216 protein-coding genes, 1 tRNA gene, 1 other RNA gene and 2 pseudogenes (1 of these 220 cut by a window edge) are annotated in these 221,365 nt (G+C 70.8%); 119 read left to right on the forward strand and 101 right to left on the reverse strand.

The window, feature by feature from the left end:
• Nucleotides 1–278 precede the first annotated feature (278 nt).
• Nucleotides 279–1,094: a peptidoglycan-binding protein gene (locus tag ACFQS7_RS06365; RefSeq protein WP_380066203.1), complete on the forward strand. Its 816-nt coding sequence runs from the start codon at nucleotides 279–281 to the stop codon at nucleotides 1,092–1,094.
• 61 nt (nucleotides 1,095–1,155) lie between these two features.
• On the opposite strand, the gene ACFQS7_RS06370 is transcribed toward ACFQS7_RS06365, so the two are convergent.
• Entirely contained in the window at nucleotides 1,156–2,364 is a 1,209-nt protein-coding gene (locus tag ACFQS7_RS06370; protein ID WP_380066204.1) for an MFS transporter, read from the reverse strand.
• 202 nt (nucleotides 2,365–2,566) lie between these two features.
• Here ACFQS7_RS06370 and ACFQS7_RS06375 point away from each other — a divergent pair, with 202 nt between their 5' ends.
• A complete protein-coding gene (locus ACFQS7_RS06375; protein ID WP_380066205.1) occupies nucleotides 2,567–2,758 on the forward strand; it encodes a hypothetical protein in 192 nt (63 codons plus the stop codon).
• Between the two features lies 1 nt (nucleotide 2,759).
• On the opposite strand, the gene ACFQS7_RS06380 is transcribed toward ACFQS7_RS06375, so the two are convergent.
• On the reverse strand, nucleotides 2,760–3,740 hold the full coding sequence (locus tag ACFQS7_RS06380) for a hypothetical protein (protein WP_380066206.1): 981 nt from the start codon (nucleotides 3,738–3,740) through the stop codon (nucleotides 2,760–2,762).
• Between ACFQS7_RS06380 and ACFQS7_RS06385 the strand changes: the two genes are divergently transcribed.
• Nucleotides 3,739–4,350 (forward strand): cytochrome b, encoded by a 612-nt coding sequence (locus tag ACFQS7_RS06385; RefSeq protein WP_380066207.1) that lies wholly within the window; start codon nucleotides 3,739–3,741, stop codon nucleotides 4,348–4,350. The two genes, ACFQS7_RS06380 and ACFQS7_RS06385, sit on opposite strands and share 2 nt — an antisense overlap.
• A 45-nt stretch (nucleotides 4,351–4,395) precedes the next feature.
• Here the strand turns inward: ACFQS7_RS06385 and ACFQS7_RS06390 are convergent, their stop codons facing one another.
• Nucleotides 4,396–4,608, reverse strand: a complete 213-nt coding sequence (locus tag ACFQS7_RS06390; RefSeq protein WP_380066208.1) for a hypothetical protein — start codon at nucleotides 4,606–4,608, stop codon at nucleotides 4,396–4,398.
• A 94-nt stretch (nucleotides 4,609–4,702) separates the two neighbouring features.
• On the opposite strand from ACFQS7_RS06390, the gene ACFQS7_RS06395 reads away from it, so the two are divergent.
• Both ACFQS7_RS06395 and ACFQS7_RS06400 read left to right on the forward strand, forming a co-directional pair.
• Entirely contained in the window at nucleotides 4,703–5,035 is a 333-nt protein-coding gene (locus ACFQS7_RS06395; RefSeq protein ID WP_380066209.1) for a DUF1491 family protein, read from the forward strand.
• A gap of 160 nt (nucleotides 5,036–5,195) precedes the next feature.
• Complete coding sequence (locus ACFQS7_RS06400) at nucleotides 5,196–5,906, forward strand: response regulator transcription factor (protein WP_380066210.1); 711 nt, start codon at nucleotides 5,196–5,198, stop codon at nucleotides 5,904–5,906.
• A gap of 147 nt (nucleotides 5,907–6,053) precedes the next feature.
• Here ACFQS7_RS06400 and ACFQS7_RS06405 read toward each other — a convergent pair whose 3' ends face one another.
• The 5 genes from ACFQS7_RS06405 to efp form a co-directional block, all read right to left on the reverse strand.
• Entirely contained in the window at nucleotides 6,054–7,679 is a 1,626-nt protein-coding gene (locus tag ACFQS7_RS06405; protein WP_380066211.1) for a peptidoglycan -binding protein, read from the reverse strand.
• Nucleotides 7,680–7,692: 13 nt separating this feature from the next.
• On the reverse strand, nucleotides 7,693–8,838 hold the full coding sequence (locus ACFQS7_RS06410) for a flagellar motor protein MotA (RefSeq protein ID WP_380066212.1): 1,146 nt from the start codon (nucleotides 8,836–8,838) through the stop codon (nucleotides 7,693–7,695).
• A gap of 22 nt (nucleotides 8,839–8,860) precedes the next feature.
• Nucleotides 8,861–9,376, reverse strand: coding sequence for a hypothetical protein (locus ACFQS7_RS06415; protein ID WP_380066213.1), 516 nt, complete (start codon nucleotides 9,374–9,376; stop codon nucleotides 8,861–8,863).
• 99 nt (nucleotides 9,377–9,475) lie between these two features.
• The gene (locus tag ACFQS7_RS06420) at nucleotides 9,476–10,348 is read right to left on the reverse strand and encodes an inositol monophosphatase family protein (protein ID WP_380066214.1); all 873 of its coding nucleotides are present in this window, start codon (nucleotides 10,346–10,348) and stop codon (nucleotides 9,476–9,478) included.
• A gap of 86 nt (nucleotides 10,349–10,434) precedes the next feature.
• A complete protein-coding gene (gene efp, locus ACFQS7_RS06425) occupies nucleotides 10,435–11,004 on the reverse strand; it encodes an elongation factor P (RefSeq protein ID WP_380066215.1) in 570 nt (189 codons plus the stop codon).
• Between the two features lie 290 nt (nucleotides 11,005–11,294).
• Here efp and ACFQS7_RS06430 point away from each other — a divergent pair, with 290 nt between their 5' ends.
• Entirely contained in the window at nucleotides 11,295–11,891 is a 597-nt protein-coding gene (locus ACFQS7_RS06430; protein ID WP_380066216.1) for a Uma2 family endonuclease, read from the forward strand.
• A 374-nt stretch (nucleotides 11,892–12,265) separates the two neighbouring features.
• Nucleotides 12,266–12,664: a hypothetical protein gene (locus tag ACFQS7_RS06435; protein WP_380066217.1), complete on the forward strand. Its 399-nt coding sequence runs from the start codon at nucleotides 12,266–12,268 to the stop codon at nucleotides 12,662–12,664.
• Between the two features lie 368 nt (nucleotides 12,665–13,032).
• On the opposite strand, the gene serA is transcribed toward ACFQS7_RS06435, so the two are convergent.
• From serA to aroQ, 8 genes are all read right to left on the reverse strand, one after another.
• Nucleotides 13,033–14,280 carry a phosphoglycerate dehydrogenase gene (gene serA, locus ACFQS7_RS06440; RefSeq protein ID WP_380066218.1) on the reverse strand — a complete coding sequence of 416 codons (1,248 nt, stop codon included), beginning with the start codon at nucleotides 14,278–14,280 and terminating at the stop codon, nucleotides 13,033–13,035.
• Nucleotides 14,281–14,306: 26 nt separating this feature from the next.
• Nucleotides 14,307–15,143, reverse strand: coding sequence for a hypothetical protein (locus ACFQS7_RS06445; RefSeq protein WP_380066219.1), 837 nt, complete (start codon nucleotides 15,141–15,143; stop codon nucleotides 14,307–14,309).
• Entirely contained in the window at nucleotides 15,140–15,811 is a 672-nt protein-coding gene (aat, locus tag ACFQS7_RS06450) for a leucyl/phenylalanyl-tRNA--protein transferase (RefSeq protein WP_380066220.1), read from the reverse strand. The genes ACFQS7_RS06445 and aat overlap by 4 nt, the downstream gene beginning before the upstream one ends.
• Nucleotides 15,808–16,092, reverse strand: coding sequence for a hypothetical protein (locus ACFQS7_RS06455; RefSeq protein WP_380066221.1), 285 nt, complete (start codon nucleotides 16,090–16,092; stop codon nucleotides 15,808–15,810). Before ACFQS7_RS06455 ends, aat begins: the two co-directional genes overlap by 4 nt.
• Nucleotides 16,089–16,328, reverse strand: coding sequence for a hypothetical protein (locus tag ACFQS7_RS06460; RefSeq protein ID WP_380066222.1), 240 nt, complete (start codon nucleotides 16,326–16,328; stop codon nucleotides 16,089–16,091). The genes ACFQS7_RS06455 and ACFQS7_RS06460 overlap by 4 nt, the downstream gene beginning before the upstream one ends.
• 104 nt (nucleotides 16,329–16,432) lie before the next feature.
• On the reverse strand, nucleotides 16,433–17,794 hold the full coding sequence (accC, locus tag ACFQS7_RS06465; RefSeq protein WP_380066223.1) for an acetyl-CoA carboxylase biotin carboxylase subunit: 1,362 nt from the start codon (nucleotides 17,792–17,794) through the stop codon (nucleotides 16,433–16,435).
• Between the two features lie 190 nt (nucleotides 17,795–17,984).
• Nucleotides 17,985–18,491: an acetyl-CoA carboxylase biotin carboxyl carrier protein gene (gene accB, locus ACFQS7_RS06470; RefSeq protein ID WP_380066224.1), complete on the reverse strand. Its 507-nt coding sequence runs from the start codon at nucleotides 18,489–18,491 to the stop codon at nucleotides 17,985–17,987.
• Nucleotides 18,488–18,952, reverse strand: a complete 465-nt coding sequence (gene aroQ, locus ACFQS7_RS06475; protein WP_380066225.1) for a type II 3-dehydroquinate dehydratase — start codon at nucleotides 18,950–18,952, stop codon at nucleotides 18,488–18,490. The genes accB and aroQ overlap by 4 nt, the downstream gene beginning before the upstream one ends.
• A 139-nt stretch (nucleotides 18,953–19,091) precedes the next feature.
• Between aroQ and thiS the strand changes: the two are divergent.
• Nucleotides 19,092–20,111 (forward strand): annotated as a pseudogene (thiS, locus tag ACFQS7_RS06480) (sulfur carrier protein ThiS).
• 9 nt (nucleotides 20,112–20,120) lie between these two features.
• Here thiS and ACFQS7_RS06485 read toward each other — a convergent pair.
• Together ACFQS7_RS06485 and ACFQS7_RS06490 are read right to left on the reverse strand one after the other, a co-directional pair.
• Complete coding sequence (locus tag ACFQS7_RS06485; protein WP_380067219.1) at nucleotides 20,121–20,987, reverse strand: tripartite tricarboxylate transporter substrate-binding protein; 867 nt, start codon at nucleotides 20,985–20,987, stop codon at nucleotides 20,121–20,123.
• Nucleotides 20,988–21,302: 315 nt separating this feature from the next.
• On the reverse strand, nucleotides 21,303–21,581 hold the full coding sequence (locus ACFQS7_RS06490) for a hypothetical protein (RefSeq protein ID WP_380066226.1): 279 nt from the start codon (nucleotides 21,579–21,581) through the stop codon (nucleotides 21,303–21,305).
• Between the two features lie 481 nt (nucleotides 21,582–22,062).
• On the opposite strand from ACFQS7_RS06490, the gene ACFQS7_RS06495 reads away from it, so the two are divergent.
• Together ACFQS7_RS06495 and der are read left to right on the forward strand one after the other, a co-directional pair.
• Nucleotides 22,063–23,193 carry a type III PLP-dependent enzyme gene (locus tag ACFQS7_RS06495; RefSeq protein WP_380066227.1) on the forward strand — a complete coding sequence of 377 codons (1,131 nt, stop codon included), beginning with the start codon at nucleotides 22,063–22,065 and terminating at the stop codon, nucleotides 23,191–23,193.
• A gap of 558 nt (nucleotides 23,194–23,751) precedes the next feature.
• Nucleotides 23,752–25,098, forward strand: a complete 1,347-nt coding sequence (der, locus tag ACFQS7_RS06500) for a ribosome biogenesis GTPase Der (protein ID WP_380066228.1) — start codon at nucleotides 23,752–23,754, stop codon at nucleotides 25,096–25,098.
• Between the two features lie 47 nt (nucleotides 25,099–25,145).
• Here der and ACFQS7_RS06505 read toward each other — a convergent pair whose 3' ends face one another.
• The gene (locus tag ACFQS7_RS06505) at nucleotides 25,146–26,387 is read right to left on the reverse strand and encodes an LLM class flavin-dependent oxidoreductase (protein ID WP_380066229.1); all 1,242 of its coding nucleotides are present in this window, start codon (nucleotides 26,385–26,387) and stop codon (nucleotides 25,146–25,148) included.
• A gap of 14 nt (nucleotides 26,388–26,401) precedes the next feature.
• On the reverse strand, nucleotides 26,402–27,190 hold the full coding sequence (locus ACFQS7_RS06510) for an alpha/beta fold hydrolase (protein WP_380066230.1): 789 nt from the start codon (nucleotides 27,188–27,190) through the stop codon (nucleotides 26,402–26,404).
• A 137-nt stretch (nucleotides 27,191–27,327) separates the two neighbouring features.
• Here ACFQS7_RS06510 and ACFQS7_RS06515 point away from each other — a divergent pair, with 137 nt between their 5' ends.
• The 3 genes from ACFQS7_RS06515 (at nucleotide 27,328) to ACFQS7_RS06525 (ending at nucleotide 30,184) form a co-directional block, all read left to right on the forward strand.
• Entirely contained in the window at nucleotides 27,328–28,521 is a 1,194-nt protein-coding gene (locus ACFQS7_RS06515) for a cytochrome P450 (protein ID WP_380066231.1), read from the forward strand.
• A 9-nt stretch (nucleotides 28,522–28,530) separates the two neighbouring features.
• Entirely contained in the window at nucleotides 28,531–28,845 is a 315-nt protein-coding gene (locus ACFQS7_RS06520; protein ID WP_380066232.1) for a 2Fe-2S iron-sulfur cluster-binding protein, read from the forward strand.
• Nucleotides 28,846–28,945: 100 nt separating this feature from the next.
• Nucleotides 28,946–30,184, forward strand: coding sequence for an ABC transporter substrate-binding protein (locus ACFQS7_RS06525; protein WP_380066233.1), 1,239 nt, complete (start codon nucleotides 28,946–28,948; stop codon nucleotides 30,182–30,184).
• A gap of 6 nt (nucleotides 30,185–30,190) precedes the next feature.
• On the opposite strand, the gene ACFQS7_RS06530 is transcribed toward ACFQS7_RS06525, so the two are convergent.
• The 5 genes from ACFQS7_RS06530 to ACFQS7_RS06550 all read right to left on the reverse strand — a co-directional run bounded on the left by ACFQS7_RS06530 (nucleotide 30,191) and on the right by ACFQS7_RS06550 (nucleotide 36,162).
• Nucleotides 30,191–31,510 carry a hypothetical protein gene (locus ACFQS7_RS06530; protein ID WP_380066234.1) on the reverse strand — a complete coding sequence of 440 codons (1,320 nt, stop codon included), beginning with the start codon at nucleotides 31,508–31,510 and terminating at the stop codon, nucleotides 30,191–30,193.
• Nucleotides 31,511–31,574: 64 nt separating this feature from the next.
• Nucleotides 31,575–33,419, reverse strand: coding sequence for a hypothetical protein (locus ACFQS7_RS06535; protein ID WP_380066235.1), 1,845 nt, complete (start codon nucleotides 33,417–33,419; stop codon nucleotides 31,575–31,577).
• Nucleotides 33,420–33,498: 79 nt separating this feature from the next.
• Nucleotides 33,499–34,701 (reverse strand): helix-turn-helix transcriptional regulator, encoded by a 1,203-nt coding sequence (locus ACFQS7_RS06540; protein WP_380066236.1) that lies wholly within the window; start codon nucleotides 34,699–34,701, stop codon nucleotides 33,499–33,501.
• A 157-nt stretch (nucleotides 34,702–34,858) separates the two neighbouring features.
• Complete coding sequence (gene mepA, locus ACFQS7_RS06545; RefSeq protein WP_380066237.1) at nucleotides 34,859–35,602, reverse strand: penicillin-insensitive murein endopeptidase; 744 nt, start codon at nucleotides 35,600–35,602, stop codon at nucleotides 34,859–34,861.
• Between the two features lie 77 nt (nucleotides 35,603–35,679).
• Entirely contained in the window at nucleotides 35,680–36,162 is a 483-nt protein-coding gene (locus ACFQS7_RS06550) for a polysaccharide biosynthesis/export family protein (RefSeq protein WP_380066238.1), read from the reverse strand.
• Nucleotides 36,163–36,598: 436 nt separating this feature from the next.
• Here ACFQS7_RS06550 and ACFQS7_RS06555 point away from each other — a divergent pair, with 436 nt between their 5' ends.
• Nucleotides 36,599–38,770, forward strand: coding sequence for a GumC family protein (locus ACFQS7_RS06555; RefSeq protein ID WP_380066239.1), 2,172 nt, complete (start codon nucleotides 36,599–36,601; stop codon nucleotides 38,768–38,770).
• Nucleotides 38,771–38,778: 8 nt separating this feature from the next.
• A complete protein-coding gene (gene galE / locus ACFQS7_RS06560) occupies nucleotides 38,779–39,777 on the forward strand; it encodes a UDP-glucose 4-epimerase GalE (protein WP_380066240.1) in 999 nt (332 codons plus the stop codon).
• A gap of 3 nt (nucleotides 39,778–39,780) precedes the next feature.
• On the opposite strand, the gene ACFQS7_RS06565 is transcribed toward galE, so the two are convergent.
• Together ACFQS7_RS06565 and ACFQS7_RS06570 are read right to left on the reverse strand one after the other, a co-directional pair.
• Entirely contained in the window at nucleotides 39,781–40,839 is a 1,059-nt protein-coding gene (locus ACFQS7_RS06565; RefSeq protein ID WP_380066241.1) for an acyltransferase family protein, read from the reverse strand.
• On the reverse strand, nucleotides 40,840–42,240 hold the full coding sequence (locus tag ACFQS7_RS06570) for an O-antigen ligase family protein (protein WP_380066242.1): 1,401 nt from the start codon (nucleotides 42,238–42,240) through the stop codon (nucleotides 40,840–40,842). It lies immediately after the preceding gene.
• Between the two features lie 72 nt (nucleotides 42,241–42,312).
• Between ACFQS7_RS06570 and ACFQS7_RS06575 the strand changes: the two genes are divergently transcribed.
• Nucleotides 42,313–43,422 (forward strand): acyltransferase family protein, encoded by a 1,110-nt coding sequence (locus ACFQS7_RS06575; protein WP_380066243.1) that lies wholly within the window; start codon nucleotides 42,313–42,315, stop codon nucleotides 43,420–43,422.
• Here the strand turns inward: ACFQS7_RS06575 and ACFQS7_RS06580 are convergent.
• From ACFQS7_RS06580 to ACFQS7_RS06600, 5 genes are all read right to left on the reverse strand, one after another.
• Nucleotides 43,392–44,285: a glycoside hydrolase family 5 protein gene (locus tag ACFQS7_RS06580; RefSeq protein WP_380066244.1), complete on the reverse strand. Its 894-nt coding sequence runs from the start codon at nucleotides 44,283–44,285 to the stop codon at nucleotides 43,392–43,394. The genes ACFQS7_RS06575 and ACFQS7_RS06580 overlap by 31 nt on opposite strands.
• Nucleotides 44,286–44,314: 29 nt before the next feature.
• Nucleotides 44,315–44,593, reverse strand: a complete 279-nt coding sequence (locus ACFQS7_RS06585) for a hypothetical protein (RefSeq protein ID WP_380066245.1) — start codon at nucleotides 44,591–44,593, stop codon at nucleotides 44,315–44,317.
• A gap of 111 nt (nucleotides 44,594–44,704) precedes the next feature.
• Nucleotides 44,705–46,114 carry an HlyD family type I secretion periplasmic adaptor subunit gene (locus ACFQS7_RS06590; protein ID WP_380066246.1) on the reverse strand — a complete coding sequence of 470 codons (1,410 nt, stop codon included), beginning with the start codon at nucleotides 46,112–46,114 and terminating at the stop codon, nucleotides 44,705–44,707.
• Nucleotides 46,114–47,880: a type I secretion system permease/ATPase gene (locus tag ACFQS7_RS06595; RefSeq protein ID WP_380066247.1), complete on the reverse strand. Its 1,767-nt coding sequence runs from the start codon at nucleotides 47,878–47,880 to the stop codon at nucleotides 46,114–46,116. Before ACFQS7_RS06595 ends, ACFQS7_RS06590 begins: the two co-directional genes overlap by 1 nt.
• A gap of 3 nt (nucleotides 47,881–47,883) precedes the next feature.
• Nucleotides 47,884–48,195, reverse strand: a complete 312-nt coding sequence (locus tag ACFQS7_RS06600; RefSeq protein ID WP_380066248.1) for a hypothetical protein — start codon at nucleotides 48,193–48,195, stop codon at nucleotides 47,884–47,886.
• Between the two features lie 326 nt (nucleotides 48,196–48,521).
• Between ACFQS7_RS06600 and ACFQS7_RS06605 the strand changes: the two genes are divergently transcribed.
• Together ACFQS7_RS06605 and ACFQS7_RS06610 are read left to right on the forward strand one after the other, a co-directional pair.
• Nucleotides 48,522–49,958, forward strand: coding sequence for an outer membrane beta-barrel protein (locus ACFQS7_RS06605; protein ID WP_380066249.1), 1,437 nt, complete (start codon nucleotides 48,522–48,524; stop codon nucleotides 49,956–49,958).
• Nucleotides 49,948–50,721: a WecB/TagA/CpsF family glycosyltransferase gene (locus ACFQS7_RS06610; RefSeq protein WP_380066250.1), complete on the forward strand. Its 774-nt coding sequence runs from the start codon at nucleotides 49,948–49,950 to the stop codon at nucleotides 50,719–50,721. Before ACFQS7_RS06605 ends, ACFQS7_RS06610 begins: the two co-directional genes overlap by 11 nt.
• A gap of 10 nt (nucleotides 50,722–50,731) precedes the next feature.
• On the opposite strand, the gene ACFQS7_RS06615 is transcribed toward ACFQS7_RS06610, so the two are convergent.
• The 4 genes from ACFQS7_RS06615 to ACFQS7_RS06630 all read right to left on the reverse strand — a co-directional run bounded on the left by ACFQS7_RS06615 (nucleotide 50,732) and on the right by ACFQS7_RS06630 (nucleotide 54,929).
• Nucleotides 50,732–51,769 (reverse strand): glycosyltransferase family 2 protein, encoded by a 1,038-nt coding sequence (locus ACFQS7_RS06615; RefSeq protein WP_380066251.1) that lies wholly within the window; start codon nucleotides 51,767–51,769, stop codon nucleotides 50,732–50,734.
• A complete protein-coding gene (locus tag ACFQS7_RS06620; RefSeq protein WP_380066252.1) occupies nucleotides 51,766–52,761 on the reverse strand; it encodes a glycosyltransferase family 2 protein in 996 nt (331 codons plus the stop codon). The genes ACFQS7_RS06615 and ACFQS7_RS06620 overlap by 4 nt, the downstream gene beginning before the upstream one ends.
• 25 nt (nucleotides 52,762–52,786) lie before the next feature.
• The gene (locus ACFQS7_RS06625; protein ID WP_380066253.1) at nucleotides 52,787–54,277 is read right to left on the reverse strand and encodes an exopolysaccharide biosynthesis polyprenyl glycosylphosphotransferase; all 1,491 of its coding nucleotides are present in this window, start codon (nucleotides 54,275–54,277) and stop codon (nucleotides 52,787–52,789) included.
• Between the two features lie 85 nt (nucleotides 54,278–54,362).
• Complete coding sequence (locus ACFQS7_RS06630) at nucleotides 54,363–54,929, reverse strand: GtrA family protein (protein ID WP_380066254.1); 567 nt, start codon at nucleotides 54,927–54,929, stop codon at nucleotides 54,363–54,365.
• A 263-nt stretch (nucleotides 54,930–55,192) separates the two neighbouring features.
• Here ACFQS7_RS06630 and ACFQS7_RS06635 point away from each other — a divergent pair, with 263 nt between their 5' ends.
• From ACFQS7_RS06635 to ACFQS7_RS06705, 15 genes are all read left to right on the forward strand, one after another.
• Nucleotides 55,193–56,782, forward strand: coding sequence for an ABC transporter substrate-binding protein (locus tag ACFQS7_RS06635; protein WP_380066255.1), 1,590 nt, complete (start codon nucleotides 55,193–55,195; stop codon nucleotides 56,780–56,782).
• 89 nt (nucleotides 56,783–56,871) lie between these two features.
• Complete coding sequence (locus ACFQS7_RS06640) at nucleotides 56,872–58,467, forward strand: ABC transporter substrate-binding protein (protein ID WP_380066256.1); 1,596 nt, start codon at nucleotides 56,872–56,874, stop codon at nucleotides 58,465–58,467.
• Nucleotides 58,468–58,497: 30 nt separating this feature from the next.
• Complete coding sequence (locus ACFQS7_RS06645; RefSeq protein ID WP_380066257.1) at nucleotides 58,498–60,081, forward strand: ABC transporter substrate-binding protein; 1,584 nt, start codon at nucleotides 58,498–58,500, stop codon at nucleotides 60,079–60,081.
• Nucleotides 60,081–61,682 (forward strand): ABC transporter substrate-binding protein, encoded by a 1,602-nt coding sequence (locus ACFQS7_RS06650; protein WP_380067220.1) that lies wholly within the window; start codon nucleotides 60,081–60,083, stop codon nucleotides 61,680–61,682. The genes ACFQS7_RS06645 and ACFQS7_RS06650 overlap by 1 nt, the downstream gene beginning before the upstream one ends.
• 51 nt (nucleotides 61,683–61,733) lie before the next feature.
• On the forward strand, nucleotides 61,734–63,308 hold the full coding sequence (locus tag ACFQS7_RS06655) for an ABC transporter substrate-binding protein (RefSeq protein ID WP_380066258.1): 1,575 nt from the start codon (nucleotides 61,734–61,736) through the stop codon (nucleotides 63,306–63,308).
• Nucleotides 63,309–63,382: 74 nt separating this feature from the next.
• Entirely contained in the window at nucleotides 63,383–64,963 is a 1,581-nt protein-coding gene (locus tag ACFQS7_RS06660) for an ABC transporter substrate-binding protein (RefSeq protein ID WP_380066259.1), read from the forward strand.
• Between the two features lie 175 nt (nucleotides 64,964–65,138).
• On the forward strand, nucleotides 65,139–66,737 hold the full coding sequence (locus tag ACFQS7_RS06665; protein WP_380066260.1) for an ABC transporter substrate-binding protein: 1,599 nt from the start codon (nucleotides 65,139–65,141) through the stop codon (nucleotides 66,735–66,737).
• Nucleotides 66,738–66,758: 21 nt separating this feature from the next.
• Entirely contained in the window at nucleotides 66,759–67,700 is a 942-nt protein-coding gene (locus ACFQS7_RS06670; RefSeq protein WP_380066261.1) for an ABC transporter permease, read from the forward strand.
• A complete protein-coding gene (locus ACFQS7_RS06675) occupies nucleotides 67,700–68,632 on the forward strand; it encodes an ABC transporter permease (RefSeq protein WP_380066262.1) in 933 nt (310 codons plus the stop codon). Before ACFQS7_RS06670 ends, ACFQS7_RS06675 begins: the two co-directional genes overlap by 1 nt.
• A gap of 4 nt (nucleotides 68,633–68,636) precedes the next feature.
• Nucleotides 68,637–69,629 (forward strand): ABC transporter ATP-binding protein, encoded by a 993-nt coding sequence (locus ACFQS7_RS06680; RefSeq protein WP_380066263.1) that lies wholly within the window; start codon nucleotides 68,637–68,639, stop codon nucleotides 69,627–69,629.
• On the forward strand, nucleotides 69,626–70,666 hold the full coding sequence (locus tag ACFQS7_RS06685) for an ABC transporter ATP-binding protein (RefSeq protein WP_380066264.1): 1,041 nt from the start codon (nucleotides 69,626–69,628) through the stop codon (nucleotides 70,664–70,666). The genes ACFQS7_RS06680 and ACFQS7_RS06685 overlap by 4 nt, the downstream gene beginning before the upstream one ends.
• Before the next feature lies 1 nt (nucleotide 70,667).
• A complete protein-coding gene (locus ACFQS7_RS06690; protein WP_380066265.1) occupies nucleotides 70,668–70,973 on the forward strand; it encodes a hypothetical protein in 306 nt (101 codons plus the stop codon).
• Between the two features lie 115 nt (nucleotides 70,974–71,088).
• The gene (locus ACFQS7_RS06695; protein ID WP_380066266.1) at nucleotides 71,089–71,592 is read left to right on the forward strand and encodes a (2Fe-2S)-binding protein; all 504 of its coding nucleotides are present in this window, start codon (nucleotides 71,089–71,091) and stop codon (nucleotides 71,590–71,592) included.
• 120 nt (nucleotides 71,593–71,712) lie between these two features.
• On the forward strand, nucleotides 71,713–74,097 hold the full coding sequence (locus ACFQS7_RS06700) for a xanthine dehydrogenase family protein molybdopterin-binding subunit (protein WP_380066267.1): 2,385 nt from the start codon (nucleotides 71,713–71,715) through the stop codon (nucleotides 74,095–74,097).
• A gap of 84 nt (nucleotides 74,098–74,181) precedes the next feature.
• Nucleotides 74,182–74,976: an FAD binding domain-containing protein gene (locus ACFQS7_RS06705; protein WP_380066268.1), complete on the forward strand. Its 795-nt coding sequence runs from the start codon at nucleotides 74,182–74,184 to the stop codon at nucleotides 74,974–74,976.
• 256 nt (nucleotides 74,977–75,232) lie between these two features.
• On the opposite strand, the gene fliP is transcribed toward ACFQS7_RS06705, so the two are convergent.
• Genes fliP through ACFQS7_RS06720 form a run of 3 tightly spaced genes read right to left on the reverse strand, consistent with a single transcriptional unit; the run spans nucleotide 75,233 to nucleotide 76,510 of the window.
• The gene (gene fliP, locus ACFQS7_RS06710; RefSeq protein WP_380066269.1) at nucleotides 75,233–75,973 is read right to left on the reverse strand and encodes a flagellar type III secretion system pore protein FliP; all 741 of its coding nucleotides are present in this window, start codon (nucleotides 75,971–75,973) and stop codon (nucleotides 75,233–75,235) included.
• Complete coding sequence (locus tag ACFQS7_RS06715) at nucleotides 75,970–76,233, reverse strand: flagellar biosynthetic protein FliO (RefSeq protein ID WP_380066270.1); 264 nt, start codon at nucleotides 76,231–76,233, stop codon at nucleotides 75,970–75,972. Before ACFQS7_RS06715 ends, fliP begins: the two co-directional genes overlap by 4 nt.
• A 31-nt stretch (nucleotides 76,234–76,264) precedes the next feature.
• Nucleotides 76,265–76,510, reverse strand: a complete 246-nt coding sequence (locus ACFQS7_RS06720) for a hypothetical protein (RefSeq protein WP_380066271.1) — start codon at nucleotides 76,508–76,510, stop codon at nucleotides 76,265–76,267.
• 94 nt (nucleotides 76,511–76,604) lie between these two features.
• On the opposite strand from ACFQS7_RS06720, the gene ACFQS7_RS06725 reads away from it, so the two are divergent.
• From ACFQS7_RS06725 to recA, 8 genes are all read left to right on the forward strand, one after another.
• The gene (locus ACFQS7_RS06725) at nucleotides 76,605–76,997 is read left to right on the forward strand and encodes a flagellar basal body rod protein FlgB (RefSeq protein ID WP_380066272.1); all 393 of its coding nucleotides are present in this window, start codon (nucleotides 76,605–76,607) and stop codon (nucleotides 76,995–76,997) included.
• 14 nt (nucleotides 76,998–77,011) lie between these two features.
• On the forward strand, nucleotides 77,012–77,419 hold the full coding sequence (gene flgC / locus ACFQS7_RS06730; protein ID WP_380066273.1) for a flagellar basal body rod protein FlgC: 408 nt from the start codon (nucleotides 77,012–77,014) through the stop codon (nucleotides 77,417–77,419).
• Nucleotides 77,419–77,712, forward strand: a complete 294-nt coding sequence (locus ACFQS7_RS06735) for a flagellar hook-basal body complex protein FliE (RefSeq protein WP_380066274.1) — start codon at nucleotides 77,419–77,421, stop codon at nucleotides 77,710–77,712. Before flgC ends, ACFQS7_RS06735 begins: the two co-directional genes overlap by 1 nt.
• Before the next feature lie 4 nt (nucleotides 77,713–77,716).
• Nucleotides 77,717–77,995 (forward strand): flagellar biosynthetic protein FliQ, encoded by a 279-nt coding sequence (locus ACFQS7_RS06740; protein ID WP_380066275.1) that lies wholly within the window; start codon nucleotides 77,717–77,719, stop codon nucleotides 77,993–77,995.
• The gene (locus ACFQS7_RS06745) at nucleotides 77,992–78,753 is read left to right on the forward strand and encodes a flagellar biosynthetic protein FliR (RefSeq protein ID WP_380066276.1); all 762 of its coding nucleotides are present in this window, start codon (nucleotides 77,992–77,994) and stop codon (nucleotides 78,751–78,753) included. The genes ACFQS7_RS06740 and ACFQS7_RS06745 overlap by 4 nt, the downstream gene beginning before the upstream one ends.
• 3 nt (nucleotides 78,754–78,756) lie before the next feature.
• Nucleotides 78,757–79,806, forward strand: a complete 1,050-nt coding sequence (locus ACFQS7_RS06750) for a flagellar biosynthesis protein FlhB (protein WP_380066277.1) — start codon at nucleotides 78,757–78,759, stop codon at nucleotides 79,804–79,806.
• Between the two features lie 40 nt (nucleotides 79,807–79,846).
• The gene (locus tag ACFQS7_RS06755) at nucleotides 79,847–81,358 is read left to right on the forward strand and encodes an ATP-binding protein (protein WP_380066278.1); all 1,512 of its coding nucleotides are present in this window, start codon (nucleotides 79,847–79,849) and stop codon (nucleotides 81,356–81,358) included.
• Between the two features lie 228 nt (nucleotides 81,359–81,586).
• Nucleotides 81,587–82,639, forward strand: coding sequence for a recombinase RecA (recA, locus tag ACFQS7_RS06760; RefSeq protein ID WP_380066279.1), 1,053 nt, complete (start codon nucleotides 81,587–81,589; stop codon nucleotides 82,637–82,639).
• Between the two features lie 124 nt (nucleotides 82,640–82,763).
• On the opposite strand, the gene ACFQS7_RS06765 is transcribed toward recA, so the two are convergent.
• On the reverse strand, nucleotides 82,764–83,219 hold the full coding sequence (locus ACFQS7_RS06765) for a DUF892 family protein (RefSeq protein ID WP_380066280.1): 456 nt from the start codon (nucleotides 83,217–83,219) through the stop codon (nucleotides 82,764–82,766).
• A gap of 237 nt (nucleotides 83,220–83,456) precedes the next feature.
• Here ACFQS7_RS06765 and alaS point away from each other — a divergent pair, with 237 nt between their 5' ends.
• A complete protein-coding gene (gene alaS, locus ACFQS7_RS06770) occupies nucleotides 83,457–86,105 on the forward strand; it encodes an alanine--tRNA ligase (RefSeq protein WP_380066281.1) in 2,649 nt (882 codons plus the stop codon).
• A 93-nt stretch (nucleotides 86,106–86,198) separates the two neighbouring features.
• Nucleotides 86,199–86,621, forward strand: a complete 423-nt coding sequence (locus tag ACFQS7_RS06775) for a hypothetical protein (RefSeq protein WP_380066282.1) — start codon at nucleotides 86,199–86,201, stop codon at nucleotides 86,619–86,621.
• On the opposite strand, the gene ACFQS7_RS06780 is transcribed toward ACFQS7_RS06775, so the two are convergent.
• A complete protein-coding gene (locus tag ACFQS7_RS06780; RefSeq protein ID WP_380066283.1) occupies nucleotides 86,618–87,298 on the reverse strand; it encodes a DUF599 domain-containing protein in 681 nt (226 codons plus the stop codon). The genes ACFQS7_RS06775 and ACFQS7_RS06780 overlap by 4 nt on opposite strands.
• A gap of 120 nt (nucleotides 87,299–87,418) precedes the next feature.
• On the opposite strand from ACFQS7_RS06780, the gene ACFQS7_RS06785 reads away from it, so the two are divergent.
• The 4 genes from ACFQS7_RS06785 (at nucleotide 87,419) to ACFQS7_RS06800 (ending at nucleotide 92,308) form a co-directional block, all read left to right on the forward strand.
• Nucleotides 87,419–88,039 (forward strand): hypothetical protein, encoded by a 621-nt coding sequence (locus ACFQS7_RS06785; RefSeq protein ID WP_380066284.1) that lies wholly within the window; start codon nucleotides 87,419–87,421, stop codon nucleotides 88,037–88,039.
• Nucleotides 88,040–88,139: 100 nt separating this feature from the next.
• A complete protein-coding gene (locus ACFQS7_RS06790) occupies nucleotides 88,140–90,149 on the forward strand; it encodes a flavin-containing monooxygenase (RefSeq protein WP_380066285.1) in 2,010 nt (669 codons plus the stop codon).
• Nucleotides 90,150–90,195: 46 nt separating this feature from the next.
• A complete protein-coding gene (locus tag ACFQS7_RS06795; RefSeq protein WP_380066286.1) occupies nucleotides 90,196–91,335 on the forward strand; it encodes an NAD(P)H-dependent flavin oxidoreductase in 1,140 nt (379 codons plus the stop codon).
• A 4-nt stretch (nucleotides 91,336–91,339) separates the two neighbouring features.
• A complete protein-coding gene (locus ACFQS7_RS06800; RefSeq protein WP_380066287.1) occupies nucleotides 91,340–92,308 on the forward strand; it encodes a Bug family tripartite tricarboxylate transporter substrate binding protein in 969 nt (322 codons plus the stop codon).
• 6 nt (nucleotides 92,309–92,314) lie between these two features.
• Here ACFQS7_RS06800 and ACFQS7_RS06805 read toward each other — a convergent pair whose 3' ends face one another.
• The 4 genes from ACFQS7_RS06805 to ACFQS7_RS06820 all read right to left on the reverse strand — a co-directional run bounded on the left by ACFQS7_RS06805 (nucleotide 92,315) and on the right by ACFQS7_RS06820 (nucleotide 96,924).
• Nucleotides 92,315–93,976, reverse strand: coding sequence for a thiamine pyrophosphate-binding protein (locus ACFQS7_RS06805; protein WP_380066288.1), 1,662 nt, complete (start codon nucleotides 93,974–93,976; stop codon nucleotides 92,315–92,317).
• Between the two features lies 1 nt (nucleotide 93,977).
• Nucleotides 93,978–94,517 carry an SRPBCC family protein gene (locus tag ACFQS7_RS06810; RefSeq protein WP_380066289.1) on the reverse strand — a complete coding sequence of 180 codons (540 nt, stop codon included), beginning with the start codon at nucleotides 94,515–94,517 and terminating at the stop codon, nucleotides 93,978–93,980.
• 69 nt (nucleotides 94,518–94,586) lie between these two features.
• Nucleotides 94,587–95,933, reverse strand: a complete 1,347-nt coding sequence (gene hmgA, locus ACFQS7_RS06815) for a homogentisate 1,2-dioxygenase (RefSeq protein ID WP_380066290.1) — start codon at nucleotides 95,931–95,933, stop codon at nucleotides 94,587–94,589.
• Nucleotides 95,934–95,949: 16 nt separating this feature from the next.
• Nucleotides 95,950–96,924 (reverse strand): MBL fold metallo-hydrolase, encoded by a 975-nt coding sequence (locus ACFQS7_RS06820; RefSeq protein WP_380066291.1) that lies wholly within the window; start codon nucleotides 96,922–96,924, stop codon nucleotides 95,950–95,952.
• A gap of 113 nt (nucleotides 96,925–97,037) precedes the next feature.
• On the opposite strand from ACFQS7_RS06820, the gene ACFQS7_RS06825 reads away from it, so the two are divergent.
• Both ACFQS7_RS06825 and ACFQS7_RS06830 read left to right on the forward strand, forming a co-directional pair.
• The gene (locus ACFQS7_RS06825) at nucleotides 97,038–97,850 is read left to right on the forward strand and encodes an IclR family transcriptional regulator (protein WP_380066292.1); all 813 of its coding nucleotides are present in this window, start codon (nucleotides 97,038–97,040) and stop codon (nucleotides 97,848–97,850) included.
• A 90-nt stretch (nucleotides 97,851–97,940) separates the two neighbouring features.
• Nucleotides 97,941–99,563 (forward strand): ABC-F family ATP-binding cassette domain-containing protein, encoded by a 1,623-nt coding sequence (locus tag ACFQS7_RS06830; RefSeq protein ID WP_380066293.1) that lies wholly within the window; start codon nucleotides 97,941–97,943, stop codon nucleotides 99,561–99,563.
• 19 nt (nucleotides 99,564–99,582) lie between these two features.
• Here the strand turns inward: ACFQS7_RS06830 and ACFQS7_RS06835 are convergent, their stop codons facing one another.
• Nucleotides 99,583–100,557, reverse strand: coding sequence for a tripartite tricarboxylate transporter substrate binding protein (locus tag ACFQS7_RS06835; RefSeq protein WP_380066294.1), 975 nt, complete (start codon nucleotides 100,555–100,557; stop codon nucleotides 99,583–99,585).
• A 237-nt stretch (nucleotides 100,558–100,794) separates the two neighbouring features.
• On the opposite strand from ACFQS7_RS06835, the gene ACFQS7_RS06840 reads away from it, so the two are divergent.
• From ACFQS7_RS06840 to ACFQS7_RS06870, 7 genes and pseudogenes are all read left to right on the forward strand, one after another.
• Nucleotides 100,795–101,787, forward strand: coding sequence for a Bug family tripartite tricarboxylate transporter substrate binding protein (locus ACFQS7_RS06840; protein WP_380066295.1), 993 nt, complete (start codon nucleotides 100,795–100,797; stop codon nucleotides 101,785–101,787).
• Nucleotides 101,788–102,127: 340 nt separating this feature from the next.
• Nucleotides 102,128–102,325 (forward strand): PrpF domain-containing protein, encoded by a 198-nt coding sequence (locus ACFQS7_RS06845; RefSeq protein ID WP_380066296.1) that lies wholly within the window; start codon nucleotides 102,128–102,130, stop codon nucleotides 102,323–102,325.
• A gap of 13 nt (nucleotides 102,326–102,338) precedes the next feature.
• Complete coding sequence (locus ACFQS7_RS06850; protein ID WP_380066297.1) at nucleotides 102,339–102,938, forward strand: hypothetical protein; 600 nt, start codon at nucleotides 102,339–102,341, stop codon at nucleotides 102,936–102,938.
• Between the two features lie 69 nt (nucleotides 102,939–103,007).
• Nucleotides 103,008–103,142 carry a hypothetical protein gene (locus tag ACFQS7_RS06855; protein WP_380066298.1) on the forward strand — a complete coding sequence of 45 codons (135 nt, stop codon included), beginning with the start codon at nucleotides 103,008–103,010 and terminating at the stop codon, nucleotides 103,140–103,142.
• Nucleotides 103,139–103,606, forward strand: coding sequence for a hypothetical protein (locus ACFQS7_RS06860; RefSeq protein ID WP_380066299.1), 468 nt, complete (start codon nucleotides 103,139–103,141; stop codon nucleotides 103,604–103,606). The genes ACFQS7_RS06855 and ACFQS7_RS06860 overlap by 4 nt, the downstream gene beginning before the upstream one ends.
• A gap of 9 nt (nucleotides 103,607–103,615) precedes the next feature.
• Entirely contained in the window at nucleotides 103,616–104,407 is a 792-nt protein-coding gene (locus ACFQS7_RS06865; RefSeq protein WP_380066300.1) for an SDR family oxidoreductase, read from the forward strand.
• Nucleotides 104,408–105,083: 676 nt separating this feature from the next.
• A pseudogene (locus ACFQS7_RS06870) lies at nucleotides 105,084–105,730 on the forward strand (transposase); the annotation flags it as partial.
• Nucleotides 105,731–105,735: 5 nt separating this feature from the next.
• On the opposite strand, the gene ACFQS7_RS31045 reads toward ACFQS7_RS06870, so the two are convergent.
• The gene (locus ACFQS7_RS31045; protein ID WP_408880104.1) at nucleotides 105,736–105,921 is read right to left on the reverse strand and encodes a hypothetical protein; all 186 of its coding nucleotides are present in this window, start codon (nucleotides 105,919–105,921) and stop codon (nucleotides 105,736–105,738) included.
• A tRNA-Ser gene (locus tag ACFQS7_RS06875) sits at nucleotides 105,921–106,011 on the reverse strand. The genes ACFQS7_RS31045 and ACFQS7_RS06875 overlap by 1 nt, the downstream gene beginning before the upstream one ends.
• A 158-nt stretch (nucleotides 106,012–106,169) precedes the next feature.
• Between ACFQS7_RS06875 and ACFQS7_RS06880 the strand changes: the two genes are divergently transcribed.
• Nucleotides 106,170–107,261: a TRAP transporter substrate-binding protein gene (locus tag ACFQS7_RS06880; protein ID WP_380066301.1), complete on the forward strand. Its 1,092-nt coding sequence runs from the start codon at nucleotides 106,170–106,172 to the stop codon at nucleotides 107,259–107,261.
• A 19-nt stretch (nucleotides 107,262–107,280) separates the two neighbouring features.
• On the opposite strand, the gene ACFQS7_RS06885 is transcribed toward ACFQS7_RS06880, so the two are convergent.
• The 7 genes from ACFQS7_RS06885 to ACFQS7_RS06915 form a co-directional block, all read right to left on the reverse strand.
• The gene (locus ACFQS7_RS06885) at nucleotides 107,281–108,744 is read right to left on the reverse strand and encodes an HlyD family type I secretion periplasmic adaptor subunit (protein ID WP_380066302.1); all 1,464 of its coding nucleotides are present in this window, start codon (nucleotides 108,742–108,744) and stop codon (nucleotides 107,281–107,283) included.
• The gene (locus tag ACFQS7_RS06890) at nucleotides 108,638–110,335 is read right to left on the reverse strand and encodes an ATP-binding cassette domain-containing protein (RefSeq protein WP_380066303.1); all 1,698 of its coding nucleotides are present in this window, start codon (nucleotides 110,333–110,335) and stop codon (nucleotides 108,638–108,640) included. Before ACFQS7_RS06890 ends, ACFQS7_RS06885 begins: the two co-directional genes overlap by 107 nt.
• Nucleotides 110,332–112,071 carry an ATP-binding cassette domain-containing protein gene (locus tag ACFQS7_RS06895; RefSeq protein ID WP_380066304.1) on the reverse strand — a complete coding sequence of 580 codons (1,740 nt, stop codon included), beginning with the start codon at nucleotides 112,069–112,071 and terminating at the stop codon, nucleotides 110,332–110,334. The genes ACFQS7_RS06890 and ACFQS7_RS06895 overlap by 4 nt, the downstream gene beginning before the upstream one ends.
• A gap of 5 nt (nucleotides 112,072–112,076) precedes the next feature.
• A complete protein-coding gene (locus ACFQS7_RS06900; protein WP_380066305.1) occupies nucleotides 112,077–112,766 on the reverse strand; it encodes a hypothetical protein in 690 nt (229 codons plus the stop codon).
• A gap of 28 nt (nucleotides 112,767–112,794) precedes the next feature.
• The gene (locus ACFQS7_RS06905; RefSeq protein ID WP_380066306.1) at nucleotides 112,795–114,039 is read right to left on the reverse strand and encodes a glycosyltransferase family 4 protein; all 1,245 of its coding nucleotides are present in this window, start codon (nucleotides 114,037–114,039) and stop codon (nucleotides 112,795–112,797) included.
• A complete protein-coding gene (locus ACFQS7_RS06910) occupies nucleotides 114,039–116,246 on the reverse strand; it encodes a glycosyltransferase (protein ID WP_380066307.1) in 2,208 nt (735 codons plus the stop codon). Before ACFQS7_RS06910 ends, ACFQS7_RS06905 begins: the two co-directional genes overlap by 1 nt.
• Before the next feature lie 67 nt (nucleotides 116,247–116,313).
• Nucleotides 116,314–117,315 (reverse strand): NAD-dependent epimerase/dehydratase family protein, encoded by a 1,002-nt coding sequence (locus tag ACFQS7_RS06915; protein ID WP_380066308.1) that lies wholly within the window; start codon nucleotides 117,313–117,315, stop codon nucleotides 116,314–116,316.
• Nucleotides 117,316–117,591: 276 nt separating this feature from the next.
• Here ACFQS7_RS06915 and ACFQS7_RS06920 point away from each other — a divergent pair, with 276 nt between their 5' ends.
• Nucleotides 117,592–118,884, forward strand: coding sequence for a nucleotide sugar dehydrogenase (locus ACFQS7_RS06920; RefSeq protein WP_380067221.1), 1,293 nt, complete (start codon nucleotides 117,592–117,594; stop codon nucleotides 118,882–118,884).
• Nucleotides 118,885–119,063: 179 nt separating this feature from the next.
• Here ACFQS7_RS06920 and ACFQS7_RS06925 read toward each other — a convergent pair whose 3' ends face one another.
• The gene (locus ACFQS7_RS06925; RefSeq protein WP_380066309.1) at nucleotides 119,064–120,968 is read right to left on the reverse strand and encodes an AMP-binding protein; all 1,905 of its coding nucleotides are present in this window, start codon (nucleotides 120,966–120,968) and stop codon (nucleotides 119,064–119,066) included.
• 227 nt (nucleotides 120,969–121,195) lie between these two features.
• Here ACFQS7_RS06925 and ACFQS7_RS06930 point away from each other — a divergent pair, with 227 nt between their 5' ends.
• Genes ACFQS7_RS06930 through ACFQS7_RS06945 form a run of 4 tightly spaced genes read left to right on the forward strand, consistent with a single transcriptional unit; the run spans nucleotide 121,196 to nucleotide 125,732 of the window.
• Entirely contained in the window at nucleotides 121,196–121,501 is a 306-nt protein-coding gene (locus ACFQS7_RS06930) for a DUF485 domain-containing protein (protein WP_380066310.1), read from the forward strand.
• Nucleotides 121,501–123,195: a cation acetate symporter gene (locus ACFQS7_RS06935; RefSeq protein ID WP_380066311.1), complete on the forward strand. Its 1,695-nt coding sequence runs from the start codon at nucleotides 121,501–121,503 to the stop codon at nucleotides 123,193–123,195. Before ACFQS7_RS06930 ends, ACFQS7_RS06935 begins: the two co-directional genes overlap by 1 nt.
• A gap of 42 nt (nucleotides 123,196–123,237) precedes the next feature.
• Complete coding sequence (locus ACFQS7_RS06940; protein WP_380066312.1) at nucleotides 123,238–125,058, forward strand: DUF294 nucleotidyltransferase-like domain-containing protein; 1,821 nt, start codon at nucleotides 123,238–123,240, stop codon at nucleotides 125,056–125,058.
• On the forward strand, nucleotides 125,055–125,732 hold the full coding sequence (locus tag ACFQS7_RS06945; protein ID WP_380066313.1) for a 3'-5' exonuclease: 678 nt from the start codon (nucleotides 125,055–125,057) through the stop codon (nucleotides 125,730–125,732). The genes ACFQS7_RS06940 and ACFQS7_RS06945 overlap by 4 nt, the downstream gene beginning before the upstream one ends.
• A 64-nt stretch (nucleotides 125,733–125,796) precedes the next feature.
• Here the strand turns inward: ACFQS7_RS06945 and ACFQS7_RS06950 are convergent, their stop codons facing one another.
• From ACFQS7_RS06950 to ACFQS7_RS06960, 3 genes are all read right to left on the reverse strand, one after another.
• Nucleotides 125,797–127,464 carry an MFS transporter gene (locus ACFQS7_RS06950; RefSeq protein WP_380066314.1) on the reverse strand — a complete coding sequence of 556 codons (1,668 nt, stop codon included), beginning with the start codon at nucleotides 127,462–127,464 and terminating at the stop codon, nucleotides 125,797–125,799.
• Nucleotides 127,465–127,728: 264 nt separating this feature from the next.
• On the reverse strand, nucleotides 127,729–128,433 hold the full coding sequence (locus ACFQS7_RS06955) for a hypothetical protein (protein WP_380066315.1): 705 nt from the start codon (nucleotides 128,431–128,433) through the stop codon (nucleotides 127,729–127,731).
• A 217-nt stretch (nucleotides 128,434–128,650) separates the two neighbouring features.
• Nucleotides 128,651–129,463, reverse strand: a complete 813-nt coding sequence (locus tag ACFQS7_RS06960) for a ferredoxin--NADP reductase (RefSeq protein WP_380066316.1) — start codon at nucleotides 129,461–129,463, stop codon at nucleotides 128,651–128,653.
• 171 nt (nucleotides 129,464–129,634) lie between these two features.
• Here ACFQS7_RS06960 and ACFQS7_RS06965 point away from each other — a divergent pair, with 171 nt between their 5' ends.
• From ACFQS7_RS06965 to ACFQS7_RS06975, 3 genes are all read left to right on the forward strand, one after another.
• Entirely contained in the window at nucleotides 129,635–129,775 is a 141-nt protein-coding gene (locus ACFQS7_RS06965; protein WP_380066317.1) for a hypothetical protein, read from the forward strand.
• Nucleotides 129,776–129,888: 113 nt separating this feature from the next.
• Nucleotides 129,889–131,106 (forward strand): amidase, encoded by a 1,218-nt coding sequence (locus ACFQS7_RS06970; RefSeq protein ID WP_380066318.1) that lies wholly within the window; start codon nucleotides 129,889–129,891, stop codon nucleotides 131,104–131,106.
• An 84-nt stretch (nucleotides 131,107–131,190) separates the two neighbouring features.
• Nucleotides 131,191–131,727, forward strand: a complete 537-nt coding sequence (locus ACFQS7_RS06975) for a GNAT family N-acetyltransferase (RefSeq protein WP_380066319.1) — start codon at nucleotides 131,191–131,193, stop codon at nucleotides 131,725–131,727.
• A gap of 15 nt (nucleotides 131,728–131,742) precedes the next feature.
• Here ACFQS7_RS06975 and urtE read toward each other — a convergent pair whose 3' ends face one another.
• The 5 genes from urtE to urtA form a co-directional block, all read right to left on the reverse strand.
• Nucleotides 131,743–132,438, reverse strand: coding sequence for an urea ABC transporter ATP-binding subunit UrtE (gene urtE, locus ACFQS7_RS06980; RefSeq protein WP_380066320.1), 696 nt, complete (start codon nucleotides 132,436–132,438; stop codon nucleotides 131,743–131,745).
• Nucleotides 132,439–132,507: 69 nt separating this feature from the next.
• Nucleotides 132,508–133,257 (reverse strand): urea ABC transporter ATP-binding protein UrtD, encoded by a 750-nt coding sequence (gene urtD / locus ACFQS7_RS06985; protein WP_380066321.1) that lies wholly within the window; start codon nucleotides 133,255–133,257, stop codon nucleotides 132,508–132,510.
• Complete coding sequence (gene urtC, locus ACFQS7_RS06990) at nucleotides 133,254–134,303, reverse strand: urea ABC transporter permease subunit UrtC (protein WP_380067222.1); 1,050 nt, start codon at nucleotides 134,301–134,303, stop codon at nucleotides 133,254–133,256. The genes urtD and urtC overlap by 4 nt, the downstream gene beginning before the upstream one ends.
• A 41-nt stretch (nucleotides 134,304–134,344) precedes the next feature.
• Complete coding sequence (gene urtB / locus ACFQS7_RS06995) at nucleotides 134,345–135,913, reverse strand: urea ABC transporter permease subunit UrtB (RefSeq protein WP_380066322.1); 1,569 nt, start codon at nucleotides 135,911–135,913, stop codon at nucleotides 134,345–134,347.
• 55 nt (nucleotides 135,914–135,968) lie between these two features.
• Nucleotides 135,969–137,216, reverse strand: a complete 1,248-nt coding sequence (gene urtA / locus ACFQS7_RS07000; protein WP_380066323.1) for an urea ABC transporter substrate-binding protein — start codon at nucleotides 137,214–137,216, stop codon at nucleotides 135,969–135,971.
• A gap of 453 nt (nucleotides 137,217–137,669) precedes the next feature.
• Here urtA and ACFQS7_RS07005 point away from each other — a divergent pair, with 453 nt between their 5' ends.
• A complete protein-coding gene (locus tag ACFQS7_RS07005; RefSeq protein ID WP_380066324.1) occupies nucleotides 137,670–138,314 on the forward strand; it encodes an MBL fold metallo-hydrolase in 645 nt (214 codons plus the stop codon).
• A gap of 9 nt (nucleotides 138,315–138,323) precedes the next feature.
• Here the strand turns inward: ACFQS7_RS07005 and ggt are convergent, their stop codons facing one another.
• A complete protein-coding gene (ggt, locus tag ACFQS7_RS07010; RefSeq protein WP_380066325.1) occupies nucleotides 138,324–139,928 on the reverse strand; it encodes a gamma-glutamyltransferase in 1,605 nt (534 codons plus the stop codon).
• A gap of 148 nt (nucleotides 139,929–140,076) precedes the next feature.
• On the opposite strand from ggt, the gene ACFQS7_RS07015 reads away from it, so the two are divergent.
• The 5 genes from ACFQS7_RS07015 to ACFQS7_RS07035 all read left to right on the forward strand — a co-directional run bounded on the left by ACFQS7_RS07015 (nucleotide 140,077) and on the right by ACFQS7_RS07035 (nucleotide 145,223).
• Nucleotides 140,077–141,066, forward strand: coding sequence for a Bug family tripartite tricarboxylate transporter substrate binding protein (locus tag ACFQS7_RS07015; protein WP_380066326.1), 990 nt, complete (start codon nucleotides 140,077–140,079; stop codon nucleotides 141,064–141,066).
• A gap of 10 nt (nucleotides 141,067–141,076) precedes the next feature.
• Nucleotides 141,077–142,036 carry a Bug family tripartite tricarboxylate transporter substrate binding protein gene (locus ACFQS7_RS07020; RefSeq protein WP_380066327.1) on the forward strand — a complete coding sequence of 320 codons (960 nt, stop codon included), beginning with the start codon at nucleotides 141,077–141,079 and terminating at the stop codon, nucleotides 142,034–142,036.
• Nucleotides 142,033–142,995 (forward strand): Bug family tripartite tricarboxylate transporter substrate binding protein, encoded by a 963-nt coding sequence (locus ACFQS7_RS07025; protein ID WP_380066328.1) that lies wholly within the window; start codon nucleotides 142,033–142,035, stop codon nucleotides 142,993–142,995. The genes ACFQS7_RS07020 and ACFQS7_RS07025 overlap by 4 nt, the downstream gene beginning before the upstream one ends.
• A gap of 12 nt (nucleotides 142,996–143,007) precedes the next feature.
• Nucleotides 143,008–144,141 (forward strand): zinc-dependent alcohol dehydrogenase family protein, encoded by a 1,134-nt coding sequence (locus tag ACFQS7_RS07030; protein ID WP_380066329.1) that lies wholly within the window; start codon nucleotides 143,008–143,010, stop codon nucleotides 144,139–144,141.
• A gap of 101 nt (nucleotides 144,142–144,242) precedes the next feature.
• Complete coding sequence (locus tag ACFQS7_RS07035; RefSeq protein ID WP_380067223.1) at nucleotides 144,243–145,223, forward strand: zinc-dependent alcohol dehydrogenase family protein; 981 nt, start codon at nucleotides 144,243–144,245, stop codon at nucleotides 145,221–145,223.
• A 52-nt stretch (nucleotides 145,224–145,275) separates the two neighbouring features.
• On the opposite strand, the gene ACFQS7_RS07040 is transcribed toward ACFQS7_RS07035, so the two are convergent.
• From ACFQS7_RS07040 to ACFQS7_RS07055, 4 genes are all read right to left on the reverse strand, one after another.
• Complete coding sequence (locus ACFQS7_RS07040) at nucleotides 145,276–146,661, reverse strand: homospermidine synthase (protein WP_380067224.1); 1,386 nt, start codon at nucleotides 146,659–146,661, stop codon at nucleotides 145,276–145,278.
• A gap of 117 nt (nucleotides 146,662–146,778) precedes the next feature.
• On the reverse strand, nucleotides 146,779–147,999 hold the full coding sequence (locus ACFQS7_RS07045) for a type III PLP-dependent enzyme (RefSeq protein WP_380066330.1): 1,221 nt from the start codon (nucleotides 147,997–147,999) through the stop codon (nucleotides 146,779–146,781).
• Between the two features lie 392 nt (nucleotides 148,000–148,391).
• Nucleotides 148,392–149,288: an agmatinase gene (speB, locus tag ACFQS7_RS07050; protein WP_380066331.1), complete on the reverse strand. Its 897-nt coding sequence runs from the start codon at nucleotides 149,286–149,288 to the stop codon at nucleotides 148,392–148,394.
• A 4-nt stretch (nucleotides 149,289–149,292) separates the two neighbouring features.
• Complete coding sequence (locus ACFQS7_RS07055) at nucleotides 149,293–149,619, reverse strand: NIPSNAP family protein (RefSeq protein WP_380066332.1); 327 nt, start codon at nucleotides 149,617–149,619, stop codon at nucleotides 149,293–149,295.
• 102 nt (nucleotides 149,620–149,721) lie between these two features.
• Here ACFQS7_RS07055 and ACFQS7_RS07060 point away from each other — a divergent pair, with 102 nt between their 5' ends.
• From ACFQS7_RS07060 to ACFQS7_RS07075, 4 genes are read left to right on the forward strand one after another with little or no spacing between them, the layout of a single operon-like run.
• The gene (locus ACFQS7_RS07060; protein WP_380066333.1) at nucleotides 149,722–150,813 is read left to right on the forward strand and encodes a hypothetical protein; all 1,092 of its coding nucleotides are present in this window, start codon (nucleotides 149,722–149,724) and stop codon (nucleotides 150,811–150,813) included.
• A gap of 12 nt (nucleotides 150,814–150,825) precedes the next feature.
• On the forward strand, nucleotides 150,826–151,374 hold the full coding sequence (locus ACFQS7_RS07065) for a UGSC family (seleno)protein (protein WP_380066334.1): 549 nt from the start codon (nucleotides 150,826–150,828) through the stop codon (nucleotides 151,372–151,374).
• A 7-nt stretch (nucleotides 151,375–151,381) separates the two neighbouring features.
• A complete protein-coding gene (locus tag ACFQS7_RS07070; protein ID WP_380066335.1) occupies nucleotides 151,382–151,846 on the forward strand; it encodes a DUF2269 family protein in 465 nt (154 codons plus the stop codon).
• 19 nt (nucleotides 151,847–151,865) lie between these two features.
• Nucleotides 151,866–152,477, forward strand: coding sequence for a glutathione S-transferase family protein (locus ACFQS7_RS07075; protein WP_380066336.1), 612 nt, complete (start codon nucleotides 151,866–151,868; stop codon nucleotides 152,475–152,477).
• Between the two features lie 138 nt (nucleotides 152,478–152,615).
• Here ACFQS7_RS07075 and ACFQS7_RS07080 read toward each other — a convergent pair whose 3' ends face one another.
• Entirely contained in the window at nucleotides 152,616–153,803 is a 1,188-nt protein-coding gene (locus ACFQS7_RS07080; protein ID WP_380066337.1) for a CaiB/BaiF CoA transferase family protein, read from the reverse strand.
• Between the two features lie 80 nt (nucleotides 153,804–153,883).
• On the opposite strand from ACFQS7_RS07080, the gene ACFQS7_RS07085 reads away from it, so the two are divergent.
• Together ACFQS7_RS07085 and ACFQS7_RS07090 are read left to right on the forward strand one after the other, a co-directional pair.
• Nucleotides 153,884–155,131, forward strand: coding sequence for an MFS transporter (locus ACFQS7_RS07085; RefSeq protein ID WP_380066338.1), 1,248 nt, complete (start codon nucleotides 153,884–153,886; stop codon nucleotides 155,129–155,131).
• Nucleotides 155,128–156,225: a mandelate racemase/muconate lactonizing enzyme family protein gene (locus tag ACFQS7_RS07090; protein ID WP_380066339.1), complete on the forward strand. Its 1,098-nt coding sequence runs from the start codon at nucleotides 155,128–155,130 to the stop codon at nucleotides 156,223–156,225. Before ACFQS7_RS07085 ends, ACFQS7_RS07090 begins: the two co-directional genes overlap by 4 nt.
• A 42-nt stretch (nucleotides 156,226–156,267) precedes the next feature.
• Here the strand turns inward: ACFQS7_RS07090 and ACFQS7_RS07095 are convergent, their stop codons facing one another.
• From ACFQS7_RS07095 to rpsU, 5 genes are all read right to left on the reverse strand, one after another.
• Nucleotides 156,268–157,458 carry a pyridoxal-phosphate-dependent aminotransferase family protein gene (locus tag ACFQS7_RS07095; protein WP_380066340.1) on the reverse strand — a complete coding sequence of 397 codons (1,191 nt, stop codon included), beginning with the start codon at nucleotides 157,456–157,458 and terminating at the stop codon, nucleotides 156,268–156,270.
• Between the two features lie 19 nt (nucleotides 157,459–157,477).
• A complete protein-coding gene (locus tag ACFQS7_RS07100; RefSeq protein WP_380066341.1) occupies nucleotides 157,478–158,026 on the reverse strand; it encodes a carboxymuconolactone decarboxylase family protein in 549 nt (182 codons plus the stop codon).
• A gap of 21 nt (nucleotides 158,027–158,047) precedes the next feature.
• Complete coding sequence (locus tag ACFQS7_RS07105; protein ID WP_380066342.1) at nucleotides 158,048–158,914, reverse strand: MBL fold metallo-hydrolase; 867 nt, start codon at nucleotides 158,912–158,914, stop codon at nucleotides 158,048–158,050.
• Between the two features lie 104 nt (nucleotides 158,915–159,018).
• Nucleotides 159,019–159,630 carry a glutathione S-transferase N-terminal domain-containing protein gene (locus tag ACFQS7_RS07110; protein ID WP_380066343.1) on the reverse strand — a complete coding sequence of 204 codons (612 nt, stop codon included), beginning with the start codon at nucleotides 159,628–159,630 and terminating at the stop codon, nucleotides 159,019–159,021.
• Nucleotides 159,631–159,821: 191 nt separating this feature from the next.
• A complete protein-coding gene (gene rpsU, locus ACFQS7_RS07115) occupies nucleotides 159,822–160,025 on the reverse strand; it encodes a 30S ribosomal protein S21 (protein ID WP_007006360.1) in 204 nt (67 codons plus the stop codon).
• Nucleotides 160,026–160,245: 220 nt separating this feature from the next.
• On the opposite strand from rpsU, the gene def reads away from it, so the two are divergent.
• Genes def through ACFQS7_RS07130 form a run of 3 tightly spaced genes read left to right on the forward strand, consistent with a single transcriptional unit; the run spans nucleotide 160,246 to nucleotide 163,340 of the window.
• Nucleotides 160,246–160,749 (forward strand): peptide deformylase, encoded by a 504-nt coding sequence (gene def / locus ACFQS7_RS07120; protein WP_380066344.1) that lies wholly within the window; start codon nucleotides 160,246–160,248, stop codon nucleotides 160,747–160,749.
• Nucleotides 160,746–161,336, forward strand: a complete 591-nt coding sequence (locus ACFQS7_RS07125; protein WP_380066345.1) for a COQ9 family protein — start codon at nucleotides 160,746–160,748, stop codon at nucleotides 161,334–161,336. The genes def and ACFQS7_RS07125 overlap by 4 nt, the downstream gene beginning before the upstream one ends.
• Nucleotides 161,337–161,387: 51 nt before the next feature.
• Nucleotides 161,388–163,340: an AsmA family protein gene (locus ACFQS7_RS07130; protein ID WP_380066346.1), complete on the forward strand. Its 1,953-nt coding sequence runs from the start codon at nucleotides 161,388–161,390 to the stop codon at nucleotides 163,338–163,340.
• 82 nt (nucleotides 163,341–163,422) lie between these two features.
• On the opposite strand, the gene ACFQS7_RS07135 is transcribed toward ACFQS7_RS07130, so the two are convergent.
• Nucleotides 163,423–163,638 (reverse strand): PsiF family protein, encoded by a 216-nt coding sequence (locus ACFQS7_RS07135; RefSeq protein ID WP_380066347.1) that lies wholly within the window; start codon nucleotides 163,636–163,638, stop codon nucleotides 163,423–163,425.
• 147 nt (nucleotides 163,639–163,785) lie between these two features.
• Here ACFQS7_RS07135 and ACFQS7_RS07140 point away from each other — a divergent pair, with 147 nt between their 5' ends.
• Nucleotides 163,786–163,998: a hypothetical protein gene (locus ACFQS7_RS07140; protein ID WP_380066348.1), complete on the forward strand. Its 213-nt coding sequence runs from the start codon at nucleotides 163,786–163,788 to the stop codon at nucleotides 163,996–163,998.
• The gene (locus ACFQS7_RS07145; protein ID WP_380066349.1) at nucleotides 163,995–165,404 is read left to right on the forward strand and encodes an amidase; all 1,410 of its coding nucleotides are present in this window, start codon (nucleotides 163,995–163,997) and stop codon (nucleotides 165,402–165,404) included. The genes ACFQS7_RS07140 and ACFQS7_RS07145 overlap by 4 nt, the downstream gene beginning before the upstream one ends.
• Nucleotides 165,405–165,548: 144 nt before the next feature.
• On the opposite strand, the gene ACFQS7_RS07150 is transcribed toward ACFQS7_RS07145, so the two are convergent.
• From ACFQS7_RS07150 to ACFQS7_RS07160, 3 genes are all read right to left on the reverse strand, one after another.
• The gene (locus tag ACFQS7_RS07150; RefSeq protein WP_380066350.1) at nucleotides 165,549–166,319 is read right to left on the reverse strand and encodes a DUF3750 domain-containing protein; all 771 of its coding nucleotides are present in this window, start codon (nucleotides 166,317–166,319) and stop codon (nucleotides 165,549–165,551) included.
• 74 nt (nucleotides 166,320–166,393) lie between these two features.
• Nucleotides 166,394–167,011 (reverse strand): pyridoxamine 5'-phosphate oxidase family protein, encoded by a 618-nt coding sequence (locus tag ACFQS7_RS07155; protein WP_380066351.1) that lies wholly within the window; start codon nucleotides 167,009–167,011, stop codon nucleotides 166,394–166,396.
• Nucleotides 167,008–168,657 carry a thiamine pyrophosphate-binding protein gene (locus ACFQS7_RS07160; protein WP_380066352.1) on the reverse strand — a complete coding sequence of 550 codons (1,650 nt, stop codon included), beginning with the start codon at nucleotides 168,655–168,657 and terminating at the stop codon, nucleotides 167,008–167,010. Before ACFQS7_RS07160 ends, ACFQS7_RS07155 begins: the two co-directional genes overlap by 4 nt.
• Nucleotides 168,658–168,914: 257 nt before the next feature.
• On the opposite strand from ACFQS7_RS07160, the gene ACFQS7_RS07165 reads away from it, so the two are divergent.
• Complete coding sequence (locus tag ACFQS7_RS07165; RefSeq protein WP_380066353.1) at nucleotides 168,915–170,363, forward strand: circularly permuted type 2 ATP-grasp protein; 1,449 nt, start codon at nucleotides 168,915–168,917, stop codon at nucleotides 170,361–170,363.
• Nucleotides 170,363–171,301 (forward strand): alpha-E domain-containing protein, encoded by a 939-nt coding sequence (locus ACFQS7_RS07170; protein WP_380066354.1) that lies wholly within the window; start codon nucleotides 170,363–170,365, stop codon nucleotides 171,299–171,301. Before ACFQS7_RS07165 ends, ACFQS7_RS07170 begins: the two co-directional genes overlap by 1 nt.
• 105 nt (nucleotides 171,302–171,406) lie before the next feature.
• Here ACFQS7_RS07170 and nhaA read toward each other — a convergent pair whose 3' ends face one another.
• Entirely contained in the window at nucleotides 171,407–172,612 is a 1,206-nt protein-coding gene (gene nhaA / locus ACFQS7_RS07175; RefSeq protein WP_380066355.1) for a Na+/H+ antiporter NhaA, read from the reverse strand.
• A gap of 153 nt (nucleotides 172,613–172,765) precedes the next feature.
• Between nhaA and ACFQS7_RS07180 the strand changes: the two genes are divergently transcribed.
• The 6 genes from ACFQS7_RS07180 to ACFQS7_RS07205 all read left to right on the forward strand — a co-directional run bounded on the left by ACFQS7_RS07180 (nucleotide 172,766) and on the right by ACFQS7_RS07205 (nucleotide 179,168).
• Nucleotides 172,766–173,500 (forward strand): peptidase, encoded by a 735-nt coding sequence (locus ACFQS7_RS07180; RefSeq protein WP_380066356.1) that lies wholly within the window; start codon nucleotides 172,766–172,768, stop codon nucleotides 173,498–173,500.
• A 67-nt stretch (nucleotides 173,501–173,567) separates the two neighbouring features.
• Nucleotides 173,568–174,350: a fumarylacetoacetate hydrolase family protein gene (locus tag ACFQS7_RS07185; RefSeq protein ID WP_380066357.1), complete on the forward strand. Its 783-nt coding sequence runs from the start codon at nucleotides 173,568–173,570 to the stop codon at nucleotides 174,348–174,350.
• Nucleotides 174,351–174,542: 192 nt separating this feature from the next.
• The gene (locus ACFQS7_RS07190) at nucleotides 174,543–175,505 is read left to right on the forward strand and encodes a tripartite tricarboxylate transporter substrate binding protein (RefSeq protein ID WP_380066358.1); all 963 of its coding nucleotides are present in this window, start codon (nucleotides 174,543–174,545) and stop codon (nucleotides 175,503–175,505) included.
• An 80-nt stretch (nucleotides 175,506–175,585) separates the two neighbouring features.
• Nucleotides 175,586–176,086 carry a (2Fe-2S)-binding protein gene (locus tag ACFQS7_RS07195; RefSeq protein ID WP_380066359.1) on the forward strand — a complete coding sequence of 167 codons (501 nt, stop codon included), beginning with the start codon at nucleotides 175,586–175,588 and terminating at the stop codon, nucleotides 176,084–176,086.
• The gene (locus tag ACFQS7_RS07200; RefSeq protein WP_380066360.1) at nucleotides 176,083–178,221 is read left to right on the forward strand and encodes a molybdopterin cofactor-binding domain-containing protein; all 2,139 of its coding nucleotides are present in this window, start codon (nucleotides 176,083–176,085) and stop codon (nucleotides 178,219–178,221) included. Before ACFQS7_RS07195 ends, ACFQS7_RS07200 begins: the two co-directional genes overlap by 4 nt.
• Complete coding sequence (locus ACFQS7_RS07205) at nucleotides 178,218–179,168, forward strand: ABC transporter substrate-binding protein (protein ID WP_380066361.1); 951 nt, start codon at nucleotides 178,218–178,220, stop codon at nucleotides 179,166–179,168. Before ACFQS7_RS07200 ends, ACFQS7_RS07205 begins: the two co-directional genes overlap by 4 nt.
• Before the next feature lie 74 nt (nucleotides 179,169–179,242).
• Here the strand turns inward: ACFQS7_RS07205 and ACFQS7_RS07210 are convergent, their stop codons facing one another.
• Genes ACFQS7_RS07210 through queA form a run of 7 tightly spaced genes read right to left on the reverse strand, consistent with a single transcriptional unit; the run spans nucleotide 179,243 to nucleotide 184,371 of the window.
• The gene (locus ACFQS7_RS07210; RefSeq protein WP_380066362.1) at nucleotides 179,243–179,368 is read right to left on the reverse strand and encodes a hypothetical protein; all 126 of its coding nucleotides are present in this window, start codon (nucleotides 179,366–179,368) and stop codon (nucleotides 179,243–179,245) included.
• Between the two features lie 36 nt (nucleotides 179,369–179,404).
• Complete coding sequence (locus tag ACFQS7_RS07215) at nucleotides 179,405–179,968, reverse strand: VUT family protein (RefSeq protein WP_380066363.1); 564 nt, start codon at nucleotides 179,966–179,968, stop codon at nucleotides 179,405–179,407.
• Nucleotides 179,961–180,656: a 7-cyano-7-deazaguanine synthase QueC gene (queC, locus tag ACFQS7_RS07220; protein WP_380067225.1), complete on the reverse strand. Its 696-nt coding sequence runs from the start codon at nucleotides 180,654–180,656 to the stop codon at nucleotides 179,961–179,963. Before queC ends, ACFQS7_RS07215 begins: the two co-directional genes overlap by 8 nt.
• Nucleotides 180,656–181,696 (reverse strand): tRNA epoxyqueuosine(34) reductase QueG, encoded by a 1,041-nt coding sequence (queG, locus tag ACFQS7_RS07225; protein ID WP_380067226.1) that lies wholly within the window; start codon nucleotides 181,694–181,696, stop codon nucleotides 180,656–180,658. Before queG ends, queC begins: the two co-directional genes overlap by 1 nt.
• Nucleotides 181,680–182,150 carry a preQ(1) synthase gene (gene queF, locus ACFQS7_RS07230; RefSeq protein WP_380066364.1) on the reverse strand — a complete coding sequence of 157 codons (471 nt, stop codon included), beginning with the start codon at nucleotides 182,148–182,150 and terminating at the stop codon, nucleotides 181,680–181,682. Before queF ends, queG begins: the two co-directional genes overlap by 17 nt.
• Nucleotides 182,147–183,316, reverse strand: coding sequence for a tRNA guanosine(34) transglycosylase Tgt (tgt, locus tag ACFQS7_RS07235; protein WP_380066365.1), 1,170 nt, complete (start codon nucleotides 183,314–183,316; stop codon nucleotides 182,147–182,149). Before tgt ends, queF begins: the two co-directional genes overlap by 4 nt.
• Nucleotides 183,313–184,371: a tRNA preQ1(34) S-adenosylmethionine ribosyltransferase-isomerase QueA gene (gene queA / locus ACFQS7_RS07240; protein ID WP_380067227.1), complete on the reverse strand. Its 1,059-nt coding sequence runs from the start codon at nucleotides 184,369–184,371 to the stop codon at nucleotides 183,313–183,315. The genes tgt and queA overlap by 4 nt, the downstream gene beginning before the upstream one ends.
• Before the next feature lie 183 nt (nucleotides 184,372–184,554).
• Here queA and modA point away from each other — a divergent pair, with 183 nt between their 5' ends.
• The 3 genes from modA to ACFQS7_RS07255 all read left to right on the forward strand — a co-directional run bounded on the left by modA (nucleotide 184,555) and on the right by ACFQS7_RS07255 (nucleotide 186,061).
• Nucleotides 184,555–185,331: a molybdate ABC transporter substrate-binding protein gene (modA, locus tag ACFQS7_RS07245; protein ID WP_380066366.1), complete on the forward strand. Its 777-nt coding sequence runs from the start codon at nucleotides 184,555–184,557 to the stop codon at nucleotides 185,329–185,331.
• A gap of 350 nt (nucleotides 185,332–185,681) precedes the next feature.
• Entirely contained in the window at nucleotides 185,682–185,807 is a 126-nt protein-coding gene (locus ACFQS7_RS07250; RefSeq protein WP_380066367.1) for a hypothetical protein, read from the forward strand.
• A 14-nt stretch (nucleotides 185,808–185,821) separates the two neighbouring features.
• Nucleotides 185,822–186,061: a hypothetical protein gene (locus ACFQS7_RS07255; RefSeq protein ID WP_380066368.1), complete on the forward strand. Its 240-nt coding sequence runs from the start codon at nucleotides 185,822–185,824 to the stop codon at nucleotides 186,059–186,061.
• Here ACFQS7_RS07255 and ACFQS7_RS07260 read toward each other — a convergent pair.
• Together ACFQS7_RS07260 and ACFQS7_RS07265 are read right to left on the reverse strand one after the other, a co-directional pair.
• Nucleotides 186,058–186,834 (reverse strand): SDR family NAD(P)-dependent oxidoreductase, encoded by a 777-nt coding sequence (locus ACFQS7_RS07260; protein WP_380066369.1) that lies wholly within the window; start codon nucleotides 186,832–186,834, stop codon nucleotides 186,058–186,060. The genes ACFQS7_RS07255 and ACFQS7_RS07260 overlap by 4 nt on opposite strands.
• A 311-nt stretch (nucleotides 186,835–187,145) precedes the next feature.
• The gene (locus ACFQS7_RS07265; protein WP_380066370.1) at nucleotides 187,146–188,150 is read right to left on the reverse strand and encodes a lysine-2,3-aminomutase-like protein; all 1,005 of its coding nucleotides are present in this window, start codon (nucleotides 188,148–188,150) and stop codon (nucleotides 187,146–187,148) included.
• Between the two features lie 84 nt (nucleotides 188,151–188,234).
• Between ACFQS7_RS07265 and epmA the strand changes: the two genes are divergently transcribed.
• A complete protein-coding gene (gene epmA, locus ACFQS7_RS07270) occupies nucleotides 188,235–189,278 on the forward strand; it encodes an EF-P lysine aminoacylase EpmA (RefSeq protein WP_380066371.1) in 1,044 nt (347 codons plus the stop codon).
• A gap of 1 nt (nucleotide 189,279) precedes the next feature.
• On the opposite strand, the gene ACFQS7_RS07275 is transcribed toward epmA, so the two are convergent.
• From ACFQS7_RS07275 to ACFQS7_RS07315, 9 genes are all read right to left on the reverse strand, one after another.
• Nucleotides 189,280–189,627 (reverse strand): DUF4440 domain-containing protein, encoded by a 348-nt coding sequence (locus ACFQS7_RS07275; protein ID WP_380066372.1) that lies wholly within the window; start codon nucleotides 189,625–189,627, stop codon nucleotides 189,280–189,282.
• On the reverse strand, nucleotides 189,624–190,004 hold the full coding sequence (locus ACFQS7_RS07280; RefSeq protein ID WP_380066373.1) for a DUF2171 domain-containing protein: 381 nt from the start codon (nucleotides 190,002–190,004) through the stop codon (nucleotides 189,624–189,626). The genes ACFQS7_RS07275 and ACFQS7_RS07280 overlap by 4 nt, the downstream gene beginning before the upstream one ends.
• 60 nt (nucleotides 190,005–190,064) lie before the next feature.
• A complete protein-coding gene (locus tag ACFQS7_RS07285; protein ID WP_380066374.1) occupies nucleotides 190,065–190,787 on the reverse strand; it encodes an FkbM family methyltransferase in 723 nt (240 codons plus the stop codon).
• Nucleotides 190,787–191,668 carry a PhzF family phenazine biosynthesis protein gene (locus tag ACFQS7_RS07290; protein ID WP_380066375.1) on the reverse strand — a complete coding sequence of 294 codons (882 nt, stop codon included), beginning with the start codon at nucleotides 191,666–191,668 and terminating at the stop codon, nucleotides 190,787–190,789. The genes ACFQS7_RS07285 and ACFQS7_RS07290 overlap by 1 nt, the downstream gene beginning before the upstream one ends.
• Entirely contained in the window at nucleotides 191,658–192,308 is a 651-nt protein-coding gene (gene thiE / locus ACFQS7_RS07295; RefSeq protein ID WP_380066376.1) for a thiamine phosphate synthase, read from the reverse strand. Before thiE ends, ACFQS7_RS07290 begins: the two co-directional genes overlap by 11 nt.
• A gap of 39 nt (nucleotides 192,309–192,347) precedes the next feature.
• Nucleotides 192,348–192,704, reverse strand: a complete 357-nt coding sequence (locus ACFQS7_RS07300; RefSeq protein WP_380066377.1) for a DUF4345 family protein — start codon at nucleotides 192,702–192,704, stop codon at nucleotides 192,348–192,350.
• Nucleotides 192,705–192,812: 108 nt separating this feature from the next.
• Entirely contained in the window at nucleotides 192,813–193,223 is a 411-nt protein-coding gene (locus ACFQS7_RS07305) for a nucleotidyltransferase domain-containing protein (protein ID WP_380066378.1), read from the reverse strand.
• A gap of 140 nt (nucleotides 193,224–193,363) precedes the next feature.
• Nucleotides 193,364–194,287, reverse strand: coding sequence for a class I fructose-bisphosphate aldolase (locus ACFQS7_RS07310; protein WP_380066379.1), 924 nt, complete (start codon nucleotides 194,285–194,287; stop codon nucleotides 193,364–193,366).
• Nucleotides 194,288–194,350: 63 nt separating this feature from the next.
• Entirely contained in the window at nucleotides 194,351–194,773 is a 423-nt protein-coding gene (locus ACFQS7_RS07315) for a hypothetical protein (RefSeq protein ID WP_380066380.1), read from the reverse strand.
• A gap of 119 nt (nucleotides 194,774–194,892) precedes the next feature.
• Between ACFQS7_RS07315 and ACFQS7_RS07320 the strand changes: the two genes are divergently transcribed.
• From ACFQS7_RS07320 to ACFQS7_RS07355, 8 genes are all read left to right on the forward strand, one after another.
• Complete coding sequence (locus tag ACFQS7_RS07320; RefSeq protein WP_380066381.1) at nucleotides 194,893–195,144, forward strand: hypothetical protein; 252 nt, start codon at nucleotides 194,893–194,895, stop codon at nucleotides 195,142–195,144.
• A gap of 3 nt (nucleotides 195,145–195,147) precedes the next feature.
• Nucleotides 195,148–195,489, forward strand: coding sequence for a cell division protein ZapA (locus ACFQS7_RS07325; protein ID WP_380066382.1), 342 nt, complete (start codon nucleotides 195,148–195,150; stop codon nucleotides 195,487–195,489).
• 63 nt (nucleotides 195,490–195,552) lie between these two features.
• A non-coding RNA gene (gene ssrS / locus ACFQS7_RS07330) (6S RNA) lies at nucleotides 195,553–195,707 on the forward strand.
• Complete coding sequence (locus tag ACFQS7_RS07335) at nucleotides 195,694–196,305, forward strand: 5-formyltetrahydrofolate cyclo-ligase (protein WP_380066383.1); 612 nt, start codon at nucleotides 195,694–195,696, stop codon at nucleotides 196,303–196,305. The genes ssrS and ACFQS7_RS07335 overlap by 14 nt, the downstream gene beginning before the upstream one ends.
• A gap of 62 nt (nucleotides 196,306–196,367) precedes the next feature.
• Nucleotides 196,368–198,170, forward strand: a complete 1,803-nt coding sequence (locus tag ACFQS7_RS07340) for a hypothetical protein (RefSeq protein WP_380066384.1) — start codon at nucleotides 196,368–196,370, stop codon at nucleotides 198,168–198,170.
• Entirely contained in the window at nucleotides 198,170–199,366 is a 1,197-nt protein-coding gene (locus tag ACFQS7_RS07345) for an LCCL domain-containing protein (protein WP_380066385.1), read from the forward strand. The genes ACFQS7_RS07340 and ACFQS7_RS07345 overlap by 1 nt, the downstream gene beginning before the upstream one ends.
• A 45-nt stretch (nucleotides 199,367–199,411) precedes the next feature.
• The gene (locus ACFQS7_RS07350; RefSeq protein ID WP_380066386.1) at nucleotides 199,412–200,233 is read left to right on the forward strand and encodes a YmdB family metallophosphoesterase; all 822 of its coding nucleotides are present in this window, start codon (nucleotides 199,412–199,414) and stop codon (nucleotides 200,231–200,233) included.
• Nucleotides 200,234–200,353: 120 nt separating this feature from the next.
• Complete coding sequence (locus ACFQS7_RS07355) at nucleotides 200,354–200,572, forward strand: hypothetical protein (protein ID WP_380066387.1); 219 nt, start codon at nucleotides 200,354–200,356, stop codon at nucleotides 200,570–200,572.
• Between the two features lie 92 nt (nucleotides 200,573–200,664).
• On the opposite strand, the gene ACFQS7_RS07360 is transcribed toward ACFQS7_RS07355, so the two are convergent.
• Nucleotides 200,665–201,348: an MSMEG_1061 family FMN-dependent PPOX-type flavoprotein gene (locus ACFQS7_RS07360; protein WP_380066388.1), complete on the reverse strand. Its 684-nt coding sequence runs from the start codon at nucleotides 201,346–201,348 to the stop codon at nucleotides 200,665–200,667.
• Nucleotides 201,349–201,464: 116 nt separating this feature from the next.
• Here ACFQS7_RS07360 and ACFQS7_RS07365 point away from each other — a divergent pair, with 116 nt between their 5' ends.
• From ACFQS7_RS07365 to ACFQS7_RS07445, 17 genes are all read left to right on the forward strand, one after another.
• Nucleotides 201,465–202,214 carry a YebC/PmpR family DNA-binding transcriptional regulator gene (locus ACFQS7_RS07365; RefSeq protein ID WP_380066389.1) on the forward strand — a complete coding sequence of 250 codons (750 nt, stop codon included), beginning with the start codon at nucleotides 201,465–201,467 and terminating at the stop codon, nucleotides 202,212–202,214.
• Between the two features lie 52 nt (nucleotides 202,215–202,266).
• On the forward strand, nucleotides 202,267–202,782 hold the full coding sequence (gene ruvC / locus ACFQS7_RS07370) for a crossover junction endodeoxyribonuclease RuvC (protein ID WP_380066390.1): 516 nt from the start codon (nucleotides 202,267–202,269) through the stop codon (nucleotides 202,780–202,782).
• A complete protein-coding gene (gene ruvA, locus ACFQS7_RS07375) occupies nucleotides 202,779–203,405 on the forward strand; it encodes a Holliday junction branch migration protein RuvA (RefSeq protein ID WP_380066391.1) in 627 nt (208 codons plus the stop codon). The genes ruvC and ruvA overlap by 4 nt, the downstream gene beginning before the upstream one ends.
• A gap of 35 nt (nucleotides 203,406–203,440) precedes the next feature.
• Complete coding sequence (ruvB, locus tag ACFQS7_RS07380) at nucleotides 203,441–204,481, forward strand: Holliday junction branch migration DNA helicase RuvB (protein WP_380067228.1); 1,041 nt, start codon at nucleotides 203,441–203,443, stop codon at nucleotides 204,479–204,481.
• Nucleotides 204,478–204,933, forward strand: a complete 456-nt coding sequence (locus ACFQS7_RS07385) for a YbgC/FadM family acyl-CoA thioesterase (RefSeq protein WP_380066392.1) — start codon at nucleotides 204,478–204,480, stop codon at nucleotides 204,931–204,933. The genes ruvB and ACFQS7_RS07385 overlap by 4 nt, the downstream gene beginning before the upstream one ends.
• Nucleotides 204,934–204,981: 48 nt before the next feature.
• Entirely contained in the window at nucleotides 204,982–205,737 is a 756-nt protein-coding gene (tolQ, locus tag ACFQS7_RS07390; protein WP_380066393.1) for a protein TolQ, read from the forward strand.
• A gap of 4 nt (nucleotides 205,738–205,741) precedes the next feature.
• On the forward strand, nucleotides 205,742–206,293 hold the full coding sequence (gene tolR, locus ACFQS7_RS07395) for a protein TolR (protein ID WP_380066394.1): 552 nt from the start codon (nucleotides 205,742–205,744) through the stop codon (nucleotides 206,291–206,293).
• A 78-nt stretch (nucleotides 206,294–206,371) separates the two neighbouring features.
• The gene (locus ACFQS7_RS07400) at nucleotides 206,372–207,445 is read left to right on the forward strand and encodes a hypothetical protein (RefSeq protein ID WP_380066395.1); all 1,074 of its coding nucleotides are present in this window, start codon (nucleotides 206,372–206,374) and stop codon (nucleotides 207,443–207,445) included.
• A 71-nt stretch (nucleotides 207,446–207,516) separates the two neighbouring features.
• Nucleotides 207,517–208,884, forward strand: coding sequence for a Tol-Pal system beta propeller repeat protein TolB (tolB, locus tag ACFQS7_RS07405; protein WP_380066396.1), 1,368 nt, complete (start codon nucleotides 207,517–207,519; stop codon nucleotides 208,882–208,884).
• Nucleotides 208,885–209,046: 162 nt separating this feature from the next.
• Nucleotides 209,047–209,526 (forward strand): peptidoglycan-associated lipoprotein Pal, encoded by a 480-nt coding sequence (gene pal / locus ACFQS7_RS07410; RefSeq protein ID WP_380066397.1) that lies wholly within the window; start codon nucleotides 209,047–209,049, stop codon nucleotides 209,524–209,526.
• Nucleotides 209,527–209,662: 136 nt separating this feature from the next.
• Nucleotides 209,663–210,523, forward strand: a complete 861-nt coding sequence (locus ACFQS7_RS07415) for a tol-pal system YbgF family protein (RefSeq protein WP_380066398.1) — start codon at nucleotides 209,663–209,665, stop codon at nucleotides 210,521–210,523.
• A 53-nt stretch (nucleotides 210,524–210,576) separates the two neighbouring features.
• Nucleotides 210,577–211,809: a tRNA lysidine(34) synthetase TilS gene (gene tilS, locus ACFQS7_RS07420; protein WP_380066399.1), complete on the forward strand. Its 1,233-nt coding sequence runs from the start codon at nucleotides 210,577–210,579 to the stop codon at nucleotides 211,807–211,809.
• 104 nt (nucleotides 211,810–211,913) lie between these two features.
• Complete coding sequence (gene ftsH, locus ACFQS7_RS07425) at nucleotides 211,914–213,836, forward strand: ATP-dependent zinc metalloprotease FtsH (RefSeq protein WP_380066400.1); 1,923 nt, start codon at nucleotides 211,914–211,916, stop codon at nucleotides 213,834–213,836.
• An 8-nt stretch (nucleotides 213,837–213,844) separates the two neighbouring features.
• Entirely contained in the window at nucleotides 213,845–214,900 is a 1,056-nt protein-coding gene (gene folP, locus ACFQS7_RS07430) for a dihydropteroate synthase (RefSeq protein WP_380066401.1), read from the forward strand.
• 61 nt (nucleotides 214,901–214,961) lie between these two features.
• The gene (gene glmM / locus ACFQS7_RS07435; protein WP_380066402.1) at nucleotides 214,962–216,326 is read left to right on the forward strand and encodes a phosphoglucosamine mutase; all 1,365 of its coding nucleotides are present in this window, start codon (nucleotides 214,962–214,964) and stop codon (nucleotides 216,324–216,326) included.
• 59 nt (nucleotides 216,327–216,385) lie between these two features.
• Nucleotides 216,386–217,195: a bifunctional hydroxymethylpyrimidine kinase/phosphomethylpyrimidine kinase gene (gene thiD, locus ACFQS7_RS07440; protein ID WP_380066403.1), complete on the forward strand. Its 810-nt coding sequence runs from the start codon at nucleotides 216,386–216,388 to the stop codon at nucleotides 217,193–217,195.
• A complete protein-coding gene (locus ACFQS7_RS07445; protein WP_380066404.1) occupies nucleotides 217,195–218,118 on the forward strand; it encodes a PhzF family phenazine biosynthesis protein in 924 nt (307 codons plus the stop codon). The genes thiD and ACFQS7_RS07445 overlap by 1 nt, the downstream gene beginning before the upstream one ends.
• Here the strand turns inward: ACFQS7_RS07445 and ACFQS7_RS07450 are convergent.
• Nucleotides 218,076–219,092, reverse strand: a complete 1,017-nt coding sequence (locus ACFQS7_RS07450) for an AI-2E family transporter (protein ID WP_380066405.1) — start codon at nucleotides 219,090–219,092, stop codon at nucleotides 218,076–218,078. The two genes, ACFQS7_RS07445 and ACFQS7_RS07450, sit on opposite strands and share 43 nt — an antisense overlap.
• A gap of 592 nt (nucleotides 219,093–219,684) precedes the next feature.
• Nucleotides 219,685–221,365: the 3' portion of a DUF3141 domain-containing protein gene (locus ACFQS7_RS07455; protein WP_380066406.1), read on the reverse strand. It continues 470 nt past the right edge of the window; 1,681 of the gene's 2,151 nt are visible here — the last part of the coding sequence; the start codon falls outside the window, past its right edge; its stop codon occupies nucleotides 219,685–219,687.

The following is a 221,365-nucleotide window of genomic DNA, read 5'->3' on the forward strand; positions in this document are numbered from 1 at the left end:
CGGGTCAGGCCGCTTGGGCAGTCGCCGCCAGCGCAAACGCCCGACACTTTGCCCAAACGCCGGGGGCGACCCAGGCGTAGTGCCACGCGCCCCTGATTTTCCCAAATTCACAAGCCATATCAGGCAGCTCGCAGTAGGCGGTGTTCAAGTTGGGCCTGACAGACTCGAGCCCGGGGCGCCGGACTGTATCCCAGCGCATCGTCGCGGCCCCGGCTTTCCCATGAGGCTTCCCCGTGCGCCGCGCCCCATCCCGGCGACGCGGCGGGGAGGATGCCGCCATGGAGCCCACCCAACTCGTCGCCGTGCCGCCTAACATCAACCGCACGCCGGACGGCCGCACCGTGGTCAATGCCAAGCAGGCCACGATGCTCGCGCTGCTGGGCAACCCGCGCGCCGACTATGGCGAGGACTGCCGCGAGCCGACCAACCCGCGCATCAAGCCGCTGATCGTCGCCCGCCGGGTCGGCCCAATGAAGGTCCGCGGCCTGGAGCCGGCGGTCGACAGCCTCGAGCGCATCATGGCGGACATCGCGGCGCGGGAGCCCGACATCCACGCCATCCTCGGCAGCGCCGGCATGCTGTGTGCCCGCTTCGTGCGCGGTTCCACCACGGCGATCAGCAACCATAGCTGGGGCACCGCCATCGACCTGACCCTGGCCGGCAAGCTCGACCCCCGCGGGGACGGCCTGGTGCAGGCCGGGCTGGTGCGCATCGCGCCGATCTTCAACGCGCATGACTGGTACTGGGGCGCCGGCTTCCGCACCGAGGACGGCATGCATTTCGAGGCAAGCGACGGGCTGATCCGGGCCTGGGCGGCGCAGGGGGCCTTCGGTGGCGGTGCCGTCAAGCCGCCGACGGCCAGCATGCTCTCGCTCGGCGACCGCGGGCCGCAGGTCAGGGAGCTACAGGCGGCGCTGAACCTGCATGGCGCCGGGCTGCTTGTCGACGGCGACTTCGGCCGCGACACCCAGGCCGCGGTGATGGCCTTCCAGGGCCGCAAGCGCCTGGCGGTGGACGGCGTCGCGGGGCGCCAGACTCTGGCGGCATTGGGCCTGGTCGGGGCCGCGGGGCAGGCCGCGTTGCAGCCGGCGTGATGCCGAGGCCCGCATTGCGCGACCTGCGGCCGCCCGGCGCCCGAGGGCACGGCATGGGGCGTCAGGCGGCGATGCGGGCCGGTGCCCGCACCATCCAATTCACCACGCTGGCCGCGATGCCCACCGCGATCATCACCGGCCAGAAGGCCTGGTAGCTGCCCGCCGTCTCCAGCAGCACCGCCCCGGCCGCCGCGCCCAGGAAGCCGCCGACCTGGTGGCTAAGGAAGCAGACGCCATAGAGCGCGCCGAGATCGGCCACGCCGAAGCGCTGCGAGATCGCCGCGCTGGTCAGCGGGATGGAGCCCAGCCAGACGAAGCCCATCACCGCGGCGAAGACGATGGTGCCGGCATAGCTCGGCGTGGTGAAGGCGAAGCAGGCGATCGCCACGGTGCGCACCGCGTAGATGATCGCCAGCGCGCGTTCCGGCTGCATGAAGTTGCTCACCCGGCCGCACAGCCAGCTGCCGGGGATGTTGAACAGCCCGACCGTCATCAGCGCCATCGCCCCCAGCCCGGCCGGCAGGCCGCAGATGGTCAGGTGGCTCGGCAGGTGCATGGTCAGGAAGGCGAGCTGGAAGCCGCAGGCGAAGAAGCCCGCGGTCAGCAGGGCGAAGCCACGGTCGGCCAGCGCCGTCCGCGCCAGGTCGGGCAGCCCGGCCAGGCCGGTCGCCTGCCGGCCCGGCACCTGTTGCGGCGCCTGCCATTCGATGGCGCGGGAGATCGGCAGGATCACCAGCAGCGACAGCCCGAGGATGCCGAGGGTGGCGATGGCGCCGACCCCGCCGATCAGGCCCTGCGCCAGCGGCACCATCGCCGCCTGGCCGAGCGACCCGCCGGCCGAGGCCAGGCCGATCATCTCGCCCCGGCGTGCCGCCGGCACCGCGCGGCCGACGGCGGCCAGCGCCGCGCCGGTGCCGCAGCAGGACACCCCCATGCCGGTCAGCAGGCCGATGCCGATGAGGATCGCCGGCGCCGAGGTCCAGAGCGCCGGCAGGCCGACCCCGGCGGCCAGCAGCAGCGCTCCCGCCGCCATCACCCGGCCAGCGCCGTGGCGGTCCGCCAGCGCGCCGGTGACCGGCTGGGAGAGGCCCCAGACCAGGTTGTGGATGGCGACCGCGGTGCCGAGCACGGCGGGCGAGATGCCCGCCTCGGCCGAGAGCGGCAGCAGGAACAGGCCGAAGGTCTGCCGCATCCCCAGCGCCAGGCTGATCGACGCGGCGGCGGCGGCGACGGTGATCCAGACGGCGTTGGACGAAGGGCTGGTGCGCATCGTCGCATGAAACGGGAGGGCCGACCCGGCAACAAGCGCGCGGGGCGCCGACCCTGCCATGCTTCCCGGCGATGTCTTCACCGTCTGCAAGGCAATGTAACAAGATGAATCACCGGCCCCGGGGCGCGGAACGGATCGCATCCGGCCGGCGTCTTCCTGCCGTAGCCCACGCGGGACCCTGCCTGACGAGGGAGAGTACGGAATGGATACGGATCGCAAGCACGACCAGACCATGGTCATGGACCGGCCGGGACTGCGCCGCGGCCCCGCGGCGGCGCCGGTCCCGCCGCGGCCGATGCCGGAGGCGCCCCGCGAGGCGGTCTTCGACATCGCCGATTTCGAGGCGATCGCCAGTTTCGCCGGGCTGCCGGCACGCCCCCGCCAGGCCGGATAGCTCAGCGGGGCAGGGCGGTCTGGCCGAGCACCCAGCCTTCCCAGGCCCGCACCCAGGGGTCGTCCGGGACGAAATCCGGGCGCGCCCCGTCCAGCACGCCGATCAGCCCAAGCAGGCCGATGACCGAATCGAAGCGGTCCTCGCCGGCCGCATCGGTCCCGAACCCGGCCTCGACGGCGGCGGCAAGGGCCGGGTCGGGCCGCACCCCGCGCGCCGCCAGCACGGCCCGCAGCGCCGGCGCCAGGGCACGGCGCGGCCCCTCGGCCCGCTTGCTGCCGGCCAGCTTCAGGCCGCAATGCCGCAGCGCCTCGGCCGGGTAGACCTCGGCCAGCACGGCGGTGCCCGGCGCCAGCAGGGCGTGCAGCCCACCCTCGAAGGGCCATAGCCGGATCGGCGCGCCGGCGGCGAGGCCGGGGACGATCCAGTCGCGCCAGGCGGCGATCGCCGCCTTGCCCGACTGGTTGGCGCCCAGCGTCCAGAACAGCGGGGCGCCGGCCGGGCGTTGCGCGGTGGCGCGGTCGCACAGCCGGGACAGGCCGAGCGGGCCGGTGAGGTCCAGGGCCGCGGCATGCGCCGCCCGGGTCATCCCGGCGATGCCGCGCTGCGGGTAGAAGGGACGCGCCGGGGAAACGGTGTCCAGCCCGGCGCTGACCCGGAAGAAGTCCGGGTTGTCCGCCAGGCCGCGGAGGAAGTCGCCAAAGCCCGCTTCCGGGCGCCGGGCGGCGAATTCGCGCGGGACGCCCAGCGGCAGGTCGAGCCCGAGCGCCACCGGCAGCCCGGCCGCCAGCAGCCGCGGCAGCAGCGCCCCGACCTCGCCCACCGGCTCCGGCGCCGCGGCGCGCCATTGCCCATCCTGCCGGCGGGCCCAGGTCATCCAGCGCTTGCGCGGGTCGGTGCTCCAATCCGCATGGGCGGCGATCATGTCAGCCGCAGCGGCGGCGGGTCGTGCCACACTGTAGGCCGCGGAGAAGGAGATCGTCATGGCCTCAACGGATGCGCCCGTCCTCGCCTACAGCACCCCGGCCAAGTGGTTCCACTGGATCAGCGCGGCGCTGATCGGCATCGCCCTGCCGGGCGGCTTCCTGATCGGCTACTTCACCACGCCCGACGCGGCGATCCTGAAGCCGGACGACGCCGCGGCCCAGGCCTATCTGGCCGCGGCCAATGCCATCAAGTACGGCGCCTATGCCATCCATGAATCGGCCGGGCTGACGCTGTTCTTCGTGGTGGTGCTGCGGCTGCTCTGGCGGCTGACCCACCGGCCGCCGCCGCTGCCGGACCACGTGCCGGTGCCGCTGCGGAAGGCCGCCGCGGGGGTGCACCACGCGCTCTATGCCCTGATCCTGCTGCAGCCGGTGCTGGGCTTCGTCGCCACCAACGCCTGGGGTTTCCCGATGCAGGGCGCCACCGCCTATCTGGGCTTCATCGACCTGCCCAAATTCATGGAACCGAACACCGACCTGGCCGGGGTGGTGCAGACGCTGCACACGATCGGCGGCTGGTCGATCCTGGTGCTGCTGGTGCTGCATGTCGGCGGGGCGATCTACCACCAGGCCATCCGTCGCGACGGCACGCTGCACCGGATGACCTGAAACGGGAACCCACCGGTCATCCGCTGCGTTGTCGCAACAGGTCCATCAGATCGGCTTCTGCGCCTTCTCCAGAAGCCGGGTGAAGAAGCCTGGCTTCTTGGGAGTTGCCTCCGCCTTGGCGGCTTTTTCAGCCTGGGCGCGCTCTGCGGCGGCGTCCTTCTCCTTGTTGGCGAGCCACCTGTCCAGGCTCATCCCCGCCTTGGCAGCCCGTTTCGCCTCATAGGCGCGTTGGGCCTCGGTCATCTTGCGTTGATCCATGGGAACCTCTTCGACGCCGGTGATGTGGCGGAGGCAGCGCGCCTGGGCAAGCGGGGGCTTGAACGGCAGTCCGGTTCGGGTCCCTATGCGCCGCATGGAAGCACGGGTGAAGGCGGGGATCTGGGTCTCGATGGCGTTGCGGCTGGCGGACAGCGCCGGGCGCAGCGGCGCGGTGCTGCGCAAGGGCGACCCCGATTCGGGCGGAATCCTATGCGTGCTGCGGGGCCGCGAGGGACTCGTGGTGCTCAGCCAGGTACGCGATGCCGAGGGCCGGCCGGCTTGGTTGCGCGGCACGGGAGCGGCGCCGGTCGACGAATCAACCACTGATGCGTATGTCGCGCGACAGGTGAAACGCGACCCGGATCTATGGGTGGTAGAGTTCGACGCCCCCGACCTGAAGCCGCCCTTCGAAGGAAAATTGCTCTAGAAGCGGTCCAAATCCACTCATCGCAAAATTGTGTAGGCGTTTCAACGCGTCCGTGAGGTGCGTTTTCTCGCCCGATGGTTTCAATCACTTCCGACGGGTTGAGCATCGCGCAGGATTGCAAAGTGATCGACTCAGGATTCCATCACGTCTCGGAGGTCGCATGGCCACTCCTCGCCCAATCCTGATCGTGGAGGATGACGCCGCGCTGCGCGCGACCCTCGCCGAACAGATCGCCATGGAAGGCGACTTCACCGCCGACGAGGCCGAAAGCGCCGCCGAGGCCACGGCCAAGATGGCCGACGGCGATGTCCGCTACGATGCGATCCTGCTGGACATCGGCCTGCCGGACGGCGACGGCCGCGACTTCTGCGCCAAGCTGCGGCGCGACGGCAAGCGGATGCCGGTCATCATGCTGACCGGCGCGGATGCCGAATCGGACGTGGTGCGCGGCCTCGACGCCGGGGCGAACGACTATATCGCCAAGCCGTTCCGGCTGCCGGAACTGCTGGCCCGGGTCCGCGCCCAGCTGCGGGTTTTCGACAATTCGGAGGACGCGGTCTTCACCATCGGGCCCTATCTGTTCCGCCCCAGCGCCAAGCTGCTGCTGGAGCCGGGCCGCAACCGCAAGGTCCGGCTGACCGACAAGGAAAGCTCGATCCTGAAATTCCTGTATCGCGCCGGCGGCAAGCCGGTGCCGCGGCAGATCCTGCTGAACGAGGTCTGGGGCTACAACAGCGCGGTCACCACCCACACGCTGGAGACGCATATCTACCGGCTGCGGCAGAAGATCGAGCCGGACCCGACCCATGCGCGGCTGCTGCTGACCGAAGGCGGCGGCTACAAGCTGGATCCGGTGGCGCCAGCCATCTGAGCAATCGCCAAGTCCAGGGGGGAAGCATCCCCCCGGACCCGCTTCCGCGCCTCCGGATCGGCATCGGCCGCGCGGCAGCCGCCAGGCCCCCACACGGGAAGGCTGCGGTCCGGTGAGGGAATCCTTGTCCCCCGCCGGCCTTGCTGCCTACCGGTCGGTCAGCCGCAGCTCGATCCGCCGGTTCCGCGCATAGGCCTCCGGCGTCTCCGCCGGATCGAGCGGCTGGTTGTCGCCGAAGGCGGTCGCCGCCACCCGGTTCGGCGGCAGGCCTTCGGCCATCAGCAGTTGCGCCACCGCGATGGCGCGGGCCGCCGATAGCTCCCAATTCGTCGCGTAGCGGCCGCCGCCGCGGATCGGGAGGCGGTCGGCATGGCCGTCCACCCGCAGCAGCCAGTTCACGTCGGGCGGGATCCGCGCCGCGATCTCCTGCAGCACGCGGGCGATCTCGCGGATCTGCTGCTGCCCGGGCGTGGAGAGATCGGCGCTGGCCGGCGGGAACAGCACCTCGGACTGGAAGACGAAGCGGTCGCCGACGATGCGCACGTCGGCCCGGTCGCCCAGCACGTCGCGCAGCCGGCCGAAGAAGTCGCTGCGGTAGCGCTGCAGCTCCTCGACCCGTGCCGCCAGCGCGGCGTTCAGCCGGGTGCCGAGGGCGAGGATCTGCGCGTCCTTGTCGCGGCCGGAATTCTCCGCCACCTCCAGCGCCGCGGTCAGCCGGCCGAGCTGGCTGCGCAGCTCCTCGATCTGCCGGGTCAGCAGGGCGACCTGGGCGCGGGCGCTGTCGGCGAGGCGCCCCTGCTCGGCGGCGGCGCGCTCGGCGGCCTGGCGGCGCTCGGCCTCGGTCGTGCCGGCGGCCTCGGCGGTGGTCCGGGCGCGGTCTGCCTCGCCGGCGCGGCGGAGCGCGTCCTGCGCCTGGCGTTCCAGCTGGTCGCGCAGCGCGGTCAGGCTGCGGACCTGCTCGCCGAGCCTGGCGATGTCGGACAGCCGGGCTTCCAGCGTGGCCTTGCCGACCGTCACCTGGCGGTCGAGCGCGGCCATCTCGCCCCGCATGGCGGCGAGCTGCTTCTGGCTTTCGGCGAGCTGGCCCTGGGCGTCCTGCAACTGCCGCTGCAGGGCGGCCAGCTCGCGCCGCACCGTCTCGGTCGCGCCGCGGCTGTCGGCCAGCTGCCTGTCGAGCTCGGCGATGCGGGCTTCGCTGCGCTGCCGGGCGGCCTGCTCGGCGGTCAGCGCCCGGCCGGTATCGGTGAGGCGGCGGATGGTCTGCGCGGCGTCGCCGCCGACGCTCTCGGCCCGGCGCAGCGCCTCGGCCAGTTGCTGCTCCAGGGAGGCGAGGCGCTCGGCGCCGCCGCGGTTGGACAATTCCAGGTCGGCGAGGCGGGCGGTGAGCCGCTCGCGCTCGGCCTGGGCCGCGTCGCGCTCGCCGCCCAGGCGGTCGCGCGCCTCGCGGGTCTCCCGCAACTGGGTGGTCAGCAGGTCGCGGGCGGAGGCCGCGGCGCGCAGCTCGTCGGTGGTGCGGGCGAGGGCCGAGCGCAATTCGGTCGCCTGGCCGCGTTCCAGCGCCAGCATCTCGGCCAATTCGGCCACCTGCGCATTCAGCCGGTCCAGCGCGCGGTCGCGCGAGGACAGCGCGACGCTGAGGAAGCCCTGGGCCAGGACGAAGACCAGCAGGACGAAGATGATGACCATGAGCAGCGTGGACAGCGCGTCCACGTAGCCCGGCCAGGCATCCAGGCCGCCGCCGCCGCGGTTGCGGCGGTTGCCGCCTAGCGCCATGGCGCGCGCCGCCTCACCGCGGCTGCTCCTCGGCCAGGGCGGCGATGGTGCGGGCGACCAGCTTGATCTCGCTGCGCAGCTCGGCGGTCGCCTGGGCGCGGCCGGTGGTCATCTCCTCCAGCATCCGGGACAGGTAGATCTCGGTGTTGCGGAGATGGCCGCGCACCACCTCGTCCGCCGCCGGCGCGGCCTGGGCATCGGCCAGCCGCTGCAGGGCGGGGCCGAGCGCGGCCTGCTGTTCCGCCACCCGCAGCATCAGCGTCTGGCTGGCACGCATCTGGTCGGTCAGGGTCGAGAGCCGCTCGGTCAGCGTCATCATCGCCTGGCTGGTCTGGGCGCGGCCTTCCTCGCCGCGCGCCAGGATGCGCTGCAGGCCTTCGAGGTTCTCCGCGGTCTGTTCCAGCAGCGCCTGGACATAGGCCGGGACGTTGCCGCCATCCCCGCCGGCGTCGCCGAGCACGCCGGAGGACAGCCGGGTGATCCCGGCCAGCCATTCCTCCAGCTCGTTGTAGAAGCGGGTCTGCGCCTGGCCGGCGGTGAGGTCGAGGAAGCCCAGCACCAGCGCGCCGGCGAGGCCGAGCATGGACGACGAGAAGGCCGTCCCCATGCCCTGCAGCGGCTGCGCCAGGCCGGATTTGAGCTGGTTGAACAGCTGGTTCAGGTCGCCCGACCCGACCGACATGCCGCCGATCACGTCGGAGACCGACTGGATGGTCAGCAGCAGGCCCCAGAAGGTGCCGAGCAGGCCGAGGAAGATCAGCAGCCCCGTCATGTAGCGCGACAATTCGCGCGATTCGTCGAGCCGCGAGCCGATGCCGTCCAGCACGCTGCGCATCGCCCCCGCCGACAGGCTGAGCCGGTCCGACCGCCGCGCCTGGAACATGCTGGCCATCGGCCCCAGCAGCTTCGGCGCCGGCTGGGCCGGGGCGCCGTGCTTGGGGCTGCGGAAATGCTCCAGCCAGTCGACCTCCGGCCGCAGCACCATCACCTGGCGCAGGTTCCAGGCGACGCCGATCAGCAGCACGCCGACGATCAGGCTGTTCAGCACCAGGTTGCTGGCGAAGGCGCTGGCCAGCTGCGGCGCGAGCAGCACCGCGACCAGCGCGACCACGGCGAGGAAGCCGAGCATGCGCCAGAGGAAGCGAAGCGGTGGGGTCATCGGCCCGGGCTCCTCAGGCGCGTCACCGGGCGGGCCCAGGGGCGGACCGGGCAGGGGGCGGCTGGACATCGACGGCATCGGCAGCCTCCGGCGTCCGGCCCAGCGGGCGGATGTCGACCCGGGTCGGCGGCAGGCCGCCGGCGACCAGCGCCTCCTTCACCGCGAGGCCGCGGGCCAGGCTGACCCGGCGGGCGGTGGAGACATCGGCCGGGCCGCTGGCCTGGGCCAGCACCACCACGCGCCCGTCCGGCCCGGCGGCGAGGCGGCGGCCCAGCTCGGCCAGGGCGGCATCTGCGGCGGGCGGCGCGGCTTCCGCGCCTTGGGCGAAGCGCAGCCGCCAGGCGCCGTCCGGCCGCGCTTCCATCCCCGGCGGCAGGGCGAAGGGGCGAGGCATGGCGGCGGCCGGCACGGGCTGGGCGAGGGCAGGGCGGGGCGACAGGTTGGCCGGGTCGGGCGGCGCGGCGGCAGGCTCGGCCGGCACCGGCTCGGCCGCCGGTTGCGCCGCCAGCGGGGCGGCGGCAAGCAGGGTCCAGGCCACCAGGGCCAGCCGGACTGGCAGTTTGCGCGTCACCCTGGATTCGGCCCCCATGTCTGTGCCGGAAGCCTAGGCGAAAGGGCCAGGCTTGGGAAACTCACCCTATGGAGGGGGCGCCGCGGCCGCATCCGCCGCGCGGCCGCGCGCGGCACCGGCGGCGGCGATGCCTTCCTGCACCACTTCCCGCAGCTTGCCGTGCAGCGCCTGGTTGCCGGCGACGACATTGCCCTCCGCATAGGGGTCGCCGCCCTCGGGGTCGGTGGCGAAGCCGCCGGCTTCCCGCACCATCACCAGGCCGGCGGCGATGTCCCACTTCCTGACGCCGAGCTCCCAATAGCCGTCGTACCGCCCGGCCGCGACCCAGGCGAGGTCGAGCGCGGCCGAGCCGAACCGCCGGACGCCGGCCACCTGCGGCATGATCCGGCCGAGGATCTGCGAGAACTCCGCCTTGCGCGGCACGCCGGCGAAGGGGATGCCGGTGGCGAAGAGCGCGTGGTTCATCTCCCGCCGGCCGGAGACGCGGAGCCGCTTGTCGTTGAGGAAGGCGCCGACGCCCTTCTCCGCCCAGAACAGCTCGTCCGAGGCCGGGTTGTAGATGACGCCGGCGACGATCTCGGTCCTGTCGCCGTCGATCCGTCGCTCGATCCCCACCGAGACCGCCCAGTGCGGGATGCCGTGCAGGAAGTTGCTGGTGCCATCCAGCGGGTCCACCACCCAGCGCCATTCCCAGTCGTCGGCCCCGTGCGCGCCGCTCTCCTCCATCAGGAAGGCGAAGCCGGGGCGGGCGCGGGAGAGCTCGTGGCGCAGCGTCTCCTCCGCCCGGATGTCGGCGGCGGAGACGAAGTCGCCCGGGCCCTTGGCCGAGACCTGCAGCTGCTCGACCTCGCCGAAGTCGCGGAGGAGACGCTTGCCGGCCTTCTGGACGGCGCCGACGACGACGTTGAGGGCGGGCGAGAGGCGGGGGGAGGAGGCCATGGCGGCGGGGTATTCCTGGGGGCGGCGGGGAAGCGGGCCAAGGCGTCGGCGGGAAGGGCGGCCCCTGGGGCGGGGCCGCCGGGGCCTCAGCCCTTGGCGCGCTCCACGTAGGAGCCGTCCTCGGTCTTCACCACGATGCGGTCGCCCTGGGTGACGAAGGGCGGGACCATGGTCTTGACGCCGTTCGACAGCAGCGCGGGCTTGTAGGAGGAGGAGGCAGTCTGCCCCTTCACCACCGGATCGGCCTCGACGATCTCGAGCGTCACCTGCTCGGGCAGGGTCATCGCCACCGGCTCGCCCTCGATCATGCGGACCTGGACGGTCATGTTCTCGACCAGGAAGGGCAGGCGGTCGCCGAGGATGTCCTTCGAGACCGTGGTCTGCTCGAAGGTCTCGGGGTGCATCAGGACGATGTTGTCGCCTTCGGCGTAGGAGAAGGTGAACTCCTCGTCCGAGGTTTCCAGCCGTTCGACGACATCGGCCGTGCGCCAGCGCTGGTCCTTCTTCGACCCGGTCTTGATGTTGCGCATGTCCACCTGGATGATGGCATTGCCCTTGCCAGGGATCATGATGTTCTGGCGAATGATGGTGTAGCGCTGGCCTTCGAATTCGATGACCATGCCGGCACGCATCTGGTTGGCCTGCATCTTTGCCATGGTGGGCTGCCTGTCCGGGTGGAGTGAATGAGCGGGCGCAGGCGCCGCCGGGTGGCAGGCCTGGGCGAGGGGGGCGGTTTTAGGGGAAGGGGCGGCGGGAGGGAAGGGGGCGCGGCTGCGGCCCTGATCCGCGGCAATCCGGCACCTCCCTGCATCGCCCGGTCCGGGGAACCCACGTGTTTTTCGCGCAATGAATCTGGGCCGTCCCGCTATGCTCCGTTGTGACATGTCGGGGAAGCTGTCGCGATGCTACCTCCAGGCGAGCACCCAAGACGAACCGGGAGCGTGGCGTGACGGCGACCGCCGAAGGTCTCTGGACAGAAGACAGCTTTCTCTCCTGGCTGGAAAGCCAGGAGCGCCGCCATGAACTCGTCGACGGCGCCCCACGCGCCATGGTCGGTGCCACCCAGCGCCACGACCGCGTCGTCACCACCCTCCTCGTGGCGCTTGCCACCCGCCTACGCGGCTCGCCCTGCCGCACCGGCACGGCCGATACCGCCATCCGCATCCCCAACCGCAATATCCGCTACCCCGACGCCGCGGTGGATTGCGGCCGGTTCGACGAAACGGCCCGCGTCGCCAGCGAACCCACGCTGGTCGCCGAGGTCCTCTCGCCCTCCACCGCCGATTTCGACCGCACCGAGACGTTGGAGGAGTACCGCAGCGTGCCCTCGCTCCGGCACATCCTGATCATCGACCCGGACCAGCCCCGCCTCCGCCTGCACACGCGCGGGGAGGACGGCCATCGGACCTCCGCCCCGCATGCCGGGCTGGACATGCTGGTGCCGTTGCCCGGCCTCGGCATCGCCGTGCCGCTGGCCGAGTTCTACGAAGGGCTGAGCTTCCGTCCACAGTCCCGCCTGGTCGGCGACCCTCCCGAAACCTGAGGGCTTCCGATCACGTCCTTGAGAGAGAACCCTTTCCGGCGGGAACCAATCGGACGCGGGCGCCGCGTCCGGCCGAAATCGTGCAACGCGGGGACCTTGCCCGAAGCCGCAACGACCTGTCCGGCCGCGCTTGCAAGCTGCTGCCCGGCTTGGTCGCGCCGTCGGCCGCCCAGCCCGTTTTCATGCGTAAATTAAAACGAAACGCTCCTCGCCCCACCACGCTGCAACGCCACACGCCACGCTCGAAATTCCATCCACATCATCATCGAAACCACCTGCCCCTACTCCCCGAACGACTCGGCCTTTGGTAAGGTCGCGGCCACGGGGCGCCCCCTGGCCCCGAAAACCGCTGGACCATAAAGCGAGCGACTGGGATGGAATCGATCACCCGCCTGCCGGGCATCCGCCCGTTGGCCTTGCCGCGTTTGCCCGCCGATTTCTTCGCCCCCGTGCCGGACCCGGCCGCCCCCGCGCCGCTCGGCCTGGAATGGACCCGCCGCGGCCCTGGCTTCCGCCTCACGGGCTGCCCGCACCGCCAGGCAGCCTTCCGCGCCGCGCTGGCCGACTACGAGGCGGCCGAGGCCGCCGCCGCCCTGGCCCGCCGGTCCGGCGACCTGCGCGGCTTCTTCGCCGCCACCACCGAGACCCATCGCTGCTTCGCCGCGCTCGAGGCCTTCGCCCTGCCGGCGACGCACCTGGCCCGGCTGCAGGCCCAGGCCCGCCGCCGCGCCAAGGATGCCGTCCGCCGCGAGCGCGGGGCCGAAGCCGCCTGAACGGTTGAATTACCGCCCTGGTTCATGATACGTTCCGGCCTCCGGCAAGGAGGCCGGCCATGCCGCACGCGCCCCGCCGCCCGCGTCACTGCCGCCAGGATGTCCCCGCTTCCCCGGCCCGCCCGGGGTATTTGTCCGAAACCTGCGCGGATGCCGAACCCGAGGTGTCCAGAGGCCTTTCGGCCTTTGGCGGGGTGGCCTGGAGGGGCAGCGCCCCTCCGGCCTTCAAGCGGCCTTTGTCCGAAACCGCGCCGGGCCTCGACCCCGCTCAATCCCTGAAATCCAAAGCCCCGCCGCGCGCAAACCGGCGCGATCCCTGGCACAGCGCCGATCCGGGCCGGATCGGCCTCAACCGGGTTGAGCGGCTTTTACTCCCGTTCGTAGATCAGCCGCGCCCGCAGCGTGCCCGGCAGGGCCCGCAGCTCGCCCAGGATATCCTCCGCCGCCGCGCGCGCCTCGACGCTCTCGACCACCACGTAACCGAGGTCGCCGAAGGTCTGGTAGTACTGCGCCGCGATGTTCAGGCCGCGCTTGCCAAAGGACTCGTTGATGCGGGACAGCACGCCGGGCGCGTCGCGGTGGACATGGGTCCAGCGGGCGCCGGTGGGGCGGGCGGGCAGCTGCACCTGGGGGAAGTTCACCGCGCCCATGGTGGCGCCGGTGTCGCTGTACTCGATCAGCTTGCGGGCGACCTCCTGGCCGATGCGGGACTGCGCCTCCTGCGTGCTGCCGCCGATATGCGGGGTCAGGATGACGTTGGGCAGGCCCTGGACCGGGCTTTCGAAGCGCTCGCCGTTGCGGGCCGGCTCCTCGGGGAAGACATCCGCCGCGAAGCCGTGCAGGTGGCGGGCGCGCAGGGCGTCGGCCACGGCGTCGAGGTCGACCAGCAGGCCGCGGGCGTTGTTGATCAGGATGGCGCCCGGCTTCATCGCGGCGATCTCGGCGCGGCCGATCATGCCGATGGTCTCGGGCGTCTCCGGGACGTGGAGGGTGACGATGTCGCTCTCGGCCAGCAACTCGGCCAGCGACGAGCAGGGCCGGGCATTGCCGTGCGGCAGCTTGGTGGTGTGGTCCCAGTAGATGACGCGCATGCCGAAGGCCTCGGCCAGGACCGAGAGCTGGCTGCCGATATTGCCGTAGCCGACCAGCCCGAGGGTGCGGCCGCGCACCTCGAAGCTGCCCTCGGCCGACTTGTCCCAGCCGCCGCCATGGGCGGAGCGCGACCGGTCGGGGATGCCGCGCAGCAGCATCACGACCTCGCCCATCACCAGCTCCGCCACGCTGCGGGTGTTGGAGAAGGGGGCGTTGAAGACGGGAATGGCGCGGCCGCGCGTGGCGTCGAGGTCGACCTGGTTGGTGCCGATGCAGAAGCATCCCACCGCGATCAGCCGGTCGGCCGCGGCCAGCGCCTCCCCCCGCAGCTGGGTGCGGGAGCGGATGCCGAGCATGTGGACGCCCTGGAGGGCCTCGCCCAGCGCGGCGCCGTCCAGCGCCTTGGCCATGCGGGTGACATTCTGGTAGCCGGCGCCGGACAGCAGTTCGACGGCGCTGTCGGAGATGCCCTCCAGCAGCAGGACCTTGATGCGGTCCTTGGGGAGGGAGATGCGGTCGGACATGGGTGGCTCCGGCGGGGGCCGGGTGTCTAGGCCGGATCGGCGGCTGGTGGAAGCGCGAGCAAGCCGGGGCCGGGTTGCCCAGGGGGCGGAGCTTCGGGCGGAGCTTGGCGCGGGGGCAGGTCGCGGGTGCGGTAGCGGGCGACGTCCTGGCCGGCGGGGACCTTCTGGAAGACCAGGAAGTAGCTGTGGTTCTTGCGGGCATGGACCTGGCGGAGCAGCCGGGCGATGCCGGGGCGGCCGGCGCGGACCAGGACGAAGAGGTCGCGGGCATAGAAGCCGAGCGCGGCCAGGCCGGTGACGAGCTGGACATGGGTCAGCTCCTGGCGGTTGGCGCTGACCTCGTCCTGGCACTTGACGATGAGGATGCCGTGGTCGCGCAGCACCCGCCGCGCCTCCTGCCCCGCGGCGAGGTACAGGTCGAGCACCGCCTGGTGCCAGCGGCCGCCGCCGGGCGCGGCGTGCGCCCCGCCCGAGGCATAGAAGTCGCGCAGCGCGACATGGGAGCCGAGGCCGCCGCGGGTCTCCGCCTTGGGCCGCAGCAGGCCTTCCATGTAGGGCGGGTCGAGGACGAGGGCGTCGATCGCGCCCTCCGCATAGGGCAGGGCGCGGCAATCGGTGCCGGTGGCGAGGTCGGTGGGGAGGAGGGTGTAGCGGCCGGGCGCCACGTCGCGCCAGAAGACGCCCTGGCCGAAGGTGACGTCGGCAATGACGGCGCCGTCCGGCACGTGCAGCGCGAGGATCTGGGGGAAGAGCGCCGAGTTGCCGCCGGCATGGGCCGAGAGCACCACGTCGGCGGTGGCCAGGCCGCCCTGGACGCGCTTCTTCCGCGTCGGCGTCGCCAGCAGGTCCTCGGGGGTGGTCACGCCGCGGCGGGCTCCCGCAGGGCACGGATCTCGGCCTCAAGCGCCGCCGGGTCGGGGGCGGCGAGCCAGCGCGCGGCTTCGGTCACGGCATGGGCCAGGCGGCGCTTGTATTCGGCGCGGGGAATCTCGTGCGCGCCGAACTGGGCCAGGTGCTCGGTCAGGAACTGGCTGTCGAGCAGCGAGAAGCCGCCGAGCCGGAGCCGTGCGACCAGGTGGACCAAAGCGAGCTTCGACGCGTCGCGGGCGCGGCTGAACATGCTTTCGCCGAAGAAGGCGCCGCCGAGGACGACGCCGTACAGCCCGCCGACCAACCGGGTGCCGTCCCAGACCTCGACCGAGTGGGCGTGGCCCTGGCGGTGCAGGGACAGGAAAAGGGATTCGATCTCCGGGTTGATCCAGGTGTCCTCGCGGCCCGGGGCGGGGGCGGCGCAGCCGGCGATGGCTCCGGCGAAATCGGCATCGGCGGTGACCCGGTAATGGCTGTGCAGCACGGTGCGCAGCAGGCGCTTCGGCAGGTGGAAGCCGCCGTCGAGCGGGATGATCCCGCGCCGCTCGGGGTCCAGCCAGTAGAGCCGGTCGCCGCCCCGGCTCTCGGCCATGGGAAAGAGACCGGCGCGGTAGGCGCGCAGCATGAGGTCCGGGGTGATGTCGATCGAGCGGCGGCTCATGCGGGCACGGCTGGGCTTGCCAGGGCATCGGCCGCGGTGGCCATGCCGCGACCGAAGGCGGCGATGGGGGCGCCGGGCCGCCCGGTCAGCCCCCGATGACGGGCGTCAGGCGCGCGAAGGCTGCCATCGAGCCGGCGGATCGTGGCGCCGGCCTGGGCGACGTCCGCGGCGACATCGCTGACGCCGCGCGCGCTGCGGGCGGTGACGGCCTGCGCCAGGGTGGTGTGCCCATCCGCCGGGAACGGCGAAACCAGCAGGCTGGCGCCGAGGCGGAGCCTCACGGACCCTGATCCCGCAACCGGCGCATCAGCGTTGCCGCATCGATGCCGGGACGCTCCGCTGGGGTGAAGCGGAGGCGGTCGAGCCGGGCCAGGGCTGCCGGCGTCACCGGGCCGGCCTGCTTGGCCCCCGCCACCACCTGGCCGTCGCCGAGGATCACCACCGGCGCGCCGCGCAAGGCGCGCACGGCCGGCTCCGGCAACCGCTCCCTCGCCTCGGCGACGCTGTGGCTCGACATTGGCCGACTATAGCCATCCGCCCGGCGCGGCGCCACGCGCTTGCACCAGCGCCGGCCGCAACCGCGGGCAAGGCGCCGTGGCCCGGTTCAGGCCAGCGCCGGGCCTACCCGCCCGCCGCCGCCTGCCGCTTCGCCACGAAGCGTTCCAGCCAATGGATGGTGTAGTCCCCGGCCTGGAATTCCGGGTCCTCCATGATGGCGCGGTGCAGCGGCAGCGTGGTCTGGATGCCGTCCACCACCATCTCGGCCAGGCTGCGGCGCAGCCGGGCGATCGCCTCGGCCCGGGTCGCGCCATGCACCACCAGCTTGGCGACGAGGCTGTCGTAGTGCGGCGGCACGGCGTAGCCGGAGTACAAGGCGCTATCCACCCGCACGCCAAGCCCGCCCGGCGCGTGGTAGGTGGTCACCCGGCCGGGGGAGGGCGCGAAGGTGTCGGGGTCCTCGGCGGTGATGCGGCATTCGATCGCATGGCCGTGGAAGCGGATCTCCGACTGGTCGTAGCCCAGCCTCTCTCCCGCCGCGACGCGGAGCTGTTCCTTCACCAGGTCGATGCCGCAGACCATCTCGGTCACCGGGTGCTCGACCTGCAACCGCGTGTTCATCTCGATGAAGGCGAACTGGTTGTCCTGCCAGAGGAATTCCAGCGTGCCGGCGTTGCGGTAGCCCAGCTCGCGCAGCGCCCGGGTCACCTGGGCGCCAAGGGCATCGCGCTCGGCGCCGTTCAGCACCGGCGAGCCTGCCTCCTCGACCAGCTTCTGGTGACGGCGCTGCAGGGAGCAGTCGCGTTCGCCGAAGTGGACGACATTGCCGTGGCTGTCCGCCATCACCTGCAATTCGATGTGGCGCGGCCGGTCGAGGTATTTCTCGAGATAGACCTCGTCGTTGCCGAAGGCGGCCTTGGCCTCGGTGCGGGCGACGCGCCAGGCTTCCTCGATCTCGTCCTCGGAATGCGCCACCTTCATGCCGCGCCCGCCGCCGCCGGCGGCCGCCTTGATCAGCACGGGATATTTCACGTCCGCCGCGACCGCGCGGGCTTCCTCCACCGAGGCGAGCGCGCCGAGGCTGCCGGGCACCAGCGGCACGCCGAGCCGGCGCATCGCATCCTTGGCGGCGATCTTGTCGCCCATCATGCGGATATGGTCGGGGCTTGGGCCGATGAAGGCGAGGCCATGGGCTTCGACCATCTCGGCGAAATTGGCGTTCTCCGACAGGAAGCCGTAGCCCGGATGCACCGCATCGGCGCCGGTGATGGCGGCGGCCGACAGGATCGCGGTGACGTTCAGGTAGCTGTCGCGCGCCGCGGGCGGGCCGATGCACACGCTTTCATCCGCGAGGCGCACATGCATCGCCGCCGCATCGGCGGTGGAATGCACCGCGACCGTGCGGATGCCCATCTCCTGGCAGGCGCGGTGGATCCGCAGCGCGATCTCGCCGCGGTTGGCGATCAGGACCTTGCCGATCTTCATGCGGTCCTCGCGCCGCGCGCGGGAGCCGGCCGATTCACGTCTCCGGGCCCGGCGGCCCCCCGTCGATCGGACTGCGCGCGGGCCGGCCGATTCACGTCTCCGGGCCCTGCGGCCCTCCGTCGATCGGACTGCGCGCGGGCCGGCCGATTCACGTCTCCGGGCCGTACGGCCCTCCGTCGATCGGACGGCATCACTCGACGATCATCAGCGGCTCGCCGTATTCGACGGGCGTGCCGGGCTCGATCAGGATGCGGGTCACGGTGCCGGCCTTGGGCGCCTTGATCTGGTTGAAGGTCTTCATCGCCTCGATCAGCAGCAGGGTCTGGCCCTGCGCCACCTTGGACCCGAGCGTGACGAAGGCCGGCTGGCCGGGCTCGGGCGAGAGATAGGCGACGCCGACCATGGGGGAGGCGACGAGGCCGGGATGCCGGGCCAGGTCGAGGCTTTCCTCCATCGCCAGCTGCGCCGCGGTCTGCGCCACCACGGCGGGCGCCGGGGCGGCGGCCAACGCGGCCGGCGCCGGCTGCATCGGCCCGGGCCAGCCCATCTGCACCGGAGCCGCGGCCGCCGGGATCTTGCGGGCCACGCGGATGCGGCTGTCCTTCTCGACCAGCTCGATCTCGGTGAGGTCGGTGTCCTTCAGGATCTGGGCGAGCGCCCGGATCGCCGCCGGGTCGAACTGGATGCCGTTGCTCATTCTTCGTCGTCCGGGTCGATCGGATCGACCAGCCCCGCCATGGCCTGCAGCGCCAGGGCATAGCCCTGCACGCCGAGGCCGGCGATGACGCCGGTGGCCGCCTTCGACACAAAGCTGTGGTGCCGGAATTCCTCCCGGCGATGGATATTGGTGATGTGCACCTCGATCACCGGCAGCCCGACCGCCAGCAGCGCATCGAGCAGGGCGATCGAGGTCGTGGTGTAGCCGGCCGGGTTGATGACGATCCCGGCCGAACGGCCGCGGCATTCCTGCACCCAGGTCACCAGCTCGCCTTCCCCGTTGGTCTGGCGGAAGTCGATCGCCAGGCCCAGCCCCTCGGCGGTCTCGGCACACAGCGCCTCGACATCGTCGAGGGTGGCGTGGCCATACTTCTCCGGCTCCCGCATGCCGAGCAGGTTGAGGTTCGGGCCGTTCAGCACGGTGATCAGCGGCGGACTCACGGCAGGCTGTCCTGTCGGGTGGGGGTGATGCGCTAGCACGGCGGGTTTTCGTGCCGCAAGCGGCGGGATGCAGACCCGCTGCCCGGGTGCCTTGCCCCGGCCCCCGGGCTTCGCCATGTTCCGCCGCATGGGAGCGACGATATCCATCACGGTGAACGGCGAGCCGCGGGAAGTCCCCGCACCCGCCACGGTGGCCGACCTGCTGGCGCGGATCGGGCTCGACCTGCGCAAGGTGGCGGTCGAGCGCAACCTGGAGATCGTCCCCCGCTCCACCTATGCCGCGACGGCGCTCCGCGCCGGCGACCAGCTGGAGATCGTCCACTTCATCGGCGGAGGCTGAGCCATGGACACCATCCCGACCCCGATGACCGCCGCCGACGACGACAGCTGGGAGGTCGCCGGCCTGCGCTTCCGCTCCCGCCTCATCGTCGGCACCGGCCGCTACAAGGACCTCGAGGAGACCGGCCGCGCCATCGACGCGAGCGGGGCCGAGATCGTCACCGTGGCGGTGCGGCGGGTCAACCTCGGCGACCCCTCGGCGCCGATGCTGCAGGATTTCGTCGACCCCAAGCGCTACACCTACCTGCCGAACACCGCCGGCTGCTTCACCGCGCAGGACGCGGTCCGCACCCTGCGGCTGGCGCGCGAGGCGGGGGGGTGGAACCTGGTGAAGCTCGAGGTCCTCGGGCCGCCGCCGTTCCTGTATCCCGACATGCGGGCGACCTTCGAGGCGCTGGAGGCGCTGCTGAAGGACGGCTTCCAGGTCATGGTCTATTGCTCGGACGACCCGATCGCCGCCAAGCGGCTGGAGGAGATGGGCGCGGTCGCCGTCATGCCGCTCGGCGCGCCGATCGGCTCGGGGCTCGGCATCCAGAACCCGGTGATGATCCGGGCGATCATCGAGAACGCGAAGGTCCCGGTGCTGGTCGATGCCGGGGTCGGCACCGCGTCCGATGCCGCGCTGGCGATGGAGCTCGGCTGCGACGCGGTGCTGATGAACAGCGCCATCGCCCATGCCAAGGATCCGGTGCGGATGGCGCGCGCGATGCGGGCGGCGGTGGAGGCGGGGCGGCATGCCTTCCTGGCCGGGCGGATGCCGCGGCAATACGCCGCCGACCCGTCCAGCCCGCTGGCCAAGGGCATCCTCGGCCGGAATTGAGGCCGGCGGCTACTCCGCCTGGATCGCGGCGGCGGCCACAACCGCCCGCCACTGCGGCACCTCGGCCGCCAGCCGGTCGGCCAGTGGCTGCGGGCCGGTCAGCAGCAGCTCCGCCCCGCGATCCGCCAGGCGGCGGGACAACTCGCCGCCCGGGGCGCGCAGCGGCGCCAGCTCGGCCAGCATCCGCTGGATCCCCTCCGGCGGCGTCGCTCTCGCGGCGAACAGCCCGTACCACAGCGTCGAGCGGAAGCCGGGCACCAGCTCTCCTGCCGCCGGGACCTCGGGCAGCAGCGGGGCGCGGGCCGCGGTGGTCACCGCGATGCAGCGCGCGGTGCCGGCGCGGATATGCTTCAGCGGGACCGAGAGGTCGCCGACGAAGCAGTCGATGTCGCCGGCCAGGAGCGCGCTCATGGTCAGCTGCGCGCCGCGATAGGGCACATGGGTCAGCGCCACCCCGGCCTGCTGCATCAGCATCGCGGTGGTCAGGTGGGTCGAGGAGCCGACCCCGGAACTGCCGAAGGTCAACCGGTTGGGCGCCGCCCGGGCCCGCGCCAGGAACCCGGCGAAGCTCGCCGGGCCGTCGGCGCGCACCACGTAGGTGAAGGGCGACCGCATCACCAGCGTCACCGGCAGCAGGCCGGCGAAAGGATCGAAGCCCAGGTCGCGGCGCAGCGCCGGCAGGGTGGCGACGGCGTTGGAGGTGATGAGGACGCTGTGGCCGTCGGTCGCCTGCGCGACATGCTGCATCCCGACCGCGCCGCCGGCGCCGGCCCGGCTGTCATAGACCAGCGGCTGGCCGAGCTTCGGGGACAGCGCCTCGACGAAGAAGCGGCCGGGGACGTCCTGCGGCCCGCCGGGTGCGAAGGGGCTGACCAGCCGGACCGGGCGGTTCGGTCAGGCGGAGCCCTGGGCGCAGGCGGGGCTTGCCGGCAGGCCGGCCAAAGCCGTGCCGAGGCCGCGACGGGTGATGCGCATGGCAGTTCCTCCGAGGCGTCGTGACGCGGCCCTGGCGGCGAGGCCAGCACCCGGATGGGGGGACGGAGCCAGCCTGGGCGTCGCCAGGCGTGGAATCCGCCGGCACCCTGGCTGTGCCGCAGGAAAGCCGCCGCCGTCGGCCGCCCGCATCGTCGTCGACAGCGGCCTGGCCGACAGCACCGGCCGGGCGGCGGTCGACCCGCGCCGCGCCCGACATCAAGGGCGATGCCGCAACGGCGCGCCGAGGCCGAAATCCGGCTTCGTCGCCACCACCGCGAAGCCGGCGGGGGCCGGCGCGGTCGCCGCGCTGCTTGGGGAAGCGCCAGCGGAGGGAGGCCATTTCACGCCCGCGGCAACCAGGCGGGGGAGGCCTACGGCGTCGGCATCCTCGGCATCTTCCGCCCCGGCCCGCGCGGCTTCGTCGAGGTGACGGATCCCGGCGACGTCTCGCCAGGCGGCGTGCCGCCGGGGCAGCGCCGGCCGGAAGCGGCCCATGCCGGGGCCCGGTATGCCGGCGCCATCCGGCACATGTTCGGCGGCGGAGGCGCAGGGCGCTGGCGCTTGGCTCGCCGGTGGATTCCCGGCCGATTCGCGTGACGGCCGGCGTTTCACCCGGAACCTTCGGCCGCTTCCGGGGGAGTTTCCGGCCGCTGACGACGGTTGCTGGAAAAAAATCCGGACAGCATCGATTTTCCGCTTTGCATGGGGAGGGGGGGAGCCTATATGCCGCCCCAGACGCAGTACGCACGTGCCTCTGGCCCCAGGCCCACGGAACCCCGGCGCTCCTCCACAACGGCGCCAAGTATCGGGTCACCGCGGCGCAAGGTTTACGCAACGACGTCAAGCGTTCTGGCAACCCCGTTCGGGTCACTCCGCACGGTCCATTTGGTCGCTGGTTCGTTCGACCGTTTCGTCAATCTTGGGCCGCCGTCCCGGAACATGGGGGCGGTCCTTCCTGTCTTTGGAGGGTGGTGGCATGACCCCGAAGGTCGCCCGCTATCTACGCGAGAATATGCCGGCCACCCCTTGCCTCGTCCTCGACGTGGACCGGGTGGAGGAGAATTACCGCCGGCTGATGGGCGCGATGCCGCTGGCGCGTGTCTACTACGCGGTGAAGGCCAATCCCGCCGCGCCGATCCTCGAGCGCCTGGTCGGCCTCGGCTCCTGCTTCGACGCGGCCAGCCTGGAGGAAGTGCAGGCCTGCATCGCCGCCGGCGCCGCGCCGAAGGCGATCTCCTACGGCAACACCATCAAGAAGGAGAGCGCGATCCGCGCCGCCTTCGAGGCCGGTGTCACCATGTACGCCTTCGACTCCGAGGCCGAACTGAAGAAGCTCGTCCGCAGCGCGCCGGGTGCCCGGGTCTATTGCCGTATCCTGGTCGGCAACGACGGCGCCGAATGGCCGCTGAACCGCAAGTTCGGCTGCGACATCGAGATGGCGAAGGCGCTGATGGTGCAGGCCGGCGAGCTCGGCCTCGACCCCTACGGCATCTCCTTCCATGTCGGCAGCCAGCAGACCAAGACCGTGGCCTACGAGGCCGCGATCGGCCGCGTGGCGATGCTGTTCACCGACCTCAAGGAGGCCGGGATCAACCTGCGCATGGTCAACCTCGGCGGCGGCTACCCGGTCCGCTATCGCGCCGAGGTGCCGGAGATCGACGATTTCGGCGCCGCCATCATGGGCGCCATGACGCAGCATTTCGGCAATGCGCTGCCGGAGATCGTCATCGAGCCGGGCCGCTTCATGGTCGGCGATGCCGGCGTGGTCTCGGCCGAGGTCGTGCTGGTTTCCCGCAAGGCGGACAATGACCCGGTGCGCTGGGTCTACCTGGATATCGGCCGCTTCGGCGGACTGGCCGAGACCGAGGGTGAGTCGATCAAGTATGCCTTCCGCACGCCGCATGACGGGGATGTCGACGGCCCGGTGACCATCGCCGGCCCGACCTGCGACAGCACCGATACGCTGTACGAGAAGTCCAACTACCGGTTGCCACTGGCGCTCGACTGCGGCGATCGGGTGGAGCTGCTGGCGACCGGCGCCTATGTGACGACCTATGCCAGCCAGGCCTTCAACGGCTTCCGCCCACTGGCCGAGCATTACGTCTAGAGGCCCGTCGGGGCCTGCGGGGGCACCCCATACGGGGTGCGACCCGTGGATCCTGCCCGTTCGGTGTCGCCGACGCGGCGTGGGCATTGGCCGCGTCGTATCCTGTGCCGTGGCCAGAGGATGCCGGGCAGCAACGCCACCCGTGGCGTGAGACCTCCATCGGCCTGCGCTGCCTGGTGAGGCTCGCTGCGCGCAGGCGTCGTCTGCCCGATGAACTGCCGCCCGGGGAGGCCGCCTGCCGGCAGACCGAACGCGCGCTGGCGGCAGTCTGCTCCGGCGCCCTGGCGCACGACCTGCGCGTATCGCTGCGGCTGGACCAGCCGCTTCCGCCGCCGCGTCCATGGCCATGGTCGATTGCCGGGGACCGTCCGCGGCAGCCATTGCGCCGCCTTGGTCTGCCAATGCCCGAGCAAGGCCGCTGCCAAGCCCGGAGAAAGCAGGGGTGGGCTTTGGGGCGGGGATGCCTTTGCCTCCCCAGCCTCCTCCTTCCAGCCGCAGGCACGGGAAGAAAGCCGCTTCCATTGGCCCTGGCGCGCGGTTTCGGCTATCGGGTGCCCCATGCTCCCCACCATCGCCGTCATCGGCCGGCCGAATGTCGGCAAGTCAACCCTGTTCAACCGCCTCGTCGGGCGGAAGATCGCCATCGTCGACGACACGCCCGGCGTCACCCGCGACCGCAAGGAAGCCGAGACCCGCATCGGCGGCCGGGACGTGCGCATCCTCGACACCGCGGGGCTGGAGGAAGCGGCGCCGGAGACCATCCAGGGGCGCATGCGCGCCAGTTCCGAACAGGCGGTGCGCGAGAGCGACCTGGTGATCTTCGTGGTCGACGCCCGGACCGGGCTCACCCCGTCCGACCGCGCCTTCGGCGAATGGCTGCGGCGGCAGACCGTGCCGGTCGTGCTGGTGGCGAACAAGACCGAGGGCCGCCAGGGCGGCTATGCCGCGATGGAGGCCTATGAGCTGGGCCTCGGCGATCCGGTGGCGGTCTCCGCCGAGCATGGCGACGGCATCGGCGAGCTGCACGACGCGATCCGCGAGAACCTGCCGGAGGAGCTGGAGGAGGACGAGCGGGAGGACCCGGACCGGCCCCTGCGCCTGGCCATCATCGGCCGGCCGAATGCCGGCAAGTCCACCCTGCTGAACGCCCTGCTGGGCGAGGAGCGGATGATCACCGGGCCGGAGCCCGGGTTGACCCGGGATTCCGTCTCGGTCGAATGGACCGACCCGACCGGGGGCAGGGTCCGGCTGGTCGATACCGCCGGGCTGCGCAAGAAGGCGCGGATCGAGAAGGCGCTGGAGAAGATGTCCACCGCCGCCTCGATCGCCGCGCTGAAGGAATGCGAGGTGGCGATCCTGGTGGTGGATGCGCTGCTGGGGATGGACGAGCAGGACCTGCGCCTGGCCCGGCTGGCCGAGCGGGAGGGCCGCGGCATCGTGCTCGCCTTCAACAAGTGGGATGCGGTCGAGGAACGCGTGGCGACCCGCCGCAAGCTGGACGACGTGCTGACGGCCAGCCTGGCGCAGCTGCGCGGCATCCCGGTGGTGGCGCTGTCGGCGCAGACCGGGCGCGGGGTGGACAAGCTGATGCCGGCGGTGCGGCAGGCCTATGCGCTGTGGAACCGCCGCATCCCGACCGGCGAGCTGAACCGTTGGTTCGAGAACATGATGACCCGCCATCCGCCGCCGCTGGCCGATGGCCGCCGGATCAAGCTGCGCTACGCGACCATGCCGAAGGCGCGGCCGCCGACGATCGCCATCTTCGGGACCCGCGCGGAGCAACTGCCGGAAGATTACCGGCGGTATCTAGTGAACGGCTTCCGCGAGGCCTTCGACATGCCGGGCGTGCCGGTGCGGCTGAACCTGCGCGGGACGAGCAACCCCTACGCGGAGGCGGAGGGGTAGCAGGCCCGCTTTCCCCTCGCGCGCAGGACCGCGCGGGGTGGACAGGCTTACTCGGCCGCCACCGCGCGCGGTTGCAGGTCGGTGCTGAACTGCAGGCTCACCGGCGATTCCGCTTCGAAGGGGCTGCTGAGGTCGAGCGCCTTCGCCGTCTCGCGCAGCGCCGGCAGCACCTCCTGGCCCAGCAGGCGGATGCAGGTCAGGCTGTCGGCCTGGCTGATGAAGCCGTCATTGGCCCAGAGCGACATGATGCCCGGCCGGGTCTGCTCCATCACCTGGCGCAGCTTGGCGATGACCGTCTCCGGCTTGCCGGCGATGATCATGTTGTTCCGGATCTGCTCCTCGAAGCTCGGCCGGCGGCGTGGGCTGGTGCCGCGCCCGGTGGAGAATTCGACGAAGCCGCGGCGGTTCTCCGGCGAGGAATAGCCGGACGGCGTCGACCAGACCGGGTGGGCCAGACCGGTGAATTCGCCCTGCATCCAGGTGAATTGCCGGGCATTCTCGATCGCCTTCTCGTCGGTCTCGGCGACATGCACCTGCTTCAGGTAGCCATGGTATTCCGGGCCGCCCTTGAAGCCGACCTCCTCGGCGACGCTGTCGTAGAGCTCCCAGATCTTGTTGGTCTGCTCCACCGTGGTGTTCAGCGCGATGTAGGGGTAGCGGTGCCGCGCCGCCCAGACCACCGTCTCCTTGCTGATGACGCCGGGGATCCAGATGCGCGGATGCGGCTTCTGCAGCGGCACCGCCCAGGGGTTCACCACGCGGTTGTGGTAGTGGTTGCCCTCGAAGCGGAAGGGGCCGGGCTGGGTCCAGGTCTTGACGATGAGGTCGTGCGCCTCCTCGAACCGCTCGCGGTTGTAGGCGGGGTTCACCCCGGTCGCGAGCTGTTCCTGGCCGCCGCCGCGGACGAAGCCGGAGACGAGCCGGCCCTTCGAGATCATGTCGATCATCGCCAATTCCTCGGCGATGCGGACGGGGTTCTCCGACAGCGGCAGGGGGTTGCCGAGGATGACGATCTTCACCCGCTCGGTGATCGCCGCCAGGATGCTGGCGAAGACATTCGCCTTGGCCTGCATGCAGAAGGGCGCGTTGTGGTGCTCGTTCAGCATGATGCCGTCGAAGCCGACCGCCTCGGCCAGCTTGTACTGCTCGATGAACTCGTTGTAGAGCCGCGAGCCGGCGACCGGGTCGAAATGCGTATTCGGAAACATCAGCGCGGTGGCGCCGAACTCGAGGCCCTTCTCCGCCGGGTAGGCGGACATCGGCTGCTCGGTGAAGTACATGATGTGCATGGCGACGCTCCCGCTCAGCCGCGTTGGGCGAAGGTGGTGACGAGGCGGACCAGCGCCTCCGGCTGCTCCATCTCGACGCAATGGCCGCAGCCGGCGACCAGCTCGATCCGCGCCTTCGGCATGGCCTGCCGCCAGCGGTCCGCCGCACTCGGCGGCACCACGCGGTCCTCGGCGCCCCACACGATCAGCGTCGGCGACCGCACGCCGCCCAGCAGGTGCTGCAGGGTCAGGCTGTGCATGTAGGGCTTCCAGGCGATGCGGAAATTCATCTCCCGGCAGAGGTCCCAGTCCACCAGCTGGTCGGTGCTGGGATCGGCGCCATACAGCGCATCGAAGGCCGCCTGGTCGTGGAAGCCCGCGCGGGCATAATCGATATGGCTGATCAGCGCCTGGTCGAGGATATCGCCTTCCGGCGGCTTGATCCCCATCGGCCCGACCAGCATCACCTGTGCCGGATCCTCCGGCGCCATGCTCGCCATCTCGGCCGCCACCCAGCCGCCGAAGCCGAGGCCCAGCAGCGCCGCGCGCGGCAGGCCGAGCTCCGTCAGCAGGCTGCGATAGAGCACGGCGAGGTCGCGCACCGAGCGCATCCAGGCCGGGCGTTCGGACTGGCCGTAGCCGGGATGCTCCGGCAGCAGCACTTCGAAATGCCGGGCCAGCGCCGCGTAGGCCGGAAGCTGGTCCAGCGTGCCGGTGTCGTGGTGCAGGACCAGCAGCGGCGGTCCCTTGCCGGCGCGGCGCAGGCGCAACTGCACCCCGGCGACCGGCAGCAGGCTCTCCTGCCAGGCGATTGTCTCTGCCATTGGCCGTCTTCCCCTCGTTGGCCGGAACGCAAGCAGCCTGCCGATACAGGTGTCAATCCGCCGCCGTTGCCTTCGGCCGCGGCCCGGGCAAATCTGGCCGCAACGGGGGCGCGACCCCCGCCGAGGGAGGTCGGTCCATGCGCACGCTCGAATTCCCCGTCTCGGACCTCGATCCCTTCTCCACCGCCTTCTTCGACGACCCCTTCCCGGAGCATGACCGGCTGCGCGAGGCCGGGCCGGTGGTGCGGCTGCGCCAGCTCGGCAGCTGGGGCGTGGCGCGGTGGGCCGAGGTCACCGCGGTCTTCAACGATTGGCCCAGCTTCGTCTCCTCCCGCGGGGTCGGGCTGCAGGATTTCGCCCGCGAGACCCCCTGGCGCTCCCCCAGCCTGGTGCTGGAACGCGACCCGCCGGAACACACGCGGGCACGGACCGTGCTGAACCGCGTGCTCTCGCCCGCCGCGATGAAGCGGCTGCGGCAGGATTTCGCCGCTGCGGCCGAGCGCAAGGTCGAGGCCTTGCTGGACCGCGGCAGCTTCGACGCCATCCCCGACCTGGCCGAGGCCTTCCCGCTCTCGGTCTTCCCCGATGCGCTGGGCGTCCGACCCGACGGGCGGGAACACCTGCTGCCCTTCGCCGCCGTCACCTTCAACGCCTTCGGCCCGGACAACGAACTCCGCCGCCAGGCGCTGGCCGGCGTCGCCCCGCACCTCGCCTGGGTGACGGAGCAGTGCCGGCGGGAGAACCTGGCGCCGGGCAGCTTCGGCGCCGCGATCCACGCCGCGGCCGATGGCGGGGAGCTGACGCCGGAGGAGGCGCCGGTGCTGGTGCGGTCGCTGTTCTCGGCCGGGCTCGACACCACGATCAACGGCATCGGCGCCGCCCTGTGGTGCCTGGCCCGCTTCCCCGACCAGTACGCCAGGCTGCACGCCGACCCGTCGCTCGCCCGCGCCGCCTTCGAGGAGGCGATCCGCTTCGAAAGCCCGGTGCAGACCTTCTTCCGCACCACGGCGCGGCCGGTCGAGCTGGGCGGCGTGGCGCTGGGGGAGGGCGAGAAGGTGCTGATGTTCCTCGCCGCCGCCAACCGCGACCCGCGCCGCTGGGAGCGGCCGGACGAATACGACATCGCCCGCCGCACCGCCGGCCATGTCGGCTTCGGCGCCGGCATCCACATGTGCGTCGGCCAGTTGCTGGCACGGCTGGAGGGGGAGGTGCTGCTGGCGGCGCTGGCCCGCCGGGTGCGCGCCGTCGAGATCAGCGGCCCACCGGTGCGCCGCTACAACAACACGCTGCGCGGCCTGGCCAGCCTGCCGCTGACCCTGCACGCTGCCTGAGGCCCGCCGATGCCCAAGCTCCTCTTCCTCCACCCCGATGGCCGCCGCCAGGAGGTCGAGGCCGATCCCGGCAGCACCGTGATGCAGGCCGCGACCGCCGCGGCGCTGGAGGAGATCCTGGCCGAATGCGGCGGCAACGGCATGTGCGCCACCTGCCATGTCTATGTGCTGGAGGACCCTTCCGGCACGCTGCCGCCGCCGGCACCGGACGAGGATGCCCTGCTGGACGGCACCGCGGCGGAGCGGCGGCCGACCAGCCGGCTGGGGTGCCAGGTGCCGGCCAGCGACGGCCTGGTGCTGCAACTGCCCGACCGCCAGACCTGAGACGGGCAACCTGACATGTCCGTACCGGTTCCCTCCCGACCTGGGTTCGCCTAGGCTCCCCGCCGATGCCGCGTCCAAGCGGCACGGGAGGGTGTCCAACATGCAGATCACGAGGCGGGCGGCGCTGGGCGCGGCCATGGCGACGGCATCCGGCATCGGCGGCGCGCGCGCCCAGGGGACCGCCGCGGCGCAGACCATCCGCATCGGCGTGCTGTCCGACATGTCCGGCCCCTACCGCGACATCAGCGGCCCCAACTGCGTCGTCACCGCCCGCCAGGCCGTGCAGGATTTCGGCGCCGCGGCGCGCGGCATCAATGTCGAGATCATCCAGGCCGACCACCAGAACAAGGCGGATGTCGGCGTCAACATCGCCCGTCAGTGGTTCGACCAGGGGGTGGACGCCATCCTCGAGGTGAACAACAGCGCCATCGCGCTGGCGATCAACAACCTGGCACGGGAGAAGAACAAGGCGCATCTCAACAGCGGCGGCGCCTCGGCCGACCTCACCGGTTCGGGCTGCAGCCCGAACATGGTGCATTGGACCACGGATACCTGGGCCAATGCGCAGAGCACCGGCGGTGCCCTGGCCAAGGCCGGTGCCACGCGCTGGTACTGCATCACCGCGGACTACGCCTTCGGCCATTCGGTGCAGCGGGAAGTGACGCGGGTGGTGCAGGCCAATGGCGGCCAGGTGGTGGGCAGCAGCGTCTACCCCTTCCCGCAGACCACCGACTTCTCGTCGTTCCTGGTGACCGCCGCCTCGCTCCGACCCCATGTCATCGCGCTCTGCAATGCCGGCACGGACATGATCAACTGCGTCAAGCAGGGGCAGGAATTCGGCCTGGCCGGCCGCAACATCCGGGTCGCCGCGATGATCGGCTTCATGATGGATGTCCATACCCTCGGGCTTCCCTCGGCGCAGGGCCTGACCCTGACCGAAAGCACCTATTGGGACCTCAACGACCGCACCCGTGCCCTGGCGGGCCGGCTGAAGGGCAAGACGGCGAACAACCATCAGGTCAACAGCGTGCATCTGCAGGCCTATTCCTGCGCACTGCACTACCTGAAGGCGGTGGAGGCCATCGGCGTGGCCCGCGCCAAGGCCTCCGGCCTCGAGGCGATCGAGGCGATGAAGCGTCTGCCGACCGATGACGATGCCTTCGGGCCCGGGCTGGTCAGGGCCGATGGCCGCAAGATCCACCCGACCTACCTGTTCCAGGCCAAGGCCCCGGCCGAAAGCAAGGGGCCGTGGGACTACCTGAAACTGGTCGCCACCACCCCGGCGGAGCAGGCCTTCCGCCCCATCGCCGATGGTGGCTGCGCCTTCCTGAAGACCTGATTCTGGTCAGGCCGCCGGCAGCGCGGGATCGCTGTTCGGCGGCAGCATCGGCATGGGCTCCATCACCCAGCCGATGACCTGGATGCCCGGGCATAGCAGGGACGTCGCATTCGCCTCCAACTGACTGCCGACCAGGGAAAATGGACCGAATTTCGTGATCGCCGGCAGCACCGCCCGCTCCTCGTCCGACCAGGCCGCGGTGATCCGCAGGTCGCGGACGCAGAGCGCCGCCGTCGGCATGCATTCGAAGCTGCCCTCGCCGAGGCCGGTGCCGCTGGCGATCTCTCCCGCCCGCATGCGCGGGATGAACCAGTTGCGCGCGGTGAGAAAGGCGGAGGAGACCCAGGGACGGCGCGCCGTCACCAGGCAGTAGCGGAAGGATAGTTCCATGCTGGCGGAGGTCACCGCCTGTGGTTGCGACTCTTCCCGCACGGTCTGCAACTGCTGCAGCAACACCTTCGACTGCACCACCTCGGCGATCACCGGTGGCGGCCGCATGGGCGCGGTCTTCACCAGCGTCGGGCGCTGCCCCAGCACGGCGCCGGCCATCGGGCGCGCCATCTGCATCCGCGCCATCGGCGTCGCCGTGGCGGAGACGCGGGGGGCGAGGCTGACCGGCGTCCGCAGCACCGCGATCCGCGCCTGCATCGCCGCGGTCGGCACGGGTGCGGGACGCGGCGCCACCGTCGTCGCCACGGCACCGAGCGCCTTCACCGTCTCCCGCAGCGCGGGCGGGGCGACGCGCCAGCGCCAGTCGACCCTCGGCCGGATGGTCCCGGCAGGCGGCGGCGGTGCGGTGACCGTGGTCTTCTCCTCGGTCCTGGTGCTGTAGCTTGTCCAGGCGCCCTCGCCCGACGGCAGCGGCCAGTCCGGCGGCAGCGGCAGCGCGGGCCGGTACTCGACCCCGCCACGGATCAGCGGCGCCTCGGCCGCCTCCGCGAAGGCCCGCTCGGCCGGGTCGCGGATGGCGCCGAGCGCCTGCATGTCCGTCGCCGTCAGCGGCTGCGCCTGCGCCAGCAGGGCGCCATAGGCCCCATCCGCGCTCAACAGGCCGGGGCTGGTGATGGTGGTGCCGTCGAGGTCGGGCAGCAGGTTGGCCAGGCCGGAGAACTGCTCCGTCACCAGCGCGGTCGAGCCACTGCCGTCCTGCAGGGTGAACATCTCCGGCGTCAGCGCGGCGCCGATGCCGCCGAAGGCGAGGAAGGGCTCGCCCGCTTTCGGCGTATCGGCATGCGCGCCGCTCACCTCCGCGTCGCTCTGCTTGTGATAGAGGTCGAGGAAATAGTCGTAGAACCGGTCGACAAGCGGTTGGAGGTCGATCGCCACGGCCGTCGCTCCTGCGGGAGGTGGGGCGGCGGGCCGGTCGCCCGCCGCCATGGGGTGCGCCGGGTCAGCGGGCCGGGGCGGGTTCCGGCGCGGTCGCCGGCTGTGCCGCAGGTGCCGGCTGTGCGGCCGGGGTGTCCTGCGCCGCGGGCGCCGGGCTCGCCGCGGCGCCGTTCGCCGGGGCCGCGGCGGTCGCCAGGCCCGGATCGTCGAGTGGCGGGCAGGGCGGCACGATGGTGCAGAGGAAGGCGACGATCTGCGCGCCGTTGATCGTCAGCGTGTTGTTCTCGAAATGCGCCTCGTAATCGGCTGCCTGTTTGGATTCGACGCGGCCGGAGACCTTGGCGCCCGACTTCGCCTGTTCGTGGCTGACATTCGCGGTGGCGCTGAACAGGCCGACGTTGAAGCCGGCGCTGGCGGAATAGCCGCTGCTGCTGCTGTCCCAGGCGCCCTTCGAATTGCCGAACAGCGCTTCCATCGTGCTGTGGTCGCTGCCCCAGCTTTCCGCATGGATCTTCAGCTTCCGCACGACCAGCATCTGCATCGGGATCATTGGCAGCAGGGTCTTGTCGCTGTCGGCCTGGCCGTCGATGGTGCCGTCGCTGACGAAATTCTTCTTCTGCCCGACCATGTAGAAATTGCGCAGGTAGAAGAGATCGCCCAGCAGCCAGGGCCGGACGATGTCGACCATGCCGAATTGGAAGCTGATGCTCACCTTCTTGGCGTCGTTGGTGAACTTGGTGGTGGCGGTGTGGCCGCTGGTGGATTCCTGGTCGGCATGGCCGTCGGCGCGGTGGTAGCCGCCTTTCGCGCCGATGCCGAAATACGACGCCCCGCCGGAGACCGAGGTGCTGCTGCTGCTCTGGTTCGCGGTGAAGCTGCTGAAGCCGTCATAGGCCTTGCCCATGTGGCTCTTGTAGTTCGCGCTGTTGATGCTGATGGTGACCCAGCCGCTGTCGTCGGTGTCGTAGTCCGCCCAGGACGTCGGCGAGCAATAGGCATAGGGCACGTCGGCCGGGACCGCGCCGGCAAGCCCGAGGTTCCAGATGTCGAAGATCTGCCGCGCCTTGCCGATCAGCCGCGCATCGACGCTGATGCCGACCGACTTGATGGTGTCGAGCGCCGCTTCGACCTTTTCCGCGCCTTCGGTCTTCAGCGTGTCCCAGGCCTCGTCCACCGCGCGGCGCAGCGACTTCGACTTGACCGGCCAGGACTGCGCCATGGCGGGGTTGCTGCTGGCCAGCGCCTGCGCATCGGCATAGTCGGCCACCGCCTCGGCATAGGCCCGGGCATTCTTCTCATAGACCTTGTAGAGCTTCGACTTCAGCACGTAGTCGCCGTCGTCGTCCGGCACGTAGAGCACCTTGCGCGCCTCCTCCAGCCGCTTGGCGACGTCGGGCGCCATCGGCGGCGGCGGCAGGGGCTGCATGCCGTTGATCAGGCCGTAATAGGCGGTGCTCAGCTTGCGGCCGGCGCCGGGGTATTCGCGGTAGGTGCCATCCTTGGTGACCATCAGCAGGCGGTCGACCAGCATCGCGGTCTTGAAGGCGGCATCCATGGAGCGGAGGTATTTCGGGTCCGCTGCCGGCATCGCGGGATCGGCGGCCGGCGCCGCCGCCTCGTCCGCCGGCGCCGCGCCGGCGGCGGGGGCCGGGGTGGCGGGCTTCGGTGGCGCGGCGCCCTTGGCGATGGCATCCTGCATGGAACTGCCGCCCATCGGCGACCAGGGCGCGGTGTAGTCGCGCGGATCGACCAGCAGGCCCTGGATCAGCTGCGAATAGACGAAGCCCAGCTCGGTCGGCTTCTTGTCCGACCCGATCGGGCGGCGGGCCTTCACCTTCTCGACCAGCGCGTCATAGGCTGCCATCAGGGCGGCGGCCATTTCGGTTTCGGCGACTGCGACTTCGGCCATGCGGTCCTCCTGTGTCGGCGCCCCTCCGGGACAGCGGGGGGCGAGACCGGACGCTAGGAGCCGCGTAGCCCCGGTCGCGTCATGCGATCGCAGGAGGCCGGGCGGGGGTGTGCGGCGGCGCACCCGGGACCTCGGCCAGCAGGCTCAGCCGCGCCACCTGCCGGGCCAGCTCGGCCTGGCCGCGCAAGCCCGCCTTGGCGAAGACGCGTTGCGCATGGGTGCGCGCGGTGGTGACGGCGAGGCCGAGGGACTGCGCCACCTCCGGCAGCCCGGCGCCATGGGCGGTCTGCGCCGCGACCATCGCCTCCGCCGCGGTGAGACCCCAAAGCGCCCGCAGGCGGCGTTCCAGCATCGCGCCGGGCCCGCCTTGCACCGGATCGGTCAGCAGCAGCAGCAGCCGCGCCCCTGGCGGGGCGGGCAACACGCTGCATGGGGCGGCCTGCGGCGGCAGCGGGACCGCCAGCAAGGCCAGCGGCGGGCGGCCCGAGGGGCGCGGCAAGGGCAGGGCGGCGCCTTCCCCGGCCAGCGCCAGGGCAAGGGCGCGCCGCAAGGCCTCGCCCGCCGCTGCGGTCGCCGCGCGCAGCCGGCCATGGCGGTCGAGCGCGATCCCGTCCGCCGCCGCCAGCAAGGCGAGACCGGCGCGATTGGCCCAGGCCAGGGCCCCGGTGGCATCGGCCAGTACCACCCCGGGCGCCAGCCGGTCCAGCGCCGCGGCCAGCGGGCCGGGATCGGCGGTCGCGGCCAGCTGCCAGTGCACCTGCATCGCCCTTCGCAGATGCGGCGCCAGCCGGGTGAGGGCGGCCGCCTCGGTCGCGCCGAAGCGGGGCCACCGCGGCGGCCGGGCGATGCCCAGCACCGCACGCTGCGGCGAGGCCGGCGGCAGCAGGCTGAGGCAGAGATCGTCGTCGATCGCGTTCGGCCGCATCCAGCCGGCATGGAATTCGGTTTCCTCCAGCGCCTGCCCGACCAATTGGCGGGCGGTGGCGGGCGCGTCCCACCGGGCCGCGGCAGTAACGGGGTCGAGCGCCCCCCAGTGCGAGTCGTAGCTGTGGATCGCTCCCGGCGTGACCCCGTGGGAGGCGCTGATGCTAGGCGCGGCTCCGGCCGCCGCGACGCGGAGATCGGCCGCGCTGCCGCCGAGCGCCCTGGCCAGGGCGGCGAGCATGGCCGGCCAGCCGGCGGGCGCGAGGGCGGCCTCGTAGATCAGCGGGATGACCGGGGCGACCGGGTCTGCCGATGCTGCGGACGGATGCCAGTGACCGGCGATCGCGGAACCATCCATGGCTATGCCGGCTCCTGGCTGTCCGGCCCGGGCGATGCATCCCCTGGCGGAAAGCCAAGGGCCCGCCGGACGAGCATACACTATGGGAGATAACGCCCCGTCGATGTGCCGCCTGTCACATCGCGCCCTGATCCAGCCGGCGGCGAACCGGACAGGCTCAGCGCGCTTCCAGCACCGCCCGGCAGGCGGTTGGCAGGCGTGGCGCGGGGCCGGGCCCGCGCGGTGCCGGTTGGCGGGCCTCCGGCGTCAGCCACCAGTCGAGCGAGGCGTCGCATCCATCCCCGGCCGGCGGCGGCGCCTGGTCACGGCAATCCGGCTGTCCTGGCGGGCAGCGCAGGCGGAGATGCATGTGGCTGTCATGGCCGCGCCAGGGCCGGACGCGGCGCAGCCAGGGGGCGCCGGCCGCGCCGCGGCAGAGTTCGCGCTTGATGGCGGGATTGACGAAGATGCGATCGATGCCCGGCAATTCTGCCGCCAGCCGGATCAAGGTGGCGTGCCCGGGCGTCCAGCGGGCCGGGTCGATGCCCGTCCCGTCCGGCAGGACCAGGGAAGGCACCACCACATCCTCGCGCGCCGCGCTGGTCATGGCCGGCTTCGGCGAGAGATCCAGCCAGATATCGGCATCCAGCCCGGCCTGATGGCTGGAATGTCCATAGGGCATCGGCCCGCCACGTGGCTGGCCGAGATCGCCGATCCAGAGCGTCGGCAGGCCCTGCGCCCGGGCCCGCCCGGCGAGGTCGCGCACCGACTCGACCAGGGCCGGATGGCCCCAGTTGCGGTTGCGGGACAGCCGCACCGCCTGCCAACCCGGCCCGTCCGGCGGCAGCGCCACGGCCCCGGCGATGCAGCCGAGGCCGGTCTGGCCAAGGATATGCGGCGGCCCGGCGGTGGGCCGCGTCACCGCGGCCCAGGCCGCCCCCTCCGCCCGGGCGCCCGCCGGGGCGAGCGCCAGAAGCAGGGCGAGGGCGGCCGCGCGGATCAGAAGCGCCGCTCGAAGATGTTGAGCACGTCGCCCGGCTGCACCAGCGCTTCGCGCCCGGCACGGTATTCCACCGGGCGGCCCTCCGGGCCGATGCGGGTGACGGAGACATAGTCGCGGATCGCGCGGTAGTTGAAGCCGCCGGCCACCGCCACGGCAGTCAGCGTCGTCATGCCGGGCTGGTAGGGGAATTGCCCCGGACGCTCGGCCATGCCGAGCACGAAGATCGGCCGGTACCCGGTGACCTGCACCGCCACGCTGGGGTCACGGAAGAGGCTCTTCTGCTTCATCTCGGCTTCGATCGCGCGCTCGACCTCGCCCGTGGTGCGGCCGGAGGCCTTCACCGTGCCGACCAGCGGCAGGGCGATGCTGCCGGCATCCGAGACGCGGAAGTCGCCGGTAAGTCGCGGATCATTGAACACCGTCACGCGCACCTGATCATCCGGACCGAGACGATAGGCGCTGGCCGTCGCATCGGGCAAGGGTGGCAGGCCAGCCCCTGGTCCGCTGCAGGCGGCAACCGCCAGTACGGGGAGCGTCCACAACAGGCGCCGTGCAATCATCGTTTAGCCTTCCTTCCCAATTTCGCGGATCGCGCGACGACGGCACTGCGTGCACCGGCATCGTGCGATCATCCCACGCGCCCTCTCTGCCAGAGCGCAAGCCGGGAGCACATTCGCGTTTCCTTGCGCAGGTGGTTCATCACGCCGTTGTTTGCGCCGCACCACGATGTTCGCCAGCCCGTTGATTGACCCACTGAGTAGCGGACGCGTATTGCCATTCGCCTGTACAGCGCTGCCGCAAAGGGAAGACGCAACCCTCATGCTCGACAGACCGGTTGAGTCCAGGCCACCCGCCGACAAGCGGCCTACGCTCCGAACTCCAGTTCCCGTCGCCGCACCGATCGAGCCCGAGGGCATGACGGTGACGGCGCTGCTGGCGGCACTCCGCCGGCGGCGCTGGGTGTTGATCCTGTGCGCGGTGCTGTTTCCCGTCGCGGCCTATGTCGCGGCGAAGCAGCTGACGCCGCGCTACACCGGCAACACCACGGTGATGTTCGAGCCGACGGACTACGCCGCGCGCGAGCTGCAAAGCATCCTGCGCGACGAGACGACGACGGATGCGGTGCTCGCCAGCCAGGTCGAGGTGATCCGCAGCCTCTCCGTCGCGCGGCGCATCGTCCGGCAATTCGACCTGACCAACAACGACGAGTTCTTCTGGTGGGCTGGTGAGGCGAAGCGCGTCGAGGGCCTGGCGTATCGCTGGAGCGATGCGCTGGCACGGCGGCTCAACAGCATCTCGCCGAGCCTCGCCGAACTGGTCGCGCCCGAGCCGCCGGCGCCGCGCCCGCCCGAGGAGCGTGCGGAGATTGCGGCGGCCGAGGCGGTGCGCGACCGGCTGCAGGTGGCGGTGGTGCGCAATTCGCGCGTGCTGACGGTGAGCTTCACCTCGGAGAATCCACGCCTTGCGATGGATGCGGCGAACCTCGCCTCCGAGCTCTACATCTCCGACCAGCTGGAGACGAAGTTCAACGCGGTGCGCCGGGCCAACGACTGGCTGGATGGCCGCGTCGGCCAGCTGCGCCAGGAGCTCGGCCAGACCGAGGCGCGCATCGCCGAGCTGCGCACCAGCTCCGGCCTCACGCGCGGCGTGAGCGCGGCGCTGTCGACCGAGCAGGTCAGCAAGATCAACAACGACCTGGTCGAATCGCGGAACGGCCTGGCGATGGCCGAGGCGCGGCTGGCCGCGGCGCGGAGCGGCGGCGGCGGGGCCGACATGACCGCGCTCGGCGCCTCCAATCTGGTGCAGCAGCGCTCCCAGCGCGACACGGCGCGTGCGGATCTGGAACGGCTGTCGGCGACGCTCGGCTCCAACCATCCGGATGTCCGCGCGGCACGGTCGCGGCTGCAGGATATCGACCGCGCCGTCGGTTCGGAGACCGGCCGTGTCGTCCAGGCGCTCGACGCCGCGGTGCGCGAATCCCGCGCCCGGGTGCGCAGCCTCGAGGACGCGCTGCGGTCGCAGGAAGCCCGCGTGAACCAGAGTCAGACCGCCGAGATCCAGGTCGCGGCGCTGGAGCGCGAGGCGGAGGCGAGCCGCACCCTGCTGCGCGCCGTCCTCGAGCGCTCGCAGCAGACCGTGTCGCAGACCGCGATCGAGAAGCCGGACGCGCGCATCCTTTCGCCGGCGACGATGCCCGGCTCGCCCAGCTTCCCGAAGACCATGCTGATGGTCATCGCCGCGGCGGTGCTCGGTGTCGTCTTCGGCCTGCTGGTGATCTGGTTCCTCGAACAGTCGGACAGCACGCTGCGCTCCGGCGAGGAGATCCGCGCCGGGCTCGGCCTGCCCTGCCTGGCGCTGGTGCCGATGCTGCGGCGCGGCCTGCTCGGCCGCCATCGGGTCGAGGACTACGTGGTCCGCAAGCCGCTGAGCCCCTTCGCCGAGAGCATGCGCACCCTGCGCGCGGCGCTCTGGCTGGGCTCGGAGCCGCCGCGCGTCGTCGTCATCACCGCGGCGCGACCCGGCGAGGGCAAGACCACCACCTCGGTCGCGCTCGCCCGGTCGGCGGCGATGAACGGCGAGCGCGTGCTGCTGATCGACTGCGACGTGCGGCAGCCCTCGCTCGGCCGGGTGTTCCGCTGCGAGGGCGCGCCCGGCGTGACCGACCTGTTGCTGGGCCAGGCGGTGCTGGAACGCATCATCCGCCGTGATCACCTCTCCAGCCTCGACTACATCCCGGCCGGCGCGGCCGAGATCCATTCGCTCGGGCTCTTCATGTCGGAGGCGATGGCCGGGCTGCTGGACCGGGTCAGGCGTGACTATGACCTGATCGTATTGGACGCGCCGCCGGCCTTGGCCATGGCGGACGCCCGGGTTGTTGCCCGGCTTGCGGATGCAACCTTGCTTTGCGTGCGCTGGCGCGATACCCCGCGTTCGGTCGTGCGGAACTCCCTCGGACTGCTCGAGGAAGCGCATGCCCGGGTGGTGGGCGCGGCGCTCACGCAGGTCGACGCCAAGGTGCATGGCCGGTCCGGCTACGCCGATGCCGAGGTCTACCACCCGCGCTATGGCGGCTACTTCAGGGAGTAGGGTTCGGCATGGACGGGCAGCGTTTCCTTGTCACGGGTGGCGCCGGCTATGTCGGCAGCCATCTTGTCCTGACCTTGGTCCAGCGCGGCGCGCAGGTTGTCATCCTCGACAACATGCGCCAGGGCCATCAGGCGGCGGTGCCGGACGGGATCGAGCTGGTCCAGGCCGAGGTCGGCGACCGCCGGCGCCTGGCGGAGGTTTTCGCCGCCTGGAAATTCGACGCGGTCTTCCACTTCGCCGCACTCTCGCTGGTCGGCGAGAGCATGCGCGATCCGCTGCGCTATTGCATCGATAACCCGTCGAACAGCCTGATCCTGGCCGATGCCGCGGTGAAGGCCGGCTGCATGAAGTTCGTCCTGTCCTCGACCGCGGCGCTGTTCGGCTTCCCCAAGCAGATCCCGATCGACGAGGACGCCGAGGTGGCGCCGGTCTCCGCCTATGGCGAAAGCAAGCTGATGGCCGAGCGTGGCCTGGCCTGGGCCGACCGTGTGCACGGGCTGCGCAGCGCCAGCCTGCGCTACTTCAACGCCGCCGGGGCCGATCCGGGCGCCTTGATCGGCGAGGACCACGAGCCGGAGACGCACCTGATCCCGTTGGCGATCGGCGCGGCGCTCGGCACGCGGCCGCCGCTGACGGTCTTCGGCACCGACTATCCGACACCGGATGGCACCTGCATCCGCGACTACATCCATGTGCTGGACCTGGCGGATGCGCATATCCGCGTGCTGGACCGGCTGACGACGGCGAGCTGCCGGTACAACATCGGCAACGGCACGGGCTATTCGGTCCGCGAGGTCATGGATGCGGTGGAGCGGATCGGTGGCCGGCCGGTGCCACATGAACTCGGCCCGCGCCGCCCCGGCGACCCGGCGGTGCTGGTGGCGTCTTCCGCCAAGCTGCGCGCCGAAACCGGCTGGACTCCCCGCTTCGGCGCGCTGGACGATATCGTCCGCACCGCCTGGGACTGGCATTCGAAGCATCCAAGGGGCTTCGACGACCGGGCCTGAGGGTCAGTCGGTCAGCCGGTTCAGGATCGGCACACGCCGCAATACCCAGGCTTTCAGGAGCAACGGCAGGCCCACCCCCGCGGCCATGGCGACGGCCAGATGCAGCGGGAAATTGCCGGCGGTATAGGGCACACCGGCTCGGATCAGCCCGGCCTTGGCCGCGCCGATCGCCAAGGTGTTGAACAGGTAGATCGCCATCGCATAGCGGCCAAGCGTCACCGGCCAAGTCGGCCGCGACAGCGGCGGGCGGCGTATCAACCCGTGCAGCGCCGGGATGCACAGCAGGCCGCAGAGCACCAGCGACCAATGGTTGTTGATATACCAGGGCACGTCCACCCAGACCGACATCGAGGCCAGCAGCGCCGCGCCGAACAGCAGCCACCACAGGCCCTGTCGCCGGTCCATCACGGGCAGCAGCCGGTCCTGCCGCTCCGCCACCCAGGCGCCGGCGGCGAAGAACAGGAAGAACCGGGCGAAGCGATCCAGGTAGGCGACCGGCGGCACGTCGACGAATTGCAGCGCCAGCCCCAGCAGCAGCAGCCCGGTGGTGCCGATGCCCGCGCGCAGCAGGACCATCCCGACCAGGGTGCAGAGGAACAGGACCAGCAGGTACCAGACCGAGGTCGCCGGGCTGTGCGCGGTGTCCCATAGCAGGTCCACCAGTCCGCCCCAGAGCCCGTCCGGCGGGTTGTCCACCACCAACGCCTGCATCGCCACCCATTTGGCGCCGAGGATCAGCAGACCGATGCCGAAGAAGGGGACCAGCAGTCGCTCCGCCCGCCGCAGCACCTGGCGGGGCCAGGCCGCGGGTGGCGCCGTCAGCACGCCGCTGAGCACCGCCACCGTGCCGCTGAGATAAAGGAAGAAGGGCATGTGGAAGCGGTACAGCACGTAGCGCAGCGGTTCGTACCAGCCGCTGCCCTCGGGCGGCGTATTCGCCACCAGGTGACCGGCCACCACCAGCAGGATCGCGTAGCCCTTGGCGCGGTCGAGGTCGAGCCGGCGTTCGCGTGGAGGGCGTATCGCCCGCATGGCCTCCGTCACCGGCACCGTATCCGGCATTCAGCCGTAGCCCCGCGCCTGGCGGGCCAGGGCTGCGGACATCACGCCCTCCTCCGGCCCGTTCTCCCGCCGGCCGTGCTTGGACCGGCGCGGCGCCATCTCCCGTGCATCGACCTTGGCGCGGGCCATGACGGCGTAGAAGAAGCTGAACTGCATCAGCGCCGTGCTGGCGATGAGCGTGTTGTCGAAGCCGCTGTGCAGCAGCGCCGCCAGCAACCCGGCCCGCAGCACCAACCGGTCCGCTGGCGGCGCCTTGTTCGCACCCGACCAGACCCAGAGGATGATCGACAGGAAGATCGCGGCGCAGCCGATGATGCCGGCATCGACCGCCAGGCGGAGGAATTCGTTGTGCGCGGCGTTGCTGCCGAGCAGGCGGATGGTCGGGTCCTCCGGGTTGACGATCAGCTTGCCGGCGCCGAGGCCGAAGCCGAACAGTGGCCGGGCCTCGATCGCCTCGAGGAAGTAGGGCCAGATGATGTCGCGGCCCGACATGTTGTCCGACATCCCGGCGATGCGGTCGAAGGCGAAGTAGATGGCTGGGCCGAGTGCGAGGACACCGGGGATCATGCCGCCCATCGCCAGGTCGACCTTGCGCTGCAGCGGAAAGATCTTGCGGTTCGAGAAGAGCAGGATGATGACGAGGAACACCCCGACCGCGATGAGCGGCGCGCGTGCCTGGGTCAGCATCAGGATGGCGAGGTCGAGCCCGCCGATGATCACCCATTTCAGCCTGAAGCCGCGCAGGTATTCCAAAGTGGCGGCGAAGATCGCGGTGACGCAGAACCCGCCGAGGAAGGGCGGGGTGTGCATCCCCTGGAAGCGGCCGCCGACATCGAACCAGGGCCAGATGCCGGCCGCGGTGGTCAGCACGCTGGCCAGCGCGCTGATGATCGGCACCACCGCGGCGCCGCGGATCAGCAGGGTCCAGACCCGCCTCGGCGCCAGGACGAAGCCGAGCGCGAAGGGCGCGGTCGAGCCGATGAGGCTCCGCACCATGTCGCCGTTGGTGGCGATCCGGCCCATCGGCAGGATGGCGATGCTCAGCCCGGCGATCGCGACGAAGGTGAGGAACGGCCAGTTGATGTCGCTGGTCGCGCCATACCGCAACAGCAGCGCACCGGCGAGGGCAAAGGGGACGGTCTTCACCAGCGCGGCACCGAGCGAGCCGCCGACGCCGGCTGCCATGGACGTCTGGATGTCGAGCCCGAGGCCACAGCACAGCACCAGCACGGCCGCGAGCGCACGGGGAAATTGGTAGAAGGCCAGCGCCGCCAGCCCTAGCACCATCATCGGGACGAGCTGGAGCATGCGCTCCGGCATCGCTACCGCGCCGATCAGGATGAAGGCGGCGCCAAACAGGGCGATCAGGCGCTGCGTCGCAGGCGTTAGGGCGAGGTTCATGCAACGGTGTTGTCCCATGCGGGAAGGGGACGGGCCAAATCAGGGTTGTGTCAGGTGAAGGATGGCGTGGTGATGCAGGCGACGGCTCCGGGGCAGCGGCATGCTGGCCTCACGCGGCTGCGATTCTTCCTGATCGGCTGGGTGATCCTCTATCACCTGAACCTGCCGTTGCACGTGACCGATACCTGGACCTGGCTGGGGCCGGTGCTGTGGCGCGGCTATCTCGGCGTCGACGGTTTCTTCCTGTTGTCCGGCTTCGCCCTTTGGCTGGGCTATGCGGCCCGGCCTCCACGGGGCGCGGCCGGCATCGGGCGCTTCCTGCTGCGCCGGGTGGCGAAGATCTGGCCGCTGCATGCGGCCGCCCTGCTTGCGCTGGCGCTGCTGGTCGGGCTGGCGATGGCGCTGGGCGTGACCATTCGCGACCCGGAGCGCTTCGGCGCCCGCGACTTCGTGTTGCAACTGCTGCTGGTGCATGGCTGGGAAACGACAAGCCGCTTCAGCTGGAACTATCCGTCCTGGGCGCTGTCGGTCGAATGGGCCGGATACCTCGCCTTCCCGGCGCTGCTGGTCGGGCTGCTGCGGCTGCCGCGGGCCGCGGTGCCGCTGGCGCCGCTGGCGGGGATGCTCGGCCTGGTCTGGCTGAGCGTCTTCGGCCCGGATACCTCGCTGAATTACACGCTCACCTATGGTCTGCTGCGCTTCGGCTGCGAATTCGTGCTCGGCCTCGGCCTGGGGCGGCTGGCGACCGAGGCCCGGCTGCCGCGGGCCTTGCCCTGGCTGGCCGTGGCCGGCCTGCCGCTCGGTCTCTGGCTGCGGCAGGACGCGGTCACCGTGCTCGGCCTGGCCGGGACGATGGTCGTCATCTGGCAGGCGGGCCTGGGCCGGACGGGGCCGGCGCGGCCTGACCTGCTGCTCCGGCTCGGCGAGGCCTCCTTCGGCATCTACCTGAGCTGGGTCTTCGTCGAGGCGGCGGTCGTGGGCATCCTGCGCCTAGCCGGGCCAGGGCCGGCCGGCGGCGCGATGCTGATGGCGGCAGGGTTCGTGGCAACGCTCGCCACCGGCTGGTGTGCCTGGCGCTGGGTCGAGGTCCCGGCGCACCGCTGGATCCTGGCCCGTGTCCAGCGGCAGGTGCCCCCTCCGCTGGCGGTGGCTCAGCCCAGCAGCGCCCGCACCTCGGGGTAGGGCGCCGGTCCGTCGCCCGGTTGCATCCGGTACCAGCTGCCATGGCTGTAGGACCACAGGGTCACCGGCAGGCCGAGGGCGCGAAACGCCGGCAGCCCCTCCGCCAGATCGCCGACCCAGGCGGCGCGGTTGGTCTGGTTGCCGCCGGGGCCGTTGTATTCGGCGACCAGCACCGGGATCCGGTGCCGCTCCCGCCAGGCGACGGCCGGGGCGAAGCGCCGGCGCACATCGGCGGTGCGGCCGCTGCCATAATGATGCACCTCGGCGATGGTCCAGGGGTCCGCCGGCGGCGCGATCTCGAGCAGCGAGCGCAGGCTGTTCCATTCCCGCCCGCCCCAGACCAGCAGATGCCGGGGCGCCGCGGCCCGCAGCGTCGTCAGCATCCGGTCGCGCACCGGCGCCCAGGCGGCGGTGGTCTCGAAGGCCGGTTCGTTCAGCGGCGCCAGCGCCACCATCTCCGGATCGGTGCGGCTGCCGAAGAAGCCGGCGCGGGAGGCCAGCTTGTCCCATTCCTGGGCTTCCGGCGTGTCCTGCTGGATGATGTCGTTGAGGCCGAACAGCACCGGCAGCCCGGCGGCATTGGCATCGTCGATCGCCTGCCGGAACATCTCCAGCAGGTCGCTGCCGCCGCCGCCGCTGGGCACGAACATCCGCACGTGATCGAAGCCGGCGGCACGGAAATCCCGCCACCAGCCGCGGCCAAGACGGCGCGGATGGTTGTTGCGGGCGACCGGGAACCAGCGTTCGAGATTGGCGCCGCAACGCAGGCGCGACAGCCGGTCACGCAGATCGGCTGGCTGCGCCAGGGCTGGCCCGGCAGCCAGCAAGGATGCTGCGAGCAGGCCGCGGCGGGAGGGGTGCAAGATCGCGCCTGGCGACATGGCCCCGCGGGTCAGCCGAAGCGGAAGGCGCTGGAGGCCGGCGGCGCGGCGGGCGCCTCGACCGCGGCGGGCTGCTGGGCCTGCTGCTCACGCATCCGGGTCTCGACCTGCTTGAGCAAGCCGGCGAGCGCATTCACCACCGTCGGCAGTTGCACGAGCGGGACGATAAGCTGCCCGGCCGGAAAGGGCTTACCGTCTGCCCCGGTCTGGGCGAGGGTCAGGCGGGCGACCCCGAAGGTGACGCTGGCATCGAGGATGCCGTCGCAGAACAGCGTGGGACCTGTGGTCATGGCATCGGCTCCGACATGGCGCGACGACGCCGGCGGATGGCCGGCAGCGCAGGGCTCAAGGCATTGGGCGCCGGGCGGCGCGTGGCCGCCCGGCGAGCGATCCGCCGGCGATCACTGCTCCCGGAAGGCCCGGGTGAAGCTGTCGCGCAGCGGCTGGGTGATATAGCGCCAGAAGGTCCGCTCGCCGATCTGGATATGGGCTTCCACCGGCATGCCAGGCACCAGGAAGACGTTCGGCAGATGGGCGAGCTGGTCCGGGTCGATGAGCACATAGGCCCGGAAGTACTGCTGGCGCGACTGCTCGTTCGTCGTCACGTCGGCGGCGACCCAGGTCACATGGCCGTGCAGGTAGGGCACCAGCCGCTGCTTGAAGGCGGGCAGCCGGACCTCGGCCCGCAGGCCGGGATAGACCACGTCGATATCCATCGGCTGGACGTTCACCTCGGCGACCAGCCGGTCCTGCGTCGGGACCAGATCGAAGATCGGGTCGCCCGGCCTGAGCACGGCGCCGACCGTGAAGACCTTCTGGTTGACCAGCGTGCCGTCCTCCGGCGCGACCACCTCGCGCCGGGCGGAGATGTCGACCGCCGAGCGCAGCTTCTCCTCGGCATCCGACAGCTTGGCGCGGACGTCGCGGCGGTCGCTGGCGGCTTCGGCCATGCGCTGGTCGAGGGTGGTCTGGATCTGCTTGCGGGCCTCGTCGATCGAGGCATTCGCCCGGGCGATCTGGCCGTTCAGGTCGTCGATCGTGCCCTCGAGCGAGGCCGTCGCGCGCTGCAGCGCCAGCAGTTCCGGCAGCCGGCCAAGGCCCTGGGCGACCAGGCCGCGGCGCATCTGCTCCTCCTGCTTGGCGAAGATCATCTGCTGCCGGGTGGCGTTGAGCTGGCCGCGGGCACCCGAGATGAAGGCCGTCTGCTGGTCGATCCGCGCCTGCAGCACCTGCACCTGGCTGTTGAGGTTGGCCTGCCGCGCCTCGAACAGGGCGCGCTGGCCGTTTACCGCTTCCATCGCGCGCGGGTCGGTGCTGGCCCGCAGGTCTTCCGGGAAGGTGATCTGGCTGGCGCGGTCGATCTCGGCCTGCAGGCGGGAATCCTGCGCGAGCAGCGCCCAGCGCTGCGCCCGCTGGGTCTCCAGCACGCTGTCGGACTGGGCCGGGTCGAGCCGCAGGATGACGTCGCCGGCCTTCACCTTGCTGCCGTCGCGGGCCAGGAGCTCCCGCACCATCCCGCCCTCGAGGTGCTGGATGGTCCGCCGGCTGCCCTCGACCTTGATCGTGCCCGGTGCGACCGAGGCCTCGGCCAACGGTGCCCAGCCGGCCCAGGCGGCGAAGCCGAGCACGAAGACGACGAAGACCACAATGCCGAAGACCAGCGGGGCGCGGGTCCGCGGCGCGGCCGCGTCCAGCAGCGGATGCGGCGGGAAGGGCGGCAGGCTGGCCCCGAAATCGTGCTTCGGCAGCGGCGCCAGGGTGCGCGGGGCGACCGGGGCAAGCGCGGTCGGGGTTTCCGTGGTCACGCTCATCAGGCGGCACTCCCCTCTAGGCGCTGGGTCGGCGGCGGCGCGGCCACTTCGGTCGGGCGGGGATTCATCAGGCGCTTCAGCACCTCGGCGCGCGGGCCGAACATCTCGAGCGCGCCGTCCTTCAGCAGCAGCACCTTGTCGACGCCCTGCACCAACGTGGGCCGGTGCGAGACCAGGATCACGGTGGTGCCCTGTTCCTTCAGCCGCTCCAGCGCCATGGTCAGCGCGGCTTCCGAATCGCCGTCCAGGTTGCTGTTCGGCTCGTCGAGCACGATCAGCTTGGGCCGGCCGAACATCGCCCGGGCCAGCCCGACCAGCTGCCGCTGGCCGCCCGAGAGATGCTGCCCGCCGTCGCCGATCTGGGTGTCGTAACCATTCGGCAAGCGGAGGATCATCTCGTGGCAGCCGGCGAGCTTGGCCGCTTCGTACACCGCGGCCGGCTCGGATTCCGACATGCGGGCGATGTTGGTGAAGACCGTGCCGTCGAACAGCTCCACGTCCTGCGGCAGGTAGCCGACATGCCGGCCGAAATCCTCCCGCATCCATTGGTATACGTCGGCGCCGTCCAGCCGGACCGTGCCGGCGGAGGGCGGCAGGGTGCCGATCAACAGGCGGATCAGCGTGGTCTTGCCGGCGGCCGAAGGGCCGATGATCGCCAGGCTCTCGCCGGGCTGCAGGGCGAAGTTCACGCCCTTGATCAGCGCCACGCCCTGGCCCGGGAAGGCGTAGGAGACGCGCTCGACCGAGATCCGCCCGGTCGGCTCCGGCAGCGGCATGCCGGCCGACCGGATCCGTGGCTGCATCAGGAAGGCCTGCAGCCGGCGGAAGGACTGCCGCGCCTGGACCAGTTGCTTCCAGCCGCCGATCAGCTGTTCCACCGGGGCCAGCGCCCGCCCCATGATGATCGAGCCGGCGATCGAGGCGCCCGAGGTGAGCTCCTGCTGCAGGACCAGGTAGGCGCCGACGCCGAGGATGGCGATCTGCACCGCGAGACGGAAGAATTTGGTGGCCGCGACCAGCATCGAGGCGCGGTCGGCGGCGCGCTGCTGCGGCTCGGTCATCGCCGCGACGGATTCGCGCCACTGGCCGATGACCGCGGGCAGCATGCCCATGCTGTCGATCACCTCGGCATTGCGGGTGATGCTCTCGGCCCGGCGCTGCGAGTTCATCGCCGCGGTATTGGCCTCCCGCAGCAGCTTCGAGGTCGAGAGCTCGCTGGTCAGGGTCAGGCCGAACAGGATCACCGCGCCGCCGAGGGCGATGAAGCCCATGACCGGGTGCAGCATGAAGATGAAGCCGATATAGATCGGCACCCAGGGCACGTCATACAGCGAGAGGGCGCCGGCCGAGCCGAGGAAGCCGCGGCAGACCGCGAGGTCGCGCAGCGCCTCCATCCGGTAGGGCCGGCCGCGCAGGGCGCTTTCGATGGCACGGACGAAGCCTTCCGGCGCCACCCGGTGTTCCACCCAGGCGGCCAGCCGCTGCATCACCTGGCCGCGCACCGCTTCCAGCAGGGCGAGCACCAGGGTGGCGACGATGGCGATCAATGACAGGAAATAAAGGGTGTCGAGGATCCGGCTCGCCAGGACCCGGTCGAACACCTGCATCATGTAGATGGAGGTGGTCAGTTGCAGCAGGTTGACCACGCCGCTGAAGACGCCGACCAGGATGAACTGCTTGCGGCAGGCGCGGAGCGCCCGTTGCAGCGGCGTCGTGGTGGCGTTGTCGAACCCGGCCGACGGGCCGGCGAGCCGTGCGAAGGACATGCGTCAGCCTGCGAGGAGGCCGGCGAGGCCGGCCAGGGTTGCGGGATGCAGCGCCAACCACCCGGCCAGGACGCCGGCGATCGCCAGGGCGACGAGATTGGCCAGCAAGACGGCGCCGAAGCCGGGCGGCCGGGGCAGTTTCGCCAATTGCTCGGCCGCCGCCTCGCGGCGGATCTGGTCGATCGAATTGTGCAGGTAGCGGAAGGCGTGGTCGCTGAGCGCCGTCTGGGCAGCCTGGCGCGACTGCTCGATCGCCTCGGGCGTTGCCGGGCGGCCTGCTTCGGTGGCGATGGCGAAGGCCAGCAGGTCGATCACGCGATCCTCGGCTGGACGACCAGCGCGAAAGGCGGAAATCTCCCGCCCGGGCAGAGGCTGGGTAGGCGGTATCTCGATTGGTCCGGACATCTCCGGCCGCAATGCGGTGGTCGTGGCCATTCCTAGGCTCCGAATCGGGCCGCCCGGTCGGGCGGCAATGTGCTTCGCTGCCGTCTGGCGGGTGCAGCAGACCGCCTGGCGCGAATAGGGGCCGGCTCATGCACCTGTGGCGTGGGACGGCGACGGGCCGAATACGCACGTGCAGCGCCCCGAATTGCAAGCCCTAACCGGCAAACCATCCGAGACTGTAACCTGCCCGGGCGGTGATGGGCGACTTCTCCATGGCTCGTGTCGTCATCTGCACCGAAACGCCCGTGCGCAAAGACACATGCCGGGTTGCTTTTCGCTGCGCCACGGAACGTGATCGTTGCGGTTTGTCGCATTCCCCGCTGCCGCATGGTAGCAAGCCCCCCAAGGGAATTGGGGGGTGGATGGTGAGCAGGATTCCAGCCTGGGTTGCTGGCGCAGTCTTCCTGGGCACATTGCCGCTGTCCGGCGCGGTGGCGCAGTCGGCTGCTGGCATCTCGCGTCAGGACGTGGAACGCGGAATGACCGTCGCCTCGCGACAGAGGCGGGACTACAACCCGCTCGGCGTGCGCCTGGGCGCCTTCACCCTGAATGCCCTGGCAGATGGCGGGCCCGGCTTCGACAGCAATCTTCTGGGCACCAAAAGCAACAAGACTTCGGACGGCTTCATGGATGAATCCGCCTCCGTCAGCCTCGACAGCGACTGGTCGCGGCACGGCGTCGGGGTGTCCGGCAACATGGACGCCCGGCAGTATTTCACCAACAGCGAGTATGACTGGATCGACTGGGACGTCGGCACGTATGGTCGCTACGATTTCTCCTCCCGCACCAATGCAGAAGCCCGGTACCGGCACTATCGCGACCACCTCGATGTCTACAGCATCGACGTTCAGTCCGCCGGCATCTCCCGGCCGGTGCCCTACGATTCGGATGAGTTCCAGGCCACCGGCACCACCCAGCTCGGGCGCGTCGGCTTGGTCGGCACCGGCATGCACCGGACCTACCGCTTCCAGAATGTGGTCATCGGCGGAGTGCCGAACCTCGTATCGCTGAACGACTTCGACACCACCATCGGCGCCCTCGGCACCAGCTATGCCTTCTCACAGGGGCGCTTCGCCAATGTGATCTTCCGGGTCCAGGACATCAGCTACCAGAAGGAAGTATCACGCGGTCGCGACAGCTTCACCTGGGAGGTCCTCGGCGGCTTCACCTATGACTTCGACGGAGTCTGGCAGGGCCGCATCGCCTTCGGCTGGCGGGAGCGCAGCTACAAGGATCCGAACCTGAAGAACCTCTCCGGCCCGGCGGTGGAAGGCCAGCTCACCTGGGCGCCAACCCTGCTAACCACGGTCCGCTTCAACGTCGCCCGCACCATCGAAGAATCGATTCGCCAGGATGCTGTCAGCTTCAACCGGACGGCGGGTGGCGTCGGCGTGGATCACGAATTGCGACGCAACATCATCCTGAGCGGTGATTTCCGCGCCGATTACCGCCAATACACCAGTCCGACCCAGACTGCCTTCGACGGCATCTTCACCGCGACGGCCCGCTACCTGTTGAACCGGAACATGTCGGTGATTGGAACCTACGCCTATTCCCGACGTTTCGAAGCGAGCAATGGCCTTCCCGAATACGATCGTAACCTCTTCCAGGTCCGGCTCCGCGTTGCCCTTTGACAGTAAGGGGACAAGGGTTCCTACTGTCCGGCTGCTCGGGCTGGACTTTGCCGACCTGTCGCTCGGTGGGGTGCTCGGCTGGCTGTCGGCGCGGCCGAAGGATGCCGCCTTCGGGTACGTCGTAACCCCGAATGCCGACCATTTGGTCCGGCTGCGGCGGCATGCGGCATTGCAGCCGCTCTATGACGGCGCGGTGCTGCGGCTGCTGGACAGCCGCGTGGTGGCACGGGTTGCCAGGGCCTGCGGCCTGCCGGCGCCCGAGGTCGTGCCAGGTAGCGACCTGACGGCGCATCTCGTGCGGGATGCAATCGACCCTGCCGAACCGGTGAACATACTCGGCATGGATTCCTCGGCGGTGGCCGGCTTGGCGCAACGCTGGAACCTGCAGCGAGTGGCGCACCACAATCCACCCATGGGGTTCGAGCACGACCCCGCTGCCATGGAACAGGCGATCCGTTTCATCGAGGAAAACCCCGCCCGGTTCACCTTTTTGGCTGTCGGCTCGCCCCGGCAATGCCGAGTGGCGCATGCTGTGGCGGCGCGTGGCAAGGCGAAGGGCACCGGACTTTGCATCGGCGCCAGCCTGCTCTTCCTCTCGGGGCATGAACGGCGGGCGCCTCGGCCGGTGCAGCAGGCTGGGCTGGAATGGGCCTGGCGCCTGGCGCAGGACCCGCGGCGGCTGGCGCGGCGCTATCTGGTGGACAGCCCGGCGGTGCTGCGGCTGTTGCGCGAAGAGGCTCAGGCCCGCCGCCAGCCGGCCTGATCGGGCCGGCTCAGCGAGCGGCAGCGCCAGGCAGGGCGGCCAGGATTTCGGCACGCACCCGACGCGGCAGGCCGCCGCGATGGGCCGTATCGTTCCGCGCCAGGTAGTCCCGAGCCGCCGGGTTGAGCCGGTAAAGCAATGCTTCCGCTGGACTTGGCCGGAACGCGCGGGCGAGCCGCAGCGCCGCCGGCCCGGCCCGCAGCCCTTGGGCCAGCACGCCGTTGCGCGCGCCCTTGACCTGGTAGGCAAGGAACCGCGGCAGCAGCCCTGGCAGGGAAGCGCCGTATTTCATTCCTATATAAATTCTATTGCGGACAAAGTGGAACCAGCGCGTGCCGGACCAGGCAAAGCGCCGCTCGCCGCTCACCTTGTGGCGCACCGCGATATCGCCGCGGTAGCGGATGCGGCGGCCCAGGTTGATGGCGCGGAGGGCAAAATCGAATTCCTCCCAGCAGAAGAACAGCGCGTCGTCGTAGCCACCCGCCGCGACGAAGTCGGTCCGGCGGATCGCATGGCCGGCGCCGACGAAGGTCACCGCGTCGAAGCTCTCGGCCGCCCGCGGCAGCAAGCCGGGCGGGTAGCCCCAGGAGGACAGGTCGTCCGCCCCGGTCGAGAAGACCAGGATGCGGCAGGCGATCGCGGCGATATCCGGCTCCGCCTCCAGCGCCCGCGCGGCCTGGGCCAGGGTGTCCGGCCCGGCGAATTCGGCATCGTTGTCGAGCGCGAAGACGCAGCGGCCGGTGCCGAGCGCGGTGGCCCGGTTGCGCCCGCCGGCCACGCCCCAGTTGCGGTCGAGCTGCACCAGCGTGGCATCGGCTGCCCCGTCCACCGCCTCGGCCAGCAGGGCCAGGTTTTCCGGTCGGCTGCCCTGGTCGGCGATCCAGACATGCTTGACCAGGCCCGCCTGCGCCCGCGCCGAGGCGATCGCCGCCACCGTGTCCTCCGCCCGGTCGAGCGCCAGGATGATGACATCGGCGTCGTAGTCCGGCCCCATGGGCCCGGGCGCGCCGGCGATATGCCGCGGCGGCGGATAGGTGGGCAGGCTCATCCCAGGCGGATCCCTTCAAAATCGGGCGCCGGGACCGCCAGGTAGGCGGTCCGCTTGGCCTCCATCCGGCCGCGGGTGACGGTGTCGAGGATCATCCCACAGGCGAAGGACAGGAAGGAAAGCAGCACCAGCCCCATGGCCAGCACCGCGGTCGGCAGCCGGGGCACCAGGCCGGTGGCGAGGAATTCCCAGACCACAGGGGTGCCGAAGCCGAGCCCGACCAGCAGCAGCGCCGCGGCGATCCAGGAAAAGAAGGGCAGGGGCTTCTCTCGCTTCACCAGGGCGATGATGGCCTTGAGGATGCGCCAGCCGTCGGAGAAGGTGTGGAGCTTGGAGACGCTGCCCACGGGGCGGTCCTTGTAGGCGGTCTCCACCTCGCCGACCGGCAGCATGAGCTCGAGCGCATGGACGGTGAATTCCGTCTCGGTCTCGAAGCCGGCGGCCAGGGCGGGGAAGGATTTGACGAAGCGGCGGGAGAAGACCCGGTAGCCCGAGAGCATGTCGGAGATGCGGTTGCCGAAGATGGTCCGCACCATCCCGGTCAGCATCAGGTTGCCGAAGCGGTGGCCCGGCCGGTAGGCCTCCTGGATCTGGCTGATCCGGATGCCGGTGACCATGTCCAGCCGCTCATCGGCCAGCTTGGCCACCATGCGGGGGGCGGCGGCAGCCTCGTAGGTGTCGTCGCCATCGACCAGGACATAGATGTCGGCCTCGATGTCGGCGAACATCCGGCGGACGACATGACCCTTGCCCTGCAGCGATTCGGTGCGGACCACGGCACCGGCGGCGCGGGCCACGTCGACCGTGCGGTCCTTCGAGTTGTTGTCGTAGACATAGATGGCCGCCCCCGGCAGCGCCGCCCGGAAGGCCTGCACGACCCGAGGGATCGCCACTTCCTCGTTGTAGCACGGCACCAGCACGGCGATGCGCGGCGCGGCATGGCCTGGGGACGGGTCGAGACCCGGGACGGTCTGCGGTAGGGTATCGGGCACGCGGAATCTCCGGCGGGACAAGGGCTCAGCAGGCATTGCGCATGCGCGCAACCGCCAGCAGGGTCCGCACCAGGATCACGAGATCGAGCCAGGGCGACCAGGTCTCGATATACTCCAAATCGCTTTCGACGCGTCGGATAAGCTTATCCTCGGTTTCAGTAGGCCCCCGCCATCCACGCACCTGGGCGAGACCGGTCAGGCCCGGCTTCACCCGGTGGCGAGCGGCGTAGCGGGCCATCACCTCCTCGAAGGGGCGGTCGCCGGCACGGGTGCCGGGAGCATGCGGCCGCGGGCCGATGAAGGACATGTCGCCGCGCAAGACGTTGAAGATCTGCGGCAATTCGTCCAGCGAGGTGCGCCGCAGGACGGCGCCGACCCGGGTAACCCGCGGGTCGCCAGCCTTGACCTGGCGCTTGACCGTGTGGTCCGCCGCATCGTGGTACATGGTGCGGAACTTCAGGACATAGAAGTCGCGGTTGTTGAAGCCGGTCCGCCGCTGACGGAACAATGCCGGCCCCGGGCTGTCCAGCCGCACGGCGAGGACGATCAGGGCCATCGGCACCGCGGCGACGGCCAGGGCACCGATCGCCAGGACATAGTCCTCGATCACCTTGACCACCGCCGCCCAGCCGCGGATCGGCCGGTCCGCCAGTCGCAGCAGGCGCGGCGCCTCGGCCGCATCGTGGCGATAGGCCAGCAGGTCGGGGGCGAGGCAGACATCCACCGGGTAGTCGGCCAGCATCGCCTGCATGTCGCGCACCCGGCGCTCCTCCGCCCAGGGCATGCAGAGCACGACCTGGTCGACCTCGCCGCGGCGGATCATGCCGTCGAGCGCCGTGACCGGGCCAAGATAGGCCAAGCCGCCGCTGCCGGCCGCTGCCACCGCGTCATTGTCCACCAACCCGAGCAGCGCGACCCCCTGGTCGTGCCGGCCAGCCAGGCTGGCAGCAAAGCGGGCAGCCTGCGGACCGTTGCCGACCAGGACCGCGCGCTGCCGGCTGAACTGCGGCACGGCGCGGAAGATGGCCGCCGAGCCGAGCCGCCCAGCCAGCAGCATCGGCGCGGCAAGGCCGAGCCAGAGCAGTGCCGCACCCGGCCGGAAGGTGACCGGCGCACCGAGCACCAGGGCGGCGGCGGCCAGCCCGCTGCCGCCGAGCACCAGCCCGCCGAGCGCGCCCAGGACCGCGCGCCGCGCGCCGAACAGCGCGGCATGGGCATAGGCGCCGCCGAAACCGGCGAGGCTGATGGTCAGCGCGGCGAAGAAGGCGATCAACTGCGGCGAGGGCGAGCCGCGCTCCAGCGGGACATACTGCAGGACGACGCCCGACAGGATGACGGCAAGCGCGTCCAACCCGGCGACAACCGCAGCCAAAAGCGCGGGCGAGACCGGACGCGGAAGCCGCTTCGGTCGCCGCACCGGCTCCGGCTGACGGACATCGGCGAAGCCAGGCCAGGTCGCTTCGGCCACGGCAGGCATCAACGGTGCGTCCTTGGTCCCGCGGTCGGGTTGGCTCATGCCATGCATGCAGGCAGTCCCGGGCTGTTGGCGTGCCGGTGGAGGGCGCAATCAGGGTTGCGATGCTGCATGGCTTCGCCGTCCTTCAGTTGGGGGACGGACGGCCGCTGCCGCCCTGGCCGAAGACGAAGCGCCGCGAGAGAACGAAGTTTCCCACCAACCCGGCCAGCGACCCTGCGGCGACGCCGAGCACCGGATTCGCGGCGACCAGCGGCACCAGGGCGATCAGCGCCGCATAGGTTCCGTAATTGAAGGCGAAGCCGACGAGGTTGACCACCAGGAACAGCGCCCATTGCCGGACCGGCGGCGCGTTTGCGGCGCTGCGGAATGTCCAAGCGCGGTTGAGCGCGAAGGTCGTGGTCGCCGCGGCGAGGTAAGACAGCACGCGGCCGAACCAGGGCCCAAGCCCAAGCGCGATGGCCGCGGTGAGCACCGAGGCATCGACCACGAAACCGGCGATCCCGACGACGCCGAAGCGCAGCAGTTCGACTGCCATGCGGACGCGCTCGGGGCCCAGTCGCGCGGCCCAGCCCGGGATCGAAGTGCTCTCGGTGTGGGGAACGGCGGCCATGTCATGCATCTCGGATAAGAATGATCTACCGGTCTGCGCGCGGCCGAACAAACCACGCCGCAGTGACGAAGGCCCCGTCATGGGCTTATGCCGCCATGCCGGGCGTCACGTTCTGCGGCGCAGCATGGATCGGGCCGGCGCGGCGCGATGGGGCATTGATGCAGGCGGTCGGGTGGCATGCGGCGAAAGCTCCGGAACGCCTCATCCTGGCAGCAGGATGTGACGTGGGTGGGGCAAAAGCACGCCCCACGGCGCCTACCACACGCGCGAGCGAGCCTGCCTCTTGCGCAACTGAGACGGATCAGGCTTGCCTTGTTCCGGCTTCACAGATCGGGAACGACATCATGGATCGTCGCAGTTTCCTCCTCGGCACGGCCGGGGCGGCCACCTTGCCGCTGGGCGGGCCGGCCCTGGCGCAGCCGGCCGGGAGCCGGGTGCTGAAATTCATCCCCCAGGCCGACCTGGCGGTCATCGACCCGATCCTGACCACCGCCTATGTCACCCGGCACCACGGCTTCCTGATCTACGATACGCTGTACGGCATCGATTCGCAGTTCAAGGCGCAGCCGCAGATGGCCGAGGGCCATCTGGTCGAGGATGGCGGCAAGCGGGTCACCATCACCCTGCGCCCGGGGCTGAAATTCCACGATGGCGCGCCGGTGCTGGCCAAGGACGCGGTGGCCAGCATCAAGCGTTGGTGGCAGCGCGATGCCATGGGCCAGGCACTCGCTTTGGCGACCGACGACCTCTCGGCGACCGACGACCGCACCCTGACCTTCCGCCTGAAGAAGCCCTTCGCGCTGCTGTTCGACGCGCTGGCCAAGCCGGGCAGCCCGGTTTGCTTCATCATGCCGGAGCGCATCGCCGCGACCGACGCCAATACCGCCTTCAAGGAGATGGTCGGCTCCGGCCCGTTCCGCTTCAAGACGGATGAGCGGATCGCCGGCAGCCGGCTGGTCTATGAGCGCAACCCGGACTACCTGCCGCGCCAGGGCGGCGCCGCGGAATGGACCTCGGGCCCGAAGGTGGTGCATTTCGACCGCGTCGAGTGGAACGTCATCCCCGATGCCTCGACCGCCGCCAATGCGCTGCAATCCGGCGAGATGGACTGGTGGGAACAGCCGACCGCCGACCTGCTGCCGCTGCTGAAGCGCGGCCGCAACATCAAGGTCGAGACCTACGATCCGACCGGCCTGCTCGGCCTCTGCCGCTTCAACCACCTGCACCCGCCCTTCAACAACCCAGCCGTCCGCCGCGCGCTGCTCGGCGCCACCAGCCAGGCCGATTTCATGACCGCGGTGATCGGCACCGATCCCAGCATGTGGAAGGACAAGGTCGGCTTCTTTCCGCCGGGCACGCCCTTCGCCTCGGATGCCGGCATCGGGCCGCTGACCGGTCCGCGCGACTATGCCAAGGTCAAGGCCGACCTCGCCGCGGCCGGCTACAAGGGGGAGAAGGTGGTTCTGATGGGGGCGACCGACTTCCCGTCCCTGAACGCGCTGGCGCAGGTCTGCCTCGACATGCTGCAGAAGTCGGGGATGAACGTCGACTACGTCTCGACCGACTGGGGCAGCGTCGTCACCCGCCGGGCCAACCGGAACCCGCCGGACCAGGGCGGCTGGAACATCTTCCTCACCTTCTTCACCGGGCTCGACTTCTTCTCGCCGGCCGGCCATCTCGGGCTGCGCGGCAACGGGCTGGCGGCCTGGCCGGGCTGGCCGACCATGCCGAAGGTCGAGGCGCTGCGCAGCGAGTGGTTCGACGCGCCCGACCTGGCCGCGCAGCAGCGCATCGCGCGCGAGATCCAGGCGGAGGCCTTCCAGGAGGTGCCGTACATCCCCGTGGGATCGTATCTCCAGCCCTGGGCCTACCGCAGCAACATCAGCGGCGTGCTGAACGGCATGCCGCTGTTCTGGAACGTCAGGAAGGCCTGAGCCCCGGCCAGGGCCGGACCACCGCGGGGTGCCTGGAAAGGCGCCCCGCCGCATGGTCTACTCCGCGCGACAAGGGCGGGGTGCGGGTGATGCTTCGACGCGATGTTCTCCTCGGCGGCGCCGGCATGGCGCTAGGTGGCGCCCTCGGCGCCCCGGCGCTGGCGCAGCCGGCCGGCGCGCGGGTGCTGAAGTTCATCCCGCAATCGGATCTCGGCATCCTCGATCCGCATATCACCACCGCCTATGTCACCCGCCACCACGGCTTCATGGTCTTCGACACGCTCTACGGCATGGATGCGCAGTTCCGCATCACGCCGCAGATGGCCGAGGGCCATGTGGTGGAGGATGACGGCAGGCGCTGGACCATCACGCTGCGCACCGGCCTCAAATTCCATGATGGCGCACCGGTCCGGGCGCAGGACTGCGTCGCCTCGATCCGCCGCTGGGCGGCACGCCACCCGCTGGGGCAGGAGCTGAACGCCCGGCTGGAGGAGATGGCCGCCGCCGACGACCGCCGCATCGTCTTCCGCCTCAAGCGCCCCTATCCGCTGCTGGCCGATGCGCTGGGCAGCTTGGTGACGCCCTGCTGCTTCATCATGCCGGAACGCCTGGCGCAGACCGACGGGTCGAAGCAGGTGACCGAGATGGTCGGCAGCGGGCCCTTCCGCTTCAAGGCGGATGAGCGCGTCCAGGGCAGCCGCTTCGTCTACGAACGCTTCGCCGATTACGTCGCGCGAGAGCAGGGCGAGTCGAGCTGGACCGCCGGGCCGAAGCGGGTGAATCTCGACCGGGTCGAGTGGATCGTCACGCCGGATGCCTCGACCGCCGCCGCCGCGTTGCAGAACGGCGAGATGGACTGGTGGGAGGTGCCGACCTCCGACCTGCTGCCGCTGCTGAAGCGCAACCGCAACGTCGTGATCGACATGCCGAACCCGACCGGCCTAGTCGGCTGGGGCCGCTTCAACCACCTGCACGCGCCCTTCGACAACCCGGGCGTCCGCCGCGCCCTGATGGGGGCGGTGAGCCAGGAGGACTACATGACGGCGGTGACCGGCACCGACCGCAGCCTCTGGCGCGACCATGTCGGCTTCTTCCCGCCCGAGACGCCGCTGGCGAGCGAGGCCGGCCTCGATGTGCTGAAGGGTCCGCGCGACTTCGACAAGGTGAAGCGCGACCTCGCCGCCGCCGGCTACAAGGGGGAGAAGGTGGTGTTGCTGGCGGCGACCGACTTCCCGACCCTGAATGCGCTTGGCCAGGTCGGCAACGACATGCTGCGCAAGGCGGGGATGAACGTGGAGTTCGTCGCCACAGACTGGGGCAGCGTGGTGGCGCGGCGGTCGAGCCGGGAGCCACCGGAGAAGGGCGGCTGGAGCATCTTCTTCACCTTCTGGACCGGGCTCGACGTCATCAATCCCGGCGTCAACCAGCCGCTGCGTGGCAATGGCAAGGACGGCTGGTGGGGCTGGTCGACCTCGCCGGGGATGGAGGCGCTGCGGCAACGCTGGTTCGACGCGCCCGACCTGGCGACCCAGAAGGTGGTGGCACGGGAGATGCAGGCCCTGGCCTTCGAGGAGGTGCCGACCCTGCCGCTCGGCCAGTATTTCCAGGCCACGGCCTATCGGCGCAGCCTCGGCGACGTGCCCAAGGGCATGCCGCTGTTCTGGAGCCTGAAGAAGACCGCCTGACATCACGCGACAAGACCGGGGAAGTTGGCGATGCATCGACGCAGTTTGTTGGCCGGCGCCGCAGCGGGCGCCGTGCTCCCGCGCTTTGCCATTGGGCAGCCGGCGGGCACGGGTGTGCTCAAATTCGTGCCGCAGGCGAACCTGACCAGCCTCGACCCGATCTGGACCACCGCGAACGTCACCCGCAACCATGCCTGGTTGGTTTATGACGTGCTGTACGGCATGGACGCGCAGTTCCGGCCGCAGCCACAGATGGCCGAGGGCCACACCGTTGAGGATGACGGCCGGATCTACACCTTCACCCTGCGCCCCGGCCTGCGCTTCCATGACGGCGAGCCGGTGCGGGCAGCGGATTGCGTCGCCAGCCTGAAGCGCTGGATGAAGCGCAACTCCAACGGCCAGAAGCTGGAGCCGCTGGTCGCCGAGCTCACTGCGCTCGACGACCGCCGGCTGCGCTTCCGGCTGACCCGCGCCTTCCCGCGGCTGATCCCCTCGCTGGCCAGCCCCTCCAACCCGGCCGCCTTCATCATGCCGGAGCGCATCGCGCAGACCGACCCCTTCCAGCAGATCCGCGAGACGGTCGGCAGCGGTCCCTTCCGCTTCCGCCCCGCCGAGTACAATTCCGGCAGCTTCGTCGCCTATGAGCGCAACGCTGCCTACCAGCCGGTCGCCTCCGGCACGCCGAGCCTGACCGCCGGGCCGAAGGTCGCGCATTTCGACCGCATCGAGTGGCACATCATCACCGATGCGGCGACCGCGAGCAGCGCGCTGCAGACCGGCGAGATCGACTGGTACGAGCAGCCGCCGCCCGAGATCCAGACCATGTTCCGCCGCAACCGGCAGATCGCGGTCGAGCCGATCGACAGCCTGCAGAACCCGGCCATCCTGCGCTTCAACCACCTGCACCCGCCCTTCAACGACAAGCGGATGCGCCAGGCGCTGCTGCCGGCAGTCTCCCAGGCCGACTACATGACGGCGATCGTCGGGCCCGACCCGGCGCTGTTTTCCGCCAACCTCGGCACCTTCACCCCCGGCACGCCGCTGGCGACCGATGCGGGGATGGAGGCGCTGACCGGCCCGCGCAGCATCGAGCGTTCCAAGGCCCTGCTGAAGGAGGCCGGCTATACCGACCAGCTCATCCGCCTGATCGGCCCGACCGACATCCTGGCGCCGGCGGCGATGACCCAGGTGGCGGGCGACATGTTCCGCAGGCTCGGGGTGAACCTCGACTTCGTCCTGACCGACTGGGGCAGCGTGGTGCAGCGCCGCGCCAGCCGCGAGCCGTTGGAGAAAGGCGGCTGGAGCGTCTTCCTGACCGCCTTCGCCTCCTTCGAATTCGCCGATCCTTCGGGCAATTTCCCGCTGCGCGGCCATGGCAACGGCGCCTGGTTCGGCTGGCCGACCATCCCGCGGCTGGAGGAGCTGCGCGACGCCTGGTTCGACGCGCCGGACCTCGAGGCGCAGCAGCGCCTGGCGCGGGAGATCCAGCTCACCATGCTGGACGAGGTGCCCTATATCCCGGTCGGGTCCTACACCTCGATGACCTCCTTCCGGCGCAACCTGACGGGACGCGTGCCGGGCTTCGCGCTGTTCTGGAACATGCGGCGCACATGATGGCGAAGCAGGAGGAGGCGCGGGCTGTCGCGCGGCGCGGGCTGCTGGCGGCGGGAGGCGCGCTGCTGGCGGCGCCCGCCTATTCCCAGGCGCAGTCGCGGGTGCTGCGGTTCGTGCCGCAGGCCGACCTTGGCGGGCTGGACCCGATCGCGATCTCCTCCAACGTCATCCGCAACCATGGCTACATGGTCTGGGACACGCTCTATGGCGTGGACCACCAATTCCGCACCCATCCGCAGATGGCGGCCGGCCATATGTTCGAGGATGACGGCCGGACCTGCACCATCACCCTGCGGGACGGGCTGCGATTCCACGATGGCGAACGGGTGCGGGCGGAGGACTGCGTCGTCTCGCTGCGCCGCTGGATGCGGCGCAGCCCGATGGGGCAGGTGCTGGCGGCGCGGACCGAGGAGCTGGTGGCGCTGGACGACACGCGGTTCCGCTTCCGGCTGACGTCGCGCTTCCCGCTGCTGATCGACGCGCTCGCGGTGCCGTCCAACCCGCAGCCCTTCATCATGCCGGCGCGGCTGGCCGCGACCGACGCCTTCCAGCAGATCCGCGAACCCATCGGCAGCGGGCCCTTCCGCTTCGTGATGAACGAATTCCGCCAGGGTGCCCGCGCCGTCTGGGAACGCAACCCGGACTACGTCCCGACCTCGGGCGGCGGCAGCGGCCTGACCGCCGGACCGAAGGTGGTGCATTTCGACCGGATCGAGTGGACCATCATCCCCGATGCCGGCACCGCCGCCGCGGCCCTGACCGCCGGCGAGGTCGATTGGCTGGAGCAGATGCCGGCCGAGATCCAGATGCTCCTTGGCCGCAACCGCGGCCTGCTGCTGGAGCCGATCGACCCGATGCCGCTGCCGGGGCAGTTCCGCTTCAACCACCGCCAGCCGCCCTTCGACAACCCGGCGATCCGCCGCGCCTTCCTGCCGGCGATCGCGCAGGAGGATTTCATGACCGCGATCGTCGGGCCGGACCCGGCGAAATACGTCAAGGACATGGGCTTCTTCACCCCCGGCAGCCCCTTCGCCAGCGACGAGGGACTTGAGCCCCTGAAAGGCCCACGCAGCGTCGAGCAGGCGAAGCAGGCGCTGAAGGCGGCCGGCTACAGGGGCGAGCTGGTGCGGCTGATCGGCACCACCGACATCGTCTCCACCACCGCCCAGGCGCAGGTCGCCGCCGACCTGCTGCGGCGGCTGGAGATCAACGCCGAGGTGGTGCTGACCGATTGGGGCACGGTGGCTCAGCGGCGGATGAACCGGGGGCCGCTCGAGCAGGGCGGCTGGTCGATCGCCTGCTTCGCCACGTCGGGGATGGATTTCGTCAATCCGGTGACGCATCTGCAGCTGCGCTCGGACGGCGCCAATGCGGCGCCCGGATGGCCCGATTTGCCGGAGATCGAGGCGCTGCGCGCCGCCTGGCTGGAGGCGCCGGACCTCGCCGCGCAGCAGGCGATCGCCCGGCGGATCCAGGCGGCGGCGATGCAGGGCCTGCCCTATATCCCGACGGGTGCCTACTACTCGATCACCGCGCATCGCCGGACGCTGGTGGACCGGGTGAAGGGGTTCGCGATCTTCTGGGGTGTCCGGAGGGTCTGACAGCATCTCCCTCCCCAGCCTTGCTTCCTGTAAACCACCACGGAGTCCAAGATGCATCGCCGCACGCTGCTCCAGGCCGGCCTTGTTGCCGCCCTGCCGGCCCCGGCCTTCGCCCAAGGGGCGGCCGCGCGCACCCTGCGCGTCATCCCGCAGGCCAACCTGACCAGCCTGGACCCGGTCTGGACCACGGCGGTGGTGACGCGCAACCACGCCTTCCTGGTCTACGACCAGCTCTGCGCCCAGGACGCCAAGGGCGAGATCCGGCCGCAGATGGCCGAGGGCTGGGTGACGGAGCAGGACGGCCTGGCCTGGACCTTCACCCTGCGCGACGGCCTCCGCTTCCACGACGGGGAGCGCGTGCTGGCCAAGGACTGCGTCGCCAGCATCAAGCGCTGGTCGCGGCGCGACCCCTTCGCCCAGGTGCTCTGGCCCGCGGTGGCCGAGGTCGAGGCACTGGACGACCGGCGCGTCCGCTTCCGCCTGCACCGGCCGGTGCCGCTGCTGCTGATGGCGCTGGGCCAGACGCAATTCCCCTGCTTCGTCATGCCGGAACGCATCGCCAACACCGACGCCTTCCAGCAGATCCGCGAGGCGGTGGGCAGCGGTCCCTTCCGCTTCGTCGCCAATGAATGGAATCCCGGCCAACGCGCCGTCTGGGCGAAATTCGACGGCTATGTTCCCCGCCAGGAACCGGTGGATGGCCTGGCCGGCGGCCGCACGCCGCGGCTCGACCGGGTGGAGTGGACGATCATCTCCGATCCCGCCACCGCAGCCAACGCGATGACGACCGGGGAGCAGGACTACTGGGAATATCCGCTGCACGACCTGCTGCCGCTGCTGCGGCGGAACCGGGAGGTGGTGGTGGAGCAGCGCCTGCTGGACGGCACCTACGGCATCTGCCGCTTCAACCACCTGCAGCCGCCCTTCAACAACCCCGGCATCCGCCGCGCCGTCGCCATGGCGGTGGACCAGCGCGACTACATGCGGGCCGTCGCCGGCAACGAGAAGGACGGCTGGGAGGCCTGCGAGGGCGTCTTCACCTGCGGCACCCCGCTGGCCAACGAAGCCGGCAGCGAGGTGCTGAAGGTCCGCAACATCGACCGCGCCCGCGCAGCGCTGAAGGAAGCCGGCTATGCCGGGGAGAAGGTGGTTCTCGTCGCTCCCGGCGACTATCCGCAGATCAACGCGCTCTCGCTGGTCACCGCCGACCTTTTGACCCGGCTCGGCATGAACCTGGAGCTGGTCTCGACCGACTGGGGCACGCTGGTGCAGCGGCGGGTAAGCAAGGAGCCGGTGGAGAAGGGGGGCTGGAGCATCATCCACACCACCTCCTCCGGCCAGTCGCTGGCGCTGCCGGTCTACCACCTGTTCCTGCGGGCGAACGGGGCGAATGCCTGGTTCGGCTGGCCGAGCGACCCGGAGATCGAACGCCTGCGCGGCGACTGGCTGGCGGCGCCCGATCTCGCGGCGCAGAAGCCGGTGGCGGAGGCGCTGAACCGCCGCGCGATGGAAGTGCTGCCCTATATCCCGCTCGGCTTCTACTGGCAGCCCTCCGCCTGGCGCCGCAACGTGACCGGCGCCTTCCGCGCCCCGGCCACGGTGTTCTGGAACATGGCCAAGGCTTGATGCGAGTGGCGCGGCGGCGCTAGGAAACCGGCGCGCGGCGGCCGAGGCCTGCGGCGCTGCCGGAGAACAGAAGCATGCGCCGTCGCACCCTGCTGCAAGCCACGCCAGCCTTGCTGGCGGCGCCGCGGATCGCCGCAGCGCAGACCAACGCGCGCACCCTGCGCTTCGTGCCGCAGGGCAACCTGGCGAATATCGACCCGATCTGGACCACCACCGTCATCGCGCGGAACCACGCGCTGATGATCTACGACACGCTCTTCGGCCTCGGCCGCGACTTCGAGCCACGGCCGCAGATGGCCGCGGCGCACGAGGTGGCCGAGGACGGGCTGACCCACCGCATCGCGCTGCGCCCCGACCTGCGCTTCCACGACGGCGAGAAGGTGACCGCGCGGGACTGCATCGCCTCCATCGCCCGCTGGTCGAAGCGGGACGTGCTGGGCCAACGGCTGAACGCGCTGCTGCAGGAGATGCGCGCCACCGCCGACGACCGCTTCGAGATCGTCCTGAAGCAGCCCTGGCCCGGCCTGGTCTGGGCCTTGGGCAAGCCCTCCGCCAATCTCTGCGCCATCATGCCGGAGCGGGTGGCAAAGACCGACCCGTTCCAGCAGATCACCGACTACACCGGCTCCGGCCCCTTCCGCTTCGCCGCCAAGGAATGGGTGCCGGGCAGCATCGCGGTGTATGAACGCCACGGCGCCTATGTGCCGCGCGACGAGCCGGCGGATTTCCTGGCCGGCGGCAAGCCGGTGCATTTCGACCGGGTCGAGTGGCGCATCATGCCCGACCCGGCGACCGCCGCTGCGGCGCTGCAGAACAACGAGATCGACTGGTGGGAGACGCCGCTGGCGGACCTGCTGCCGGTGCTGCGCAAGCACAAGGACATCACGGTCGAGGTGGTGAACACTGCCGGCGCGCTGGGCGTGCTGCGGTTCAACCATCTGCACCCACCCTTCGACAATGCGGCCGTCCGCCGCGCGGTCTTCCCGGCGATCGACCAAAAGAGCTTCATGCAGGCGGCCTTGGGCGAGGACCCGGCGCTGTGGCAGGTGCCGGCCGGTGCCTTCACCCCAGGCACGCCGCTGGCGAATGCGGCTGGCATGGAGGCACTGACCGGCCCGCGCGACCTGGACGCCGCCAAGCGGGCGGTACGCGCCGCCGGCTATGACGGCCGCAAGATCGTCATGCTGGTGCCGACCGACTTCCCGACCCTGAACGGGCTGTCGGAGGTTGCCGCCGACACGCTGCGCAAGATCGGCTTCAATGTCGATGCGCAGGCGATGGACTGGGGCACGCTGGTGCAGCGCCGGGCCAAGAAGGATGCGCCGGACCAGGGCGGCTGGAACATCTTCTGCACCACCTGGGAAGGGCTCGACGTGTCGGTTCCCGGCAGTCACCAGCCGCTGCGCGGCAACGGCGCCGAGGGTTGGTTCGGCTGGTCCAGCAGCCCGAAGCGGGAGGCGTTGCGCGAGGCCTGGTTCGCCGCCCCCGACCAGGCGGCGGAGAAGGCCATCGCGCGGGACCTGCAATCCTTGCTCTGGGAGGAAGCGCCCTTTGTCCCGCTCGGCCTGCTGCGGCCGCCGATGGCCTATCGCCGCAGCCTGACCGGTGTCCTCACCGGCGGGCCGGCGCTGTTCTGGAATGTCCGCCGAGGTTGATGCGGCGCCGGCATTGGCACGGGGCGTGCAAGCCGGGTCGGATGAGATCGGGCCAGCCATCGCCCGGGCCGTCGCGGCGACCCAAGGGCGCTGGCGTGTTGCCCAAGGTTGAGGCAGGCTGGCTCGAAACCGGGCGCAGCAGGGGCGCCCGAGCTAAGGCTGGGAGACAAAGACTATGGATCGCAGGAACTTCCTGAAGGCCGGCGCGGCGGCCGGCAGCGCGGCGATGTTCGGCGGCATGCCGGCGCCGGCGCTGTCCCAGGGCGCTGCCGCCCGCACCCTGCGCTTCGTGCCGCAGGCGAACCTGGCGAATTTCGACCCGATCTGGGGCACGCAATACGTCGTCCGCAATGCCGCCGTCCTGGTCTGGGACACGCTCTATGGCTTCGACGACCAGCTTCGCCCGCAGCGGCAGATGGCGGAAAGCGAGTCGGTCTCGGCCGATGGCCTGACCTGGGAGTTCCGCCTGCGCCCCGGCCTCAAATTCCACGATGGCAGCCCGGTGCTGGCCAAGGACGTGGTCGCCAGCCTGACCCGTTGGTCGGCGCGCGACTCGATGGGTCTGATGCTCAAGGCGCTGCAGCAGGACCTGATCGCGGTCGATGACCGCACCGTCCGCTGGGTGCTGAAGAAGCCCTATCCGAAGATGCTGATGGCGCTTGGCAAGAACTCCACGCCGATGGCCTTCATCATGCCGGAGCGGATCGCCAAGACGGATCCCTTCACGCAGATCAACGAGTATGTCGGCTCCGGCCCGATGCGCTTCAAGAAGGAAGAGTGGGTACCCGGCGCCCGCGCGGTGTTCGAGAAATTCGAAGGCTACGTGCCGCGCGACGAACCCGGCAGCTGGCTGGCCGGCGGCAAGCGCATGGGCGTCGACCGGATCGAATGGATGGTGATGCCGGACCCCGCCACGGCTTCCGCCGCGCTGCAGAACGGCGAGGTCGACTGGTGGGAGAACCCGATCACCGACCTGATCCCGCAGCTCAAGCGCAACCGCAACATCCGCGCCGACATCGCCGATCCGCTCGGCAATATCGGCACCTTCCGGATGAACCATCTCACCACGCCCTTCAACAACCTGAAGGCGCGACAGGCGGTGATGGCGGCGCTGAGCCAGGAAGACTACATGCGCGCCCTGGTCGGCGACGACGACGCCATGTGGAAGAAGCTGCCGGGCTACTTCACCCCGGGCACGCCGCTCTACACCGAGAATGGCGGCGAGATCCTCAAGGGTCCGAACATGGATCTGGCCAAGCGGCTGCTGGCCGAGAGCGGCTACAGCGGCACGCCGGTCACCTGTGTCGTCGCCCAGGACCAGCCGATCACGAAGGCGCAGGGCGACGTCACCGCCGACTTGCTCAAGCGGATCGGCTTCAACGTGGATTACGTGGCGACCGACTGGGGCACCACGGGCCAGCGCCGCGCCATGAAGAACCCGGTCGGGCAGGGCGGCTGGTCGATGTTCCACTCCTGGCATGCCGGCGCGGACTGCATCAACCCGGCGGTCTACATCGCCATCCGCGGCAATGCCGACAAGGCCTGGTTCGGCTGGCCGGATGTCCCGGCGGTGGAGACCGAGGTCAACAACTGGTTCGAGGCGCCGGACCTGGCCGCCGAGAAGGCGGCGATCGCCCGGCTCAACAAGGCCGCGGTCGACAACGCGCTCTATGTTCCGACCGGCTTCTTCCTCGGCTACCAGGCCTGGCGGGCGAATGTCTCGGGCGTGGTGAAGGGGCCGCTGCCCTTCTTCTGGGGCGTCTCGAAGTCCTGAACTCGCGGAAATAGGAAGCGCATGTTCGCCTATGTGATCCGCCGCGTCCTCGCCACCATCCCGGTGATGGCGTTGGTCGCGCTGTTCGTCTTCTCCCTGCTCTACATCGCGCCGGGCGACCCGGCGGCGGTGATCGCCGGTGACCAGGCGACGCCGCAGGATGTCGAACGCATCCGGGCCTCGCTCGGCCTGGACCGTCCCTTCCTCATCCGCTTCGGCGAATGGGTCTGGAACATCCTGAACGGCGACATGGGAGTCTCGATCTTCACCAACCTGCCGGTCACCACCATGATCCAGCAGCGGATCGAGCCCACCTTGTCGCTGATGATCCTGACCCTGATCCTGGCCGTCACCATCGCCGTGCCGATGGGTGTCGTGGCGGCCTGGAAGCAGGGCACGCTGATCGACCGCGCGGTGATGGGCTTCGCGGTGCTCGGCTTCTCCGTCCCGGTCTTCGTGGTCGGCTACCTGCTGGCCTATGTCTTCGCGCTGGAGCTCGATTGGCTGCCGGTGCAGGGCTACACCGCCTTCAAGACCGGCTTCTTCCCCTGGCTGGAGAACCTGATCCTGCCGGCCGTGGCCCTCGGCGGCGTCTATATCGCGCTGATCGCCCGGATCACCCGGGCCACCATGCTGGAGGTGCTGCAGCAGGACTACATCCGCACCGCGCGGGCCAAGGGCGCCGGGCAGATGAACATCCTGTTCCTGCATGCGTTGAAGAATGCCGCCGTGCCGATCGTCACCGTCATCGGCATCGGCATCGCGCTGCTGATCGGCGGCGCGGTGGTGACGGAAAGCGTCTTCGCCATTCCCGGCCTCGGCCGGCTGACGGTGGATGCGATCCTCCGGCGTGACTATCCGGTGATCCAGGGCGTCGTGCTGTTGTTCAGCTTCGTCTACGTGCTGGTGAACCTGGTGATCGACCTCGCCTATACCCTGTTTGACCCGAGGATCCGGTACTGATGGCCTCCGCGACCGTCCTGTCCCCGATCGAGGCCGCGGCGCCGCATGGCTATGCCGCCGCCGCCCCGCTGCCGGACGTGCTGCCGCCGGTGAAGCCGCGCAAGGGCTTCATCGGCTTCCTCCGCCGCAACCCGACCATGGCGGTGGGCGGCTTCCTCCTGCTGCTGATGCTGTTCGTCGCGGTCTTCGCGCCGCTGCTCTGGACGGTCGACCCGACCGCGCTGGCGCCGGCCAGGCGGACGCGGGAGCCCTCGGCGCTCTATTGGTTCGGCACCGACATGCTGGGCCGCGACGTCTATTCGCGCGTGCTCTACGGCGCCCGGGTGTCGCTGCTGGTCGGCTTCTCGGTCGCCATCCTCGCTTCGGTCATCGGCATGACCATCGGCATGATCTCCGGCTATATCCGCCTGGCCGACAGCATCATCATGCGGGTGATGGACGGGCTGATGTCCATCCCGCCGATCCTGCTGGCGATCGCGCTGATGGCGCTGACGCGCGGGTCCGTGCAGAACGTCATCATCGCCATCACCATCGCCGAGATCCCGCGCGTCTCCCGCCTGGTGCGCGGCGTGGTGCTCTCGCTGCGGGAACAGCCCTATGTCGATGCGGCGGTGGCCGCCGGCACCCGCACGCCGATGATCATCTGGCGCCACATCCTGCCCAACACGCTGGCGCCGATCACCGTGCAGGCCACCTATATCTGCGCCGCGGCGATGATCACCGAGGCCATCCTGTCCTTCATCGGCGCGGGTACGCCGCCGATCATCCCTTCCTGGGGGAACATCATGGCGGAGGGCAGGGCGCTCTGGCAGGTGAAGCCCTACATCGTCTTCTTTCCGGCGATCTTCCTGTCCATCACCGTGCTGGCCGTGAACCTGCTCGGCGATGGCCTGCGCGACGCGCTCGACCCCCGCATGGCCAAGAGGCTCTGATCCGATGGCACTCCTCGAGGTCGACAACCTGCAGACCCATTTCCGCACGCCGGACGGGATCAACCGCGCCGTGGACGGTGTCACCTTCCACGTCGAGGCCGGCGAGACGCTGGCGATCGTCGGCGAGAGCGGCTGCGGCAAGTCCGTCACCGCCATGTCCATCCTGCGGCTGATCCCGGAGCCGCCGGGCAAGATCGCCGGCAGCATCCGCTTCGAGGGTCGCGACCTGCTGCAATGCTCGGACCGCGAGATGCGCGACATCCGCGGCAACGAGATCAGCATGATCTTCCAGGAGCCGATGACCTCGCTGAATCCGGTCCTGACCGTGGGGCGGCAGATCGGCGAGACGCTGCGGCTGCACCAGGGGCTCTCGGCCAGCCAGGCCGAGGCCAAGGCGGTCGAGATGCTGACCCTGGTCGGCATCCCGGAGCCGGCGCGGCGGGTGCGCGAATACCCGCACCAGCTCTCGGGTGGCATGCGGCAGCGGGTGATGATCGCCATCGCGCTCGCCTGCAACCCGAAGCTGCTGATCGCCGATGAGCCGACCACGGCGCTCGACGTCACCATCCAGGCGCAGATCCTGGAACTGATGCGCGACCTCAAGCACCGCGTGGGCGCCGCCATCGTGCTGATCACCCACGACCTCGGCGTGGTGGCCGAGGTCGCCGAGCGCGTCATCGTCATGTATGCCGGCCGCAAGGTCGAGGAGGCGGCGGTCGGGCTGCTCTTCAACGACCCGAAGCACCCCTATACCCAGGGGCTGCTCGGCTCGATGCCGAAGCTCGGCTCCTCCCTGCATGGGCAGGAGACGCGGCTGGCCGAGATTCCCGGCCTGGTCCCCAGCCTGAAGCAGAAGATTCCCGGCTGCGTCTTCGCCAGCCGTTGTCCCAAGGCGACCGACTTCTGCACCCAGGTGGCGCCGGCGCTGGAGGAGAAGGCGCCCGGCCATGTGGCCGCCTGCCATTACGCCAGCAAGGAAGGGGCGATCGCGGCATGAGCGCGCGGCTTCTCGACGTCACTGATCTGAAGAAGTATTTTCCGCTGAAGGGCGGCTTCCTCGGCGGTACCACGGGCTACGTCTATGCCGTGGATGGGATTTCCTTCCATATCGCCAAGGGCGAGACCCTTTCGCTGGTCGGCGAATCGGGTTGCGGCAAGTCGACCGTCGGCAAGGCCGTCCTGCGGCTCTTCGACATCACGGCCGGTCAGGTTGTGCTGGACGGCAAGCGGATCGACGACCTCTCGGCCAGCGCGCTGCGGCCGATGCGCCGCCGCGTCCAGGTGGTGTTCCAGGACCCCTTCTCCTCGCTCAACCCGCGCATGCGTGTGCGCGACATCCTGGCCGAGCCGATCCGCAATTTCGGCCTTGCCAAGGATGCCAAGGACCTGGATGAGCGCGTCGCCAAGCTGATGGACACCGTCCGCCTGCCGCGCGACGCGGTGAACCGCTGGCCGCACGAGTTCAGCGGCGGCCAGCGCCAGCGGATCGGCATCGCCCGGGCGCTGGCGGCCGAGCCCGACCTGATCGTCTGCGACGAGGCCGTCTCGGCGCTCGACGTCTCGGTCAAGGCGCAGATCGTCAACCTGCTGCAGGACCTGCAGGCCGAACTTGGCCTGGCGATGCTGTTCATCAGCCACGACCTCGCCATCGTCGAGCACATGACGCATCGCGTGGCCGTCATGTATCTGGGCAAGATCGTCGAGGTGGCGCCGAAGCGGGGCCTGTTTGCCGCGCCGAAGCACCCCTACACCGAAGCCCTGCTTTCGGCCGTGCCGGTGCCCATGCCGGGGGCGGCACGGACGCGGATCATCCTGAGGGGCGATGTGCCGAGTCCCATCAACCCGCCCAAGGGTTGCCGCTTCCACACCCGCTGCCCCTATGCCTTCGACCGCTGCCGTGCCGAGGAGCCGGCGCTGAAGCCGGTGCCCACGGCACTGGATGCCGGCCATGTCGCCGCCTGCCACCTGCACGACCGGCCGGAGGCGGAGAACCCGCTGGCAATCGCCAAGGGGGCGGCACTGATCGCCGCCTGACATGCCGCGAGAGGTCCTGGTCGAGGCACGGGAGCGCCGCGGCCCCATTGGCCGGGCGATCAAGTCGGTGTTCTGGACCTTCCAGCTCCTGATGCTGCTGGGCGGGCTCGGGACCTGCGCCGCGGTTGGGCCATTCGTCACCGGCCCCGACCCCGAGGTGGCGGCGGGCGCCGGCATGTTCGGCGTCCTGGCCCTCGGCGCCATCTGGACGCTATGGCCGCTGGGCACGCTTGTGCTCGGGCTGCTGCTGCTCGCCACCCGTGGCAGGAAGCGGTTCATCCCCCTGCCGCCTGCCGGTAAGGCCTGACCGGGCGCCATTCGACCAATGGATCGTGCGGCGACGCTTGACGGAAGCCAAGGGCGAGGCGACCTTTGCGGCCGATATGCGGCCCACTGGCCGCTTCCACCGGGGGAGACGCGGGATGCCGCAAGTCACACTGACCGTGAACGGGACCACCCACACGGCTGAGGTCGAAGGCCGCACGCTGCTGGTGGAGTTGCTCCGCGAGACGCTGCGCCTGACCGGAACGCATGTCGGCTGCGATACCAGCCAGTGCGGCGCCTGCGTGGTGCATGTCGACGGCGAGAGCGTGAAGGCCTGCACCCTCCTGGCGCTGCAGGCCAACGGCACGCAGGTCACGACGATCGAGGGCCTGGCCAAGGCGGACGGCACGCTGCATCCGATGCAGGAAGCCTTCCGCGAATACCACGCCCTGCAATGCGGCTTCTGCACGCCGGGCATGGTGATGTCGGCCATCGACCTGGTGCAAAAGCACCCCGATGGCATGTCGGAGAAGGAGATCCGCGAGGGTCTCGAGGGCAACCTCTGCCGTTGCACCGGCTACCATAACATCGTCAAGGCGATCGCCGCCGCGCAGGACGTCATGCACGGCCGCCGCGCCGAGTTGGCACCCGCCGCGGAATAGTCCCGACCGGGCGTGCCGCGGCGCGCCCGGTCCGACGTGCTGAATGAAGGCCGGGAATGTCTGGGGCCGTGCGGACGGGCCGCCCCGGCAAGGCATCCGGGCTGCCTGGGAGGCGATGCAATGAACGCGGTGACACCTTTCGAGGGCATCGGTGCGAGCGTGAAGCGCAAGGAGGATTTGCGCTTCCTATCTGGCCGCGGCCAGTACACGGACGACATCAACCGCCCGAACCAGACCTACGCCTATATCCTCCGCAGCCCGCATGCGCATGCGAAGATCAACGGCATCGACTTCGCGGCGGCGAAGGCCATGCCGGGTGTGGTCGCCATCTTCACCGGCGCGGACATGCCCGACCTCGGCGGCATCCCCTGCGGCTGGCAGATCCACAACAAGGACGGCTCGCCGATGGCGGAGCCGATGCATCCGGTGCTTGCGGTCGGCAAGGTGCGGTTCGTCGGCGACGCGGTCGCCCTGGTGGTGGCCGAAACGAAGACCCAGGCCAAGGATGCGGGTGAGGCGATCAACGTCGACTACGACGTGCTGCCGGCGGTCGCGGGCCTCGACGCGGCGATCGCCCCGGGCGCCCCGGCCGTCCATGACGAGGTCGCCGGCAATGTCTGCTACGACTGGCATATCGGCGACCCGGCGGTGAATGCCGCGGCCTTCGCCACCGCGCCGAAGGTTGTCGAATTCGAACTGGTGAACAACCGTCTCGTGCCGAACGCCATGGAGCCGCGTGCGGCGATCGGCGACTTCGACCGCACCACGGACGAGTACACGCTGTTCACCACCAGCCAGAACCCGCATGTCATCCGGCTGCTGATGGGCGCCTTCGTGCTGCACCTGCCGGAACACAAGCTGCGCGTGGTGGCGCCCGATGTCGGCGGCGGCTTCGGCAGCAAGATCTTCCACTACGCCGAGGAGGCGATCGTCACCTGGGCCGCCGGCAAGGTCTGCCGCCCGGTGAAATGGACCGCCGACCGGACCGAGTCCTTCCTGACCGACGCACATGGCCGCGACCACATCAGCAAGGCCAGGCTCGCGCTCGACGAGAACGGCAGGTTCCTGGCGCTGCACGTGCAGACGCTGGCGAATATGGGCGCCTACCTGTCCACATTCGCCACGAGTGTCCCGACCTACCTCTACGCCACGCTGCTGGCGGGCGTGTATACCACGCCGACCGTGTACGCCGAGGTGAAGGCCGTCTTCACCAACACCGTCCCCGTCGATGCCTATCGCGGCGCCGGCCGGCCGGAAGCCACCTTCCTGGTCGAGCGCCTGGTCGATGTCGCGGCGCGAGAGCTGGGGATCGACAAGGTCGAGATTCGCCGCCGCAACTTCATCCCGGCGGACGCCTTCCCCTACCAGACGCCGATCGCCCTGCAATACGACAGCGGCGACTACCAGACGACGTTGGACCAGGCGCTGATCGGCGCCGGCTATGCCGAATTCGAGACGCGCCGCGCCGAGGCCAAGGCCCGCGGCAAGCTGCGCGGCATCGGCATCTCGACCTATGTCGAGGCCTGCGGCATCGCGCCCTCGGCCGTGGTCGGCTCGCTCGGCGCCCGCGCCGGGCTCTACGAGGTAGGCACCATCCGGGTGCACCCGACCGGCAGCGTCACCGTGCTGACCGGCACCCACAGCCATGGCCAGGGGCATGAGACGACGCTGGCGCAGCTGGTCACCGACCGGCTCGGCGTGCCGCTGGCCCAGGTCGACATCGTTCATGGCGACACCGCCAAGATCCCCTTCGGCATGGGTACCTACGGGTCCCGGTCGCTGGCGGTCGGCGGCAGCGCCATGGTCAAGGCGATGGACAAGATCGTCCTCAAGGCCCGCAAGATCGCGGCCCACCTGATGGAGGCCTCGGTCGAGGACGTCGAGTTCGACCGCGGCACCTTCCGCGTCGCCGGCACCGACAAGACCAAGTCCTGGGGCGAGATCGCGCTCACGGCCTATGTCCCGCACAACTACCCGATCGAGGAGCTGGAGCCGGGCCTCGACGAGACCGCCTTCTACGACCCGAAGAACTTCACCTACCCGGGCGGCTGCCATATCTGCGAGGTCGAGATCGAACCCGAGACCGGCCAGGTCTCGGTGGTGAATTTCACCGCGGTGGACGATGTCGGCCGCGTCATCAACCCGATGATCGTCGAGGGCCAGGTCCAGGGCGGCGTCGCCCAGGGCATCGGCCAGGCGTTGCTGGAGACGGCGGTCTACGACGACAGCGGCCAGCTGCTCTCGGCCAGCTTCATGGACTATCAGATGCCGCGGGCGGATGACCTTCCACCGGTCTCGGTCGCCACCCATGTGACGCTCTGCACCCATAACCCGCTTGGGGTGAAGGGCTGCGGCGAGGTGGGGGCCATCGGCTCGCCGCCCGCGGTGATCAACGCCGTGGTCGATGCGCTGAAGGATTATGGCGTGCGGCATATCGAGATGCCGGCGACGCCCGCCAAGGTCTGGAACATCATCAACGCCGGCCATAAGCTGGCGGCAGAATAGCGGAAGTGCCTGCCGGCCGGTCGCTGGAGGGCGTCAGCCCGGAAGCGAGAATCGGCCGGCGAACGACCAAAGGGAGTTCAGACGATGTACGATTTTGCCTATCACAAGCCGGCCTCGGTCGCGGACGCCGTCAAGATCCTCACCGCCGACCCGGATGCGCGGCCGATCTCCGGCGGCCAGACCCTGCTGCCGGCGCTGAAGCACCGGCTGAACAAGCCGACCTCGGTGGTCGACCTGTCCGGCATCGCCGAGCTGAAGGGCATCAAGCGGGACGGTGACAAGCTCATCATCGGCGCGCTGGCCAAGCATGTCGAAGTGGCGAACAGCCCCGAGGTGAAGGCTGCCATCCCGGCGCTGGCCGCCATGGCCGGCACCATCGGCGACACGCAGGTGCGCAATCGCGGCACCATCGGCGGCAGCGTCGCAAACAACGACCCGGCGGCGGACTACCCCTCCGCCGTGCTCGGGCTGGGCGCCACCGTTGTCACCGACAAGCGCCGGATCGCGGCGGATGACTTTTTCCAAGGCATGTTCACCACGGCGCTGGAGCCGGGCGAGCTGCTGGTGGCGATCGAGTTCCCTATCCCGGAGAAGGCCGGCTACGCCAAGATGCGCAACCCGGCCAGCCGCTACGTCATGGCCGGCGTCTTCGCCGCCAAGACGAAGTCGGGCGTGCGCGTCGTGGTCAACGGTGCCGGCCCGGGCGTGTTCCGCCAGGCCGAGATGGAGACGGCGCTGTCCGCCAACTGGTCGGAAGGCGCGGTCGCCGCGGTGAAGCAGTCCGCCGATGGGCTGAACGGCGACATCCATGGCAGTGCCGAGTACCGCGCCCATCTGGTCACCGTGATGGCCAAGCGCGCCGTCGCCGCGGCGGGCTGATACCGGCCTCCGTTCGACCCGTTGTGGATTGATCCGCGGCGGGTCGGCGCTGGCCGCCCCGCGCCCGGCCGGGCCCAGGCGAACCGCAGCCTGCATCCGCTCCGTACATTCCAGGCCGCAGCGCGACAACGTCCATGCTTGCCCGTGACCCGCCGTAGCGGCCGCGGGCCGCAGCACCGCCCCGCCAGAGGCATCGCATCCGCTCGCCCAGCCGCCGCTGCCGCGCAGGAAGGCCAGCGCCGGTGCCGGGTTCCGGTCACGGTCCGAAACCCTGCACCAGACCGCCCGCCACCAGCCGCCAGCCGTCCACCAGCACGAAGAAGATCAGCTTGAAGGGCAGCGCGACCACGTTCGGCGGCAGCATCATCATGCCGAGCGACATGAGCAGGCTGGCCACCACCATATCGAGCACCAGGAACGGCAGGAAGAGCAGGAAGCCGATCTCGAAGGCGCGCTTCAACTCGCTGACCAGGAAGGCCGGCAGCAGGGCGCGCCAGGGGATCTGCTCGGATGCGGCGCCCTCCGGCACCGACGGCAGCTTTGCCAGGTCGAGGAAAAGCGACAGGTCGGCATCGGCCACCTGGGCCGCCATGAAGCGGCGGAAAGGCTCGGCTGCGGCGGTCAGCCCCTCCAGCTCACCGATCCGCCCTTCCATCAACGGCTGCAGGCCGGCCGCCCAGCTCTGTTCGAACACCGGCTGCATGACGAACAGGGTGAGGAACAGCGCGAGCCCGACCAGCGCCGGGTTGGGCGGCACGCCCTGCGCGCCGATCGCGCTGCGCAGCAGCGACAGCACGATGACGATGCGGGTAAAGGCGGTCGCCATCACGAGCAGGGACGGGGCGAGCGACAATACGCCGACCAGTGCCGTGAGCTGGACCAGGCGTGAGGTGGCACCCGGCTGGCCGGCAGCGCCGAGGTCGATGCTGACGCTCTGCGCCGCCGCCGGCGGCACGCCCACGACCAGGATCAGGGCGGCGAGAAGACAGCGCCTCATGGCGCGGGCTGCTCCGGCAGCCAGCCCACCAAGGCATCCTGCCCCCCACCGGTCAGCAGCAGTAATTCGCGCCCGTCGCACCGGACCAGGACGAGGCGGCGGCGCGCATCCAGCGCCATGACCTCGGCGATGGCGAGGCGACGGCCGGCGCGTCCGCCGGGGTGCGACCGGCACAGGACCCGGGTGGCGAGCCAAACCGGCACCAGCACCGCGGCGAGCGCGCCGGCGGCCTTCAGCGCGCTGTCGAGATCGAGGATCAAGCGGCGGCCTCCTGCCAGCGCGCTGCAGCGGTCAGGGTGGTGACAGGGCGGCGCCGAGCCCGTCCACCTCCCCCAGTAGGGCGACCAGGGCCGGCAGCATCGGCCGGGCGGTCTCCGGCGGCAGCATGGCGATTTCGGCGCAGAGCGCGGCTGTGCCGGCATCGAGGCCGGTAAGATCGACCTGTCGGCCGGATTCGACCAGGGCGCGGGCGACAGCAAGCATCCCATGCATCGCTTCGATGGCAGCGCGGGATGGGGCGGGATCTGAGAGGGCCATGCGCCCAGTCTGGTCCGGCAGGGGTTAAGAAAGCCTCGCCATACCTGCTGGCAAGGCTTTACCGAATCTTCGCTTTCGCGGGCCAGGATGCGGCATGGACCCATCGCAAAGCGCCCCCTTGAGCCTCGCCGAGCGACGCCTTGCCTGGCTCGATGCGCGGCAGCGCGTGCTGGCGCAGAACATCGCGCATGCCGATACGCCAGGCTACCGGCCGCGCGACCTGCCGGATTTTGCCAAGCTGGTGCTGCGGCAGGGTGGGCCTTCGGTCAGCCTCCTGCGGACCGATACGCATCACCTGGCTACGGCACGCGACCCGCGGGCGCGGGTGGACCGGCAGGCGATGGAGGTCACGCCGAACGGCAATGCGGTGTCGCTGGACAAGGAAGCGATGAAGGTCGCCGACACCGACAGCGCACATGCGCTGGCCGTCGGCCTGCATCGCCGCTGGCTCGGGCTGTTCCGCACCGCGCTGGGCAGGACGCAATAGAACCAGGGGGCCGCATGGATCTCGAACGGGCGCTGCGCATCTCTGCCGCCGGCATGGCGGCGCAATCCACCCGGCTGCGGGTGGTGGCGGAGAACTTGGCCAACCGCGACAGCACCGGCGACGCGCCGGGTGCCGAGCCCTTTCGCCGCAAGACCGTGACCTTCGGCGCCCGGATGGACCGCGTGCTGGGGGCCCACACGGTCGAGGTAAGGCGAGTCGGCACCGCCGCCGGCGACTTCCCCGAGGTGCACGACCCCGGCCATCCCGCCGCCGATGCGCGCGGCTACGTCAAGCGCCCGAATGTCGACAGTCTGGTCGAGATGATGGACATGCGCGAGGCGCAGCGGAGCTACAGCGCCAACCTCTCGGTGCTGGAGGTCACGCGCGGCATGCTGACCCGGACAATCGAGGCGCTGCGCTGATGCCGCCGACGATCGCACCGGTCCAGGCAGCGGCGGCCTATCGCGCGACCCAGGCCCAGGGCACCGGGGCGGAGGGCGGCGACTTCGGCGCCACCCTGCAGCGGGCGATGCAGGATGCCGTGGACCTCGGCCGCTCGGCCGACGCCGCCAGCACCCAGGCCCTGCTGGGCCAGGGCAGCGTGACCGACGTGGTGCTGGCGGTGGCACGGGCGGAGATGGCGCTGCAGACCGCCACCACGCTGCGCGACAAGGTGGTCTCCGCCTACCAGGACGTCATGCGCATGCCGATCTGACGCCATGGCCGACGACCCGACCGCCCTGGCATTGCGTGAGGCGTTGTGGCTCGCCCTGCACCTGGCCTGGCCGCCGCTGCTGGCGATGCTGGCCATCGGCCTGGTCATCTCGGTGCTGCAGGCGGTTACCCAGATCCAGGAAGCCACCCTGGCCTTCCTCCCCAAGGTTGTCGTCATGGCGGCGGTGCTGCTGCTGACCGGGCCGGCGATGACGGTGGCGATGCAGGGCTACGCGGCACAACTCTTCACCCGGATCGTGGCCCTCGGCGGTGCGGCCCGGTGATCGAGTCGCTGCCGGCCCTGGCCTTCCACGCCGTCCTGGTGCTCGCGCGGATCGGCGGCGCATTGCTGCTGCTGCCCGGCCTCGGCGCGCCTGAGGTGCCGGCGACCATCCGGCTGGCCCTTGTCCTGGCGCTCACCGCGCTACTGCTGCCGGTGGTGCAGCCCGGCCTGCCGGCCCTGCCGGGGGAGGTGCCGGCGCTGCTGCGGCTGCTGCTGCTGGAGACGATGGCAGGTATCTGGCTCGGCCTGCTGGCGCGGCTGATCGAACTGGCCCTGGCCCAGGCGGGGCAGGTCATGGCGCTGATGGTCGGGCTCGCCAGCCCCTTGCAGACCGACCCGGCGATCGGCGCCCAGGGTACCGCCCTGTCGCGCCTGTTCGGCCTGGCGGCGACGGTGCTGGTACTGGCCACCGGGCTCTACGGCGTGCCGTTGCGGGCGCTGGCCGAAAGCTACGCCGTCATGCCGCCGGGGGTGCCGCTGGCCCTGCCGGCGCAATCCGCCGCGGTGGCGCAGGCGGTGGCGGACAGCCTCTCGCTGGCGTTGCGGCTGGCCGCACCGCTGGTCCTGGCCTCGGTGCTCGGGCAGTTCGCGCTGGGCCTGCTGGCGCGGCTCGCGCCGCAGGTGCCTGTCTTCATGGTCGTCGCACCGGGGCAGATTCTGGCCGGGCTGCTGCTGGTGGCGCTGCTGCTGCCGGCGCTGCTCGGCACCTGGCTGACCGCGGCGCGGGACGGCTTCGCGGGCCTGCCGGGTCTGCCCTGAGCGGTGGCGGAGGACGACAAGGACGCCGCGGACCGCTCAGAAGCCCCGACCGCACGGCGGCTCGACAAGGCGCGGCAACAGGGCCAGGTGCCGCTGTCGCGGGAGGCGGTGGGCTTCGCCACGCTGCTGGCTGCGACGCTGGCTGGCTTCCTGGCCCTGCCGCCGGTCGGCATCGCCTGGCTGCAGGCGCTGCGCAGCCTGCTGGAGGCGCCGGACCTGGGCGGCGAGGCACCGCTCGCCTTGCTGCGGACGGCGGCGCTCGGCGTCCTGCCGGTGCTGGGGGGCGTCGCCGCGGCGGCCATCCTGGCCAGCCTCGCCCAGACCGGGCCGCTGCTGCGCGGCGAGGCGATCCTGCCTGACCTGTCGCGGATCAGCCCGCTCGCCGGCCTGCGCCGGCTGCTCGGACCCGATGGCTGGATCGAGCTGGCGCGGACCCTGCTCAAGCTTGCGGTGGTCGGTGGCGCCTTGTGGCTGGGCCTCGATGTCGCAACGCTGCAGGCCGCGCTGCACCAGCCGACCGGAGCGCTGCCCGGGCTGATCGGGCGGGAGGCACTGCGTCTCCTGCTGGTCGCGCTCGGTGCCTTCGGGGTCCTGGCGGCGCTTGACGTGCTGGTGGTGCGCTGGCGCCATCTGCGGCAGTTGCGCATGAGCCGTGAGGACCTGCGGGAGGAGATACGGGAGTCCGAGGGCGACCCGCAGGTGAAGGCGCGGCTGCGGCGGATCCGCGAGAGCCGTGCCCGGCAGCGGATGCTGGCCGCTGTTCCGAATGCCGCCGTTGTGATAACGAATCCGACTCATTTCGCCGTCGCTCTCGCCTATCAACCCGGTGAGGCCGCGGCACCGCGACTCGTTGCCAAAGGGGCGGATGACATGGCGGCGCGGATCCGCGTGGCGGCGATGGAACACGGAGTGCCGATCATCGCCAACCCGCCTTTGGCCCGGGCGCTGTTCCGGCTGGAGGTCGATACCGAGATTCCGCCGGAGCACTGGCAGGCGGTGGCCGAGATCATCTCCTATGTCTGGCGGCTGCAAGGGCGCGCGGCGGGTGGCTAGCCAGGGTCTGCTGCGCCGGACGACAAGGTCGCCAGGAGTTTTGGAATCGTTCAGGCTGCTGGCCGACCCGGCTCCGGAAGGGCTGGCTTTGCTGGATGCTGCGGGGCGGATCCTGGCCGGCAACCCGGCCCTGGCCGCCCTGGCGGGCCCCCTGGCCGCTCTGCGGCAGGGGGCGGCTGTGGCGCCCATCCTGGCCCCCACGGTGCGGGAGGGGTTCGCCGCGGCACTGACCGCCGCCCTGGGTGGCGCCACGGTGGCTCCGTTGTGCGTTGCGCCCGCCGACCCGGCTGCACCGGAGGGCGCGGAATGGTCGCTGCGGCTCATTCCCCTGCCGGCCGCCGCATGGCCCGAGGCGCGGCTGCTGCTGCGCATCGAGGACCGTACCCTGGCCAGGCGGGCGGAGGTGCGGCTTGCCGAGGCCGACCGGCTGGAGACCGTCGGGCGGCTGGCCGGCGGCGTCGCGCATGATTTCAACAACTTGCTGACCGCCATCCTGGGCGGCGCCGCAGCGGTCCGTGCCACCGGTCTGCCGGCGGCGGCAGCGGCCGACCTGGCGGTGATCGAGGATGCGGCGCGGCGCGGGGCGGGGCTGGTGCGCCAGTTGCTGGCCTTCGCCCGGCAGCAGCAAATGCAGCCCCGGGCGCTCGACCTGAATGCGGCGGTGGCCGCTATCGCGCCGCTGCTGCGTCAATTGCTCGGCGCGGCCGTGCGGCTGGACCTGGCACTGGAGACCCCGGCTCGCTGGGTGCGGGCCGACCCGACGCAGCTCGACCAGGTGATCCTGAACCTGGCGGTGAATGCGCGCGACGCCATGCCGCGGGGCGGCACTCTGCGGATCGCCACCGGCCACCGGGTTGTGCTGCGGCCGGAGGGGGAGGGCGCCCTGCCACCCGGTCGCTGGGTGGTGCTGGAGGTCAGCGATACCGGGGCCGGCATCGCGCCCGAGGTGGTGCCGCGGCTGTTCGAGCCCTTCTTCACCACCCGGCTGGACAAGGGCGGGACCGGGCTCGGGCTTGCCACGGTGCAGGGAATCGTCGCCCAGTCCGGGGGGCATGTCGCGGTCGAGAGCCGGCTGGGGGAGGGCACCACCTTCCGCATCCATCTGCCGCGCCAGGCGCCCATCGCCGTCCCGCCGCCGGACCCGATCGTGCCGTCGGTGACGCCGTCGGAGCCGGCCGCCTTGGTGCTGCTGGTGGAGGACGAGGCGCCACTCCGCCGGCTCGGCACCCTGCTGTTGGAACGTGGCGGCCATCACGTGCTGGCGGCAGACAGCGCCGAAGCCGCCCTCGCCTTAGTCGAGGCCGGGGCGGCACCGGCCTTGCTGGTCAGCGACGTCGCCATGCCCGGGGCCGATGGGGTGGAACTGGCGCGGCGGCTGCGCCGGCGTTGGCAGTCGCTGCCGGTGCTGCTGCTCTCGGGCTATGCCGAAGCCATGCTGGGCCGCGACCTGGCGGCGGAGGGGTTCCGCTATCTGGGCAAGCCCTTCGACCTGGCGGATCTGCTGCGGGAAGTGGCGGCGGCGCTGGACGGACGGGCGGCGCTGCCGGGATGACCGCCCCCGCCGATCTCATCGGTGTTTACCAAATGTTCTTGTTTTTCGGGGTCCGCATGGCCATAGTCTCTGCCACAGTCACCCCGACGAACAGGGCGATTCGAATCGATCCGTTTCCATCTGCCGGTTGAAATATGGTAGGTTGCAGCCCTCATACCCGCATGCAATCCCTGCCGCGGGCATGATGGCGACGGATCCAGGACGCGATCAAGGACAAGGGCAGCCAGGATGGATAAGGGAAAGGCGCTTGACGCCGCGCTCAGCCAGATCGAGCGGTCGTTCGGCAAGGGCTCGATCATGCGCATGGGCGCACGCCAGGCGCTCGACGGCGAGATCGAGGTGATCTCCTCGGGTTCGCTCGGGCTCGACATCGCGCTTGGCATCGGCGGCGTGCCGAAGGGCCGCATCATCGAGATCTACGGTCCGGAAAGCTCGGGCAAGACGACGCTCGCGCTGCATATCATTGCCGAGGCCCAGAAGAAGGGCGGCACCTGCGCCTTCATCGATGCCGAGCATGCGCTCGACCCCGGCTATGCCAAGAAGCTCGGCGTCGACATCGACAACATGCTGATCAGCCAGCCGGATGCCGGTGAGCAGGCGCTGGAGATCTGCGACACGCTGGTCCGATCCGGTGCGATCGACGTACTGGTGGTGGACAGCGTCGCCGCCCTGGTGCCGCGCGCCGAACTGGAAGGCGAGATGGGCGACAGCCATGTCGGGTTGCATGCCCGGCTGATGTCGCAGGCACTGCGCAAGCTGACCGGCACGGTTTCCCGTTCCAACACGCTGCTGATCTTCCTGAACCAGATTCGTCTGAAGATCGGCGTCATGTTCGGCAACCCGGAGACGACGACGGGCGGCAACGCCTTGAAGTTCTACGCCTCCGTCCGGCTCGAGATCCGCCGCATCGGCGCGATCAAGGACCGCGACAGCGTGGTCGGCAACCAGACCCGCGTGAAGGTGGTGAAGAACAAGATGGCGCCGCCGTTCCGGGTCGTGGACTTCGACATCATGTATGGCGAGGGCATCTCCAAGCTCGGCGAGCTCATCGACCTCGGCGTCAAGGCCACGGTCGTCGAGAAGTCGGGCGCCTGGTTCAGCGCCGAAGGCCAACGGATCGGCCAGGGGCGGGAGAACGCCAAGCAGTTCCTCAAGGACAACCCGCAGCTCGCGGCAACCATCGAGCAGAAGGTGCGGGCCCAGTCGGGCATCGTCGCCAATGCCATGCTGGTCGCGGGTGAAAACGAGGAAGCCGAGGAAACCCCCGCGGCGGCCGAATAGGCGGATGTCAGTACGGGGGGGAGGCATCCCCCCGTACTGACTTCTATGTCCGTGGGCTAGGCGGCGCCGCGGCCGCTGCGCCTTGACTGGTCGTTGGCAGCTTGGGGGCTGATAGCGGCAGGGTTCATCCCCATCTTGGCCAGCTGGGCCAGCAGCGCGTCGGCCGCCTTCTCCTCCTGCAGCGTCCCGGCGGCCTTGGCCTGCCCATGGCTTTCAGCAGCGAGACCGGCGTGCCGTAGGACGCCATCTCGTAGTGCTCGACCTCCTGCGCCGCACCGGTCAGGGCGACGTCGAGCACCGGTCCCTCATCGATCTCGTCGATGATCTCCTCGCTCTCCTCGACCAGCCCCTCCATTGCCTCGCAGGCATGGCCCTCCGGCTCGATGCCGGGTTGCTGGCAGACCTGCTCCAGCCGTCTCACTTGGCACTGGGTGATGGTCAGGTGTTCTCCGAAGGCCTGCTTCAGCTTGGGGTCGGCCGCGGCTTCCCGCATCGCCGGCAGGGCAGCGAGCAACCGGGTCTCGGCGCTGTGGGTGTCCTGCAATCCCATCGTCAGCAGGTCGCGCATGTCGCTAGCCATGGCGTCCTCCCTCGATCCACGGCGGTTGAGCCGCCGCGGGCCAAGGAAAGGGCCTGTCCCTGGCGGCGGTTGCTAGCGACCGGCGCAACGTCACGGCGCAGGGCACCTCTCGACGCTTCCGGCCATGCGCGCTAGAGCGCTTGGCGCAGGGCCGGGGTCGCGGGTAAGGCGGAATCCGCCCTATGCTCAAGAAGATTTCGCCCCGGGTCGGGGCCGGAGACGGGACCCCCACTGCCTATGACCAGCAGCAACGACATCCGCGCCACCTTCCTCGACTATTTCGGCCGCAACGGCCATCAGGTCGTCGAAAGCTCGCCGCTGGTCCCACGCAACGACCCGACCCTGATGTTCGCCAACAGCGGCATGGTGCAGTTCAAGAACGTCTTTACCGGCCAGGAGAAGCGGCCCTACTCCCGCGCCACCACGGCGCAGAAATGCGTCCGCGCCGGTGGCAAGCACAACGACCTGGACAATGTCGGCTATACCGCGCGGCACCACACTTTCTTCGAGATGCTGGGGAATTTCAGCTTCGGCGACTACTTCAAGGAACAGGCGATCGAGCACGCCTGGACCCTGCTGACCAAGGACTTCGCCCTGCCGAAGGACCGGCTACTGGTCACCGTCTACTCCGAGGACGAGGAGGCGCCGGTCTATTGGAAGAAGGTCGCCGGCATCCCCGACAGCCGGATCATACGCATACCGACCTCGGACAATTTCTGGCGGATGGGCGATACCGGTCCCTGCGGGCCGTGCTCCGAGATATTCTTCGACCATGGCGACAAGATCCCCGGCGGCCCCCCTGGGTCACCCGATGAGGACGGCGATCGCTTCATCGAGATCTGGAACCTGGTCTTCATGCAGTACGAGGAGGCGCCCGGCGGCGTGCGTACGGCGCTGCCGCGCCCCTCGATCGACACCGGAATGGGACTGGAACGTTTCGCTGCGATCCTGCAAGGCAAGCACGACAACTACGACACCGACACGCTGCGCGCCCTGATCCTGGCCTCGGCCGAGGCGACAGGGCAGGACCCGGATGGCCTCTGGCGGGTCAGCCACCGCGTCGTCGCCGACCATTTGCGGGCCGGCACCTTCCTGATCGCCGACGGCGTGCTGCCCTCGAACGAGGGGCGCGGCTACGTCCTCCGCCGCATCCTCCGCCGTGCCATGCGCCACGCCCACATGATGGGCAGCCGCGAGCCCCTGCTGCACCGCCTGGTCCCCGCTTTGGTCCGCCAGATGGGCGCCGCCTATCCGGAGATCGTCCGCGCCGAAGCGCTGGTCACCGAGACGCTGAAGCTGGAGGAAATGAAGTTCCGCTCCCTGCTGGAGCGCGGGCTCGGGCTTCTGGCCGAGGAAAGCGGCCGATTGGGCGAGGGCGGCAGGCTCTCGGGCGAGGTCGCCTTCAAACTCTACGACACCTATGGCTTCCCGCTCGACCTGACCCAGGACGCGCTGCGCTCCGAGGGCAAGACGGTCGATGTGGACGCCTTCGATGCGGCGATGTCCGAGCAGCGCCGCCGTGCCCGGGCCGCCTGGGCCGGCTCCGGCGAAGCGGCGACCGATGCGGTCTGGTTCGACATCAAGGAGAAGGTCGGCGCCAGCGAGTTCCTCGGCTACTCGACCGAGACCGCCGAGGGGCAGATCCTGGCGATCGTGCATGACGGCAAGCCGGTCGACAGCGCCCCGGTCGGTGCCGAGATCGCCCTCGTCCTCAACCAGACTCCCTTCTACGGCGAGAGCGGCGGCCAGGTCGGCGATGCCGGGCTGATCTCGGCCGGCGAGGCCTGCCGGATCGTGGTGCGCGACACTCAGAAGAAGCTGGGCGACCTCTTCGTCCATCTCGGCACCGTGGCGCATGGCGAGGCCAAGCTCGGCATGGCGGTGCAGGCCGAGGTCGACCATCGCCGCCGCGGCGACATCCGTGCCCATCACAGCGCCACGCATCTGCTGCACGAGGCGCTGCGCCGCCGGCTCGGCACCCATGTGGCGCAGAAGGGCTCGCTGAACGCGCCGGACCGGCTGCGCTTCGACGTCTCCCAGCCGACGCCGATGACGGACGAGGACCTGGCCTGGACCGAGGCCGAGGTGAATTCCCGCATCCGCGAGAATGCCGAGGTGGTCACCCGGCTGATGACCCCGGACGCCGCGGTCGAGATCGGCGCCATGGCGCTGTTCGGCGAGAAATACGGCGACGAGGTCCGCGTCGTCTCGATGGGCCACGACCCGGCGGCGACCGAGAAGTTCGGCGTCTACTCGCTGGAGCTCTGCGGCGGCACGCATGTCCGGCGGACCGGCGATATCGGCCTGTTCAAGATCGTCTCCGAAGGCGCCGTCGCGGCCGGCGTGCGTCGGGTCGAGGCGGTGACCGGCGAGGCGGCGCTGCGGCTGGTCGAAGCCGCAGAGGCCAAGCTGAAGGAAGCCGCGGCGGTGCTGCGCGTGCCCCCCGCCGACCTGCCGGCCCGCATCGCCACCCTGGTGGAGGAGCGCCGCAAGCTGGAACGCGACGTGGCCGAGCTGCGCAAGCAGTTGGCGACCGGCGGCGGCGCGGCGGCGGTGGAGACGATCGGCGCCTTCCGCGTGGCGTTGCGCAACCTGGGCGAGGTCCCCGCGCGCGACCTGAAGGGCATCGCCGAGGCGATCCTGCAGGGCGGCACGGCCGACATCGTGGTGCTGGTCTCGACCGCCGAGGGCAAGGCCAGCATCGTCGCCGGGCTGGGCGATGCCGCCAAGGGTAAGGCGGATGCGGTGCCGCTGGTGCGGGCGGCGGCGGCCGCGGTCGGCGGCAAGGGTGGTGGCGGACGGCCGGAGATGGCGCAGGCCGGCGGTCCCGACGGCGGCAAGGCGGACGAGGCACTGGCCGCGGTGCGGGCGCTGCTGGCGGGGTGACGCCGGGGCGCCGGGCGCCGCTATCCCGCCCCTCCTTCGCGGTGTTTCGGCCGTTAGCCGATTGACCATCCCGGCCGCGGACAATCCCCGGCCATGGTCGAGCTTCTCGGTATCCTGCTGGCGCTGCTGATCCTGGCGCTCGGCGCCCTGCTCTGGCGCCTGCTGCGCTGGGTCGGCCGCGGCGTCGCCCTGCTGTTCGGCCCGCGCAAGGCGGGACGGCGGCTGTCGGCGATGCGGGGCGTCCGGCTGCGTGCCTCCCGCGCCCAGAGCCACCGGCAGGCTGCCAGGATCGCCGCCCTGAAGACCGAGTTGGATCGCACCCGGCGCGCCCTGCTGCTCGCCGAGGCCGCCCGGGCCCGGCCTGGCCCGCCGGATGACCGCTTCCGCCGGGCCAAGCAGGCCTTCGCTGTGCATTTCCACCCCGATCGGCTGCGCTGCGCGGAGCCCGAGCAGGGCATCCGCAGCGGCATCTTCAGCCAGTTCTGGCAGGTTTTGCGGCGGATCGAACGCGGCTAGCGTTCCTGCAGCGCGTCGCGCACCACGCTGCGGAATTCCCGCCTGTACAGTTCCTGCAGCACGAAGAGACTGGCCACCACCAGTGCCAGGGGGTGCAGGATCCAGGCGAGCGCCGCCAAGCCGAAATAATAGGCCCGTAGCCCCGTGTTGAAGTGCCGCGCTGCCCGGTTGGCGACCTTGGCCGCCATCTCGGCATGGACCGGCCGCGTCGGGTCCGCGGGCTCGTGCGAGATGCCGCCGATGACGATCGAGCAGTAGTTGAACTGCCGCAGTGCCCAGGTCAGTTCGAAGAATGCGCGGACGAAGATCAGTAGCAGCAGCGCGATCTTCATCTCCCAGGCCGCCGCATCGGGTGGCGTGGCGAAGGGCAAGGCGCCGAAAACCCGGGCGCCGAGGTCCGGGCTGCCCATCATCGCCACGAGGCCGCCCAGGATGAAAATCGCGGTATTGGCCAGGAAGGACGTGCTGTTCATCAGGTTGCCGATGATCTGCGTATCCATGATGCGGTTGTCCCGGGTCACCGTGGTCTGCAGCCAGCGGCGCCGGTGCTCGTCCATGGCTGCGATCACGCTGCGGGCGCGCAGCGCCGGGTGGCGGTCCACCAGGGTCGCGTAGCCGACCCAACAGGCGGCGAAGACCGCCAGGGCGATCCAGTCGAGGATGGTCAGCGAATGCATCGTCGCAACCTAGCCGAAACCGGCCAGTGGCGCTCGGGCTTCGGCGCCGGCATTGTGCTAGGGTGCCTGCAGCATCCGCTGCGCCCGGCCAGGGCCCACCGCGGCAGGCGAGGAGGTTCCATGAGCGATTCCCAGTGGTACCTGACGATCCGCCGTTACAGCGGCAATGGCGCGCCGGAGGAGATCGCCCAGCGAATCCGCGACGGGCTGTTGCCGACCCTGCGGCAGGAACCGTCTTTCCGCGCCTATTACGTGGCCCGGATCGATGGCGGCGGCGGGATCTTTTCGGCCACCGTCTACGACGACCAGGCGACGGCGCGGCGCATCAACGACCACGTCCTCGGCTGGGCCGGCGGTGCCCTGGCGGATTTGCTGACCGGCACGCCGCTGATCACCCGTGCCACGGTCAGCGTGCACCTGGACGCGGAACGCAAGGGCGGCGAAAGCTACATGCTGGTGCGGATGACCGAAGGGCTCGGCCCCACTGCCGGTACCCTGCCTGCGGTGCAGGACAAGCTGGTGCCGCTGACGCTGGAGCAACCGGGCTTCCGCCATCTCTATACGGGACGGGACGAGGCGCAGCCGGACCGCGCCATTGCCGTGTCGATCTTCACCAACCGCAGCACGGCGACGGCGGCGCAGGCTCAGGTGGCTTCGCTGATGGCGCAGAACCGCGACATCTGGCCACGCTCGCCGCAAGTGCTGATGGCGGGCGAGGTGATCGTCGCCGCCCTCGCCTGACGCGCGCGCGGCCAGGGGCGGACGCGGAAGGCTGAACAACTCGCCCCTTCTGTGAGGCAGGGCATCCGCTACACTTCCGGCCAAGGACGGGAGAAAGCGGATGCCAAGGGAATTCCAGGCCCAGGTCCAGGACGCCGTGCGCGACGAGGCGGCACTGCGCACCGCGCTGGCTGATGCCGACATCGCCCCACAGTTGATGGTGCTGGTGCAGCTGACCGGCGATCTGGCGATCCTCGACGAGGTGGCGCCGCATATCCATGGCGCCTGGAGCTTCCTCGAATCCGTGCCGCCGGAACTCAAGCAGAAGGTGGCGGACCGGCTGGTCGAAGCGCTGCAGGACTATGCCGTGCTCGATCGCCCGGCGCCGCCCCTTCCGCCGGCCGAGGCGCTGCAACGGATGATGAGCGGTGGCGTCGGCCAGACCGTGCCGGAGGAGTATATCCCCCTGCTGGTCGAGGAGACCCGGCTCGGCCGTGAGGACCCGCGCGCGGTGCATTGGCAGCACGACCCCGCGCGCCTGCGGATCGCCGACTTCCAGGTGGTGATCATCGGCGCCGGCATCGCCGGGCTCGGCATGGCCGTGCGGCTGCACGAGATGGGCATTCCCTTCACCATCCTGGAGAAGAACCCGACCGTTGGCGGCACCTGGCTGGAGAACCAGTATCCCGGCTGCGCCGTGGACACGCCGAACCACTTCTTTTCCTACTCCTTCAACCCGAATCACAAGTGGAGCCGGCACTTCTCCCAACGGGCGGAGATCCACCGCTACATCGAGGAGACTTTCGACAAGTACGACATCCGCCGGCATGTCCGCTTCAACGTCGAGGTGACGGAGGCGCGTTTCGACGAGACGGCGTCGCGCTGGACCGTGGCGTTGCGCCGGGCCGATGGCGGCGCGGAGACGCTGTCCTGCAATGCCTTGATCACCGCGGTCGGCCAGCTCAACCGGCCCTCCATCCCGCCGATCCCAGGGCTCGACGATTTTCGCGGGCCGCTGTTCCACACCGCGCGCTGGGACGGGTCGGTCGACCTCAAGGGCAAGCGGGTGGCGATGATCGGCACGGGGGCGAGCGCGGTGCAAACCGGCCCCTCGATCGCGCCCGAGGTCGAGAAGCTGGTGGTCTTCCAGCGCACGCCGCATTGGGCGATGCACAACCCGAACTACCACAAGGCGGTCAGCCCGGGGAATCTCTGGGCGCTGGAGCACATCCCCTACTTCGGCAAGTGGCTGCGCTTCCAGCTGTTCTGGGCGGGGTCGGACGGCTTCCATGCCTCGCTCCAGGTGGATCCGGACTGGACGCAGCCGGCGCTCTCGTTGAACGAGGCGAACCACAAGATGCGGGAGCTGATCACCGACTATGTCAGCAAGGAACTGGACGGCGACCATGCCCTGCTGGCCAAGGTGATCCCGCAATACCCGCCCTACGGCAAGCGCATGCTGCGCGACAATTACTGGTACCGCATGCTGAAGCGCCCGAACGTGATGCTGGAGACCAGCCCGATCGAGCGCATCACCGAAAACGCCATTCAGATGCGCGACGGCACGGTGCACGAGGTCGATGTCATCATTCTCGCCACCGGCTTCCAGGCATCGAAGATGCTGTCGCCGATGGAGATCGCCGGCCGCGGCGGTCACACCATCCGCCAGGCCTGGGGCGATGACGACCCGCGCGCTTATCTCGGCATTACTGCGCCGGGCTTTCCCAATCTGTTCATGATCTACGGGCCGAACACCAACCTGGCGCATGGCGGCAGCATCATCTTCCATCATGAATGCCAGGTCCGCTACATCTGCCAGGCGCTGCGCGAGATGATCGAGCAGGGCTACGGCACGCTGGAAGTCCGCCAGGACGTCCATGACGCCTATAACCGCCTGCTGGACGAGAAGTGCGCCAGCATGGTCTGGACCCACCCGGGCGTGACAAGCTGGTACAAGAACAAGGCCAACCGGGTCACAGTGACCTCGCCCTGGCGGCTGCTCGACTATTGGAAGCTGACGCAGCATTTCGTTCCGGAGGAATTCCGTGTCGCAAAGCCGGGCCATGCGCCGATGATTCCGGGGCAGGAGCGGGGGGCGGTGGCCTCCGCCGGGCAACTGACCGTAAGCTGACGCCAGCAACGCCGCCCGGCAGAGGCGGCGCGGGAGGACAAGGACCATGGCACTCCACACGCGGCTCTGCGCGCTGCTGGGCATCCAGTACCCGATCCTGCTCGCCGGCATGGGCCGAGCGAGCACGCCGGAACTGGCTGCCGCGGTCTCCAATGCCGGCGGCCTTGGCGTCATCGGCGCGGCGAGTTGCGGCCCGAACCAGCTCCGCGCCTGGATCCGCCGGACACGCGCGCTGACCGACCGGCCCTTCGGCGTGGACACGCTGCTGCCCGCCTCCGTCCGCCGTGGCGGCAGCAATGCCGGCGGCCCCTCCACCGAGACGCTGGTGCCGCAGCACCGCGATTTCGCCCGCGACTTCATGGCGGTGCAGGGGCTGGAGGCGGTGGACGCCGGGACCTTCGACCGCGTGCTCGACCGCGACCCGGCCGACAAGGACGGACCCGCTCCGCTCTCGCGCGCCTTTTTCGAGGCACAGATGGAGGTGGTGATCGAGGAGCGTGTGCCCGTCTATGCCGCCGGCCTCGGCAATCCGGGGCCCTGGATGGAACGGCTGCACGCCAACGGCACCAAGGTGATGGCGGTGGTCGGTACCACGCGGCACGCGAAGCAGGTGGTCGAGGCCGGGATTGATATCGTCGTCGCGCAGGGTCATGACGGCGGCGGGCACAACTCGCCCATCGGCACCATGGCGCTGATCCCCCAGGTGGTGGATGCGGTCGGTGGCCGCGTGCCGGTGGTGGGTGCCGGGGGCATCGGCGACGGGCGGGGCATCGCTGCCGCGCTGATGCTGGGGGCCGAGGGCGCCTGGATCGGCACCGCCTTCCTGGCGACCGACGAGGCCGGGATCAGCGGCCCGCAGAAGCAGGCGCTGGTCGAGGGCAACGACGAAGGCACCACCGTCTCGCGCTCCGTCACCGGCAAGCCGGCGCGGATGGTGAAGAACCGCTGGGCCGCGGCCTATGTCGAGGCCGGGCTCGAGCCGCTGCCGATGCCCTACCAGACCATGGTTTCCACCGAGGTCACTGCGGCAGCGCTAGCGGCCGGGCGGGCGGATGTCTGGGGCGGCTTCGCCGGGCAGGGGCTGGGGATGGTGCGGGCGGTGCGGCCGGCCGCCGCCGTCATGCAGGACCTGGTCGCCGGCGCCGAGCAGGTGCTCCGGCGCGCCGGCGGCTTCGTCGGGGGCTGAGGCGATGTCCGGGCTGCGCTGCATTATCGGTCTGCTGGGGCTGCTGCTGCCTGCGGCAGTGCGCGCGGCCGATCCGCCCTGGCCGACCCGGCCGGTCACGCTGGTCGTTGCCTACCCGCCCGGCGCCATCGTCGACACGGTCGGCCGCCGCATGGCGGAGCAACTGGGCACTGCGCTCGGCAGCGCTGTCGTGGTGGAGAACCGCGGCGGCACCGGTGGCAACCTGGCCGCGGCGCATGTCGCGCGGGCGGCGCCGGATGGCCACACGCTGCTGTTCACCTCCTATGGCAACCTGATCATCGCCGCGGCGGCGAACCTGCAACTTGGCTTCCATCCCTGGCGGGACCTGGCGCCGGTCGGAATGATCGGGCCGATGACGGTGGTACTGCTGGTGCGGCCGGATTTCCCGGCCCAGACCCTGCAGGATTTCGTCCGCCATGTCGGCGCGCATCCCGGCCAGGTGAACTTCGCCAGCGTCGGCTTCGGCAGTTCCTACCACCTGCTGATCGAGCAGATGGCGGCCTATGGCAAGCTAAGCGTCACGCATGTGCCGTACCGGGGCGGCGCGGCGGCGATGACGGATTTCCTCGGCGGCCGGGTTCAGGCGACGCTGGCGACCTGGCTGTTCGCCCGGCCCTACATGGCCGATGGCAGCGCCAGGGCAATCGCCGTGGCCAATGGCGTCCGCGCCCCTGTCGCGCCAGATTTGCCGACGGTCGCGGAAGCGGTTCCGGGCGCCAGCATCACCGAAGGGCTCGGCATCTTCGCGCCTGCCGGCACGCCGGCGCCGGTGCTGGCCCGGGTGAACGGGTTGGTGCAACAGATCATTTGCACCCCCGCCATGCATGCCTGGCTGACCGAGAACGGTGTCCCGCCGCAGCCAGGCCTCCCGGAAGCCTTCGCCGCCGAGATGCACCCGGTGGCGGGTTCTCTCGGACGACTGCTGCGGGAGACGAATATCCGCCTGGAGTGAACGCGCTCACGCCTCGCCGTAATGCACCCGGCGATAGGGGCGGGAGACAACGGTGTCGTCGGTGTGGATGTCCCAGAGGCTAGCGCCGTTGCTCGCCTGGTGTTCGCGGAACATCCCCGACATGGCACCGAGACCGGTGACCGTGCTGCCCTTCACGCCGAAGCCGGAAGCGACGCCAGCGAGGTCGCCGCGGCCATGGATCACCAGCGACGGGTCGAGCCCGCCGGCACGGAATTTGTGGATTTCCGCACCGTAGCCGCCATCATTGATGATCGCCATCAGCATACGGTGGCCCTCGCGCCGCACCGTCTCCAGTTCCTGCACATGCATCAGCAGGCTGCCGTCGCCCTCGACCAGCAGCACCTTGCCGTCGCGCCGGGCGGCGGCGATGCCGATGGCGGCCGGCAGCCCGTTGCCGATGGCGCCGAAGTCGCAGACCACATGGAAGCGTTCCGGCGCACGGCCGCGCAGATGCGTCATGGCGATGCCGAGGTAATGGCCGCCGCCGATCACCACGTCCCAATCCTTCGGCACGATGGCGTCGAGCTCGAGCATCGCCTTGCGCGGGTCGACCACGCCGGGGGCGATGGCGAATTCCTTGGTATCCGGTTGGTCGGCCGCGATCTGCTGCGCCAGGGCGGCGCTGCGGTAGCCGTCCCGGCGGAGGTCGCGGGCCTTGAGCGCGGCGGTGATCGCCTCCGCCCCACCGGCGGCGTCGGCGCGGATATGCAGGTCGGCGGTGCGCAACCCCTGCCACAAGCCGCGCGGGTTGATGTCGACCTGCACGGTGCGGGCATTGGGATAGAGGTAGCCGCTCTCCGTCGTATAGGCGCCGAGCCCGACGCCGAAGCCGATCACCAGGTCGGCCTCGGCGAAGCATTCGCGGGAGAAGTCGGAGGCGAAGGCGCCGGCGATGTCGAGCGCGAAGGGATTACCCTCGAACAGTCCCTTGGCCTGCAACGAGGTGGCGAGCAGCGCGCCGCATTGCTCGGCCAGCGCCTCGATCGGCGCGCGCGCCTTGGCCAGCTTGGCGCCGCGACCGGCGATGATCACCGGCTTCTCGGCTTCGGCAATCATCGCCACCAGCCGGTCCACCATGGCCGGGTCGGGCATCGCCCGCTGCGGCATCGGCAGGTAGTCAGCGGAGGGGATATAGTCCGCCATGAACGGGTAGGCCTGCTTCTGCAGGTCCATCGGCACGCTGAGGACGACCGGGCGGCGTTCCAACGCGGCGATGTGGAAGGCCTCCCGCACATTGTCCAGCGCGCGATCGAGCGACTTCACTGCGATGTAGGCAGCGCCGGTCGCCTGGGCCAGCGGCGCCATGTCGATCTGCTGGATGTAGAAGGAAGAGAGCATCGGCGAATCGCCGGCGAAGACCACCAGCGGCACGTTGGCGCGCGCGGCGATGGCCAGCGCGGTCATGATCTGGGTGAAGCCCGGGCCGCAGGTGGTGGAGGCGACGCCGACCTTGCCGGTGGCGCGGGCATAGCCGTCGGCCATCGCCACGGCACAATGCTCGTGCCGCGCATTCACCACGGTGACGCCGGGTTGCCGGGACATCGCCTCGGTCCAGTACATGTTGGCGTCACCCATCAGGGTGAAGAGCACCTCGCATCCCTCGGCCGCAAAGGCCTGGGCGAGGACATCCTGCAGTTTGATGGCCATGTCATTTTTTTCCTTGGACGAAGAGGCTGCTGAGCCATGAGAGGAAGGCGCGCCAAAGCAGGCTGATGGCGCTGAGCTCCGCCGCCGGGGCTGGCGGCGGAGGAGGCGGGGGTGGTGCTGCCTCCTCCGCCACGCTCTCAACGGGCCCCAGCGCGCGTTCCACCACCAGCTTCGCCATGTTGGCGGAGAACTCGGCCAGCAGCGCGCGCGCGACATGCACGCCGCCGGCATTGGCGAAGGTCTCCAGCGGGCCGGTGACGGTGAAGCTGCCCTGCACGTCCAGCAGCGTGGCGTCGCCCTCCGCGCTGGCTACGACGGTACCGGAGGAAAGCGCGCGCGAGGCGCCACGCTGGTCGATCCCGCGCCCCTCGATCGTGCAGCGATGCGCGTCGTGGTCGAAGGCAAGCGTCGCCTCGCCACGAAAGGTCGCGGTGGTGGGGCCGAAGCGGACCTTGACCGCGCCGCGCCAGACGCCGTCGCCCTGGTCGGGCGCCAGGGTCGCACCGGGAATGCAGCTGGCAACGGCGGCGAGGTCAGGCATGGAGGTTTCCAGGGTGAGCTTGATTATGCCCACACCCTGCGGAACCCGGCGCCGATGTGCAAGCCGGGGTCAGGCGTCCCGGCGATCCGGGTTGAAGTGCTTCCGCAGCTTTGCCCCATAGGCGCCGTACTCCGCCTGCCGCTCCGGCAGCTCGGCAGCATAGCGCGTGACCTTTTGCGGGAAGCGCGTCTCCAGCATGAAGGCCATGGTGCCGGCCAGCTTGTGCGGCTGCAGCGCGGCCTGGCTGGCGCCCTCGAAGGCCTCCATGTCCGGGCCGTGCGGCAGCATGCAGTTGTGCAGGCTGAAACCACCCGGCACGAAGCCCTGCGGCTTGGCGTCGTACTGACCGTAGATCAGCCCCATGAACTCGCTCATGATGTTCATGTGGTACCAGGGCGGCCGGAAGGTGTTCTCGGCGACCAGCCAGCGGTCCGGGAAGATGACGAAGTCGATGTTCGCCGTGCCCGGCGTCTCGCTCGGCGAGGTCAGCACGGTGAAGATCGACGGGTCGGCATGGTCGAACAGCAGCGGCCCCACCGGGGAGAAGCGGCGCAGGTCGTATTTGTAAGGCGCGTAATTGCCGTGCCAGGCGACGACATCGAGCGGCGAGGCCGCAAGTTCCGTCGTCCACAGATTGCCGCCCCACTTCACCACCATCCGCGTCGGCGCCTCGCGGTCCTCGTAGGCCGCGACGGGGGTCTGGAAGTCGCGCGGGTTGGCGAGGCAATTGGCGCCGATCGGGCCGCGCTCCGGCAGGGTCAGCGCGCCGCCATAATTCTCGCAGAGATAGCCCCGCACCGGGCCGGCCGGCAGTTCGGCACGGAACTTCACCCCGCGCGGGATGACCGCGATCTCGCCCGGGGCGATGTCGATGATGCCGAACTCGGTCGCCAGCCGCAGCGCGCCCTGCTGCGGGATGAACAGCATCTCGGCATCGGCGTTGTAGAAGACCTCGTCCACCATCGACCGCGTGGCCAGATAGATATGCGCCGCCATGCCGGATTGCGTCGCCGCATCGCCGGCGGTGGTGATGGTGCGGATGCCGGCAAGCAGGCCCAGCCCTTCCGCTGGCACAGGGATCGGGTTCCAGCGCAGCGGCTGGATCGGCATCTCGACCTCGGCGCAGGGCGCGGTGCGCCAGAGCCCGGCATCGATCTTCCGGAAGGCGCCCCAGTGCGCGACGGTCGGCCGGATGCGGTAGAGCCAGGACCGCTCATTGGACGCCCGCGGCGCGGTGAAGGGCGAGCCCGAAAGTTGCTCGGCATAGAGCCCATAGGCGCAGCGCTGCGGCGAGTTGTGGCCGATCGGCAGGGCGCCGGGCAGTGCCTCGGTCTCGAACTGGTTGCCGAAGCCGGTCATGTAGCCCGGCCCGGCGGTCCCGGTCCGGGTGGTGGTCATGGGCTGGACGATGGTCATCGCACCCTCCTCGGTCTCAGATCTCGCCGGATTTCGCTGCCGCACCGTGCTCCAGCGACTGCCACATCTCGACGTCCCGCGCGGCGGTCCAGATGCGCGGATGGTCAAGTCCCTTGGCCTCGTCATAGGCGCGGGAGACGTTGAACGGCATGCAGTGCTCGAAGATAACCCAATGCCCGTATGTCGGCCGCATCACCTCCATCGCCTCGTCGTAGACCTGCTTCAGCGTGGCGCCCTTGGCGGCACCCGCCTTGGCGATGGCAAAAAGGTCCGAGGTGAAGGCGGCAGTGCCGGCGATGCCCTCCTCGACATCCTTGAGGCTGAGCAGGCTGCGGCCGCGGCCGGGCACCAGCTTCTCCGCCCCCAGCGCCTTCAGTGCCGCGAGCGTCGCCGGCCAGTCGGTGAAATGCGCGTCGCCGCAATAAGGCGTGGCGCCGAATTCCACCACATCGCCGGCGAAGCAGACCTTCTCTTTCGGCAGCCAGACCACGGTGTCGCCCGCGGTGTGGCTGCGGCCGATCTGGATGATCTGCACCTCCCGCCTGCCCATCCACAGGGTCATCCGCTTGTGGAAGACGACATGCGGCCAGGTCAGGCCAGGGATGCTCTCCTTGCCGCGGAACAGCCGGGGGAAGCGGCCGATCTCGCTGTCCATGTCCTGCTGGCCGCGCTCGACGATCAGGTCGCGGGTGACGTCGGAGGCGATGATCTCGGCGCCCTGGTAGCCCGAGGCGCCAAGCACCCGCACCGCGTGGTAGTGGCTGAGCACGACATGCCGGATCGGCTTGTCGGTCACGCTGCGGACCCTGGCGATCACGTCGGCCGCCATCTTCGGCGTCGCCTGGGCATCCACCACCAGCACGCTGTCGTCGCCGATGACGATGCCGGAATTCGGGTCGCCTTCGGCGGTCCAGCCGAACAGGCCCGGGCCGAGTTCGTCGAAGGACACGACCTTCTCCGTGAGGTCGTTGCTGCTGGCGAAGCCGGACACGGCGTGTCTCCTCTGCTGATGCATCCCGCCCGGCAATCGGGCCGGAGGATGCTTGCTACGTATTGCGTAGCTTGCTATGCCATATGTAGCGAAACATCGGGGGTGGCTGTCAAGTGCCGCGCGACCAGGACACGCCGCTGGCCGAGGATACGCGCGGCGGCGTCAATTCGGTGGAGGTGGCCGGCCTGCTGCTGCGGCTGCTGGCCGAGGCCGGCGGGCCGATGCGCCTGGCCGACCTGTCGCGCGCGGCGGCCATGCCCTCGGCCAAGGCGCATCGCTACTTGGTCAGCCTGGGCCGGGCCGGGCTGGTCGAGCAGGACCCGGCCACCGCACGCTATGAGCTTGGCCCGTTGATGCTGCGCGCCGGTCTCGCCGCGCTCGGCCGGTCCGACCTGCTGAAACGGGCGGAGCGCGTCCTGGAGGCGATCGTCGCCCGCACCGGGGAGACCGCCGCTGCCGTCGTCTGGGGCACTCATGGCCCGACCCATGTGCGGCTGGTGGCGGCGCGGCATGCGCTGGCGGCCAGCGTCCCGCCCGGCCATGTCTGCCCGCTGACCTATTCGGCCTCCGGCCTGGTGTTCTGCGCCTTCGGCGAGCCGGATCGGGTCGCGCCCTTCGCCGGGCGCGAGATGGTGCAGAGCCGTGCCACCGCCCGCCCAGGCGCGCCGGAGGACGCCGCGGCGCTGGAGCGGGTCGTCGCGGCGGTGCGCCGGCAGGGCTTCGCCACCACCGCGAACGAGGGCGATACCGGCCTTGCCGCCGTCTCCGTGCCGGTCTTCGACACCGCGGGCGGCCGCATCCAGCTGGCGCTGACGGTGTTCAGCCGGGTCGGGCGGCTGAATGTCGCGCCGGACGGGCCGGTGGCGGCGCTGATGATGGCGGCGGCTGCGGATCTGGCCGCGGAACTGCATGGCGGGCCGCGCTGAGGTCAGGCCGGAAACCGCGTCGCGGCTGTCCCATGCCGCCGCGCCCCGTGCCATAAGGCCGTTGAAACCGCACCCAGCCCCCGAGTACCCATGATCCGCCTCGACAACATCAGCAAGCAGAACGGCCAGCAGCTTCTCTTCATCGAGGCCTCCGCGGCGCTCCAGAAGGGCGAGAAGATCGGCCTGGTCGGCCCCAATGGCGCCGGCAAGACGACGCTGTTCCGCATGATCACCGGCCAGGAGCCGCCGGACGAGGGGCTGGTCATGGTCGATCGCGGCGTCAGCATCGGCTTCTTCAGCCAGGACGTGGGCGAGATGGCGGGCCGCAGCGCGGTGGCCGAGGTGATGGACGGCGCCGGCGATGTCAGCACCGTGGCGGCAGAGCTGGCGGCGCTGGAGGCTGCCATGGCCGACCCCGACCAGATGGATAAGCTGGACGAGATCATCGAGCGCTTCGGCGAGGTGCAGGGCCATTTCGAGGCGCTCGGCGGCTATGCGCTGGAGGGCCGCGCGCGCGAGGTCCTGGCCGGGCTCAGCTTCAGCCAGGAGATGATGGACGGCGATGTCGGCGCGCTGTCCGGCGGCTGGAAGATGCGCGTCGCGCTGGCCCGCATCCTGCTGATGCGGCCGGACGTGATGCTGCTGGACGAGCCGAGCAACCACCTCGACCTCGAGAGCCTGATCTGGCTGGAGAACTTCCTGAAGGGCTACGACGGCGCGCTGCTGATGACCTCGCACGACCGCGAATTCATGAACCGCATCGTCAACAAGCTGATCGAGATCGATGCCGGCGGGCTGACCAGCTACACCGGCAACTACGAATTCTACGAGCAGCAGCGCGCCCAGGCCGAGAAGCAGCAGCAGGCGCAGTTCGAGCGCCAACAGGCCATGCTGGCCAAGGAGATCAACTTCATCGAGCGCTTCAAGGCCCGCGCCTCGCATGCCGCGCAGGTGCAGAGCCGGGTGAAGAAGCTCGACAAGATCGAGCGGGTCGAGCCGCCGAAGCGGCGCCAGACGGTGACCTTCGAATTCCAGCCGGCGCCGCGCTCCGGCGACGACGTGGTCAACTTGAAGGGTGTCCACAAGCGCTACGGCAACCGGGTGATCTACGAGGGCCTCGACCTGCTGGTGCGCCGGCGGGAGCGCTGCTGCGTCATGGGTATCAACGGCGCGGGAAAATCCACGCTGCTGAAGCTGGTGACCGGCGACACCGCGCCGGATGCCGGGACAGTCACGCTCGGCGGCAGCGTGAAGCTCGGCTACTTCGCCCAGCACGCCATGGAATTGCTCGACGGCGAGCGGACGGTGTTCCAGTCGCTGGAGGACCAGTTCCCCCGCGCCTCGCAGGGCTCGCTGCGGTCGCTGGCGGGCTGCTTCGGCTTCTCGGGCGACGAGGTGGAGAAGCGCTGCCGGGTGCTGTCGGGCGGCGAGAAAGCGCGGCTGGTCATGGCGATGATGCTCTATGACCCGCCCAATTTCCTGGTGCTGGACGAGCCGACCAACCACCTCGACATGGCGACCAAGGAGATGCTGGTCGCGGCGCTGGCGCAGTACGAGGGCACCATGCTCTTCGTCTCGCACGACCGGCACTTCCTGGCCGCGCTGTCCAACCGCGTGCTGGAACTGACGCCCGAGGGCATCCACCAGTATGACGGCGGCTACACCGAATACGTGGCGCGGACGGGACAGGAGGCACCGGGGCTGCGAAGCTGACCGGTGCCGCGCCGCGCCGTCACCCGGCCTCGAAGGTGATGCCGAGGCTGCGGATCAGGTCGCGCTCGACCGGCACGCGCTTTGCTACCCAGGCGCGATACGCCTCACCGGACATGTAGAGGGTCGGCATGTCGTAGCGCGCCAGCGCCGCCTGATGCGCCGGGTCGAACAACGCGCGGCGGAAGGCGTCGTGCAGCACCTCAACCACAGCCGGGTCCATGCCTTTGGGGCCGGCCAGCGCATAGGGCGCGATGCCGCCGATATCGTGGCCGTACTCGCTGATCGCCGGCGCCTCGGGGAAGCGCTTCGGCCGCTCGTTGCCCCAGATCGCCAGAATGCGCATCCGCCCGGCATCGACATGCGGCGCCCAGCCGCTGGAATCGGCGATGGCGTCGACCTGGCCCGAGAGCAGCGCCGTCGTCGTCTCCGCCACGCCGCGATAGGGCACGTGCAGCATCTCGACCCGTTCGGCCGCCAGGAGCTGTGCCATGACCAGGTGCGACAGCCCGCCGACGCCAGAGCTGCCGAAGGAAAGCTTCCCCGGGTTCGCCCGCGCCTCCGCCATCAGCGCGGGCCAGTCCCGCCAGCGTGCCTCGCTCCGCACCACGAGGCCCGAGAGGTAGCCGGTCAGCGCCAATAGGTAGGTGAAGTCGTTCACCGAATCCCAGGTGGCGGAGCGGGTCATGAAAGGGTGCGACAGCACCCCCGTATGGATCTGCCCGATCGTATAGCCATCCGGCTTGGCCTGGCCGTGCAGCACCTGCGCAGCGAAGGTGCCACGCGCACCGGGCCGGTTCTCCACCAGGACCGGCTGGCCCAGGTTGCGCCCTGCAATTTCCGCCAGGACGCGCATCTGGCCGTCGGTGGATCCGCCCGCCGCCCAGGGTACGATCAAGCGGATGGGCCGGTCGGGGAAGCCTGCCGCGTGGCCGAGCGATGGCGCAGCAAGCAGCGCGGCAGCGATTGGCGCCAGCCGGCGACGGGTGGGATGCATGGCGGGTCCTCCTGCGGCCGCTCTGTCGGCGGCCATCGGGATGGCAGGCTAGGGCGGATCGGCGCCGCGGCTCAACGCCGGTGATTCCGGCCTTCGCAGCCGCCCGCGACGCCCCTAGGCTCCGGACAAGCGATAAGAGCCCGGCACCCCCTTGCCGAGCCGTTGGAGGAGACCGGTCCGGATGGCGACAATCCCCTGCAGCGTGGTGTCATGTGCGCGTGCCTCGGTGCCGCCCCGATGAGCCGCGGCGACATCCCCCGCCGTGCGCTGCTCGGCGGTGCCGGCGCCCTGGTCGCACCATGCAATGCCCGGGCGCAGGGCAAGGGTCCGGACGGCTGGCCGAACGGCCGCAGCGTCAGCCTGGTGATCCCCTTCACCCCGGGCGGCGGCACCGATGTCGTCGCCCGCATCCTGCAGGAAGGCTTCGGCGAAAGCTTCGGCGGTAATTTCGTCATGGAGCACAAGCCAGGCGCGACCGCGACCGTCGGCGCCCGCCACGTCGCGCGGGCACGGCCGGATGGCGGCACCCTGCTGGTCGGCAGCAACTCCGCCTTGTCCCAGGCGCCCTTCGCCTACCGCAACCTGGGCTACGATCCGCTGGCGGATTTCACCCATGTCAGCCTGCTCTATGCCTCGGCATACCTGCTGGTGGCGCATCCGCGCTGGGGCAGCTTCGCGCAGGTGATCGAGGCGGCGAAGCGCGAGCCGAATAAGCTTTCCTATGGCACATGGGGGGTCGGGTCGACCGCGCATATGCTGATGCTCGACCTGTGCGAGCGGACCGGGGTCGAGCTGCTGCACGTGCCCTTCGGCGGTCCGGCACCGGCGCTGACCGAGATCCTGGCCGGCCGTGTCGACATGATGTTCACCACCTTTGCCCCGGCGCGTGGCCATGTGCTGGACGGACGGCTTGCCGCGCTCGGCGCGCCGCATGAGCAGCGCCTGGCCGCGGTGCCGAAGGTGCCGACGATGGGCGAGCTCGGGCTGCCGGAGTTCCTGGTCAGCGCTTGGTGGTGCCTGGCCGGGCCTGCCGGTCTCCCGCCGCCGCTCGCCGCCGCGTTGGAACAGGCGGTGCGTGACGCCATCGCCCGCCCGCAGGCGCAGCGCCTGGCCGAGAATTTCGGCCTGCTGCCGCTGCCGCTCGGCCCGCAGGCGATGCGTGCCCGAATCACCCGCGACCTCGCGTTGAACGAGGTGCTGATGCGCAAGGCGGGGATAACCCCTGAATAAGCTGCGCCGCATGACCCGTCACCGCGGTGCGCGCCGGCAACGCCAACCACGCGCGCGTGCTGCGCATTGAGGTCCCAATGGGGCATGTCCGGCCCATGACGTGTGGCGACCATGCCGTACCCGGCGTGCCGGGACCGATGCCTGCATCCTGATCGACTTCGTCGACACTGCCGGCGGCGCCACCGGCCGGTGGATCGGCTGGACTGCTGGCGCTGCCGGAACGCATCCGCGGCCTGGCGACGCAGCACGTAGGCAGGATCCCGGACGTCGGGCAGTCGCGCGAGGCGACGCTGGCGACCCCGCGGCGCGGCATGGTCGGCTCGCCCGCTGCGTATGCAACATGCAGGCCCGCGGCGTGGGTCTGGCGGGCACGCTGGTGCATGAGGTGACGCTGCCGCGCAACCGGTCGGCGATCCGCATCGGCCACCCGGCTGGGGGGATCGACACCAAGATGGCGTCCGATGGCGATGTGACGCGCGCGACGTTGGACCGCACCGCGCGCCGCGCCCTAAAGGGCAGGGTTGTCGTGGCCGTCTGAGAAGGAACGAGCGATGCCGCTGTCATCGCCCCTGCCGGCTTGGCTCGACGCGGATGCATCGCCTGCCGCCTGGCCGGTCGTGCCATTTCCGGCTGGCATCGCCACCGATGTCTTGGCGCGCAATTTGCGGCGTGCCCTGGCCCAGGCGCTTGGCCTGCCGTTGGTCATCGACCTGCGCAACGCCGTCCCGCTGCCGCTCGGCACTGCGGGGTTTGGCCGCCGCATAGCGGCGAGGCGTCACGTGCCGCCGGCCGGCCCCACCGCGTCCCTGTCGCAACAGCCGGCAGTTCCGGGACCGGGTGCGGCCTGCAGAGGGCCGGCTGCGATGAGCAAGACCAAGCCGATCCGCCCGATCGCCGCGGGCAGCAGGGCCGCCGGCCGGGCCTGGAGTTTCGCGCTGGACGCCGCGGCGGCCGGCCATCTGGTGCGCTCCGTTCGGCAGGCGCATCGGCTTGGCCAACCTTTATTGTTCTCCCGGCCGGATCATCGCGACCTGGATGCCGCGCTGCCCGTCCTGCGCACGGCCTTCACCGAGCCTCGTGACGGCCGCGGCATTGCCCTGGTCCGGACCTGCCGCGCGATGCCCCGTCGGAGGCGGAGTTGGAGGTGCTGACCTGGGCGATGGGGCTGCATTCCGGCGTGCGACGGCCACAAGGGCAAGGCGACGCACGATCTCTCCGCCGTGCGCGATACCGGCACGCTCCATCGCAGCGGCACGGGGCGCGGCTATTCATCGCAGGCCGAGTTGGACCTCCATACCGACGGCACCGATATCGTCGCGCCGACCTGCTTCACCATGCCAAAGCGGGCGGGATGAGCATGGTCCGCAGTTCTCTCGCTGCCCACACCATCATGGTTGCCAAGCGGCCCGCCTTGGCGACGCTGCTGCATGGCAACGTCCATTGCAGCCGGCAGGCGGAGCAAGCGCCTGATGAGGCGGCCTTCTACCCGCACCCCATCCTTGCGGCACTGGGTGGCCGGTTGCACAGCCGGTGGCATCGGAAGCGTATCGCCTCAGCGCAGAAGCCGCCCGGTGTGCCCCCGCTCTCTGCCGCCCAGAACGAGGCGATCGACCTGCTGGACGCGATCCCGGGGCCGCCCTCCGTGATGCACGCGATGCATCTGGCATTGGGCGCTATGCAACTGCTGAACGTCCATGTCCCCCTGCATTTGCAGACCGAATTCGAGGGCTTCGACGATCTGGCGGCCAAGCGTCTGCTGTTCCGCCCTTGGCAGACGCGCGCGCCCCGCAAGTTGCTGGTACCCGGTCCGCGCGGCTAGCCTGGGCCGATGGTACCAATCACACAGGACGCCTTGCGGGGGCGGATGGCACTCGTCACCGGCTCGACCGGCGGCATCGGCCTCGCGGTCGCCAGTAGCCTTGCCGCCGCCGGCAGCGACGTGGTGCTGCATGGACTGGCCTCGCCCGAGGAGGGCGGCGCAGTGGCGGTGGACCTCGCCGAACGGTATGCGGTGCAGGTGTGCTACCGGCGCGCTGATTTGGCTCAGCCGGATGCCATCGCGGCGATGGTCGCGGAGGTCGGCATGCCCGATATCCTGGTGAACAACGCCGCCACGCGGCATTTCGGCCCCATTGAGGCGATGCCGGCGGCCGACTGGGACAGCGACATGGCGGTCAACCTCTCGGCCGTCTTTCACCTCATCCGGCTCAGCCTGCCTGGGATGCGGGCGCGCGGCTGGGGCCGCATCCTCAACATGTCCTCGATCTACGGCCTTGTCGGGGCGACCGGGCGGGTCGGCTATGTCACCACCAAGACCGCGCTGATCGGCCTGACCCGCGCCACCGCATTGGAGACCGCGGCAAGCGGCATCACCTGCAACGCGCTCTGTCCCGGCACGACGATGACGCCGAACATCGCCGGGCGGATCGGTGCCGCCATGGCCGCAGCCGGCCTGGATGAGGCCGCGGCCATGGCGCAGTTCCTGGCCGGCAAGCAACCGACCGGCCGCTTCGTTGCCGCCGAAGCGATCGGCGCCATGGCCGCATTCCTCTGCAGCGAGGCCGGACGCGACATCACTGGCGCGGTGCTGCCGATGGATGGCGGCTGGTCGGCAATGTAAGGCAACTGGCTCGCCGGCGCCGCCCGCGCCGAGCAGGGCTGCTTGCTCAGCCATGCGGGCTTCGAGGCGAAGGCCGGCAGTGCAGGGCCGCGCACCGTCCGCCCCGTGCGCCTGCGCATCACGGCGCCTTGGCCATCTGGTGCCACGCCGGCCGCCCATCAGGTGAAGTGCCGTGGACCTCGCCCATCGGTGGGGAGACCTGGCGGGACGGGGGCAGTGCAGGGATCCTTCACTTGAGCCTGGGGCACGAGCTTCCACAAGCTTGGCGCAAGGTGATCGCGGAAATCCCAACGTCATCATTATCAGCGAGGCACGATTGTGCCGCTCAATTCAGCGGTCGGACGGGCCTGCGGCTCGTAGATTCGATATCGGATCGAATTTGGATTGAACGATATCCGGAGTGTTGAAGCCAAGCGCAAGCGTTATCTGGGGTGATGGCGATGAGGGCGTCTGGCTTGGCGTTTCCGGTGGTGCCGATGGTCCGTGGCCCCACCGAGCGCAACCTGGCCTTCGGCCTTTAACCACGCCACAACTCGATCGGGTTCATCTCCGGAGTAGCGTCCGCCGAGATGGTGGAAAATCCGGTCTTGTCCGAGGTGCAGGGCTTGGGTGGCCATCGGAGCTGGCGGCCAGGGTGGAGTTGCGAGGCTCCCACTCTTGATCGGCCGCGGACCCGATGACCGAGGGCAGGCTGCCACTGGCGGAACTCCTGGTGAAAGCTAGAGACAGTGACTTCCTCGGTAGTCTCGCCGAGACGATGTTGCAGATGCTGATGGAGGCCGATGTGGCGGGCCTGATCAAGGCCGGGCGGCATGAGCGAACTGGTGAGGGGCTGAACTACCGCAACGGCTTCCGTGACCGCACGCTGGATACCCGGCTGGGCCCGCTGCAACTCCGGATCCCCAAGCTGCGGCAGGGCAGCTACTACCTGCCTTTTCAGAAGCCCCGGAAGACTTTTCAGAAGGCCCTGTAGCGGTAATCCAAAGAGGCATGAATCGGTGGGGTCTCGACCCGGTGGGGGATGACATGGTGCCGCTATGGGCCTGCCCGGCATCTCGAAGTCGACCGTCTCTCTGGCTCGAGGCCACTCATCTCCGGCAGCGCGAGGGCGGCAGGATCGTCTCCGTCGCCGCGATAAACGTGGTGGCTTGCGATGCCGAGGGATTCCGCGGGATCATCGGCCCGTCGGAGGCCAAGACCTTTTGGACGGGTTTCCTCAGGAGTCTGGTGAAGCGCGGCCCGAAAAGCGTGGAGCTGGTCATTTCCGATGCGCATGAGGGGCTGGGGGTGGCCACCGCCCACATCCTCGGCGCGACTTGGCAGCGGTATCAGGGCCAATCGATAAGGATGCCTTGGCCCGTGTCGCCAAGGCGTGCGAGTCCCTGGCCTTGGCCGCGCTGCATCAGGCTTTCCTGTAGCCCGACCGGGACGCTGCCCGGCAGACCCGGCGGCATGCCGCCGACCAACTCCGCGAACGCCGGCGACGCCTCGAACGACGACAGGCGTGAGTCCATGGCGGACAGGGTGGGATTCGAACCCACGATACGCTTTTGACGTATACGCACTTTCCAGGCGCGCGCCTTCGACCGCTCGGCCACCTGTCCATTGCCGTGGGAGCCTTGGGCTTGCTCCCGCAGGGCGGCGGACCATAGTGGGGCGACCCGAACAGGGCAACCCGCTTCGGCGCATTGTTTGGGTCTTTTCCATCACTCGCTTCCGTGGTTCCTGCCGCCTCCGCAGCACCGGGAAGGGACCCAGATTCATGCAACGCCGTACCATCCTTCGCCGCAGCGCCATCGCCGCCGCGGCCACTGCCCCGCTTGCGGCGCCCGCGAGCGTGCACGCCCAGGCGCCAGCGATCCGCTGGCGCCTGACCAGCAGCTATCCGACCAGCCTCGATGCCATCAACGGCGCTGGCCAGGTCTTCGCCAGGACGGTCGCGGAACTGACCGAGGATCGCTTCCAGATCCGCGTCTTCGGCCCGGGGGAGGTGGTCCCCGCGCTGCAGGCGCTCGACGCCGTGCAGGCCGGCACGGTCGAGGCGGCGCACACCACCTCCTCCTTCTACATCGGCAAGAACCCGGCCTTCGCCTTCGCCACGGGCGTGCCCTTCGGGCTCAACACCAGGCAGCAGAATGCCTGGATGTATGAAGGCGGCGGGATCGACCTGCTGAACGAGCTGTTCCGCCAGTACAATGCCTATGCGTTGCCGATGGGTACCACCGGCGCGCAGATGGGCGGCTGGTTCCGCAAGGAAATCAAGACCATCGAGGATCTCAAGGGCCTGAAGATGCGCATCGCCGGCCTGGGCGGCACCGTACTGTCCCGCGTCGGTGGCGTGCCGCAGCAACTCGCTGGCGGCGATCTCTATCCGGCACTGGAACGCGGCACGATCGACGCCGTCGAATGGCTCGGCCCCTATGACGACGAGAAGCTCGGCTTCCACAAGGTGGCGCCCTACTACTACTACCCCGCCTGGTGGGAGGGCGCAGCGAACACCTCCCTGGTGGTGAACCTCGACCAGTGGAACGCCCTGCCGAAGAGCTACCAGGCCGCCATCCGCGTCGCCGCGGCCGAGGTGACGCATTGGATGGTCGCACGATACGACACCCGCAACCCGGACGCCTTGCGCCGCCTGCTGGCCAGCGGCACCCAGCTCCGCGGCTTCCCGCGCGAGGTGATGGACGCCTGCTACCGAGAGGCCATGGCGCTGGAGCAGGAGCTGGCGGCGAAAAGCCCGGAGTACAAAAAAATCCACGAGAACTGGTCGAAGGCGCGCGACGACATGCGGGCTTGGTTCCGCGTCGCCGAGCTGTCCTTCGACAACTACCTGGCCCAGGCCTCGCGCCGCTGAGGTGCGCGGGCGGCGGGCTTCAATCGCGGAAGGCCCGCCGGGCCGCGTGGCGGATCGGCGTCCAGAAATAGCTCAGCGGCGTACGCTTTTCGCCGAGGACATAGATCTCCACAGGCATGCCGGCGAACATCTGCACCTCGGGGAAGTGCGCCAGCGCCTCGGGCTCCAGCTCCGCCCGGATGGTGTAGTACCGGCTGCCGTTCTGCACGGTGACGATATCGGGCGACACCAGCGTCACGCGCCCGGACAGCACCGGCAACTCGCGCATCCGATAGGCGGTCAGCCGCAAGTTGGCCCGTTGGCCGACCGCCACCTGCTCGATATCCGTCGGCAGGATCTGGCCCTCGACGATCAGTCGATCATCGGCCGGCACCAGATCAAGAATTGGCTGCCCGGCGGTGATGCTGCTGCCCGGGGTGAACATCTGGATGTTGGTGACCCTCCCGGACTCCGGCGCCAGCAGCTCCCGCCGGGTCAGTATGTCCTGCGCCGCGCGAAGCTGCTGCGTCGCGGAGGCGACCGCGGCCTCCGTCGTCTGCAGGTCGTTGGCGATATCCGAAAGCCGGCCGAAGCGCAGGGCGGCGAGCTGCCTTTCGCCCTGCAGCATCGCTTCCTGGAACTGCTTCTCCTGCGCGGAGAAGGAGCCGATGAGCGCGGCGAAGCTGGCCTCCTGCCGCTGCAGCTCGAGTATGGTGAAGCGCGATGCGAAGCCCTGCGCCAGCAGCCGGGCAAGGCCGGCGATCTGGTCCCTTGCCGACTTCACCTGCAGTTCGGCTCCCTCGCGCTGGGCGCGGGCGCCGGTCGCCTGCTCGCGGGATTGGGTGATATGCTTCTCCCCCACCGCCACCTGGCTGTCGTAGTTGGCCCAGCGGGCGGCGAAGAGCGACTGCTCCGCCTTCAGGAAAACGTCGATCGCCGGGTCGGCCGCGGCGGCCTTGCGCAAATCCTCCGGGAAGGCCAGCACGCGCCCGTCCGCCTGTTCCGCCCGCAGCCGGGCGATGCGGGCGCGACCGCTCCAGAAGGCCGCACGGGCCTGGTCGGCCGCAGCTTCCGCCTGGGTCACGTCGAGCTGCGCCAGGGGCTGGCCGGCCTCGATGAAGCTGCCTTCCTTCACCATCAACTGGCGTAGAATGCCCGGCTCCAGCAGCGTCACCGTCTTCCGTTTGCCCTCGGGGATCAACTGCCCCTGGCCCAGCACCGCTTGCTCGATCGTGGTCATGGTCGCCCAGCCGCCGAGCGGCAACAGGGTCAGGCCGAGGACCAGCAAGGCCTGGCGGGTCACCCGCCGCACCGGCGGGGTGCGGATCGCCGCTTCCAGCTGTGCCTCGAGCGAAGGGCGGGGATGCGGGGTGGGCAGGGCGATGGTCCCGCCGCGTTCAACCAGTTGCTGCATGGCCGGGTTCCATGAGAGCGGCGCAGGGGCGCAGCGGCTGCGCCTCCCAGCGGCCAGCGGGGCCAAGGGTAAGACGGAGATCGGCGACATCCGTCCAGGTCTGCGGCTCATGCGTGACGACCAGCACGATGCCGCCGCGCTGGCGCATGTGCTCCACCGCCGCACGCACCTCGCCGCGGGCACCGCCATCGAGCCCGACTTCCGGCTCGTCCAGCACCAGCAGCGACGGCGCGCCGAACAGCGCCCGCGCCAGGCCGACCAGGCGGCGCTGCCCGGCGGAAAGGCCGGACGTCTGTCCCGCCTGGGTCTGGTAGCCGAGCGGCAGCCGACCGATCATCGCATGTGCGCCGGCCGCCCTTGCCGCGGCGACCACGGCCTCCGGCGGAGCGTCCGGGCCGCGGCCGATATTGCCGAGGACATCGCCGTCCAACAGTTGCACGTCCTGCGGCAGGTAGCCGATCCGGGCGCCGAAGCACTCGCGGTCGCAGCGGGCGCTGTCCTGCCCGTCCAACAGAACCCTGCCTGCGGTCGGCGGCAGCAGACCGAGGATGAGCCGCAGCAGCGTGCTTTTGCCGACGCCATTCGCACCCTGGATGATGCAGACCGAACCGGGCAACAGATGCAGGGCGATGCCGTCGATGATCGGCGCGGGCCGGCCGGGCGGATGGAAGCAGACGCCGTCCAGCACCAAACCCGCCGGCGCCGTCGGGTCGCGCGGCATCGCCTCGGGCGCTGCATCCTGCCGCATCACCCGGCGCAGCCGGCCCCAGGCGCCGATGCTCCCCGCCCAGGTCTCCCAGCCATTCATCAGTTGGGAGAAAGGCTGCAGCGTGTTCGCCATGAGGAAGTAGACGCACAGCAACATCCCGGCCGTGGCCGAGCCGTCGAACAACAGCATGCCGACATAGAGGAAAGCCCCCAGGGTCAGCAGTTCGGCCACCACCTTCTCGATCTCGTGCAGCGTGTCGGTGCGGCGCTGCGTCGCGCCCTCCGCCTCCAGGGCTGCGCCGTAGCGATGCTGCCAGCGGGACAGGGTAGCCGGCACCAGGCCGAGCCCGCGCACCAGGTCGGGATGGGAAAGCTGGGCGCTCAATTCCGTCTCGGCCACCTGCATCGCCCGTGCGCTGTCCCGCAGCCGGCCGCGGCTTGCGATGTGCATGACCACCCCGAGGCCCGCCATGACCGCGGCACTGCCAAGGCCGATCAGGCCCAGCCCGGTGTCCAGCACGAACATCACGAGGATGGCGACAACGGCGCCGATCAGTTCGAGAAACAGCAGCGAAGCCCGGCTGGCGAAGAAGGCCTGGACCCTGGCGATTTCCCGCAGCACGGTCGCGCCCTGCGCCCGATCGGTGCGGACCGCGTTGTACACCGCGGCCTGCAGCGCTTCGGCACGCAAGGTGACCCCAAGCCGCTCGGCGACGGCGCCGAGCATGCTGCCGCGCAGATGCGTGTACCAGCCGGACAGGATGACGACGAGGGCGAACAAGGCGGCGAAGGCGATCGCGGTGGAGGTGTTCCGGGTATCAAGCACGCCGTCGCCGATATGCTTCATCACCAGCAGGAAGGCGAGGAAAGACATCTGGCTGGCGGCGGTCAGCAGAATCAGGGTGGCGACGAAGGTCGGCGTGACGCCGACATCGCGCAGCCGGAGGCCGGCGGGGGGCGCGGCGGGGCTCATGGCGTTGCCATCGCCGGGCGGCGCGCCCGCGGCAGCTTCGGTGGTACCCGTCCGGGCAGCAGCGGCCGCTCCTCGCCCGCCGGTACCAACTGCCCCTGGCGGATCGCCAGCACGCGGTCGGCGGTGGCCAGCAGGTTGGGCCGATGAGTGGTGAAGACGATCGAAACTCCCTCCGCTTTCAAGCGGCGCAGCAGCCGCGCGACCTCGGCTTCACCCTCCGGATCGAGCGAGCCGGCCAGTTCATCCAGCACCAGCAAGCGTGGCCGGCCATAAAGCGCGCGGGCGAGCGCCAGGCGGTGCCGCTGACCCATCGAGAGCTCCCAGCCGCCGGTCAGCGGCGTGGCATACCCGCAAGGCAGGCCAACGACCGTCGCATGTGCCCCGGCCCGCTGCGCCGCCTCGATGACCTCGGTCATGTCCGGCGTCTCCAGGCGGGCAACGACCTCCGCGACGGTGGCGCGGGACAGCAGCGAATCCTGTGGCAGGTAGCCGACATGCCGGGCCAATTCCTGCCGGTCCCATTGGCTGGTGGCATGCCCATCCAGGTACACTCCGCCGCCATTCGGCCGCAGGATGCCCATCAGCAGCCGCAGCAGCGTGCTCTTGCCGCTGCCAGAAGGGCCGACGATGGCGACGACCTCGCCCGGCCCGATCTCGAGTTCCAGGTTGCGGAACAGTACCGGCTGCGGGCCGCGGAAGCCGAAGGACACATGCTCCATCGTCAGGCTCACCGCCGGCGGCGGGAAGGCGATGCCCTCCGGGATCGCCGCCGTCGCCCGCATCATCGCCCGCAGCCGCTGCCAGGCGGCCATCGCCTCGGTCAGGCCGCGCAGATGGCTGCCGAGGCCCATGAAGGGGCTGACCACCATGCCGATCGCCAGCACCGAGCCGGCGAAGGCGGCGTTGACGTTCTGGCCGCTCAGGGCGAGCGCCGCCATGAGGAAGATGATGCTGCCACGCAGCATGCCGGCCAGCAGTTCCAGCAGTGTCCTCAGGCGTTCGGCCCGTCGCTCGCAGGCCCAGGCTTCGGCCGACCCCTCAGCCGCCGCCATGGTCCATTGCCGAACCAGACGCGGCAGCATGCCCATGGCCAGGACCGCCTCGCCCGAACGGATCGCATCCGCCGCCATGCCGAAGGCGCGGCCGCGGGACTCCCCGGCGACCACCGCGGCCCGGTGGGCGGCCCGGGTCATCAGCAGGCTGACGATGCTGCCGGCGAGGCAGAAGACCAGCGCCATGACCCCGGCCCACCAATGCATGGCGAAGATCAATGCCAGCAGCAGCGGCGTCGTCAGCAGGGCGATGCCCAGATGCGGCAGGTGGCCGGAGATGGCGCCGCGAAGGGTCTCGATCGCCTCCAGCGCTGCACTGGACAGCACCTCCGGCCGGCCGGCCCGCTGGGCGGTGCAGAGCACGGCCGGCAGCGCCAGGCGTTCGGCGACATAGCGCGCCACCACGGCGACCGCGTGGTGCTGTATGATCCGGACCACCGAGGCGGCGACCACGGCGATCACCCAGAAGACGCCGGCGGAAAAGAGCGTGGCGGCGCTCAATGTCACCGGCAGCAGGACGAATAAGCTGGTCTTGTTGAGGATGATGGCGAAGCCGAGCAGCACGCCGACCAGGCCCAGCCCGAGCATGAGCGCAAACCAGGTGCCGACGATCCGCAGCGTGTCCTCGATGGCGCCGCGCATCAGCGCATCCGCCGAGGCGCCCTGGCCGGGGGTGGCCGCCATGCCGGTCAACCCAGCCAATGCAGGGTGGCCAAGGCCATCGCCCCACCGGACAGGCAGGCAAGCAGCGCATAGAGCACCCCCTGCCAGGGGTCGAGCCCGGTTCGGGCGGCAGGCGTTGGCACGCCCAGCTCGGCCAGCCGGGCATCGAGCCGCGTCAGCCAGAGCTCCAGGTGTTGCACGCGGGTCTGTAAGGCCTCGATCGCCGTCGCCTCGCCCGGCTGCTCGGAGCGCTGGCGCAGCGCCACCAATTCACGCCGCAGGTCGTGCTGCTCGGCGATGACGCCCTCCATCGTCCGCTGCAGCGGATTGCCGGTGGGCGGCGGCTGCCGCGGCAGGCGGACGGCGATCGGGTACTCGCGCCCGTCGCCGCCGAAGGCGACCACCGCAAGGTTGGCCAGGCGGTCGCGCCATTCGGGGCGCAGCGGCAGTTCGAAGGCGTGGCAGCCATCGCCGATGCCGGCTTCGGCCAGATCCGGGCGGGCGCCGTCGGCGCGCGCCTCGGCCAGGGTCTCCCCGGCGATGCGCAACGCCACCCGGACCCGCTGCGCCGGATGGCCGAAGTCCCAGGCCCAGCCATAGAGCCGATCGGGCGTGGCATTGTCGATCACCCCGCGGACATCGGAGGTGCGACCCCGGTCGGCTTCGGCTTCCGTCATCCGTTTGGGGGCGGCGGCGTCCGGTGGCTGGATCAGCATGGTCTGCGTTTCCCTTGCAGCGGGCTCGTCACGCGGCGCGCGCGCCCAGGGTGTCCCGGTAGAGGTCGTGGTGGCGCTGTGCCGCTGCTTCGAGGCTCAGCGGCGGGCGGATATTCGCCGCCAGACGGTCCCAGAGGCCTTCGGTCTCGATTGCCTGGCGCAGCACCCGTGCCAGGCCGGCCGAATCGCCGACCGGAGCATGCAGCCCGTCGACGCCGTCCCGCACCATCTCGGCCATGCCGCCGATCCCGCCGCAGATGACGGGACGGCGATGCAGGAAGGCCTCCTGGATCACCAGCGGCGCGTTCTCCCACCAGATCGAGGGCACCACGACCCAATCGACCTGCGCCATCAGCCCGGGCAGCGCGGCGCCCTGGTAGAGGCCGTGATGGCGGGCGGCGGGTGCCGCCTCGAGCGCTGCTGAGAAGCCGGCGAGAAAGCCCTCCGACTGCCAGGCGGTGCCGCCATGCAGCGTGACGCCATGGGCGATGCCTTCGGCCGACAGCCGGCGCGAGGCGTCGAGCAGCACCATGCCGCCCTTGAAACGGTTCAGATGGCCGAAGAAGCCGAAGCGATCGCGCCGCCCGTCGGGTGCCGGACGGTGTGGCGCTGGCGGCATTGCAGCGATGCCGTTCGGCATGACCTGGACCTGCCGCGCCGGGTAGCCGGCCGCCAGGTAGCGGCCGCGGGCGAATTCGCTGGGCGTCAGGATGCGGTCGAACTCGCCCAGCACGTCCCGCATCTGCAGTTCGCGCATGACGAAATCGGCGCCGCTGCGGCCGGGGAAGCAGGCTTGGCAGCGATCGAGCGAGGGCCCGCGGCAGAGCCGGCCGTCGGTGGTCAGCAACTGGCCTTCCTGGGCACAGAGAGGGAAGAAGTCGTGCGCGGTGAAGATCAGCCGGGCGCGCGGCGCGGCGCGGCGGATCAAGTCCACCGTCTCGACGCCGAATTGCAGCAGGTGGTGGATATGCACGATGTCGGGCTGCATCGCCTCGATCACCGGGGCGAGCGAGGCGAGGCCGTAGGTGTCCGGCTGCGCCAGGCCGAAGCGGTCGAAATGGCCGAGCCAGACCAGTGCCTCGTCCGTCGCCGTGCCGATGCCCTGCAGCAGCGTGCCCGGGCGGCGCTCGCGGTGGGCTCCGGTGACGGCGGCCAGGAACATGCCCTCGACGCCATGCTGGTCGCGCAGCGCGCGGAACAGGCCATGGGCAAAGACCTCGGTCCCACCCGGCTGGAGGCCGGGATGGTTGTGGCAGAGGAACAGCGCCCGCATCAGCCGCGCCCCGGCCGCGGCTGGCGGGCCATCAGCGCGGCGATCTCTGGCGCCCAGCGGCGGTGGTGCAGGCCACGGTTGTAGGTGGACGCAAGGCTCTTCGCGTAGCCGCCATGGTCGCGGATCGACTGCCGCTCGAAGTGGAACAGCTCCGCCTGCGGGACGTAGCCGATCTCGCCGCCGGCAGCGCGCAGCCGCAGGCAGAGGTCGGAGTCCTCGTAGTCGCCGATGACATAGTCGGTGCTGATGCCGCCCACGGCCTTCCAGGCCTCGGCGCGGACGCAGAATGCGGCGCCGGTGATGCCCGGCACCCGGCGGGCGACCTGCGCTGCCGGCCAGTACCGTGGATGGCCCTTGAAGTAGTGGTCGTTGAACCACTCCGCCTCGCCCGGCATCTGCAGGAAATAGAGCCCGGCATGCTGCAGCGAGCCGTCCTCGAACAGCAGCTTCGGCCCGACCGCGGCCAGCTTCCGCTGCCGCTTCAGCGCATTCAGCATTGGTGTCAGCCAGCCGCGTGCTGCCGGCACCACATCGGAATTCAGCAGCAGCAGGACCGCGGCGTGCGCTTCGGCGGCGCCGGCATGGCAGGCAGCGCCGTAGCCGTGGTTGCGCGGCTGGACCACCAGGACCAGCGGCAGGCGGTACAGCCGGTGCATGCCGCGCAGCGCATGTTCGACCTCGTCGCGCTGCTCGGGGCTGTCCAGCACGTAAATGAGCTCGGTCTCCCGCAGCGCGGGGTCGCGGGCGAAGGCGCCCAGTTGGTGCCGCAGGAAGCGCAGGTTGCGGTAGAGCGGCACGATCAGGCTGGCGATCGGGGCATGCGGCGGGCTGCCCATGCGGATCACCTCTGGCGTGCCGCGGCCGGCCATGACCAGGGCATGCAGGCGTTCCACCGGCGGCGCGATGGCACGCGTCATCAGCGCGGCAGTGGTATGCGCCGGGGCGATGGCGCCGAGGATCGCATCCCGTGCCGTCTGAGGATGCGCCAGGCCCGGCGGCGCGACCAGTGTCACCTGGTCGCCGGTGGTCAGGCTGAGGCGCAGGCGCCATTGCGCTGCCGCACGGGGCGCACCCTCCGGCAGGTGGAGGGCGAAGCCGGCCAGGCAATCCGCCCCGCCATGCGGGGCAGCGGCGAAGTCCTTGACCAGGTCCGGGCGCGGGAAGCGCTGCAGCGCCGTGGCGGGCAGCGGCTGCTCACCATGGGGGCTGAGCAAAGTGAGGCCGGCGACCAGCCCGAGCGGGTCGCGCAGCCAGCCCCGCAGGAAGATGCCGCCGGCATGATCCGGCACCGCCATGTCGAGGCTCGCGCCGATCGGGAATTCCGGCGCGGCGTGCTGGTGCATTCGGGCGGCGGGCAGCAGGAATTGCTGGTCGCGCAGCAGGCGGCGGATCGGTGCCTCGGTACCGGCGCGGCGGGTGAGTTCGTTCTGCGCTGCCCGGCCCAAGGCGCGGCCGCGCGGCTCCTTGCCGCGCGCAAGCTGGCCAAGGCTCGGCAGGGGCGGCGGGGCGGGAAGACGGATCGGCCGCTCCCCGCCCGGTGGCAGGAGCCAAGCTTCCCCTGGGCCGCAATCCGGCAGGATGGCGGGACTGCCGGTGAGGCTGACGCGCTGCAGCCGGCGTTGGGTCAACATGACATGGGGGCCGGGTACTGCACCGGCAGGCAGCGTCCAAAGCAAGGCATCCGCACCGCATCGGGCCACCGCCTGCGCCGATGGGGCGGTGGCGCGTGCCGCAGTGGCGAGGCCCAGGCAGGTCACCGCCAGCCCGGCGTCGTCGGCCGCGCGGAAGCCGCCCAGCGCCTTGCCGGCCAGGAAGCGCAGCACGGCCAACAGCACGTCGGGTTCGGCGCTGCCGAGCAGGCTGGCGACATCCGTTACCGATTCAAGCAGCAGGCGGGCGCTGAAGCCGGAGGGCGTCGCCAGGTCGAGGACGGCATCGGGCACCAGGCCCGGCTGGCTTCGGGCCAGCAACAGGTTTATCCGACCACCCGGCAGGGCAATGCCCTGCCAGGACAGCGGTGCCTGCAGCGCCCCGCCTGCGCCGGTCAGCGGCACCTCGGCGATCCGCGCAAGCCCGGGAAGCTCCGGCACGGCGAGCAACACGAGCCGTGGCGACAGGGCCAGGATGCCGACGGACCTTGGTGTCGCTTCGGAAAGCGACGCCATCGGCCGCCTTTCGGCCGTGCCGTCGAGGAGAGCTGCCGTCATGCCCCGGAGTTAGACGGCAGTCCTTTCCGGACTCTGTATGCTGCGCTGCGAGACAGATCCCGCTCGGTCAGATCCCGTAATGCTCGCGGAACCAGGCGACGAAGGCGGCGATCCCGGTGTCGATGTCAGTCGAGGGCCGGTAGCCGGTCAGCGCATGCAGCAGGGCGGTGTCGGCCCAGGTCTTCAGCACTTCGCCGGGCTGCATCGGCATGTAGTTGCGCACCGCCTCGCGGCCGCAGGCCCGCTCGATCTCGGCGATGAAGTCGAGCAACTGCACCGGCTGGGCATTGCCAATATTGACCACGCGGAAAGGGCCGGCCGGGCTCAGGCTGTCGCAGGCCGCCACAGGCTGGCCGATTTCCGGGACGCAATCGATCAGACGGAGGATGGCCGTGACCAGGTCCTCCACATAGGTGAAGTCGCGTTCCATCCGGCCGTGGTTGTAGATGTCGATCGTGCGGCCCTTGAGGATCGCATCGGTGAATTTGAAGAAGGCCATGTCCGGGCGGCCCCAGGGCCCGTAAACCGTGAAAAACCGGAACATGGTGATCGGCAGTTTCCACAGGGCAGCGTAGGAATGGCCCATCTGCTCGGTCGCCATCTTGGTCGCGGCGTAGATGTTCAGCGGCGTGGCCACCGCATCGGTTTCCTTGAACGGCATCGCCGTGTTGGCGCCATAGGCCGAACTGGTCGAGGCCATCAGCAGATGCCGCACCGGCCGGGCCTTGCAGGCCTCCAGCAGAGCGAAGGTCCCCTGGATGTTGGCGTGGATGTAGCTCTCGGGGTGTTCCAGCGCGTAGCGGACGCCGGCCTGGGCGGCGAGGTGGATGACCACTTCCGGCGTCTCGGTGGCCATCACCTCGGCCAGGCGGCCGGTATCGGTCAGGTCGAAGAGATGCGGCGTGAAGCCGGCCTGACGCTCTAGCCGGGCATGCCGCGCCTGCTTCAGCCGGACATCGTAATAGGGGACCATGGCATCGATGCCGGCGACGGCATGGCCGGCGTCAAGCAACCGACGGGCGACGTGGAACCCGATAAAACCGGCGCTGCCGGTGACCAGAACCTTCATTGACCGGCAATCCGAGCTGTTCGGGCTTCAGATAGGCCAGAACGGGGTGCAACGGAATTGGCTGGCCCGCAATCAGCGATCGACGCGGAAATATCGCTGATTACGAGAACGTTATACGCAGATCGTCTATCCGGGATTGACGACTCGTGCTGGTTGCAGGCCTAAAAACCTATGTCAGATGCAGAACGATACTTAGACTATCAGCATCGAGCAATCTCCGAGCGGCTGCCGCCCGGTGCGACTCCCAGCTGGGTCGGTACCCTGGCGGACCGCGTCATCAGGCGCAGCGCCCGCGTCGCCGTCATCGGCCTCGGCTATGCTGGCCTGCCCATGGCACTGGCCCTGGCCGAGGCCGGCTTCGCCACGCTCGGCCTCGACCGGGACACCGCCAAGCTGGCCCGGCTGATGGCAGGCGAGAGCGGCATGCGGCATGTCGGCGCGGCCGCATTGGCTGCCGCCTTGCGCTCGCGGCACTTTACGGCGACGGCGGACTGGACGCGACTGGATGCGGTGGATGCCGTCCTGATCTGCGTGCCGACGCCACTCGGGCCGGAACGACAGCCCGACCTCTCGGCGGTGGAGGCCGCGGCCCGCTCGGTCGCCTGGCATCTGCGCCCGGGGCAGCTCGTCGTGCTCGAATCCACGACCTGGCCCGGCACCACGCGGCAGGTGGTACAGCCGATCCTGGAAGCCACCGGCCTGCGTTGCGGCGAGGACTTCTTCCTGGCCTATTCGCCGGAGCGCGAAGACCCGGGCAATGCCGGTTTCCGCACCGCCGGCATCCCTCGCGTGGTCGGCGGCGCCGATCCCAATGCGCTGCACTTGGCCGAGACGCTGTACGGCGCGGTGGTGGAGCGGGTCGTGCCGGTCGGCTCGCTGGAGACGGCCGAGGCGGTGAAGCTGACCGAGAACGCCTTCCGCGCCGTCAACATCGCCTTGGCGAACGAGTTGAAGCTGGCCTTCGGCGCCATGGGCATCGATGCCTGGGAGGTGGTGGCCGCCGCCGCCAGCAAGCCCTTCGGCTTCATGCCTTTCTGGCCGGGGCCGGGGGTGGGCGGGCACTGCATACCGGTGGATCCGCAATACCTTGCCTGGAAGGCCCGTGCGGCGGGAGTGCCGGCACGCTTCGTCGAATTGGCCGGTGAGATCAACGCCGACATGCCCTTCCACGTGCTGACGGCACTGGAGGCGGCGCTGCGGGCGCGGCTGGGCCGCGGCGTGGCGGGCAGCCGCATCCTGGTGCTCGGCGCCGCCTACAAGCCGGGCATCGAGGATGTGCGGGAGAGCCCGGCACTGCGGCTGATCGAGTTGATCGAGGCGCAGGGCGGCGATGCGCCCTACCATGACCCGCTGGTGCCGGAACTGCCCTGTTTGCCGGAACATCCCGGCCTGGCCGGCCGGCGATCGTTGCCCTGGGCCGCGGCACTGGACTGCGACGCTGCGCTCATCGTCACCGACCATGACGAGGTGGATTACGCCGCGCTGTGTGCGGCGATGCCGCTGGTGGTGGATACCCGCGATGCCTGCGGCCGCCGGGGGGTGCGCGGTTCCGGGATCGTCAAGGCCTGAGAGGCCGTAAGGCCGGGGCGAAAGTATCCTCCCATTGGACGCAGTGCGTCCAACCCACCGGTGTTTTCTGAGTTGGGACCTGCCGCGCGGCGGGCACCAACCCGCAGAAAGCAAAGGACGGGTTTGGGGTGGAAATGCTTCTTCCTCCCCAATCTTATCTGCCCGCCCGCAGACCGCCGCTACCGCACGATCCCGCGCAGCGCACCTTCCATGTCGCCCAGGATGCTGGCGTCGTCGATCGTCGGCGGCACCACGTAGTCCTCGCCATCGGCGATCTTGCGCATCGTCGCACGCAGGATCTTGCCGCTGCGGGTCTTTGGCAGGCGGGCCACCACGCGGACGTCCTTGAAGGCCGCCACCGGCCCGATCTTGTCCCGCACCAAGCCGACCAGCTCCTTGCAGATCGCTGCGTCGGCCTTGGTCACGCCCGACTTCAGCACCACCAGCCCGAGCGGCACCTGGCCCTTCAGGCTGTCCTTGATGCCGACCACGGCGCATTCGGCGACATCCGGATGGCCGGCCAGCACCTCCTCCATCGCGCCGGTGCTCAGCCGGTGGCCGGCGACGTTGATGATGTCGTCGGTGCGCGACATGACGGAGACATAGCCCTCCGCATCCACCACCCCGGCATCCGAGGTGTTGTACCAGCCGGGGAAGGTCTCGAGGTAGGACTCGCGGAACCGGTCGTCGGCCTGCCACAGCGTCGGCAGGCAGCCCGGCGGCAGCGGCAGCTTGATCGCCAGCGTGCCGCTCTCGCCCAGCGGCAGTCGGTGCCCGGCCTCGTCCAGCGCCGCCACGTCATAGCCGGGGGAGGGCTTGCCGCCGCTACCGAAGCGCGCCGGGAACAGGCCGAGGCCGCGGAAATTGCCGCTGATCGCCCAGCCCGTCTCGGTCTGCCACCAATGGTCGATCACCGGCTTCCTGAGCAGCGCGGCCGACCATTCGGCGGTCGGCGGGTCGCAGCGCTCGCCGGCGAGGAACAACGCTTCCAGCTTTGAGAGGTCGTACTGCGCCACCAGCCTGCCCTCGGGGTCGTCGCGCTTGATGGCGCGGATCGCGGTCGGCGCGGTGAACATCGCCTTGACACCGTGCTGGGCGCAGACCCGCCAGAAGGTGCCGGCATCCGGCGTGCCGACCGGCTTGCCCTCGAACAGCACCGTGGTCGCGCCGGTCAGCAGCGGCGCGTAGACGATGTAGGAATGCCCGACCACCCAGCCGACATCGGAGGCGGTGAACATCACCTCGCCCGGCTCGATGCCGTAGAGCATGGCCATGGAGTTGCGCAGCGCCACGGCATGGCCGCCGTTGTCCCGCACCACGCCCTTCGGTTTGCCCGTGGTGCCGCTGGTATAGAGGATATACAGCGGGTCGGTCGCGGCGACGGAGACGCAAGCGGCCGGCGCGGCGGCCGCTTCCGCTGCCAGCCAGTCCTCGTCGCGCCCGGCGATCAGCGTCGCCACGGCCTGCTCGCGCTGCAGCACCAGCACCGCGCCCGGCTTGTGCGGCGACAGCGCGATCGCGGCATCGAGCAGCGGCTTGTAGGCGACCACCCGCCCGGGCTCGAGCCCGCAGGAAGCCGCCAGGATGACTTTCGGCTTCGCATCGGCGATGCGGGCGGCGAGTTCGGCCGCGGCGAAGCCGCCGAAGACCATGGAGTGCACCGCGCCGAGCCGGGCACAGGCCAGCATGCCGATCGCCGCTTCCGCCACCATCGGCATATACAGCACCACCCGGTCGCCGGCGCCGACCCCGCGCGCGGCGAGTGCGCCGGCCAACTTCGAGACGCGGCCAAGCAGCGCTGCATAGGTCACTGTCTCGATGCGCCCGGTCATCGGGCTGTCCCAGATGATGGCAGGCTGCGCGCCGCGGCCGGCGGCGACGTGGCGGTCGACCGCGTTGTGGCAGGTGTTCAGCCGTGCGTCCGGGAACCAGCGGCCGTAGGGGCCCGACGCGGCATCGAAGATCCGCTGCGGGGCACGGTCCCAGTCGATCGACCCGGCTGCTGCCGCCCAATAGGCTTCCGGGTCGGCCCGGCAGGCGGCGTAGGTGGCGGCATAGCGGCTGGTGCCGGCGCTGGACTGCATGGATGCCTCCCGGTTTTCTCCTGGCAGCGTGGCAAGGCCCGGGTTGGGCGGCAAGCCGCTGCAGGGCGCAACGGCGCACTGCCCCGTCAAAGGCGGGAAGTGGCACGCTGGCTGTGGGGCCGGTAGGGGAGGGCCGCCCGCGATGCATTGCGCTGGATCAATACGCCGCCGCCGAGGGACGACTTATGCTGCAATGCACACAAAGCTGCTCCCAGGGAGGACTCGTCGTGGCAACGCCAGAACAAGACCGAATTCTCGGTAACCCGAAATTCCAGGAACTCGTACGGACCCGCTCCAGCTTTGCCTGGACCCTCGCCGCCGTCATGCTGGCGATCTATCTCGGCTTCATCTTCCTGGTCGCCTTTGCGCATGATCTGATGGCGATGAAGGTGGGTGGCGGCGCGACTTCGGTCGGCATCGTGCTTGGCCTGATCGTCATCGTCTCGGCGTTCCTGCTCACCGGTATCTATGTGCAGCGTGCCAATGGCCGGTTCGACGAACTCACCCGCGACCTGCAGAAGGACATCGCGTGATGCGCCGGCTCACCCTTGCGACCGGGGCTGGCCTTGTCGGCTTCCTCGGTACCCATGCCGTGGCCTGGGCGGCCGGCGCGGTTGATGGCGCGGTCGACAAGCAGGGGCTGAACATCGCCGCCATCGGGATGTTCTTCCTCTTTGTCGTCGGCACCCTCTTCATCACCTACCGCGCCGCCGCCTCGACCAAGTCGGCGGCGGATTTCTACGCCGCGGGCGGCGGCATCACCGGCTTCCAGAACGGCCTGGCCATCGCCGGCGACTACATGTCGGCGGCCTCCTTCCTCGGCATCTCCGGCCTGGTCTTCGCCTCCGGCTTCGACGGACTGATCTACTCGATCGGCTTCCTGGTCGGCTGGCCGATCGTGCTGTTCCTGATCGCCGAGCGGCTACGCAACCTCGGCAAGTTCACCTTCGCCGACGTCGCCTCCTTCCGGCTCGACCAGACCCAGATCCGCATCCTCTCGGCGACCGACACGCTGGTCGTGGTGGCCTTCTACCTGATCGCCCAGATGGTCGGCGCGGGCAAGCTGATCCAGTTGCTGTTCGGCCTCGACTACCTCTATGCCGTCGTGATCGTCGGCGCGCTGATGATCGTCTACGTCGCCTTCGGCGGCATGAAGGCGACCACCTGGGTGCAGATCATCAAGGCCTGCCTGCTGCTTGGCGGCGCCACCTTCATGGCCTTCATGGTCATGCTGCATTTCGGCTTCAGCCCGGAGGCGATGTTCGCCGAGGCGGTGAAGGTGCATCCGAAGGGCGACGCCATCATGGCACCCGGCGGCATGGTGGCCGACCCGGTCTCCGCCATCTCGCTCGGCCTGGCGCTGATGTTCGGTACCGCCGGCCTGCCGCATATCCTAATGCGCTTCTTCACGGTCTCCGATGCCAAGGCGGCGCGCAAGTCGGTGTTCTACGCCACCGGCTTCATCGCCTACTTCTACATCTTGACCTTCATCATCGGCTTCGGCGCGATCACCTTCCTGATGGTGGACCCGAGCTACTACACCGCGGGCGCCGGCGGCGTGATCAACAAGATCACCGGTATGCTGGGCGGCACCAACATGGCGGCCATCCACCTGGCCAATGCGGTCGGCGGCAGCCTCTTCCTCGGGTTCATCTCGGCGGTCGCCTTCGCCACCATCCTCGCGGTGGTCGCCGGCCTGACGCTCTCGGGCGCCTCGGCGGTCAGCCACGACCTCTATGCCGAGGTCATCGCCCGCGGCCGCACCAACGAGAAGAAGGAGGTCAACATCTCGAAGATCTCCGCCGTGGTGATCGGCGTCGTCGCCATCATCCTCGGCTACGTCTTCGAGAACCAGAATGTCGCCTTCATGGTCGGCCTGGCTTTCGCGGTCGCCGCTTCCTGCAACTTCCCCGTCCTGCTGATGAGCACGATGTGGAAGGGCTGCACCACGACCGGCGCCATGGTCGGCGGCTTCCTCGGCCTGTTCTCCGCGGTGGCGATGGTGGTCCTGTCGAAGGCGGTCTGGGTGCAGACGCTCGGCAACAAGGCAGCGATCTTCCCCTACGACAATCCGGCGCTGTTCTCGATGGCCATCGCCTTCGTCGGCATCTGGGGCGTCTCGAAGCTGGACAGCAGCGCCCGGGCGAAGCGCGAGCTGGCCTCCTACGACGCACAGTATGTGCGGTCGGAGACCGGGATCGGCGCCGCCTCGGCGCATATCCACTGAGCAGAGGCGGGCGGCCGGACCTCCGGCCGTCCGCACCCCTCCATGCCCAGCGCCTTCGACGCCAGCAATCCGCCCTTTGACCGGCTCACGCAGGAAGAGATCGGCGATCTCCGCGCCGCGCTCGACATCGCCTATCTCCGACCGGGCGAGGCGGTGCTGATCCCCGGCCAGAAGGCCGAGCATCTCCACGTCATCATCAAGGGCTCGATCGAGGTCCGCGAAGGCGGCACGCTCAACGCCCTGCTCGGCCCGAAGGACGCCTTCGACAGCCGCGCCCTGGTGCATGGCGCCGCCGGCGAGGACTTCATCGCCGCCGAGGAGACGCTCTGCTACCTCATCCCGCGCACGGTGGTGCTCGGGCTGATCGGCCGCAATGCCGGCTTCGCCGCCTTCTTCTATTCCGAGGTCTCCGCCAAGCTCGACGCCTTCGCCCGCGCCCACCGGCAGGAGGGGATGGAGAGCGTGCTGCGCGCCCGCGTCCGCGAGGCCAGCCGCGGCCCGGCCGTCGTGATCCCCGGCGAGGCGACGCTGGCCGAGGCGGCGGCCAGCATGCAGGACGCCAATATCAACGCGGTCTATGTGCGGGAGGCCGACCGCATCGGCGTCGTCACCGGCATGAACCTGGCCAAGGCGGTGCTGCTGCAGCGCCTGCCGCTCGACACGCCGGTCCGCCGGGTCTGCCATTTCGACATCATCGCGGTGGACGCCGAGGACTTCATCTTCGAGGCGCTGCTGTTGATGACCCGGCACGACAAGCGCCGCGTCGCGGTGCGCACGGCGGGCGAGTTCACCGGCTTCCTCGAGGACATCCACATCCTCGGCCTGGTCGCCGGCAATTCGCAGCTCATCCCCGGTCGGATCGACCGCGCCCGCAGCGTCGCCGACCTCGCCGCCCCGGCGGAGGACATCCAGGGACAGGTCGAGCGGCTGCACCGCCAGGGCGTCAAGGTGGAGCAGATCGCCGAGATCACCTCCGACCTCAATCGCCGGCTTTTCGTCAAGCTGTTCGAGCTGATGGCGCCGCCCGCCATCCGCGCGCATGGCTGCCTGATGATCATGGGCTCCGAGGGCCGTGGCGAGCAGACCGTGCGTACCGACCAGGACAATGGGCTGCTGCTCGATGGCCCGGTGCCGGAGGCGGAGCTCGCCCGGTTCCGCGGCGATTTCTCCGACGCCCTGGCCAGCTTCGGCTTCCCGCCCTGCCCGGGCAACGTCATGGTCCGCAATCCGCTCTGGTCGCAGCCGCTGGAGGGGTTGGTGCGCCAGCTCCGGCTCTGGATCATGGACCGCACGCCGGAGGCGGCGCTGAATCTGGCGATCTTCTTCGACGCGATCGCGGTGACCGGTCGCACCGCCCTGCTGGCTGAGGCCAAGCAGGCGCTGGCCGAACTGATGCGCGGCGAACGCGCGCTGATCGCCCGCTTCGCCAGCCTCGTCGAGAGCTTCGAGACCCCGGCGCTGGGCGTGCTGACGACCCTGATGGAGAAGGTCGGCGTTGGCTCGGACGCCATCGACATCAAGAAGGCCGGCATCTTCCCGATCGTCCACGGCATGCGCGCCATGGCGATGGACCGCGGCATCATGGTCACCTCGACCGCGGGACGGGTCGAGGCGCTGGTCGAGGCCGGTGCCTTCAGCCGCGGCTTAGGCCAGGAACTGCTCTCGGCGCTGCGAGTCTTCATGGAATACCGGCTGCGGGCGCAGCTGGAGGCGGTGCGCCGCGGCAGCCTGGAGCACGAGGCGCTGGTGCAGCCGGCCACCCTGTCGGCCGCCGACCGCGACATCCTGCGCGACGCGCTGCGCATCGTCCGGCAGTTCCGCGAGATGCTGCGCACCCGCTACAACCTGGCCGCCTTCGGATGAGCCGCGGCGCGCTGTGGCGGCTGTTCTACAAGGCGTCGCTCGGCGACCATGCCTACAAATTCCTGTTCGAGCCGGGGCCGGACGACGAGGTGGTGGCGCTGGATTGCGAGACCACCGGCCTCGATCCGCGGCATGACGACATCGTCGCCGTCGCCGCGGTCCGCATCCGCGGCAACCGCATCCTGACCAGCGAGCGCTTCGAGGCCTTCGTCCGGCCGGAGGACGCCCAGGCCGGCGCGGAGTCGATCAAGGTGCACCGCATCCGCCAGCGCGACGTGGCGGGTGCTCAGCCGATGCGCCGGCTGCTGCCCGAATTGCTGCACTTCATCGGTGGCCGTCCCCTGGTCGGCTACTACATCGATTTTGACGTCCGCATGCTGGACAAGTATTCGATGGACCTGATCGAGGTGAAGCTGCCCAACCCGCAGATCGAGGTCAGTGCATTGTACTACGAGCGCAAGTACGGCAATGCGCCGCCCGGCACGGTCTTCGACCTGCGCTTCGACAATATCCTGAAGGACCTGGGCATCCCACCGCTGGCGGCGCATGACGCGCTGAACGACGCGGTGATGGCGGGGATGGCCTACCTGGCGCTGCGCGACATGAAGGCGCGCGGGGTGAGGATTCGCCGCGAGCGCATGGGGCAGGGGCCGCCGCCGCCGACCGGCGGGTAGCGCGGCCGGACATGAAAAAAGGCGCCGGGGTTGCCCCCCGGCGCCTTCCTTGTCGCGTCGGCCCTTACAGGCTGGCGCTGGCCGGCCGCTCGTGCGGCTTTTCCGCCGTGTCGGCCGCGTAGATGTCCACGTCCTTGGTCTCCGGCACGAAGAAGATGCCGATCACCACGGTCGCCAGCGCAATGACGATCGGGTACCAGAGCCCGAAATAGACGTCGCCGGTCTGCGCGATCATGGCGAAGGACGTCGCCGGCAGCAAGCCACCGAACCAGCCGTTGCCGATATGGTAGGGCAGCGACATCGAGGTGTAGCGGATCCGCGTCGGGAACAGCTCCACCAGCGCCGCGGCGATCGGGCCGTAGACCATGGTCACGTAGATCACCAGGATCGTCAGGATCCCCACCAGCACCGCCGGCTGCTCGCGGAAGATGTCGAAGGGGCTCGACATCTTGACAACGGTCGGGTTCGACGCCGCCGGGTAGCCGGCCGCGGTCAGCGCCCTCCCAAGTTCGGCGGCGAAGGTCGGGGTGTTCGCCGGGATGAGCTGGCCGCCCTGGATGCGTACCGCCGCCACCGCGCCGGGCACGTTCTCGACCGAGTAGTTCACCGAGGCGCGGGCCAGAGCAGCCTTTGCCAGGTCGCAGGGCTCGGTGAATTTCGCGGTGCCGGTCGGGTTGAACTGGAAGGAGCAGGTCGACTGGTCGGTGACCACCTGGACCGAGATCTCGCTATGCGCCTTGGCCAGGGCCGGGTTGGCCTCGAGGCTCATCAGCTTGAACAGCGGGAAGTAGGTCAGTGCCGCCAGCAGGCAGCCGCCGAGGATGATCGGCTTGCGGCCGATCTTGTCGGACAGCCAGCCGAACAGCACGAAGCCGCCCGAGCCCAGCAGCAGCGACCAGGCGATCAGCATGTTGGTGGTGAAGGGATCGACCTTCAGCACCTGGCCCATGAAGAACAGCGCGTAGAATTGGCCGGTGTACCAGACCACCGCCTGGCCCATGACCAGGCCGAGCAGGGCGAAGAGGGCGATCTTGGCGTTCTTCCACTGGCCGAAGGCCTCGGAGATCGGCGCCTTGGAATGCGTGCCTTCCGCCTTCATCTTTTTGAAGGCCGGGCTTTCTTCCATCTGCAGGCGGATCCAGACCGAGATGCCGAGCAGCGCGATCGACAGCAGGAAGGGCACCCGCCAGCCCCAGGCCTTGAAGGCATCCGGGCCCACCGCGAGCTGGGTGAACAGGATGACGAGCAGCGACAGGAACAGGCCCGCCGTCGCGGTGATCTGGATGAACGAGGTATAGAAGCCGCGCCGGCCATGCGGCGCGTGCTCCGCCACATAGGTCGCGGCACCGCCGTACTCGCCGCCGAGCGCCAGGCCCTGCAGCAGCCGCAGGATGATCAGGATGATCGGCGCCATGATGCCGATGGTGTCAGACGTCGGCAGGATGCCCACCACGAAGGTGCTGCCGCCCATGATCAGGATGGTGATGAGGAAGGTGTACTTGCGCCCGACCAGGTCACCCAGCCGGCCGAAGACCAGGGCGCCGAAGGGACGGACGAGGAAGCCCGCCGCGAAGGCCAGCAGCGCGAAGACGTTGCGGGTGCTTTCCGGAAACTGACTGAAGAAGTTGGCGCCGATGACGGCTGCCAGCGACCCGTAGAGATAGAAGTCGTACCACTCGAATACCGTGCCGAGCGAGGAGGCCAGGATGACTTTCCTCTCCTCGCGGCTCATCGGCCGGACTTCCGCGTCGGATTTTATGATTGCCGCTTGGCTGGCCATTCCTCGCCCCTGTCAACAAGCTTACGCGAAACGCTTTCCTCGGAGACCTTCGCGTGCGCCGAACCCCGGGTTCGCCGCAATTTGGGAAGGTCGGCCCAAGGCAAGTCGTCGCGATTGAGCGTCAATCAGAACGCAGGTGCACCGTCAATGCGGTTTCCGCACGCAGTACGGAAATTACGATGCGCGCGGGTGCAATGAGAGGCGTCCAGCCTCCAGCTACTCGAACCGGGCGCTGACCCGGCCGAGGCGACCAAACGAGGCATGCAGGTCAAGGCCGGCCTCGGGTTCCAGCGACCCGCCCAACGGCACCACCAGGAAGGCGCCGCGCGGCAGCCCGCCCGCCCGCCGCGCGGCCAGCGCCGCTGCCATCATGGCTTCCTCGAGGTCCACCTCCTCGCCGCGGCGCCAGGTGCCGGTCGGGGCGAGGGAGATGCGCAGCCGCATCGGCAGCATCCGCTTGGCCTTGCCGCAGACGATGAAGCCGAGGCCGGCGAGGTCCGCGGCCGCCAGCGCCCCGGTCGTCGGCGGTTCCGGCAGGCGCCAGCTGACCACGTCGATTGCCGGATGCAGGGTGGCGAAATTCGGTATTTCATCGCCCCGCCGTGCGAGGTCTTCGGCCAGTTCGCCGACCACGGCGGCGCTCACTCGCGGATAGCGCAGCAATGCCATCGACACGGTGCTGCCATCCTTCAGCACCCGGCCTTCCAGGACCGGCCCGGGGACCGGCCGGCCATTGGTCGGGCTGGCGAGACGCAGACCGCGAGGCGGGAGGTCCAGCATGTCGAGGACGCGGGCGGCGATGCGCTGCCCGTCCAGCATGCTGCGGGGTGTCGCGAAGGCGGGGAACGGCACGGCCGAGCCTCCCGTCTGCACCGCGTCCGCCAGCCATTTCGCTGCGCTGTCGCGCAGGGCTGCTTCCATCGGTCATCCTTTCCCAGCGGCGGCGCCCGCGGCAGCGACTCCGCGCCCGGCCCCGGGACAACACAAATCTGCGTTCAGTGAGGAGCATGCACGAAACCGATTCTATGGCAGCATCCTGCGCCGAATCGGCAAACAAATCACTACGGTTTCATCGGCCTTGTGCCGGGATCATGGTCGATTTCCGTAGTGAGGCCGCCGCGCCACGGCGGAGCCGCGACTATTTGGTCACGAACGCCTTTTCAACGACATATGTCCCAGGCGTGCTGTTCGAGCCCTCGACGAAGCCACGCGCCTCAAGCAATGCCTTGACGTCGGCGTTCATGGCTTCCGAGCCGCAGAGCATCACGCGGTCGTACTCCGGCGACAGCGCCGGCAGTCCGAGATCGGTGCAAACCTTGCCGCTTTCCAGCAGTGTGGTGACCCGCCCCTGCGTCGGGAAGGGCTCCCGCGTCACGGTCGGATAGTACAGCAGCTTGCCCCGCACCATCTCGCCAAGGAATTCATGCGCCGGCAGTTCAGTGCCGATGTAGTCGTGGTAAGCGAGTTCCTTCACCTCGCGCACTCCATGCATGAGCACGGCATGCTCGAAGCGATCATAGACATCCGGTTCGCGGATCAACGACATGAAGGGGGCCATGCCAGTCCCAGTGGACACCATCCACAGGGTGCGGCCGGGCAACAGGTTGTCGACCAGCAACGTGCCGGTCGGCTTCTTGCCGATCAGCACCGTGTCGCCGACCTGGATGTGCTGCAGCCGCGAGGTCAGCGGGCCGTTCTGCACCTTGATCGAGAGGAATTCGAGTTCCTCGTCCCAGGGAGGGCTGACCATGGAATAGGCCCGGACCAGCGGCTTGCCCTCGACCATCAGGCCGATCATGGCGAACTGCCCAGCGACGAAGCGCAGCGCCGGATCACGGGTGCAGCGGAAGGAAAACTGCTTGTCGGTCCAGTGATGGACCCAGGTCACCCGCTCCCCGAAGAAGGCGGGGGGAATGATGGGTTTCGCGGCGGCGAGCGGAAGGGCGTCCATGACATCGCTAGATGCGGAACTGTGCGCCGCAGCGCAACAGGAGATGGCGCAATCCAGCCTTGCATCGCCGTAAGTCGACCTTCAGCCAGGCCATATTTTTCCCGTGCGTGGCGCTGAGATGGCGTGTAGATTACATGCGATCAATTTTTCAGGGAGGCGACGATGCCTGTCATGGAACTCACCGAAGTCGTGGCCTGGGCGCTGGTGATCGGCGGTGCCGCTTTCGCCGCGGTCGAGCGGCTCGGTGTCCCCACCGCGGCCATAACCGCCACCCTCGCCGCGTTGGCCACCAAGACCGTCCTGCTGGGCTGAACCGGCGGCGCCCTGCCGCGCCGTCGTGACGAACGGCCCTCCCGCACCGGCGGCCGGTTGTGCGATGCGGTGAAGTTGCGACATCCTGTCATTACCAGACGGGATGGAGTGTGATGGCGGAAGCTTCGGGCGGTGGTGGCCTGGTCGACACGGTTGGGGCCTTCGTGCCGGGGCCGCGGGTGGAACGGCGTGGTGCCGTTGCGGGCCCGCTCACCGGCCTCTCCTTCGCGGTGAAGGACCTCTACGACGTCGCCGGCACGCCGACGACCTATGGCAATCCGGACTGGGCCCGCACCCACCCGGTGGCCGCCGCCACCGCGCCGGCGGTGCAGGCGCTGTTGCAGGCCGGTGCCTTTCTGCGGGGCAAGACCAAGACGGTCGAACTCGCCTATGGCCTGACCGGGGAGAATGTCTGGCACGGCACGCCGGTCAACCCGGCGGTGCCGGACCGTTTCCCGGGGGGATCCTCCTGCGGTTCGGCCGCCGCGGTCTCGGCCAGGCTGGTCGATTTCGCCATGGGGTCCGACACCGGGGGGTCGGTCCGCATCCCCGCCAGCTATTGCGGCGTCTTCGGCGTCCGCCCCAGCTGGGGCTCGGTCAGCCTGGCCGGCGCCTGCGGCCTCGGTCCCAGCTTCGATACCGCCGGCTGGTTCGCCGCCCGGGCCGGCGTCTTGGCGCAGGTCGGCGAGGTTTTGCTGCCGGAGGACAATCCGCCCGGTGCCGTGCTGGGCCCGCTGCTGAAGGTCGAGGCCGCCTGGATCAATGCGCTGCCCTCCACCGTGCTGGCGCTGGCTGGCCCGCTCCAGGTGCTGGAGGGGCTGCTGGGCCGTGCGCTTGGCGTCGACCTCGCGCCGGAGGGGTTGGGACTGCTCTACGAAAGCTTCCGCTGCGCCCAGGCGGAGGAGGCCTGGGCGACGCTGGGCAGCTGGGTCAGCGCCACCGCGCCGAGCTTCGGCCCCGGGGTGAGGGAGCGATTCGACGCCGCCCGCACCATGTCAGCGGAACAGGCCGCCGCCGGCCGGGCCTTCCGCCGCGTTTTCCAGGCGCGCATGAAGGCGCTCCTGGCAGGCGGCGCGGTGCTGGTCTACCCGACCAGCCCAGCGCCCGCGCCGAAGCTGACCTCGAGCCAGGCGGACCAGAATGCGGTGCGGGAACTGACCATGGGCGTCACTGCGATCTCGGGTCTGGCCGGGCTGTGCGAGGTTTCCATTCCGGCAGGCCGCGACGGCGGTGCGCCGGTTGGGCTTTCGCTGGTTGCCGCACCGGGCCGCGACCGCGCCTTGCTGGCGCTGGCCGTCCGCCTGGCCGAGACGCTCGGACTGCCATGTTGATGCCGGCCTGACCCGGCTTGTCCGGGGCTGGGCCCGCCGCTACAGCACCGAAGGGCCGGGCCAGGACAAGACGAGGGCGTTTGAATGCAGATCCGCGACGCCGTGGAGGCCGACCTGCCGGCCATCACCGCTATCTATGCGCATCATGTGCTGCACGGCACCGGCACCTTCGAGGAGGTGCCGCCGACCGAGGCCGAGATGGCGGCGCGTTTCGCCGAGGCGCAGGCGCGCGGCTGGGCGTGGCTGGTGGCGGAAGGCGAGGGGCTGCCGGGCGAGGCACCGGGGCTGATCGGCTATGCCTATATCGCCCAATTCCGCAACCGCTCGGCCTACCGCTTCGCCGCCGAGAACAGCGTCTATGTCAGGAACGACGTGCGCGGCATGGGGGTCGGCAAGGCCCTCGTCGCGCGGCTGGTCGAGCGGGCCGAGGCGGCCGGCTTCCGGCAGATGTTCGCGGTGATCGGCGACAGCGACAATGTCGGCTCGATCGGCCTGCATCTGTCGCTGGGCTTCCAGCGGGCCGGAGTGCTGAAGGCGGCCGGGGTGAAGTTCGGCCGCTGGCTGGACGTGGTGTTCATGCAGCGCAGCATCGGCGCCGGCGACCGCGACGTGCCGAACTGATGCGGCCAGGCTGATCTAGACGGTCAGCAGCCGGCGCACCGCCTCGTCGTCCAGTTCGCCGACCGGGCCGCCCAGCGCCACCTCGCCGCGCACCATGACGGCGATGCGGTCGGCCAGCTCGCGGGCGAATTCGTAGTACTGCTCGACCAGCACCACGGCGAAATTCTTCTCCCGCGCCAGCAGGCGGATGACCCGTGCGATGTCCTTGATGACGCTTGGCTGGATGCCCTCGGTCGGTTCGTCGAGGATCAGCAGCCGCGGCCGCGCGGTCAGCGCACGGGCGATGGCCAACTGCTGCTGCTGCCCGCCGGAGAGGTCGCCGCCACGCCGCTTGAGGAACTGCTTGAGGATGGGGAAGAGCGCATAGATCTCCTCCTCCGGCACCGAGGCGCCGCGCGGCGCCGCGGCAAGTGCGGTCTCCATGTTCTCCCGGACCGTGAGGAAGGGAAAGATCTCGCGGCCCTGCGGTACGTAGCCGATGCCGGCACGGGCCCGGTCGGCCGGCGCCATGCCGGCGATGTTCTTGCCTTCCCACATGATCCGGCCTGCCTGGACGCGTTCCAGGCCGACGATCGACCGCATCAGGCTGGACTTGCCGACGCCGTTGCGGCCGAGCACGCAGGTGATCTTGCCGGGATCGGCTTCCAGCGAGACGCCGCGCAGGCAGCGCGAGGCGCCGTAGGAAAGGTCAATGGCCTCGACACGCAGCATGGCAGATCCTTGTGTGAAGCGGGCCGATTCAGACCTCCGCGCCCCTTGGGCGCTCCGGTCATCGGACTGCTAGCGTCCCAGGTAGACTTCGATCACCCGTGGGTCGTTCTGCACATGGTCGATGCTGCCCTCGGACAGCATCGAGCCCTCGCACAGCACGGTCACCTTGCTGCCCAGCGCGCGGACGAATTCCAGGTCGTGCTCCACCACCACCACGCTGCGGGCCCCGGCGATGCGGACCAGCAAGGCGGCGGTATGCTCGGTCTCCTGGTCGGTCATGCCGGCCACGGGCTCGTCCACCAGCAGCAATTCGGGATCCTGCATCAGCAGCATGCCGATCTCCAGCCATTGCCGCTGGCCATGGCTCAGCACGCCGGCGCGGTCCTGCGCCCGGGCGGTCAGCCCGACCTCCTCCATCGTCGCCTCGATCTTCCGCCGTGCCGCACCCGACAGCACCCAGCGCAGGCAGGCGAAGGGGCCACGCGGCGCCTTCAGGGCGAGCTCCAGGTTCTCGAACACCGTCAGCGCGTCGAACATCGTCGGCTTCTGGAATTTCCGGCCGATGCCGAGATTGGCGATGGTCGCCTCGTCCAGCTTGGTCAGGTCATGCTGGTGGAAGCGGACCACCCCCTCGTTCGGCCTTGTTTTGCCGGTGATGACGTCCATCATCGTCGTCTTGCCGGCGCCGTTCGGGCCGATGATGGCGCGCAGCTCGCCCGGCTCGACGAAGAGCGAGAGGTTGTTCAGTGCCTTGAAGCCGTCGAAGGTGACCGAGACACCGTCGAGGTAGAGGACGGGGTTGCCGCTGCCACCGCTCATGACTTCGCCTTCGAGAGGAGGCCGATCAGGCCGCGCGGCAGGAACAGCGTGACGGCGACGAAAAGTCCGCCGAGCGCGAAGAGCCAGAGGTCGGGTGCCACGGTGGTCAGCCAGGTCTTCAGAGCATTGACCGAGAAGGCGCCGAGCACCGCGCCCACCAGCGTGCCGCGGCCGCCGACCGCGACCCAGATGACGGCCTCGATCGAGTTGCCCGGGCTGAACTCCCCGGGGTTGATGATGCCGACCTGCGGCACGTAGAGCGCCCCGGCGAGACCTGCGAGGATCGCCGAGAGCACGAAGACGAAGAGCTTGTGCTGGGTCACGTCGTAGCCGAGGAAGCGCACCCGGCTTTCCGCGTCGCGGATCGCCACCAGCACGCGGCCGAGCTTGGACTGGGTGATGCGGGTGCAGAGGAAGAAGGCGGCCACCAGCAGCGCCAGCGAGGCATAGAACAGCATGGCCCGGGCGTTCGCCGTGTTCAGCGGCATGCCCAGCAGCTCCTTGAAGTCGGTGAAGCCGTTGTTGCCGCCAAAGCCCATGTCGTTGCGGAAGAAGGCCAGCATCAGCGCGTAGGTCATCGCCTGGGTGATGATCGAGAGATAGACGCCGGTGATGCGGCTGCGGAAGGCCAGGTACCCCACCACCAGCGCCAGCAGCCCCGGCACCGCCATGGCCATGAACAGCGCATAGGGGAAGAGGTCGAAGCCCAGCCAGTACCAGGGCAGCTCCTTGTAGCCGAGGAAGACCATGAAATCCGGCAGGGTCGGATGGCCGTAGGAGCCGCGCGTGCCGATCAGCCGCATCAGGTGCATGCCGATGGCATAGCCGCCGAGCGTGAAGAAGGCGCCGTGGCCGAGCGACAGGATGCCGGCATAGCCCCAGGCCAGGTCGATCGCCAAGGCCAGGATGGCATAGGTGATCCACTTGCCGGTGATGCTGATGATGAAATCGGACACATGCAGCGCGCTGTCGACCGGCAGCCGGTTCAGCGCCGGCAACGCCGCCAGCAGCAGCACCGCGCCGAGCAGCACCAGCCGCAGGGTCATCCGCCCGGCGCCGCCGGGCGCCGGGGAGGCGAGAGTGGCGCTCACGATTCGGCGGCCCTTCCCTTCAGCGCGAACAGCCCCTTGGGCCGGCGCTGGATGAACAGCATGATGGCGACGAGGACGAAGACCTTGGCCAGCACGGCGCCCGCCCAGGGCTCCAGCATCTTGTTGACCACGCCGAGGGTCAGCGCGCCGACCAGCGTGCCGGCCAGCGAACCGACGCCGCCGAAGACCACCACCATGAAGCTGTCGATGATGTAGCCGGTCCCGAGATTGGGCGAGACGTTGTCGATCTGGCTGAGCGCGACGCCGGCGAGGCCCGCCAGACCGGACCCGAAGGCGAAGGTCATGGCATCCACCCGCCCGGTGCGGATGCCCATGGTGGCGGCGATGCGGCGGTTCTGCACCACCGCCCGCATCTCGAGCCCGAAGCGGGTCAGGCGGATGGCGGCGAAGACCATCGCCAGCACCGCCAGGCCGAAGAAGATGATCCACAGCCGGTTCTGCGTGACCGCCACGCCGCCCGGCAGGGTCAGCGTGCCCTGCATCCAGGACGGCGAGATGACTTCCCGGTTCTGCGCCCCGAAGGCGATGCGGACCGCTTGCTGCAGGATCATGCCGACGCCGAAGGTCATCAGCAGCGTCTCCAGCGGCCGGCCGTAGAGATGCCGGATCAGCCCGCGTTCCAGCAGCGCGCCGGCGGCGGCGGTGACCAGGAAGGCGGCCGGCACCGCCAGCGGCAGCGCCCAGGGCGCCAGCCATGGCGTCCCGCGGCAGAGCTCCTGCACCACGAAGGTGGCATAGGCGCCCAGCATGACGAACTCGCCATGCGCCATGTTGATCACGCCCATGACGCCGAAGGTCACGGCAAGGCCGAGGGCGGCCAGCAGCAGCACCGACCCCAGCGAGAGGCCCTGGAACAGCGTCTCCGCCATCCGGCGGATTTGCAGCTGCTTGTCGATGGTGGCGATCGAGGCGTCGATGGCGGTGAGCAGCCCGGGATTGCCGGCGCGCGCCTCGATCAGCAGGGCGCGGGCCTCGACCGAGCCAGCGGCGCCGAGTCGCGCGATGGCGTCGCGCTTGGCGGATTCATCCGGGGCGACGAGCTGCGCCGCGGCGAGGGCGAGCTCCAGCTTGGCCCGCACTTCGGGGATCTGCTCCCGCGCGATGGCGGCCTGCAGCCGGGGCACGTCCTCGGCGCTGCGGCCGCGGAAGATGGCTTCGGCGGCGGCGCCGCGCTGCGCCGGGTCGGGCGAGACGAGCTGCAGCCGGCCGAGCGCGCCGCGCAGTGCCTGGCGGACGCGGTTGTTGAGCCGCACCGTCTCGGCGCCCACCGCATCGGCCGGCTGGCCGGTCGCGGTATCGAGGAAGCCGGCGCCTTCCGGCAGCAGCAGGCGGCCATCGGCCGTCTTCTGCAGCCTGCCCTCCTGGAGCGCCTGCAGCACTGGCAGGGCGCGCGGGTCGCCGAGCGCGCCGAGCCGGTCCACCGTGGCGGCGATGTCGCTGAACCCGCCGGCCAAGCCGGGAAGCACGGCGGTGAAGGCATCCTGGGCACGGGCCGGCAGGGCCAGCAGCAGCAGGAGGACAATGCGGAGGATGAAAACGGTCATGATGCCCTTCGCAGGATGGCGGCGCCGGGCGAGCCGGCGCCGCCCCCGAGGCGGATTACTTCTTCGCGCGGTTCGCGTTCTCGGGGATGAAGGGCGACCAGTTCTCGGCCTTCACGACGCCAGGGGTCTTCCACACCGTGTTGATCTGGCCGTCGGCCTGGATCTCGCCGATCAGGACCGGCTTCGACAGGTGGTGGTTCGGCAGCATCTCTTCCTCGAAGCCGCAGGGCGCCATGATCTTCTGCCCGATCAGCGCCGGCGTGACGGCGGCGACCGCGGTGGTCTTCGCCTTCTCGACCGCCTGCATCCACATCTTGAAGCCGGTGTAGGTGGCTTCCATCGGGTCGTTGGTGACGCGCTTCGGGTTCTTGATGTAGGCCTGCCACATCGCCTTGAACTCTTCGTTCGGCTTGCCCGGCGTGGACATGAAGTAGTTCCAGGCGGCCAGGTGGCCGACCAGCGGCTTGGTGTCGATCCCGGCCAGCTCCTCCTCGCCGACCGAGAAGGCGACGCAGGGAATATCCTCGGCCTTGATGCCCTGGTTGCCCAGCTCGCGGTAGAAGGGGACGTTCGCGTCGCCGTTGATGGTCGAGACGATCGCGGTCTTCTTGCCCTCGCTGGCGAAGCGCTTCACCCGGGCGACGATGCCCTGCCAGTCGCTGTGCCCGAACGGGGTGTATTCCTCCATGATGTCGGCATTGCCGATCCCCTTGGAGTTCAGGAAGCCGCGCAGGATGCGGTTGGTGGTGCGCGGGTAGACGTAGTCGGTGCCGAGCAGGACGATGCGCTTGGCCTCGCCGCCATCCTTCGACATCAGGTATTCGACCGCCGGGATCGCCTGCTGGTTCGGCGCGGCGCCGGTGTAGAAGATGTTCGGGCTCTCTTCCTCGCCTTCATACTGCACCGGGTAGAAGAGCAGGCCCTTGAGCTCCTCGAAGACCGGCAGCACCGACTTGCGGGAGACCGAGGTCCAGCAGCCGAAGGTCACGTCCACCTTGTGGACCTGCAGCAGCTCGCGCGCCTTCTCGGCGAACAGCGGCCAGTTGGAGGCGGGGTCGACGACGACGGCTTCCAGCTTGCGGCCGAGCAGGCCACCCTTGCTGTTGGCGTACTCGACCATCATCAACACGGTGTCGCGCAGCGCGGTCTCGCTGATCGCCATGGTGCCGGACAGCGAGTGGAGCACGCCGACCTTGATCGGCGCGCCCTGGCCGAAGGCCGGCTGGATCATCGGCGCGGCCAGGCCGGCGCCGAGGCCCGCCAGCGCGGCGCGGCGCGTGAAGCTTGGGGACGTGGTAGTCATTCGGCTGTCGTTCCTCATCAGGCCTTGGCCTGTCCGGCCTTGGCGGCACGCGCCTGACCACCCCCTGTGGGTGCGCGGGCGCCAGAGAGGGTTAGCGAGAGTCGTGCCATTCCCGTCGGCGCTTGCTCAAGAGACCGGGAACACGAAATGCTCAAAATGCAGGCAGAAAACCGATACGGGGCCGTGCCGCTGCAAGCGGGCGGGGCAGACATTGTTCGAACCCGGCCCCCCCCCACCGGCGTGCGGACCAAGTGCACGCTACCCCCGATCTGCTCAGCCCACGGCCAGGCGGATCGCCGCGCCGCGCGGCATGCCCGCCGCTTGCCGGGCGAAGGCTGCCCCCCTACCGTCGCGGTCCGTCAGCCGGGGAGTGAGAATGATGCCGCATGCCGGATACGGGAGACTGGGTGAACGCGTAACCGTGCCGCCGTCGGGCCCGATGGGACGCTGCGCATGACCCTGAAGGCCGCGATTATCCCTGTAACGACCTTCCAGCAAAACTGCTCGCTGTGGTGGGACGAAGCGACCGACGAGGGCGCGGTGGTCGATCCGGGCGGCGATGTCGACCGGATCCTGCAGGCGATCGACGAGCTCAAGGTCAAGGTCTCCAGCATCCTGTTGACCCATGGCCACCTGGACCACGCGGGTGGTGCCGCGGCGCTGCAGGAAGGGTTGCCCGACCGACCGCCGATCATCGGCCCCGACGCACGCGACCGCTTCCTGCTGGAAGGGATCGAGGCGCAGGGCGCGCAATACGGCTTCGCATCCCGCAATGTGACACCCGACCGCTGGCTGACCGAAGGCGAGACGGTCTCGATCGCCGGCGAGGAATTCGCCGTCCTGCACTGCCCCGGCCATACGCCGGGACACCTGGTCTTCGTCAGCGAGGTGCTGCGCATCGCCATCGTCGGCGACGTGCTGTTCCAGGGCTCGGTCGGCCGGACCGACTTCCCCTATGGCGATCCGGGGGCGCTGATCCGCTCCATCCACGACAAGCTGCTGCCGCTGGGCGACGACATCGCCTTCCTCTGCGGCCATGGCCCGGGCTCCAGCTTCGGCCAGGAGCGGCGCAGCAACCCCTTCCTCCGGGGCGGCTGACCCTTCGGCTCAGTAGGCCGCCGCCCAGCCGTCCCGTCGCGGATCGCTGCCGGCCATGCGCACGCCGTTGTCGAGCACGCGGATCGCCTCGACGCTGCAGGGACCTTCCAGCGGCGGCACGACCTTCACGAGATGGCCGAGCCCCCGCAGTCCAGTGGCGGCGCCGGCCAGGCCGGCTTCCAGGGTCAGCACCGCATCGCCGGCATGCGGGTAGTTGGCGGGCTGGCCCGGCTGGTTGCTGGTCCAGCGCGGCATCTCCAGCGCCTGCTGCGGGTCGAGCCCGAAGACCGCCATCGCCACCATGACCTGCAGGTTGACCTGCACCTGGTTATCCGCGCCCGGCGTGCCGAAGACGCCCCAGAGCCGGCCATCCTTGAACACCATCGGCGCGTTCATCGTGTGCCGCACCCGCATCCCCGGCCGCAGTCGGTTCGGGTGGCCGTCCTCCAGGTGCCAATAGGCCATGCGGTTGTTCAGCAGCACGCCGGTATCGCCCGCCGTCACGCCGCTGCCGAAGGCGGAATTGATCGACTGGATGGCCGAGACCGCATTGCCCGCCGCATCGACCACGCAGAAATAGGTGGTGTCGCTAGGTTTGTCCGGCCGCACCGGCAGGTCGGCCGCGCGATGCGGGTCGATCCGCGCCGCCTGTTTCGCCGCGTATTCCGCCGAGAGCAGGCGGGCAAGCGGGATATCGAGCCCGCGTGGATCGGCTCCCCAGCGCTCGCGGTCGAGGAAGGCACGCTTCTTCGCTTCCACCATCACGTGGATCAGTGCCGCGCTGTCCAGGTCATGCGCCGCCAAATCGAAGCGGTCGAGGATCGCCAACATCTGCAGGAAGGTGAAGCCGGTCGAATTCGGCGGCGTCTGCCGCACCTCGAAGCCGCGGAAGGGGATGGCGATGGGGGCCTGGACCTCGGCGGTGCAGGCGGCGAGGTCGGCGGCGGAGACCATGCCGCCCGCCGCGGCGATGGCGGCGGCCAGGCGTGCGGCCAGCCGGCCGCGGTAGAAGCCTTCCGCCCCCTCCGTGGCGATCGTCTCCAGCGTCTCCGCCAGTTCCGGCTGCACCACCAGCGCGCCGGGCGCCGGGGCCGCGCCATCCGTCAGGAAGCGCGCCGCGCTGGGGGCGCTGGCCCGCAGCTTCGCCAGGCAGTCGCCGGCGAAATGCGCGTAGGCGTGAGTTGCCGCGAAGCCGTCGCGCGCCGCCTCGATCGCCGGCGCCACCAGCCGCGGCCAGGGCAGGGTGCCGTGCCGCGCATGCAGCAGCGCCAGCCCTGCCAGCAACCCGGGTGTCGAAGTGCTGCGCGGCCCGGCGACCGGGATGCCGTCCCGATAGGCTTCGGACGTCGCCGACTGCGGCGCGGCGCCGGTGGCGTTGACGCAGAAGCCTGCCCGCCCGGCGAGATGGATGTTGAAGAACCCGTCGCCGCCGAGCCCGGACATGGCCGGCTCCACCACGCCCAGCAGCAGCGACACGGCGATGGTGGCATCTACCGCCGTCCCGCCCGCCCGCAACACGTCGAGGCCGGCCTGCGTCGCCACGGGATGGTTGGTGGCGACCGCGCCGCGGCGTCCCATGATCAACGGCCGGTGGCTGCGCAGGGCCGGATGCATGGCGGGGCTCCCTCGATGAACGGCGGCATGCCAGCACGCCCGGCGCCGCGGCGAAAGCCCGCCGCCGCGGCTTGACGCGCCCGGCCCGGGATCGGATCGTCTTGCCGAACGCCGCGGCGCCGGAACGGCGACCGCGCAGGAGGAAACGATGCGGACAGGAAGCGGCCTCTCGGCCGGGACGCGCCCGGGGCGCCGGGCGCTGCTGGCGGCCAGCCTCGCCGCACCCTTAGCCGCGAGGGCGCAGGCGCCCTGGCCGGACAAGCCGGTCCGCCTGCTGATCGGCTATCCCGCGGGCGGCCCGACCGACTTCGCCGCCCGCCTGCTGCAGCCGCATCTCCAGGCGCTCTGGGGCCAGCCGCTGGTGATCGAGAACCGCCCCGGCGCGAGCGGCATCATCGCCTCGGAGGCCACGGTGCGCAGCCCGGCGGATGGCTATACCCTCCTCCTCGGCAACAGCCCGAACACCATCAACCCGGCAATCATGCCTCGCATGCCCTACGACCCGGCCGAGCTGGCGCCAGTGGTGCTGATCTATATCTCGCCCACCGTGCTGTTCGTCGGTGCCGATTCGCCCTGGCACAGCGTGGCGGATGTCGTGGCGGCGGCGAAGTCCAGGCCGGGGCTTGCCTATGCCGTTTCCGGCACCGGCTCGCCGGGCCAGTTCGCCGGCGAGTCCTTCGCCCGCGCCGCCGGCATCGAGCTGACCGCCATTGCCTATCGCGGCGCGCCACCGGCGCTGACCGACGTCGTCGGCGGCCGGGTGCCGCTGACCTTCAGCACCCTGGCCGGCGCTTTCCCTCTGCTGCGCGACGGCAAGCTGCGCGCCCTGGCGGTCGCCGGCGACAGCCGTGTGGCGGCGCTGCCGGACCTGCCGACGCTGAAAGAATTGGGTTTCGACATCCCCGATTGCGGCGTCTGGTACGGGCTGATGGCGCCGGCGGCGACGCCACGGACGGTGCAGGAGAAGATCGCCGGCGATGTCATCGGCCTGCTGCGCCAGCCGGAGATCCAAGCCCGCTTCGTCGAACAGGCGGCGATCCCGGTGGGCGAGGGACCGGCCGCCTTCACCGCCCGCTACAATGCCGAGATCCCGCGCTGGAGCGCCATCGCCCGCGCCGCCGGCATCAAGGCCGAATAGGGAGACGACCATGCGCATCCCCCGCCGTTCGCTGGCCGCGTTGCCGCTGTTGCCGGCGATGGCGCGCGCCCAGGCGCCCTGGCCGGACAAGCCGGTGCGGCTGGTCGTCGGCTATACCGCCGGCGGGCCGACCGATTTCGTCGCCCGGTTGTTCCAGGAACCCCTGCAGCAGGTATGGGGCCAGCCGCTGGTGATCGAGAATCGCCCTGGCGCCAGCGCGGTGCTGGGGACCGAGATCGTCGCCCGCAGCGCACCGGATGGCTATACCCTGCTGCTGGCGACCAGCGTGCAGGCCAGCAATCCGGCGATCTATGCCCGGCTGCCCTATGACAGCATCGCTGATTTCACCGCGATCGCGCTGCTCTACGGCTCTCCCACCGTGCTCTTCGTGCCGAAGGATTCGCCGCTGCGGACGGCACGGGACGTGGTGGCGCGGGCACGGAAGGACGGCACGCTGGCCTATGCGACTTCCGGCAACGGCTCCTCCGGGCACTTCGCCGGCGGCATGTTAGCGCGCAAGGCCGGCATCGACCTGACGCATATCGCCTATCGGGGCGCGGCGCCGGCGTTGCAGGACGTGGCCGGCGGGCGGGTGCCCATCACCTTCTCCACGCTGTCCGGGGCGCTGACCCTGGCGCGGGGCGGCGCCATCCGCGCCATCGCCATCTGTGCGCCGCAGCGGGTAGAGGTATTGCCGGATGTGCCGACCCTGGCCGAGAGCGACCTCGACATCCCCGATACCAGCCCCTGGTTCGGCCTGATCGGCCCGGCCGGCCTGCCGCCGGCGGTGGTGCAGCGGATCGCGGCCGATGCGCGCACGATCATTCGTCGCCCGGAGATCCGCCGGCGTATCCTCGACCAGGGCGGCGTGGTGCTGGACGAAGGGCCGGCGGAATTCGCCGCACGCATCAGGCGCGAGATGGAGGAGAGCATCGAGGTGGCCAAAGCCATCGGGATCCGCGCGGAATGAGCGCGACCCGGCGCGCGCTGCTCGCCCTGCCGGCGCTGCTGGCCGCGCGTCCGGCCTGGGCGGCCTGGCCGGAGCGGCCGGTGCGGCTCTTCGTCGGCTTCCCGCCGGGCGGGCCGACCGATTTCATCGCCCGCGCCGTGGCGCCCGGCCTGCAGGCGGCCTGGGGCCAGCCGGTGGTGATCGAGAACCGCGGCGGCGCCAATGCGACGATCGCCACAGAGGCCGTCGCGCGCTCGGCGCCCGATGGCTACACGCTGCTGTTGGCGGCGAACAACCACGTCATGAACCCGCCGCTCTATGCCAAGCTGCCCTACGACCCGATCGGCGACTTCGCGCCGGTGCATTCGATCGCCGCATCGCCGAACGTGCTGTGGTGCGGCACGCAGCAGCCTTTCCGCAGCGTTGCGGACCTAGTCGCGGCGGCGAAGGCGCAGCCGGGTGCCGTCAGCTTCGCCACCACCGGCATCGGCGGCAACGGCCATTATGGCGGGGAAATGCTGCAGCGGGCGCTCGGTATCCAGCTTACGCACGTGCCCTACAAGGGCACCGCGCCCGCCATGCAGGATGTCGTGGCGGGGCTGGTGCCGGTGACGGTCGGCACGCTGGTCGGCACCATCGGCGGCTTCCGCAACGGGCAGATCCGGCCGCTGGCGGTGCTCTCGCCGCAGCGGGCGCCGGAACTGCCGGAGGTGCCGACGCTGGCCGAGCTCGGCCATCCGCTGGTCGATACCGGCGTCTGGTACGGGCTGCTGGCGCCGGCCGGCACGCCGACGCCGCTGGTCCGCCGCATGGCCGAGGACATGGCGGCGCTGCTGAAGACGCGCGAGGTGCAGGACCGCCTGGCCAGCCAGGCCTCCGTCGTGCTGGCGCTCGGGCCGGAAGAATTCGCCCGCCGCATCCGGGCCGACCTCGGCGCCTGGGCGACGGTCGCCCGCGAAGCGGACATGAAAGCTGAATAGGGAACGTCACCGATGCGCATGCAGGCCGCGATCATGTTCGAGCAGGGGAAGCCGCGCCCCTATGCCACCTCCAATGCCCTGGTCATCGAGGACGTGGAACTGGAAGGCCCCGGCCCGGGCGAGGTGCTGATCGAGGTCGCCGCCGCCGGCCTCTGCCATTCCGACCTGTCGGCCATCGAGGGCATAAGGCCGCGGCCGCTGCCGGTGGTCATCGGCCATGAGGGCGCCGGGATCGTCCGCGAATGCGGCGAGGGCGTCACCGACCTGAAGCCGGGCGACCATGTGGTCACGGTCTTCGTCGCCTCCTGCGGCGTCTGCCGCAACTGCGTGCGCGGCCGGTCGAACATCTGCAACGCCGGCAATGCGGCCCGCGCCGCGGGTACGTTGCTCTCGGGCGCCAAGCGCATCAAGCGGCTGAACGGGGAGGCGATCAACCACGGCAGCGGGCTGTCGCTGTTTGCCCAATATGCCGTGGTCGGGCGGCGCTCGGCGGTGAAGATCGATCCGTCCGTGCCGCTGGAGGATGCGGCGATCTTCGGCTGCGCGGTGATGACCGGCGCCGGCGCGGTACTCAATACGGCGAAGATGCAGGCGGGCGACACCATCGCCGTTGTCGGCCTCGGCGGCGTCGGGATGAATGCGCTGTTCGCCGCCGTGGCGGGCGGGGCGGAGCGGATCATCGCCATCGACACCAGCGCCGAGAAGCTGGGCCTGGCGCGGCAATGGGGGGCGACTGACACCTTCCTGGCGACGGATGCGGATTGCGTCGAACAGGTGAAGGCGGCGACCGATGGCGGCGTCGACACGGTGATCGAGACGGCGGGGAATATCCGTGCGATGGAACTGGCCTATGCCATCACCGCGCGCGGCGGCAGCGTGGTCAGCGCCGGGCTACCGGCGCAAGGGGCGAACTTCTCCTACATGCATTCGGGGCTGGTCTCGGACGAGAAGAGCATCCTCGGCAGTTACATGGGGTCCTGCATCGCCGAGCGGGACATCCCCCGTTTCCTCGGCCTCTACAAGCGCGGCAAGCTGCCGGTGGGGTCGCTGAAAAGCGGCTTCCTGCCGCTGTCCGAGATCAATGCCGGCTTCGACCGGCTGTCGGACGGCAGCGTGCTGCGGCAGGTGTTGCGGCCGAACATGTAGGCAGCCGGCGCGACTCCCCCCGATCGTGATGTAGGGGGATGGCGCAGCCAGCCGGCCCGAACGATTACCCCGGCAGGACCTGCTGCGAGGGGGAGGTTGCGATGCTGGCGATGCGGCTGCACCGTCCGGGCCGGCTGGTGGCCGAGGCGGTGCCGGATCCGGTGCCCGGACCGGGCCAACTGCTACTGAAGGTCGCGGCCTGCGCGGTCTGCCGGACCGACCTGCATGTGGTGGATGGCGAGTTGGCGGCGCCGAAGCCCTGCGTGATCCCGGGGCATGAGGTTGTCGGGCGCGTGGTGACGACGGGGCCAGGCGTCGAGCGATTCGCCGCTGGCGACCGGGTCGGCGTGCCCTGGCTCGGCCAAGCTTGCGGCACCTGCCGGTTCTGCCGCTCGGGGCGGGAGAATCTGTGCGGGCAAGCGTGCTTCACCGGCTACCAGATCGATGGCGGCTATGCGGAGTACATGGTGGCGGATGCGCGGTTCTGTCTCGCCATTCCGGAATCCTATGGCGATGCCGCGGCGGCGCCGCTGCTCTGCGCCGGTCTGATCGGGCATCGGGCCTTGCGCATGGCGGGTGATCCGCGGCGGCTGGGCCTGTATGGTTTCGGGGCGGCGGCGCATATCGTGGCACAGGTGGCGCGGCACGAGGGGCGGCAGGTCTATGCCTTCACCCGCAGCGGCGACTGGGCGGCGCAGGATTTCTCGCGCGGGCTTGGTGCGGTGTGGGCCGGCGGATCCGAGGAGGCGCCGCCCGAGCCGCTCGATGCCGCGATCATCTTCGCGCCGGTCGGGGCTCTCGTGCCCGCCGCGCTGCGGGCGGTGGACCGCGGCGGCGTGGTGGTCTGCGCCGGCATCCATATGAGCGACATCCCGAGCTTCCCGTATTCCATCTTGTGGGAGGAGCGGAGCGTGCGGTCGGTGGCGAACCTGACCCGCGCCGACGGAGAGGCCTTCATGGCCCTTGCGCCCCAGGTGCCCGTACGTACCGAAGTCGAAACCCTGCCGCTATCCTCGGCCGTTCTGGCGCTCGACCGCCTGCGCGCCGGCGAGGTGACAGGCGCCCTGGTCTTGGCGCCTTGACCGAGAAGAATCGGAGGCGTGGCGGGAATACCTCCCCCCACGCCGTTTTTGTTCACACTACACGGATGTTGCTGAACTGCCAGGGATCGCCCTCGTCCAGCGCCTCGGGGAACAACGCCGCGCGGTCCTGCAGCGGCGTCCAGTCGGAATAGACGCCGACGACATCGCCCAGATAGGGCGCGCAGATCTCCAGGATCCGGGCGTGGTCGATCTCGTCCGACTCGACCAGCCCCTCGCGCGGATTCTCCATCGCCCAGACCACGCCGGCCAGCACCGCCGCCGTCACCTGCAGCGAGGTGGCGTTGTTGTGCGGCGCCACGCGCCGCGCCTGCTCGATCGTCAGGCGGGAGCCGTACCAGTAGGCCCCCCTGGCATGGCCCATCAGCAGCACGCCGAGCTCGTCCATGCCACGGATGATCTCGTCAGTCATGAGCCGCTTCTCCGGCTGCAACTGCCAGTTCTTGCCGGCGAATTCATGCACCGACAGCACCGCATCGTCGCAGGGGTGGTAGGCGTAATGCGCGGTCGGCCGGTAGACGGCATTCCCCGCCGCGTCGCGCACCGTGTAGTAGTCGGCGATCGAGATGCTCTCGTTGTGGGTGATCAGGAACCCGTGGAACGGGCCCTCCAGCGGCGTCCAGGTGCGCACGCGGGTGCTCGCACCCGGCCGCAGCAAATAGATCGCCGCATCGCAGCCGGTTTCATGCCGGCAGCCGTCGGCCGGCAGCGCTTTCTCATGCGTGCCCCAGCCCAGTTCGGCCGGCTGGCAGCCTTCGCCGACGAAGCCATCGACCGACCAGGTATTGACGAACTCGCCCGGCTTCTTCGGCCGATCGGCCACCTGGGTATCGCGTTCGGCAATATGGATCACCTTCACGCCCAGGCCCTGCGCGATCTTCGCCCAGGCCGCACGGTCGGAAGCGGGCGGTGGGTTCGCCACCGGCGCGCCGGTGTCGCGGGCGATGTCCAGCATCGCCTGCTTGACGAAATGGCTGACCAGTCCGGGATTGGCACCATGCGCGGTGACCGCGGTCGGGCCGCCGCGCGACGCCTCGCGCAGCGCCAGCGCGCTCTCGCGCATCGCGTAGTTCGACCGCTCGGAGGGGCTCAGCGAGGGGTCGGTATAGCCGCCCAGCCAGGGCTCGACGACGGTGTCGAGGTAGAGCACGTCGAGCTCCTGGCACAGCCGCATCAGCGCGACGGAAGAAACGTCGACCGACAGGTTCAACAGGAAGTCACCCTTCGCCAGCAGCGGCGTCAGCAGGTCGCGGTAGTTCTCCCGCGTTGCTGCCTCGACCACGAAACGGATGCCGTATTCGGCCGCGACCTCCTGGCCCCGCTGCTCGGCGGTGACGATCGTGATGCGGTCCTTCGGCAGGTCGATATGCCGCAGGATGAGGGGCAGCAGGCCCTGGCCGATGCTGCCGAAGCCGAGCATCACCAAGCGGCCGGGGAAGGAAGCGTGGATCACGGTAAGGATACTCCTGGGCACGCGGTCGGGCGGGCCCGACGGCATAGGCCGGCAAGCCCGCCCCTGTAAAAAGGCAATCCGATGTCAGGCCGCGAGAGCAGCTTCGTCACCCAGCATCGGGTGGTCGCGGACCTCGACCAGGCGGGCCCGGTCGAAGCCGTTGAAGGCGGTGCGCAGGCAGGCACCATAGGCGCCGAGCTGGCCGATCTCAATCCAGTCGCCCTCCCGCACATCCTCGGGCAGCCAGAAGGGGCCGGCCATGCGGTCGGCGCTGTCGCAGGTCGGGCCATACAGCGCGAAGCCCTGCAGCGTGTCGGCGGCCACGCCGTCCGGCCGGATCAGCCGGCAGGGGAAGACGAAACCCGGCGCGCCGGCATCCGACAGCGCGCCATAAACGCCGTCATTCACGTACAGGTCGCCGCCGCGGCGCTGCTGCACCTGCACCACCACGCTGCCGCCGCCCGCCACCAGCGCCCGGCCCGGCTCGGCCCAAAGCACGGCGCCCGGCAGGTCCAGCGTCTCGAAGGCCGCCTCGATCTCGGCGAAGAAAGCGCCGAGCGGCGGCGGGGTCACGTCCGGATAGGCGACGGGAAAGCCGCCGCCGACATCGACCACCTCGACCGGCACGCCGGCGGCGCGGATCACCTGACCGGCGAGCTCCATCGCACGGCGCCAAGCCAGCGGCTCCAGGCACTGCGAGCCGACATGGAAGTGCAGGCCGAGCCGCGCCGCATGCGGCCGGGCGGCGCGCAGCAGCGCCACGGCCTCCGCCGCCTCGGCGCCGAATTTGCCGGACAGGTCATGACGGGCAACGCCCTTCGGCAGCGCCAGCCGCACGAACAGCCCGAGGCCCTGCGCCGCGTCGCCGCCGGTCTCGGCCAGGATCTTTGCCAGTTCCTCCGCCGTGTCGAGGACGAAATCCTGCACGCCGTGGCGCGTCCAGGCCTCGCGGATCGCGCCGCGGGCCTTCACCGGATGCATGAAGTGGATGCCGGCCTCCGGGAACATGGTGCGGACCAGCGCCACCTCGGCGGCCGAGGCGCAATCGAAATGGCGCACCCCGCCATCCCAGACCGCGCGCAGCACGGCGGGTTCCGGGTTGCACTTCACGGCATACAGAGTCTTGCCCGGGAAGCCCTGCACGAAGCAGGCGGCGGCCGCGGCTATGGCGGCCGGGCGCAGGCAGTGCATCGGCTCCTCCGGCCGGGCGACGGCGACCAGGGCGTCGACGCTGGGCAGGGCAGTGCCGGCGTCGAGGTCGCGGCGCAGCGGGGCGACGGCGGCACGGGCGCGAATCAGGTCCATCGGGCGGGTCCTCACGGCATCACGCCACGCGCGGCGGCGCAGCGGATCGGCAAAGGGGAATGGAGCGGCGACCGGCAGGGCCGGGGCGGGCTTCAGACGATGCGGTGCGGACTGCAGACCGCCGCGGAGCGTTCGAGCGACATAGACAATCCCTTACGGCCCCGGCCCCGTAGGGACCGGCATGGACGAAAAGGACGCGTCCCGTCGTTACTGTGCCCCCGGGAGGGCTCGCGGCACGTGCGATGGCGTCAGCGCCATCCCTCACGGGCGGCGCGACCGGAGAAATAGTGGGTCCGTGCGGGAATTGCCATGCTTTTTTCAGGTTGGTCGCTGCATGGCGGGCATGTCCGGCCGAATGGCCGGCGGGTGACCGGAAACTTACCGGCCAGGATTCAGCCCTTGGCCAGCAGCGCGAGGTACTCCCAGGCCATGGTCGCCCCGGCCAGGGCGGTGATCTCGGCCTGGTCGTAGGCCGGCGCCACCTCCACGATATCCATGCCGCGCCAGTCGAGCCCGCCCAGCCGCCGCAGGATGCCCTGCGCCTGCCAGGTGGCGAGGCCGCCGATCTCCGGCGTGCCGGTGCCCGGGGCGAAGGCGGGGTCGAGCGCATCGATGTCGAAGGACAGGTAGCTCGGCGCGTCGCCCAGCACGGTGCGGATGTGTGCCGCCAGTGCCGCCGGTGTCGATTCCAGCGCTTCCTGCGCCGGGACGATGGTCACGCCCTGCGCCACGGTCCAGTCCCAGGTCGCCCGGTCGATGGGGGAGCGGATGCCGACCTGGATCATCCGCCGTGGGTCGATCAGGCCCTCGTTGATGGCGTGGAAGAAGACCGAGCCGTGCGCGAGGGTCTGCCCCCAGCTGTCCGCCCAGGTGTCGAGATGCGCATCCATGTGCAGCAGGCCGAGCGGCCCGCCGACCCGTCCGGCGAGTGCCCGCAGCAGCGGCAGGGTGATGCCGTGCTCGCCGCCGAGGGTGACCAGGTGCCGGCAGGCCGCCGCCTGGCGCTCGATCAGCGCCAGGCTGGCCGCCAGGTCGCCGAGGGCGATCTCGAACTCGCCGAGATCGGCGATGTCCATCTCGCGCGGGTCGACCCAGTGCTGCGGATGGCCGCCATCCACCAGCATGCGGCTGGCGCGGCGGATCGCGCCGGGCCCGTCGCGGGCGCCGGCGCGGTTGGTGGTGCCGATATCGAGCGGCACGCCGGCGATGCAGAGGGCCGCACCCCCGTCCTGCCGCGTGATGCCGAGGAAACCCGGCGGCGTGGCGAAGGTCGGGTGGTGCGGCTGCATCAGATCACTTCACCGAGGAGAAGGCGGTCGGCTGCAGGAACATGTTCTCGACCCGCTCCAGGATTGGCCCGTCGGCTTCCGACGCGGTGCGGGCGGCCACCCAGTCCGGATCCACCGCGAAGCGGTTCCACTTGTCCTCGCGCTCGGCCAGGCTTTCCCATTCGACCAGATAGTACAGCGCGTGGTTGGACGGGCCGACCAGCGTGGTCCAGAAGCCGGCCTGACGGATGCCGTACTTGTCCCACAGCTTCAGCGTCACCGTGTTGAATCGGTTCAGCAGCGCCGGCAGGCGGTTCGGCAGGCAGTGGTAGATGCGCAATTCGTGGATCATGGTGGGTCCCTCCCTTGTGGGTGGGCGATGCTAGCCCGCTATCGGGGCCGGCTGGAAGCCGGACGCCGGCCGGTGCAGGATGGGCCGAAAGGGGAAACGCGCATGTCGATCGCCACCGCCGTCGAGGCCGGCACCGATCTTGTCGAATACCACTATGCCGCCGGCTGGACCGATGGGCTGCCGGTGGTGCCACCGACGCCGGCCAAGGTGGCGGCCTTCGTCGCCGCGTTGGGTGGCGAGCCGGACCTGGTGGAATGCAAGGTGGCGCCGCGCTGGGGCCTGCTGACGCGGGAGGTGCTGGCGATCAACGCGGTCATGGCCGGCTGCCTGCCGGACTATGCCCCGGTGCTGCGGGCGGCGATGCAGGCGCTGTGCGATCCCGCCTTCAACCTGAACGGGGTGCAGGCAACGACGCATATGGCCGCGCCCCTGGTCATCGTGAACGGGCCGGCGGCGCGGGCGATCGGCATGAATGGCGGTGCCAATGCCTTCGGCCCCGGCAATCGCGCCAATGCCACCATCGGCCGCGCCATCCGCCTGGTCATGCTGAACGTCGGCGGGGCGCATCCGCCCGACCTCGACAAATGCACGCTCGGCAACCCAGCCAAGTACAACTACGCGATCAGCGAGAACGAGGCCGAGAGCCCCTTCGCCCCCTACCATGTCGAACACGGCTGGAAGCCCGGGGACAGCACGGTCTTCGCCATGGCCGCCGAGGCGCCGCACAGCGTCACCGACCACCAGTGCAACGACCCCGAGGGCATCCTCGACACCGTCTGCTCGGCGATGAGCACCATCGCGTCGAACAACGCGGTGCTGTCCGGGCATTGCGCCGTGGCGCTGGGGCTGGAGCATGCGCGGGACATCGCCCGGCACGGCTGGACCCGGCACGACATCCGCCATTACCTCTGGATGCATAGCGGCAATGCCTTCCGGCTGATCAGCCGAGATCATCGCTACGGCCGCGTCTACAACCGCAACCTGCCGAAATGGTACAAGCGGGACCCGGACAGCCGCATCCCGCTCGTGCCAAGCCCGGACAACATCCATGTGTTCGTCGTCGGCGGGCATGCCGGGCGGTTCTCCGCCTTCATCCCGGGTTGGGGCCATATGAACACGCCGGTGGTCAAGCCAGTGGGCGATGCGGCGGCGCCGGACGGTCCGGACTGCGCCGACGGCGTCTGTGCGATCTGAGGGGGGAACAGCATGCTCACCACGCTTGATGCCGGCAGCCGCTTCGTCTTCGACCCGCGTGGCCGGGTGGAGAGCACCGATACCCCGGTCGCACGGCGCCCCGCCGCGCTGGACGGGCTGCGGCTCGGCATCCTCGACAACAGCAAGTGGAACGCCAACAAGCTGTTGCGCGGTGCCCAGGCGGCGCTGGAAGGCACGCTGCGATTCGCCGCGGTGACCTACGCCGTGAAGCACAGCTTCTCCAAGGATGCCGCGCCGGACCTGATCGCCCGGCTGGCCGCCGAATGCGACATCGTGCTGACCGCGATCGGCGATTGCGGGTCCTGCTGTTCCTGCTGCGTGCGGGACAGCATCGCGCTGGAACGGCTGGGCGTGCCGACCGCCTGCATCATCACCACCGAATTCGTCCAGGAGACGGCGCTGACCCGTACCGCGCTCGGCATGCAGGGTTTGCTGCCGGTGGTGATCGACCATCCGGTCAGCTCCATCACGGCGGAGGAAGTGGCGGCCCGCGTCGCGCAGATCGCGCTGCAGGCCCAGGCGGTGTGGCTGGGGCGCTGACCGCGCGGTGAGCTACGAATTCTGGAAGCTGATCCACCTGTCCGGCATGGTGCTGCTGGTCGGCAACGTCACCGTCACCGCCATCTGGAAGCTCTATGCCGACCGCACGCGTGATCCGCGTATCATCGGCTTCGCCCAGCGGTTGGTGACCATCACCGACTGGTTCTTCACCTTCTGGGGCATCGTGCTGCTGGTGGTGGGCGGCTTCGCCGCTGCATGGATGGCGGGCATGGATCCCTTGCGCGACGACTGGCTGGTCTGGTCCGAGGTGCAATTCGTGATTGCCGGGATGATCTGGCTGTTCCTGCTGGTGCCGATCCAGGTCCGCCAGGCGCGCATGGCGCGCGGCTTCGCCGATGGCGGTGCGATTCCGGATGTCTATTTCCGGCTCGGCCGGCGCTGGATCGTCTGGGGCCTGGTCGCCACGGTCCCGCTGGTCGGCGCCATGTGGAGCATGATAGCCAAGTCCTGAAGCAAGGGGGCAAACGACAATGCTGCTGTATGATTCGATCGGGCCCAATCCGCGCGTGGTCCGCATGTTCATGGCCGAGCGCGGGATCGAATTGCCGAAGGCCACCATCGACCTGCGTGGCGGGGAGAACCGCCAGCCGGCCTACCTGGCGAAGAACCCGGCCGGGCAGATGCCCTGCCTCGAGCTCGACGACGGCTCGATCCTCGCCGAGATCACCGCGATCTGCGAATACCTCGACGAGATCACGCCGGGTGAGAGCCTGATCGGCGCTACGCCGCAGCAGCGCGCGGAGTGCCGCATGTGGTGCCGCCGCATCGACCTCAACATTCTCGAGCCGATGACCAACGGCTTCCGCTTCAGCCAGGGCCTCAAGCTGTTCCAGAACCGTATCCGCTGCATCCCGCAGGCGGCGGACGAGCTGAAGCTGACGGCGCAGGAGAAGCTGGCCTGGCTGGACGGGCTGATCCAGGGGCGCGAGTTCGTCTGCGGCGACCGCCTGACGCTGGCCGACATCCTGCTGTTCTGTTTCCTCGACTTCGGCGCGCAGGTCGGCCAGCCGGTGAACCCAGCGCTGACGGCGGTGACCGGGCTGGTCGAGCGGATGAAGGCGCGGCCCTCCGCCGCGTCCTGAAGGAGAAGAAACGCCGGGGAGAAGGTATTCTCCCCGGACCCCTCATCCATGTCTGCGGCTTGGCATTCGCCGCGCGGCAGGTCCCGACTCGCAAAAAGAAAGGTTAGGGGGAATGATTTCCTCCCCCAACCTTCCTGCCTACACCACCTTGCCAGCACGCAGCGCAGCGATCTCGGCAGCCGAGTAGCCGAGCTCGCCGAGCACCGCGTCGGTATGCTCGCCGACCATCGGTGGCGGGCTGTCCACCCGTGGCCCGCCATGCGCCAGGGTGAAGGCGGCGACCGGCACGCCGAAGGCCTGCGGCACGCCCGGGGCGCCACCTTCGAAGCGGTGGACCACCCCGCGCGCGGCAAGGTGCGGGTCGGCCAGCGCCTCTTCCATCCGCCGGACGCGGGCCGCCGGCACGTGCTGCGATTGCAGGTAGGCCTCCCACTCATCCGCCGTGCGGGTCAGCATGATCTCGTTCAGCACCGCTTCCTCGGCGCCACGCGCGGCCAGCCGTTCCTCGTTGTTGGCCTTGGCCAGTTCCGGCCGGCCGAGCGCGGCCCAGAGGCGCTTCTGCTGCCGCAGGTTGCTCGCCCCCAGCATCACCATGCCGTCCTTGGTCGGGTAGGCGCTGTTGGTCGCCTGCGGGTGCTTGTTGCCGCTCGGCTTCGCCGCCTTGCCGGAGGCGAGGTAGGCGGTGACGTGGCTGGCCTGCATCATCAGCGCGACGTCGAGCATCGCCAGGTCGATCCGCTGGCCGCGGCCGGTCCGTTCCCGCTGGAACAGCGCGGCCGACAGCGCGAAGGCGCCCATGGTGCCGGTGGCGTAATCGATCGCCGGGGCGCCGTACTTGATCGGGTTCACCTCCGGCGTCCCCGTGGCGGCCATGATGCCGGAGGTTGCCTGGATCACATGGTCGTAGGCGGTCTGCACGCCGCGCGGGCCGTTTTGCCCGAAGGCGGACATGGAACAGTAGATTAGCCGCGGGTTGATGGCGCTCAACGCCTCCCAGCCCAGGCCAAGCGCTTCGAAGGCGCCGGGGCGGAAATTCTCCACCAGCACGTCGGCGCCGGCGACCAGCTTCTTCAGGACCTCCTGGCCGGCCCTCTGCTTCAGGTCGAGCGTGATGGCGCGCTTGTTGGACCCCTGGGTCAGGAAGTAACTGCCCATGCCGGCCCGGTTCAGCGCCAGGTCGGGGCCGCTGTCGCGGCTCTGGTCCGGCTCGTCCGGCGGTTCCACCTTGATTACCTCGGCGCCCAACAGCGCCAGCTGGTAGGCCGCGAAGGGTCCTGCCAGCACATGCGTGATGTCGATGATGCGGATGCCTTCAAAGGGCCGCATGGCTGCTATTCCCTGAACGTTCCTGAGCGGGAGTATGGCGCCCCTGGTGGCGCCCGCCAATCGGCGTCACCATGCGCGGCATGGAGGGAACGACCAGCCTGACCGCGCCGGCGGAAGCCTCGCCGCGCCCTTTTGCCTTCGGCGATTTCCGCCGGCTCTGGGGCATCGGGCTGATCATCTTCATGGTCCGCTGGCTGGAGATGCTGGCGGTCTCGATCTTCGTCTGGCAGGCCACCGGCTCCGCCTTCCTGGTCGCCATGATGGGCATGCTGCGCATCCTGCCGATGGGCCTGTTCGGCGCGCCGCTCGGCGTGCTGGCGGAACGGGTGCAGCCGCGCACCGCCCTCGTCGCCATCGTGCTGGTCAGCCTGCTGACCTCCTTCGTGCTGGCGGTACTGGCCATGACCGGCGCGCTGGCCGTCTGGCACCTGGCCACCGCCAGCTTCATCAACGGCATCGCCTGGGCGGCGGACAACCCGGTGCGGCGGATGCTGATCGGTCAGGTGGTCGGCCCCGCCCGCATGGGGGAGGCAATGTCCTTCGACGTCGGCAGCAACAATGCCAGCCGCATGCTGGGCCCGACCGTCTCCGGGTTGTTGTTCGCCGCCTTCGGCATCGAGGGCAGCTTCGTCGTCTCGGTCGGGCTCTATTTCCTCGCGCTGATGGCGGCGGTGACGCTGCGCTACCGCAGCGCACCGGTGGCGGCGGGCGGGGAAGGCGTGCTAGCGCGGATGGGGGAGGGGCTGCAGGCGGTGCGCCGGTCGCCCCGGCTGCGCGGCACGCTGGTGGTCACCATCCTGTTCAACATCTTCGGCTGGCCCTTCACCAGCCTAGTGCCGGTGGTCGCGCAGGACCGCTACGGGCTGGGGCCGGAAGCGACCGGCCTGCTGGCCAGCATGGACGGGGTCGGCGCCTTCGCCGGCGCGTTGCTGATGGCGGCACTCGCCCGGCCGGCCTGGTATGCGCGGCTCTATCTCGGCGGGCTGGCGCTGTACCTGGCGATGGTCACCGGCTTTGCCGTGGCGCCGAACGCGACGGTCGCCGGCGCCGCGCTGCTGCTGGTCGGCTTCGGGCAGTCCGGCTTCAGCATCATGCAGGCGACGCTGGTGTACCTGCTGGCGCCGGCGGAGGTGCGGATGCGGGTGCTCGGCCTGCTCTCGGTCTGCATCGGGCTCGGGCCGATCGGCTTCCTGGCTCTGGGCTTGGCCGCCGATGCGCTGGGGGCGACCCTGGCCTGCGCGCTGACCGGCGGGCTGGGGCTGCTGGCGCTGGCGCTGTGCTGGCCGCTCTGGCGTGCCATCCTGGCCAAGGGAGATGAAACACCATGACCGACCTGACGATCCGTGAGATCCGCACCACGCTGCTGCAGCTGCCCTGGGCGGACGACCCCTGGCTGTTCGGCCATGCGCTCGGGGCGCAGCGCGACCTGGTGGTGGTGGAGGTCGTCACCGCCTCCGGCCTCACCGGCATGGGCTACCTGCATCTGCTGAACCTGCCCTTGCAGCGCACCATCGGCGCTTGCATCGCCGAGGCGCTGGCGCCCTGCATCATCGGCCGCAGCGCGACCGAGGTGGAGGGCATCTGGCAGTCGCTATGGCGCACGACTCTGACCGGCGGGCGTGGCGGCGTGACCATGATGGCGCAGTCGGCGATCGACATCGCGTTGTGGGACGTGGTCGGCAAGGCGGCGGGCCTGCCGCTGCACCGGCTGTGGGGGCATGTCCGCAGCCGCATCCCGGCCTATGGCAGCGGCTGCTTCCGCGGCGCGCTGGGCGAGGGCATGGCGGCCAAGGCGAAGCACTACGCGGCGCAGGGCTATACCGCCATCAAGATGCAGGCGGCGCATATCGGCGACTGGCGGCAGGATGTGCGGAACCTTCGGATGGTGCGCGACGCGGTCGGCCCGGATGTCGAGATCATGATCGACATCAACATGGGCTGGACCGCCGACCAGGCGATCATCGCCGGCCGCGCCTTCCAGGACTACGACCCCTACTGGATCGAGGAGCCGGTGCTGCCGGACGATTTCTCGGGCTATCTCCGCTGCGCCGAGGCGCTGACCACGCGGGTGGTCGGCGGGGAGACGCATTTCGGTCGGGCCGACCTGAAGCCGGTGCTGCAGAACCCGCGCCTGCCGATCCTGCAGCCCGATCCGATGCGCGGCGGGCTGACCGAGCTGCGCAAGATCGCCACGGTCGCCGACACCTGGGGCATGACCATGGCGCCGCATCTCTTCCCCGAGCTCAACGTGCATCTGCTGGCCAGCATCCCGAACGGGATCTGGGCGGAGAACATGGGCCTGCTGGACGATGTCTGGGTCGACCCGCCGGCCTACGAGGCCGGCCACATCATCGCCCCCGAGCGCCCCGGCCACGGCCTGGCCTTCAAGCCGGAGGTGCTGCGCGGCTTCGTCCTGAAGTAGCGCGGGCGCGGGGCGGCGCAGGGCCGCCCCGGCCGTTTCGCCTCAGGCCAGCGCGGCGATCGCCGCATCCACCCCGCCCGGGGTATGCGGCACGCCGGCGACCTTCATCGCCAGCTCCACCGTCGCCAGCGTGCCGAGGATCATCGGCTCGTTCAGGTCGCCCAGGTGGCCGATGCGGAAGACCTTGCCAGCCAGCGGCCCGAGCCCGCCGCCGAGCGAGAGGTTGAAGCGCTGCATCGCCACCCGGCGGAAGACGTCGCCGTCGATGCCATCCGGCATCAGCACCGCGGTGACGCTGTCCGAGTAGCGGGACGGCGTGGTGCAGAACAGCTGCGGGCCGTTGTTGCCCGACCAGTGCTGCACCGCCGCCCGCACCGCCCGCGCCAACCTTGTATGGCGGGCGAAGACGTTCTCCAGCCCTTCCTCCTGCTCCATCAGCCGCAGCGATTCCTGCAGGCCGAAGAAGAAGCTGGTCGGCACCGTGCCGAGGAAGCTCTTCAGCGGCCGCTTCATCATGGCCGACCAGTTGAAGTAGTGCTTCGGCAACGTCGAGGACTCGTGCGCCTTCAGCGCCTTGTGCGAGACGCCGGTGAAGCTGAGCCCGGTCGGCAGCATCAGCCCCTTCTGGCTGCCGCCGACCGCGGCATCGACGCCCCATTCGTCCATCCGGAAGTCGAGGCTGCCGAGCGACGAGATGGTGTCGGCCAGCAGCAGCGCCGGATGCCCGGTGGCGTCGAGCGCCGCGCGCACCTCGGGGATCGGGATCATCATGCCGGTCGAGGTCTCGTTATGCACCACGCCGACGGCCTTGATGACATGGCCGGTATCGGCGGCGAGCGCCGCCTGCACCGCCGCCATGTCGACGCCGCGGCGCCAGTCGGCCGGCACGGTCTGCACCTCGATGCCGAGGTCGGTCGCCATGCGGCCCCAGGACTGCGAGAAATGGCCGCTCTCCAGCACCAGGATGGTGTCGCCCGGCGAAAGCAGGTTGGCCAGGCAGGCCTCCCAGGCGGCATGGCCCGAGCCGGTATAGAGGAAGACTTCCTGCCTGGTCTTGAGGATGCGCTTCAGCCCCTCCATGCAGGCCCAGTAGACCTCGCCGAAGGCGGGGTCGGCGAAGTCCACCGTGTGGTGCGCAGTCGCCAGCAGCACGCTGTCCGGGATGTTGGTCGGGCCGGGATTGGCGAAGAACAGGCGGCCGCGGGGCTTCCGCGGGGTCTCGCTGGCGGTCATCCTGAAATCCTTTGTGAGATCAAACCGGGAAGGGGTGCTTGCGCAGGTAGGGCATGTAGCTGTCCTCGACATCCACCTCGAGCGAGGCCAGCACGCGCACCACGGCGCAGTAGAAGCTGGCAGTCACCGTCAGGTCGACGATCGCGTCGTTCTCCAGCGCGGCGCGCAGCGCGGCGAAGGTCTCGTAGCCGATGCCGGGGCCGGCGAAGACCTCCCGCGCCGCCCGCAGCACCAGCCGCGCCAGCGGGTCGAGCGTCGTCGCCTCGCCGCGCGTCTCGGCCTTGATCGCCTCGATGTCCTCGTCGGTGACGCCGAAGTCGTAGCCAATCTTGACGTGGTGCGACCATTCATAGGGCGAGCGGGCCAGCCAGCCGACCTGCAGGATCGCCAGCTCGCGCAGCCGCGGGTCGAGCTTGGCGCCGTAGCGGATGTACTGGCCGAGGCCGCTGAAGGCGCGCGCCGCGCCGGGGCTGTTGACCAGCGCCTTGTGCAGGGTGATCTCGCGCTTCAGCAAGTCCTGGTCTTCCGGCTTCAGGTCGGATCTTTCCAGGTAGGGCAGGCGGGCCATGGGCGGTCTCCCGATGTTCTCTTACAGGAACTTGTAGTCGAAGCCGGCGGCGCCGCCGGTGATGCGGCCGGCGGTGGCGCCGGGGAAGTGGATCGGCAGCATCACCGCCGCGGTGTCGGCGACCTCCTCGAAGAATCTGCGGCGGGACGCCGCGGCCATTGCCGGGTCCCAGTCGAAGACGGTGGACCAATCCGGCTCCCGCACCTGCAGCGCGTGGTGCATCAGGTCGCCGGTGACCACCGCGCGCTGGCCGCCCGAGCGGATGTTGATGCAGCAATGGCAGGGCGCGTGGCCGGGCGTCGGCTGCAGGGTGATGGTGTCGTCGAGCGCGAAGTCGTCGTCCACCAGCAGCGCCTGACCGGCGGCGACCACCGGTTCGCAGTTGTAGCGCCAGACATTGCCCGGCGGGTTGGTGCCGCGGGCCGTCGCCTCCTCCCAGGCCGCGTATTCGCGCTTGTGGAAGATGTACTTGGCCTTCGGGAAGGTCGGCACCCAGCGGCCGTTCACCAGCCGGGTGTTCCAGCCGCAATGGTCGATGTGCAGATGGGTGCAGAAGACGTGCGTGACATCCTCGAAGCGCAGCCCCTCCGCCGCGAAGCCGTCCAGCCAGGGTTGCTTCGGGAAATCCATCGGCGCCGGGTAGCCCTTGTCCTCGCCGGTGCAGGTGTCGACCAGGATGGTGTGCTTCGGGGTGCGAACCACGAAGGTCTGGTAGGTGATGACCATCCGGCCGGTGGCGGGGTCGAAGACCACCGGATCGAGCGTAGCCAGGTGCTTCGCCCCGACGGCCTCGTCATAGGCCGGGAACATCTCGGCCGGACGGCGCCAGGGGCCGTCGCGCTCGATGATGCTGGTGATGCTGACGTCGCCGATCCGCAATGTCTGCATGGTGCGTTTCCTCTGTTGGGCCAAAGCCTAGTCCCGGCGCGGGTGGTGGGCCAGCCAGCGGGGGCGGCGGGCAGCGGCCCTGCCGCCGACCGGCCGTGGGCCGCTCAGGCGTCCACATGCTCCGTCGCGCGGACCGAAGGCCGTGCGGCGAAGCTGGCATGCCAGGCTGCCAGGCGCGGATGCGCCGCGCGCCAGCCGGCTTCCGGCCAGCGGAAATCGAGGTAGGAGAGGGCGCAGCCGATCGCCACCCGGCCGATGTCGAAGGCCCCGGCCGCGAGCTCGGCGGCCTCGGCCTCCAGCGCCGCCAGGACTGCCGCCTGCTTGGCGGCGAAACCGTCCAGGATTCGCGGGTCGGGCGCGGCGCGGCCCAGCTCGCCGCGCCAGAGCAGCAGGAAATCCATCGCCCCGTTGCCGAGCGCCTGCCGCCGCAGCGCCTCGATCCGCGCCGGGCCGGCGGCCGGGAACAGCCGCGGCGTGCCGCCCAGCCCGTCGAGGTATTCGCAGATCACCACCGAGTCGTAGAGCGTGCCGCCGTCCTCCAGCAGCAGGGTGGGGATCTTGCCCAGCGGGTTCCGCGCCAGCACGTCCGGGTCCTGCCGGGTCAGTGCCACCACGGTGGGGATGCGCTCGATCCGCCCGACCTGCCCGACCTCATGCGCCACCACCATGACCTTGCGGACGAAGGGGGAGCGGGAGGACCAGTGCAGCCGCATCATGGCGCGGCGCCGCCGCTGGTGGTCGTGATCGTCTGCATCGTCTGTTTCCCCCACATTTCGATGCGAAGGATGCGCCGACGCGGGACGGCGATGAAGCCCCGAAAAAGCGAAGCCGCGGTCCACGGGTCATCCCCGTGCCGCGGCCGCTTCGGTCGGTCTGTGCCCGCCGGGAACCGGCGGGCGGTATGGGCTTAGAAGCCCTCGCGCTCGAGGCGCTTGCGCTCGACCTTGCGGGCGCGGCGGACAGCCTCGGCGGCTTCGCGGGCCCGGCGCTCGGACGGCTTCTCGTAATGGCGACGAAGCTTCATCTCGCGGAACACACCCTCCCGCTGCAGCTTCTTCTTGAGCGCCTTCAGCGCCTGGTCGATGTTGTTGTCACGGACGACGACTTGCACGCGGCCCAGCCTCCTATCGCTGTTGGGACAAAAGCAAACGGCCGCAAGCGGCAGATGGTTCCGGCAGGCCCCGATGATCCGGGACCCCGCGCGGTACCCCCTACCGAATTGCGGAGACGCGCCGTCTAGCATGGTTCCAACCCCGACTGGAAGCCCTCGCCGGACCCGAAGCGGCATCCTATCTGCTCCCCTGGCAAGTGACAGCCGGTGGAGGCCCCCGATGCCCATCCTGAAGATCGCCCGCATGGGCCACCCGGTCCTGCTGCGGGAGGCCGAGCCGGTCGACGACCCGACCCATCCGGAGATCCGCCGGCTGGTCGCCGACATGGCCGAGACCATGCAGGACGCCTCCGGCATCGGCCTGGCGGCACCGCAGGTGCATGTCCCGCTGCGGCTGTTCGTCTGGCGCGGCGCCAGCGGGGTCTCCGTGCTGATGAACCCGGTGCTGGAGCCATTGGGCGAGGAGGTCGAGAGTGCCTGGGAGGGATGCCTGTCCATCCCTGGCCTGCGCGGCTGCGTCACCCGGCCGAAGCGCATCCGCTTCCGCGGCCTGGACGCCGAGGGCAACCCGGTCGAGGGCGAGGCGGAAGGCATGACCGCCCGGGTCATGCAGCATGAGACCGACCACCTGGACGGAGTGATGTACCCGATGCGCATGCAGGACCTGGCATTGTTCGGCTTTACCGAGGAACTGGCCCGCGCCGCCGGGACCGCCGGCCGATGACCGAGCGATCCGAGATCCGCGACCGCACCATCCGGGCGATCCTGCCGATCGCCGCGCGGGATGGCTGGAACTGGGGGGCGATCCGCGCCGGCCTGCGCGCTGCCGGAGAGGACCCGGCCCTGGCCGAGAGCCATTTCCCGACCGGTCCCGTCGGCGCCGTGCTGGCCTGGATCGACCTGCTGAACCGCGAGATGGAGGCCGCCGCCGCGGCCGAGGACATCGCCGCGCTGCGCGTGCCGCACCGGATCCGCCGGGTGGTCGAGCTCCGGCTGATCGCCATGGCCCCGCACAAGGCGGCGCTACGCCGGGCGCTCGCCTTGCTGGCGCTGCCCTGGAACGCGCCGCGCGGGGTCTGCGCGACGGCGGGCGCGGTGGACGCCATGTGGCATGCCGCCGGCGACACTTCGGCGGATTTCTCCTGGTATACCCGCCGGGCGACGCTGGCCGGCGTCTATACCACCACGATCGCCTGGTGGCTGCGGGACGAGGATCCCTCAATCTTCGGCGCCATGCAGTTCCTCGACCGCCGCCTGGCCGACCTGTCCCGGTTGCAGAAGCGTCGCCCGAAGCGGCCTGCCGCCGCCTGAACCCTCGCGTCCTTGGCGCGCTTGGACCGGGACAAAGCGGGGCGGGAAACCATGGCGAGTCGCCGGGCATGGCGTTGGGGGTTGGGTGCGGGGCTGCCTTTGGCGGCGCTCGTGCTGTTTCTCGCGCTGTTTCGCTGGGATTGGCTGATCCCGGTCATCGAGGCGCAGGCCGCCGTAAAGCTCGGCCGGCCGGTGACGCTGCAACACCTGCATGTGAAGCTTGGCCGGACCATCACTGTCACGGCCGAGGGGCTGCGGGTCGGCAATCCGCCGGACTTCGGCGATGCCCCGCCCCTTGCCCATCTGCCGCGGGCTGAGGTCGATGTGGCGCTGGCACCGTTGCTGCGCGGCGCGGTGGTGATCCCCGCGGTCAGGCTGGATCAGCCGCAGGTGGAACTGATCAGCCGCGCCGATGGCAGCACCAATTATGCCTTCGACGTTGCCGGCCCGGCCGGGGAGGAGGCCGATGGCGACGGCCCGCAGATCGGCGCGCTGCGCATCCGCGGGGGCAAGGTGCATGCCGGCCTTGCCGGGCTGAAGGCCGACTTCGCCGTCGACCTGAACACCGAGGACCTGCCCGGAGAGGAGCCCGCCCTGCTAGCCGAGGCGAAGGGCACCTACGCTGCCCAGCCGATCGATGCCCGCTTCCGAGGCGGCGCGGTGTTGAACCTGCGCGAAGCCGAACGGCCTTGGCCGGTCGACCTGCAACTGGCCAACGGCCCGACCCGCGTCAGCCTCAAGGGCACGCTGCGGGACCCGGTCAAGCTGGCTGGCGCCAATCTGCGGCTGGAGGTGCAGACGCCCGACATGGCGCGGCTGACCCCGCTGACCGGCGTGCCGTTTTCCCCCACCCCGCCCTTCCGCGCCAGCGGGCGGCTGGACTATGCCGCCGGCCGTTTCCGCTTCACCGATGTCGAGGGCCGGGTGGGCAACAGCGACATCGCCGGCGCCTATACCGTCTCGACCGGCGCTCGGACCGACTTCACCGCCGACCTGCATTCGAAGCGGGTCGACCTGGCCGACCTGGGCGGCGTGGTCGGCGGCACGCCTGGGCGTGCCGGCACCCCCGGCCAGACCGCCGAGCAGCGCCGGGAGATCGCCCGCGCCGCGGCCAGCCCGCGGCTTTTCCCGACCACGCCGATCAGCATCCCGCGGCTGCAAGCGGCCGATATCCATGTCCGCTACCGGGCCGACAGCATCCGCGGCCAGGGCATCCCATTCGATGGGATGGAGATGGTGCTCGACATCGTCGACGGGGTGATCCGGCTGCATCCTGTCACCTTCAAGGTCGGCCGTGGCGAGCTCTTCGCCGATGCGACCCTGACCCCACAGGAGAACGGCACGCTGCGGGCCAAGGCGGATATCGAGTTGCGCCGCGTCGACATCTCCCGCCTCATGCAGGCGGCCGGCGCCGGCGGGGCGGGCAGCCTGGGCGGGGTCGGGCGGATCGAGACGACCGGCCGGTCCGTGTCGGAGATGCTCGGCAACGGCAATGGCGCGCTGACGGTGGTCTCGGTAGGTGGCAACCTCAGCGCGCTGCTGGCGGATCTTTCGGGCCTGCAATTCGGCAAGGCGCTGCTCTCGGCGCTGGGGGTGCCGGAACGAACGCAGATCGAATGCCTGATCGGCGATTTCGCCCTGCGGCAGGGCGCCTTGTCCGTCCGTACCCTGCTGCTGGATACCGAGAGCCATGTCATCACCGGCAGCGGCATCGCGGGACTGGGCAAGGAGGTGCTGGACCTGCGGCTGCGGACCGACAGCAAGAATTTCAGCATCGGCTCGCTACCCACCAGCATCGGCATCACCGGCAGCTTCAAGTCGCCCGCGATCGCCCCCGACGTCGCGGAACTGGGCGCCCGGGCCGGCGCCGCGGTCGGGCTCGGCGTGCTGTTCGCGCCGCTGGCGCTGTTGCCGACCATCCAGCTCGGCGTCGGCGAGAACAGCCAGTGCGAGCGGTTGACCGAAGCGGGCCGCAACGGGCGGGAGGGGCGTGGGGCGCGCTGACCACGGGTGCATGCAAGGGGGGGCGGCGGACCCCCGTCCGGCGCCCTGCGCCTGCGCCGCCCCCCTTCGGCCCGACCCGCGCCTACCCGGCAGTCTGCTTGGCCAGGCATTCCTTCATGAAGGCCTTGCGTGGGTCGGCATGCAGGCCCCGCGCCTTTGCGGTGGCGTTGCACTGGCGCATCTTCTCGTGCTGTGCCTGCTGCGCGGGGGTGGGTTCCCGCTTCGGCTTGGGCTCGGCGCCCAAGGTCGGGAGGGTGCCGGTGACGAGCAGGGCGAGGGAGAGGACGAGGCGACGCATCCTGAGTTCTCCTGAAGCGATGTAGACAAAATAGTTTGCCACATCGATTCGGTTCAACCTTGGCGTTTGGGCGCGGTTGGGCATGCGGCTTGCTAACCTTTCGCTCGAAGGCACCGCCGGACGGTGCCATGGATGCAGGGGGATGCCATGCCGACCGAACCCGAACTCGTCGTGCCGACGATGGAGGCGATCCGCCGCTGGAGCGGCGTCTCCGTCCCCAATCCCGCGGCCCGCCACGGCCTAGCCGACCACGCCGCACTGATCGCCGAACTGGAAGCGCTGCGCGGCACCATGGCTTTCGAGGACGAGCCGAGCAGCTTCGAAGCCGCGCTGCGCGACTGCAGGGAGGCGGGCCAGTGAGCGACCTCACCACGCTGTCGATGACCGAGTCCGCAGATGCCTTCGCCCGTGGCGAGGTGACGGCGGAAGCCATGGTGCTGGCCAGCCTCGCCCGCATCGAGGCGCAGGATGCCAAGGTCAACTCGGTGATCCGGCTCGACCGCGACGCGGCGCTGGCCGCCGCCGTGGCGCAGGACAAGGCGCGCACCGCCGGTGCGACACCCGGCCCGCTCGCCGGCGCGCCGATGATGCACAAGGACATGTACTACCGTGCCGGAAAGGTGAGCACCTGCGGCTCGAAGATCCGGAAGGACTTCGTGCCGAAGATCACCGCGACCGTGCTGCAGCGACTCGACGCCGCCGGGGCGATCGACATGGGCACGCTGAACATGGCGGAGTTCGCGCAAAACCCGACCGGCCACAACGCGCATTTCGGCGACTGCCACAACCCCTGGAACCTGGCCTATTGCACCGGCGGATCGTCCTCGGGATCCGGCGCCGGGGTCGCGGCGCGGTTCTTCACCGCGGCGCTGGGCAGCGACACGGGGGGCTCCATCCGGCTGCCGGCGACGCTGTGTGGCGTGACCGGGCTGAAGGCGACGCAGACCCGGGTCTCCCGCGCCGGGGTCATGCCGCTGTCCTTCTCGGCCGACAATGTCGGTCCGCTGGTGCGCACGGCGCGCGACGCGGCGCGCTTCCTCAAGGTCATCGCCGGCCATGACCCGAAGGACCCGACCAGCGCGCCGGAGGCGGTGCCGGACTACGAGGCGGCGCTGACCGGCAGCGTGAAGGGCATGAAGATCGCGGTCTGCGAGACCTACTTCCTCGACGGCGCCGATGCGCCGGTGGCCGCCGCCTTCGAGGCGGCGCTGGCGGATCTGAAGGCGGCCGGCGCCGAGATTACCTGGGTCAAGGCGGCGAGCCTGCGGGCCATCTCGGCCTATACCGCGCTGGTCAGCCGGGTGGAGGGCGCGGCGATCCACGCCAACTGGATGCGCGAGCATTCGGGCGACTATTCCATCCACCTGTCGTCGCGGCTGTTCGGCGGCTATGCCATCCCGGCGCATCTTTATGTCGAGGGACTGTCGCGCCGTGGCCCCCTGCTGCGGCAATTCGTCGCCGAGACGCTGACCGGCTACGACCTGGTGGCGACGCCGACGCTGCGGACCCGGGTGCCGACGCTGGCGGAGACCGACATCGACGCCGACCCGGCGAACTGGTCGCGCTTCATGGCGGTCTCTGCCAATACCCGGCCGTTCAACTATCTCGGCCTGCCGACCATCAGCATCCCCTGCGGCTTCGACGACCGCGGTCTGCCGGTGGGCCTGCAACTGGCCGGGCGACCCTTCGCCGAGGCGACCGTGCTGCGCGCGGCGGATGCCTATCAAGGCGTTACCGACTGGCACCGCAAGGCGCCGGTCCTTTAAGCCAAGATTGGGGGGGAAAAGCTATTCCCTCCCCAAACCCCTCCCTTCCTTTTTGATGGCTTGGCATTCGCCGCGCGGCAGGTGCCAACCCACAGAGACAGAGCAGCGGCCTGGAGAGGATACTTCCTCTCCAGCCTTTTCTTCCTAGGGTGTCGCCGTCCCCACCCCATCCCGCCCCGGCAGCCCGATCCGCCCGAGCCCGGGCAGCTTCACCGCCGGCCGCCGCAGGTCGAAGCCGGCCACGGCGCCAAGCAGGTTCACCTCGACCCCTTCGACCCAGGCGAGCGTCATCCCGGCATAGCCGCCGAGCGTCAGGCGTAGGCCGGTGCCGGAGGGCGTCGGCCGCAGCCAGCGGCCGTCATAGGGGAAATCCTTGCCGATCGCGGTCGGCGGCAGTGCCGCCTGGATACCAGGCGCCGCATCCAGCACCGCGGCGACGAAGGTGTTGGAGTTGGGGCCCGGCCAGGGCCGGTAGTCGCCCTGGTTGCGCCAGGCATAGCCGGCGACGGCGGCCTGCATCTGCGGGATCAGAGCCGCGGCGGCCGCGCCGTCGGCGGCGAAGATCACCTCCGGCACCTGGCCGAACCAGCGTCCATCCGGCTCGAACCCGTTCATGCGGATGGGCGCGCCCCAGGCGGTGTAGTCGTAACGGGTGTAGCGCGCGGCGCCTTCGGGTTTCAGGACGATCCAGGAATGCACCGCGAAGATGCCGCGCCACCGGACGGTCCGCGCGGCGAAGACGCGGACGATGGCGGGGCCGTGCTGCGCGGCGGGTGGCAGCAGCCCGGCGCTGGACCGGTCGGCGGCCCACCAGCCATCGCCGGTGCCTTCCCAGCGATAGCGGGCGGCGGAGACGCCCAGGGGCAGGAGGAAGAGGAAGACGAAAAGGAGCAGTGCGAATTTCAGGAAGGACATGGTCCCGCCTGATATTGGGCGTGGCACGTCGCAGCGCCACCGCCTTGCAGGCCGGGCGGGGCGATTCGGGTGCCTCAGTACATCTGCGCCCTGATCCGCGCCTGGTACTCCGCCTCGTACTGCGCCGCATCGATCTGGCCGCCCGCGGTATGCGCCGCGATCATCGCACCGTTGGTCGGCACGCCGGCCGGCCTTTCGCGCCCGGCCCATAGCCCCGAGCGCATGAGCGCCTTGGCGCAATGCGCATAGACCTCGCGCACCGTGACCAGCAGCACCGTCGCGGGGTCCTTGCCGTCCACGGCGAAGCGCGCCCGCAGCGACGGGTCGGCGGTGATCCGCGCGGTGCCGTGCACCCGCAGCGTCTCCCCCACGCCGGGGACCAGGAAGAGCAAAGCGACCTCCGGGTTCTCCAGGATGTCGCGCAGCCCATCCAGCCGGTTGTTGCCGCGCCGGTCAGGCAGAGCGAGCGTCCGCTCGTCCAGCGGCACGACGAAGCCGGGCGCGTCGCCGCGCGGCGTGGCATGCGGGCCGTGCCGCCCCGCCGTCGCCAGGATGCAGAAGGGCGAGGCGGCGATGAAGGCGCGGGACTTCGCCTCCAGCCGGTCCGTCACCTTGGCGAGGAAGCGCGGATGCGGCGCCTCGTAGGCAGCGGCGAGCTGCGCCGGCGTGGTGACGGCGAAAGGGTCGCTCACCCCCGCAACGCCTTGATCTGCGCCGGGTAGCTGCCGGGATCGACCCGGACATCGACCAGAGCCGGGCCGGGCGCCGCCAGCGCCTCGACCAGCGCGGCGCGGTAGCCGGCCGCGTCCGCCGCGCGCAGCCCGATGCCGCCGAGCGAGCGCATGATCCCGGCGAAATCCGCCTGCGGCCAGCCCAGCGCGCCGCCCGGCAGGTCGCGGCCACCCTTCTTGATGTCGATCAGCGAGAGCGTCGCGTCGTTGAATACCACCACGGTCAGCTTGACGCCGAGCGTGGTCGCCGACGCCAGCTCGCCCAGTGCCATCAGCAGGCCACCATCGCCGGTGAAGGCCAAGGCGCCACGCTGCGGATCATGCAGCGCCGCGGCGATGCCGGCGGGCAGGGCGAAGCCCATGGTCGCCAGCCCGTTCGAGATCAGCAGGTCGCCCGGCCGCTCGGCCTGCCAGAAGGTCGTGCAGGGGAACATATGCGCGCCGGCATCGACCGAGACGCGCGGGTCGCGCCCCGCCGCGCGGCATTCCGCCTGGGCGATCTCCACCACCGCCTGCGGCGAGAGGCCCTGGTTGCCGCCCGGTGCATTGGCCAGGCAGGCCAGCCATGCGGCGCGGTGTGCGGCGATCGCCGAACCTTCCCAGGCGCTACGCGGCACGTTCTGCGACAGCGCCGCCAGGGCCGGTGCCAGCGGTCCGTACAGCGCCGCCGCCGGCGCGCAATAGTGCAGCGGTCGCGGCGCGGTGCCGAGGTCGATCACCGGCGCGGCGAAGCGCCAGGGCTGCGGGATGAATTCCACCGGGTCGGCGCCGGCGAGGATGATCAGGTCCGCCTCGCGCAGCAGCGGCGCCTCGGCCTCGCCGCCGGTGAAGACGCCGCCGAACAGTGGATGGGCGTCCGGCAGCGCGCCCTTGGCCTTGTACGTGACCAGCACCGGGCAGCCTAGCCGCACCGCCAGGTCGCGCAGCGCGGCGCAGGCGGCGGGTTCGTTGGCTTCCAGCCCGGCGACCAGCACCGGGCGGTGGGCGCCCTGCAGCAGCGCCCGGGCGGCGTCCACCGCCGGCCCTGCCGGCACCCGGTCCGGCACTGCCAGGGCAATCGCCGGCAGCGGCGCGGCCGGGCCGCGGGCCACGGCGGCGGAGAGTTCCAGCAGCACCGGGCCACGTGGCGCGGCGAGCGACGCCTCCAGCAGGGTCGCCGCCATGGCACCTGGCGCGCCGCCCGGCTCGACAGCCTTGGCCGAGGCCTTGGTCACCGGCGCCAGCATGGCCGCGTGATCGAAGAACTGGTGGTTGGCGAAGGCGCGCTCGGCACCCGAAAAACCGTCGGCGAGCAGCAGCAGCGGGGCCCGGTCCAGCGAGGCCTGGGCCATGCCGTTGGCCGCATTGCCGACGCCGGGACCGCGGGTGACCAGCACGGCGCCGGGGCGGCCGGACAATTCCGCCTCGGTCGCCGCCATGATGATGGCGGCGGTCTCCTGCCGGGCCAGGACGAAGGGAATGCCGCGGGCCGCCGCGGCCTCGATCAGGTCGAGGCTGGACCCGCCGCCGGGCACGCCATAGAGCCGCGGCGCGCCGGCCGCCCGCAATGCCTCGGCCACCGCCTCCGCCCCCGTCCGGGTGCCGGTCTCCTTCCCTGGCAGCGTCATGCCGTTTTCTCCTGCGCGTCTTGGCGGCCAGCATAGGGCGGCTGCCGCGGCTGCCCAGCCCGTCCGCTTGCCTGCCATTTGCCGCATGACGAGGCGGGCTTGGTCAGGTAATGGGCAGGGTACAACACCTCGCCTCGATTCATTGCTCATGCCGGCTTGCGGTCGGGGCATGCTCCGTGCTGCTTTCAGCCGATACGGACCAAGCAACAGGGGACCGCAGCCGAGTGTCGCCAGCGAAGACCGCCGCATTCGATGAGATGCGCGCCGAGGATGGGGTCCGTGCGGCTTATGCCGAGATCGAGCGCTGGCTGCGGGCGACCCCGCGCGAGCTGCTCGACCGCAAGCGCCACGAGGCGGAACTGCTTTTCCGCCGCATTGGCATCACCTTCGCCGTCTACGGCGAAGGCGGCGACCCGGAACGGTTGATCCCCTTCGACATCATCCCGCGGATCATCGCCCGGTCCGAGTGGGACCGGCTTTCGGTCGGCCTGCGCCAGCGGGTGCAGGCGCTGAACGCCTTCCTGGCCGACGTCTACGGCAAGCAGGAGATCCTGAAGGCCGGCAAGATCCCCAGCGCCCTGGTGCTGGAGAACGAGGGCTACCGGCAGGAAATGGTCGGCATCGTGCCGCCCGGCGGCGTCTACACGCATATCTCCGGCATCGACATGGTGCGCACCGGGCCGGACGAGTTCTACGTGCTGGAGGACAATTGCCGCACGCCGTCCGGCGTCTCCTACATGCTGGAGAACCGGGAGGCGATGCTGCGGCTCTTCCCGAAGCTCTGCGCCCGGCACAAGATCCTGCCGGTCGGCCGCTACCCGGAAGAATTGCTGGAGACGCTGAAGGCGGTCGCCCCGGCCCGCGCCGGCGCTCATCCGACGGTCGCGATCCTGACCCCGGGCCCCTACAACAGCGCCTACTACGAACACTGCTTCCTGGCCGACGAGATGGGGGTGGAAGTGGTGGAAGGCGCCGACCTCTTTGTCCATGACAAGGTGGTGTACATGCGCACCACCGCCGGGGCGAAACGGGTGGACGTGATCTACCGCCGGATCGACGACGAATTCCTCGACCCCACGGTGTTCCGCAAGGACAGCCTGGTCGGCGTGCCCGGGCTGATGGAGGCCTATCGCGCCGGCAATGTCGCCCTGGCCAATGCGCCCGGCGGCGGCATCGCCGACGACAAGGCGATCTACCCCTACGTGCCCGAGATGGTGCGCTTCTACCTGGGCGAGGAGCCGCTGCTGGCCAACGTCCCCACCTTCCTCTGCGAGCGCGACGAGGACCGCAAATACGTCCTGTCGAACATCGACAAGCTCGTGGTGAAGCTGGCCAAGGGCTCCGGCGGCTACGGCATGCTGATCGGCCCGCATGCGACCAAGGGCGAGTGCGAGGAATTCCGCGCCCGCATCCTGGCCAGGCCGGGCGACTACATCGCCCAGCCGACGCTGGCGCTGTCCACCTGCCCGACCGTGGTCGAGCAGGGGATCGCGCCGCGCCACGTGGACCTGCGGCCCTTCGTGCTCTCGGGCAAGGAGATCCGCATCGTTCCCGGCGGGCTGACCCGCGTCGCGCTGAAGGATGGGTCGCTGGTGGTGAATTCGTCGCAGGGCGGCGGCACCAAGGATACCTGGATCCTCGACGACGAGGGCCCCGACAGCGCGCCGGCCCAGTCGCAATCCCAGTCCCAGACGGCGTCCGCCTGATGCTCAGCCGGACTGCCGACAACCTCTTCTGGCTCGCCCGCTACACCGAACGTGCCGGCAACGTGGCGCGCGGCCTGGGCGTTGCTTCCCGCATGGCGGCGATCTCCGCCCGGCTGGGCGACGAGGTTGCCGAATGGCGCTCGCTGCTCACCGCCTCCGGCGGCGAGGAGGGGTTCTACAAGAAGTACGAGGCGCCGACCGCCGAATCCGTGGTGCACTGGCTGGTCTTCGACCCGGATAATTCCTCCGGCATCCTGCCCTGCTTCGAGGCGGCGCGGCGCAATGCCCGCGCCATCCGCACCGCGCTGACCGTCGACATGTGGGAAGCGCTGAACGACAGCTGGAACCACCTGCGCAACCTGGCGCCCGACGCGACCGAAGGCGAGCAGCTGCCCAACTTTCTCGGTTGGGTGCAGGAACGCGTGACGCTGTTCAATGGCGCGGCGCATGACACCATGCTGCGCAACGAGCCCTGGCGCTTCGTCCATCTCGGCACCATGCTGGAACGCGCCGACAACACCGCCCGGCTGCTGGACGTGAAGCATGAGCTCTTCAATCCGGGCGAGGAAGGCGCGGTGGATTACGTGCAGTGGCAGGCGGTGTTGCGCTCGGTCTCGGCGCTGCGGTCCTACCAGTGGGTCTACCGCGAGAGGCTCAGCGCCCGGCGGATCGCCGAGCTGATGATCCTGCGGCCGGAATTGCCGCGCAGCCTGGCCGCCTGCTACGCCGAGGTGGCGGATACGCTGGAGGCGATCGCGGTCGGCCAGGGCAGCCGGATGGGCGAATGCCACCGCCAGGCAGGGCTGCTCAAGGCGGAGCTGCGCTACGGCCGGATCGACGACATCTTCGAGGAAGGGCTGCACAGCTTCCTCACCGGGATGATCACCCGCACCGCCGCGCTGGGCGCCGAGATCGACGCCTTCTACATCAAGCCTTGAACTCCTCCCCTGCCTTGTGTGGGTTGGCATTCGCCGCGTGACGAGTGCCGACCACAGAAGGCAGATGAAGGACCTGGGGAGGCTGCCTTCTCCCCAGGACGTCCCTTACCTCCGCCGCGGCGCCGGCACCTCGCGCGGGGCCACCCGAAGCACGCCCCATCCTGCAAGCCCGGCGACCAGGGAGCCGAGCAGGATGCCCACCTTCACCTCGTCCTGCAGCAGCGGCTCTTCGGCGAAGGCCAGCATCCCGATGAAGAGGCTCATGGTGAAGCCGATCCCGCAGAGCAAAGCGATGCCCACCATCTGAAACCAGCCCGCGCCCATCGGCAGGTCGGCCAGGCCGAACCGGATGGTCAGGGCCGCGCTGCCGAAGACGCCGACGAGCTTGCCGAAGACCAGGCCGAGGGCCACGCCGAGCGTCAGGTGGTCGAGCAGCGCGTCGGTGGTGAGCCCGGCGAAGGACAGGCCGGCATTGGCCAGGCCGAATACCGGCACGATCAGGAATGCGACCCAGTTGTGCAGCCCATGTTCCAGCCGGTGCAGCGGCGAGGCTTGCATGTCGTCCGGCCGGCCAGGCTCGGCCCGCAGCGGGATGGTGAGCGCCAGCGCCACGCCGGCGATGGTGGCATGCACGCCGGAGCGCAGCACCAGCGCCCAGAGCACCGTCCCCAGCAGCAGATACGGCCACAACCGCAGCACGCCGGCCCGGTTCATCGCCACCAGGGCGGCGATGACCGCTGCGGCGAGGCCAAGCTCCAGCACCGCGATATCGCCGCTGTAGAAGACGGCGATGATCAGCACGGCGCCGAGATCGTCAATGATCGCCAGCGCCGCGAGGAAGACCTTGAGCGAGCTCGGCACCCTGTCGCCCAGCAGCGACAGCACGCCGAGCGCGAAGGCAATGTCGGTGGCCGAGGGAATGGCCCAGCCGCGCAGCGTTTCCGGGTCATTCCAGTTGAAGGTGGCATAGATCAGCGCCGGCACCGCCATGCCGCCCGCGGCCGCAATGCCGGGCAAGGCGCGGCGTTTCCAGCTGGCAAGCTGGCCGTCCAGGAATTCGCGCTTGATCTCCAGCCCGACGAACAGGAAGAAGATCGCCATTAGCCCGTCATTGATCCAGTGCTGGACGGAGAGCGGGCCGAGATGCACATCCAGCGTGCCGAAATAGGCGTCCGACAGCGGCGAATTCGCCAGCGCCAGGGCCAGCGCGGCGGCACTCATCAGCACCAGGCCGCCGGCGGCCCCGTTGTCCAGCATGTGGCGCAGCATCGATAGCGGGCGGCGTGGTCCTGGCAGGCTGCCATCGAGCATTCCGAAGATCTCCGTAGGTTCGGGGCCGAACGCTTGGCAGCCCGGCGGGATGCAACCCTATCGGCGGCGAACCAGATGGATGGGATGAGGCACCGGGAGGTACCCCGGCGCGGAATGCCCTATACCCGCGGTGGACGAGCAGGAGCGGGCGGCATGACCTATTGCGTCGGACTTTATCTGCGGGAGGGGCTGGTCCTGCTCTCCGACACCCGCACCAACGCGGGCGTCGACAACATCTCCGTCTTCTCGAAGATGCAGGTCGAGGAAGTCGCGGGCGAGCGGGTGCTGGCCATGCTCTCGGCCGGCAACCTGGCGATCACCCAGGCCGTGTGGAACCGGCTGCAGGAGGGCGTCCGGCTCGACGGGGCGCGGCACACGCTGCGTACCGTGCGCAACATGTTCCACGCGGCGCAGCTGGTCGGCCAGGCGGTGCGCGACGTCTTCGAGGCGGACGGTGCGGCGCTGCAGGCGCAGGATGTCCGCTTCGACATCTCCCTGATGCTGGGAGGGCAGATCGCCGGCGAGCCGCCGCGGCTGTTCCTGGTCTACGCCGCCGGCAATTTCATCGAGGCGACGACAGACACCCCCTTCCTGCAGATTGGCGAGCATAAGTACGGCAAGCCGATCCTCGACCGCGTGGTGACCTTCGACACGCCGATCGCCGACGGCGTCAAGCTGGTGATGATCAGCATGGACAGCACGCTGCGGTCCAACCTGACCGTGGGGATGCCGGTCGACCTGCTGGTCTACCGCACCGATGTCTTTGCGGTGACGCTGCGCCGCCGGATCACCGAGGAGGACGCCTATTTCCGCATGATCCGGGAGGGCTGGAGCGCCGCGCTGCGCCAGGCCTACCTGGAGATGCCGCGGCCCGACTGGGTGCCGTGATCCGGCTTGCCTCGCGGCCAGGGACGGGCATGATCCGTCCACCAGGACGCGCCCAGGACCCAACCGCATGAGAATGACCCGCCGCGGCCTCGGCCGCACCGCTGCCGGCAGCGCCGCACTGTCGGCAACGCCGGCGCTGGCCGCCACCGCCACGCAGGCGCCGATCTTCACGGTGCCCGCCACCACCATCCCAATCGCCGGCAGCGAGCAGGCCTTCCCGGTCCGCCGCATCTACTGCATCGGCCGCAATTACGCCGCCCATGCGCGGGAGATGGGGTCCGACCCGACCCGCGAGCCGCCCTTCTTCTTCCAGAAGCCGACCGACGCCATCCAGTTCGTCACTCCCGGCAGCGTCGCCGACCATGCCTATCCGACGCTGACCAGGAACTACCACTACGAGGTCGAGCTGGTCGCGGCGCTGAAGTCCGGTGGGCGGGACATCCCGATGGAGAAGGCGCTGGATCACGTCTACGGCTATGCCGTCGGGCTCGACATGACCCGGCGCGACCTGCAGCGCGGCATGGGCGACCAGAAGAAGCCCTGGGAGATCGGCAAGAGCTTCGACAATTCCGCGCCGATCGGGCCGATCCACCCGGCGGAGAAAGTTGGGCATTTCACCAAGGGCGCGATCTCGCTGGCGGTGAACGGCACGGTGAAGCAGAACGCCACGCTGGAGCACATGATCTGGTCGGTGGCCGAGCAGATCGCCCAGCTTTCCGCGGCCTTCGAGCTGAAGCCGGGCGACATCATCTATTCCGGCACGCCGGAGAATGTCGGGCCGGTGGTGCGCGGCGACGTGCTGCTCTGCCGGATCGCCGGGCTGCCGGACCTCTCGGTGCGGATCGTCTGAGGCCGGGGAGGGCGGCGACGCGCCGCTCCTTTCCACGCGCCGGCCGTCGCAGGCACCGCCGGCATCGCCTCGGCGAATCCCCGGTCGTCCGACCGACCGCGTGCTGCGACCGGCGGGTGGTGCCGGCGCTTCCCCCTTGCGCGAAGCCCGGCATGAGACTTTCTTTCCCACGACAAGCAGGACAGCCATCGCATGCGCCGCCGGCACAGCCTTGCCCTCCCCCTCCTGCTGGCGCTCCGGGGTGCCGCCTCCGCCCAGGCGCCCTGGCCCAGCCGGCCGGTCCGCATCATCGTGCCTTTCGGCCTCGGCGGCTCGGCGGATGTCGCCGCCCGCTTCCTGGCGGAACCGCTGTCCCAGGCGCTCGGCCAGCCGGTGGTGATCGAGAACCGCCCCGGCGCCGGCGCCGTCATCGGCACCGAGGCGGCGGCCAAAGCGGCACCCGATGGCCACACCCTGCTGCTGATGTCGAACACCCATACGGCGAACGAGACCCTGTTGCCGCAGCGCCCCTATGTGCTGATGCGCGACCTCATGCCGGTCGCCGCCATCAATAGCGCCACCCATGTGCTGGCGGTGCATCCCTCGCTCGGCGTGACCTCGGTGGCGGCGCTGATCGCCAAGGCGAAAGCCGCGCCGGGGACGATCGACTTCGCTTCCTCCGGTCCCGGCACGCCCTACCACATCGCCGGCGAGGTCTTCGCCAGCATGGCCGGCATCCAGCTCAACCACATCCCCTTCCGCGGCTCGAACGACGCACGTACCGCGCTGCTTGCCGGCCAGGTGCCGATGATGTTCGACGCCGTCCCGACCATGCGGGACCAGATCGGTGCCGGCCGCGTCGTCGGCCTGGCCACGACGGGGACCCGGCGCAGCCCGCTGCTGCCCGAATTGCCGGTCGTTGCGGATGCGCTGCCGGGCTATGAGGCGGCGATCTGGCTCGGCCTGATGGCGCCGCGCGGCACGCCGGACCCGGTCGTCGCCCGGCTGCATGCCGAGGTCGGCCGCATCCTCGAGGCCGGCGCGGCGCGCGAGGCCATGGCGCGCGGCGGCGCCGCGCCGATGCCGATGTCGGTCGCCGAATTCGACGCCTTCCTGCGGCGCGACATCGACCGCCAGCGGGAGTGGATCCGCATGGCGAAGATCCAGGTCGGCTGAGCGGGAGAGGCGACGGCATACCGACTACTTGGCGGTCGTCGTCCGCAGGGCCACCCTGCGCGCCAGACAAGGGAGGACGCATGGTCGAGTTCAGCCTGAACGGCGTGCCGGTCGCGCTCGACGTGCCGCCCGAAGCCTCGCTGCTGCATGCGCTGCGTGGCCCGGCCGGGCTTTCCAGCCCGCGCTTCGGCTGCGGCAGCGAACAATGCGGGTCCTGCATGGTGCTGCTGGACGGCGTGCCGACCTGTGCCTGCACCCTGGCGGCCGCGGCCTGCGCCGGGCGCGCGGTGGAGACGGTGGAAGGGCTCGGAACGCCCGAGGCGCCGCACCCGCTGCAACTCGCCTTCCTGGCGGAGCAGGCGGGGCAGTGCGGCTATTGCCTCTCCGGCATCCTGGTCTCCGCCGCGGCGCTGCTGGCGCGTGATCGGGCGCCGGAGGAGGACGCGATCCGCGCGGCGCTGGAGCCGCATCTCTGCCGCTGCGGCAGCCACAACCGGATCATCCGCGCGGTGCAGCGCGCGGCGCGGGAGATGCGGGCGCCACCAGCCGCGACTGCCACCGGCGGCACGGTGCGGCGATGAGCGGCTTCGGTGCGGCGCTTCGTGTCGATGACGGCAAGCCGCGGCTGCCGGGCAGCCTGCATGCCAACCGCCGGCTCTCGCAGTGGCTGGCCTTCCATGCCGACGGCCGGGTCACCATCACGCCTGGCAAGGTGGAACTCGGCCAGGGCATCCTGACGACGCTGAGCCAGATCGCCGCCGATGAACTCGACGTCGATTTCTGCCGCGTCACCGCGCGGCCCGCCGCCGCGCCCGGCAGCCCGGACGAAGCGGTGACCAGCGGCAGCCTCTCCACCCAGGACAGCGGCGGCGCCCTGCGCCATGCCTGTGCCGCGGCGCGGGCGATCTTCACCCAGGTGGTGGCGCAGCGCACCGGCGTGCCGGTCGAGAGCATCACCATCGAGGACGGCATCTTCCACGGCCCGGCCGGGCCGATCGGAAGCTATTGGGAGCTTGCCGACCAGGCGCTGCTGGACTGCGAAGCGACGCCGGATGCGGTGCCGAAGCCGGCCGCGGCGCGCCGCATCGCCGGCACCTCGGTCGCCCGCATCGACCTGCCCGACAAGGTCTTCGGCGCGGCGCGCTATGTGCACGACCTGCGGCTGCCGGGGATGCTGCAGGCGCGCATGGTGCGGCCGCCGGCACGCCGCGCGGTGCTGGTGGCGGTGCGTGACGGCGCGCTGCCGGGCGATGCGCAGGTGGTGCGCGACGGCAGCTTCCTCGCGGTGCTGGCGACCGCCGAATGGGATGCCGAGGCCGCCGCGGCGCGCCTCGCCGCCCGCGCCAGCTGGGACGAACGGGACACGCTGCCCGAGCAGGCGTTGCTGGCCGACTGGCTGCGCGATGCCGCGACACGCGGCGAGCGCAGCGACGTCGCCCGCGAGGGAAACGCGGCGCCCGCCGCGCGCACCCTGTCGCGCAGCTTCTTCCGCCCCTATCTCGCGCATGCCTCGGTCGCGCCGTCCTGCGCCGTGGCGCGCTGGGATGGCGAGACGGTCACCGTCTGGACCCATACCCAGGGGCCCTACAACCTGCGCGCCGACCTGGCCAAGGCGCTGCGCTGCGCACCCGACAAGGTCGTCGTCCAGCACCGCGAAGGCGCCGGCTGCTACGGCCACAACGGCGCCGACGACGTGGCGCTGGATGCCGTGCTCGCCGCCCGTGCGGTGCCCGGCATCCCGGTGCGGATGCTCTGGTCGCGCGCCGAGGAGGTGGGCTGGTCGCCCTTCTCACCGGCCATGCTGGTGGATGTCGAGGCTGACCTCGACGCCGCCGGCAACATCGCAGCCTGGCGCAGCCATATCATCAGCAACGGCCATTCCTCCCGCCCTGGGCGGGCGCCGGAGCCGACGCTGCTCTCGGCCGCGATGCTGGCCGAGCCGTTCCCGGTGAAGCCCAGCATCAACCCGCCGATGGCGGCCGGCGGCGGGGCGCCACGCAACGGCGTGCCGCTCTATGCCTTTCTGGCGAAGCAGGTGGAGACGACGCGGCTGCTGGAGATGCCGGTGCGTACCTCGGCGCTCCGCGGGCTCGGCGCCACCATCAATGTCTGGGCGATCGAGAGCCTGCTGGACGAGGCCGCGGCGCTGGCCGGCACCGACCCGCTGGAATACCGCCTGCGGCATCTCGACGACCCGCGCGCCGTCGCCGTGCTGGCGCGCGTCGCGGCGATGTCCAACTGGCGCGAACGGTCGCGGCGGGAGGGCTGGGGCATGGGGCTGGGCTTCGCCCGCTACAAGAACACCGGCGCCTGGGCCGCGGTCGTGGCCGAGGTCGAGGCGCGGGAGCGGGTCTACTGCCGCCGGCTCTGGATCGCCGGCGATGTGGGCGAAGTGGTCAATCCCGACGGCGTGGTGAACCAGTTCGAAGGCGGCGCCATCCACGGCACATCCGTTGCGCTGCGCGAGGAGGTCCGCTTCGACCGCCGCCGCATCCTGAGCGATTCCTGGGAGGAATTCCCGATCCTCCGCTTTTCCGAGGTGCCGAAGGTGGCGGTCGACATCATCGCCCGGCCCGACCAGCCCTTCCTCGGCGCCGGCGAGGCCAGCATGGCGCCGACCATCGCCGCGATCGCCGGCGGCATCCACCAGGCGCTCGGCGTCCGTCCGCGTGCGCTGCCCTTCACGCCGAGCAACCTTGCCAAAGCGGATCCATGATCAAGCTCACACTCGCCTGCGCCGCCACCGACCGCACCCGCCCGCTGATCGACGGCCGCGTCACCGTCCCCGGCTGCGACATCACCTTCCTGCCCGGCGAGCCGGAGGACATCTTCCGCCGGGCGCTGCGCGACCGCGCCTTCGATGTCAGCGAGCTTTCCATGGGCTCGCACATCGTCACCACCGCGCGTGGCGACAGCCCCTATGTCGGCATCCCCGTCTTCCTGTCCCGCGCCTTCCGGCATTCCGCCATCTATGTCCGCACCGATCGCGGCATCACCGCGGCGGCCGACCTCGCCGGCCGCACCATCGGCCTGCCGGAATACCAGCAGACCGCCGCACTTTGGGTGCGCGGCATCCTGCGCGAACACTACGGCGTCGACACGCGCGGCATCGCCTGGCGCACCGGCGGCGAGCGGGTGGCGATCACCTTGCCGGACGGCTTCGACGTGCGTCCGCTCGGCCGCGACCTGGAAGCGGCGCTGGAGGCCGGCGAGATCGACGCGCTGATCGCGCCGCGCCCGCCCGCCTGCCTCGGCCGCGCTCCGGTCGCCCGGCTCTACTCCGACTACCGGGCGGAGGAGATGGCCTGGCACAAGGCCAGCGGCTTCTTCCCGATCATGCACTGCCTCGCCGTCCGCAAGGACATCGCCGCCGCGCATCCCTGGCTGCCGCTGGAACTGCACCGCGCGGCGTGCCGCGCGAAGGCGCTGTCGCTGGCGGAGTTGCAGATGGTCAACGTGCTGCGCGTCTCGCTGCCCTGGATCGCCGCGGCCTACGAGGAACAGGCGGCGGTGATGGGCGGCGATCCCTGGCCCTATGGCTTCGCCCGGAACCGTGACGAGGTGGCGGCGATGATCCGCTATGCCGTTGCGGATGGCCTCGCCGCCGAGGCGATCCAGCCCGAGTCCCTGTTCCACCCCAGCGCGCTGGCCGAGCCGGGCTGAACGGCGCGCCGCGGCCAGGCCGGCGGGGAGGGAAGCGCCGTTTCCTGCCCAACCGGTCTTGACCGCCGAACAGGTCAGGCACCGCTATTGCTGCTGCGCGTGCCGCCGCCGGTGTTGTAGACCGGCGGGCCGCTGGCCGGCTGCAAGGGGCCGCAGGCGGTCAGGGCCAGCGCCGCCACGAGGACGAAAAATCGGATCACGCCGGATGCAGCGCGCCGCTGGCGGTGACGTCGCGATCAGGCCGGCGTGAGGCCGAGCCGCGCATCCCGCCGGCGCAGCCAATGCAGCAGCGGCAGGCTCAGCGCCACCATCCAGAGCTTGCCGAGGACTTGGCCGGGCAGGAATTCCAGGCTGCCGAAGGCGAGTTGCAGGAACACGAGGCTGTCCACCACCAAGCCGGCCAGGCTGCTGACGACCACCGCCCGCACCAGGCCGCGCCGCTGCAGGGGCGTATAGACCAGCAGGTCGGCCAGCTCGCTGAGCAGGAAGGCGAGGGCCGAGGCAAGCACCAGCGCCGGCGGCGCCAGCAGGGCCGAGAGCGCCGCGCCCGCCAGGATCGCCGCCGCCGACCAGGCGAGGCCGAGCCGCCGCTGCACCAGGTCGCGCAGCACCAGGGCGAGCCCGACCATCAGCACGCCGGAGGGCGCCATGATGCCGGGCGCGACCGGGATCAGGCAGGGCCCTTGCGGGATGCACATCGTGCCGGCATGACCGATCAGCCAGTTAGCCGCCGGGATGCAGAGACCGAAAAGGGCGAGGAACACGAAGCCCTCGCCGCGGCGGTGGATGTCGTCAGCCATTCCAGATCTCCCAGCCCCGGCGGCGCAGGTCGCAGGCGGGGCAGGCGCCGCAGCCGAAGCCCCAGGGGTGTTGATGGGTGCGGTCGCCGAGGTAGCAGCTATGCGTGTCAGCGCGGATCGCCTCGACCAGCGCGGCACCGCCGAGCCGTTCGGCCAGCGCCCAGGTCGCCGCCTTGTCGCGCCACATCAGCGGCGTGTGCAGCACGAAGCGCGCCTGCATGCCGAGGTTGATGGCGACCTGCAGCGCCTTCACCGTGTCGTCGCGGCAATCGGGGTAGCCGGAATAGTCGGTCTCGCAGACGCCGGCGACGATGTGTTTGACGCCGCGGCGATAGGCCAGGGCAGCCGCGAAGGTGAGGAAAAGCAGGTTGCGGCCCGGGACGAAGGTGTTGGGCAGCCCGTCCGCCTGCATGGCGATCTCGGTGTCCCGGGTCAGCGCGGTGTCGGACACCGCGCGCAGCGCGTCGAGCGTCAGCACGTGGTCCTCGCCGAGCTTCGCCGCCCAATGCGGGTTCTCCGCCGCCAGCCGGGTGCGGAAGGTGCCGCGCACCTCGAGCTCGACGCGGTGGCGCTGGCCATAGTCGAAGCCGACGGTCTCGACATGGGCGAAGCGGTCGAGCGCCCAGGCGAGGCAGGTGGCGGAATCCTGGCCGCCGCTGAACAGCACCAGGGCGGCGTCGTCGCGCATCATGCCTCCAGTCGCAGCGCGGCCCAGCGCGCCGCCTCGGCCACCACGGGGTCGGGGTCATCGGTGAGGGCTTGTGCCACGGGGCGCAGCGCCGGGTCTGCCGAATTGCCGATTGCGATCATCACGTTGCGCACGAAGCGGTCGCGGCCGATGCGCTTGACCGGGCTGCCGCTGAACAGCGTGCGGAAGCCGGCATCGTCCAGCGCGGCGAGCTCGGCCAGCTTCGGCGCCTGCAAGGCGGCGCGCGGGGCGAAGCCGGGCTCGCTATGGGCGCGGGCGAATTTGTTCCAGGGGCAGACCGCCAGGCAATCGTCGCAGCCGTAGATGCGGTTGCCCATGGGCGCGCGATGCTCCTCGGGGATCGGGCCCTTGTGCTCTATCGTCAGGTAGGAGAGGCAGCGCCGGGCATCGAGCCGATAGGGCGCCGGGAAGGCATCGGTCGGGCAGACCGCGAGGCAGTTGCGGCAGGTGCCGCAATGGTCGCCCTCCGGTGCATCGGGCGCCAGCGCCAGCGTGGTGTAGATCTCGCCCAGGAACAGCCAGGACCCATGGCGGCGGCTGACCAGGTTGCTGTGCTTGCCCTGCCAGCCGAGCCCGGCCTGCTGCGCCAGCGGCTTCTCGGCGACCGGCGCGGTGTCGACGAAGACCTTCAGCGCCGTGCCGAAGCGCTGCCCCATCCAGCGGCCGAGCGCCTTCAGCCGCGACTTCACCACGTCATGGTAGTCGCGCCCCTGGGCATAGACGCTGATCGCGCCGCGGTCGCGCCGCGCCAGCACTGCCAGCGGGTCCTCGCCCGGCGCGTAGGACAGGCCGAGCGAGATGACGCTGACCGCCTCCGGCCACAACGCGCGCGGCTGAGCGCGTTGCGCCGCACGGTCGGCCAGCCAGCCCATCGTGCCGTGCATCCCGGCCTCGAGGAAGGCGTCCAGCCGGGCGCGGACCGCCTCCGGCAGCAGTGCCTCGGTGAAGCCGATCGCGTCGAAGCCGAGCCGCTGCGCCTCGGCCCGGATCAGCTCGCGCGGGTCAGCCGCGGCCGCGATAGGGCTGCACCCCCTGGTCGGGCACCCAGACGCCGGCCGGCGCCGGGCCGGTCTGGTAGAAGACGTCGATCGGGATGCCGCCGCGCGGGTACCAGTAGCCGCCGATCCGCAGCCAGGCCGGCGCCAGCGCCTCCACCAGCCGGCGGGCGATCGAGACCGTGCAGGCCTCGTGGAAGGCGCCGTGGTTGCGGAAGGCGCCGAGATAGAGCTTCAGCGACTTGCTCTCGACCAGCCAGTCCTGCGGCACGTAGTCGATCACCAGATGCGCGAAATCAGGCTGGCCGGTCATCGGGCATAGCGAGGTGAACTCCGGCGCGGCGAAGCGCACGAGGTACTGCACCCCGGGATGCGGATTCGGCACGCGTTCCAGCACCGCGGCCTCGGGCGAAGTCGGCGCGGTCGTATAGTGGCCCAGCAGCGTCAGGCCGGAGGTGTCGGTGATGGCCTCGGTCATCGCAGCGTCTCCCGGTCCTCGGCCAGTTCCGCCTTAGCCGTGTCGTCGGGTGGCTCGTCGCCCGCCGCCCAGGCGGCTTCCAGTTCGGCCGCATGGGCGTCGAGGCGCTTGGCCAATATGGCGTCGCGCAGTCCCCGCGTCAGGTCCTGGTAGTACTGCACGTTGTGCCACGTCAGCAGCATCGGGCCGAGCATCTCCTCCGCCTTGATGAGGTGGTGGAGATAGGCGCGGGAATGCCGCGTGCAGGCCAAGCAGCCGCAATCGGGGTCGATCGGCCGCCGGTCCTCGGCGTGCTTCGCGTTGCGCAGGTTCATCATGCCGCGGCTGGTATAGGCGCGGCCGGTCCGCCCCGACCGGGTCGGGATGACGCAGTCGAACATGTCGATCCCCCGCCTGACTGCGCCAACGATGTCCGACGGCGTCCCCACCCCCATCAGGTAGCGCGGCGCCGCTGTCGGCATCAGCGGCATGGTGCAGTCGAGTACGCCGAACATCGCCGCCTGGCCCTCGCCGACCGCGAGGCCGCCGACCGCATAGCCCTCGAAGCCGATATCGGCCAAGGCGGCGACGCTCTCGGCCCGCAGCGCCGGATAGGTGCTGCCCTGGACGATGCCGAACAGGCCATAGCCCTCGCGCGGCACGAAGGCGTCGCGGCAGCGCTTCGCCCAGCGCATCGACAGGCGCATCGACGTCGCGGCCTGCTCCTCGGTCGCCGGGAAGGGCGTGCACTCGTCGAGGCACATGGTCACGTCCGCATCCAGCAGCCGCTGGATCTCGATGCTGCGCTCCGGCGTCAGGCGATGCCTGCTGCCGTCGAGGTGGCTGCGGAAGGTGACGCCACCCTCGTCCATCTGCCGCAGCTCGTTCAGGCTCATGACCTGGTAGCCGCCGCTGTCGGTCAGGATCGGCCCCTGCCAGTCCATCAGCTTGTGCAATCCGCCGAGCCGGCCGACCCGTTCGGCGCCAGGGCGCAGCATCAGGTGGTAGGTGTTGCCGAGCACCATGCGCGCGCCCGTCGCGCGGACGCTGTCGGCAGTCATCGCCTTGACCGTGCCGGCGGTGCCGACCGGCATGAACACGGGCGTCTCCACCTCGCCATGCGCGGTGTGCAGCACGCCGCGGCGGGCGGCGCCGTCCTGCGCCGTCTTGGTCCAGTGCAGGGTCATGCGGCGTCCTCGGCGCGGGTCAGCAGGCTGCCGTCGCCATAGCTGTAGAAGCGGTAGCCCTGCTCGATCGCGTGCTCGTAGGCCGACCGCATCCGCGCCGTGCCGGCGAAGGCGGAGACCAGCATGAACAGCGTGGACTTCGGCAAGTGGAAATTCGTCATCAGCAGGTCGGCTGCGCGGAACCGGTGGCCCGGCAGCAGGAAGATGTCGGTCAGCCCGCGGAACGGCCGCACCGGCCGCAACGCATCTTCGCCGCCGAGCGCCGCCGTCTCCAGCAGCCGCAGCGCCGTGGTGCCGATGGCGACGATCCGCCCGCCCGCCGGCCGCGCCGCGTTGATCGTCGCCGCCGCCTCCGCAGTCACCTCGCCCCATTCGGCATGCAGCCGGTGCGCCCGCGGGTCCTCGGCGCGCATCGGCAGGAAAGTGCCGGCGCCGACATGCAAGGTGACGGTGGCCCGCCGCACCCCGCGCGCCTCCAGCGCCGCGACCAGCCCTTCGGTGAAATGCAGGCTAGCGGTGGGTGCCGCCACCGCGCCGGGCCGCTGCGCGAACAGGGTCTGGTAGTCCGCCCGGTCCTCCGGCCGCGGGCCGTCCGGCCGGGCGATATAGGGCGGCAGGGGGATTTCCCCGGCCTGGTCCAGCGCCGCCGCCAGCACCGCCGGATCGGGGCCGAAATCGAGCCGCGCGGTGCCGCCGTCGCGTGCCAGCACGCGGCAGGGCAGGCCGGGCGCGCCGTCGATTGCGATGACGTCGCCCGGGCGCAGCCGCCGGGCATTGCGCACCAGCGCCTCCCAGCTGCCGTCCGGGTCGGCGCGGTTCAGCATGATCTCCACCGCCGCCTCGCCGCGCCGGCCATGCAGCCGGGCGGGGATCACCCGGGTGTCGTTCACCACCATGACGTCGCCGCGGCCCAGCAGGCCGGGCAGGTCGCGCATGACCCGGTCCTGCAGCCCGGCGGGATCCACCACCAGCAGCCGGGCCGCGTCGCGCGGCCGCATCGGCGCCTGGGCAACAAGCCGGTCTGGCAGCATGAAATCGAATTCCGCCGTCCGCAGGGCGGGCGCCGAAGGGGCAGGGGGGGCGGGCATCGGCGGGCGGTAGCGCGGACGCCCGTGGAAGGCAACACGAACCCGCCACCCGGCCGCCGCGGCGGATGCCCGCGTTATGAATATCGGCGTATAACGCCCGCCGCACGCCGCGCGCGGACCCCAGGTTGACCGCCCAGCGAAAGGACTGTCATGCACCGCCGCTCCCTCCTCCTCGCCGGCCTCGCCTTCGGTTCGGCCCGGGCGCAGGAGACCGCGCCGCTGACCGTCTTCGCCGCCGCTTCGCTGCAGGACGGGCTGCGCGCGCTGGAACCGCTGTGGCGCGCCGCCGCGGCCGGCAATCCGCCGGTCCGCTTCTCCTTCGCCGCCTCCTCGGCCCTCGCCAGGCAGGTCGAGCAGGGCGCCCCGGCCGACCTCTTCCTGAGCGCCGACGAACCCTGGATGGACTACCTCGCCCAGCGCGGGCTGATCCTGCGGGAAAGCCGGGTCAGCCCGCTCGGCAATGCGCTGGTGCTGATCGCGCCGGCGGATTCGACGCTGTCGCCACCCGCGCCAGGGCCGGGGATGGACCTTGCCGGCCTGCTCGGGCCGCAGGGCAGGCTGGCCACCGGCGATCCGGCGCATGTGCCCGCCGGCCTCTACGCCAAAGCGGCGCTGGAGAATTTCGGCCAATGGGCCGTGATCGCGCCGCGCCTGGCACGGGCCGAGAACGTCCGCGCCGCGCTGCTGCTGGTCGAGCGGGGCGAGGCGCCGCTCGGCATCGTCTATGCGACCGATGCGCGGGCCAGCCAGGGGGTGAAGGTGCTTGGAACCTTCCCGCCGGGCAGCCATCCGCCGGTCACCTATCCTTTCGCGGTGACCCGGCGGGCGGCGGACAGGCCGGCAGCCCGCATGCTGCTGGCCTTCCTGGCCGGCCCGGTCGCGGCGGAGACCTGGCGGCGCTTCGGTTTCACCACCGCCGGGCCGTGACGGTGCGATTGGCGGGGGAGAAGATATGCACCCCGAACCCCGCTTACTCCCGCCGTCCCGAGAATCCGTGGCACCTGGCGAACAGCCGGAGCGGAATACGACCGGCCCGATGATACGGGCCCGCTTCCCTCGCAGAGCTTCCAGGCGCGATGTGATTGCGTGGGCGCGCGCCGGCTCACGGCGGCGCATTGCCTGGCACGTCGAGTCAATGCGCGGGATCCGCCACCCGGCATCGGCCTTACCCGGCGGATGGATCGAGGGCCTGGCGCGTTTCGGCCATGACGGCAGCGCCCGAACATCGACGGTACGACCGGTCTGACGACCGGCAGGACCTGCATGCCGGAAGGCCGATGGCGGACGCCGGCAGCACGGTCGCGCCGCTGGGTGCGGTCGAGGCTGCGTATCCGCGGAAACGCATGCTGCAGGTCTTCCTCGACAATGCCCGCACCCATCACGCCAAGCTGCCGCAGGCTTGACCGGCGCAGCCGGGATGCCGGACAGGCTGCACGTCAACCCGGCCTGCTGCCCGCATCTCGGGGCGATCGGGCGGCCCTGGGGCCAGATGCACGAGCACGGCGCCCACAACCGATGTCACACCACCCGCGCCGATCTCAGCCAGGCGTTCATGCCGTTCCCGCGCGACGAGGTGCCGCGAACACGGCACGTCAACCGCGATGCGGTTTCGGGCAACTTCCGTACATCCGGGTCAGCCCCGATCTTGCTGCCTTAGAGATTCCGCCGTGCCTGCCGTAGCGTCGGCAACCCGATCCCCGCCGCGTCGAACCCGCCATCCACCGCGATCTCCTGCCCCGTCAGGTAGCTGGCGCGGTCGGAGCAGAGGAAGAAGATCGCCTCGGCCAATTCCTCCTCCAGCCCGTAGCGGGCCAGAGGGATGGCGTCGTGGTAGTCACGGCGGATCTCCGGCGTGTGCACCGCCTTGGCCATCGCCGTCTCGACCGGCCCCGGCGCCACCGCATTCACCCGGATGCCGAGCGCGGCCAGTTCCACCGCCTGCTGCTTCGTCAGGTGGGCCAGCGCCGCCTTGCTGGTCCCATAGGCCACCCGCAGCGTTGAGGCGCGCAGGCCGGAGATCGAGGTGACGTTCACCACCGCGCCGCCACCGCCTTCCGCCATGATCGCCGCCGCCGCCTGGGTCGCCAGGAAAGGCCCGCCGAGGTTCACCGCCAGCACGCGGTTCCATTCCTCCGGCGTCGTCTCCAGCAGCGGCTTGAACACCGCGGTCCCGGCATTGTTGACCAGCGCATCCAGCCGCCCGAAGCGCGCCGCGGCGCGCTGCACGGCGGGAAAGACTGCAGCGGCATCGGCCACGTCGCAGTGCAGCGCCAGGGTGCGGTCCGGCGCGGCCAGGCCGGCCATCGCGCCGTCCAGCAGCGCCGCATCGATGTCGAGCAGCGCGACGCGCCAGCCATCGCCCAGGAAGCGCCGCGCGGTGGCCAGGCCGATGCCGCGCCCGGCGCCGGTCACCAGGGCAACCTTGTCCATCTCCGTCTCCCTCCCGCGGTCAGCCGGCGCAGCTATGGCAAAACGGCGCGGCACACAACCAGTGGACACCTGCGCTCCGGCAGGCTGGTCTGCCCGCCTGCCGAACCTTTCCGGCGGTGCCATCGCGCTGTTCTGGCTGGCTTCGGGCGCCCTGATCGGCGCCGGCCTGGCAGGCGAGGCGCAGGCTTCCGCCGCCCTCGTGCTCGGCGCTGGCCTGCACCGCGCGGCACGACATCGAGGCGCGGCAGCAGATGGTGTGCGAGCGGCGCAACGACATCCCGCCGCCGCGCTTCGCCGATGGGCTGGGGCAGCTACCCCTCCCTCGCGCCGTAGTCCGGCCCGAGCGGCACCTTGCCGCCGCCCGCCGGCCGCTCCTGCACATAGGTCGGCCAGGCCAGGCCGGTGACCCGGCCGCGAAGGGTCCGCAGCAGGGCGCGGCCCTCCTCCACCGGCACGGCGAAGCGGGCGGTGCCGGGGGCGGGGTCGAGCTGATGCAGGTAGTAGGGCTTGATGCGGGCACGCAGCATGGCGCGGAACAGCGCCTCCAGCGCCGCGGCGCTGTCGTTGACGCCGCGCAGCAGGACGCTCTGGCCGAGCAGCACCACGCCGGCGCGGGCCAGCCGGGCCAGCGCCTCGCCCGCCTCGGCGGTGAATTCGCGCGCGTGGTTGGCGTGCACGCAAAGGTACAAAGGCTTGGCCGTGTCCAGCGCCGCGGCCAGCGCCGGCGTCACCGACCCCGGGGAGGCGACCGGCACGCGGCTGTGGATGCGCAGGATCTCGATATGCGGCAGCGCCGCCAGCCGGCGCAGGATCTCCCCCAGCCGCCGCGGCGAGAGCATCAGCGGGTCGCCGCCGGTCAGGATCGCCTCCCGCACCTGCGGCGTGCGGTCGAACCAGGCCAGCGCTGCCTCCAGCTCCGCGGCGTCCAGCAGCCCGCCATCCGGCCCCACCGCCTCGCGCCGGAAGCAGAAGCGGCAATAGACCGGGCAGGCCAGCAGCGGCTTCAGCAGGGCGCGGTCGGGGTAGCGGTGCACCACGCCCTTCACCGGGGTGAAGGGGCCGTCGGCGGTCGGGTCGGCCAGCTCGTGCGGGGCGGTCAGCAGCTCCGCCGCGTCGGGGACATATTGCCGGGCAATCGGGTCGGCCGGGTCGGCCGGGTCGATGAGCGCCGCCATCGCCGGGGTGACGGCGATGCTGTAGCGCGCCGCCACCGCCTCGGCCGCCGGCAGCGCCGCGGCCGGCAGCAGCCCGGCCGCGTGCAGCGCGCGCGGCGAGGTCAGGGTGCGGCCAAGGCGGGGCGGAGTGCCGTCGGGCATGGTCGGTGGGGTATAGGGCAAGGGGGCGCGGCCTGGAACGGCCGGGCAGGGGGCAGGTGCCACGCTTCGTGCCATGATGGCCGCATGTCCCCGACCCCGACCTGGCACCCCGAGAGTCTCGCCGCACGGCTGCCCTTCCTCCGCCGCCGCGCCGCACTCACCGCCACCACCCGCGCCTTCTTCACCGCCCGCGGCTATCAGGAGGTCGAGACCCCCTGCCTGGTGCCGGTGCCCGGCATGGAGGTCCACCTCCAGGCCTTCCGCAGCGAATACCTGCCGCATCTCGGCATGGGCGAGGCGCGCACCCTTTGGCTGCGCACCTCGCCGGAACTGGCGCTGAAACGCCTGCTGGTTGCCGGCGCTGGCCCGGTCTTCGAACTCGCCCGGGTCTGGCGCAACGGCGAGGCCAGCCCGCGCCACGCCCCGGAATTCACCATGCTGGAATGGTACCGCCCGGGCCTGCCCTTCGCAGGGATGCTGGCGGAGACCGAGGATTTCGTTCGCGCCGTCTGCCCCGCCGTGGTCGGCCATGCCGGCGTGGTCACCGACCTGACGCGGCCCTTCGAGCGGATCAGCATGGCCGAGGCCTTCGCCCGCTGGTGCGGCGGGCTCGACCTGCTGGCGACGGTGACGCCGGAGGGGGAGGGGGATGCCAACGCCCTTCGTGCCGCGGCCGCGGCCGTCGGCACTCCGCCGCGTGAGGAAGAGGGCTGGGAGGACCTGTTCTTCCGCCTGCTGCTGGAACGGGTGGAACCGCATCTAGGCCGCGACCGCGCCACCTTCCTCACCCATTGGCCGAGCCCCCAGGCCGCGCTCGCCCGGCGCGACCCGACAGACCCCCGCGCCGCGCTGCGCTTCGAACTCTTTGCCGCCGGGATCGAACTGGCCAACGCCTTCGACGAACTGACCGACCCGGCCGAGCAGCGTGTCCGCTTCACCGCCGACGTTGCCGCCCGCCGCGCCATCCATGGCGCCGAGGGCTGGGATGTGGACGAGGATTTCCTCGCCGCGCTGGAACACGGCATGCCGGCGGGCAGCGGCATCGCCCTCGGCTTCGATCGGCTGGCGATGCTGGCTTCCGGCGCGCGCTCGGTCAGCGACGTGTTGTGGCTGCCCTTCGTGCCCTGAGCTACCCGACCGGCGTCTGCTGGTGCTGCACCAGCCGCCAGCCTTCGGCCACGGCACGGTAGCAGGAGGTGCAGAAGGCCTCGTAGGTCGGCCCGCCGTCCCGCCGCCCGCGCGCCCGATAAGCGAGCACCGCCAGCCCCGGTGCGGGATGCGCGGCACGCCGGTCCGTCATGGTGACCGCGGCCCAGCGCGGCGCCGCCGCCAGGCTTGCGCCGAGCGCCGAACCGGACAGCAGCCCGGTCGGCGGCGGGAAGGCCATGATGCAGGCCGGATCAAGGGACTCGGCCGCACCTTCCCGCCAGAAGCGCTCCTCCAGCGCCCAGAGCGCGGCGTCCTCCCCCGGGGTCACGGCAGCGGTCGCCCGGGATGCGGTTCCGGCGCTGCCGTGACCACGGCCGGCTGGCCCGGCCGCGCCGGCGCGCCGCCATCGTCCGGCTGGCCGAATTCCCGCCGCCCATTCGCGTCGAAGATCATCCGCCGCTGCGCCTCGTCCTCGTCCAGCGCTGCCGCATCGGCCTCGGTCGCGGTGACCGCCAAGTGCACCTGGCCGTCATGCAGCGCGCCGACGAGGGCACGGGCGATCCAGCGGTGCCGGCCGCCGGAGGCATCGTCGCTGCGCATCAGCTTGATGAAGGTGCCATCCAGGTGGTCCACCACGCCGAGCGGATGCCCGTCGCTGCCCAGCACCGGCATCCCGCCGCGGATCGCGCCTGCCGTGTCGTTCATAGGTTCCTCCTGCCCCGGCAGGACGGAACGGCCGGCAGGGCCGAGGGTTCAACCGGCGGTTCAGCTGGCCTCGGCCGCCCGCAGCGCCGCCAGCATCGCCGGCGCTGCCTCCCTTGGCAGGAAGTAGAAGACGAAGACATAGGGGTCGGACGCGGCGAAGACCGTCGGGTCGGGGCTCGCGACCTGCATCGTCGCCCGGTCGAAGCCGGACATCGGCCGCCAGTCGCCCCAGTGCTCCCAGAACCCGTCATAGCCGAGCGCATCGAGGAAAGCCGGCACGGCATGGGTGCTGCCGGGCCGGTGCCGCTCCTCGATCTCGACCGACAGCACCGGGCGGCAGCGCCGCAGCGTCGCCGCCGCGCCGCGCAGCACCTCGTACTCCGCTCCCTCGGCGTCGAGCTTCACCGCGGTGAGGTCGGAGAGGCCGAATTCGTCCAGCCGCCGCAGCGGCACCGCGAAGCGCTGCTCGGCGACGCGGGCGCCGTGGCCGGCGTAGCCCTTGGCGGTGCTCGCCCATTGCTCGTTGGCGACGCCGTCCACCACCGGGAGGCTGAGCGTCACCTCGCCCGTCGCATCGCCCAGCGCCGCCTGATGCAGCGTCACATTGGGCAGGGCGCCGGCCGCCGCGTGCAGCCTGGCGAATGCGGCGGGCAGCGGTTCGAAGGCCAGCACGCGGCTGCCGGGAAAGGCGGCGAGGGGCAGGGTGAAGGCGCCGTCATGCGCGCCCACGTCCAGCAGCGTGCCGGGCCGGTGCAGGGTGCGGTGGAAGCCGAGCTCGTCCATCAGACGGAGATGGTGCCGGCGGAGACCGCCACCACCCCACCGCCGACCGCGGCGCGGATCGCCCCCGCCGCATCGCGCCAGGCCCGCAGCGAAAGGCGGGAGGGCCGGCCCATCTCGATGCCCTGCTCGACCTCCAGCGCCAGGCACTCGCCGCCGGCGGATTGCAGCAGCAGCCCGGCCAGGCCGACATTGGCGCTGCCGGTCGCCGGGTCCTCCGGCACGCCGACCAACGGACCGAACATCCGGGCGCGGCGGCGCCGGTCCGGCAGCGCGACATGCAAATGGATGCCGATGCAGGCGCTGGCTGGCAGGTGGGTGCGGAAGGCGGCGGCATCGGGCGCGGCGGCGGCCAGCGCCGCCAGATCGGCCAGCTCCGCGAAGGCCGTGGCATTGCCGCAGCCGCCGATCGCCGGCGCATGGGTCGTGGTCAGCACCGCCGATTCCGGCAGCCCGATGCAGGCGGCGACCGCCGCCGGCGCCAGCGGGGCGCTGGTGGCATAGGGCAGCGGCGCCTCGATCTCGGCCGCGGTCACCAGCCCGGCGGCGTCGCGCGCGAGCCGCGCCACCACCCGCCCGGCCGCCTGGTCGAGCACGATGGCATCGCCGGTCGTGCCCCGCCGCCGCGCCAGCATCACCGCGGTGCCGACATTCGGGTGGCCGGCGAAGGGCAGCTCGGCGCCCGGGGTGAAGATGCGGATGCGGGCATCGGCGCCTTGTGCCTCGGCCGGCAACACGAAGACGGTCTCCGAGAGGTTGAACTCCCGCGCGATGCGCTGCATCGCGGCGCCGTCCAGCGCCGCGCCGCCCTGCACCACCGCCAGCGGGTTGCCGCAGAAGCGGGTCTCGGTGAAGACGTCGCAGGTCTCGAATTCAAGCGCCACCCGGCGCCTCCCGCGGCGTCGCCGCGATCGCCGCGTTCATCGCCCGGACCCCGGCGGCAGGCCCCTCCGGATGGTTCCAGACCGCGCCCACCACCGCGAGGAAATCCGCCCCCGCTGCGACCAGCGGGGCGCAATTCGCCGCGGTGATCCCGCCGATCGCCACCGCCGGCACGGTGAAGACATCCGCCCACCATTCCAGCAGCCCGACCTCCGCCCGGTGCTGCGCCGCCTTGGTGGCGGTCGGGAAGAAGGCGCCGAAGGCGACGTAGTCCGCCCCCATCTCGCCCGCCTTCATCGCCAGGTGCCGGCTGTCATGGCAGGTGATGCCGAGGATCTTGCCGGGCAGCAGCATGCGGGCGCCGGCATGGTCGCCGTCGCCCTGCCCGAGATGCACGCCGTCGCAATCCATCTCGGCCGCCAGCAGGGCGTCGTCGTTCAGGATGAAGGCGACGTCGCGCGCCTGGGCGATCGGCATCAAGGCCTCGATCGCGCGGCGGACCTCGTCCGCCGGCGCGTCCTTGAGCCGCAGCTGCAGGCAGGCGACGTCGCCGGCATCCAGCGCCGCGGCGAGCTGGTCGGCGAAATCGGCCGGCAGGACCGGCGGGGTGATGAGGTAGAGGCGGCAGGGGTCTTCGGACATGGCGGAGTGATGGCGCGGCGACGCGGCTTTGGGAAGCGTTCAGCCCGTCCGGCGCGACCACGCCCACAGGGCCGGCACCACGCCCAGTTCCATCCCGAGCGCCACGACATGCGGCCAGGGCGGCACCCCATCCAGCGCCAGCCCCAGCAGCCGCGCCAGCCCGCCGACCACCACCATGGCCGAGAGCGCGGCGAAGACCCGCCGCCGGGCCCTGAGGTCGCCGGCGCACCACCAGGCAAGGCCGCCCAGGCCCAGCAGCAGGCCGGAGAGGTAGCGCAGGTGGCTGGCCGTCGCCGGCCCCGCCGCCTCGCCGAGGGAGGCCGGGCCGAACAGCGCCCCGGCGCCGCCGGCGAGGATGGGGACCAGGGCGGCGAGGCGGATGGCGAAAGGCAGCATGGGAAGGCTACGCGGCAGAGGCGGCGGCGGATGCAGCCATCAGTCCTGGCGGCCCGGTTCCGCCTCCACCACGCCCGGCGATCCGGGCATGGCGACCCGCACCGTGGATCAGGTCAGGTCGTGGCGCACCGACTTGCAGGCATCCCGGCGGACGTTCCCCGCGTCGGGATATCCCGCCAGGGCTGCAGGTTCGACGGTGCGGGATGCCTCCGAGACGATCTCCCGGCACCGGACGACGGCGGAGCGGATTCGGGCATCGGCGGCGAGATTCTCGATGCTCAGGCAGCCGAGGAACTCCTGCGCGAGCCGGATGTCCTCGCGGCTCTCGAGAAGGGCGCCGCGGTCCACCACGTCGACCCTGCCGGAAAACAACGCCGCCATTCGTTCCTGGACCTCGCCACAGCCCTGGATGTCACGCGGGTTGCCCGGCGCGAATTCCACCAATATGTCGATGTCGCTCCCCCGCCTTGGCTCGTCCCGCGCGACGGAGCCGAATAGCCCGGCATGCAGGATGTCCATCGCCGCCAGGGCCGGCTGGCGGCCCCGCAGGGTGGCGATGACGGCGGCGGCGTCCAGGCCGCCAGCTTACGCCCGCCGGCAGCGCAAAAAAATGGCCGGCGCGAAGGCCGGCCATCCCTCTCCGCGATGCCGTCGCGGCGTCAGTCCGCTGGCGCCTTGTAGATGTCGATGATGCCGTTCAGCAGCTTCAGCGCCTCGGCCTTCGGCCGTTGGAAGGCGTTGCGGCCCATGATCGAGCCGTTGCCGCCGGCGGCATGGATCGAGCGCACCTCGGCCAGGATGTCCTCCATCCCCTTGGCTTCGCCGCCCGAGAACACCACCAGCCGGCGGCCGCCGAAGCAGGCCTGCACCACGTGCTTGAAGCGGGCGACGGGGTCGTTCACCTCGACCGGGTACTTGGCGTAGGTGGACTTGGCCGCATCCAGGCTGATCGCGCTGGTCGGCGGCTTCACCTTGATGATGTGGGCGCCGACAAGGGCCGCCATGTGCGCGGCATAGGCGCAGATGTCGAGCGCGGTCTCGCCGGTCTTGTCCAGCATCGGGCCGCGCGGGTAGGACCAGACGACGACGGCGAGGCCGGCCGCCTTGGCCTCCTCCGCCATCTCCCGCAGTTCCTCGATCATCTCGAACTGGTATTCGGAGGATGGGTAGATGGTGAAGCCGATCGCCGAGCAGCCCAGCCGCAGCGCGTCCGACACGCTGCCGGTGAGGCCCTGGTCCTTGGTGGTCGACAGGCTGTTGCTGCTGTTGACCTTCAGGATGGTCGGGATGGCGCCGGCATAGGTGGCGGCCCCCGCCTCGATCATGCCGAGCGGCGCGGCATAGGCGTTCAGCCCGGCCTCCAGCGCGAGTTCGAACAGGTAACGTGGGTCATAGGCCGCCGGGTTCGGCGCGAAGCTGCGGGCCGGGCCGTGCTCGAACCCCTGGTCGACCGGCAGGATCACCACGCGGCCGGTCCCGCCCAGCTTCCCTTCCATCAGGATGCGGGCGAGGTTCGCCTTGGTCCCGGGATTGTCGCTCTCGTACCAGGAGAGGATCTCTTTGACCTTCGGCGTGAGCTGCATGGCGTTTGCCCCTTCGTGCGACCGGTACGGTGCGGCGGGATTTAGCGCGGGGTTGCCGGGCTGTCACCCGGGCCCGGACAACCAGGCCGCGAGCCTGGCCCGGGCGCCGTCACGTGTGAGGTCGAGTGTCCCGAGATCGAGCGAGGCCGGCCGCGCTCCGCGCACCCGGCCGCCGAGCCCGGCCGCTGCGGCCTGGACCTGGGCGAAGCCCGGACAGGCCGAGTCGAGCACGACATCGCGCAAGCCAGCCCGCAGCGCCGCCAGCGCCTGGCCTGGTGCATCGGCACAGTCGAGCACGGGCTTGTGCACGACGCCCGGCACCGCGGCCACCGCCGCCGCAACCAGGCCGAGGAACCAGGCCGGGCCAAGATACCCGGCGGCGCCCGGGGCCGAAAGCAGCAGCACGCCGCGGTTTCCCGCCAGCGCCAACGCCGCCCGCGCCTCGGCCGCGGCATGCACCGTCACCGCCGGCGGATCGCCGCCCACAGCCGCGGTTTCCACCCCGCGCCGCCGCCGTTGACCCGTCCCGGTCGCCATGCCAAGCCTTGCAGCACGTCCGGAATCCCGCGTCCAGCGCGGCCGGCGCCGGCAATTGCGGGAGCGGCATGAGCGAGGATGTGAGGGACCCGGTGGCGATGGCGGCGGCCAGGCTGGAAACCGCCGTCGAGGCGCTGGTCACCGTGCTGGGCCGGCCGCGGCCCGCGTCGAACCCGGCCGACGAGGCCGAGATGGTCCCCCGGGCCGAGGTCGCCGCGATGGCCGAGCGGCTCGATGCCACCATTGCGCGGCTGCGCCTGGCGCTGGCCGAGGAGCTGCGCGGCGGCGATCACCAAGCTGGCGAAAGCCAAGGGGAATAACGCGTGGGACAGGTCACCGTCCGGGTCAATGGCTACCAGCACACCATCGGCTGCAAGGATGGCGAGGAGCAGCACGTCACCGACCTGATCGGGCAGATCGAGGAGAAGGTGCGGCTGATCCGCGCCATGGGCGGGCAGTTCTCCGAATCCCGCATGCTGTTGCATGTCGCCCTGCTGCTTGCCGACGAGGGCGGCGACCTGCGCTCCGAATTGTCCCGCGCCCGTGCCGGCATCGCCCCGCCGCCCGCCCCGCCCGTCCATATCGCCGACCCGCAGCTGGCCGAGCGGCTGGCGCGGATCGCCGAGCGGATCGAGGGCCTGGCGCAGACCCTCGACCGCGGCTGAGGCGGGCCGAGGTTTTTCCCGACGCCGCTGGTTCCGCCCGCCCCGCGCGCCTATATACCGTTCGCGGGGCTGGCCGGTGCGTCTGGCAATTCATCCCCAGGGCCAATAAGCATCCTCCGGGAGCTGGCTCTGTCCGGATCTTGGTCCGGGTATCTGGTGCCCACCTGCATTAGCAGGCCTTGGGAGGATGATAGGCCGACGGCCATGCTGGCTCCGCACTCTTCCACCGCCCCGTTCTGCGACGTCCTGCTCCGCGAGCTGAAGGCCGAGGCACGGGGCGCCGCCCTGGCGCGGCGCGCCGGCTGCGACCCGGCGCTCGGCGCCCGGCTGGCCGAACGCGTCCTGACCGAGGCCCCGCCGCCCGCCGGCGCCGTGGTGGCCGGATTCTGGCCTATGGGCCAGGAGATCGACATCCGCCCGCTGTTGTTGGCGCTCGCCGAACGCGGCCACGCCATCGCCCTGCCGGTCACCCCGAAGCGCGGCCTGCCGCTCGCCTTCCGCCGTTGGCGGCCTGGCGAGGCGCTGGCCCCTGGCCCGATGGGCACCCGCCAGCCTGCGTCCGGCGAGGCGCTGCGCCCCGACTGGTTGCTGGTTCCGCTGCTGGCCTTCGACCGGGCCGGGCGGCGGCTCGGCTATGGGGGCGGCTACTACGACCGCACCCTGCCGGGCTTGCCGGAGGCGACCGCGATCGGCTGCGGCTATGCCGCGCAGGAATTGCCGGAGGTCCCGGCCGGGCCGGAGGATTGGCGGCTCGACGCCGTCGCGACCGAGGCGGGGGTGATCCGGTTCGACCGGGAGGCGCAAGCCGCCGGATGATTTGACAGGTTGGGGGTTTCCGGGCTTTCCCTTGCCGCCCCGCCGCAAGGGTCTCGCGCGTGATGTTGCCTGGCGCCGGCGGCCGCACCACGCCGCTCTTCCCCCGACCGACCTGGCTGCTCGCCCTGGTCCTGCTGCTTCCCGCCGGCCCGCGAGCCGCGTCGCCCGAGCCGCCGGCCGAGGCGGCGCTGGCCCGGGCGCTCGCCGTGACCCTGCCGGCCACCTGGCGGTTGCTGGAGGCGCGGCTGGAAGCGCAGGCCGATCTCGGCAGCCCCGCCGTGCCCGAGATCCGCAGCCGGCTCGCGGCCACCCTGGCCCTGGCCATGCCGGCCTACGAGGCGGCCGGGACCGAAGGCGCCGTCACCCTGGTCCGCCCGGTGGCACCGGAAGGGCATGTCCGCCGGGTCCAGGTCCGCGCCGTCTCGCTCTGGCAGGATGGCGGCTGGGCGACCCGGGTGGCGGTCGAGCCGCCCGAGGCATTGGAGCCGCCCGGCCTGCTTGCCGATGCCATTCCGGACCGGCTGGTCGAACTCGGCTCGGCGGCCGAGCGGGAATGGCGCGCGGCCCACGAGGCCGAGGCCGCGGCTGCCCAGGCCGCGGCGCTCGCCGAGCAGCGCCGCTTGGCCGCGCTGGAGGCGGCGGAGGCCGAGGCGCGGCATGCCGCGGCCCTCGCCGCGCAGCGCCAGGCCGCCGAGATCGCCGCCGCGACTGCCGCGGCGGAGGCCAAGGCGGCCGAGGCCGCGGCGCTCGCCGCCGCCCGCGCCGAGGCGGCAGCCGGGCTCGCGCGGGCCGAGACGAGCCGGCAGGAAGCTGCGCTGGAGGCTGCCGCCGCAGCCGAACGTGGCAAGGCCGCCGCCGCCCAGGCCGCAGCCGAGCAGATGCTGGCAGAGGCCCGGCGGGCCGAGGCGGCGCGCGACGCTGCGGCCGAGCAGGCGTTGGCGGCGGCCAGGCGGGCCGTGGCCACCGCCGAGGCCCTGGCCCGCCACCAGGCCATGCAGGCCGAAGCACGCGCCGCGGCCGAGGCCCAGGGCGCTGCCGAAGCCCTGCTGGCCGCGGCCCGCCGGGCCGAGGCGGCCCGCGACGCCGAGGCCATCCGGCAGCAAGCCGAGGCCGATGCGCTGGCCGCCGCCCGGCGCGAGGCCGCCGCCCGCGCCGTACGCGACCAGGCCGACCAGGACGCGGCGTTGCGCGCCGCACGGGATGCCGAAGCCCTGGCCGAGGCCCGCCGCGCCGCGGCCGAGGCGCTGGAGGCCGCGACCCTGCGCGAGGCCGCCGCCCGCACCACGGCGCAGCGGGTGGCGATCGAGGAGCGGGCGCGGCAGATCGCCGACCTGCGCGCCCGCTTCGCCGGCGACCGCAATGCCCGGCTGGCGGCGCTCGACCAGGCGATGCGGGCCGAGGACCCGGCGCTTCGCGCGCTCGGCTTCGAGACCGCGCTGGCCTCGCAGGATGCCGCGGCGATCAGCCTCGCCCTGCGGCTGACCCTCCTGCAGAAACGCGCGCTGCAGGTGGCGGTCTTCGCCCCCGCCGTCATCGGCCGCGGGCAGACGGACGCGCAGGAGGTCGCCGCCTCGGTCGCCGGCTTCACCCTGCTGCTGCGCGACATCAACCCGACCACGGGGGATTTCGCCGGCACCGCCCGGCTCGGCGGCAGCGAGGCGGCGATCGCCGGCGCGCTCGGCCGCAGCGAGCTGACGGTGGCGCTGCGGCCGCTGGACAAGGCCATGCCGCTGCTGGTCGGCGGGGTGGCGCAGCAGGCCTGCAGCCTGGTGCTGCGATTGAGCGAGGTGCAGACCCTGGACGGCGTCTTCGGCTGCACCGCCAGGGAAACGCCGCGGCTGGTGGCGCGGGTGGCGCTCGACTGATGCGGCGATCCGCCGCGCTGCTGCTGGCGGCGGGCCTGGTCGCCGCGGCCGCGTCCCGGCCCGAGGCAGCGCAGCCCGCGGCAGGTCAGCCCGCCGCCGGCAAGCCGGCCAGGGCCGCGCCGCGACCGGCCGACAGGCCGCCCCAAGGCAAGGTGTCCCTGGGCAAGGGACCCCCGGGCAAGGCACTTGCGGGCAAGCCAGCGCCGGCCAGGCCGGCGCCGGAGGCGGAGCTGCCCGCGTCGCCGGAGCCGCCGCGGGTCTGGCCGCCGCCGGGCCGTTTCCCGCTGCCGGCCTGCCCGGCGCTGCTGGCCGCGATCGCCGAGGGCGTCCAGGCCTGCCGCTGCGCCCCCGGCGCCACGGCGACCGGTGTGGTGGCCGGCAGCGGCCCCTATGCCGGCACCGCCGCCGCCTGCCGCGCCGGGCTGCATGCCGGGGCGATCGGCCCGCGCGGCGGCGACCTAGTGATCCGCGTGCTGCCGCTGCCCGGGGAGGCGCCGGGCAGCGCCCGCAACGGCGTCGCGGCGCAGCCCGGCCGGCTCGACGGCCGCGGCTACGCGGTGCTGCCGGGGACGCCGGGGCAGCTCGACTGGGCCCGCCGCCTGGCCGCGGCGCTGGCCGCGCCGAACCCGCCGCCGCGGCGCATGCCCGGCCGGGCCGAAACGCTGATCCCGCTGCCGCTGCCGCAGGTGGCCGATCTCGGCCCGCTGCTCGATCCCGCGGCGCGGGACAGGCCGGGCCTCGGCCGGCTGGCACCGCCGGTGCTGATGCCGGCACTCTGGCGCAGCCCGACCCGGCCGGCCGATGCCGGCCCGCCGCCGGGCGCGGCGGTGCCGCCCGCCTTCGCCCCGCTGCCCGTGCCGGCGCCGCCCGGCCCGGTCGCGGGCGCTGCGCAGGTGCTGGGGCCGGTGCGGCTGCTGGTCGCCGGGGTGGCGCTCGACCTGGCCGATGTCATGCCGGGGGAGGGGGCCGAGCCGCGGCTGCTGGGCGATTTCCTGGCGCGGCATGGCGGCAGCGCGGCCTGCGAGCCGGTCGCCGCCGCCGCCCGCTGCAGGACCTTCGACGGCATCGACCTGGCCGAGGCCGCCCTCTACAATGGCCTGGCCCGGGTGACGCTGGAGGCCTCCGACGCCTACCGTTATGCGGAACGGGCCGCGCGCGAGGCGCGCCGGGGCATCTGGAAGGCCGGGAGTCGCTGATCCTGCGTGCCAGGACCACGGGGTCCGGCATGGGAGCGGGCTGGATTGCGCATTCTTTTCCTCGGTGACGTGGTGGGCCGGTCCGGCCGTGACGCGGTCGTCTCCGGCCTGCCGAAGCTGCGGGCGGCGCTGCGGCTCGACCTGGTGGTGGTGAACGGGGAGAATGCCAGCCACGGCTTCGGCCTTGCCCCGGACATGGCGCGGGCGATGCTCGGCGCCGGGGCGGATGTGATCACGCTGGGCAACCACGCCTGGGACCGCAAGGAGATCATCCCTTTCCTCGAACAGGAACCGCGGGTGATCCGGCCGGCGAATTTCCCGCCCGGCACGCCGGGCCGTGGCGCCGTGGTGGTGGACGTCCCGGGCAACCGGCGCGCCCTGGTGGTCAACGTCATGGGCCGGCTGTTCATGGATGCGCTGGACGACCCGTTCCGCGCGGTGCAGGCCGAGGTGCAGAAGCATCGCCTGGGCGCCGGCGGGACCATTCAGGCCAGCGTGATCGACGTGCATGCCGAGGCGAGCTCGGAGAAGCAGGCCTTCGGCCAAAGCTTCGACGGGCTGGTAAGCCTGGTGGTCGGCACCCACACCCACACGCCGACCGCCGACCACCAGGTCCTGGCCGGGGGCACGGCCTACCAGACCGATGCCGGCATGTGCGGCGATTACGACAGCGTCATCGGCATGCAGAAGGGCGGCGCCGCGCTGCGCTTCTGGCGCAAGATGCCGGGCGAGAAGTTGGCCCCGGCCGAGGGGCCGGCGACGCTCTGCGGGGTCTTCGTGGAGACCGACGATGCGACCGGCCTGGCGCTGCGGGTGGAGCCGCTGCGGCAGGGCGGCCGGTTGAGCCAGGCGACGCCCGCGGTTTAGCGGCGGGCGCGGTGACAACCGTGAAGATGTGGATTACAATTTTACACACTCACAGGTTTTTCATCGCAACTTTGCCGCGCGGGTTGGCACACTCCCACCTCGCAGAGTGGAGAGATCACCATGGCACGCCCTGACAGGCTGGCATTCGCACCGGGCGCATCCGTCCTGGGCGGTGCCGCGGGTGGGCTGAGCTACGAGGGCATGATGCGCGACGCGGTGGCGGCGGAGGAACGTTCCCGCCGGCAGGAGGCCGGGCAGAGTCGCGCCGTGCCGCGCGTGCGGGTCCAGCCGGTGCAGCCCGAGGCGCCGCCTGAGCAGGCCCGGCAAGCCGGTCGCTGATGCGCGGTTCGGGTGCCAACCCGGACAAATAGGTGAGGCGTCGGACGCCTGCGTCCAACGGCGGAAGTACCGTCTCCCCGACCTTGCCCGACTCAGTACATCGTATCGATCAGCCGCTGCGGCGCCTCCGCGTCATAGCTGGCGGGCTCGACCAGCCCACCGCTGTGGGCGGCGATCATCTCCCCCATGCTCGGCACCGCCTGCGGCCGGTCCCGCCCGCCCCAGAGCTTCGAGCGCATGATCGCCTTGGCGCATTGCATGTAGATCTCGCCGACGGTGACCAGCACCACGGTGGCGGGGACCTTGCCCTGGACGGCGAAGCGGGCGCGCAACGCCGGGTCGGTGGTGATCCGCGCCGTGCCGTTGACCCGCAATGCCTCCCCGGCGCCGGGCACCAGGAACAGCAGGGCCACGGCCGGGTTGGCGACGATGTCGCGCAGCGCGTCCAGCCGGTTGTTGCCGCGCCGGTCGGGCAGCGCCAGCGTCCGGTCGTCGAGCGCCTCGATGAAGCCGGGATCGTCGCCGCGCGGGGTGGCGTGCACGCCCTGCGGCCCGCAGGTCGCCAGGATGGCGAAGGGGGCGGCGGCGATGAAGGCGAGCGTCCGCGGCTCCAGCCGGTGGGTCACCTTCTTCAGCACCAACTCGCGCGGCGCGTCGTAGAGCGCCAGCAACTGGTCGAGGGTGGTGACGGCGAAGGGGTCGGCGGCCGAGCCGATCGGCGGAGGACCGGAGGGCCCGGAGCCGTGGGCCGGCTCGGCAGCGAGGTTTGCATCCATGTCCGGCAGCCTGGACTGTCCGTGCCCGCGCCCGCAAGGGCCCAGGTGGCGCGGCACCGCGCCGGTGGCTATAAGCCCTGCCTCATCCGCAATCCGCAGAGCTTGGAGACCCGGCGATGGCCGGCCATTCGCACGCCAAGAACATCATGCACCGGAAGGCGGCCCAGGGCGCCAAGAAGGCCCAGGCCTTCGGCAAGCTGATCCGCGAGATCTCGGTCTCCGCCAAGCAGGGGCTGCCCGACCCGGCGATGAACCCGCGGCTGCGCGCCGCGGTGAAGGCCGCGCTCGTCGCCAACATGACGCGCGACACCATCGACCGCGCCATCAAGCGGGCGGCGCTGGCCGGGCAGGGCGAGGACTACCAGGAGGTCCGCTACGAGGGCTACGGCCCCTACGGCGTCGCGGTGATCGTGGAAGCCCTGACCGACAACCGCAACCGCACCGCCGGCGACATCCGCAGCGCCTTCGCCAAGGCGGGCGGCGCGCTGGGCGAGACCAACTCGGTTGCCTTCCAGTTCGAGCGGAAGGGGATCCTCTGGTTCCCCGGCCAGGCCGACAAGGCCGAGGCGATGCTGGAGGCGGCGATCGAGGCCGGCGCGCTCGACGTCGAATCCGACGCGGAAGGCCATGAGGTGACCTGCGCGCCGGAGGATTTCTTCGCCGTCCGCGACAGCCTGGAAGCCGCCTTCGGCAGCCCCGAGAGCGCCAAGGTCGAATGGGTGCCCAATGTCCGCATCGACCTCGACGAGGACAAGGCGCGCGAGATCCTGAAGCTGATCGAGCGGCTGGATGAGAGCGACGACGTGCAGAACGTCTATGCCAATTTCGAGGTCTCGGACGCGGTGTCCGAGCGTCTCTCGGCCTAGGGCCCGCGCAGCGCCGCAGCGAATCGGGGGCGATCGGGTGTATCGGGACGCCATGCACAACAGCGTCCGCCTCCTCGGCCTCGATCCCGGGCTGCAGCACACCGGCTGGGGGCTGGTGGAAAGCGCCGGCAGCCGGCTGCGGCACCTGGGCGACGGGGTGATCTCGACCGACGCGGCGCAGCCCCTGGCCGAGCGGCTCTCGGTGATCTATCGCGGCCTGGTGCTGCTGCTGGAACAGTGGCAGCCGGACGAGGCGGCGGTCGAGCATACCTATGTCAACAAGAACCCCGGGGCGGCGCTGAAGCTCGGCCAGGCGCGCGGCGTGGTGCTGCTGGCGCCCGCCCTGGCGGGCCTGCCGGTCGCCGAATACCAGGCGATGGAGGTGAAGCGCGCCGTGGTCGGCACCGGCCATGCCGAGAAGCCGCAGGTCGAGGCCATGGTGCGCCGCCTGCTGCCCGGCGCCACGATCCGCCGGGCGGACGCGGCCGATGCCCTGGCGGTCGCCATCTGCCACGCGCATCATCGCGGCACCAGGCTGGCCTATGCCAAGGGATACGCGCCGGCATGATCGGGATGCTGACGGGCCGCTTCGCCGGCGAGGAGGAGGGCGGCTGCATCCTCGACGTCAACGGCGTCGGCTACCTGCTGGCCTGTTCCGCCCGCACGCTGGACCGCCTTCGCGCCGCGGAGGGCGCGATCCGGGTGCTGGTCGAGACCCAGGTGCGGCAGGACGCCATCGTGCTGAACGGCTTCGCCGATGCCGCCGAGCGCGAGGCCTTCCGCGCCCTGGTCGAGGTCAAGACGGTCGGGCCGCAGAAGGCGCTGGTGGTGCTCTCGGGCCTGTCGGTCGACGACCTTGCCCAGGCGATCGCCTTCAAGGACCGCAAGCGGCTGGCCACCATCAAGGGGCTCGGCGCGGCGACGGCCAACCGCATCATCGACGAGCCGGCGATGCAGAAATGGGCGGTCGGCAGGCCGACGCCGGAAGCCGATGGCGCCGGCGCGACGGTGGCCGGCATCGCCGCCCTGGCGCCGCCGGGGGCGGAGGCGGACGCGGTCTCCGCCCTGGTGAACCTCGGCTGGAAGCGGCCCGAGGCGCAGGCGGCGGTGAAGCGGGCGCGCGGGCGCGTCGGCGAGGAGGCCGGGCTCGAGGGCCTGATCCGCGACAGCCTGAAGGAGTTGGCGCGTTGAGCGGGCGCAAGGGCAGGACGCCGCCCCCCGAACCGATGGACGACGACGACCGCGTCACCACCCCGGTCCGCACGGAGGAGGACGCCGCCGAGGCGACGCTCCGCCCGCAGGTCCTTGCCGACTTCACCGGCCAGCAGGCGTTGCGGGAGAACCTGGCGGTCTTCATCCAGGCCGCCCGCGGCCGGGCCGAGGCGCTTGACCATGTGTTGCTGCACGGCCCGCCGGGCTTGGGCAAGACGACGCTGGCGCAGATCGTGGCGCGCGAGCTGGGCGTCGGCTTCCGCGCGACCTCCGGCCCGATCCTGCAGCGGGCCGGTGACCTCGCCGCGATTTTGACCAACCTGCAGCCGCGCGACGTGCTGTTCATCGACGAGATCCACCGGCTGCAGCCGGCGCTGGAGGAGACGCTCTATCCGGCGATGGAGGATTTCCAGCTCGACCTGATCATCGGCGAGGGGCCGGCGGCGCGCACCGTGCGGATCGACCTGCCGCCCTTCACTCTGGTCGGGGCCACCACTCGCGCCGGGCTGCTGGCCACGCCGCTGCGCGACCGCTTCGGCATTCCGCTGCGGCTGATGTTCTACACGCCGGAGGAATTGCTGCGGATCGTCACCCGCGGCGCGCAGAAGCTGGGCTTCGCCCTGTCCGAGGACGGCGCCTGGGAGATCGCCAAGCGGTCGCGCGGCACGCCCCGCATCGCCGGCCGCCTGCTGCGCCGGGTGCGCGACTTCGCCAGCGTCGCCGGCATCGCCGCCGACCGCGTGATGGTGGACGGCGCGCTCAATCGGCTGGAGGTCGACGGCAAGGGGCTGGATGCCATGGACCGCCGCTACCTGCGGCGGATCGCCGAGCACCACAACGGCGGCCCGGTCGGCGTCGAGACCCTGGCCGCCGCGCTGGCCGAGGCGCGCGACACGCTGGAGGACGTCATCGAGCCCTACCTGATCCAGGAGGGGCTGATCCTGCGCACCCCGCGCGGCCGGATGCTGGGCCTGCCCGGCTGGACCCATCTCGGCCTCAGCCCGCCGGCGGGGCTGGCGATCCAGCCCGACCTGCTGGCGGGGGGGGAGCCGTGAAGATACCGCCGGATGCCCCGGCGCATCGCTGGCCGCTGCGGGTCTATTTCGAGGATACCGACGCCGGCGGCATGGCCTACCATGCGAATTACCTGCGCTGGGCCGAACGCGCCCGCACGGAATCCTTGCGCGCCATGGGCTTGCCGCATCAGATGCTCATGGAAGATCACCATTCGATACTCGTGGTGCGGCGCATCGAAGTGGAGTATTGGCGCCCGGCCAAGCTGGACGATGCGGTCGTGGTCGAAACCCGGGTCGTCGCCGTCCGCGGCGTCACCATCGTGCTGGACCAGCGCATGGTGCCCGGGGACGCGGGCCTGGGGGAGGGGCCGCTGGCGGCGCTGCGGGTCGAGCTGGCCTGCATCGACCGCCACGGCCTGCGGCCGAAGCGGATACCGGAGCCCTGGCGCTCCGCCTTGGAGGCCCAGGCGGTCAAGCCGTCCGGGGCTTAGATGTGCGGCGGGTCGGCGACCGGCCGCGGGACAGGATGGAGTGAAGCGGTGGATCGCAGCGTGACGGCGACGGATCTGGGCGGGGCGATGCACGACCTGTCGCTCTGGGGCCTGTTCCTGCAGGCGGACTGGGTGGTGAAGCTGGTCATGCTCGGCCTGTTGCTGGCCAGCGTCTGGGTCTGGGCCATCGTCTTCGAGAAGGTCACTAGCATCCGCCGCGCCAACAAGGCGGCCGATGCCTTCGAGGACGCCTTCTGGTCGGGCGGCAGCCTGGACGACCTGTTCCGCAAGGAGGGCGACCGGCCGTCCCATCCGATGGCCGCGGTCTTCGTCTCGGCGATGCGCGAATGGCGCCGCGGCGCCCAGCGCCTGGGCGGCTCCGACCTCGTCGCCGCCGGGCTGAAGGAGCGGATCGACCGCACCATGGCGGTGACCGTGCAGCGGGAGATGGAGCGGCTGGAGCGCTGGATGATCTTCCTCGCCTCGGTCGGCTCGGTCGCGCCCTTCATCGGCCTGTTCGGCACGGTCTGGGGCATCATGAACTCCTTCGCCGCCATCGCCGGCATGCAGAACACCAACCTCGCGGTCGTCGCCCCCGGCATCGCCGAGGCGCTGTTCGCCACCGCGATCGGCCTGGTCGCCGCCATCCCCGCGGTGCTGGCCTACAACAAGATCAGCTCGGACCTCGCCCGCTTCGCCAGCCGGATGGAGGGCTTCGCCTCCGAATTCGGCGCCATCCTGTCGCGGCAGACCGAATCGGCGGTGGCCGAGCCGGGCCGCGCCGCGGCGCCGGTCGCGGAGTAGGCGGGTGGCCGTCTCCCTCAACAACGGCCGCGGCGGTCGCGGCCGCTACCGGCCGATGGCCGAGATCAACGTCACCCCGATGGTGGACGTGATGCTGGTGCTGCTGATCATCTTCATGGTCGCCGCACCCTTGATGACGGTCGGCGTGCCGGTCGACCTGCCGAAGGCCAACGCCACCCAGCTCAACCAGGACAACGAGCCGATCACCATCACGGTGAACCCGGAAGGCAAGATCTTCCTGCAGGAGACCGAGGTGCCGATCGAGGGCCTGGTCGCGCAGCTGCAGGCGATCGGCCGCAACCAGGCCGAGGGCGCGCCGGAGCGCCGCATCTTCGTCCGTGGCGACAAGGCCATCTCCTATGGCCGGGTCATGGAGGTGATGGGCACGATCAGCGCCGGCGGCTTCAGCAAGGTCGCGCTGCTCGCCGAGCAGCCGGCCGGCCGCCCCCCAGCGGCCGTCCCCACCGGCCGGCCCGGCAGCGCCCCCCCCGCTGCAAGGCCGCAGACGCCGGCCCAGCCGCCGCGTGCCCAAGGCGGGCCGCCGGCGCGGAACTGAAGGCGGCGGCCGGCCGGCCGATGACGACGTGACGAACGGGATGGGGCGCCGGGGGGCGCGGTGATGCAGCCGAGGGGAATGCGGTTCTGGGGGCTGGTCTCGGTGGCGGCGCATGTCGCGCTGCTGGTGCTCGGCTTGGTCTTCGGCCTGCCGAAACGGCTGGAGGAGCCTGAGGAGGCGATCGCGGTCGAGATCGTCTCGATGCCGCAGGTGGCGCAGGGCGAGCGCCCGGCCCCGGTCGCCGGCCCGCCCAACGTCACCCAGCCGCCGCGGCCCGAGCCACCCTCGCCCGAGCCGGTGACGGAGAGCATCCCGAGCCCGCCACCGCCGCCGCCACCGCCGCCGGCCCCCACGCCGCCGCCGGCGCCGCAGCAGGCCCAGCCGAAGCCCGCCCCGCCGCCGCCGGAGCCCACCCCGGCCCCGCCGCGCCCGCCGCAGCAGGTGGCCGAGGCCAGGCCGCGCCCGGACCCGCCGCCCGAGATCGCGCCGAGCGCGCTGCCCCTGCCGCCGCTGCGCGTCGCCCCGGCCCAGCCGGCGCCGAAGCTGCCGCAACCGCAGGCCGAGGCGAAGCCGGCGAAGCCCGCGCCGACCGCGGCCCCGGCGCCGCCGGCCCCCCCGGCGCCGCCGCGGCCGCCCGCGCCGGTGCCGCCGACGCCGAGCAAGGAGGCCGGCACCGGCCGCACCCCGCCGGTGCAGAAGCCGCAGGTGGACAGCAAGTCCGTGCTGAACAACCTCGACAAGATGATCGCCGCCGCGCAGCAGAACCGGCCGCCGACCGGCCGGCCGAACCCGGCCGCCGGCAGCCCACAGCAGGGCGGCGGCGCGCCGAACGGCACCGCGGCGCTGAATGCCGGGGAGAAGGCGGGCCTCGCCGACAAGATCAGCGAATGCTGGTCGGTCGATGGCGGCGGCGTCGGCATCCGCGACGTGATCGTCGAGCTGCGGGTCGATGTCGATGCCGGCGGCACGGTGCGCAACGTCCGCGCCAACGGCGCGCCACCCAGCGACCCGCGCGCGCGATCGGTGTATGAGGCCGCGCGCCGCGCGTTGCTCGACCCCAAATGCAACCCGCTGCCGCTGCCGCGGGAACGGCTGGCGGCGCTGCGGGAGACCGTGTTCCGCTTCAACCCGCGCGACCTCGGCCTGCGGTGATGCCGGGGCCCTGGGCTTGACCCAGGCCGGCCCGCCGCCAAGCTGCGCGCCAAATCAGCAGGAGTGATGCCATGACCCCGGACGAGATGGCGATGGAGAGGCGGCTCTCGCGCCGGGCCGCGCTGTTCGGCGGTGTCGCCATGGGCCTGCCGCTGCTGGGCCTGCCGGCCGCCGCCCTGGCGCAGTCCTCGGTGGTCGACATCACCAAGGCGCGGACCGATCCGATCCCGATCGCCATCCCGGATTTCGCCGGCCAGGGCGACGGCCAGCGGGTCGGCCGCGACATCGCCCGCGTGGTGATCAACAACCTGAAGAATTCCGGCCTATTCCGCCCGGTCGAACGCGCCGCCTTCATCCAGACCCCGGAAGCCGCCGCCGCCCTGCCGCGGTTCCAGGACTGGCGCGTCATCGGCGCGCAGGCGCTGACCACCGGAAGGGTCGATGCCGGCGGCGACAAGGTGCGGGTCGAATTCCGGCTGTGGGACGTGCTGCCGGAACAGCAGATCCAGGGCACCGCCTTCACCGCCGCCTCGGCCAACTGGCGCAAGATCGCGCATCTGATCTCGGACGTGATCTACGAGCGCCTGCTGGGCGAGAAGGGCTACTTCGACACCGAGGTGGTCTACATCGCCGAGAGCGGCCCGCGCGACCGGCGCACCCGGCGCCTGGCCATCATGGACCAGGACGGCGAGAACAACCGCTTCCTGACCGATGGCTCCGCCGCCGCGCTGACGCCGCGCTTCCATCCCACCGCGCGGCAGATCGCCTTCATGTCCTATGCTCGCGGCGAACCCAAGGTCTACCTGTTCAACCTGAACGGCGGAAGGCCGGAACCCTTGGGGAATTTCCCCGGCATGACGCTGTCTCCACGCTTCAGCCCGGACGGCCGCAGCGTGGTGCTGTCGGCGACGCGCGGGAACGACAGCAACATCTACCTCGTCGATCTCGGCTCGCGGCGCGAACGCCAGCTCACCTCGGGCGGTGGGCTCGACGTTTCGCCCTGCTTCTCGCCCGACGGCGCGCAGATCGTCTTCAACTCCGACCGCGGCGGCGACCAGCAACTTTATGTGATGGGCGCTGATGGCGGCGGGATCCGCCGCATCTCCTTCGGCCGCGGCCGCTATGCCACGCCGGTCTGGTCGCCGCGTGGCGACCTGATCGCCTTCACCCGCATCTCCGGCGGGCAATTCGGCATCGGCGTGATGCGGCCCGACGGCTCGGGCGAGCGCATCCTGACCGAAGGCTGGGGCATGGAGGGTCCGACCTTCGCGCCGAACGGCCGTGTCATGATGTTCTTCCGCGAGACCCCTTCGCGCGATGCCCGCGGCGGCGGTTATTCGTCCCGCCTGTCGTCGATCGACATTGCCGGCTTCAACGAAAGGCAGATCGTCACGCCGACCGATGCCTCCGATCCCGCTTGGTCGCCGCTGCTGTCTTGAGCAGCGGTTGATCCGCGTGCGACAGGGTTGCGCCGACCGCGCGGCCTCGCCGCATCTTTGCCAAAGATGTGTTCGATATCCTTGACCCCTCCGACCGCCGGTTGTAACGCGGCCGGCGGATGGTTTCGCAGCCGCACGCTGCCCGATCGGAAGGACCTGAGGATGCTCAACACCAAGGTGCTCGGCGCCTTCGCCGCGCTCGCGCTGCTCGCCGCCTGCGAGTCCAAGACCGACACGGCAGCCACCGGCGCTGGCGCCGCGACCAGCGGCAGCAGCATCCGCCCGGGCAGCCAGGAAGACCTGATCGCCACCGCCGGCAGCGACCGCGTCTTCTTCGACACCGATGCCAGCGCGATCCGCGCCGACCAGCGCCCGACGCTGCAGAAGCAGGCGTCCTGGCTCGGCGGCAATGCCGGCGTGACGGTGACGCTGGAAGGCCATGCGGATGAGCGCGGCACGCGCGAGTACAACCTGGCGCTCGGCCAGCGCCGCGCCAATGCGGCGCGCGATGCGCTGGTCGCCGGCGGCGTCGCCGGCGCGCGTATCGCCACCATCTCCTACGGCAAGGACAAGCCGGCGGCGCTTGGCTCGACCGAGGATGCCTGGGCGCAGAACCGCCGCGCCGTGACCGTGGTCCGCTGACACCTAGACTTCGTGTTGCGCGGCGGGCTTCGGTCCGCCGCGCGGCGCCGCTACAAGCCGGGGGACCCCGTGGCCCCCGGTGCCGCGGCCGGGGTGGTCCCGGCCGCCCCGCGATGCGCCCGACCGGAGCCCCTCGATGCGACGCGTGCTCGCCGCCCTGCTCCTCGCCACGCCGCTGATCATGGCCGATGCCGCGCCCGCGCGCGCGCAGGCCGAGAGCCGCGAGGGCATCTACCTGCAGAACCAGATCCTCCAGCTTCGCCAGGAACTCGACCAGGTCCGCCGCGGCGGCGGTGCCGCCGTCGCCCCGGTGCCGCGTGGCGGCGCCGCCCCGGCTGGGCAGGGCGAGCTGGTCGGCGCCTTGCTCGACCGGGTCGCCACGCTGGAGGACGAGACCCGCCGGCTGCGCGGCCGGCTCGAACAGGCCGAATTCCAGACCCGCAACCAGGCCCAGCAACTGGAGAAGCTGCAGGGCGACATCGACTACCGGCTGCAGCAGCTGGAAGGCACCGGGGGCGGGCCGCGGCCAGCCGCCGCGGCTCCCCGCCCGGCCAATCCCGCCCAGTCGCTGCCGCCGGTCGCCGGCCCCGCCGCAGCGCCCGCCGCCGCCCCGCGCCCGCCGGAGAGGGCGCTGTCCGAGGGGCAGGCGGCGCTCGGCCGGCGCGACTTCGCCGCCGCCGAGGCCGCGGCGCGCGAGGTGCTGGCGGTACGTGGCTCGCCGCGCGGCTACGACGCGCGCTTCCTGCTGGCGGATGCGGAATTCGGCCAGCGCAACTGGCAGGACGCCGCGGTCGCCTATGCCGAGGCCTACAAGGCCAACCAGAAGGGCAGCCGGGCAGCCGAGGGCCTGATCGGCTATGGCGCCTCGCTGGCCAACCTCAACCAGAAGCGCGAGGCCTGCGACGCCTTCGCCCTGGTGCAGAGCGAGCACCCGCAGTTGCGCGGGGCGATGAAGGAGCGGCTGGACGCCGGCCGGCAACGCGCCGGCTGCCGCTGACGGCCGCCCCGGTGGGCGCCGCGGCGCCAGTCGGGGAGGATGAATTCGCGGCGATGATGGCGCCGCTGGGGCCCTTCGGCGCCGCGCCGCGGGTCGCCGCCGGAGTGTCCGGCGGGCCGCACAGCCTGGCGCTGGCCCTGCTGGCGGACCGCTGGTCCCGGGCGCGGGGCGGCGCCCTGCTTGCGCTGATCGTCGACCACGGGCTGCGGCCGGACAGCGCCACCGAGGCCGCCGCGGTCGCGGCGATGCTGGCGTCGCGCGGGCTCGCCGCACGGATCCTGCCGCTCGGCCTGCCGGGTGGGCCCGGGCTGCAGGCGCGCGCCCGCGCCGGCCGGCATGCGGCGCTGCTGGCGGCCTGCGCGGCGGCGGGGACGCCCTGGCTGCTGCTCGGCCACCATCGCGCGGACCAGGCGGAGACGCTGCTGTTCCGCGCCCTGCGCGGCAGCGGGGCGGGGGGGCTGGCGGCCATGGCCCCGGTCCGCGCGGCGCCCGCGGCGCTGCTGCTGCGGCCGCTGCTGGGGATTCCGCCGGCCCGGTTGGAGGCGGTGGTGACGGCGGCCGGCCTCACCGCGCAGCGCGACCCGGGCAATGCCGATCCGCGCTTCGCCCGGATCGCCCTGCGCCAGGCGCTGGCCGATCCGGGCGGGGCCGGCCCCGGCACGGCGGCATTGGCCGAGGCGGCGGCGGCCTTCGCTGCCCGCCGCGCCCGCCACGATGCCGCAGTCGCGGCGCGGCTGGCGGCGGCGGCGCGGCTGTTCGACTCGGGCCATGCCACGATCGATGACGTCGCGCTCGGCGATGATGCGGTCGCCGATGCGGCGCTTGGCGCGCTGCTGCGGGCAGTGGGCGGCGGCGGCTTCCCGGCGACGGGCACTGCGGTCGCGGCGCTGCGCCGGCGCGGCGGCGGGACCCTGGCGGGAGCCTGGCTGCGGCCGCGCGGCAAGGCCTGGCTGCTGGTGCGGGAGCCCGGCGCGGTCGCGCCCGCGGTCGCAGCCGCAGCCGGCGCCACCTGGGACGGGCGCTTCCGCCTGGGCCGCGCCGGCCGGCCCGGTCATCTCCTGGGGGCGCTTGGCGCCGAGGCCACCCGGCTGCGGTCGCTGGCGCCGCGCCTGCCCGCCGCGGTTCTTGCGACATTGCCGGCGATCCGGCTGCACACCGTGCTGGTCGCGGTCCCATTCCTCGGCTATCCTGACGAGCAAAGCTGCGGGGCCTTTCCCGTCGTGTTCGCCCCGGGCGCTGGTGACATCGCCGGGGGGGCCGATTGGCGGGGTCATGCCGCCCATTAACTGCCGGGACTCTCTCCCTATATCTAGAGTCGGCAGGATCGCGGGCATGGCGCCCAAGGGTTCATGGCCGGTACGTGGCCGTGGCGGAAACGGGATATGAATCGGTGAACAATTTCGGCCGCAATCTGGCGCTTTGGGTCATCGTGGCGCTGCTGCTGGTGGCGCTCTTCAACCTGTTCCAGCCCAGTGGCTCGGCACAGCGGGGGGCGCAGCAGGTCGCCTACTCCGACTTCCTGAACGAGGTCGGGGCCGGACACGTCCGCGATGTCGTGATCCAGGGGCGCACCGTCAGCGGCCAGCTCTCGGATGGCCGGACCTTCCAGACCTACACCCCGGAAGACCCGGCTCTGGTCAGCAAGCTGACCGAGAAGGGCGTCCGCGTCGTGGCGCGGCCCGAGGAGAGCGACGTCAACCCGCTGTTCCACTACCTGCTCAGCTGGTTCCCGATGCTGCTGCTGATCGGCGTCTGGGTCTTCTTCATGCGGCAGATGCAGTCGGGCGGCGGCCGGGCCATGGGCTTCGGCAAGTCGAAGGCCAAGCTGCTGACGGAGAAGCAGGGCCGCGTCACCTTCGAGGACGTCGCCGGCATCGAGGAAGCCAAGTCCGAGCTCGAGGAGATCGTGGAATTCCTGCGCGACCCGCAGAAGTTCCAGCGGCTCGGCGGCAAGATCCCGAAGGGCTGCCTGCTGGTGGGGCCGCCGGGCACCGGCAAGACGCTGCTGGCGCGGTCCATCGCCGGCGAGGCGAACGTGCCCTTCTTCACCATCTCGGGCTCCGATTTCGTCGAGATGTTCGTCGGCGTCGGCGCCAGCCGCGTCCGCGACATGTTCGAGCAGGGCAAGAAGAACGCCCCCTGCATCATCTTCATCGACGAGATCGACGCGGTCGGCCGGCATCGCGGCGCCGGCCTCGGCGGCGGCAACGACGAGCGCGAGCAGACCCTCAACCAGATGCTGGTCGAGATGGACGGCTTCGAGAGCAACGAAGGCGTCATCATCATCGCGGCGACCAACCGGCCGGACGTGCTGGACCCGGCGCTGCTGCGCCCCGGCCGCTTCGACCGCCAGGTGGTGGTGCCGAACCCCGACGTAATGGGCCGGGAGAAGATCCTCCGCGTCCACATGCGGAAGGTCCCCCTGGCCTCCGACGTCGACCCCAAGGTGATCGCCCGCGGCACCCCGGGCTTCTCCGGCGCCGACCTCGCCAACCTGGTGAACGAGGCGGCGCTGCTGGCGGCCCGGACCGGCCGCCGCACCGTCGGCATGCACGAGTTCGAGGCGGCCAAGGACAAGGTCATGATGGGCGCCGAGCGGCGTTCGCTGGTGATGTCCGAGGACGAGAAGCGGATGACCGCCTACCACGAGGCGGGCCATGCCCTCTGCGCGATGAAGCTGCCGGAATGCGACCCGGTGCATAAGGCCACGATCATTCCGCGAGGCCGGGCGCTGGGCCTGGTGATGTCGCTGCCGGAAGGTGACCGCTATTCCAAGCACAAGTCGAAGTTGCTGGCCGAACTCGCCATGGCGATGGGCGGCCGGGTCGCCGAGGAGCTGATCTTCGGCTCCGACAAGGTCTCGAACGGCGCTTCGGGCGACATCAAGATGGCGACCAACCAGACCCGGATGATGGTCACCGAATGGGGCATGTCCGAAAAGCTCGGCATGATCGCCTATGGCGAGAACAGCCAGGAGGTCTTCCTGGGCCATAGCGTCACGCAGTCGAAGAACCTGTCCGAGGAGACGGCGCGGCAGATCGACAGCGAGATCCGCCGCATCATCGACGAGGCCTATGCCCGCTCGAAGCACCTGCTGAGCGAGAACATCGACGAGCTGCACCTGCTGGCCAAGGGCCTGCTGGAGCACGAGACGCTGTCGGGCGACGAGATCAAGCTGATCATCCGGGGCGAGCCGATCGTCCGCAACCGCCCGGACGAGCCGGTGCCGCAGGGCCGCGGCAGCGTCCCGACCAGCGGCCGGGCGCCGCGCCCGAGCGGCGGCCTGACCCCCGGCCCGGCGCCCGCCACCTAGGCTTCGCCGTGGCCGACAGGTTCATCGAGCCGCTGGGTCTTCTCGAAGGCCCGGCGGCTTTTTTTTCGGCACGCGACGGGCTGGCCCTGCCGCTGCAGGGCGGCCACCTGGCCTTCGCCCTGGCGCGGCTGATCGAGGATGGCGCCGCGCGCGGCATCGTCGCGGTGCGGGACATCCCCGGGGACTGGCAGGACCTGCTGCCGGCGCTGGTCCGCCGGCCGCCGCCCTTCGCCGGGATCGAGGCGGGCCGGCCGCTGGTCATGGGCATCGTCAACGTCACCCCGGACAGCTTCTCGGGCGACGGGCTGGCTGCCGACACCGCCGCCGCCATCGCCCGCGGCCATGCGATGCTGGCGGCCGGGGCCGATATCCTCGACATCGGCGGCGAGAGCACCCGGCCGGGCGCCGCACCCGTCACACCGGCCGAGGAGATCCGCCGCATCCTGCCGGTGGTGCGCGACCTCGCCCGCGCCGCGCCCGTGTCGGTCGATACCCGCCACGCCGCCACCATGGCGGCGGCGCTGGAGGCCGGGGCAGCGATCGTCAACGACGTCACCGCCCTGCGGCACGACGGCGCGGCGCCGGGGGTGGTCGCCGGCGCCGCCGCGCCGGTGGTGCTGATGCACATGCCGGGCACCGACCCGCGCGGCATGCAGGCCGAGGCCCGCTACGCCGACGTGGTCCTTGAGGTCGCCGGCTTCCTGCGCGACCGGGTCGAGGCGCTGGAACGGCTCGGCATCCCGCGCGGGCGGATCGCCCTCGACCCCGGCATCGGCTTCGGCAAGACCATGGCGCACAACCTGGCGCTGCTGGAACGGCTGCCGATCCTGGCCGGGCTCGGCTGCCATATCCTGGTCGGCCTGTCGCGCAAGCGCTTCCTCGGCCGCATCGCCGGCATTCCCGATGCCGGGCAGCGCATGGTGCCGAGCATCGCCGGCGCGGCCTTCGCCGCCAGCCGCGGCGCCGGCATCCTGCGGGTGCACGACGTGGCCGAGACGGTGCAGGCGCTGGCCATCTGGCGCGCCGCGGCGACGGGGGCAGCACCCGATCCCCTCACGGTTTGATGGACCGCGGGCGCGCATTTCGCTACTCCCTGCATCGACCATTCCGCGCATTGGGGCCGCCATGACCACATCTTCCCGCCGTCTCTTCGGCACCGATGGCATCCGCGGCACCGCCAACAAGGCGCCGATGGATGCCGCCACCGCGCTGCGCCTGGGCCAGGCGGCCGGGCGCTACTTCAACCGCGGCACGCACCGCCACCGCGTGGTCATCGGCAAGGACACCCGCATCTCCGGCTACATGCTGGAACCGGCGCTGACCGCCGGCTTCATCGGCGCCGGGATGGACGTGGTCCTCGTCGGGCCGCTGCCGACGCCGGCCATCGCCCTGCTGACCCGCAGCCTCCGTGCCGATCTGGGCGTGATGATCAGCGCCTCCCACAACCCGTACGAGGACAACGGCATCAAGCTGTTCGGCCCGGACGGGCTGAAGCTGTCCGACGCGCAGGAGACGGCGATCGAGGCGCTGATGGAGGGCGACCTGACCAGCGCCCTGGTGGCACCCGCCCGGCTCGGCCGCGCCAGCCGGATGGAGGATGCGCCGGGCCGCTACATCGAGGCCGCCAAGCAGTCCTTCCCGCGCGGCATGACGCTGGAGAAGCTGCGCATCGTGGTCGATTGCGCGCATGGCGCCGCCTACAAGGTGGCGCCCACCGTGCTGTGGGAGCTGGGGGCGGAGGTGGTGCCGGTGGGCGTCGCACCCGACGGCTTCAACATCAACAACGGCGTGGGCTCCACCGCCCCGGCCCGGCTGGCCGAGATCGTGCGGGAGCGCCGGGCCGATATCGGCATCGCGCTCGACGGCGACGCCGACCGGCTGGTGCTGGTGGACGAGGCCGGGTCGATCATCGACGGCGACCAGATCCTCGCGCTGATCGCCAATTTCTGGCACGCCCAGGAAAGGCTGCGCGGCGGCAACGTGGTCGCCACGGTGATGTCGAACATGGGGCTGGAGCGCTACCTGCGGGAGCGGGGCCTCGGCCTGCTGCGGACCAGTGTCGGCGACCGCTATGTCGGGGAGCGGATGCGCGAGGCCGGCTGCAACCTGGGCGGCGAGCAGTCCGGCCATATGATCATGACCGATTTCGGCACCACGGGGGACGGGCTGATCGCCGCCCTGCAGGTGCTGGCGGTCCTCGTCGGCGGCGGCCGCCCGGCCAGCGAACTCTGCCGCTGCTTCCGGCCGCTGCCGCAACGCCTGGTGAATGTCCGCTATGCCGGCGCCTCGCCGCTGAAGCACGCCGATGTGCAGCGCGAGATCGCCGCGCATGAGGCGAAGCTCGGCGAGCGCGGCCGTATCCTGATCCGCGCCAGCGGCACCGAGCCGGTGATCCGCGTCATGGCCGAGGCAGAGGACGAGGCGCTGGTGAACGACACGGTGGAGACCCTGGCGGACGCCATCCGGTCCAAGGCAAAGGTTCCGGCGTGACCGCGTCCGATGACCGCGATGGCGAAGGCCGCGATGGCCAGGATCGGCCGCGCCGCAGGATGGGCCGCGTCCTCATCGTCGCCGGCTCCGATTCCGGCGGCGGCGCGGGCATTCAGGCCGACCTCAAGGCGGTGACGGCGCTGGGCGGCTTCGCCGCCACCGCCATCACGGCGTTGACCGCGCAGAACACCGAGGGCGTGCACGGCGTCCTGCCCATCCCGGTGGATTTCATCCGCCAGCAGATCGAGGTGGTGCTGCGCGACATCGGCGCCGACGCGCTGAAGACCGGCATGCTGCACGACGTGGCGACCATCGAGGCGGTCTGCGACGCGCTCGCCGCCGAGGCGCCGCGCCTGCCCCTGGTCGCCGACCCGGTGATGGTCGCCAAGGGCGGCCACCCGCTGCTGCAGCCGGATGCCGTGCAGACCCTGAAGCGCCGCCTGCTGCCGCTGGCCGCCATCATCACGCCGAACCTGCCGGAGGCCGAGGTGCTGCTCGGCCGGCCCATCCCGGATGCCGCGGCGATGCCCGAGGCGGCCCGGGCGCTTCTCAGCCTGGGCGTCCGCGCCGTGCTGCTGAAGGGCGGCCACCTGGACGGCGACCGGCTGGTCGACATCCTGGCGACGCCGGACGGCATCACCGAATTCGAGGATGCGCGGATCGACACCCGCCACACCCATGGCACCGGCTGCACCCTGGCCTCGGCGATCGCCGCGGGCCTGGCCCAGGGGATGCCGTTGCGGGATGCCGTGGCGCGCGCCCGCGCCTATGTCCGCGCCGCGATCCTCGCCGCCCCCGGCTTGGGCCGCGGCCATGGCCCGCTCGGCCATGGGGTGACGCTGGACCCGGCGCGGCTGGCCGCGCTCTGATGCGGCGTTTCGACTTCGTCACGGTGGACGTCTTCACCGACCGCCAGTTCGGCGGCAACCCGCTGGCCGTCTTCCCCGATGCGCGCGGCTTGACGGATGCCGAGATGCAGGCCCTGGCGGCCGAGCTGAACCTGTCGGAGACCACCTTCGTCCTGCCGCCGGTCGACCCGGCCAATACCGCCCGGGTACGCATCTTCCACCGCACCGCGGAGATGCCCTTCGCCGGCCATCCCAATGTCGGTACCGGCTTCGTCCTGGCCGCCCGCGCCTCGGGCGGGCTGCTGCGCTTCGAGCAGATCGCCGGGATCGTCGAGGTGCGGCTGGACCAGGACGCCGCCGGCCGGGTGACCGGCGCCACCATCGCCGCGCCGCAGCCGCTTTCGGTTGGCGTCGAGATGCCGGTCGACCTCGCCGCCGCCTGCGCCGGGATCGCGCCCGAGAGCATCGTCACCACGCATCATCCGCCGACCGTCGCCGCCGATGGCGGCAACCCGCGCCTGCTGCTGGAGGTGACGGCGGCGGCGATGGCCGCGGCCAGCCCCGACCTGCCGGCCTTCCGCCGCGCGGTGGCAGCGATGCCCTCGCTCGGCGGCAAGCTGTCGCTCTATCTCTATCGCCGCGACGGCGCCGGGCTGCGCGCCCGGATGTTCTCGCCGCTGTCGGGCACCTGGGAGGATGCGGCGACCGGCAGCGCGGCGACGCCGCTGGCCGGCTTCCTGCTGCATCTGTCGGGCGCCGAGCACGGCGCCTGGGACATCGTCCAGGGGGTCGAGATGGGCCGCCCGAGCCTGCTCCGCGCCACCGCCCGCCGCACGGCGGACGGCATCCGCGCCAGCGTCGGCGGCGGCTGCGTGCCGGTGCTGCGGGGCGAGGCGATGCTTCAGGCCGGGGGCGGCTCGCGCTCCAGCCAGCCCTCGACATAGGCCTTTCTCACCACCACCAGCCCCAGCGCCGAGAGCGGCGCCGCCAGCGCGACGCCGAGCAATCCGAACAGTGCCCCGGTCAGCACCTGGACGATCAGCAGCAGCGCCGGCGGCAGGTCCGCAGTGCGGGACTGCACCATCGGCGTCAGGAAATTCCCCTCGACCGTCTGCACCGCGACGATCAGCCCGACCACCCAGAGCCCGAGCATCGGGTCCTCGGTCATCGCCAGCAGTACCGCCGGCACGCCGGCGATCACCGGGCCGAGCACGGGGATGAAGTTCAGCAGCCCGGTGATGGTCGCCAGCAGCCCGGCCAGCGGCACGCCGATCGCCCAGAGCCCCAGATAAGTGAGGCCGCCGGCCACCACCATGGCGAAGGCCTGGCCCATCAGCCAGCCGCGCAGCGTCTGCCCGGCCTCCTCCAGCGTCGCCGTGACGCGGGCGTCGAGGCGCGGGTCGAACAGGCTGCGCAGGCCTGTCAGGTACCCCTGCGGCTGCACCGCCAGGTACAGTGCCAGCAGCACCACCAGCACCAGGTTGCCGAGGCCCCCCAGGGTGCTGCCGGCCGCCATCGCCGCGGCGGCCGCGGCATTCTCCGCCCCGCCGCTGCCCAGCAACTGACCAGGCCTGGCCTGGTGCAGGAGCCAGTCGCCCCAGCCGGTGCCGGCGACGCGGCCGCGCAGCGCCTCCAGGCTCTTCGGCAGGCTCTGGGCGAGCTGCGTCGCCTGTTCCGCCAGCGGGCCCGCCGCGGCCCAGGCGGCCAGGCCGAGCGCCACCATCACCAGAAGGGACACGACCAGCACGGCCGCCCAGTCCGGCAGCCCGGTGCGCCGCGCCAGCGGCTCGCCCCCCGCCCGTAGCGCCAGCGCCAGCAGCACGGCGGCGAAGCCGAGCAGCGGCACCTCCGGCGCCAGCCAGAGAAGCAGGAGGAGCAGCCCGAAGAGGACCAGCACGGAGCCTTGCGCACGCGTCATGATGGGCGAACGGGGCGCGGGCCCGCCGGTTCCGCTGCCGTTCCGGTTTTCCGCGCGCGTGATCCGCGCGCGTGACTGGGCCGGCGCATGGCTCCGGTCTACACCGGCGGCAGCATCGCCCGCCGGCTGCCCGGCATCCTCGGTTTCGGCGCGGCAGGCGGGTACGCCGTCCTGGCCCGCTAGGCCGAGGCCAGGCGGGCCGAGGACGCCGCGCATGTCGCGCAGGCCCGGATCGGAACGCGAAAGGCTGCGCAACGCCTGCGAACAGCGCGACCTGCTGCCGGACTCGCTGGAACAGGGGCCGGCCCTGGTATACCGGGCGCTGGCGGCCGACTCCCAGGCCAGGGAGGTCATGGTGCTGCACTTCCCGTCCGACTTCATGGCGGATGGCGGGCGCAGCATCACCTCGCACAATCCCAACTGGGCGAAGCCGCTCACCGGCTTCGCGGCACGGGCCGGTGCGGCCTTCGAGCGGGAGCTTCAACAGGGGGCGAAGATCGTCGACTTCCCCGGCGGGATGCCGGGGGAGGGGGGCTGTTCCCGTACTGGCAGGCGGCGAGGGCCGGGAGCAGGTATCCCGCCGGACCGCCCTCTAGGGCTTGGGGTGTGCCGGGCGCGGCGGGCCGGATTCCGGGGCTGCGGCGGCGAGCGTCGGGAACCTCGCCTGCTGCTCGGGGCGGCGGAGGTCGACGCCGACGGCGTCGGCCGCCTGCAGCACCACGCGGCGGGCTACGGCGAGATCCTCGGGCGTCGGCAGCAGCGCCTCCAGCCCGGCCAGGGCGCAGTCGCGGTCGGTATGGATCAGCAGCGCCTGCTCGCGCACGGTGCGGCGGAAGGCCTCGTGCGACATCTGCCGCTCCGGCGGCAACTCGGTGTTCAGCGCCCGCAGCGCGCGCCAGGACCGCTCGTCCACCACGCCGGAATCGTCCAGCAGCAGGAGCAGCAGCCGGACGATGCCCTCGGCCGGCGTGCCCTGCGCCGCCCGCGCCCGCAGCCGCTCGGCCTCATGCGCCGCCAGCGCCACCCGCAGCGGGTCGGCGCCGGGCGGCGGCGGCGGCACGGCCCCGGCCAGGCCGACCGCGGCCCGCAGCGCGGGCGCGGTGTAGACCGCCTCGAACTGCGCCTCCGACAGCCGGTCGCGGGCGGCGCCAGCGCGGTCCATCGCCGCCTCGACCGCGGCCGCCGCGCGGCGCTCCAGCAGCCGGAAGGGGTTGTCCGGCGCGCAGGCCCGGCGGTTCTCCCGCACCAGCGGCGCCAGGGCGGCGAAGGGCTGCATCCAGGGATTGCGGTCGGAGAAGGCCCAGCGCTGCGCCCGCAGCGGATGCAGCGCGCGCATGGCGGCGGCCATCGGCTCGCTCGCCATCGCCCGCACCACCGGGGAGACGAACTGGTCGTAGAGCCCGGCATTGATCTCGGAGACGCGCCGCACCGTCTCGAAGGCGGCCTCGCTTTCGCGCGGGCCGATCAGCGCGTCCAGCTGTTCCAGGCTGCGCCGCTCGAAGCGGCTGGCGTAGCGGCCCTCGACGAAGGCGTCGCCGGGCAATTCGGCATGGCGGTCGCTGACCACCATTTCATACAGGCCGGGCGGCAGCAGCTCGATCAGGTCGACCAGGCCGATGAACTCGGCATGCTCCTTCTCCGCCACCTTGGCCGAGACGAAGATGCCGAGGTGCCCGACAGTCGGGTGCACGCAGTAGATGATGGTCTGGCCCTGGGCGGTGATCTCGGCCTCCGAGGCATAGATCTCCCGCACCCAGCCCAGCGCCTGCTGCGGCGGGGTGATGTTGTCGCCCCAGGAGCACAGCACGACGATCGGCGCCTGCACCTTGCGCAGGTCGAGCCGCGTCGTGCCGTCGCGTCCCACGATCTCGCCGCGCGCCAGCTTGTTGCCGACGAACAGCTCCTCGACGATCGGCACGATCTCCTGCTTGTTCATCAGGAAATAGCCGCCCCACCAGCGTTCGAATTCCAGGAAGCGGGCGGCCTCGGTGTCGGCCTTGTCGAGCAGGTTGTAGTACTTGCCGAATTTGGTCTCGCCCGGGCTGAGCGCCTCGAAATTCTCGACCAGCGCGGCCCCGTCGAAGCGGCCGTTGCCGAGGTCGCTGGCGAGATGCGCCATCCAGGAGCCGCCGAGGTTGCCGCCGGCATAGCGCATCGGGTTCAGCCCCCGCTGCCCGCCCCAGTAGGACAGCGGCGAGCCCGCCAGCAGCAGCGGCCCGGGCAATTCGGGGCGCAGCGCCGCGAGCCCCATGATCGCCCAGCCGGCCTGGCAA

Origin of the sequence: Dankookia sp. GCM10030260 (assembly GCF_042666655.1) — a bacterium.
In the GTDB taxonomy this organism is placed as follows: Bacteria; Pseudomonadota; Alphaproteobacteria; order Acetobacterales; family Acetobacteraceae; genus Paracraurococcus.

Coding starts and splice junctions, on each gene's coding strand:
- ACFQS7_RS06910 (WP_380066307.1), bottom strand. CDS start 116,246: ATGACGGCAGCTCTCCTCGACGGCACGGCCGAAAGGCGGCCGATGGCG.
- ACFQS7_RS06625 (WP_380066253.1), bottom strand. CDS start 54,277: ATGAGCCAACCCGACCGCGGGACCAAGGACGCACCGTTGATGCCTGCC.
- ACFQS7_RS06895 (WP_380066304.1), bottom strand. CDS start 112,071: ATGGCGGCCACCCCCGGCCAGGGCGCCTCGGCGGATGCGCTGATGCGC.
- ACFQS7_RS06955 (WP_380066315.1), bottom strand. CDS start 128,433: ATGGAAGCAGCCCTGCGCGACAGCGCAGCGAAATGGCTGGCGGACGCG.
- ACFQS7_RS06660 (WP_380066259.1), top strand. CDS start 63,383: ATGCGCCGTCGCACCCTGCTGCAAGCCACGCCAGCCTTGCTGGCGGCG.
- ACFQS7_RS06635 (WP_380066255.1), top strand. CDS start 55,193: ATGGATCGTCGCAGTTTCCTCCTCGGCACGGCCGGGGCGGCCACCTTG.
- urtB (WP_380066322.1), bottom strand. CDS start 135,913: ATGACCGTTTTCATCCTCCGCATTGTCCTCCTGCTGCTGCTGGCCCTG.
- flgC (WP_380066273.1), top strand. CDS start 77,012: ATGGATCTCGAACGGGCGCTGCGCATCTCTGCCGCCGGCATGGCGGCG.
- ACFQS7_RS06785 (WP_380066284.1), top strand. CDS start 87,419: ATGAGCGATTCCCAGTGGTACCTGACGATCCGCCGTTACAGCGGCAAT.
- accB (WP_380066224.1), bottom strand. CDS start 18,491: ATGAGCAACGGCATCCAGTTCGACCCGGCGGCGATCCGGGCGCTCGCC.
- ACFQS7_RS06720 (WP_380066271.1), bottom strand. CDS start 76,510: ATGGCCCTCTCAGATCCCGCCCCATCCCGCGCTGCCATCGAAGCGATG.
- ACFQS7_RS07110 (WP_380066343.1), bottom strand. CDS start 159,630: ATGATGCGGCTGCACTGGTCCTCCCGCTCCCCCTTCGTCCGCAAGGTC.
- ACFQS7_RS07345 (WP_380066385.1), top strand. CDS start 198,170: ATGCGGCGATCCGCCGCGCTGCTGCTGGCGGCGGGCCTGGTCGCCGCG.
- ACFQS7_RS06840 (WP_380066295.1), top strand. CDS start 100,795: ATGAGCCGCGGCGACATCCCCCGCCGTGCGCTGCTCGGCGGTGCCGGC.
- ACFQS7_RS06630 (WP_380066254.1), bottom strand. CDS start 54,929: ATGACGGGGCCTTCGTCACTGCGGCGTGGTTTGTTCGGCCGCGCGCAG.
- ACFQS7_RS06650 (WP_380067220.1), top strand. CDS start 60,081: ATGGCGAAGCAGGAGGAGGCGCGGGCTGTCGCGCGGCGCGGGCTGCTG.
- tgt (WP_380066365.1), bottom strand. CDS start 183,316: ATGACCCTGCACTGGACCAAGACGGCGCAGGACGGCGCCGCCCGCCGC.
- ACFQS7_RS07280 (WP_380066373.1), bottom strand. CDS start 190,004: ATGAACGACACGGCAGGCGCGATCCGCGGCGGGATGCCGGTGCTGGGC.
- ACFQS7_RS07300 (WP_380066377.1), bottom strand. CDS start 192,704: ATGCTGCCTTTCGCCATCCGCCTCGCCGCCCTGGTCCCCATCCTCGCC.
- ACFQS7_RS06845 (WP_380066296.1), top strand. CDS start 102,128: ATGCAGGCCCGCGGCGTGGGTCTGGCGGGCACGCTGGTGCATGAGGTG.
- ACFQS7_RS06570 (WP_380066242.1), bottom strand. CDS start 42,240: ATGAACCTCGCCCTAACGCCTGCGACGCAGCGCCTGATCGCCCTGTTT.
- ACFQS7_RS06555 (WP_380066239.1), top strand. CDS start 36,599: ATGACGGTGACGGCGCTGCTGGCGGCACTCCGCCGGCGGCGCTGGGTG.
- ACFQS7_RS06890 (WP_380066303.1), bottom strand. CDS start 110,335: ATGAGCCCCGCCGCGCCCCCCGCCGGCCTCCGGCTGCGCGATGTCGGC.
- ACFQS7_RS07150 (WP_380066350.1), bottom strand. CDS start 166,319: ATGTCCTTCCTGAAATTCGCACTGCTCCTTTTCGTCTTCCTCTTCCTC.
- ACFQS7_RS07185 (WP_380066357.1), top strand. CDS start 173,568: ATGAGAATGACCCGCCGCGGCCTCGGCCGCACCGCTGCCGGCAGCGCC.
- aat (WP_380066220.1), bottom strand. CDS start 15,811: ATGAGCCGCCGCTCGATCGACATCACCCCGGACCTCATGCTGCGCGCC.
- ACFQS7_RS06380 (WP_380066206.1), bottom strand. CDS start 3,740: ATGACGATCTCCTTCTCCGCGGCCTACAGTGTGGCACGACCCGCCGCC.
- ACFQS7_RS06435 (WP_380066217.1), top strand. CDS start 12,266: ATGGAATCGATCACCCGCCTGCCGGGCATCCGCCCGTTGGCCTTGCCG.
- accC (WP_380066223.1), bottom strand. CDS start 17,794: ATGAAGATCGGCAAGGTCCTGATCGCCAACCGCGGCGAGATCGCGCTG.
- ACFQS7_RS06525 (WP_380066233.1), top strand. CDS start 28,946: ATGCAGATCACGAGGCGGGCGGCGCTGGGCGCGGCCATGGCGACGGCA.
- ACFQS7_RS07125 (WP_380066345.1), top strand. CDS start 160,746: ATGACCGAGCGATCCGAGATCCGCGACCGCACCATCCGGGCGATCCTG.
- ACFQS7_RS07400 (WP_380066395.1), top strand. CDS start 206,372: ATGCGGTTCTGGGGGCTGGTCTCGGTGGCGGCGCATGTCGCGCTGCTG.
- pal (WP_380066397.1), top strand. CDS start 209,047: ATGCTCAACACCAAGGTGCTCGGCGCCTTCGCCGCGCTCGCGCTGCTC.
- ACFQS7_RS06460 (WP_380066222.1), bottom strand. CDS start 16,328: ATGTCGAGCCACAGCGTCGCCGAGGCGAGGGAGCGGTTGCCGGAGCCG.
- ACFQS7_RS06795 (WP_380066286.1), top strand. CDS start 90,196: ATGGCACTCCACACGCGGCTCTGCGCGCTGCTGGGCATCCAGTACCCG.
- ACFQS7_RS06865 (WP_380066300.1), top strand. CDS start 103,616: ATGGTACCAATCACACAGGACGCCTTGCGGGGGCGGATGGCACTCGTC.
- ACFQS7_RS07320 (WP_380066381.1), top strand. CDS start 194,893: ATGAGCGAGGATGTGAGGGACCCGGTGGCGATGGCGGCGGCCAGGCTG.
- ACFQS7_RS06375 (WP_380066205.1), top strand. CDS start 2,567: ATGGATACGGATCGCAAGCACGACCAGACCATGGTCATGGACCGGCCG.
- ACFQS7_RS07310 (WP_380066379.1), bottom strand. CDS start 194,287: ATGCAGCTCACGCCGAAGGTCAAAGAGATCCTCTCCTGGTACGAGAGC.
- galE (WP_380066240.1), top strand. CDS start 38,779: ATGGACGGGCAGCGTTTCCTTGTCACGGGTGGCGCCGGCTATGTCGGC.
- ACFQS7_RS07340 (WP_380066384.1), top strand. CDS start 196,368: ATGTTGCCTGGCGCCGGCGGCCGCACCACGCCGCTCTTCCCCCGACCG.
- ACFQS7_RS07075 (WP_380066336.1), top strand. CDS start 151,866: ATGCTGCTGTATGATTCGATCGGGCCCAATCCGCGCGTGGTCCGCATG.
- ACFQS7_RS06950 (WP_380066314.1), bottom strand. CDS start 127,464: ATGAGCCGCGAGGAGAGGAAAGTCATCCTGGCCTCCTCGCTCGGCACG.
- ACFQS7_RS06565 (WP_380066241.1), bottom strand. CDS start 40,839: ATGCCGGATACGGTGCCGGTGACGGAGGCCATGCGGGCGATACGCCCT.
- ACFQS7_RS06805 (WP_380066288.1), bottom strand. CDS start 93,976: ATGGCCATCAAACTGCAGGATGTCCTCGCCCAGGCCTTTGCGGCCGAG.
- ACFQS7_RS07015 (WP_380066326.1), top strand. CDS start 140,077: ATGCGGACAGGAAGCGGCCTCTCGGCCGGGACGCGCCCGGGGCGCCGG.
- ACFQS7_RS06655 (WP_380066258.1), top strand. CDS start 61,734: ATGCATCGCCGCACGCTGCTCCAGGCCGGCCTTGTTGCCGCCCTGCCG.
- ACFQS7_RS06645 (WP_380066257.1), top strand. CDS start 58,498: ATGCATCGACGCAGTTTGTTGGCCGGCGCCGCAGCGGGCGCCGTGCTC.
- ACFQS7_RS07445 (WP_380066404.1), top strand. CDS start 217,195: ATGCGGCGTTTCGACTTCGTCACGGTGGACGTCTTCACCGACCGCCAG.
- ACFQS7_RS06925 (WP_380066309.1), bottom strand. CDS start 120,968: ATGCAGTCCAGCGCCGGCACCAGCCGCTATGCCGCCACCTACGCCGCC.
- def (WP_380066344.1), top strand. CDS start 160,246: ATGCCCATCCTGAAGATCGCCCGCATGGGCCACCCGGTCCTGCTGCGG.
- ACFQS7_RS06370 (WP_380066204.1), bottom strand. CDS start 2,364: ATGCGCACCAGCCCTTCGTCCAACGCCGTCTGGATCACCGTCGCCGCC.
- ACFQS7_RS07285 (WP_380066374.1), bottom strand. CDS start 190,787: ATGGACGAGCTCGGCTTCCACCGCACCCTGCACCGGCCCGGCACGCTG.
- ACFQS7_RS07130 (WP_380066346.1), top strand. CDS start 161,388: ATGGCGAGTCGCCGGGCATGGCGTTGGGGGTTGGGTGCGGGGCTGCCT.
- ACFQS7_RS07160 (WP_380066352.1), bottom strand. CDS start 168,657: ATGACGCTGCCAGGGAAGGAGACCGGCACCCGGACGGGGGCGGAGGCG.
- epmA (WP_380066371.1), top strand. CDS start 188,235: ATGTCCCCGACCCCGACCTGGCACCCCGAGAGTCTCGCCGCACGGCTG.
- ACFQS7_RS06830 (WP_380066293.1), top strand. CDS start 97,941: ATGATCCGCCTCGACAACATCAGCAAGCAGAACGGCCAGCAGCTTCTC.
- ggt (WP_380066325.1), bottom strand. CDS start 139,928: ATGCATCCGGCCCTGCGCAGCCACCGGCCGTTGATCATGGGACGCCGC.
- ACFQS7_RS07195 (WP_380066359.1), top strand. CDS start 175,586: ATGGTCGAGTTCAGCCTGAACGGCGTGCCGGTCGCGCTCGACGTGCCG.
- ACFQS7_RS06740 (WP_380066275.1), top strand. CDS start 77,717: ATGGCCGACGACCCGACCGCCCTGGCATTGCGTGAGGCGTTGTGGCTC.
- ACFQS7_RS06850 (WP_380066297.1), top strand. CDS start 102,339: ATGCCGCTGTCATCGCCCCTGCCGGCTTGGCTCGACGCGGATGCATCG.
- ACFQS7_RS07140 (WP_380066348.1), top strand. CDS start 163,786: ATGCCGACCGAACCCGAACTCGTCGTGCCGACGATGGAGGCGATCCGC.
- ACFQS7_RS07080 (WP_380066337.1), bottom strand. CDS start 153,803: ATGCGGCCCTTTGAAGGCATCCGCATCATCGACATCACGCATGTGCTG.
- fliP (WP_380066269.1), bottom strand. CDS start 75,973: ATGAGGCGCTGTCTTCTCGCCGCCCTGATCCTGGTCGTGGGCGTGCCG.
- ACFQS7_RS06690 (WP_380066265.1), top strand. CDS start 70,668: ATGCCGCGAGAGGTCCTGGTCGAGGCACGGGAGCGCCGCGGCCCCATT.
- ACFQS7_RS07250 (WP_380066367.1), top strand. CDS start 185,682: ATGGCGGACGCCGGCAGCACGGTCGCGCCGCTGGGTGCGGTCGAGGCT.
- ACFQS7_RS06390 (WP_380066208.1), bottom strand. CDS start 4,608: ATGGATCAACGCAAGATGACCGAGGCCCAACGCGCCTATGAGGCGAAA.
- speB (WP_380066331.1), bottom strand. CDS start 149,288: ATGCAGCCGCACCACCCGACCTTCGCCACGCCGCCGGGTTTCCTCGGC.
- ACFQS7_RS07030 (WP_380066329.1), top strand. CDS start 143,008: ATGCGCATGCAGGCCGCGATCATGTTCGAGCAGGGGAAGCCGCGCCCC.
- ACFQS7_RS06575 (WP_380066243.1), top strand. CDS start 42,313: ATGCAGGCGACGGCTCCGGGGCAGCGGCATGCTGGCCTCACGCGGCTG.
- efp (WP_380066215.1), bottom strand. CDS start 11,004: ATGGCAAAGATGCAGGCCAACCAGATGCGTGCCGGCATGGTCATCGAA.
- ACFQS7_RS06975 (WP_380066319.1), top strand. CDS start 131,191: ATGCAGATCCGCGACGCCGTGGAGGCCGACCTGCCGGCCATCACCGCT.
- ACFQS7_RS06515 (WP_380066231.1), top strand. CDS start 27,328: ATGCGCACGCTCGAATTCCCCGTCTCGGACCTCGATCCCTTCTCCACC.
- ACFQS7_RS07360 (WP_380066388.1), bottom strand. CDS start 201,348: ATGGATGCAAACCTCGCTGCCGAGCCGGCCCACGGCTCCGGGCCCTCC.
- ACFQS7_RS07100 (WP_380066341.1), bottom strand. CDS start 158,026: ATGGCCCGCCTGCCCTACCTGGAAAGATCCGACCTGAAGCCGGAAGAC.
- ACFQS7_RS06590 (WP_380066246.1), bottom strand. CDS start 46,114: ATGAGCGTGACCACGGAAACCCCGACCGCGCTTGCCCCGGTCGCCCCG.
- ACFQS7_RS07055 (WP_380066332.1), bottom strand. CDS start 149,619: ATGATCCACGAATTGCGCATCTACCACTGCCTGCCGAACCGCCTGCCG.
- ACFQS7_RS07265 (WP_380066370.1), bottom strand. CDS start 188,150: ATGCCCGACGGCACTCCGCCCCGCCTTGGCCGCACCCTGACCTCGCCG.
- ruvC (WP_380066390.1), top strand. CDS start 202,267: ATGCACAACAGCGTCCGCCTCCTCGGCCTCGATCCCGGGCTGCAGCAC.
- ACFQS7_RS06970 (WP_380066318.1), top strand. CDS start 129,889: ATGGCGGAAGCTTCGGGCGGTGGTGGCCTGGTCGACACGGTTGGGGCC.
- urtC (WP_380067222.1), bottom strand. CDS start 134,303: ATGACCCTGCGGCTGGTGCTGCTCGGCGCGGTGCTGCTGCTGGCGGCG.
- ACFQS7_RS06365 (WP_380066203.1), top strand. CDS start 279: ATGGAGCCCACCCAACTCGTCGCCGTGCCGCCTAACATCAACCGCACG.
- ruvB (WP_380067228.1), top strand. CDS start 203,441: ATGGACGACGACGACCGCGTCACCACCCCGGTCCGCACGGAGGAGGAC.
- ACFQS7_RS06965 (WP_380066317.1), top strand. CDS start 129,635: ATGGAACTCACCGAAGTCGTGGCCTGGGCGCTGGTGATCGGCGGTGCC.
- queF (WP_380066364.1), bottom strand. CDS start 182,150: ATGACCGAGGCCATCACCGACACCTCCGGCCTGACGCTGCTGGGCCAC.
- serA (WP_380066218.1), bottom strand. CDS start 14,280: ATGTCCGACCGCATCTCCCTCCCCAAGGACCGCATCAAGGTCCTGCTG.
- ACFQS7_RS06395 (WP_380066209.1), top strand. CDS start 4,703: ATGGAAGCACGGGTGAAGGCGGGGATCTGGGTCTCGATGGCGTTGCGG.
- ACFQS7_RS06775 (WP_380066282.1), top strand. CDS start 86,199: ATGGTCGAGCTTCTCGGTATCCTGCTGGCGCTGCTGATCCTGGCGCTC.
- ACFQS7_RS06685 (WP_380066264.1), top strand. CDS start 69,626: ATGAGCGCGCGGCTTCTCGACGTCACTGATCTGAAGAAGTATTTTCCG.
- ACFQS7_RS06505 (WP_380066229.1), bottom strand. CDS start 26,387: ATGCACATCATGTACTTCACCGAGCAGCCGATGTCCGCCTACCCGGCG.
- ACFQS7_RS06520 (WP_380066232.1), top strand. CDS start 28,531: ATGCCCAAGCTCCTCTTCCTCCACCCCGATGGCCGCCGCCAGGAGGTC.
- ACFQS7_RS06385 (WP_380066207.1), top strand. CDS start 3,739: ATGGCCTCAACGGATGCGCCCGTCCTCGCCTACAGCACCCCGGCCAAG.
- ACFQS7_RS06675 (WP_380066262.1), top strand. CDS start 67,700: ATGGCCTCCGCGACCGTCCTGTCCCCGATCGAGGCCGCGGCGCCGCAT.
- ACFQS7_RS07450 (WP_380066405.1), bottom strand. CDS start 219,092: ATGACGCGTGCGCAAGGCTCCGTGCTGGTCCTCTTCGGGCTGCTCCTC.
- ACFQS7_RS06420 (WP_380066214.1), bottom strand. CDS start 10,348: ATGGCCTCCTCCCCCCGCCTCTCGCCCGCCCTCAACGTCGTCGTCGGC.
- ACFQS7_RS06595 (WP_380066247.1), bottom strand. CDS start 47,880: ATGTCCTTCGCACGGCTCGCCGGCCCGTCGGCCGGGTTCGACAACGCC.
- ACFQS7_RS06945 (WP_380066313.1), top strand. CDS start 125,055: ATGAGCCGCGGCGCGCTGTGGCGGCTGTTCTACAAGGCGTCGCTCGGC.
- urtA (WP_380066323.1), bottom strand. CDS start 137,216: ATGACTACCACGTCCCCAAGCTTCACGCGCCGCGCCGCGCTGGCGGGC.
- queC (WP_380067225.1), bottom strand. CDS start 180,656: ATGCGCGACGACGCCGCCCTGGTGCTGTTCAGCGGCGGCCAGGATTCC.
- thiE (WP_380066376.1), bottom strand. CDS start 192,308: ATGTCCGAAGACCCCTGCCGCCTCTACCTCATCACCCCGCCGGTCCTG.
- ACFQS7_RS07260 (WP_380066369.1), bottom strand. CDS start 186,834: ATGGACAAGGTTGCCCTGGTGACCGGCGCCGGGCGCGGCATCGGCCTG.
- ACFQS7_RS06940 (WP_380066312.1), top strand. CDS start 123,238: ATGCCCAGCGCCTTCGACGCCAGCAATCCGCCCTTTGACCGGCTCACG.
- recA (WP_380066279.1), top strand. CDS start 81,587: ATGGATAAGGGAAAGGCGCTTGACGCCGCGCTCAGCCAGATCGAGCGG.
- ACFQS7_RS07255 (WP_380066368.1), top strand. CDS start 185,822: ATGCCGGACAGGCTGCACGTCAACCCGGCCTGCTGCCCGCATCTCGGG.
- ACFQS7_RS06495 (WP_380066227.1), top strand. CDS start 22,063: ATGACCCCGAAGGTCGCCCGCTATCTACGCGAGAATATGCCGGCCACC.
- ACFQS7_RS06700 (WP_380066267.1), top strand. CDS start 71,713: ATGAACGCGGTGACACCTTTCGAGGGCATCGGTGCGAGCGTGAAGCGC.
- ACFQS7_RS07025 (WP_380066328.1), top strand. CDS start 142,033: ATGAGCGCGACCCGGCGCGCGCTGCTCGCCCTGCCGGCGCTGCTGGCC.
- ACFQS7_RS06885 (WP_380066302.1), bottom strand. CDS start 108,744: ATGTCGCCGATCTCCGTCTTACCCTTGGCCCCGCTGGCCGCTGGGAGG.
- ACFQS7_RS07060 (WP_380066333.1), top strand. CDS start 149,722: ATGTCGATCGCCACCGCCGTCGAGGCCGGCACCGATCTTGTCGAATAC.
- ACFQS7_RS06535 (WP_380066235.1), bottom strand. CDS start 33,419: ATGGCCGAAGTCGCAGTCGCCGAAACCGAAATGGCCGCCGCCCTGATG.
- der (WP_380066228.1), top strand. CDS start 23,752: ATGCTCCCCACCATCGCCGTCATCGGCCGGCCGAATGTCGGCAAGTCA.
- ACFQS7_RS07040 (WP_380067224.1), bottom strand. CDS start 146,661: ATGCTCGGCTTCGGCAGCATCGGCCAGGGCCTGCTGCCCCTCATCCTG.
- ACFQS7_RS06605 (WP_380066249.1), top strand. CDS start 48,522: ATGGGCGACTTCTCCATGGCTCGTGTCGTCATCTGCACCGAAACGCCC.
- ACFQS7_RS07035 (WP_380067223.1), top strand. CDS start 144,243: ATGCTGGCGATGCGGCTGCACCGTCCGGGCCGGCTGGTGGCCGAGGCG.
- ACFQS7_RS06540 (WP_380066236.1), bottom strand. CDS start 34,701: ATGGATGGTTCCGCGATCGCCGGTCACTGGCATCCGTCCGCAGCATCG.
- ACFQS7_RS06615 (WP_380066251.1), bottom strand. CDS start 51,769: ATGAGCCTGCCCACCTATCCGCCGCCGCGGCATATCGCCGGCGCGCCC.
- ACFQS7_RS07365 (WP_380066389.1), top strand. CDS start 201,465: ATGGCCGGCCATTCGCACGCCAAGAACATCATGCACCGGAAGGCGGCC.
- ACFQS7_RS07205 (WP_380066361.1), top strand. CDS start 178,218: ATGATCAAGCTCACACTCGCCTGCGCCGCCACCGACCGCACCCGCCCG.
- ACFQS7_RS07090 (WP_380066339.1), top strand. CDS start 155,128: ATGACCGACCTGACGATCCGTGAGATCCGCACCACGCTGCTGCAGCTG.
- ACFQS7_RS07170 (WP_380066354.1), top strand. CDS start 170,363: ATGCTCAGCCGGACTGCCGACAACCTCTTCTGGCTCGCCCGCTACACC.
- ACFQS7_RS06905 (WP_380066306.1), bottom strand. CDS start 114,039: ATGCGGGCGCTGTTCCTCTGCCACAACCATCCCGGCCTCCAGCCGGGT.
- urtE (WP_380066320.1), bottom strand. CDS start 132,438: ATGCTGCGTGTCGAGGCCATTGACCTTTCCTACGGCGCCTCGCGCTGC.
- ACFQS7_RS07215 (WP_380066363.1), bottom strand. CDS start 179,968: ATGGCTGACGACATCCACCGCCGCGGCGAGGGCTTCGTGTTCCTCGCC.
- ACFQS7_RS06860 (WP_380066299.1), top strand. CDS start 103,139: ATGAGCATGGTCCGCAGTTCTCTCGCTGCCCACACCATCATGGTTGCC.
- ACFQS7_RS06405 (WP_380066211.1), bottom strand. CDS start 7,679: ATGGCGCTAGGCGGCAACCGCCGCAACCGCGGCGGCGGCGGCCTGGAT.
- ACFQS7_RS06780 (WP_380066283.1), bottom strand. CDS start 87,298: ATGCATTCGCTGACCATCCTCGACTGGATCGCCCTGGCGGTCTTCGCC.
- ACFQS7_RS07180 (WP_380066356.1), top strand. CDS start 172,766: ATGACCTATTGCGTCGGACTTTATCTGCGGGAGGGGCTGGTCCTGCTC.
- ACFQS7_RS07085 (WP_380066338.1), top strand. CDS start 153,884: ATGGAGGGAACGACCAGCCTGACCGCGCCGGCGGAAGCCTCGCCGCGC.
- ACFQS7_RS06695 (WP_380066266.1), top strand. CDS start 71,089: ATGCCGCAAGTCACACTGACCGTGAACGGGACCACCCACACGGCTGAG.
- ACFQS7_RS06960 (WP_380066316.1), bottom strand. CDS start 129,463: ATGGACGCCCTTCCGCTCGCCGCCGCGAAACCCATCATTCCCCCCGCC.
- ACFQS7_RS07165 (WP_380066353.1), top strand. CDS start 168,915: ATGCGCGCCGAGGATGGGGTCCGTGCGGCTTATGCCGAGATCGAGCGC.
- glmM (WP_380066402.1), top strand. CDS start 214,962: ATGACCACATCTTCCCGCCGTCTCTTCGGCACCGATGGCATCCGCGGC.
- ACFQS7_RS07200 (WP_380066360.1), top strand. CDS start 176,083: ATGAGCGGCTTCGGTGCGGCGCTTCGTGTCGATGACGGCAAGCCGCGG.
- ACFQS7_RS07135 (WP_380066347.1), bottom strand. CDS start 163,638: ATGCGTCGCCTCGTCCTCTCCCTCGCCCTGCTCGTCACCGGCACCCTC.
- ACFQS7_RS06585 (WP_380066245.1), bottom strand. CDS start 44,593: ATGACCACAGGTCCCACGCTGTTCTGCGACGGCATCCTCGATGCCAGC.
- ACFQS7_RS07415 (WP_380066398.1), top strand. CDS start 209,663: ATGCGACGCGTGCTCGCCGCCCTGCTCCTCGCCACGCCGCTGATCATG.
- ACFQS7_RS06735 (WP_380066274.1), top strand. CDS start 77,419: ATGCCGCCGACGATCGCACCGGTCCAGGCAGCGGCGGCCTATCGCGCG.
- ACFQS7_RS07355 (WP_380066387.1), top strand. CDS start 200,354: ATGGCACGCCCTGACAGGCTGGCATTCGCACCGGGCGCATCCGTCCTG.
- ACFQS7_RS07065 (WP_380066334.1), top strand. CDS start 150,826: ATGCTCACCACGCTTGATGCCGGCAGCCGCTTCGTCTTCGACCCGCGT.
- ACFQS7_RS06410 (WP_380066212.1), bottom strand. CDS start 8,838: ATGACCCCACCGCTTCGCTTCCTCTGGCGCATGCTCGGCTTCCTCGCC.
- ACFQS7_RS07335 (WP_380066383.1), top strand. CDS start 195,694: ATGCTGGCTCCGCACTCTTCCACCGCCCCGTTCTGCGACGTCCTGCTC.
- ruvA (WP_380066391.1), top strand. CDS start 202,779: ATGATCGGGATGCTGACGGGCCGCTTCGCCGGCGAGGAGGAGGGCGGC.
- ACFQS7_RS06725 (WP_380066272.1), top strand. CDS start 76,605: ATGGACCCATCGCAAAGCGCCCCCTTGAGCCTCGCCGAGCGACGCCTT.
- modA (WP_380066366.1), top strand. CDS start 184,555: ATGCACCGCCGCTCCCTCCTCCTCGCCGGCCTCGCCTTCGGTTCGGCC.
- ACFQS7_RS06705 (WP_380066268.1), top strand. CDS start 74,182: ATGTACGATTTTGCCTATCACAAGCCGGCCTCGGTCGCGGACGCCGTC.
- ACFQS7_RS31045 (WP_408880104.1), bottom strand. CDS start 105,921: ATGGACTCACGCCTGTCGTCGTTCGAGGCGTCGCCGGCGTTCGCGGAG.
- tilS (WP_380066399.1), top strand. CDS start 210,577: ATGATGGCGCCGCTGGGGCCCTTCGGCGCCGCGCCGCGGGTCGCCGCC.
- ACFQS7_RS06790 (WP_380066285.1), top strand. CDS start 88,140: ATGCCAAGGGAATTCCAGGCCCAGGTCCAGGACGCCGTGCGCGACGAG.
- ACFQS7_RS06915 (WP_380066308.1), bottom strand. CDS start 117,315: ATGAAGGTTCTGGTCACCGGCAGCGCCGGTTTTATCGGGTTCCACGTC.
- nhaA (WP_380066355.1), bottom strand. CDS start 172,612: ATGCTCGATGGCAGCCTGCCAGGACCACGCCGCCCGCTATCGATGCTG.
- ACFQS7_RS07095 (WP_380066340.1), bottom strand. CDS start 157,458: ATGACCGCCAGCGAGACCCCGCGGAAGCCCCGCGGCCGCCTGTTCTTC.
- ACFQS7_RS06800 (WP_380066287.1), top strand. CDS start 91,340: ATGTCCGGGCTGCGCTGCATTATCGGTCTGCTGGGGCTGCTGCTGCCT.
- ACFQS7_RS06510 (WP_380066230.1), bottom strand. CDS start 27,190: ATGGCAGAGACAATCGCCTGGCAGGAGAGCCTGCTGCCGGTCGCCGGG.
- ACFQS7_RS06400 (WP_380066210.1), top strand. CDS start 5,196: ATGGCCACTCCTCGCCCAATCCTGATCGTGGAGGATGACGCCGCGCTG.
- ACFQS7_RS07190 (WP_380066358.1), top strand. CDS start 174,543: ATGCGCCGCCGGCACAGCCTTGCCCTCCCCCTCCTGCTGGCGCTCCGG.
- ACFQS7_RS07105 (WP_380066342.1), bottom strand. CDS start 158,914: ATGCAGACATTGCGGATCGGCGACGTCAGCATCACCAGCATCATCGAG.
- ACFQS7_RS06810 (WP_380066289.1), bottom strand. CDS start 94,517: ATGCCTGACCTCGCCGCCGTTGCCAGCTGCATTCCCGGTGCGACCCTG.
- ACFQS7_RS06935 (WP_380066311.1), top strand. CDS start 121,501: ATGCGCCGGCTCACCCTTGCGACCGGGGCTGGCCTTGTCGGCTTCCTC.
- hmgA (WP_380066290.1), bottom strand. CDS start 95,933: ATGACCATCGTCCAGCCCATGACCACCACCCGGACCGGGACCGCCGGG.
- ACFQS7_RS06665 (WP_380066260.1), top strand. CDS start 65,139: ATGGATCGCAGGAACTTCCTGAAGGCCGGCGCGGCGGCCGGCAGCGCG.
- ACFQS7_RS06835 (WP_380066294.1), bottom strand. CDS start 100,557: ATGCATCCCACCCGTCGCCGGCTGGCGCCAATCGCTGCCGCGCTGCTT.
- ACFQS7_RS06880 (WP_380066301.1), top strand. CDS start 106,170: ATGCAACGCCGTACCATCCTTCGCCGCAGCGCCATCGCCGCCGCGGCC.
- ACFQS7_RS06490 (WP_380066226.1), bottom strand. CDS start 21,581: ATGGGCCGCTTCCGGCCGGCGCTGCCCCGGCGGCACGCCGCCTGGCGA.
- ACFQS7_RS06640 (WP_380066256.1), top strand. CDS start 56,872: ATGCTTCGACGCGATGTTCTCCTCGGCGGCGCCGGCATGGCGCTAGGT.
- ACFQS7_RS07045 (WP_380066330.1), bottom strand. CDS start 147,999: ATGGACCTGATTCGCGCCCGTGCCGCCGTCGCCCCGCTGCGCCGCGAC.
- ACFQS7_RS06900 (WP_380066305.1), bottom strand. CDS start 112,766: ATGCTGATCCAGCCACCGGACGCCGCCGCCCCCAAACGGATGACGGAA.
- ACFQS7_RS06765 (WP_380066280.1), bottom strand. CDS start 83,219: ATGGCTAGCGACATGCGCGACCTGCTGACGATGGGATTGCAGGACACC.
- ACFQS7_RS07305 (WP_380066378.1), bottom strand. CDS start 193,223: ATGGACATCCTGCATGCCGGGCTATTCGGCTCCGTCGCGCGGGACGAG.
- ACFQS7_RS06670 (WP_380066261.1), top strand. CDS start 66,759: ATGTTCGCCTATGTGATCCGCCGCGTCCTCGCCACCATCCCGGTGATG.
- alaS (WP_380066281.1), top strand. CDS start 83,457: ATGACCAGCAGCAACGACATCCGCGCCACCTTCCTCGACTATTTCGGC.
- ACFQS7_RS06680 (WP_380066263.1), top strand. CDS start 68,637: ATGGCACTCCTCGAGGTCGACAACCTGCAGACCCATTTCCGCACGCCG.
- urtD (WP_380066321.1), bottom strand. CDS start 133,257: ATGAGCGGTGGCAGCGGCAACCCCGTCCTCTACCTCGACGGTGTCTCG.
- ACFQS7_RS07005 (WP_380066324.1), top strand. CDS start 137,670: ATGACCCTGAAGGCCGCGATTATCCCTGTAACGACCTTCCAGCAAAAC.
- tolB (WP_380066396.1), top strand. CDS start 207,517: ATGACCCCGGACGAGATGGCGATGGAGAGGCGGCTCTCGCGCCGGGCC.
- ACFQS7_RS07020 (WP_380066327.1), top strand. CDS start 141,077: ATGCGCATCCCCCGCCGTTCGCTGGCCGCGTTGCCGCTGTTGCCGGCG.
- thiD (WP_380066403.1), top strand. CDS start 216,386: ATGGGCCGCGTCCTCATCGTCGCCGGCTCCGATTCCGGCGGCGGCGCG.